The following is a 184,544-nucleotide window of genomic DNA, read 5'->3' as shown; positions in this document are numbered from 1 at the left end:
GGTGGTGGAGGTCAACCATCCGGCGGGTCCGGGGAAGCCGAGTTTCTCGCGGCTCACGCGGGTGTCGATGTCGGCGACGAGGGCGATACGACGGGCTTCCAACAACTGGATCTGATGGGAGACCGCGGTGGCGTCGGCGAGGAGTTCGCTGTCGCTCAGTTGCCAGATAGCGGTGGTCATGGCAGCAAGTGTATCGAACGTGCATTCGATACACAAAGATAGTCGAATCGAAAACTATTGCCCTGCTTAATGATTCGGTTTCAAGAAGCTGTCGGCACCCCGTGGTATGCGCGCGATCAACCCGGATGTGCCGATTCTCTGTGGTCGAGCAGTCCGTGTGGTTGCTGCTCGAAGAGGACGATCAATCAGCCTCTCGCGCAACAGTTTCCAGTTCATCTCGGTAGGCGGCCCACCATGCTGCGTCGCCCTCGGTCATGTTTTCGTTCCCCAGCCGCAGTCCAACGGAGTCGTCGATCAACTCGCGCAGTATGTCTGCGTGTCCGGCATGTCGATTCGTCTCGATGCACACGTGCACCAGCACGCGATGCAACGTGACTTCTTGCTTCTCGACGGGCCAATGCAGGACGCGTCCGGCTGCGTCGAGATCGTTCGATTCGATGGTCTTGTCGGAGTGCAACCAGGCTTCGCGGTACAGATCGACGATGAACTCCGACGATTCGTCGGCGGTGGCCCACATGTCCGCATTCTCTCGGGCCAGGGCTGCAGCCTCCAGCTCCCCGAACTTGGCCGGAAACTCGCGGCCGAAGGTGAGGCCGAAATAGCCGTATTCGACGAGCGCCAGGTGCTTGACGAGACCCAGCAGATTCGTTCCGGTCGGCGTCATCGGCCGTCGTTTCTGATACTCGGTGAGGCCGTCGAGCTTCCACAGCATGTTCTCGCGTGCGATGCGCAGGTACTGGTGCAGATCGTCTTTCATGCCGTTCAGCTCATCGACGCGTGCCACACGAGGGCGGCTGCCAGTGCGCCGAGTCCGTTGAGGGACCAGTGCAGGGCGATGGGAGCGATCAAACTTCCGCTACGGCTGCGCAGCCACGTGAACACCACACCCGCCGCCGCAGTCGCCACGACGGCCAGCCCGATACCGACGATCTGCCCGAACAGTCCGCCGCCGAGAAAACCGCTGAGTCCCACGTTGCCGGCCGTCAGTCCGAGCGAGGACGCGATGTGCCACAGACCGAACAGCAGAGACCCCGCAGCGAAAACTCCCCGCGCACCGTAGATGCGACCCAGCGTGCCGTGCAGCACCCCGCGGAACGCGAGTTCCTCCGGAATGACGGTCTGCAGTGGAATGACGATCATCGATGCGACGATGGCGGCGGAGACGGTTGCGTATCGGTCGGCCATGAAGAACGGGCGAGTCATGGGCAGCAATGCGCCGATCGCGACGACAGTGAGGACGAGCCCGACGGCTCCGAGCGCGTACAGCGAACCTGTCTTCCATTGTTTGGGAGACAGTCCCAGCTCGGCCCACCCCAAACCGCGACGGTTCGCCAGGACGACCAGTAGAACAGCGGCGACCGGAACCGTCGCGATACTCGCCCACACCGTGGTGAAGTGCGCGATGAGGTTGGTGCCCACGAGTACGAGGACGACGACAGTCACATCGAGGTAAGCGTGGAAGGCGCGTCGGGGTGCCACGCTCCCGGCCTGATTCACAGCAAGCATTGGATCGAGTGTACTGGCGTCAGCTGAGAGCGCCCGGTGAATCGAGGCTTCGGTCGAGGCCCTTGCGGTCGTACAGGAGCGTGAACGTCAGGCCGAATACGAGCCCGATGAGAAGTCCGAGCGCGGTCATGCCCACCGAATGCAGGAGACCGGCGTCGGGTGAGGCGTTGAAGTACAGGATCGAGCGGGTGCCGAGGAAGATCTGGTGCATCGGCTCGAACTGCGCCAGCCAGGTGAAGATCGGTGGGCTCGCTTCGAGGGGGATCGTGCCGCCCGAGGACGGCAACGCCAGAATGATGAAAACGATCAGGTTGATCAGCAATCCTGCTGTGCCGAAGGCGGACATCACCGCCACCGCCGTGACGCCGACTGCCGCGATCGCGAAGGCGCCGTACATCCACAGCGTCCAGGCGTGGGTGATCGGCATACCGAGCAGATGGCTGATCAGCAGATACAGGGCCGATACCAGCATGGCGAGAACAACCATGACGAGCCACTTCACGAGCAGCGTCTGGAAGCGGTTGATCAGGGTCGGCCCGCGATGGATGTACTTGGGGCCGATCTCTGTCGGCGTGAATCCGAGTAGGCCGTCGACGAGCGTGCTGACGATGGTCGCCCCGGTGAAGCCGGCCAGGACGAGAAGCAGCGCGTAGTAGAACGCCGACAAACCACCGCCGGTACCGTCGGGCAGTGGATCGTGTTGGGCAACGATCACATTGATCGGCTGCGCCAACGTCAGTGCGCTCGCGCCCGCCAGCGGAGTGTCGCCGAGTTGCTGGCGAACCTGATCGGAGATCTGTTGGCCCACGGTCTGATTGACCGATTCGAACGCCGGTGTGGCCACTCCGGTCACGAGCGACATTCCGAAACTGCCCGCACGTGGATTGGTGTAGACCGTGATGATCGGTCTCTCGACGTCCCCGGGAATCACGCTCGCCTGCGCCAGGATTCCCATTCTCTTCGTGAAATCGCTGGGGATGACGATGGAGCCGTAGACCTCGGCCGTCGACAACAGCGATTCGGCCTGAGCCGGCCCGACTTCCTGGAAATCGACCTTCTCCGAATCGACGTTCTGGAGAAGCCCGGCGACGATGTCGTTGCCGATGTTGCGTTGCTCGCCTGCGAGGGTGTCACCCTCGTCTTGGTTGACGATCGCGATGGGGAGGTCGTGCAGATTGCCCCGCGGATCGAGAACACCGCCCAGATACAGGGCCGCGAGGAACGACATCAGTGCCGAGACAACGAGGATCGGAGCGAGCCAGAAACGCGGTGAACGAAGGACGCCGGCCATCGACCGAGGGGTTCTGTCGGAGGTCACCGGATCAGTGTCGCAAGTTCCGCTCCCATGTGCGCGGTAGTTCAACCCCTGCTTCCCTCACCGAAGATCGACAGAACGTCCGCCGGACGGTGGTGGCGAGCGCTGCCGTCGTCCACCAGCAGTCCGGCTCGTTGGGCGTCGGCGATCATGACGAACGACGTTCGGTGCAGCTCCGTACTGGATATGTCGGATCTACTCGGCTAACCCACGTGAACGGAACTTCGACCTCTGCTACGAAGTTCCGTTCACGTGCGGCGCAGCCGCTCAGGCGTTTGCTCGACGCGGCAGCTTCCACTCAGGACGGACCCAGTGGCAGGTGTATCCCTCGGGGTACTTCTGCAGGTAGTCCTGGTGCTCGGGCTCGGCTTCCCAGAAATCTCCGGCCGCGGTGACCTCGGTGACGACCTTGCCCGGCCACAACCCGGAGGCGTCGACGTCGGCGATCGTGTCCTCGGCGACGCGCTTCTGCTCATCGCTGAGGTAGAAGATTGCCGAGCGGTAACTGGCACCGATGTCGTTGCCCTGACGGTTCTTGGTGGTGGGGTCGTGGATCTGGAAGAAGAATTCGAGCAGATCCCGGTACGTCGTCTGGCTGGGGTCGTAGACGACCTCGAGGCCCTCGGCGTGGTTGCCGTGGTTGCGGTACGTCGCGTTGGGAACCTCGCCGCCGGTGTATCCGACGCGGGTGGAGATCACTCCCGGGAGCTTGCGGACGAGCTCTTCGGCTCCCCAGAAGCACCCTCCGGCGAGGATGGCGGTTTCGGTGGCTGCAGACATCGTTACTCCTTGTGCTCTATCGATCGATACATGGTGTCCAACGAACGAGCGGCCGTCATAATTCCGAGTCGTGGGGGCGTTCGCCGACCTCGAGAACCAGTTTGCCGGTGTTGGCACCGTCGAACAACAGGTTCAGTGTCGATCCGAAGGCGGCGACGCCGCCGATCTCGATCTGCTCCCGTGCGGTCATCTTGCCGCTGGTGAGCAGCTCGGACAGTGCGTCGATGCCCTCCTGGTAGCGGTCGAGGTAGTCGAAGATGATGAAGCCCGTCATCGACGCACGATTGATGAGCAGAGACAGGTAATGCGCAGGCCCGGGCTGGGGATCGGTGGCGTTGTAACCGGAGATGGCTCCGCACAACACCACCCGCGCGCCCTTGCGTAGACGTGAGAGGGCCGCGTCCAGGATCTCGCCGCCGACGTTGTCGAAGTACACGTCGATGCCCTTCGGTGCGGCGGCCTTCAGGCCCTGGTACACCGACTCGTTCTTGTAATCGATCGCCGCGTCGAAGCCGAGTTCCTCGGTGAGCCACGCGCACTTCTCGGGACCGCCGGCGATACCGATCACGGTGGCCCCCTTGGCTTTCGCGATCTGACCCGCGATGCTGCCGACGGCTCCCGCGGCCCCCGAGATGACGACGGTATCGCCCTCGGTCAGCTTGCCGACGTCCATCAGGCCGAAGTACGCCGTCAGTCCGGGGAAGCCGAGCGCTCCGAGCCACGTGGGTGCCGGTGCGATGGATTCGTCGACCTTCTGCACTCCCGTGCCGTCCGACAGTGCATGCTCGGTGACGCCGAACGAGCCCGAAACAATCTCTCCCACAGCAAAATCGGGGTGATGCGATTCCAACACCCGTCCCACGGCATGCGCCCGCATCACCTCGCCGATACCGACGGGCGGCACGTACGAGCGTGCATCGTTGAGCCAGCCGCGCATGGCTGGGTCGAGAGAGACGTAGTCGACGGTGACGACGAACTCGCCGTCGCCCGGGGTGGGAATCGGCTCCTCGGTGAGATCCCACGTCGACTCGTCGGGACGCCCCACCGGGCGCTGAGCCAATCGGATCTGACGGTTCACAGATGTCATCTACCGTTCCTTCCACATCGAAGACGTGCATGTCGAAAACAGGGTGCTTCGACACTAGGGCAGAATGACGTCACGATGACCAACGCGCCGAACACCACCCGCCTCGCCCCCCGACTCGTTGCCAGCGATGTCGACGGCACCCTGCTCGACCAGCACGAACGCGTCACCGAACGTACCAAGCGTGCCGTCTCGGCCGTGGTGGCCGACGGAGTCCCGTTCGTGCTGTCCACCGGCAGGCCGCCGCGATGGATTCACCCCGTCGTCGATCAGTTGGGATATGCGCCGATGTCGGTGTGCGCCAACGGCGCGGTGATCTACGACGCCGCCAACGATCGCGTGCTCAGCGCCGAGACGTTGTCGGTCGAGACGCTGCAGTGGTTGGCCGAGGTCGCGTACCGCGCACTGCCCGGCTGCGGTCTGGCCGCCGAGCGAGTGGGGCAGACCGCACACGACTCGGCCACACCGCAGTTCGTCAGCTCCCCGGGCTACGAGCACGCCTGGCTGAACCCCGACAACGTCGAGATGACCGAGGACGACGTCGTCGACGTCCCGGCCGTCAAGCTGCTGATTCGGTTGTCCGGCTCCACCAGCGGCCACATGGCCGACATCCTGTCCCCGCTGATCTCCGGCCGCGCCGACCTGACGTTCTCCACCGACAACGGACTCATCGAGCTGTCGGCACCGGGCATCACCAAGGCGTCGGGCCTGGCCAAGGTGGCCGAGACGCTGTCGATCGACGTATCGGACATCGTTGCCTTCGGTGACATGCCGAACGACGTTCCGATGCTGTCGATGGTGGGACTGGGCGTTGCGATGGGCAACGCGCATCCCGCTGCCGTCGCGGCGGCGAACGAACAGACCGTCACCAACGCAGAAGACGGAGTGGCGCAGGTTCTCGAACGCTGGTGGTGACGCATCGCCGCCGGATCAGGGGCGGATGACGCGTCGACCCGGCCACATCCGGCCGCGGACGTCGTCGAACACGATGCGCACCGCCTGTCCGTCCCGTTGGGCGTGAATGTGCAGGTGTGGCTCGGTCGAGTTGCCCGAATTTCCGACGACTCCCAGCAGTTGGCCGGCCTGCACGCGCTGCCCCGTGGTGACAGCCACGCTGCCCTTCTTCAGGTGCGCGATCAGAATCTCCTCCGACCCGGCTCCCAGCACCACATGATTTCCCGCCGGTTTCGCCGGATCGAGTTCGCCGTCGTTCAGGCCGTCCCCGCATCGGACCACCTCGGCGTCGACGGGGGAGTGCACGGGTGAACCGAAGGCGTAGTAGTCCTCGTCGCATCCGGCGAGAACCCCGCGATGCGAGCAACCACGAACATCGACCGCGACGAGATCCAGTGCCGCGCGCTGCAGTGGTGCCTCCCAGTGATGATTGAACAGTCTGCCCTCGCCTGCGGCCACCTCCCACCGCCCGCCGGCGATCGGAAAGTTCAACCGGAGTGCCGTCGAATCACGCACGGCGAGAATGCGACTCGCAATGGTAGCCGCGACGGCACAGACGGTGAGCACCGCTCCGAACGAGAAGGCGTCGGTGTCGAGACCGGCGGTCCAGTCGTCGATTTGCACGGCCGATACCGCGCACACCACCAGCAGCATCGCGCTGATCGGAACGTACGGAACACCGAACGTCGTCGACGACGGTACCGAGAAGAAGTACGCGAACAGGAACGTCGCGACTATCAGCAGTAACGATCCGGCCCACTGGCCGCCGTTCTCGGCCGTCCAGCACCCGACGACGGCTACGGTGACGACCACGAGCCACACCAGCTGGGGGATCGAGGACAACAACACGAAGCGCGTCCGCGTAGACATCACTTCACGCTACCCACCCCAACGCGAAAGGGCCGAGTCACCACAGTGACTCGGCCCTTTCGCTGGAATGTCAGCCTGCGGGTGCAGGCTCCGGCGCGGGTGCCGGTTCCACCGGTGCCGCAGCGGGGTTCTGCATTTCCGCGTTGTAGGTGTCGTTGTACGTCTTGATCACCGTGGTGACGATTCCGGTGAGCTCGTTGAAGATGAGCGAACCGTTCTCGAAGTCCGTCCGGAAGCCTTCCGGCACCTTGAACTCGTCGGTGATCGGCAGACCGAGGACGCCGTCGACGCCACCCTGCTGCAGGTACTGCTGGAAGATCTTGCCGATCACGGCCACAGCCTGACCGGCCATGTTGGTGATGATCTCGCCGTTCTGGAACTGCGCCTTCTCACGGCCGCCGCTCACCTGTACCAGGCCGCTCACCGGCACACCGAGTGAGCCCGTCTCGCCGCCCGAGGCCAACCACTTCTGCGCGACGGGGCTCGTCGCAGCCAGACGCTGTAGCTCGGCGACCAGCGCCGGGATGTTCTCGCCCAGAGTAGAACTGACGTCGGTGCCCGGGCGTGACGGAGCCGGATCGGTCACCGCGGTGTCTGGAGCGGTGTCGTTCGTATCGGGTGCTGCCGGTGTGGCATCTCCGCCGCCGAGGTTGGCTGCCGCGATGTCGCGGATCTCGCCGAGCCGGGCGTATCCGGCGTTACCGGGGCATTCGGTGTTCCCGACGTCACGGTGCCCGAAGATCACCGGCAGGTCGACGGTCTTGCCCTTGCCGATGAACGTGAAATCCGTTCCCTCGGAGGTCATCGTCGTGGTTCCCTTCGGATCCAGACCGGCCTTGCCGAGCCGCCAGCCGAGGAACTTGCCGACCGAGTCGACGGTCTCCTGCGAGGGATCCTCGGTGGAGTAGTCGCCCATCATCGCGACACCGACGGTGTTCTCGTTGAACCCGCCCGCATGGGCACCCTGAACCGGCTTGTCCAGGCCACCGGCGCGGCCCTCGAAGATCTGACCGTACTTGTCGACGAGGGCGTTGTAGCCGATGTCGCACCAGCCGAGCGTCTGCGCGTGGTACGCGTAGATGGCGCGGACGATTTCGGCCGATTCGGACTTGGAGTAGTCGTTGCTGCCCGCGGTGTGGTGCACGGTGGCACCGCCGATGAAGTCGTCGATCGTCGGTGTGGCGCAACGGATCGACTCATCGGCACCCCACTGAGCGCGGGTGATCACCTTGGGACCCGCGTCGCCTGCCACGGGAGTGGCGATGTCACTGAGCGCCGAATCGACCGGGGATGTGCCGGGGGTGATGAGTACGGCACTGATGTCGTTCACGGCTGCAGCCAACTGCTCCGCCGAGCTGTCCGTTGTCGCTTCGGGCTGAGCAGGCTCGATCGGGGCCGCGGGGTCCACGGGAGCCGGATCCTGCTGGCGCAGAGGCTTGCTCGACGACGCGGGCGTGTAGCCCAGTGGCTGTTCGGTAGCAGCGGGAGCGGGCGAATCTGCAGCAGGAGCATCGGCCGGAGCGCCGGCAGCGGGCAGTTCGACGACCGGAACCTCGGGAACCGGTGCAGCCGCGAAGCTTTCGGGAGCTGCGCTGCTCGTCATCGGCGTCAGCAGCACCTGCACGGCCTTGGTCAGTCCGACGAAGATCGGTTCGGTACCTTGCTTTCCTGCAGCGGGAACGGAGTCGTCGGCCGTGCTGTCCACTGGTGCGGTCGCCAGCCACGGGCCCCAGGATCCGTCCTCGAGCTGCCGGCGAACCTGTGCAGACGCACCGTTCAGCTGCTCGGAGGTCAACGCCACCATGCTGAACGGGGTGTCCTGCGAGATTTCCTTGACGGCTGCTCCGAGCGGCGGGCCGGTGGGGTCGGCAGCTTCCGGATTGACCGGTGCCGATGCGTCGACCCTGGGTATGGGGGCCTGCGCGGTTGCGCCGCCGGGCGCGGGCGTGGTGAGGCCCGGGATGTCGGGAATCTGGATCGGCGGGATCACGATGGAATCCGGCAGCGGAAGGTACTTCAGATCGGAGAGCCGTAAATCGGGCAGCGGCAAGCCGGTGAGCTCCTGCAGCGGAATCACGATGTCCGGCGCGGCGTTCAGCGCGGTCTCGACGATCTTGGTCGGCACGGTGACCGGGGTTGTCTCGTTGGCCGGTCGAACTCCGGTTGTCGTGCTGTCAATGAGGCCCGCGACCGCGAAGGGGGTCGCGACGGCCAGTAGTGCGACAGCACCGAGAACGATCGACGGCTTCGTTCGACGGTTCGGCAAGGCGGTACTCCCTGGTTGTTGGTAGGTACGCGTCGTAGGATCCGGATTGCTGAAACAACATCGGTCACATCAGCAACATGAGTCCCATAAGACACAAGGCTAAACCTTAGCTTGACAGTTAGCCATCGTCGGGAAGTTCCGGTGGCGCGGCGCGTCGCACATGTCCTTTACGCTTTCGAGCTGTGACTGTGCACTTCATCGGAGCCGGACCAGGTGCAGCAGACCTGCTCACGCTGCGAGCCGTCGAGTTCCTGCGCTCGAGCCCGGTGTGCGTGTACGCAGGCACCTACATCGACGACGCGATCCTCGAACACTGCCCGGCCGGTACCCGCCTGGTCGACACCGCGAAGCTCGACCTCGACGCCATCACCGCCGAACTCGTCGCCGCCCACGAGCGCGGGGAGGACGTCGCCCGCCTGTGTTCTGGCGATCCGTCCCTCTACTCCGCGCTGGCGGAACAGTCCGCCCGACTCGACTCCGCAGGCGTGCCCTGGGATGTCACCCCCGGAGTGCCGGCCTACGCGGCCGCTGCCGCCTCGCTGGGCGTGGAGCTGACGGTCCCCGAGGTGACGCAGTCGGTGGTGCTCACCCGCGCGCAGGCCCGCTCGACGGCGATGCCCGACACCGAGGAGCTGAAGAACTTCGCCGCCACCCGCTCGACGCTGGCGCTGCACCTGGCGATCACCCGCACCCGCATCATCGCCGACGAACTCGCCGAGTTCTACGGTCCGGAGTGCCCTGCCACCGTCGTTTTTCACGCCAGCAAGCCGGACGAGCTGATCCTGCGTGGCACGTTGGCAGACATCGCAGATCAGGTGGAGGCCGCGGGTCTGCGTCAGGCCGCGGTGATTCTGGTGGGACCCGCCCTGGCTCGACGCGTCGTCGCCGAATCGCATCTGTACGACGCGTGCCGGGACCGCTCGTGAAGATCCATCTGATCGGCATCGGCGGCGGACATCCGGACCAGGTGACCGTGCAGGCCATCGAGAAGCTCCGGGCCGTGGACGTGTTCGTCGTGGCCGACAAGGGTGCGTCGGTGGGCGATCTGGGGGCTGCCAGGCAGGAGATCCTCGAGAGTCACCACGGCGGCAGTTACCGGGTGATCGAGGTACCCGACCCCCCGCGTGATCGTGCACCCCGGCAGTACGAGACCGCCGTCCTCGACTGGCACGACGCCCGCGCCCGCGCGTACGCCGACGTGCTCGACGGTCTCGCCGAGGGCACCGTCGTCGGATTCCTGGTCTGGGGAGACCCCGCGCTCTACGACAGCACGATCCGCGTCGTCGAGCGGTTGGCAGCGATACGCGGCGACATCGAGTTCGATGTCACACCCGGCATCTCGAGCGTGTCGATGCTGGCCGCGAGTCACCGGCTCGTTCTCAACCGCATCGGCGGACCGATCGTCATCACCACCGGCAGGAACTTGGCGGGCGACGTCGCGGCCGGGCTGGACAACCTCGTGGTGATGCTCGACGGCAACCTGTCGTGCAGCGCGCTGACCGGCGCGGGGTGGGGCATCCACTGGGGTGCCAACCTCGGCACGGCGGACGAGAAGCTGGTGGCGGGGCCGCTCGACGAGGTGCTCGCCGACATCCGCCGCGCCCGTGAGGAGGTCAAAGCGGCCCATGGCTGGGTGATGGACACCTACCTGCTCCGACGTCCGACCGAATGACACCGGGCCCGCTGACGGACGCCTGGTGGGGTAGAGCGGTCACGATCGTCGGATACCCTGGTTGCCCGTGACTGCTGTGAGCTCCGAGACCACCTCTTCCGACGCCTCCGCGACCGGCCGATACGACTTGATCGTCGTCGGATCCGGGTTCTTCGGACTGACCGTGGCCGAACGGGCGGCGTCCCAGCTGGGCAAGCGTGTTCTCGTGCTCGATCGTCGGCATCACCTGGGTGGCAACGCGTACTCCGAGGCCGAGCCCGAGACGGGTATCGAGATCCACAAGTACGGCGCGCATCTGTTCCACACCTCGAACAAGCGGGTCTGGGATTACGTCAACCAGTTCACCGACTTCACGAGCTACCAGCACCGTGTCTTCGCTCTGCACAAGGGCCAGTCGTATCAGTTCCCGATGGGCCTCGGCCTCATCTCGCAGTTCTTCGGCAAGTACTTCTCGCCGGCCGAGGCGCGGGCTCTCATCGAAGAGCAGTCCAACGAGTTCGACTCCAAGGACGCGCAGAACTTCGAGGAGAAGGCGATCTCTCTGATCGGGCGTCCGCTGTACGAGGCGTTCATCAAGGACTACACCGCCAAGCAGTGGCAGACCGATCCGAAGAATCTGCCCGCGGGCAACATCACCCGATTGCCGGTGCGGTACACGTTCGACAACCGCTACTTCAACGACACCTACGAGGGACTGCCGGTCGACGGCTACACCGCGTGGCTGGAGAAGATGGCCGCCGACGAGAAGATCGAGGTCCGGCTGAACACGGACTGGTTCGACGTGCGGGAGCAGATCGTGGCCGAGAGCCCGAACGCCCCGATCGTGTACACCGGCCCGCTGGATCGCTACTTCGACTACTCTGAGGGCGAATTGGGTTGGCGCACAATCGACTTCGAGACCGAGGTGCTGCCGACCGGCGACTTCCAGGGCACACCGGTGATGAACTACAACGACGGCGACGTGCCGTTCATTCGTATCCACGAGTTCCGGCACTTCCACCCCGAGCGCGAGTACCCGACCGACAAGACGGTCATCATGCGCGAGTTCTCCCGCTTCGCGAAGAGCGGCGACGAGCCGTACTACCCGATCAACACTCCCGACGACCGGAGCAAGCTCGAGTCCTACCGGGCCCGCGCCAAGGCCGAAGCTGCTTCCAGCGGAGTGCTTTTCGGTGGACGCCTCGGGACGTACCAGTACCTGGACATGCACATGGCCATCGCCAGCGCACTGAACATGTACGACAACACGCTGGCCCCGCACTTCGAGACCGGCGCACCCCTGGCGGGCGACAAGTGAGCGCCAAGCACCTCCTTGCCGACGGTGTGGCCGACGTGGCCCCGGTGCTCGGCAGATCACTGCTGCAACGAGTACTGCTGCCCCGCTCGGGCGAGCCGCTCGACGTGCGCACGCTGTACCTCGAAGAAGCGCTCACCAATGCCAAACGCGCGCACTCGCTCTCGCGGACCTCGGTCACGATCGGCTCCGAGTCCGAGGTGTCGTTCTGTACCTACTTCAATGCGTTCCCGGCCAGCTACTGGCGGCGCTACAGCATCCTGAAGTCCGTGGTGCTGCGCGTCGAGGTCTCCGGCCACTGCCGAATCGACGTCTACCGGTCCAAGGCCGACGCGTCGCGCATCCACGTCGAGGGCCGCGAAGCCGTCGACGGCGATGCGGCGCAGGAGTTTCTGATCGACCTCGGTCCGTTCGAGGACGGCGGCTGGATCTGGTTCGACATCACCTCCGATTCCGAGGTGGTTCTCGAGAGCGCGGGCTGGTACGCGCCGATCGAGGCTCCCGGTGAGGCGACCGTCGCCGTCGGCATCCCCACATTCAACCGTCCGACCGACGCCGTCAAAGCCCTTGTCGCCCTTGGCTCGGACCCGCTCGTGCTCGACGTGATCCAGGCCGTCATCATGCCGGACCAGGGCACCCGCAAGGCCAAGGACGAGCCCGGATTCGACGAGGCCGCAGCGGCTCTCGGTGGCCGCCTCGCCATCCACGACCAAGCCAACCTCGGTGGGTCCGGCGGATACAGCCGCATCATGTACGAGGCGCTGAACAACACTGCCTGCCAGCACATCCTGTTCATGGACGACGACATCGAGATCGAGCCCGACTCGATCCTGCGCGCGCTGGCCATGTCGCGATTCGCCAAGGTCCCCACGCTCGTCGGTGGCCAGATGCTCAACCTGCAGGCGCGCAGCCACCTGCACGTCATGGGTGAAGTGATCGATCGCAGCAACTTCATGTGGACCGGCGCGCAGAACGTGGAATACGACCACGACTTCTCCGAGGATCCGCTGCGCACCAGCAAGCTGCTGCACCGGCGAATCGACGTCGACTACAACGGCTGGTGGATGTGCATGATTCCGCGCGTCGTCGCCGAGGAACTCGGGCAACCGCTGCCCCTTTTCATCAAGTGGGACGATGCCGAATACGGCCTGCGTGCACGCGATGCCGGCTACCCGACGGTCACACTGCCGGGTGCGGCCATCTGGCACATGGCGTGGAGCGACAAGGACGACGCCATCGACTGGCAGGCGTACTTCCATCTGCGCAACCGCCTCGTGGTCGCATCGCTGCACATGCCGGGCGACGGCAAGGGCCTGGTGCTCGACACGATCAAGGCCACGGTCAAGCATCTGCTGTGCCTCGAATACTCGACCGTTGCGATCCAGAACCTCGCCATCCGCGATTTCCTCGCCGGTCCCGAGCACATCCTCGAGATCCTGCCCACCGCACTGCCGACCGTGCACGCGCTACGCAAGGAATTTCCCGACGCCGTCGTGGTCGGCAGTTCGACCGAGCTACCGCTCGCATCCGGCGAGGAAGTGGGAGCTGTCGGCAACCCGACCAACCCGATCTCCAAGGTCCGTCGACTGGCAAAGGGTTTGTTGCACAACGTCAAGCCCGCGCACGAGCAGCACCACGAGCGTCCACAGCTCAACGTGCCGACCCTCGATGCGCGCTGGTTCCTGCTCTCCCAGGTGGACGGCGTCACCGTCACCACCGCGGACGGCCGAGGCGTCGTCTACCGCAAGCGCGACCGCGCGCAGGCCGCGGCGTTGCTCAAGGAAGCACTGTCGTTGCGCAAGCAGCTGGCAGCCGAATTCCCCGCACTCAAAGCTCGGTACCGCGATGCCGTGCCGCACCTGACCAGTAAGGAAACGTGGGAACGTGTCTTTCGTTACCAGGCGTAAAGGCCAGTCCGAGGCGCCGACCGAGGTTCGGATCCTCGAGAAGGTGCAGAGCACCGTGGGCAGTGCCCCCGGAGCCATCGCCGTCGCGCGTGGCATGTCGCACTTCGGCGAACACGCGCTCGGCTGGGTGGCGATCGCGGGCATCGGTGCGGCACTGGACGCGCCGCGTCGACGTCAGTGGGCGTCGGTGGGCGTCGGAGCCGTCGGCTCACATGCCGCGTCGATCGTCATCAAGCGCATCGTGCGGAGGCCGCGTCCACACGACCCGGCCGTGCGCATCAACGTTTCGACGCCCAGCAAACTGAGCTTCCCGTCCTCGCATGCGACATCCACCACAGCCGCCGCGGTTCTCCTCGGCCGGGTGACCGGGCTACCGTTACCGGCGGTCCTCGTCCCACCCATGCTGCTCTCGCGTTTGGTGCTCGGAGTCCACTACCCCACCGACGTGCTGGCCGGATCGGCACTCGGCGCGTTGACGGCTGCAGCCGTCGTGAAGTTCGAAGGAGACAAATGAGCGAGGATGCCGCACCCGTAGGCGCACCGCCGAAGAACCTGGCGGACGGCATCGTCAAGGCGCTTCGTCCGCGTCAGTGGGTCAAGAACGTTCTGGTGCTTGCCGCGCCGTTGGCCGCGGGCTCGGTCACCGATCCCGACGTGCTCCTGTCCGTCGGGCTCGCGTTCGTCGTGTTCTGCTTCGCCGCGTCCGGTGTCTACCTCGTCAACGACGCGATGGATGTAGAAGCCGACCGCGCACACCCCACCAAGCGGTTCCGCCCCATCGCCGCCGGAGTCCTGCCCGTCAAGATCGCCTACGCGATGGCGGTGGTGTCCCTCGGGCTCGCCATCGGCCTGTCGTTCCTGGCGAACTGGAAGCTGGCGCTGGTCATCGGCGTCTACATCGCGATTCAGCTCGCGTACTGCTTCGGCCTCAAGCATCAGGCCGTGCTGGACATCTGCATCGTGTCGTCGGGTTTCCTGCTGCGTGCCATCGCCGGTGGGGTGGCCGCATCGATTCCGCTCTCGCAATGGTTCCTACTCATCATGGCGTTCGGATCGCTGTTCATGGCGGCCGGTAAGCGCTACGCGGAACTGCAGCTCGCCGAACGCACCGGTGCCAAGATCCGCAAGTCCCTCGAGAACTACACCACCACCTACCTCCGTTTCGTCTGGACGCTGTCGGCGACGGCCGTCGTCATCTGTTACGGCCTCTGGGCGTTCCAACAGGACGCCGAAACGGACTCCAACTGGTTCGCGATCTCGATGATTCCGTTTACCATCGCAATCCTGCGATACGCAGTGGATGTCGATGGCGGCGAGGCAGGCGAACCCGAAGAGATCGCGTTGGGAGACAGGGTTCTGCAGCTACTCGCCATAGCGTGGATCGGAGTGGTTGGTGTCGCTGTCTACCTCGCCTGACCAGCGAGACACGGAGGAAGAGAACTCCGCCCGCATATCGATCACCAGGCCCGTCTTCTGGGTCGGGGCCGTGGTCACCGGAGCTCTGTTCCTCTGGGGTGCGTGGGAGCGTCGCTGGATCGCCGACGACGGTTTGATCGTGCTGCGTACCGTTCGCAACCTGTTGGCCGGCAACGGCCCGGTGTTCAATGCAGGCGAGCGAGTCGAGACCAACACCAGCACCATCTGGACCTACCTCGTGTACGCGGGCAGTTGGTTGAGCGAGGGACGGTTGGAGTACGTCGTCCTGACGATCGCGCTCGTACTGTCCACCGCTGCCGTCGTCATCGCGATGATCGGTACGTTCTCCCTGCGCGGTCGCACTGCATCGCGGACCCTGTTCCTCCCCGCCGGCGTTCTGGTCTACATCGCCGTTCCCCCTGCCCGCGACTTCGCGACGTCCGGGCTCGAGACCTGCCTGGTCATCTTCTGGTTGGCGACGCTGTGGTTGCTGATGGTGCGCTGGGGCCAACGCCGTAGTGGTGGCGTCGAACTGCTCTTGCTGGCTTTCTTCGCCGGTCTCGGCCCGCTGGTACGCCCGGAACTGTCCATCGTGGCCGTCTTTGCGCTGGCGATGATCTTCCTGGCTCCGCAGAGCTGGCTGTCCAGGGTGCGCGTGTTCGCTGTCGCCGGCGCAGTTCCGGTCCTCTATCAGGTCTGGCGTATGGGGTACTACGGGCTGCCGTACCCCAACACCGCGGTATCGAAGGATGCAGGCGGAGCCAAGTGGTCCCAGGGGTTCGCGTACCTGTCCAACCTGGTGGGGCCCTACCTGCTGTGGTTGCCGCTGGTGCTTCTCGTCGTCGGAGCAGTTCTGTCCATGTCGCGGATCCGGGCGTCCGTGCCACGGTCGCTCGGCGGCTGGCTCGCAGCACTGCGGACGCCCACTGCCGTCGTCGCGTTCGCATTGGTCAGTGGATTCGTGCTGGCCGTCTACGCCATTCGCGTCGGCGGCGATTTCATGCACGGAAGAACGTTGTTGCCCGCGTTGTTCACGCTGTTGTTGCCGATTTCGGTGCTGCCTGTCGCCCTACCGAAACGCTGGTCTGCAGACCGGGCGACCGCGATATTCGTCACCGATGTTCTCGTCTGGGGTGGCATCGTGGTGTGGGCCGTCGTGGCTGCGAATACGACGGGGATGCCGCAGGGCACCATCGTCGGCCGGAACGGCATCGTCGACGAGCGAGCCTTCTATTCACTCAACACCGGGCACGCCCATCCGATTCTGGCGTCGGACTATCTCGACTATCCGCGGATGCGCGCGATGGTCGAGGCGATCGAGGACACCCCCGACGGCGGCCTGCTGCTGCCGTCGGCGCAGTTCACCTACTGGGACGTCGTTCCACCACCGCTACCCATCCCCGAGGGTGGGTTCGGTCACACCGTGTACTTCCTCAACCTCGGAATGACCAGCATGAACGTCGGCCTCGACGTGCGGGTCATCGACCAAATGGGACTGGCGTACCCGTTGGCGTCGCACACCGAGCGGCTCGAGAACGGCCGGATCGGGCACGACAAGAACCTGTATCCGGATTGGGTGGTGGCCGACCTCGGACTCGTCGCGATCCACCCGTACCTCCCCTGGTACATGGACGAGGACTGGGTCACCGAAGCTCAGGTGGCGCTGACCTGCCCCGATACCGAGGAATTGCTGGCGTCGTATCGAGCACCGTTGACGAAACAATTGTTCGTCCGGAATCTCAAACGCTCGTTCTTCTACGCCGGATATCGATTCGACCGAGTGCCGACGTACGAAATACAGCGATGTGATCTTCCGGCTCCGATATTGAAAGCCCATAATTAGACGTCGGAACACGAAAGAGTCACCGGGTTGCGCCGAAATGGTCTCGACGCCAAGATGAGCTATCTCGATCATGTAACGGGGGTCGTACTTCGCGCGATATGTGCGGAGGATGTGTATGCGCCCGGCCTGTGCGGTCGGGCGACAGACATGATGAACTTGCGAGATCGATCGTCGATTGCGTAACCGATGTGATGACGAAGCAGCTGAGAGGTCGAGTGCATGCTGGGTAGATGGAAGAGCCGGTCAGAGGACAAGCGAGCGGGGTCATGGGGACGCCGCGCCGCAACGTCCATGCTGATGGCGGTGGTCCTGCCACTGGGATTGGCTGTAGCGGGCGGTGGCGCAACTGCCAACGCGGCCTTCGACGGCAACGCCATCGACGTCTGGACCGACTCGAGCATGGGCCCGATCAAGAGCCGTGTCTGGCGCGCTGCGGACGGTAACACCAACCGCGTCGTCTACCTCCTCGACGGGTTGCGGGCCACCACCGACATTTCCGGCTGGGAGCACGAGACCGACGCCGGTGCCGTGTTGGCCTCCTGGAACATCAACGTCGTCGAGCCGGTCGGCGGACAGTCGAGCTTCTACTCCGACTGGTACGCACCCTCGAACTTCAACGGGCAGAAGACCACCTACAAGTGGGAAACCTTCCTGACGCAGAACCTGCGCGAGAACCTGCGCGCCAACTGGGGCTTCAACCCCAACCGCAACGGTGTCATCGGTATCTCGATGGGTGGCTCGGCCGCTCTGACGCTCGCTGCCTACCACCCGGACCAGTTCAGCTACGCGGGCTCGCTGTCCGGGTACCTGAACATCTCGGCTCCCGGTATGCGCGAGGCGATGCGTCTGGCGCTGCTCGACTCCGGTCGCTACAACATCGACGCCATGTGGGGACCCCCATGGGATCCGGCATGGCTGCGCAACGATCCGTTCGTCTTCGCGCCTCGACTGCGCGACAACGGAACGCGAGTGTGGGTCTTCGCAGGTAGTGGTCTGCCCGGCGGACTCGATCGCCCGCAGAGCTTCATCGACTACTACAACACCGCCAACGGCATGGGCCTCGAAGCGATCGCGTTGGCGAACAGTCGTGCCTTCCAGATCCGCATGGCGAGTATCGGTGCCAACAACGTCACCTACGCGTTCCCCGCCGTCGGTACCCACCAGTGGGGCTACTGGGGCGAGCAGATTCGCGTCATGGCTCCGGACCTCAGCGCCAACATCGGCAACTGACCCGGTCACAGCACATTTCGGTCGTTTCGCCCGTTTTTCGGCCCATAGTGACAACTCACGACTTTTTGGGACTGTTCAGCGGGGACGGGGCAGGATAGTCTCCTGTTTCGGGGAAACGGCTAGATGAAACTGCGACGCTGATCACAGTTTTGCCTTGGAACCGCTCGATGGAATAACCTCCATCGAGCGGTTCTCCTGTTCTCAGCAGAACCACAGCCTTTCCAGGATTTCCAGCTTGACCCGGCCTCACGGGGCCACCAGGAAAGCCCTGTTCGATTGCCGGGGGCCGCTACGAAGGCGGAGACCGCGTAGATGAGAGAGAGCACGATTCATGCGATTTGCCGGCCTCAGCAGCACACCGAGGGCCTCGTCACGCTGGCGTCAGCGCCTGCTCGGCGTCGGCGCTGCAGCACTCGTACTACCCATCGCGGCCGGTGTCATCGGTGGGGCCACCGCCGTCGCGGCACCGGTGCCCGTCGTGCACCAGACGCCGGCCGGAGGCCGTGAAGACCTGATCGTCCCGTCCGAGATGGGTCCCATCAAGGTTCAGGTCCAGTGGGCGGCCCGCGGCGGAAATGCCGCTCTCTACTTGCTCGACGGTCTGCGTGCCCGTGACGATCGCAACGCGTGGACGTTCGAGACCAACGCGCAGGATCAGTTCGCCAACGACGACGTGACTCTGGTCATGCCCGTCGGCGGTCAGTCCAGCTTCTACAGCGACTGGTACACCTCGTCGAACTTCAACGGCCAGGAAGTCACCTACAAGTGGGAGACGTTCCTGACGCAGGAGCTGCCGGCGTTCCTCGAGAACTACGGTGTCTCGCGCAGCAACAACGGTGTCCTCGGACTGTCCATGGGTGGTTCCGCGGCCCTGACGCTCGCGGCGTACCACCGCGATCAGTTCAAGTTCGCCGGCTCGCTCTCGGGCTACCTCAACATCTCCGCGCCCGGTATGCGCGAGGCGATCCGCGTTGCGATGCTCGACGCCGGACGCTTCAACGTCGACTCCATGTGGGGACCGCCGTGGAACCCGGCGTGGTTGCGCAACGACCCGTTCGTCTTCGCACCGAGGCTGAAGGGCTTGTCCCTGTACATCTCGGCAGCCAGCGGTCTGCCCGGCGAGTTCGACCATCCCGCCGCGCCGATCGATTTCTACAACACGGCCAACGGCATGGCTCTAGAAGCCCTGTCGCTCGCCAACACCCGTGCATTCCAGATCCGGATGAACACTCTCGGCATTCCGGCCACGTACAGCTTCCCGTCGAACGGCATCCATGCCTGGCCGTACTGGGGAGCCGAGCTGTGGAAGGCTCGCACCCAGATCCTGGATGCTCTCAACGCCTGATCTCGACCGGTAGTCGATGCTCGGAGAATGCCGCCCTGCGCACACACGCAGGGCGGCATTTTTCGGTTTCGGCGGGATCGAACCCACACCTCTGTTCACAATCGCACCATCAGTCACAGCGCGTCTGCTGTTCGTCGCCACCCGGCACGTGTAGAAAGACATACGAAGCATGTCTCCTCACGAGACCTTCGAGAGTTCACGTCGAAAGAGAGTCATCATCATGCGTACTGGGCTTGTTCGGTTCGGTCGGACTACATCGGCCGGCACACGGGCCGGGCGAGCGGCAGCAGCATTGGCCGTCGCATCCGCGCTGATGATTCCCTTCGCGACGACAACGGTGGCCGCCGCCGCTCCGAGTGCTCGGACGGCTCCGATTGCCCAGACCGGGCCCGCCTACACCCAGACCTCCGGTGCCACGGTGACCTCGGTGGACTGGCTCTCCGATCGCCGCGTCGCACTGTGGATCCAGTCTCCGTCGATGGGCACGCCCATCCAGGTTCAGCTGCTGCTCGCACGTGACTGGAACATCAACCCGCAGGCGACGTTCCCGCAGGTGTACATGCTCGACGGACTACGTGCGACCGACCAGGAGAACGGCTGGACGGCCGAGACCGATGCCGAGTCGTACTTCGCCGACAAGAACGTCAACGTGGTCCTCCCCGTCGGCGGCCAGTCCAGCTTCTACTCCGACTGGGTCGATCAGGACAACGGAAAGAACTACCAGTGGGAGACGTTCCTGACCAAGGAACTCCCGCCAATTCTGCAGAAGGACTGGCGCAGCACCGACACCCGCGGAGTCGTCGGACTGTCGATGGGCGGCACGTCCGCGATGTTCCTGGCCGCTCGCAATCCCGGCTTCTTCAAGTTCGCCGGCTCGCTCTCGGGCATCCTGAGCACCACCTCGCTCGGCATGCCGCAGGCCATCCAGTACGCGATGACCGACGCCGGCGGGTTCAACTCCAGCGCCATGTGGGGACCACCGTCGAATTCGCTGTGGGCCCAGCACGATCCGTACATGCTGGCCGACAAGCTCGAGGGCGTCAGCCTCTACGTCTCCAGCGGCAACGGCTCGACCGGTCCGTACGATCAGCCGTCCGGCATCCCGGGCGTGAGCACCAACTATGCAGGCATGGGTCTGGAGATCCTGTCGCGATTGACCTCGCAGACGTTCGCCACCAAGCTCAATCAGCTCGGCATTCCCGCTCAGGTCAACTACCGGCCGTCGGGTACGCACTCGTGGCCGTACTGGCAGTTCGAGTTGCATCAGCTGTGGCCGCAGCTGGCCACCGCCCTCGGCGTCGAGGTGGACAAGCCCGCCTGCAGTGTCGCCGGACTGATCGGTAATGCGAGCGGTGCCAACTCGTGGCTCGGCCCGTGCCTGACCGCGGAATACAACGTTGCCGGTGGGCGTGCTCAGGACTTCACCTTCGGTCGCGTCTTCTTCACCCCCGATACCGGCGCGCAGGTGGTCGCCGGTGCCATCGGCGGCATCTATCAGGGCAACAAGGGCCCCGAGGGTGCGCTCGGCTTCCCGAAGACCGGCGAGATCGGTACCCCCGACGGTCGCGGACGGTTCAATGCCTTCCAGAACGGCATGATCTACTTCACGCCGCAGACCGGTGCGCACGTGGTCAAGGGAGCCGTGCTCGACGAATGGGCCGCTCAGGGTTACGAGGGCGGGCCCCTGGGTTACCCGGTGCTCGACGAGGTCGTGACACCGAACAAGCCCGGTTCGGTACAGGGCTTCGAGATCGGTGCCATCTACACCTCGCCCGATGCCGGAGTGCACTCGGTGCAAGGCATGATTCTCGGCAAGTACGGTGAATTGGGTTGGGAGAGTGGCGCTCTCGGGTTCCCGAAGTCCAACGAACTCGGCCCGATCCGGGACGGCGGACGCTTCAACCAGTTCGAGACGGGCAACATCTACTGGAGCCCGCTCAGCGGTGCCTGGTCCACCCCGTACGGTCCGATCTTCGACGCATGGGGATCGGTCGGCTACGAGGGCGGTCGACTGGGCTACCCCACCAGCGATCAGTTCGACATCGACGGTGGCGGTAAGCAACAGAACTTCCAGTTCGGCATCATCACCGTCAAGGACGGCGTGGCTACGATCGCGCCGTGACCTCGAGGGGCTTCGGCAGCCGATCACGGCTTTCAGAGTTCTCTCAGAGCGTGGCTGTACTGTCGCCTCGAACCCCACGACCGAAGGATTTCGATCGATGACGCGTAACTCTCTGGCCAGAACTCTGTCTCTCGGTGTGTTGGCCGTGGCGACGAGCTCGATGCTGGTGGCCTGCGGAAGTGACGACTCGACAGCCACTGGTGCTCCGACGAGCACGACCTCGGCCGCCGAGACGACAACCGAGGCGAGTTCGACGACGTCGGCGGCCGAGAGCACCACCGCTGCACCGACCACGAGCCCGGGTGAGGCGGCCACTGCGCCGCCGGAGCAGCCGCAGCCGGTCCCGGACGACTTTCCCGGTCCGACGGAGAGCCAGATCGACGACCGCGGGCAGAGCTTCCTCGACGAGTTGAAGAAGCAGGGCGTCACCCCGGCGGGCAACGGCGACATCGCGGTGTCGACGGCCAATTACATCTGTGCCGCACAGGCGCAGGGTGTTGCTGCCGACGAGATCTCGACCTACGTCACCGCCAATGTCGGCGTCGAGGCGAGCGCGTCCGGAACGCAGATCAACGAAACGCAGGCCCAGCAAACGGCCCAGACGTACATCACCGCCGCTCAGGCGACGTACTGCAGGCCGTAGATCCAGGTTGATGGAGACCCACGCCGATGGCCAAGCGTAAGCGCAGAATCCTCCCGGTGATCGCCGTTGCGGTGATCGTCGGTCTGATCATCGTCGCTCTCTGGTACCTGCTCGCCGGACGGCTACCCACGGGTCCGGGCACGCCCGTGCCCCCGCCCGGACCGGAGGAGCCGACGGCCCAGCCGGCCGACTGCCCCGACGTTCAGGTCATCGCCATTCCCGGCACCTGGGAGTCCTCGGCCACCGACGATCCGTACAACCCGACGGCCAACCCGCTGTCGCTGATGCTCAACGTCACGCGTCCGCTGCAGGAGCAGTTCCCCGGATCGCGCGCAGACGTATTCACCGTGCCGTACGTCGCCCAGTTCTCGAATCCGATTGCTCTGCCGCCGGACGGTCAGCAGTCCTACAACAACAGCCGCACCGAGGGTAAAGCTGTTGCTGTTCAGAAGATGATCGATGTGAGCGCACGGTGCCCGCTCACCAACTTCGTCCTCACCGGCTTCTCTCAGGGCGCTGTGATCTCCGGCGACATCGCGTCCGACATCGGCGCGGGCAACGGGCCCATCTCCGCCGATCGCGTTCTCGGGGTCACTCTCATCGCCGACGGTCGCCGCGACGGGGTGTCCGGTACCGACATTCCGGCTCCGCTCGACGGCGTCGGTGCAGAGGTAGCGCTCGGCGGACTCGACCTGCCCGGAATTACCATGACGGGGCGTCGGGACGGCGGGTTCGGTGCGCTCGACGACCGGACCAATCAGATCTGCGCACCCGGGGACTTGATCTGTTCCTCTCCGTCGGATGGATTGTCGCTGCGCAACATTCCGCAGAGCATCCAAATTCTGATCGGTGCTGCGGGCAATCCCGTGCACGCGTCGTACAACAGTTTCGTCGTCGACGGCTCCGGCACGACGGCCACGCAGTGGACGGCGGCGTGGGCTGCCGGGCTGATCGAGAATGCCCCGACACCCGCTCATTCGTGAGTACCTGTCGGTTTATAACGGACACATCACAACGCGGCGTGTCGCGAGCTATTGCCGCGCACAAACCTGAGCCCGGCAACCCCCAGCCGGTGTGATCCGTTCCGGTGAGCGGCTAGAGTGACGCCTTGGACCTGCGCAGATCTGCTTCGGCCGCCTGCGTCCAGCGCCCTACCGACCAGCTGCTTTCAGACCGCCGCACGTTCGAAGACCCCCGAGGAGAGCATTAGATGAGTTCCGCCGAGGCCGCGACCGCCGGGCCGCGCAAATTCCGATTCGCTGCGGGCGGAGAGGGAAACGCCGAGGAGGGCGGGGCTCGGAAATTCATCAAGCTGGCGCAACAGGCCGAGGAACTGGGTTACGACAGCTTCATGATTCCCGATCACCTGGGTAATCAGGTCGGTCCTATTGCAGCGCTCGGCGCACTTGCCGTCGCCACCGACAAGATCCGGCTCGGCACCGCAGTGCTGGCGAACGGCTTCCGCCACCCTGCGGTGCTGGCCAAGGACGCGGCGACGATCGACGTGCTCTCGGGTGGACGGCTCGAGCTCGGTCTCGGTGCAGGGTGGATGCGCGAGGAGTACGACAAGGCAGGCATCACGTACGACCGTCCGGGCGTGCGGATCGAGAAGCTGGAGGAGACCCTCGAGATTCTCGACGTGCTGTTGCGCGGTCAGGAGTGCAACTTCGAGGGCAAGCACTACACGATCACCGGGCTCAAGGGCAGTCCTCGGCCGCGGCAGGGACCGCGTCCGCCGATCTGCATCGGTGGCGGCGGACCGAGGATGCTCGCGTTGGCGGCCAAGCACGCGGACATCATCTCCGTGGTGCCGAGCACCTCGAAGGAAGGCAAGTTGCTGCTGTCGGGCATGACCATCGAGAAGACCCTCGAGCGCGTCGAGCTGATTCGTGCGGCCGCAGGCGACCGGTTCGACGACATCGAACTGAACTGGGCGATCACCACCATCGTCGTGACCGACGATCGGGAACAGATGGCGGAGATGGCGCTTGCGGCTCTGGACAACGGCTACCCGCCGAACGTGGACGTCGACGTAAAGCTGACCGTCGAGGACATTCTGTCGTCCCCGTACCTCGCATTCGGGACGTACGACGAGATCGCCGATCAGATCCGTAACGTTCGCGCGCGGACCACGATGTCCTATGTCGGGGTTTTCCCTACTCAAATGGAAGCATTCGCACCGGTCGTCGACTTGCTGAAAGGCGAGTGACACAGGTGTGTGTCGGTACCATGTAGCTGGCCACGAGGCCAGGTGCCAAACCGACACCGCTAGAGCTACTAATCAGTAACATCAAACGCTGTTCGGTGTCTGCACTCGTGCAGTCAGGGCGTGCGGGCCAAGTTCACGCAGGCTGGACGGCAGCGGATTCGTGTCGGAGGAGATTGAAGTAATGAGCCACAATTTCGATGATTTCATCGATGAGAACGGCCACATCACCATCGGCGAAGGGCAAACGCTCGTCCGCCATGTCGAGGTGAACGTAGAGGAGAACGCCGACACGCTCGCGTACCGGTTCGTCGACTACTCGCGGGAGCGCGACGGCGAAGCCCACGAGTTGACCTGGGCCGAGTTCGGTACTCGCCTCAAGGCCGTCGCGGCTCGCCTGCAGCAGGTCACCCAGCCCGGTGACCGTGTCGCGATCCTGGCCCCGCAGGGGCTCGAGTACGTCGTCGCTTTTTTCGGCGCGATCTATGCGGGCACCATCGCAGTACCGCTGTTCGATCCCGACGAGCCGGGCCACACCGACCGCCTGCATGCCGTCCTCGGCGACTGCAAGCCCAGCGCGATCCTCACCGCAGGTAACTCGGCCGCGGGCGTGCGCGCGTTCTTCCGAGCGCTGCCCGCCGCGGAGCGCCCCCGGATCATCGCCGTCGACGCCGTTCCGGACAGCGTCGGCGAAACCTGGGTCGAGCCGACGGCAACGCTGGACGACATCGCATACCTGCAGTACACGTCGGGCTCGACGCGAACTCCGGCAGGCGTCGAGATCACCCACCGCGCAGTCGGCGTCAACGCACTGCAGATGGTCGACAGCATGGAGATCAACCACGACTCCCGCGGCGTCACCTGGCTGCCGATGTTCCACGACATGGGCCTGCTCACCGTCATCCTCCCGGCGCTCGGTGGCAAATACATCACCATCATGAGCCCGCGCGCATTCGTGCAGCGGCCGTGGCGCTGGATCAAGGAGCTCGCTGCGGTCTCCGACGGCGCAGGCACGTTCGCGGCGGCACCGAACTTCGCGTTCGAGCACGCCGCCCAGCGTGGACTGCCGAAGAACGGCGAGAGCCTGGATCTGTCGAACGTCATCGGCCTGATCAACGGCAGCGAGCCCGTCACGACGTCGTCGATGAAGAAGTTCAACGAGGCGTTCGGCCCCTACGGTCTGCCGAAGTCCGCCATCAAGCCGTCCTACGGCATGGCCGAGGCCACGTTGTTCGTCTCGACGAGCAAGCACGCCGACGAGGCCAAGGTGGTCTACGTCGACCGCGTCGAGCTCAACGCGGGCAACTTCGTCGTGGTCGCCCCCGATGCGCCCGGTGCCATCCCGCAGGTGTCCACCGGAACGGTCGCCCGCAGCCAGTGGGCAGCCATCGTCGATTCCGAGACCGCCACCGAGGTTCCCGACGAGCACGTCGGAGAGATCTGGTTGCACGGCGAGAACATCGGTCAGGGCTACTGGGGTCGCGAGACCGAGACCACCGAAACCTTCCACAACAAGCTCGTTCACCGGGTTCCCGAGGGCTCGCACGCAGACGGTGCTCCCGAGGGTGGCAACTGGATGCGCACCGGCGACTTCGGTGTCTATCACGACGGCGAGCTCTACATCACCGGTCGCGTCAAGGACCTCGTGATCGTCGACGGCCGCAATCACTACCCGCAGGACCTCGAGTTCTCGGCACAGGAAGCCAGCAAGGCGCTGCGGCCGGGCTTCGTCGCGGCGTTCGCCGTGCCGCTCAACCAGCTCCCCGACATCGTGTTCGAGTTCAGTGGTGCGGCTCTGACGAAGGACTCGGACGACAGCTCCGAGCAGCTCGTCATCGTCGCCGAGCGCGCTCCGGGCTCCGGCAAAGCGGACCCGCAGCCGATCGCCGACGAGGTACGTGCCGCGGTGTCCGCGCGACACGGCGTCACGGTCCGCGACGTTCTCCTCGTGCCTGCCGGTTCCATCCCGCGTACCTCCAGCGGCAAGATCGCCCGGCGCGCCTGCAAGGCCGCCTACATCGAGGGCACGCTCCGTGGCGGCTACCAGCAGACGGCCTTCCCCGACGCCGAACTGCCCGACTGACGAACGCGCACCCTCCGTTTTCCTCCGACACAACTTGGTGAGTAATGGCTGAACTAGAGACAGACAAAATCGAGCAGGTCGGAGGCGGCGACCTCACCGTTGCGCAGCTTCGTGATTGGCTGCGCAACTGGGTTGCCGACGCGACCGGTCAACCGGCGTCGGCCATCTCCGACGACCGGCCGATGGAGGAGTTCGGTCTGTCCTCTCGCGATGCCGTCGCGCTCAGCGGCGAGATCGAGGAGCTGGTGGGGGTCACGTTGACCGCCACCGTCGTCTATCAGCACCCCACCATCGCCTCGCTCGCCAAGATCATCATCGAGGGTGAACCCGAGGAGCCGGTCGGCACCGTCGACGACGCGTTCTACACCAGCGGCGGGCAGTCGGGCGACGCCCACGACGTCGCGATCGTCGGCCTCTCGTCTCGCTTCCCCGGCACCGGACACACTCCGGAACAGATGTGGTCGCTGCTCATCGAGGGCCGCGACGGCATCACCGATCTGCCCGACGGCCGCTGGCAGGAATTCACCTCCGACCCCGTCATCGCGGCCGCGGTGGCCGCGACGGTCACCAAGGGCGGTTACCTCGACGACGTGAAGACCTTCGATGCCGAGTTCTTCGCGATGTCGCCCAACGAGGTCGTCAACGTCGATCCGCAGCAGCGGCTCGCACTGGAACTGACGTGGGAAGCGCTCGAGCACGCCCACATTCCGGCCAGCTCGGTCAAGGGCAGCCAGGTGGGCGTCTTCATCGGTAGCTCGTCCAACGACTACCAGCTCATCGCCGTCAGTGATCCGGCCGTGCACCCGTACGCGCTCACCGGCACTTCGACGGCCATCGTCGCCAACCGGGTGTCGTACTTCTACGACTTCCGCGGACCGTCGATCGCCGTCGACACCGCCTGCTCGTCCTCGCTCGTCGCCGTGCACCAGGCGGTGCGCAGCCTGCGTACCGGCGAATCCGATCTGGCCGTGGCGGGCGGCGTCAACATGCTGCTCGCGCCGCCGATCACCGTCGGATTCGGCCAGACCGGTGTGCTTGCGCCCGACGGCAAGATCAAGGCGTTCTCCTCCGACGCCAACGGCATGATCCGCTCCGAGGGTGGCGGACTCGTCGTCCTCAAGCGACTCGAAGATGCAGAGCGTGACGGCGATCAGGTGCTTGCCGTCATCGCCGGATCTGCGATCAATCAGGACGGCCGCTCGAACGGTCTGCTGGCACCGAACCCGGACGCGCAGGCCGACGCCCTGCGCTTCGCCTATCGCGACGCCGGCATCAACCCGTCGGGCGTGGACTACATCGAAGCCCACGGCACCGGAACCATCCTGGGCGATCCCATCGAGGCCGATGCACTCGGTCGCGTGGTGGGTCGAGGCCGCGACGCCGACAAGCCGGCATTGCTGGGATCGGCGAAGACCAACTTCGGGCACCTCGAATCTGCCGCAGGCGCAGCAGGATTGATCAAAGTCGTGCTCGCGATGCAGGCGAACAAGCTGCCCGCCTCGCTGAACTACGTGGGCCCCAACCCGTACATCGACTTCGACAAGGCGCACCTGAAGGTCATCCCGGAGGCCACCGACTGGCCGCGCTACACCGGCAAGGCCGTCGCGGGCGTCTCCGGCTTCGGCTTCGGCGGCACCAACGCACACGTCGTCGTGCGCGAGTACGTCCCGGGTGAGACCGACGGCGCGTTCGACGCTACGGCCGTGGATCCCGAGGCCGCTCTCGTCGAGGGTGTCACCGATGTGGCCGGTGAGGAACTGCCGATCGTGGCCGAGCCCGAACCCGAGCCTGTCGTGTCGGAGGTCGAGACCACGGATCCGGTTGCCGAGGCCGAGTCCATTCTCTCCGATGCCGAAACTGCTTCGGAGACAGTCATTCTCGCAGTGTCCGCAGCTCTGCCGTCGCGCCGCAAGCGAGCTGCAGCAGAGTTGGCCGATTGGCTCGAGACCGAAAAAGGCAGCACGACGCCTCTCGTCGACGTCGGCCGCACGTTGGCTCGCCGCAACCACGGCCGTTCGCGCGCAGTGGTTCTCGCGTCCACCACCGCAGAGGCCATCGCCGGATTGCGCGCCATCGCCGCAGGCAAGCCGGGTCCAGGGGTGTTCTCCGCGGACTCGCCCGCGTCCAACGGTGCAGTGTGGGTGTTCTCCGGATTCGGTTCGCAGCACCGCAAGATGGCATCGCGGCTCTACCGAACCAACCCGGTGTTCGCCGCCGAGGTCGACAAGGTCGACGAGCTGCTGGTCGACGAGGCCGGCTACTCCATCCGAGAGATCATCCTCGACGACTCGCAGACCTACGAGTTCGAGAACTCCCAGGTCGCGATCTTCGTCATCCAGATCGCCTTGGCCGCAACACTTCGCGCGCACGGCGCCGAGCCTGCGGCCGTCATCGGACACTCGATGGGTGAGGTTGCGGCCGCTTACGTCGCCGGTGGCCTGAACCTCGAAGATGCGGTGCGCATCATCTACGCCCGCTCGCGGCTGCTGGCCGAGGGCCAGGACGGCCTCGGAGCAGCGTCGCAGGGTGCCATGGCGCTCGTCGAGTACACCCCGGACGAGGTCAAGACCCTCACCGACCAGTTCCCGCACGTCGAGCCGTGCGTCTACGCCGCGCCGACGCACACCACCGTCGGCGGACCGCGCGCCGAGGTCGAGGCACTCGTCGAGATGGCCGAGGCCGCAGGCAAGATGGCCCGCCTGCTCGACGTCAAGGGAGCCGGCCACACCGCGGCAGTCGACGTACTGCTCGGTGAGCTGGCCGCCGAACTCGCCGGAATCGAACCGGGCAAGCTCACCGCCGGGGTCTACTCGTCGGTCGATCGTGAGGCGCACTATCGCGTCGGACATGCGGCGATCCATGGCGTCGACTACTGGACCAAGGGAATGCGTCATCCGGTCTGGTTCACGCAGGCCGTCAATGTCGCTGTGGGAGATGGGCATACGACGTTCATCGAGCTCGCGCCGAACCCCGTTGCACTGATGTCGGTGGCAGCGACCGCATGGGCTGCAGGTGTCGCCGACTCGACTCTGATCCCGACACTCAAGCGCAAGGAAGACGAGTCCGAGACCTTCCTGGCCGCGCTGGCGCAGTTGTACGTCCACGGACACGCGCTCGAGTTGGCAACGCTGTTCGAGTCCGGCTCGTACGCCGACATCCCGCGAACTGCGTATCTGCGCAAGGAGTTCTGGCTCAACTCGCAGGTCAGCTCCAGCGGCAACACCCGGGTGCCCGGCGCACGCGTCGCGCTGCCCGACGGCCGTCACGTCTGGGAAGTGCAGGCCTCTGCCGTCACCGGGTTCGATGCACTCGTCACGGCCGCGGCGTCGCAGGTGTTCTCCGATGTGGCACTGGGTGTTTCGGTCTCCCACGCTGCAGTGCCGAAGGTGGGCACGGTCGTGACCACACTGACCTCGCACCTCGGTGGGGCCTCGGTGCAGGTGCACGCGCACGAGGGCTCGGCATTCACCCTGCTGCACGAGGCAGTGGTCACCTCCGGTGACGCACGGCCGGAACCTGTTGTGGCCGTCGAGCAGCGCTCGTCGTCGCCGATGGAAGAGCTGCCGGAGGTCGTCGAGACGTTCGGTGATCGCTGGGATCCCAACGGCAATCAGAAGCTCGAAGACCGATTGGCGATCATCGTCGCGGAGTCCATGGGCTACGCGCCCGAGGACCTCCCGCCCGAGGTTCCGCTGATCGAGCTCGGTCTGGATTCGCTCAGCGCCGTCCGCATCAAGAACCGCGTGGAATACGAATTCGACATTCCCACAGTGCAATTGCAGGCCGTGCGCGACGCGAACCTGCGTGAGGTGGAGAAGTACCTGCGCTACGCGATCGAGAATCGCGACGAGGTGCAGGCTCTGGCCGACCAGCAGGCAGCGGAGAAGGCGGCGGAGCAGGCTGCTGTTGCACCGGCTTCGGTCGAGCCTGCTCCCGTTGCCGAGGACGGTGCTCCTGCCGAGGCTGCACCGGTCGAGAAGGCTGCTCCCGACGAGAAGGCTGCCCCGGCTGTTGCAGCCACGGCGCAGACCGACCTCGGTGGCAAGGAAGCGTTCGCCGAAGCCGCCGGTTCGGACGTCCCGCCGCGCGACAACGCCGAGCGGATGACGTTCGCAACGTGGGCAGTGGTGACGAAGGAATCGGCCAAGGGCATCTTCAACACCCTGCCGATCCTCGACGACGAGACGGCCGAGAAGTTGGCTGCCCGCTTGACCGAGCGGGCAGGCGGCGAGATCACCTTCGACGACGTTCTCGACTCGGAAACCATCGAGCAGCTCGCAGACAAGGTTCGCCCGCATCTCGAAGACGGTGAGATCGACGGTGTCGTGCGCAATCTCCGCGCCCGCCCCGAAGGTTCCAGCGCCACACCGGTGTTCGCATTCCACTCGGCCGGTAGCTCCACCGTCGCCTACGAGCCGTTGCTGCGGAAGCTGCCTGCAGGCACGCCGATGTACGGCCTCGAGCGTGTCGAAGGCCCGATCGCCGTGCGAGCCGCGGAGTACGTGCCGTTGATCAAGGCAATTCAGCCCGAAGGACCGTACGTGTTCGTCGGTTGGTCACTCGGCGGCATCCTCGCCTACGAGGTGGCGCGTCAGATGGAGGAAGAGGGTATCGAGGTCGCCTACGTGGGGCTGCTCGACACCGTCATGCCCGGCACCAAGATTCCCGATACCAAGGACGAAGTCCGCAAGCGTTGGGAGCGGTACGCGGAGTTCGCGAAGAAGACGTACAACGTCGACTACCCGATTCCCTACGACAAGTTGGTCGATGCCGACGACGAGGGCCAGATCCGCATCATCACCGATCTGGTCAAGCTCAGCGGCGCGAAGATTCCCGGCGGCATCATCGAGCATCAGCGCACGTCGTGGCTCGACAATCGTGCGATCCAAACTGCCGAACTCAAGGAGTACGGCGGGCACGTGACGCTGTATCTGGCCGACAAGTACCACGACGACGCGATCGCTCTCGAGCCTGCGTACGCCACCCGCGAAGAGCACGGTGGATGGGGGCCGGTGGTGAAGGACCTCGAGATCGTCTACGTCGGAGGCGATCACCTCGCGGTCGTCGACGAGCCGTACATTGGAAAAATTGCGGCCCATTTGTCGAAGACGCTCGAGAACATCGAGTCTGCAAGAACCGGAGCGTAGATCTTGAGTGGCACCACTGCGGAGAAGCTGGCCGAACTACGGGCGAGGCTCGAACTGGCCAAGGAACCGGCCGGCGAGATCGGGATAGCGAAACGTGCGAAGAAGGGCATCCCCAGTGCCCGAGATCGCGTCAACTCGTTGCTCGATCCCGGTAGCTTCGTCGAGATCGGCGCACTGGTGAAGGCCCCCAACGATCCCGGTGCTCTCTACAGCGACGGCGTCGTCACCGGCCACGGAACCGTCGACGGCCGTCCGATCGCGGTGTTCTCGCACGATCAGACGGTGTTCGGCGGAACCGTCGGCGAGATGTTCGGCCGCAAGGTCGCAGGCATCATGGACTTCGCGATCAAGATGGGCTGCCCGGTCGTCGGCATCAACGACTCCGGTGGAGCTCGCGTGCAGGACGCCGTCACCTCTCTCGCGTGGTACGCCGAACTGGGTAGACGCCACGAGGCGCTGTCCGGCCTGTGCCCACAGATCTCGTTGATCCTCGGCAAGTGCGCCGGTGGTGCGGTGTACGCGCCCATCAACACCGACATCGTCGTCGCCACCGAAGAGGCGTACATGTTCGTCACCGGTCCGGACATCATCAAGTCCGTGACCGGCGAGGATGTCAGCCTCGACGACCTCGGTAGTGCGAGGGTGCAGGCGATCAACGGCAACGTGCACCACGTGGCTGCGGACGAGAAGGCCGCGTTCGACTGGATCCGAAACTATCTGAGCTACATGCCGTCGAGCTGCCAGGAAGAGTCGCCGGTGATCAATCCGGGACTCGAGCCCGAGATCACCGACTCCGATCGCAAGCTCGACTCGTTCATGCCAGACGCCGACAATGCCGGCTACGACATGCGCGACATCATCATGCGGATCTTCGACGACGGTGAATTCCACGAACTCTCGGGGCAGACGGCACCGAACGTGATCACCGGCTTCGCTCGCGTCGACGGTCGGCCGGTGGGAATCGTCGGCAATCAGCCGATGCACCTGTCCGGAGCACTCGACGCCAAAGCAGCCGACAAGGCTGCCCGATTCATTCGTCTCAGCGATGCCTACAACATTCCGATCATCTTCCTCGTCGACACACCCGGATTCCTGCCCGGCGTGGACCAGGAAACCCTCGGCGTCATCCATCGCGGTGGCCGTTTCATCTTCTCGTTCGTCGAAGCGACGGTGCCGAAACTGACTGTGGTGATCCGTAAGTCGTACGGCGGCGGATACGCGGTGATGGGCTCGAAGCAGCTCGGATCCGACATCAACCTCGCCTGGCCGACCGCCCGCATCGCCGTCATGGGTGCCGAGGGTGCCATCAACATCATGAGTCGCAAGCAACTTGCCGAAGCAGGCGAAAATGCACCGGCCCTGCGCAAGCAGCTGATCAACTTCTACAACGAGCATGTCGCAACCCCGTGGATCGCGGCCGAGCGCGGGTACATCGACGCCGTCATCGAGCCGTCGAGCACGCGTCTCGAAATCCGCAAGGCCCTGCACATACTCAGGGACAAAGAAGTGATCAAGAGTCCGCGTAAGCACTCGTTGCTCCCGATCTAGTTCTCGGTCTCGGTCCGGTCCGGTCGCTTCGCTCCCGTTCGCGTCAATGGACCACTGCACCGGTCAGACGTATGCAATGGTCCATTCACGCATCAGCCGCGGCTGTGTCAATGGACCACTGCACCGGTCAGACGTGTTCGATGGTCCATTCACGCGGTCGACTCGCGCGGAACCATCACCACATCCGGTCGAGGTCTGGCTAGAGCGTGCTGATAGTTCATCCGTAATTCTTCGAGCACCTGGTTCGGCCGATCGCGGATGTCTTGCGGTGAATGGGATACGACGATCAGTCCGTGGGCCTGCATTCGGTTGCGTCGGGCCTGTGTCCGCTGGTAGTCGGCTGGTGACAAGTGATGGGCTACGGAATCGATTTCTCGTGCCAGTGCCACGGCGTCGATCCACCCGTCGGTGTTGGCGATGAACTCGCCGCTCCGGGCGTAAATGTCGCAGTTGTGTGTCATCGCAGGCAGCCCGCTGGTTCGGTAGAGTCGCTGGTCCTCGAGTTCCGCCACCGAGTGCGCGTTGTCCCGCAACTCGCGGAGCACTCGGCGGGTGAGGGCGCTGTAGCGACGCGGCCCTTCGGCCAATTCGACGGCTATCTCGTTGATGGATGCGCCGCCTCTTTGGAGCACCTCGGTCAGCAGGGCGACGCATCGCGCCTCGGATTTCGCGGCCCGTGTGGCGTCGACCAATGAACGCACCAGAGGAGCAACTCGGATGCTGCCCTTGGTGATCGGCTCGGGAAGCCGCCACGTCCGCTCTGCTCGGACGAAAGACACCGATGCCCGACGCATCTCCGCGGGTAGCAGTAGATGAGTCTCCCCGGCGGATCCGTTGGCGCCGTATCCGAACGAATCGAGTCCGACGCAGCCGGTGATCATGCTCTTCGGTCCGCCGTATGCGAGCGCCGCGGCTGACCGCTCGAGCGTCGACGGATGGCCGTTGCGCAGCAGTACGACTCCCGGTAGCAACCGCTGCCACGGACCGCCGGCCGCGCACCTGCCGTCGATCGCTGCGTCACTCACGCCCGCCTCGCGAAGCTGCCTGCGCGTCACGACGCCAGTCGAGCTCAGGTCGAACAATGAACCCGCATTCCACAGTCGTCTTTTCATGCCCGAAGAGTGAAATTCGGCACCGACACGTTTGTCGCGTTCAGGCGCTGTCGCGGGTTGTCTGTGGATAGCCGACCAGGCTGTGAATGGATTGGTTGAGGCCGGTCGTGAGCCGGACGACGCTGTCGGAGTCGGATGATAGGGCCGGCCGATGGAGTCGGATGGCGCGATGGCGTCCGCGGTCCCTGCCCCACCGGAAGGTGAATGGACCATTGTCGCGCTCAGACGTATGCCAAGGTCCATTGACCCACAACAGGCCGAAACGTGAATGGACCCTTGCACGGTCGAGACGTGTGCAAGGGTCCATTGACGCAAAGCGGGCGGGCGGTCAGTCCTCGAATACGCGCAACTGTCCGTCCTTGTAGAAACCGGATCGGGTGACGTCGGCGGTCTCGAGTTCTGCGGGCACGGCGCTGGGGTAGTACTGCTCGTAGCGTTCGAGTGAACCCCAGTCCCTGGCCCAGTCGTTTTTCAGGTACGTGGGCACGGTGACGGGCTTGGCGAGCAGTTCGGACCAGCCGAGTGGGCCGCCGTTCTCGCCGGATTGCCAGGTGTCGGTGGAGCTGACGGCCAGTGGGCGGTCGGGGAGGATGCGGTATCCGGGCACCTCGGCGACGCCGTACTGGTGGTCGAAGGGGCGCTGGCACGGGAATTGCAGTCCGACGGCCCAGTCGAGCAGAACGGGCTGCTCACTGCCGATCATGGTGTTCAGGTTTTCCATCACCGGAACTCGCGGCGGGGTGAATGCGAGCCATTGGTCGCCGGTGAGGTTGGGGTCGTTGGCGACGATGCGGACGGCGTCGGCGTCGGGTGCGATGTCTGCCAACGGGATTCGGAGGTTGCGCCACGAGGGTGCAGGTCCGATGTCGCGGGGCAGGTAGGTGCCCTGGGCCTGGACGGTTCCGTCGGGCTGACGTTTGCCGTATTCGAGCAGCAGTGACTGTCCGTAGGTGAGGGCTCCGGTGTCGTCGTAGGACCAGATGCGTCCGGCTGCAGAGAAGACGACCAGGGGTGCGTCGTCGCTACGAGCGGGCAGTTGGTACCAGCTCGAGGTGGCCGACGCGGGTTCCTGGATGCCTTCCTGGTACGAGCCGAGTACCGGGGTGGTGGCGGGGTCGAGACCGAAGGGGAGAGCTGCGTTCGAGCCGTTGACGCCCACCGCGCCGGTGCCGCCTGCGGTACCCGAGCTCTGGCCCTCCTCGAAGGCGGGCCCGACGGCCTGTTGGTCGGTGTTGCCTTGTCCTGGTTTGACTTCCACGGCATCGGCGCTCAGGTCGCTGGGGATGCCGTTGGCGGTGAAGTTGCGCAGGGTCGAACTTGCGCCGCCGAGGGGTCCTGCGACGGGGTCGAACTCCTCGGCCAGTGGGCTCAGGATGCCTGCGTTGGGATTCGACTCGACGAGCACGTCGTTGGCGAGTCCGCACGAATTGCCCAGCACCGATTGCACATTCGAGCGTGCGAGCGAGTATGCGGGATACTGCGAGACGGCGCCCTTGACGAGCGAGAGCACCTCGAACAGCACCATGATTCCGGCGATGACGGTCAGTGGCGCGGCGGCGAACTTTCGGATGCGTTTACCGCGCGGAGACGCCGGCTTCGGTTGTGGCGGAGCGTATCCCTCGCGCAGGTATTGGAATGCGGCGACGGCGAGGACCAGTCCGAAGAGGATGAGGAACAGGGTGCCTGATTCGTTGCCACCCAGCGACACCGTCTTGTCGAACCACGGCACGCCGTAGCTCGAGACGTACCAGTAGCCGTTGATGCCCGAGAACGACAGTGCGAGAACGAACATCAGCCCGGCCGCGAACAACGATCGGTTGCGCCGCGAGCGCAGGGCGCTGGCGGACACGGCGACGGCGGTCAGTGCGGCGAGTCCACCGGCGATTCCGGCGTAGGAACCGAAGTGGTGGGTCCACTTGGTGGGGTTGAACATCATGAAGAAGATGGTGCCGAGCACGACGCCGAGCAGACGCCAGGCCGGTCCGTTCGAGATGCCGGGGATGCGGCGACGACGCAGCAGCACGAACAGCGTCGTGAACAGGCACAGGATCATCGTCAGGAACGCGAAGCGGCGTGCCACGGAGCCGTCCACGGTCTGCACGAACAGGTAGTAGTAGCGCAGGAAGTCCTGGTACCAGGCCTCGTTGGGGCCGATGATGGTGCGCACGCGGGTGGATTCGATGACCGTTGCGTACGTCTGGTCGGCGAAGACCACGACGAGCACGAGCACGCCGGCTGCGGCCAACGGTGCCAGCAGGGCGAGGGTGCCGACCTGACGGTGGCGTCGGACGACGATCCGCGCGATGGGCCGTGCGCCGGCGAGAAGTGCTGCCACACACATCAATCCGGTGGGAGCAGCCGCGAGGGTGAAGGCGCCGATCAGACACGCCGCGGCGGCGGGGAGCAGTCTGCCGGTGGCGATGGAGCGTTCCACCGAGCACCAGGTGAGCAGTGCGCCGAGGGCGACGATGGGCTCGGGCCGCAGACCGTTGTTGTACGGCAGCCAGAACGCGAGGAACACCAGTCCACCGGTCCACAGGGCGACGTTGGATTTGCGGACAGCGCGGCCGAGGCGCGGCACCACCTCACGACTGATGACCATCCAGCACAGGACTCCGGCGATAAGGGCGGGCAGTCTCATCCACGGACTGGCGGTCGAGATCTTGGCGAAGACGGCGAGCACGTCGTAGTACCAGCCGAACGGTGCCTCGGGGACGCCGAACCAGCGGAAGTAGTTGGCCATGTAGCCGGAGTGATCGGCGGCGCGGGCCATCGTGAGCAGGTAGCCGTCGTCGGAGGTGTTCGCGCCGACGAAGTGCCAACCGACCAGAACACCGAGAACGGTGACGTCGACGCCGGTGAACTTCCACCAGTGGGACGGGAAGAAGCGACGGTGCGCGCGGCCGTCGGTGCCGTCGAGCCGGCCCAGCGCGCCGATGGCCAGCGCTGTGCAGGCAATCGCGAGAATCATGATCAGAGACTTGAGCAACGTCGGCGACGACGAGAAGCGGGAGTCGACGTCGACGGTGACGGACATGTCGGCCGGGGCCGCGCCGCTCAGATCGCTGAAGATGCCGACCACCTGGGGGCGCAGATCGCCGTCGAGCCTGCCCTCGATCGCTTGGCCGTCGTCGTTCGTCAGTCCGGTGAAGGCCGCGGAGGTGTACTGGTCGTTCGAGGTGATCTCGATGGCCGCGCACCGGGTGCTCTGGACATCGGCGCGAGGTGCCGTCGCGACGACGACGTTGCGGTCCAGGACGTCGACGTTCGATTCGCCGACGCGCACGAACAGACTGTTGAGCGCGGCGCCCTCACCCTGCGGGGGCGCAGTCGCCAGCAGCAGCCCGCCCGACGCGGGGAGTGCGGCGACCGCAGAGCACGGCAGGGTGGCGGTGAGGCTCACCGGTGCCTGGGACACCAGTGGGGCATCCACGTCCTGCAGGAGCCCGTTCTGCGGCCACGAAATGGTGGCGGTGGTCTGTGTGACGGGCGCGAACGGGGTGATCAGTGCGAACAGCACACCGAGCACGCCGGTCACCATGGCGATCAGCCGTGGAATTCGTACCTGAGCACGAAGTTCGTCCGAGGCTCGCAGAGGAGCGGGGACAGGGGGACCAGCTGATGAATCTGTCACGACGTCGGGCACGAGAGTCGATGTTATGCGAGCGTGACGAAGAGGTCACACAGGCACCGTCCCCGTAACCTGCCAGAAAACGGGGCCTCAGTCGGTTTTCATCGGTCCGTCGCTGGACAGTCCCGACCGAGACTGCTGCTCGACGGCGATCTCGGCCGTCGCCGCGTCGGGATCGAGTGGCATGTATCTCTCGATCGATCCCCAGTCTCGGGAGTAGTCGTCGGCGAGGTACGACGGCAGTGTCTGCGCACCGAGAAGCAGTTCGGTCCAGCCGAGCGGGCCGCCGCCGATCGAGTCCTGCCAGGCATTGGTCGATTCGGCACCGGTACGGTCGGGCAGGATGCGGTACTTCGGTACCTCGGCGACGCCGTCACGGTGATCGAACGGGCGCTGGCAGGGAAACGCGAGTCCGACGGCCCAGTCCAGCAACACCGGATCGGTCGATCCGACCAGCGAGTTCAACGTCTGGGTCTTCGGTACGCGCGGCGGGGTGACGGCGAGCCACTGATCTCCGGCCAGGTCGTTGTCCTCGGCGACGATGCGCACGACGTCCGCGTCGTCGGGCAGGTCGTTCATCGGGACCCGCAGGTTGCGCCACGAGGGCGACGGGCCGATGTCGAGAGGCGTGACCCGTCCGAGCGCGATCACATCACTTCCGTCGCGGCGTCCGTATTCCAGTTCGACGCGTTGGCCCGGGGTGACGACGCCGTCCTTGTCCACCGAGCGGATGCGGCCTGCGGCGGCGATGGCGATCAGGTCGCCGCGGTCGGTGTCGGAGAGCTGGTACCAACCCGAGGTCAGCGATGCAGGCTCGGTAGCACCGAAGCTACCCAGCACCGGAGTGGATGCAGGGTTCAGGCCGAACGGCAGAGCGACTGTGCTGCCGTTGATTCCGACGTTCTCGTTGGTGCCGCCCGACGTGCCCGCCGAGTTCGACGACGTTGCCGCTGCGCTCTGTTCCGAGTCCTCGGGCCGGATGGAGTTGGCGCTGCCCTGCGCGGTGTCCTCGGAGTCTGCGGTCAGATCCTGGGCGACGCCGTCGGGTGTGAATCCGGTACCACCGCCCGCTCCCAGTGCGTCCGCAGCTGGGTCGAGCGGTTGTAGGACAGAGCCGTTGACGTCGGTTTCCACCTGTACGTCACCGGCGAGTCCGCACGAGTTCCCGGCCAATGCGGAGAAGTTCGAGCGGGCGATGGAGTAGGCCGGGTACTGCACCACAGCGCCTTTGGCGAAGGAGAGCACCTCGAAGGCGACGACGCCGCCGGCGACGATGGTCAGCGCGGACGGCGCGAAGCGTCGACGCGTGGTGGGTTCTTTTCTGCGATACGGCAATCGGACGTGCTGGTAGGCGGCATAGAGCAGCGTCAGAACCGTCAGGCCGAGCAGGATCGTCGAAAAGCCTTTGCCGGCGATGGACGGCGGCTTGTCGAACCACGGAATTCCGTAGCTCGAGACGTACCACCAACCGTTGGAGCTGGTGAACGCCACCGCCGTCAGGAACAGAACAGCGGCAGTGAACAGGGTTCTGTTGCGCGGAGATCGGACGGTCGCAGCGGTGACGGCAACGGCAGCAAGTGCGGCCAACGATGCCGCGAGACCGGCGTACACACCGAAGTGGTGGGTCCACTTGGTGGGAGTGAACATCATCAAAGCCAGTGCGCCCAGGATGATTCCGAGGATTCGACGCGACGGCCCGGTGGCCGTGCCGGGGATGCGTCCGTTCTTGCGGAGCATCACCGCGATACAGACGACGATGCACAGCAGCATCGCAAACATGCCGAAGCGGCGGGCGAGCGAGCCGTCGGGCGAGATGGTCATCAACGCGTCCCAGCGCACACGTTCTTCGAACCACGGCACGTTCGGTCCGATGGCCGAGCGCACCCTGGTCGCCTCGAGCACGGTGCTCAGAGTCTGGTCGGCGAAGATAGCGATCAACACCGCCAGTCCCGACGCGATCAGCGGCGCGAGAACGGCGAGCAGCCCCACCTGGCGAGCCCGCTTGACGACGATCATCACGATCGGCCGTAGTCCGGCGAGCAGCGCGGCGACGGCGATCAGCCCGGTGGGTCCGGCGGCGAGGGAGAACGCGGCGATCAGGGTGCCGATGGCGGCGGGCAGCAGTCGTCCGGTGGCGATGGCCCGTTCTATCGAGCACCACGTGAGCAGTGCGCCGAGGGCGATGATCGGCTCGGGGCGAAGCCCGTTGTCGTACGGTAGCCAAAAGGCGAGGAACACCAGGCCTGCGGTCCACAGCGCCACGCGGTTGGTCAGCACCGCGCGCCCGAGGCGGGGGATGACCTCGCGGCTGATCACCAGCCAGCACAGCAGTGCGGCGATGGTGGCGGGCAGGCGCATCCAGATGCTGGCGGTGCTGACTTTGGCGAGGGCGGCGAGCATGTCGTAGTAGGGCATGCCGAACGGTGCTTCCGGAACGCCGAACCAGCGGAAGTAGTTGGCCATGTAGCCGGCGTTCTCGGAGACGCGAGCCATGTTGAGCAGGTAGCCGTCGTCCGAGGTGTTCGCACCGATGAAGTGCCACAGCACCAGCACACCCACCACGACGGCGTCGACACCGGTGATCGACTTCCAGCGCGAGGGTAGGAATCGTCGGTGGCGTCGTCCGTCCAGGCTGTCGAGCCGATGCAGGGCGAACAGGGAGGCGATGACGGCGAGTGCGCCCACGATCATCGCCAGCAATTTGAACGTCGTCGGAGCGGAGGAATAGCGCGAGTCGATGTCCACGCGCACGTTCAATCCGTCGACCGGTGCAGCGAGATCGGTGAACACGCCCACGACCTGGGGTCGAATGTCGCCGTCCACGGTGTTCGCGTTGCCGTCGAGGTCGACGGTCGTGCGGGTGGCGTTCGACGACACGGTCAGGGCGCAATTACCGCTCAGCTCGTCGACGGGTGCCTCGGCGAGAACGCGATCACGCAGCAGCACCTGCAGTCGGCCGTCGTCGACCCGCACGATCAGTGCCTTCTGCTCGGTCTTCGCAGCGGCGATCGGTGCGGTGGAGACCAGCGTGCCGCCGTCGGTGAGAGCAGTGGCCGCACTGCACGGAACGGTTGCCTCGAGGTCGACGGGCGAGTAGCTCACCAACGGGGCGTTCACGCTGCCGAACGAGCTCTGCGGCCACGAGAGCGTGGCGACGTCCTGCTGCACGGGCAGCAGGGGCGTCGCGATGGCCAGGACTGCACCGACGATTCCGGTGATGATCGCTATCAGTCGGGCGGTCTTGACGTTCGGAGCGGTCTCGGGCACGCCGACGATGCTATGGGACGAGCGTCCGCACATCCCACACCCACACGCCACCGGTGTAGCTCGGCTGCACGCCGAGGAGATCGGTGACGGTGGTGCGCAGGGCGACGGTGTTCTTGCTCGGCGGCAGGACGACGACGTCGGCTTCCCAGAAAGCCATGTCCTCGGCAGCCTGATTGCGCTGATCGTCGGTGATCTCGGGGACGGTGCCCGAGTCGTAGACCGAGCCGAGCAGAAGTGCCGTCGGTCGGTCGACGGCACCGTACTTGGCGACCTTCTCTTCTTGGTCGCTCGGTCCGACGAAGTATCCGGCGGCCAGCTTGAAGCCCATGTCGGCGTCCATCTGCCAGCGCAGCGGGCGGGCGTCCTCTGGCCGTGGGAGGGGAACGGTGACGACGGAACCGTCGTCGACGTAGTTCTCCCACTCGCCGTCGGCGAAGAACTCCGGGGTCGGAGACTTGTCGACGGCAACCAGCGGCGTCGGGATCAAGGGAACGAGCGCGAGGGCGAGTCCGGCTATCCAGAACGCTGGCAGCGGACGCAGCCCGTTCCGGAACGTCCGATCGGTGGCCAGCACGAGCAGCAATGCCATCGCAGGTACCGCGCCCAACGCGAAGCGGGTTTCGAGGACGGACTCGACGAGGGGATACTCGGCGAGCTTCGTCCACGGCAGCGTGATTCCGGTGTCGTTCTTGCCGATCATCAGGGTCGCACCGAGCGAGAGCACGCTCATGACGATGGCGGTCGCCGCGGCTGCACGAGCGCATGCGACGCGCCACATCCACACCGCAGCCACCAGGCACAGCACCAGCAATGGCCAACCGAAGTACGCGTTCTCCTCGGTGGCGTTGATGCGGACGTTCTGGCCCGGCGTTGCTTCGCCACCGATGGACTGCGTCGGGAACTGGAACAGGGCTTTGGCGTCGTTGCCCATCGCACCGTGTTCGAGGAACGAGTACGACTGCGGGCCGAAGAACTGCCACCACAGCGGAAGCGCGACGAGCGTCAGTGCGATGGCTGCCGATACCGACAATCGAGGAACGGCGTTACGGACGGCAGGCCACAGCGAACGTGGCCTGGACACGTAGTAGACGACGGCGAAGATGGCGAACGACATCGCGAAGATCAGCAGTGGCTCTTCGCCGAGCAGGATCTGCAGCGCGACGATCAAGCCGAGTCCGACGGTGTTCTTGGTGGTTCCGCCGCCGTGGGCGATGCGGGTGACCAGCATGGCGATGACCGGAAGCAGGAACAGCACCACGAAGTTGGGGTGGCCGTTGGCGTGAGAAATTGCGCCGGGGGCGAATCCGCACAGCGCACCGCCCAGTGCAGCGGCACCCTTGGACGCGTTGAGCTGGCGGGAGAACAGCCAGAACCACGCAAACGACGTTCCCGCCAGTCCAACGGTGAGCGCAATTGCCCAGGTCACCGTCGGTCCGAAGAGCAACGTGATCGGGGCCAGCGGGATCGAGATGCCGAACATCGCCGTGTTCGCCATCAGATTGACCCCGAGCGGGTAATTCTGCAGGTCACTCGACAGTGGGTTGTCCAGATGCGCGACGGCATGGGCGGCGACGGAGAAGAACCACTCCCACATCGTCTGATCCTGGCCGCTGTTGTAGAGGTAGCCGCCACCCAGATTGCGCCATTGACCCTGCAGGACGTAGACCGCAGCGACGAGGAACCCGACCGCCGCAACGACGTCGCCACGTCCGACGCCGGAGTGTCGAGCCGGTGCCGTTGTCGGCTTCCGCTCGAGAACTCTCTGGTCGTGGGTGGTCATCGCGTCGAGGTTACAGAAAGATCACGGTAGGCGACAATGCGAACGACCTGGGTCACACCGGGAGGTGCCGCCGAGGCTCCCCGTCGGTGACAGTGTCGAGCGAGACGCATTCCAACAAGGGCGCAACCATTGATGCGGTCATCGGCCGCAGCCCCACTCGATCAGCCGAACTCCGGTGTTCCGCCGAATGTAGGACTCCAGGTTCGTAGGGGTGGGTGAGACGGTGCCGGTGCGGGGTGGCCGTTGGCGATGACACCGAGTTCGGCGATGTGGGAATCGAACGCTTCACGGCCGGCACGCGTGAGCTTCACCCACGTCACTCTCCTTGCGTCCGAACGTGACAGCGACGCAGTCTTGTTCGTCGAGACGTAGCCGGCGTCGGAGAGCGCTTTGAGATGTTTCGACAGCGACGCGTCGCTGATCCGAAGGGTGTCGCGAATGATCGCGAAGTCGATCTCGTCGATTCGGCGTAGAAGCCCGCACACGCGCAGACGGACGGGTGCGTGTATGACGGCGTCGAATCTTGGTCCAGCACTAGGAGTTTCGGTCACGACCAAGTGCTCCGGCTTAGCCGACCGGTCAGTTGCCGGATGCCTCTGGCGTGTAGATGGCGTCGGTACTCGCCGTCGAACAGACGGCCCCCGAACAGCACGATCACGAAGCACATGGCCTGCGGCAGGAGAACCCACCACGCGGACAGCGACGCAACCACGCCGTAGGACACGCTCAACAGGCCGAGCACGCTGACCAGAAGCCCGACCAGAACGCCCCAGCCGGTCGAACCCACTGCCGCCGGCCGTACGCCGGATATCCGGGGATAGAGCAGAGTCAAAGTTATTGCTACGACGACGGGAAGGGCTGCGAGCGCCGCACTGACCTTTCCGTCCGGCAACGCCGGTGTGCCCACGTACAGGGCGGTGGATGCCGCGAAGGCCGGGTAGAGCCAGGACGGCGCAACGAGACGGTCGGCGAGGGCGACGCGATCGGCGTGGAGTGCGCCCAGGAGCTCGTGGGCATCGGCCGGTGACTGATGACTTTCCATGACGGCAACACTAACACTTTCTCCAAAGGCAAGTGTTATGTTCGGTTCTCCCGTCGCACGACACACGCACGGAGGGTCATGAAAAAGCATCCGGCCATCACCCGTTCACTCGTCCTCTCCAGCGCGCTCGCGGCAGCGATCGGCGCAGGCTCCGCGCACGCGGGTGCCCAGGAGATGTTCTTCTCACCGCAGCAACGAATCTTCACGCTCGCCGAGGTCCCTGAATGTCTCGGCGGTACCGTCGACGTGAATGTCGCGAGCGGATACGCCCCCAATGAGATTCGTGCGAATTTCATCACCCACATGTACAGCCCTGCGTGGGCTGGATCAGCCGAGTACGAGTGCTATCTGACCATCTATTCGGACTGGCTCAACCATGCCACCGGCCTCCGCGGAACCGCCGAACATCGGGTGGCGAGCTGGCGGTTCCAGGGGCCCAACGTGGCAAATCCCTACCTGGACATCGATACCGGCGCGGGCCCGGTCACGGTCACCTTCCGAACGAGCGCCGCGCACACGCCGAGCCCCACCTTCGACGTGCCGGCCCGCTGAACGAGCGATGAGACAAACCGAACCTGCCAGTCCATACGACGAAAGACGATGCCCTCGCAAACTCCGGAGCGTCCTCGTTCCGAATCGGAAGAGAAGAGAAGACGTGAAAACTGCTGTGAAGAATTTCGTTCCTGTCGCGACGTTGTGCGTATTGGCTCTGAGTGGTTGTGCCAGTACCGATTCGGATACCAGTTCAGCGTCGGAGTCGAGGCCGGTGCCCGCAGAGACCACAGCCGGTTCGGCTACGGCTGAGCCGTCGACTTCGCTCGAGGTCGAATCCCAACAGGAATCGATTGTCGCTCCGCCGACGCGCACGCCGGAGGAGGCAGCCGACCTGGTGCCGGGTGGTGGCGCGATCTTGCAGCCGTCAGGAGACGAACCAGGCAACGTTGATCCCGCGACATTCCGGACGGAGAGTGGTCAGTACAACTTCGTTTCGCCGACGGGCAACATTCACTGCGGCATCTGGGACGCCGATGGGCCCGAGGGCCGAGTGGGATGTCAGGCCGTCGACGGCAGGAACCCCTTCGAAGGACCTCAGTGCTCGAACGCCGAGAACGACAAGGTCGCTGTTCGCGTTACCGCCGCGGGTCCGGAAAACCTGTGTACGACGCAGGGCATCTACGTGAACGCGAACGCTCCGGTGCTCGAATTCGGCCAAGTCCTATCGAGCGGGGGAGTGGTGTGTGAGTCCGGTCCCGACGACATAGTCGCGTGCACCGCACCGACGGGTGGGTTCACCTTCTCCCGAGATATCAACTACACGTACTGATTTCGATGATCCACCGAATCCGGTCCATTCGAAGCCCAACGCATTCCCATCGGTGACAGGCGCGTCCGGTCGGTCAAGCAGTGCGGACCACCAGCGCGAACGGCCCGATGTCGGTCACGGTGAATCGCGGATCCTCGAACAGTGATTCGGGGAAGGTGACGGTGTAGCGACGCACGTTGGGGTCGTTCGGGTAGACGTCCTCGGCCAAGCGCAGGGTGTAGCCGTCGGCACCGCGTCGGAACAGGAAGGCGTCCGGCGCGCGCCACTGGCTGGTGTTCAACGCGTCGACCAACTGATCGGGTGTCTCGAGTTCGGTCCACTGCTCGATGGCAGCGGCTCGCTGATCGAACTGTGCCAGCGGATTGGCGTAGTGCGAGGTCAGTCCCTGGAATCCGAAGTACGGGTAGTAGCTGAGGAACGAGGTGTCCGCGGTCAGCACGACGGTTTCGTCGCGCGGACGCTGGGTCTGCTCGGTCAAGGCCTCGTCGACCTCGCGGTAGTACGAGACCGCGCTCGGGGGTCGCATGTCGGCGCGGGTGCCGTCACCGTCGGTGTCGGAATACGCGACGGTGATCTCGGTCTGCAGCACCTGGGGGATGTTCTGCGCGTAGGTCATGGCACCGATGGCCGCCACGACGACGGCGGCGATGCGGAACTTCGGTGGCTCGTTGATGGCCTGGTAGATCGCGTGACTGCCTTCGAGGAAACCGAAAACACCTGCGCTGCCGAGCAATACGATCAGCACCGCTTCGAGACGGAACGAGAGCAACGTAGTGCCCGCAGCCGTGGCGGCCATGGACAGCAGCGTCCACAGGTAGATCGAGACGACGCCGACGCCGAGTGCCTGCGCTCGGCGTGAGGACGAGAACCGCACCGCGACCCACACCGTGCCGATGAGGCACAGCGCGCCCATCAGAGAGAACTCGAACATCGGGAAGGGAAGTGTTGCACCGGCTTCGGGCAGGTAGTGCAACGCCGTGCCCGAGGTGGACGGCGCTCCGCGCAAGAAGTCGATCAGGTACGGCAGCCACACGGTTGCGGCGATGAGGCCCGAAATCGCGGCGATCGCCGCGACCTTGATCGCGATGGGAACCAGTACGTTCCAGGACTTCCGCTCGCGATACGCGAGGACCGCGGCGAACAGTGCCATGAGTACGACGGTGAACGCCGCCAAACCGAGGTACAGCGTGTAGAACGTCGCGGCCAGACCGAGGAAGAGTCCGGTGCCGACCACAGCGCCCCACCCGCCCGATGCGCTTCGGTGCAGCGCTCCCCACGCGAGAACCAGTGCCGGAGCGAACAGCATCACGATCACGGCGCTGTACGCCTCGGGGGAGGCGTGTGCGACGACGAGTGCGGTGGTGACGGCGCTGACGGCGACGGCCCAGTCGGCTCGGATCAGTGCCTTCCACAGCACGAACGACACGACGGCGGTGACGGCGAGCAGCCCGATTGCGTAGGGCTTGAATACTTCCCACCCGTCCATGCCCAACACGTTGCCGACGCGTCCACCGAGCCAGAACCAGCCTGCGGGGTAGAACGGGGGGATGTCGGTGTACGTCATGTCGCGCAACGACGCCGAATCGGTCAGGCGCGTCAGGTACTCGGTACGAAACTCCTGGTCGACGGAGATACCGAACAGGTAGAGCTTGGTTGCCGCCAGGGGCATGCCGAGGGTGACGGTGACGAAGCCGGACAGGCCGATCCATGCTGCAAGGCGAGCGATCCACGGCCACTTGTGGATTCGGTACAGGTAGATCGACGTGGCGAACAGTGCCGCAGCTACTACCTGGCCCAGGGTCGTCAGAGAGCGAGTGACGTTGGACGAGTTGAACGCCGGCCACTGAACCAGTGAGAAGGCGTACAACCCGACCGAAGCCACAACGACTGCGACGAGGATCCCGGCAACTATTTCTCCGACGACAGCAGCAGTTCTGCGCGCCGGCGCAACCCCGACAGTCATGCAGTTAGATGGGCAGCTTGCGGAAGATCGGCCGCGGTACGTGCCGCAGCACCATCATCACCAGGCGCCAGGGCGCGGGAGTCCAGATCAGGGGAGTGCCCTTGCGTGATGCGTTCACCGCGAGCTTCGCGATGACCTCCTTGTCGACGGTCATCGGGGCTTCCTTGACGTGCGCGCTGAACTTGGTGCGCACCATGCCCGGGCGAACGACGGTGACCCGAGGTCCGAACTCGCGCAACGCTTCTCCGAGTCCGAGGTAGAACCCGTCGAGGCCGGCCTTGGTGGAGCCGTAGACGAAGTTGGAGCGGCGAACCCGCTCGCCTGCCACCGAGGACATGACGATGATGCGGCCGTACGCCTGCGCCTTCATCTTCTCGCCCAGCAATACACCGACCGACACCGAAGCGGTGTAGTTGATGTTCGCGGCGAGGACGGCCTTGCGCTGGTCCTGCCAGAGTTGCTCGGCGTCGAAGTCGACGGCGAAGGCGACGATGGCGACGTCGACGTCACCCTTGGCCCAGGCTGCGTCGATGACCTTCGGGTGCGACGCGGTGTCGAGTGCATCGAAGTCGATGACGTCGACGGACTTCGCGCCCTTGGCGGTCAGTTGGGCGACGGCGCTCTCGCGCAGCGGGTCGTTCGGCAGCGCGGCAAGGACAACACGTGCCGGGGACTTCGACAGGTACTCCTCGGTGATCGCGAGACCGATCTCGCTGGTGCCACCCAGAACGAGAATCGTCTGGGGGTTACCTACGGCGTCTATCGTCACAGCAGTTCCAGCCTTCTAGCCATATCGGAGGCGAAAACGCCTGTGGGGTCTACAGATCGACGGACCTTGATCCATTCGTCGATCCGCGGGTACATCGAGTGGAACGTTTCGGCGTCGGTGCGCGAGTCCTTCGCGGTGTACAGACGGCCGCCGAATTCGAGCACGCGCTTGTCGAGCTCGCGCACCATCTCGTTCAGGCCCGCCTTGATCGGGAAGTCCATCGCCACGTTCCAGCCGGCCATCGGAAAGCTCAGCGGCGCTTTGTTTCCCGGGCCGAACAGCTTGAAGACGTTGAGTGCCGAGTACTGGCCGGAGCGCTGAATAAACCGAATGATGTCCTTGAATTCTTCGAGTGCCTCGGTGGGAACGAGGAACTGGTACTGCAGGAATCCCTTGGGGCCGTAGCCTCGGTTCCACTCACCGACCAGGTCGAGTGGGTGGTAGAACTGCGTCAGGTTCTGCACCTTGCCGGTGTAGTTCCCGCCCATGCGGTAGTAGGCCTCGCCGATCATGCTCATCGACAGCTTGTTCAAACCGCTGATCGGGAAGATATCCGGCACCGTCAACAGCTGGGGTGCGTCGAACTTCAGTGGATCCTTCTGCAGTTTCGCGGGAAGCTCGTCGAACTTCGCCAGCGAACCACGAGTGATCGTCGCGCGGCCGAGCTTGGGCGGCGCGCTCATCACGTCGAACCAGGCGCTCGAGTACGTGTAGTTGTCCTCGGTGCCGTCCTGGTGCGCAGCAACGGTCTCGTCGAGGCTCTGCGTACGAATGCCGTCGTTGATGAAGTACGCCGTTTCCGTCGGCGTCATCTCGATGGTCGCGCGCAGGATGATGCCGGTGAGGCCGTTGCCGCCGACCGTCGCCCAGAAGAGTTTGGCGTTCTTGCCCGACGGCGTCAGGTGGCGAATCTGACCGTCCGCGGTGAGCAGCTCCATCGAGCGAACGTGGTTGCCGAAGCTTCCCGCGCTGTGATGGTTCTTGCCGTGGATGTCGCAGCCGATGGCCCCGCCGATGGTCACCTGACGTGTACCAGGCAGCACCGGCACCCACAGACCGAACGGCAGCGCGGCCCGCATCAGCTGATCGAGGCTCACGCCACCGTCGAGATCGACGATGCGCGTCGACGTGTCGATGCTGTAGATCCGGTTGAGTGCCGTCATGTCGATGACGAGCCCGCCGGAGTTCTGCGCGTTGTCACCGTAGGAGCGGCCGAGGCCACGCGGAATGACGCCTCGTCGCAGGTAGGACGGCTTGGAGTCGTTCTGCTCGGCGACCTGCTTGACCGCGTTCGCGATGAGCTCGGGGTCGGAGGTGGCGAGCACCTCTCCGGTCGAGCGCGCGGTGCGGCCGAATCCGGAGATCGTGCGGGTCTGCGTGGGTAGCGGCGCAGTGTTCCCGGCCTGTGGTTCCAGGGGGAAGAGTGCGTCGTCGGCTGTCGTGGACATCGCTCAAGAGGGTACCCGCACCGCGGCAGCGGCTAGTGTCAGTCCTCGTGTCCACCCCTGATCGCTCCATCGAAGACGGCTCCGGGAACGACGACTGGTCGCCCGAGGACGAAGAGCTGCAGCATCACGTCCCGCTGCCCGTCGAGCTGCCGCTGACCGAGAACATCGCCGACGCGGCCCTCGACCTCAAGACGCAGGTGTTCCGGTTTCTGGCGACGGGTGTGCTGTCGGCCATCGTCGACCAGGGCGTCAACCTGCTCCTGCATTTCGTGTTCGGCGTCGGGGTCACCCTGGCCAAGGCGATCGGGTTCGTGCTCGGCACCACCACGGCGTACCTGATCAACCGCCGATGGACGTTCAACGCGGCGCCGTCGCGGGCGCGGTTCTTCGCTGTCGTTGCGCTGTACGGAGTCACCTTCGCCGTCCAGGTGGGCATCTATACCTGGCTCTACCAGGCTCTTCCCGACGGCTTCTGGTACGCCAACGTGGCCTTCGTCGTCGCGCAGGGCACGGCGACGGTCATCAACTTCCTCGTTCAGCGGTTCGTGATCTTCAAGATTCGCTAGCTCACCCTCGTGCGCGTTTTGCGTAGCCAGACCTACGCAAAACGCTCACGACAAGTTCGGCAGGTCTCCGCGTTCGAGGGCTTCGGCGAGGGTGGGGGCGGCTTTGTCTTTGTCGGAGAGCTCGTAGGTCAGGGGTGTGCCGTCGCGTCCGGTGGTGGGCCAGTCGATGCCCAGGGCGGGGTCGAGCGGGTTAATGTCGCGGTCCAGGGCCGGGGTGTACTCGAGTGAGCACAGGTACATGACGGTGGAATTGTCTTCCAGCGACAAGATGGCGTGGCCGAGTCCTTCGGAGAGGAAGACTGCTTTGCGGTCGACGTCGTCGATCAGCACGCTGTCCCATTGCCCGAACGTCGGTGATCCGACGCGGAGGTCGACGATGACGTCGAGGAACGCCCCGCGGGCGCAGGTGACGTATTTCGCTTGCCCGGGTGGGTTGGTGGTGAAGTGGATCCCGCGGAGCACTCCGGCGGCGGAGACCGAGCAGTTCGCCTGCAGCAGGTCCAGTGACCGCCCGGTGGTCTCCTCGAACGCCGACGCTTTGAACCATTCGAAGAACACGCCGCGGTCGTCGCCGAACTGGCGTGGGGTGTATTCGTAGGCACCGGCAATGCTCAACTCACGAAAGGTCATCGGTTCCCTCGGTCGATCAGATCCAACAGGTAGCGGCCGTAGCCGGATTTGACGAGCTTGTCGGCGCGGACGCGCAGTTCGTCGTCGGTGATGAATCCTCGTCGCCAGGCCACTTCTTCGGGGGATCCGATTTTCAGGCCTTGGCGTTGTTCGATGGTGCGCACGTAGTTGGAGGCGTCGAGGAGGGAGTCGAAGGTGCCGGTGTCGAGCCAGGCGGTGCCGCGTGGGAGGACTTCGACCTGCAGGCGGCCGGCCTCCAGATAGTGACGGTTGACGTCGGTGATCTCGTATTCGCCGCGGGCGGACGGTTTGAGGTCGCGGGCGATGGCGATGACGTCGTTGTCGTAGAAGTACAGGCCGGGGACGGCGTAGTTCGATTTCGGGGCGGCGGGCTTCTCCTCGAGGGAGATCGCTTTTCGGTTGTCGTCGAATTCGATGACGCCGTAGGCGGTGGGGTCGGAGACTTCGTAGGCGAAGACGGCTCCGCCGTCGATGGTCTCGAAACGGGACAGTTGGGTGCCCAGGCCGGGGCCGTAGAAGATGTTGTCGCCCAACACCAATGCTGCACTGTCGGTGCCGATGTGGTCGGCTCCGAGGACGAAGGCCTGGGCGAGGCCGTTCGGTTCGTGTTGGACTTTGTAGGTCAAGTCGATGCCGAACTGGGAGCCGTCACCGAGGAGGCGGGTGAACTGGTCGGCGTCCTGGGGGGTGGTGATGATGAGGATCTCGCGGATCCCGGCGAGGATCAGGGTCGAGAGCGGGTAGTAGATCATCGGTTTGTCGTAGACCGGGACCAGCTGCTTGCTGACACCCATCGTGATCGGATGAAGACGCGAGCCCGTGCCGCCCGCCAGAATGATTCCCCGCATGACCGCGAAGTCTTCCAGACCCTCCGATTACCCGCTCGGTTGTGCCGCTCCGTTTCGACGCGCGACGTGGAATCCGGCCTACACTTCGTTCTGCCCCGCAGCTGCGACGACGGGACCATCTGACGACCGAGAACCGAGGACGAGCCACGTGACGACAACGAACCAGATCGCCACCGGTATCGATCAGGTCACCGCTCTGCTTTCCGCAGTGACCGACGCCGAACGCGCATCGGCCACGCCCTGCACCGACTGGACCGTCGCCGAGCTGTCGGACCACCTCGTGAACACCGCGGCCAATTTGGTCACGATGGCTCGGGGCGGCGACATCGATTGGTCGACGTCGCCCGAGCCGTCGTCCGACCCGATTCCGCTGTGGACCGAGCGGACCCGCGAACTACTGGCCGAGATCGACGCAGGATCTCCGCTGCCACTCGGCATGGTCGCTGCGGAATTCTCGGTGCACGCGTGGGACCTCGCGACCGCACTCGGTCGCGGCACCGACGAGTTCGACCCGACCGTCGCGGAAGACGGGCTGGAGTTCATGTCCGAGAATTTGACCGACGAACGCCGCGCCGGTGCCTTCGAACCGGAGCAGCCCGCACCGGACGGGGCGAATGCCTACGAGCGCCTCGCGGCATTTGCCGGACGTACTGTCGCGCGTTCCTGAGACTTCGCTGGCGACGGCTCATTCCCACGGGATTCGATACGGCTGAGACGGGACCTCCGTCGTCGAAGTCGGCCATTCGTTCGGCCACATGATCTGCGAATCGGCTTTGAGCTCGTCGACTTCCGGTGGAACCGGATCTGCGTCCACCTCGATTCGTTCCCAACTGCATTCACCCGACGCGACGCGGCGTGCGTAGTGGGTCAGGTCGGCCGACGCTCGCGGTGAGGACGCCAGTCGGTCCAGCAGTTCCGCCGTGACGATACGAGTTTCGACTCGAGCCTTCAGGTCGGTGTCGAGTGCTCGTGTGCGTGCGGCCTCGAGCTCACCGCAGGATGTCATCAGACGGTCGTAGGCGGAGCGGGCGTGCGGAGGCACGTGCTCGATCATGCATCCCGCCATGGTTCATCGCCGGTGCCGACGGAAAAGTCGTCGTCGGGAGTACCGAGTACCGGTCGGATATCCGCGGTCTTCACCGCTTCGACGGCCTGCTTGCCGTCGTCGAGGAAGTCGTTCAGCGGGCGCAACGTGTCGTCGATCTTCTTGCCCACTTGGCCTTCGGGATCGCCGAGCGCATCGAGGAACGCGCCGAAGTCATCGACCACCTTTTCGATCTTCAGGATGAGTTCTTTGGTCAGATCCATTGCTTTCCAGCATATTTCGATGATGCTCTCGACCTGCCATGCTGTGCCGACCACCGGAACCTTCTTGATCACTACCTTCAATGCACCGCGGGCATTGTCGACGGCCACTTCCGACTCCAATAACTCGACGATTTTGCGCACCACTGCCAAGGCGGCCTCGCGAAGCTGGTCGGAGATCGCCGCACAGATCGCAGAGATCGTTCGTCCGGCGGGCCCTTCCCATCGCATTGCGGCCAGTTGGCGGTCGGCATAGTCGGTAAACGCCTGTGCGGCAGCGCCGTTCCAGTAGCCGTCCACGCGGCGCACCCCTGCCGCGAACGACTCCGCGGCAGCTTCCATAGCGTCACCCGCGATCTGGTAAGCCTGGCCGATTCGGCGAATTTCGTTCCAGTTTCCGGTCACGGGGATGGCCGCTTCGCGTAGCGGACTCCACCCGGAGAGTTCGAAGATCGTGCGGTCGATCTCGCCGAGCCACTCGGAGGCATCGGCGAGTACGTCCCGGAGGTCGTCGAGCACGGGATTCGGTGAATGGTAGTCGATCCCGTGGGGCCGGCCGTAGTCGGCGGGTCCTTCGAATTCGTCCACGTGCCCGACGGCGGCACGATCCGAACTGCCGCGGTCGATGCCGGACAGTGGCGGAAGTGTCGTGTGAGCGTTCAGCAGGTCGTAGTTCTTTTGATCTTGATCGGCATACAACCAGGCAGCTTTGTTGAGTTCGGCACCCATCTCCATGCAGTTGTCGGAAAGGTGGACCTGCCGAGTGCGCGTCATCTCCTGGAAGCCTGCGAGATACGGCTGGAGTCGCTGCAGAATTTGCCCGACCACGTTCTCGCCCAGACCCGCATGATCGAGTAGATACCGATGACTTGCCAGAGTATCGACGCCGATGCGATCGAGGAGATTTCCGAGGCCTGCGATTTCGGATGATCGTGCAGTGAGCCGTTCGGTCATTGCGTCGAGCTCTTCCGTAGTGAGGAGATGAGGCCTTCGACGTCCTCGTCGGTGAGTGCGTTCTCGACGTCACGGTCGGCAAGCACGACGAATACCGCGACCTCTGCGGTGGCGAAACCAGTAGTGGTGACGACGTCGAACGTCGCGCGGGGAGGAGGGCAGTACGGCGAGTCCGGTATGTCTTCCACCAGGGCTGTGTAGCGGACAGCCGGGACTGCGTCGATCTGCAGATACTCGGGGTCTCCGATCCGAACGTTGGGTTTCAGAGACCCGTCTTCGTTGGAGAAGATCATCGACGCTTTCTGCGCCTCTTGATAGGCGAGAACCGTCAAGTCACCCGCACGGCGACCGGTCATTCCGCTGATCGCCGAGGACTCGAACTCACCGCCTTCGCAATCGAATCGACCATGAAGACCCATTGCGCCGTACGTTGCGGTCGACCCGTCCTCGCCGACCCACTCCGAGAATCCGTCATTCCAATTCTCCCAGTCCGCAGGAATGTCGTAGGTCCAGCCGAATTTTGTGGCGATGGGCTGCGGCTGCCCGTCGGGCACGTCGATTTTCGGTGGCGGCCGGTTCATCGACGGGAACCCCGGTGGCAGGGGTGGTGGGGGCGTCGTTGAGCCCACGGGTGTCGGTGACACCGGCGGCAGAACCTGCACACCCTCGTACGGTTCAGGCACCGGAGGTGCCAGCTGCGGAATTGCCCACATGATCCCGAACAGCAGCGCTACCGACGCCGCGAGACGAATCAGAATTTTGCCGAGACCCATTGACGTACTCCCCCCGAAGTCGAACAGAAGCTAGCACGCGCGCCCGACACGAACGGCCCGCACGAGCCTCCACCGGTAAAGTGCCTGTTCATGAGAATTCTCGTCACGGGTGGGGCCGGGTTCATCGGCGCGAACTTCGTACATCAGACCCTCGCGCAGCGCCCCGACTCGCAGGTCACCGTGCTCGACAAGCTCACCTACGCGGGCAACAAGGCGTCCCTCGACCCGGTGGCCGATCGTATCGACTTCGTGCACGGCGACATCGCCGACGCCGACCTCGTCGATCGCCTCGTCCGCGAGACGGATCTGGTCGTCCACTTCGCCGCCGAATCCCACAACGACAACTCGTTGACCGACCCGTGGCCGTTCGTGCACACCAACGTCATCGGCACCACCACCTTGCTCAACGCGGTCCGCGAACACGACGTCCGCTACCACCACATCTCCACCGACGAGGTCTACGGCGACCTCGAACTCGACGATCCGGCACGCTTCACCGAATCGACCTCGTACAACCCGTCGAGCCCGTACTCCTCGACCAAGGCCTCGAGCGACCTACTGGTGCGCGCCTGGACCCGATCGTTCGGCGTCCGCTCCACCATCTCCAACTGCTCCAACAACTACGGCCCGTACCAGCACGTGGAGAAGTTCATCCCGCGTCAGATCACCAACATTCTCAGCGGCTCACGGCCCAAGCTCTACGGCGCAGGACAGAACGTGCGCGACTGGATCCACGTCGACGATCACAACAGCGCAGTCTGGGCCATCATCGACGGCGGGCGCATCGGCGAGACCTACCTCATCGGAGCTGACGGCGAAGCGAACAACCGGACCGTCCTCGAAGCGATCCTCGAAGAAACCGGCAACGCATCCGACGCGTTCGACTTCGTCACCGACCGCCCCGGTCACGACCTGCGTTATGCCATCGACTCGACCAAGTTGCGTACCGAATTGGGTTGGACACCAACGTATGTCGACTTCCGCGCCGGCCTCAAAGCGACCGTCGACTGGTACCGCGACAACGAGCAGTGGTGGCGACCGCAGAAGGACGCCACCGAAGCCGTCTATGCGGCAAAAGAGTCCGTACTGCCCTAGCTGCTGCGCGACATCCGGTGGCGCAGCAGCAAATACACCGCACGACGCATGAACGACGTCATCAGAGCCTTGGCGTTGCCGATGCGAACGTCGTTGTTGGACAGCAGGTTCGGGTCACTGGCCTGAAGCGAGCGATGGAAGTCCGCGGCTTGGCGTGCCTGTTGCGTCGCCAGCTCCACGCTCCACTGTCCCGAATTGATGCGGAACGACGCCAGTGGCCGGGGAATTGCCACGATGTCACCGCGTAGGGCGACCGCGATGAAGGTGGCCTGATCGATCAGGTAGGGATGGCTGTTGTCCCACAGGCCGACCTCGCGGAGCTCCGCGAGCTTCATCATGACGCCGCCCGGTTCACCGAAGATGTTGGCACCGGCCCGAACTGCAGTTCGGGCGGCCACTCGACCCGAGACCGTCCCGTGCAGGCCGCCGAGCCCGCGGGCGGCGATGACGGTCTTCCCGTAGGCGTCGATCAGCGTGCGTTGGGCGGCGACCAGAACGGCGGAGGGGTTGTCGTCGAACGCCTGCACCTGGGTGGCCAACGCGGTGGGCGCGATGGTGTCGTCGCCGCAGACGAGTTTGATCAACTCACCCGTGGCCTCTTCGGTGACGCGATTCCAGTTGGCTTGCGCGCCGCCACCGGCAGGGGTCGTCAGAACACGAATGCGGGGGTCGTCGAACTTCTGCGCGACGGCGAGGGTGTCGTCGGTCGACGAGTGGTCGGCGATGACGAGTTCGAAGTCCGTGAAGGTCTGCGCGAGAATCGAATCGATGGTCTCGGCCAGGTATTCGGCGTTGTTGTAGGCCGGGACGACGACGGATACACGGGGTGTCATGGTGTGGGGTCCTGGCTCTTTCTGCGGAACGAGAAGTCGCGGTAGCCGAAGAAGCTGACGACTGCCATCACTGCTGTGACGACCAATTGTGAAGGGATGGGCGGGAAGTGAAACACGGATACGGCGACCGTCATCAGCGAGATGTTGGCGAGGAACGCGCCGAAGTTCACGACGAAGAACCTCAGCAGATCGCGCAGGAAGTGCCCACGCACGCGGAACACCAGGTAGCGGTACATCGCGAACGCGCACAGTACGTTGCACAGATAGCCCAGCACGATGGCGGCGTGGTAGCCGTACCGCTCACCGATGAGCAACTGCCACACGATGAACCAGGCGGTACCCAGTGCAGTGTTGACGCCGCCGGCGAGCAGGAAGGCGATCTTTTGATTCTTGACGATGCGCATCAGCGGCCCGGCCGCACCGCTCATTCCGGCCGGGGGAGCGGGCGTCTGTGGTTCGGTCATCGGCCCACCCCCAAAGCTTGGCGCGTCGCGAACAGGGTCGAGGCGATGCCCGCGGGCAACGTTCGGTGCGTTCGACGGTCGATCTGTGGCCAGACCGTGGAGCGCAGACGTAGGTCGCGACCTTGGAACGCGGCGAGGGGAGATGCCGCGAGCACCACGTTCGGCCGACGGCGGAACACCGTCCGGCATGCTCCGAGGATCGAGCCGATGGTGACGGCTTCACCGGAGGCGAAGATCTTGATCGTGGGTGGCAGTTGTTGCGTGGCAGACATGGTGAGGGTGTCGGCGACCATCTCGGCCGCGTCGGACACGTAGAGGTAGTCGCGCAACGTGTCCATCGGCACGTAGATGGATACGGGTGAGGCCATGAGGTATCCGCGGCACAGGTGCGAGATGAGGCCCTGTGGTTTCGCGAGGTTCTGACCGGGCCCGTAGAGGTTGGCGAAGCGGCCGATGGTCACATTGATCCCCGTACGTTCACCGAACTCGGTCGCGATGGCCTCGGACTGCAGCTTCGCGAAGCCGTAGTCGCCCAACGGAACCGGCAGTGTTCTTTCGTGATGCGGGGCTCCGGCAGAGCCGGCGTACACACCTCCGGCGGACGAGGCGAGGAAGACCGTCCCGTCCTCGGCACGTTCGGCAGCGATGGCCTCGATGCGCGCCAGGACGGCACGGATCAGATCGTTCTCCTCGGCGAATTGCGCTGCGCTGGTGCCGTTCACACCCGCACCCGCGGCCCACACGACGTTCCACGCACCGTCGGCAAAAGAGTCGAAGAACTCCGAACAACGCTGCAGCAGTGCCTGTTCGGCGGACGTCCTGTCCGACCACGGGATGGTGCTGGTGTGCACCCTGTGCCCGCGACGACCGGCCTCCCGGGTCACCGCAGCGCCGAGCAGTCCGCCGCTGCCGACGATCCACGTGTGCGTTGCGGTCACGCCGACGGTGTGTTGCTCGGCTGGGAATCTTCGGCTGATTCTGCAGGCGCGGTACGTCCGAGCGGCCCGTTTCCCGGGTCGGTGACGATCAGATACGGCGGTTTACCCATGGCCGTCTTGACGTTCACGCCCACGTACTCGGCCACCACGCCGAGGGAGAACAGCGTGGCTCCGAAACCGAACAGCAGAATCACCATCGTCGATGCCCAGCCCCGCACTTCGGCACCGGAATCGAAGACGAAGTACGACACCAGCACGTAGGCCACGAGAATCAGACCAAGCAGCGCGAAGGCGATGCCGATGAAGCTGACCATCCGAAGCCCTTTGGTGCCGCTCGAGAGCACCATCCGCCAGAAATGCGAGAGCAGCGTCCGCAGGCGGTAACCGGATCGACGGTCCACCTCCTCCCGCAGTGCCACCGGACTCGTCGTGACGTCTCCCGCGATCCACCCGAGCGCGATGTCCAGGTACGCCTCCGAACCGGCATACGCGGCAACGGAGCGACCGACTTCACCGAGCACCAAGCGGTAGCTCTGGTAATCGACGGTGTTGTCCCCGGCCAGAGCTTTGGCGATCAGCCACTTCGCGCCGCGGGAGGCAGCGTTGCGCCACAGTCCGTGCGGTGCGACGTTGGTGGGCTTGGCGTAGACGACGGTGGATTGCCGGTCGAGGGCGGTATCGAGCATTCCGCCGATGGCTGCCGGGTCGTGCTGCCCGTCCTCGTCCATCGTGACGATCCATTCGCCGCCGCTCGACGCCATTCCGGCGAGGGTGGCGGGATGCTGACCGAAATTGCGGCTGAGCCAGACACCGCGCACGAACGTATGCGCGGCGGTGAGCTGTCTAATGACCGCAGCGGAGTCGTCGGGCCCGTGGTCGAAGACGAGAAGAACTTCTTCGACGACCATCGGACGCCCGACGGGAGTGTGTGTCACCTGCGTCAACGGAAGGATCTCGTCCATCAACGCACTGAGCGTCCGTTCGCCCTGGTAGACCGGAACCACGATGGAGATGCGGTGCGGAGCAGCAGCGTCGGACGTCACGAGGTCTGACCCTATCTGCTGGACGTCGTACTGCCGAACTCCGGCGCGGAGGGGCGTCGACGCCGTCGAACATCGAGCACCACCAGGCCGATCAGCACCATCACCCCACCGGCCATTGCAGCGAGTCCGAGTCGTTCACCGGGTGGCCGGAAGGTGAGCTCCAGGTCCGCTGCATCGGTTCCGGGCGGCAGATCGACGTACAGGAAGATATCGGCCAGGCCCTTCGTCTGCAGTGGCTCACCGTTCAGCGTCGCGGTGTAGCCGGGCCAGGCCAGACGCGAGAAGACGACGCTGCCACCAGCGGGTGCGGTGACGGTGACGTGCTCGGAGTCCGCGTCGGACGAGATCGGGTCGGCGGAGGCGTTCACCGTCGCTACGACGCGCCCGGACGCGGCGGGAATCAATCCATCGATTCGTTCGAGGACGTAGACCTGCCGAGCGGAGTCAGGGGTAGGCGCGGTCACCCAACGCCAACCTGTGGGCGCGGCCTCCCTCTCGGCCAGCGGATACTGCAGTTTCTGCAGCACGACGCGGTCGAGTTGCATCAGATCGGCGTAGGTCTTGCCGGTGTACGGCTCGATCTCGAAGAGCCGGTCGAAGGCGTCGGTGCAGGTCGACCCTTCGTGCTCGAAGCACAGCAGGTTTGCGAAATCGAGATAGCCGACGGGGGTGTAGGCGTTGACGTAGTCGAGGCCCATGACCTTGGCGGAGTTGCCGTACACCTGGGAGTGCCACGGCAGCTGTGGGTCGTCGGGGCCGTCGGCCTGCGTCTCGGTGAGCGCGCGGCTGCCGAGTTGCAACGTCGAGCCCTGCCATTGCGGGAACTGCGCCTTGGCTTCGGACTGAGATGCGGGCAGCCACCACTTGTCGAACGGCGGCTCGTAGGTGGCCACCTGGTACATCGCGACAGGTGCGATGGTCACGAGTAACAGCGCCGCCGTCGCTCGGGTGGAGAAGCGGTGGGCGAGCAGCAGAGCAAGTGCGCCGACCAGCAGGATTGCGAGCGCCGCAACGACGTGGCGACCGAAGAACTCCGGACCCGAGGAGCCGGCGCGCAGCAGCAACACCAGTGTCAACAGGCCGGCGGCGAGCAGCCGGGGCCGCAGCTTGTCCAGAGTCCCGTATCGACTGATCAGGGTGACCACGAGAATCAGCGCGACGATGGCGACGAAGGGAAGGATGCGAGCCGGCCAGCGGATGGGGCCGATGTCGCTCGGCCCGGCTGTGAAGACCAGGGCGAACGCCAACAGGATCAGCGGTGCGGCCAGTTCACGCAGAGCCCCGGGCACGCGACGCCACGCGATGAACGCGAGCGCAGGAACGACGAACCAGCCGATGTAGGTGACCGGCGATTCGGTGGTCTCGCCTGCCCACGACTCGATGCTGGTCACGGCCGTGGGGATGCTGGCGGTCAGCGATTCCGACCACGGTGCCGTCAGGAAGTTGTCGTTGAACGTTCCCTCGTCACCGCTGCGCCAGGTGACCGCGGAGGTCAGTACGCCCGGCAGGAAGGTGACGGCCCCGCAGGCGGCCGCGGCGATACCGACACTGCACACCTTCAGAGCCGGACGCCACAGGCGTTGGAACAACCGTTCGCCGATCGCGACCGAGCCGATCATGACGCCGGCCATCACCGCAGCGTGGACGTAACCAACGCTGATGGCCAGGTAGAGAAATGCGAACGGTACGACGGGGCCGCTGAGGCCGCGGGCGTACTTCACCGAGCTCGCCCATGCGTTGGTGATGTATGCGGTGCCGATGAGGGCAGTCACCCACGAGGTGTTCTCGAAGAACAGGGTGAAGCCGACGAACGGTGCACTCGCGCCTGCGACCGCGGCCCAGTTGGCGCGCGCCCCGTAGACGAGAGCAACGCGGTACACACCCCAGGCCAGCAGGATCGAGAAGCCGAGTTTGACGACCGTTGCGAGCAGTACAAGATTGTCGACGGACGGCGAGATGTAGTTGATCGCCATCTGCACCGGGTTCCACAGCCCGCCCTGGCCTTCGACGGGATAGTTGCCTGCCATCCACTGATCGAGCACGAGGGACGGAAAGTGTCCGTCGCGCATGATGCGCCCGAGTTGCAGCCAGTTGGGGATGGCGCCGGATTCGGTGTCGTCGATGTAGAAGAAGCGCGGGTCGACACTGAGCACCAACAGATAGCCGAGGACGACCACTGCGGCCACCCCAGCTCCCCACGCGAGGCGCTCTCGTCTGCTGTCGGGCAGAGAGCTGCTCTCGATCTGCGTATCCGTGGGGGGCAAGGTCAACTCCGTGAGTTCGGGCAAAGACACCCGACTCTAGCTCTCGAGGTGCCCGGGGACCGAAACGTCGGGTCGTGCACGACGCCGATGTCTGGAGCGACGCGACTATTGCGAGTGATCACTCTCTAAGTTAGAGTTCCGTCATCCTATGACGGAGGTCACATGAACCCGAACATTCCTTTCGACGTCGTCATCACCGGCGGCACCGTCTACGACGGATCCGGCGGCCCGGGCGTGCGAGCAGATGTGGGCATCGTCGACGGCGTCGTGCGGGCCGTGTCGTCCACACCGCTCGAGGTGGGCGCGACGACCGAGGTGGTCGACGCCACCGGCAAGTGGGTCACCCCGGGCTTCGTGGACGTGCACACCCATTACGACGCCGAGGTGCTCGTCGGCCCGGGCCTCGAAGAGTCCGTCCGGCACGGAGTCACGACGGTTCTGCTGGGGAATTGTTCGTTGTCGACGCTCTATTCCACTCCGGTCGACATCGCGGACCTGTTCAGTAGGGTCGAGGCGCTGCCGCGCGATCATGTGCTCAAAGCCGTCGATACCCACAAGGCGTGGAACAGCCCCGACGGGTACATCGCAGCGCTCGAGCGTCTGCCTCTCGGTCCCAATATCGCAGCGATGGTCGGTCATTCGGATCTGCGCGCGCACGTCATGGGCCTGGACCGCTCGACCGATCGCAGTCAGAAGCCCACCCGCGAGGAATGGCGCGCCATGTCCGACGCGCTCGAGAAAGCGCTCGATGCCGGGCTGCTCGGAATGTCGACCATGACGAACCCGTGGGACAAGTTGGACGGCGATCGGTACCGCTCTCGTTCGTTGCCGTCCTCGTACGCGCGGTGGAGCGAGTTCCGTGCGCTGCACAAGATTCTGCGTCGACGCGGTCGGCTGTTGCAGAGCATTCCGAACCTGAACACCAAGTACGACATGCTGTTCTTCCTCGCCTCGGCCACCGGAATCGGCCGCACTCCGCTCAAGATCTCGCTGCTGGCGGCGGCGGACGCGAAGGCGTCACCCTGGATTCATCGGGTCTTCGGTCCACTCGCTCGGATGGTCAACGGGCCGGGCAAGGGGCAGTTCCGCTGGCAGCACCTGCCCACCACGTTCGACGTCTACTCCGACGGCATCGACCTCGTGGTGTTCGAGGAGTTCGGCTCCGGCCGTGCAGCTCTTCATCTGCGAGAAGAGTTGGACCGCAACGAGTTGCTGTCGGACGAGGCCTACCGCCGCTGGTTCCGTGCCGATTTCGAGAAGAAGTTCAGCTCGCGCGTCTGGCATCGAGACTTCGCCGACGCCGAGATCACCGAGTGCCCCGACGCGTCGGTCGTCGGCAAGAACATCGCGGAGGTCGCGGCCGAGCGTGGTGTGCACGTGGTGGACGCGTTTCTCGATCTGGTGGTCGAACACGGTCGAAAGCTGCGCTGGCACACAACCGTTGCCAATCACCGCAAGCGGCAGATGGACAAGCTGATCAACCAGCCCGGGGTGACCGTAGGCTTCTCCGATGCCGGTGCTCATCTGCGCAACATGGCGTTCTACAACTTCGGGATCCGGTTGCTGCACCGCGTACACGATGCGCAGCGCGATCGTAGGCCGTTCATGACCGTCGAGAAGGCCGTGCACAAGCTCAGCGGCGAGTTGGCCGATTTCTACGGTGTCGACGCCGGACACCTTCGGGTGGGCGATCGTGCCGATATCGTCGTGATCGACCCGGAGGGTCTGGACGAGGATGTCCTCGCCTACCGCGAGGAGATCATGCCGGAGTTCGGTGGCCTGAGTCGAATGGTCAATCGCAACGACCGCGCTGTCACCGCCACACTGGTCGCGGGCCGAGTGGTGTTCTCCAGCGGCACCTTTGCCCCCTGGTTCGGCGTGTCGGAGCGGGCCGGGAGCTTCCTGCGCGCGGGCACTCCAACGGCTCCTCGTCGCCGGGAGCGTGTGTGAGCCCCAGTCAGCAGCAGCGCCGGACCGAGACCATCGGAAAACTGCTCGACGCGACCATTGCATCGTTGTGCGAGAAGGGCTACGCCGCAACCAGTGTCAGCGAGATCGTCAGCCGCGCGGGGGTGTCGTCCGGTGCCATGTTTCGGCACTTCGACACCAGGCTCGATCTGATCGTCGCCGCAGCCGACGAGGTTCGTCGACGTCAATTCGTCGAGTTTCGCCGTGGCCTGTCCGGTTTCGGGAGCGCATCGATCGAGCACTGCCTCGAACTGCTCAGGGCTGCGTGCCGCGCCCCGATCAACGGGGCCTGGTACGAGCTGCTGACCGCCGCCCGCAGTGACGAGGAGCTACGAGAGAGGCTGCAGCCGTTCACTGTTCGATATCACGAGCAGATCGGCGAACTCGCCCGCGCGCTACCCGTCGCCGGCGTGATCGATCCACGACATCTGGAAACGGTGATCTTCACCGTGGTTCACCTCCTCGACGGTGAGGCGTTGGCGGCCGTCGTGCATCCGCAGCCCGAGCAGGAGGCCATGCGGCTGAGAATGATTGCTCACCTGTTGCGCGGCGGCACCCTGCACGCCCTGATGGACGCAGGATGACCGGCTGGACGGTACGCACGCCCGGTGCCGAGCTTCCCGTCTTCGAGTACGGGAACCGGTCTGCGCGCTCGACGGTGCTGCTGGTGCACGGCTATCCCGACAATCATCACGTGTTCGATCCGCTGATCGCCGAGCTCGGCGACACGGTTCGCGTGATCGCCTACGACACGCGAGGCAGCGGAGCGGCCATGCTCGAGCCTGCGGCGGACGTTGCCATCGAGCAGCTGGCGCGAGACGCCTTCGCGGTGGTCGAGTCGATTCCGGGGCTCACCGGCAAAGTGCACGTCTTTGCCCACGACTGGGGGTCGGTCCAGATGTGGGAGGCGATGGCCGCTCCTCGGGCTGCCACCGCCTTCGCGTCGTACACGTCGGTGTCGGGGCCCAGTCTGGATCATTTGCGGCAGGTGGCACGGGCGCGGCTGGTGCGCCCGCATCGGTGGCCGTCGCTGGTGGGGCAGTTGGCCCGGTCCTGGTACGTCTTCGGGTTTCACGTGCCCGTCCTGCGTACCCGGGTACCGGGATTGGTGGCGCGACTGGGTGCCGAGGGCGAGCCGACCCCGATCGCAGCCGACCAGAAGCGCGGCATCGCCCTGTACCGGGCGAACGTGCTGCGGCGTGTGCTCCGCGGGCCTGATCCGCGGTGCGCCGTCCCGACCACCGTGGTGGCTCCGACACGCGACCGGATGCTGTCGCCGAACCTCACCGACGGTCTGGATCGATGGATCCCCGACCTGCGCGTCGTTCGGGTCGATGCGGGCCACTGGTGGCCGTACACGCACCCTGCCGACGCCGCCCGCGTGTTGATGGCGAGGGTGCAGGAAGCGGAGTAGACGGCGAGCGTCGGACGGATCGGTCGGGGGCTGTGCAACCATGGTCAGTGGTCTTCTTATCGATACGGCCGCACATGTGCTCGCTGGAACTGTCACTACTCGAACTGGATGGGGTACTTCTCGGTATGGACGGCACTGCTCTCGATCGTCTCGGCTCCGCATCGGATGTGTCGGCGGTTGCCGGCGGTGACGGTGAGCCCGAACTGACAGTTCAGAGACTGCTGTTCGACGGTCCGTCGCCCCTGGTCAGTGCCGATATGTACAGCTCTGTCGGCAAGGGCAACGCCGAGCGCACCCGCACGGGCGTCCGGATCGCCAAGCGCAGCGTGCTGCACACCAACAGCTACTTCGGACGGTTCCCGGCCAGCTACTGGCAGCGGTGGACCACCGTCACCGAGGTGGTGTTTCGAGCGACCGTCGCCGGTGCCGGTCGGATCGATCTGGTGGCCACGGATTACAAGGGCCACGAGCGCACGATGGCCAGCAGGACGGTCGATTCCCACAACGCCTCCACTCAGGTGGCCGTCCCCGTTGCCACCACACAGTTCCTCGACGGCGGTGCGCTGTACGTCCGCTTCACCACGACGTCGAGCGAGTTGTCGGTGCAGGACGCGGAGTGGACCGTTGCTGCTCCCGAGAAGCTGCGTCCCACCTCGGTGGTGATCTGCACGTTCAACCGCGCCGACGACTGCGCCAACACCGTCGCCGCGATGGCCGACGACCCGATTGCGCTGCTCGGCGTCGACAACGTCTACGTGGTCGATCAAGGCACCGATCAGGTGCAGACGCGGGAGAAGTTCCAGCGCGTGGCCGCCGAACTCGGTGACAAGCTCGTCTACATCACGCAGCCCAACCTCGGCGGCGCAGGCGGGTTCACCCGTGGCCTGTACGAGGTGCAGGGTAAGGGCGGCGATCCGGCCAACGTGATCTTCATGGACGACGACGTGCTGTGCGAGCCCGAGGCGATCGTGCGCATGAACTCGTTCGCCAACATGACCGTCGAGCCGGCGATCATCGGTGCCCAGATGCTCTACCTGTTGCATCCCGACCGCGTGCACGTCGGTGCCGAGGTGGCGAACCTGCAGAAGCTCGAGGCCGGAGTTCACGTCAAGAACGCGATCTCGGACAAGAGTGCGTTCAAGCGCAAGCGCCAGCAGGACGTCCGCGTCGATGCCGGCTACAACGGGTGGTGGTCGTGCCTCATCCCGTCCGAGATCGTCGGACAGGTGGGTTACCCGCTGCCGCTGTTCTTCCAGTGGGACGACATCGAGTACGGATACCGTTCTCGCGCAAATGGATTCGCAACCGTGACGCTCCCGGGCGCGGCTGTCTGGCACGCCGACTTCGCGTGGAAGGACTGGGACGAGTGGCATCGCTACTTCAACCTGCGCAACGGCATGATCACCGCAGCTCTGCACATCGAACTCGACGGTAAGACCCTCGCCAAGCAGCTGTTCACCGATCTGCTGCGCTACCTGGTATCGATGCAGTACGGCATGGCGCACACGCTGATCAAGGCTGTCGAGGACTTCCTGGCCGGTCCGGACTATCTACTCGACGGCGGAATGGACGCCGCCGGCTCCATCCGACGCGAGCGTGCTGCGTACGGAGAAACCAAGCGGCACAACGCGAACGACGTTCCCGGGGTGCGTCCGGCCGATATGTTCATCACCCCCGCGGGACCGCACCCGAAGAAGAGTATGGAATTCGCGGTCCTGGCCAAGCGAGTGCTCAATCAGTGGCGCGGCACCGTGAACCCCGGCCCCGTCGCCATCTCGGCCGACGACGCGCACTGGTGGCACGTCTCGCTGTTCTCGCACGCGATCGTCACCGACCGCTCGCAGGAGGGCGTCCGAGTTCGCAAGCGCAACAAGGCACATGCGTCCGAGCTGCTCAAGCGCGGAGTGACCGCACTCAAGCGTCTGCGCACCGAGACTCCGACGGTTGCTGCGTCGTACCGAGCCGCCGTGCCGAAGTTGACGAGCCGAGAGAACTGGGCTCGCCTCTACGGGCAGTAGCTATTTCGCGCGGACTTTCGGTGCCGTGCGAATCCGCACGACGACCTGTTCGTTGTCGGCGGTGTAGCCGAGGTAGTCGAACTCGGTGCCGGTGCGTGCGACGAATTCCGTCCACGCCCGGTACTCGTGGTTGCGCCAGCCGGGGAAGTTGAAGTACTCGTCGAACACGATGACGGTGCCCACAGCGAGTCGATCGGCCACCAGATCCAGCACGGTGACCGTCGAGGAGTACAGGTCGGCGTCGAGGTGCAGGAACGCCAGCTTCTCGTGGTGGCCCTTCAGGAAACCCGGCAGCGAATCCTCGAACAGTCCGGGGACGATCTGTGCGCCCGGCACTTCGGGAATGCTCTCCTGCTCGAACAGTCCTTTCGGGAAGCCCGTACGCCAGGTCTCGGGTAGGCCCGAGAACACATCGAAGCCGGCGACGACGGTGATGTCCTCGCGCGACGCCAGTTCCTCGGCGATGATCTCGAGCGTCGTCCCGCTGGCGACTCCGAACTCGAGGGCCATGCCTCGAATGGAGACCTCACCGAGGGCGAATCGCAGCGTCGCGTGCGGCCGCAGGAACGTCGGAGCCTGCGGCATCATTTCTTCGGCGAACTCCGCGCTCTGGGCGGCCGCTTCGACGTCGGACGCGTACGGGATGTCACGACGCATCCGCATCTCGAGACCGCGGATGAATGCGTGCAGGTCGTCGATCTCACGGCGTTGACGTTCGAGAACGTCGAGCAATTTCGCCTGTTGATCGTTGGTCTGCTCGGCCAATTGGGCGGTCTGCTGTGCCAAAACCTCACCGATCGCTCGTTGAAGCTTCTCCCGTGCCGACGACTTGATGCGATCCGCGAGCTTCCGAGGTTCTGTCATGGGCACACGGTAGCGGTAGCGCGTGGGTGCGCGCACCCCTTGGAGGCCCCGTCAGGGTCGGCGGAAGTGTTCCCGACGCCCCAGCCCGCGCAACCGGAACCATTCGGCCAGACCCTTCGGGTTGCGAGTGGTGACAAGGAAGAACCAGGTGAAGCGAATCCACTCCTGCGGCAACAGCTTTCGCATGCCTGGCTGCGACATCAGATACCCACGGTTGCGGTACGTGAAGTAGCGCTTGGTCGCGTCCTCGGGGTACTGCGTGTGCATCCGGCCGCCCAGGATCGGCTTGAACTCCTCGGCTCCGTTGGGGTGAACGTAGGCGGTGGTGAGGCACGTACCGAATTTCAGACCGGAGCGCTGCAGTCGACGATGCACTTCCACCTCGTCGCCGCGGACGAACAGGCGTAGATCCGGCACGCCGACGGCGTCGATCGTCGACGCCTTGAACAGTGCGCCGTTGAACAGCGACGCGATACCTTCCAGGAGATCGTCGTCCGGGTTCTCCGGGTCGATCAATTCCGATCGCAGGCGACGCCATTCGACACCGCGGCGCAGGGGGAACGCGAGCCGGTCCGGGTCGTCGATGTCGCAGACGACGGGGGAGACCTCGTCGAGGCCGTGAGTGAGGGCGCAGTCGTACAGAGTCTCGAGCACCTTCGGGCCCTCGGGGCGGCCGTCGTCGTCGGCGAGAAACACCCAATCCGCACCGAGCGAGAGGGCGTACAGAATTCCGAGGGCAAATCCGCCTGCGCCGCCGAGATTGTGCCGGGAGCCGAGGTACGTCGTCGGCAGGGCCGTCGACTCCACCAACTCACGGACAGCGGGCTCGTCGGCGTTGTCGACGACGACCAGATGATCGAGCGGACGCGTCTGGGCACCGATCACGTCCAGCGACAGAGTCAACAACTCACGCCGCTTGTGCGTGACGATGACCCCGACAATCTTGTCAGCCACCGGCTGCATCTTCCCGCTCGATCTCCTTCAATATCTGCGCGACGTGGTCTCCCGCGTCATCACCGTCGTACGCCCGCACCACTTCTTCGATGCCGCCCTGCTGCCGCACCTGGCCGTGATCGATCCACATCGCGGTGTCGCACAATTGAGCCAGGAATTCGTTGGAGTGACTGGCGAACACCAGGATTCCCGAGCGCTTCACCAACTCCTGAAGCCGATGACGTGCCTTCTTCATGAACTCCGCGTCGACGGCCCCGATGCCCTCGTCGAGCAACAGGATCTCCGGGTCGATGCTGGTGACCACGCCCATCGCGACGCGTACGCGCATACCCGTCGAGTAGGTACGCAGCGGCATGTCCAGATAGTCACCGAGTTCGGTGAAGTCGGCGATCTCGTCCATCTTCGCGAGCATCTGCTTGCGGGTCTGCCCCAGGAACAGGCCGCGGATGATGATGTTCTCGTAGCCGGAGATCTCCGGGTCCATTCCGACGCCCAGATCGAACACCGGCGCGACGCGGCCGCGAATGGTGGCACTGCCCCGCGTCGGCTCGTAGATGCCAGAGAGCAGACGCAGCAGCGTCGACTTGCCCGCGCCGTTGTGTCCCACCAGTCCGACGCGATCGCCGTCCTTCAGGTTCATCGTGATGTTCTTGAGTGCTTCCACGACGACGACGTCGGACGAGTTGCGATCGATGGCACCGCCGGCTTTGCCGAGGAACGCCTTCTTCAGAGAGCGCGTCTTGGCGTCGAAGATCGGGAAATCGACGCACGCGTCATGGGTGCTGATGCTGATGGACAACTCGAGACCCCTAAACCCAGTAGGGCACGCGGGCCCGGTACTTCTTGAGAGCGAGAATGGCCAGCGCCCAGCCGACGACGGTGAAGCCGAGCACGATGTACCAGTGGTACGCCTGCTGATCCTCGCCGATCAGGGGGGCCCGGATGATGTCGAGGTAGTGGAACAGCGGATTGATTTCGACGAGCTTGGCGCGGTTCGCGGCCTCGCCGCCCATTTGCTGCAGGCCCGAGGTGGTCCACACGATCGGTGTCATGAAGAACATCAGCGTGACGAAGCTGTTCAGGATCGGGGCGATGTCGCGGTAGCGGGTGGCGATGATGCCGAACAGGATCGATACCCATACTGCGTTCAGCAGGATCAGAACCAGCGCCGGGATCGCGAAGATCACGGTCCAGTGCAGACCGCCGGGCGGCCAGAAGATCGCGATGATGATGATGTAGATCAGCATGTTGTGGCCGAGCAGCAGCAGCTGACGCCACACCAGCCGATAGACGTGCACGCTCAGCGCGCTGGGCAGCTGCTTGATCAGACCTTCGTTGGCGACGAAGACGTCTCCGCCTTCGAGAATCGCAGCGCTGATCAACCCCCAGACGATCAGGCCGACGGTCACGTGGGGCAGGAAGGTCCGCAGATCGATGTTCAGCAGCACCGAATACAGCAGACCCATGGCGATCGCCTGCACGCCGGTGGCGATGGTGATCCAGAACGGACCGATCACCGACCGTCGATAACGCTGCTTGATGTCCTGCCACCCGAGATGAAGCCACAGTTCGCGCTGATTGAAACCGGTTCGCAGATCGCCGAACGCGCGCCGATAAGTCTGTGAGTCCGAAACCGGAGCAGGCATCTGTTCTCCTGCCTCGCTCTCGGGATCCTTCGCTGGTGCCGACACGACGGTCGACACTACCCGTCGAAACGCCCTAGCTCATTCCGCAGGCTCCACTCGCGCCTTCCTTCGGCTCGTGGGCTCGTTCCGAGCTTGTCACAGGTACTGGCCGGTACCGCTGCCACCGTGGCCGCCACCCGGTGCGGGCATCACGCCGGGAGGCAACGCGCCCTGACGCATCTGTTCGAGTTGGGCGCGGGCGGCCATCTGCTGAGCGAACAGAGCCGTCTGGATGCCGTGGAACAGGCCTTCGAGCCAACCGACGAGCTGCGCCTGCGCAATCCGCAGTTCCGCGTCGGTGGGGACGACGTCGTCGCCGAAGGGCAGCACCAGACGCTCGAGCTCGTCACGCAGTTCCGGCGCGAGTCCCTGCTCGAGCTCGTGAATCGACGACTTGTGGATTTCCTTCAGACGCGTCCGGCTGGCGTCGTCGAGCGGTGCAGCGCGCACTTCCTCGAGGAGTTGCTTGATCATCGTGCCGATGCGCATCACCTTCGCGGGCTGCTCGACCATCTCCGACAGGCCCGACCCGTCGTCCGAATTCTCGTTCGCGGACGATCCGGCGGCGCGGGCGGCGGCTGCGGTGGCTTCCTCGCGGCTCAGGGCGAGAGGTTCTCCGTTGGGACCGATCACAACGACGTGGTCCTCGGGGGCACTGTTCGGCTCGGATTGGGTCATTTGTCCATCATTACGCCTCGCTCGTCGTTGCGCGATCGTCGGGGGCGATTATCCTGGTCCGGTCGTCGGGAACAGCAGCTCGTCGAAAAATTGTGGAAGCAGGGAGGGAACGAAGCGTGCGAGGTGGGCAACCGTTCCCTGGCGAAACAGGACGTGAAACACAAGCTTTACCGGTCGGCGCTTAGAGTGTCCGGCATGGGTTACGACGTCGCGCGAGTGAGAGGTTCCATCCCCTCGCTCGGTGACGGGTGGATTCATCTCGACCCTCAGCTGGGGATGCTGATTCCCGATCGTGTGTCGACCGCTGTGTCCACGGCGTTCCGGCACAGTGCGTCCAACCATTCGGCCGGCAACACCTCGGCCAAGCGCAGTGCGGCTCTGCTCGAATCCGCTCGTGTCGCCATCGCCGATCTGGTGGGTGCGTACCCGTCCGGAGTCGTCATCGGACCGGACCGCGCGACGCTGCTGTCCTGGCTCGCGGATTCACTGAGTTCGCGCCTCGGTCTGGGAACCGGTTTGGTGCTCTCGCGTCTGGACGAGGAAGCGAATGTCGCGCCGTGGCTCCGGATCGCGAGCAGAACCGGTGCGCACGTGCGCTGGGCCGAAGTCGAAATCGATACCTGCGAGCTGCCCACGTGGCAGTTCGACGAACTCATCACCTCCACCACCAGGCTCGTCGCGGTCACTGCGGCGTCGCCGATCGTGGGGAGCGCGCCGGACGTCCGGGTCGCTGCCGATCTGGTGCACGAGGTCGGGGGACTGATCGTCGTCGATGCGGCCGGAGCAGCTCCGTACGCGCACGTCGACATCAAGGAGCTCGGTGCCGACGTCGTGGCGATCGACGCTGCGGCGTGGGGCGGGCCGTCGGTGGGCGCACTCATCTTCCGCGATCCGACGCTGCTGGAACAACTGCCGTCCATGTCGCTCAATCCGTCGGCCAAGGGGCCCGCGCGGCTCGAGGTCAGCAGTCACCAATACGCGTTGTTGGCCGGTGTGGTGGCGTCCATCGACTACCTGGCCAATCTCGACGACGCCGCGACGGGCACTCGCCGTGAGCGGCTCGAACTGTCGATCGGATCTTTGCAGCACTACCACGACGGGCTCTTCGACTACCTGATGAAGGCGCTTGATTCGCTCGATCACGTCATGGTGTTGGGCAATGCACCCACGCGTGTGCCCACCGTGAGTTTCACGGTCGAGGGCATGCCTGCAGTGAAGGTGTCCGAGCAACTGGCGCAGGCCCGAATCGGCAGCGTCAGTGGAGTCCATGGCGGCAGCCGTCTGCTGGACGCACTCGGCGTCAACGACGAGGGCGGTGCCGTCTCCATCGGTCTTGCTCCCTACACCACCCGCTACGAAATCGATCAGCTCGTCAAAGCGCTCACTGCACTCGCTCTCTAGCGGAGCGGCTCCGCCGCACGTGCACGAGGTGCCTCCGGGTCGTTCCGCAGGCTCCACTCCGGCCTCGTAGTGGGCGACGAGGTTTCGTGCACGACCGCTCATCTGCGTTACTGGACTCGCAGAATCACTTTCCCGATGGTCTCGGCCTCGTCGAGCATTCGATGTCCCTGTGCCGCTTCGGTTATCGGGATCTCGGCGTGTACCACCGCGGTGACGCGTCCCTCGGAGATCATCGGCCACAGGTGCGCCGTCATGTCCGCGACGATGTTCGCCTTGCTCGACGGCCCGGTTTCGGGCCGTCCGCGCAAACCGGCGGCGTGCACGGATCCACGCTTGGCGAGAAGCTTGCCGAAGTTCAGCTCACCCTTCACGCCGCCCTGCATGCCGATGGTGACAACGGTGCCGTCCATGGCCAGGGCGTCGATGTTGCGGTCGAGGTACTTCGCGCCCATGTTGTCGAGAATCAGGTCGGCACCGTGATCCTCGGTCTGTGAACGGACCTCGGTGACGAAGTCTTGATTCTTGTAGTCGATGAGAATGTCGGCACCGAGGTCTGCACACATGTCGAGCTTGTACTTCGAACCGGCGGTGACGGCGACGGTGACGCCCATCTGCTTGGCCAGTTGGATTGCGTGCGTGCCGATTCCGCTGCCGCCGCCATGGATGAGCAGCACCTGCCCCGAACGCATGTGTGCGTCCATCACCAGGTTGGACCACACAGTGGACGCCACCTCCGGAAGTGATGCTGCCACATGGAGATCGAGGCCCAGAGGGATGGGAAACAGCTGGGTGGCGGGCACGGCGACCTGCTCTGCGTAGCCGCCGCCGGCCAGCAGTGCGCAGACTCTGTCGCCGACGTTCCACCCACTGACACCGTCGCCGAGTTCGGAAATGATGCCCGAGCATTCGAGCCCGAGAATCTCGCTGGCACCCGGGGGCGGTGGGTAGTTGCCTTGACGCTGCATCAGATCTGCCCGATTGACGGCGGTGGCCGACACATCCACGATCACCTGACCGCGGCCGGGACGGAGGTCGGGAACTTCGGTCCATTCCATGACGTCGGGATCGCCGAATTCTTTGAGGGTGATGGCACGCATGTCTTCATACTGCGCCACCACTGCCGCAGGGACTCCTACAGGTCCCAGAGATTGATTCCGAAGTCCTCGGCGTGCTGGTCGATCTGCGTCAGTTCGTCGTCCGTGAACTCGAGGTTGTTCAGTGCCGCGACGTTGTTCTCCAGCTGTTCGACGCTCGATGCGCCGATCAGTACCGACGTCACCCGAGAGTCGCGCAGGGCCCAACTCAGCGCGAGCTGCGCAAGGGATTGGCCGCGGGCGGCGGCGATGTCGTTCAATGCCCGAAGGTGTCCGATGTGGTCGTCGGTGAGCCAGTCGGGGTTCAGCGACTTGCCTTGTGCTGCTCGCGAATCCGCAGGAATACCGTCGAGATACTTGTCGGTGAGCATGCCTTGGGCCAAGGGCGAGAATGCGATGACGCCCGCGCCCACCGCGTCGAGTGTGCCGAGCAGTTCGGGCTCGATCCAGCGATTGACCATCGAATAGCTGGGCTGGTGGATCAACAGGGGAACACCCGCATCGGCGAGCAGGTCCGCCATCTTCTGCGTCCCCTCGGGCTTGTAGGAACTGATGCCCGCGTACAGCGCTTTGCCCTGCTGGACCGCGCTGATCAGCGCGCCTGCGGTTTCCTCGATCGGGGTGTCGTGGTCGGGTCGGTGGCTGTAGAAGATGTCGACGTGGTCGAGACGCATGCGTGTCAACGACTGGTCCAACGAGGACAGCAGATACTTGCGCGAGCCGCCGAAGCCGTACGGGCCGGGCCACATGTCCCAGCCGGCCTTGCTCGAAATGATCAATTCGTCGCGGTAGCCGGCGAAGTCTTCCGAGAAGATGCGGCCGAAATTCTTCTCTGCACTGCCGTAGGGCGGGCCGTAGTTGTTGGCCAGATCGAAATGCGTGATGCCCAGATCGAAGGCGCGACGCAGGATCGAGCGCTGATTCATCAGCGGTACGTCGTCGCCGAAGTTGTGCCACAGTCCCAACGAGATCGCCGGCAGCTTCGGCCCGCGGGTCCCCACTTGCCGGAAGACCATGGACTCGTATCTGTCGGCTGCGGCAACGTACGGCGGGTCGATGTTGGGATCTGTCATAACTCGACCATATGTCGCGGACTCGAATCGAACATTCAACCAGCGCAAGCTACTCGTCGGTAGATTTCTTGCCTAAGATGTCACGGGTGACGGCCGAACTAGCCATTGGTTCCGGGGGGGACCCGCAGTGGCTCGACACTGCGGAAATGAAAGCATGGCGCGCCTACATGGACGGCGGGCAACGATTGATGGGGGTGCTGAACAAGGATCTGCAGGACGGCCACGATCTGTCGATGGCGGAGTACCGGATTCTGGTGATGTTGTCGGAATCGATCGACGGCTCCCTCAGAATGAGCGAGCTGGCCGACGGTGTTCTGTCCTCGAGAAGTCGCCTGACGCATCAGATCAGGCGGATGGAAATTCAGGACATGGTCTCTCGCAGCACCTGCGTCGACGACGGTAGGGGCGTGCTCGCGGTGATCACCGAGGAAGGCCGTCGACGATTGGCGGAGGCGGCACCCACTCACGTCCGCAGTGTTCGACGGCACCTCATCGACATCCTTTCGCCTCACGAACTCGAGGTGTTGGGCGACATCTTCGAGAAGGTCGACGCAGCGATGGACACATCCGGCTCGACACCGCGTCGATGAGGGGCGATTGGGCCCCGGGCTGCCCGGCCGTTTAAGATCGCACACGGAAGCGTGGCAGAGCGGCCCAATGCACTCGCCTTGAAAGCGAGAGACGTGTAAAAGCGTCCGGGGGTTCAAATCCCTCCGCTTCCGCCACATGTTCGTTGTTCGAACCCGGTCCACCCGCAAGGGTGGGCCGGTTCTGTTTGCCCCGGTCGAAGCTCAGTAGCGTCGCAAGTTCGCTTGCTTCAGCCTCTTTCACCAGTGCCAGCGCTGCTCGGTTCGACAGTCCGTTTGCTCCCGTCCGTTCGAGCTCGATTCCCGCTCTCGATAGATCGTTCGATACCGCCTTGCCGCGTATGCCAGGCAGTGAATGACGCTGAGTGCGCGGACGGTGCGGGGTTGTCTGGCCAGTTGTTTCTGTCTGCGAGTCGTCGTGGCAGTCCGGCTTTGAGGAGGGCCCCAGTGCATCGGTGCTGCTCCAGATGTAGTGCGTAAGAATGCGGGTGACGAGTGGGGTATCGACTCTCGGACCAGAGAGCTGCCGGTTTCAGCCCGGTCACTCGAGGGCCTACAGCGCATCCGCCCAGAAGGTGTTTCGCAGAAGTAACATATCCCAGTCGACGGCGCGGATGTGAACTGGTCAAAACAACGCGCTGACCAGCGAAGAACGCGCGAATTGGCGATAGTGAGCAAGCTTTAGTTGATGAACTGCAAGTAAATTGGGTGCTCTACAGGTTGCCCATTCTGTCGAAAGTTGGTTATCTCGTTTGCAGACCTAACCGGCACAAAGTTCCACCGACAATTCGTTTGATTCGACGAAGGGGGCAAAATGGCCGACTTTGAAAGCATCGGCGGTATTGAAGGACTGGGTTTCTTCGATAACTATTTCCACGAGAGCGCCGATGGGACGCTCACGACTACCATCGCAAGCGAAGGCCCCGGAATATCGGACGTCGTAACGCATAGCCCGGATTTTTCGTACAACCACTACGGTATACATGTCGCTCAATCCGACAGGCTCACGTTTTTCGGACCGCTGGACCAGAAAATCACCGGCTATTTTGTCGATTGCCGCCTCGGCTCTCCCACGCTGCACAAATTCGTTAAAATTGTATACTCGCCCGACCCGAGGAGACGACTGCATATCGACCGTGGCATCGCTCATACCTTCGACGGTCTCGAGAACGTCGTGACGCGTGACGAACCTCTGTGGTTTTTGAGCAGAAACAATCCTGACTACAACATCGCCAATGATGTGGTCAACGTGGGTCGGGATGTGAGTCCGGAGGACTTTCCCTCAATTCAACCGAATCAGTACCCAATTCCCCGTGCAGCGTACGAGTTCATGCTGATGTTGCAGCATCACTCCATGAAGTCGATGCAACGCTATCCGACGCGATTCCCCGTGACGTTGAACGGCGAGCGTCGATACGTCAACCTCCGCCCCAAGGAAGGTGCTGTCGCTTGAAGACGACCGAGATCGACGGGCTCGTGTGGAACGACAATTTTTGCGCGGAGACCGGTAGCGCCAGTTACACATTGGTTGCCAATCCAGGTCCGCTCGTAACCGACTTCCAGTACTGGAACCGAGATTCGTATGAGGCCTACATCGCGCACATCGGGCAGGACAACCGCTTCACTTTCCTCGGAGACCCCTCAGCGGTCATCAAGGGTCATTTCGTTGACTGCCGAGCGAAGTCACACGCGACCACTACGAACTTGACGTTTTCGCCGAACGCAGAGTCGTATCTTACAATTCCGCGAGGTGTAGCTTCATTTTTCGCAGGAATGCAGGGTGTAACCGTCCGCAGCGAGCCAATACTCTTCGCACCATCACGACCGGACTCGGACTATTCGGTCGGCAATGATCAGATTCGGATGTCGACTGCCACCAAGCCTGCAGACTTCCCTCGCCTGATTGTGAACGAACTGCCACTGCCCAAAGGGGTGCTCAACCTCATCAACGCGCGGCAGCAAGAAATTCTTCGTACGAAACAGTCGTACGAGTCAAGCTTCGGCGTTCCAGTGGGCGACACCATCGTCCGCATCAATGGTTCCCGGGGATGAAAATCAACCATCGACGTCTCGAAAGGGCTTTCTGATGACCGATACCATGACAGAAGCACACGCCACGCTCGACGGTCTGCGTGCACTCGCGACCACCACCACTGACGCAGACGAGCGCCAGGGGCTGGAAGCCTTCATCGAGTGCGTTTCACCCCATCTCATGGGCGAAGCGACGGCAACTTTCCTCGGCAAGATCACGGCCAGCATCGTTGCCAGCGCCCCTGAAGGAGCGTCAGCCGACGAGACCCTCGCCATCCTCTCGGAGCACTTCGACGTCACCGTCGAGTGATTGCTTCAACCCTTGGCTGCCACCGCCGTGCGACGCAAATCGCACGGCGGTGGCACAGGTCGTGAAAGGAATTCGCACGTGATCGGTTCGGCTGGACGTTGGTTGATCGGTGGCGCGACCATCCAGAGCTTGGGAGAAGCTCTCTATGACCTGCTTATCCCGCTGCTCGTTCTTCAGATCACTGGCTCACCGGTGATCATGGCTGCGGTATTCGTTGTCGGCTACTGCATGGAGATCATTGTCGGAATCGTTGGCGGCGTCATCGTAGACAGAATCAACCGCCGCACCCTACTCATCTGTATAGCCGCGCTTCAGGCGGCTGTAATGCTGGGCTGCGCGCTTCTTGACATCGCCACCGGTGCGCTTCCACTCTGGGCGTTGTTCGTCACCGCAGCCGCAATCGACTTCCTCGTGCGCTTATATCTTGTCGCCGATGCCGCGGCACTACCCCAAGTTGTTGGCAGCGCAGCGCTTCCCCGCGCCAACGGACTCATGCAGTCGATGCTGTCGACGACTCAGGTCGCAGGTCCGCTGATCGGCGGGCTGGCGTTGGAGTGGATAGATCTCCGGGGAGCGCTACTTCTCACCACAGTCGTATACGTCGCGCTCGCGATCTTCGTCGGCCGCATTCCGCTCGATACGACGAAGGTTGCCACGAATCCCACAACGATTATCGAGTCCTACAAGCAGGCTTGGCGTGTCGTGCTCGATAATTCGTTGTTGAGGCGCATCGTGATCTGGCGAGGGGCCTTCGATTTCGTGATCGCCGGCGCATTCCTGATGCTTCTGTTTCTCCTTCAAGGCCCCGCTGAACAAAGCTCCTCCAGCGTGGGAGTTATAGTCGCAATCGGTGCCGTGGGCGGCATCGTCGGCGGACTTGGGTTCGCGCAGGTGCAGGCGGCCGTACCGTCATGGCTAGTCCTCGCATCAGGAGCTGCTTTGATGTGCGGCGCGTTGGCAAGCCTTGCGTTTGCGAGGAGCAGTTATATCCTCGCTGCAGCAACCTTCGTACTCTTCGGCGCACTCTCGGTAGTTCGTCGTCTATTGGCACAGCTCTTCCAGAGTGCCGTGCCCAATGAGATGCTCGGCCGAGTTACAGCTGTGTCTCAGTTGATAGCCTCCGTCGTCGGCCCAATCAGCGTTGCCATCGCGGCGGCGCTATCGGATTCCGGCCGAATATCTATTCTCTACATTGGCAGCGCAATCGGCGTTGCAGCCCTCGTTGCAGCGCTTGCGTTCGGACCATTACGCGGTAGCGATTGGGGCATCAGGAACCAAAGCGTCACGCAACCAAATGCCGCCTGAATTGGGAGGGACCGCGATATGTCGCCTGCTCTTGACTTTCCCGTACACAATCCCCGGCTATACCAGCAGTCTCCGGTTCGGAGCAACCACAACTGGACACTCCCTGTTGTGTCAACGGAGTTGCCCAGCACCCTGCGCACGTTTGAAAGCATTGGCTACGGACCGGAACTGCAACAACGGGTCGGTAGCAATCTCGCGATAAGTGAGCCATTCCGGCTTCTGAATCGCGCGGATGCTGAATACCTGGACTCGTGCATTGTCGACCTCGAGAAGTTCGCCATACGCAATGACAGCAATCCCCGGCGCGCCGTCGTTCGAGGCGCGGCTTACCGTTCAACCGACATCAGACGTCTCTTCTCTGACGAGCGTCTTACGCAGCTGTTGTCGAGAACCGTCGGGTATGAGGTCGTGCCCAGTACGTTGCCTCATCAAATGGCGCACATCAACATCATGGACGCAGACAAGCCGGGTTCGGAAGACGTCGACACCGGAAATTGGCACATTGATCAGAACCCTGTCGTTCTTGTACTGAACATTGCTGGCATGGATGGCGGTACCGGCGGAGCGTTCCAGTTCTTCGACGGGACCCGAGACGAGAGCATGGAGCTCCTGAGCCGACACGGCAAACTTCCTGACAGCAGATGTGTGGACATACCCCTACCGGAACCTGGATACGGAGTAGTGATCCACGGTGCCTTCGTAATGCATCGAGCGTCTCCGATGGCTCCCGGTCCGCGTCGTGTCAGCCTTGTGTCAGCGTTCGAGCCTTCGGACCCAAGCCGGCCAGACATGAACCCCAACAGGTTCGTAGCGGACGGCTACGGCGATGACCAAAATGGAGTCGCGGAACGGCAGACCCGCGCATTCGAATACGCCCGACACAAGGCGTGGCGCATGATGGGTATGCTCGACAAGTTTGTGTCGGCGGACCTGTGGGAGGCTTCGCCAGACGAATTGGTCGCTCACCTAGCACGGTGCATGCAAGACGGACTTCAGTGCGCCTCTGCCTTGCAAATGGGTGAAGTCGAACCACGGGCGGCGCTTGTCCAGTACCTGAATGACACCTCCGTCGGAAGCGAACCCAAGTCGTAGTTACGGCGGGTCTCGACTGGCGAACTTCAATCAGGACGGCAATTGAACGTGTCGGGTCCCCGTGAGTCTCCTACCTGAATGAGAGCAGGTTGGCGTGAATGCGGATCGTAGCCACTCGCTCCGAACGAAGCTGAATCCGGGCTGCCATGCCCCAGATTGGCCAGGAGATGCCCCAAGATCGGGGGACGCCCGAGAAGTGGTCCATACTAGGCTCGAGCGATTTTGTACAGGTCAGACCACCTGCATAGCATCCGACGTGTTTTCGTCGACAGGTTTGATGCTATGCACTTACATTTGCCACAAATCGATTGTTCTGAACCCGCTCCTCCCGCAAGGGTGGGCCGGTTTGGTGTCTGTGGACGAATCGGCGCTGACACAGACTGTGCCGGCTGGTATCGATACCGGCTCAGTGGGTACTACCTGCGAATGAGCGAAGAAGCGCGGCGCAACGACGGCGACAACGAGGGACCTCTGGAGGAGGAACTCGAGGAGAGTTTCGACGCTGTCGTCTCCGAAGGTGCCGAGCGATTGCACCGCACAGTGCGCACGGTTCTGATCACAGGATTCTTCGGCGGGCTCGAAGTTGCTCTGGGTGTGATGGCGTATCTCGCGGTGCTGGACGAGACCGACAGTCATCTGCTGGCGGGCCTGGCGTTCGGCATCGGCCTGGTGGCTATTTATCTCGCCCATGGTGAGCTGTTCACCGAGGACTTCCTGATGCCGATCGCGGCAGTGGTGGCCCGTAACGGAACACCGTTGCAGCTGGTGAGGCTGTGGGTCGGGACTCTGCTGGCGAACTTGTTGGGCGGTTGGTTCGTGATGTGGTTGATCGCGCACGCGTTTCCGCAGTGGCTCGAGGTGTTGTCCGAGTCGGCACATCATTTTGTCGACGCACCGCTGAATCTCCAGTCGATCTGCCTGGCTGTTCTCGGTGGCAGCACGATGACGCTGCTGACTCGCATGCAGCAGGGAACAACCTCCGACGTCGCACGGATCATCGCCGCCATGGCGGCTGGTTTCCTTCTGGCCGGACTGCAGTTGTTCCACTCGATTCTCGATTCCCTGCTGATCTTCGGGGCCATCCACGCCGGTGCGGCCGTGAGCTACGTCGCCTGGATCGAATGGTTCGGCTATACGGTGCTGTTCAACATCATCGGGGGCGTCGTCTTGGTCACCGCGTTGCGCTTGGTGCGCACGAAAGAATTGGTGAAGTCCGAACGACACCGGAATCCCGAGTAGCGGAGCGAGAAGTCGCCACGACACGGGAAAGCCGGACAAGCGACGTCCTACTGATGTGCACACCTCGTCCACCGGCGATGTGGTCCCCGACCGCTCAGTGCGGCGGTTCGCTCCAATTCCGCGGAGGCAGACTCGCCAGGCGCATCAAGTGCGCGAGCTTCGGTTTGCTGACGATCGTGGGGAGCACCAACTCCCACATCTGCCGTAGCCGAACGTAGAGATCGGCTCGGCCGGTGAGCATCTCGGACAAGATCTGCACACCGGTGAACGACCCCACGACGAACGTCGCCAGCGCATCGATATCGGTGCCCTTGACCAGGTCACCGTCTGCTGCAGCGTGGGTCGCAACCTGTCGGATCGCCTCGATCCAATCGCGGTACGGCTGCTCGATCGGTCCCTGAATGCTGCCGATCTCCATCGTGAGCCGCATTCCACCACGGGCAATCGGCTCCGTCACGAGCTGCCGTGCCATCTCCTGACTCAACAGCACCAACGACTCGATCGCAGAATCACTATGGGCGGCAACAACCTTCGTGCCCTCCATTGCCATGTCGTGCTGCGCCGCGATCACCGCATGGGCGAGGTCTTCCTTCGACTTGAAGTGGAAGTACATCGCCCCCTTGGTGACGCTGCAGTACTGCAGGATCGTGGTCAAACTCGCTGCGTAACCGAACTTCTCGAAGCTCTTCGCTGCCCCGAGAATCACGGCGTGGCGAGTGAGTTCAGCGCGCTCCTGCATCGACAACCCGGCTTCCCACTCGTGTTTCTGCTGACGGAAACGGTTCTATCCTCACGAAGCTACCGAACAGTTCGCGGCAGCGGGAACTCGTACGATCGGTCACGGCCGGGCTTCGGCTCGGCGTACCGGAACGACTGCACGTCCGATCAGGAAGACAGCCGCGAGAATCTCGAGCAGTGCACAGGCAGCAAGAACCGGCGGCGTTCCGACCCTGGATGCGATGAATGCAGCGAGAATTCCCACGGTTGCACCTCCCGCCCCGGCCGAGAACTGCATCAACGAAAATACGAAAGGCCGGTCTTTGCTGTCCACTTCCCGTTGTACTGCGGATTCGACGATGACCAGCGTGATCGCTCCCATCGCACCCAGGGCAGCGAACAGCGAAATGGAGACAATCACGTTGCTGGTCAGCGTGAAGAGCAGGAAGACGATGCCGTCGGCCAGAATCAGCCACTTGATGGTGGACGGCACCAACATCCTTGGGAAAATCCTGGTAGCAGCGGCACCGGCGACGCCTCCGAGACCGCTCACGCCGAGCAGGATTCCTGCCAGCATCGGCCCTTGGGCCAGCTTCTCGTCGACGAACGGAAAGATAAGTGGGGCTTCCGTTTCCAGAATTACAGCGACGAGACAGTACAGCATGAGCGCGGCGTGCAGCGCGGGAACAGCACGTACTGCGGCCCAGCTGGACCGTGCGGATGGACGGTCAGCAACGTTACCCACACCGCCGGGCTGTCTCGTCGATGCGGGAATCTCGAGGAGATTCACTGCAACCAGTGCAAGTCCGATGACGCACGCCATCACACTCAGCGCGCCTGCGAATCCCCCCAGCCCGAACAGGAAACCCCCAGCGGCCGGGGCGACAGTGAGTACGACGCTCGATTGCATGCCTTTCGTACTCAAGTACTCGACCCGTGAGTCGTCTGTCATGAGTGACGCATCGAGAGACATTTTGACGACGAGGGATGTCTGATGGAGCGAGCTGTTCACCGCAGCGGATACGAGAAGTGATGCGAGCGACGGTGGGGTCACGACCACGATCAAGAACAGTAGGAGCCGTGATACCAGCAATACGTTCAGAGTGTGCCGTGCAGAGAATCGGCCCACTACCTTGCCGATTCCCGTCGACACCACCAGCGCGGGAATCACGATCATCGCACCCAGCAGGCCGACGTGGAACGCATTGCCGGACAGGCTGTAGACACCTGCAATGAAGACGGTGTAGCACGCAGTGCCGACGAAGCGGACGCCGAAATCTATGGTGAGGAGAAGACGGCGTGGGAAGTGTTGCGCGGGCATCAGGAGCACCGCCCCACTGAGGTATCTCGCGCAGCATCGACTGAGCAGTGTGGGTTGGTTCCGGCTGCGCTCAGCGAAGCGTGAAGCCGAGACATCCAACATCCCCCCGCGAGTTATTTGCGACACCTGACGAACCTTGCTAAACAAGCCGGATGTCCCGTTTTCAGGGACGGCGGCAATCGTTGCCCACGCCGACGGGTTCGTCAACCCGAGGTCTTCGCGGGCCAGCTGACTCGCTGGCGGTATCGGTGGTCCAGTCCCGACGCACGCACGTCGACTGTGCCGCTTTGCGGAAGGCAAAACATTTCGCGCGGTATTTTCGTACAGTCTCGCTGTTGGAGGGCGCGCTGTTACCTTCGGCGGTATGAACGCTGCCAAGCAGACCTATGTCGGAATCGTGGTATTCGAGCTCGGTAAGACCGCCGGGGACGGCAAGTACTATCGGGAAGACTTCTATGTGGTTCATGCGGAAAGTGTTGCCGCGGCCAGAAAAACGGTCGAAAAGCGTGTGCACGAACTGGAATACGCCGCAGGCACGGGTGACGATCGGTCGTATGTGCGATTGGCGCACCTGGTCGATGTAGCTCCGACGCTTCAGGACCCGACTGAAGACGTCGTGGATCTCTATTCGCGTCACTTCGCTTCTCTGGAGACCTACTCCGAGTTCGAGATGATGCTCGGGGGACGCGATCCCTTGACGACCTGATCGCGGGACGTCATCCTTCTCTGCTCTCCCAACGCTCGAGTCTCGACTCCGTCTCGAAGCGTCGTACTGCTTTCGAGATCGGATCGACGAATTCGATTGCACTGGCGAGTAATTGGAGTGGTTCGGTGAAATCGTCGACGGCCCGGTCGGTAGCCGTCGGGTACAGATCGTCACCGAGGATGGGCACGCCGAGTGAATTCATGTGCAGACGTAGCTGATGGGTGCGTCCGGTCAACGGTGTCAGTCGATACCGGCCGAGTCCGTCTCGATGGTCCACGAGTTCGACGGTGGTGTGCGCGTTGGGTTCTGCGTCGACCTCGCGGGCGGTGAAGTGGCCATTGTCCGAGACGATTCGACTGTGGACGACGGCGGGCAGCGCCAGCGACTGGTCGTAGGGCGCAATCGCCTCGTACTCCTTGCGGACCTTCCGATCCTGGAACAGTGTCTGATACGCGCCGCGAAGTGCCGGGTCTACGACGAACAGAACCAGGCCCGCGGTGACGCGGTCGAGTCGGTGCGCGGGCACCAGCTGCGGGAGGTCGAGTTCGAGACGCAGTCGCACGAGTGCGGTCTGTAGAATGTGTCCGCCTCGGGGGATGGTCGGCAGAAAATGGGGCTTGTCGATCACCAGTAGCGCGTCGTCGCGGTGCACGATCGAGATATCGAACGGCACAACGGTTTCCGATGGCAGATCGCGGTGGAACCAGACTGCCTCGCCGGGAACGTACGGTGCGTCGGGTGAGATGGGCCCTGCCATATCGACGACCTCGCCGGCGTCGAGCATCGCGTCGATCCGGTGTCGAGGAATCCTCGGCTCGGTCGCTGTCAGGAAGTCGCGGACGGTGCGCCAGGTTCCGTCTTCGGGCATACGGATGCGCGCGGGGTCCAGACCGTGCCGCTTCGCCAGGGGCGGTTGCTGGCGTCGTCTCACTGGGTGAGCGTATCCGCCTGCCGAGGTCGCACTCGAGCAGACGATTCGGTGGACTTCCTGCCTGCACAAGTGCGAATTCGCTACTCGCAGCCGACGCCGTCGTCGTCGCGGTCTAGGTGAGGCCCGTAGCCGTACTCGTCCCGATAGACCGGAGCGGCACCGGCGTCGCGGGCCGCATCGCAGTTCTTGTATTGGAATGCCCCGCCCTGATGGGGTGCGGGTGCCGGAGCGCCCTGAGGCTGTGGCGCAGGAGCAGGTGCCGCCAGCGGGGCCGGAGGTGGTGGCAGAAGCGCCGGGCAGAACTGCGCCGAACCGCTGCTGCAGAGGAAATCGGTGATCGGATCGGCCGAGGCGACCGCAGGCGTCGTGACCAAGGCGGCTGCTGCGATCGCGCCGGCAATTCCGATCTTGACCAGCAGTTTGTTCGTCTTCATGGAACTCCAATCGAGGGGGTGTGATCTGGAGCATTCTCGGGCGCTCATTGAACTGTCAATCAAGTCATTCGCACGACCTACGCCCGCGACTCCTGGAACACGGACGTGTTTGGAACCCGTCGATTCGGCGTATCTACGAACGTATGAGCGAAAACGAGCAGGTCAACCAGAACCCCGAGAAGGATCCCGACGACTGGGTCACCGGCGACGAGCCGATGACCGGACCGCAGAAGAGCTATCTGGGCACCCTCGCGCAGGAAGCCGGCGAGGAAGTTCCCGAGGGTCTCAACAAGGCGCAGGCGTCCGAAATGATCGACAAGTTGCAGGGCGAAACCGGCCGCGGCTGAGAGGCGACCGGGAAGTCCACTCGATGTGACATCGACCCCCGAAAAGGCCACCGAATGTCACATCGAGTGCCCTCTCGGCTTCTGTGTCAGCGACTGCATCCGACCAGGTAGACCGTTATTTCATGGGTACATGTAACAAAGGATCTCGCAGACTTTTGTACCCGCTTCCCCGCGGCTATTGTGAGCGGACCCACAGCTTCGGCGTACGCGCGTGTCGGTGGGTACGTTGAGTAACGGAAGTTGTTTGTGTTGCGCCCCGTATGGGTGCGCAGGGGGAGGATGGGCAATCAGATGCACCGTCGTGTGTTGGCAGTAGCGGGAACTGCTCTGGCAGTTTCTCTGCTGGGGTCGGGTCTCGCCGGGGCGCAGCCGCTTCCCGGTACCGGCAGTGCCGATGGTGGCGGTGTGGTGGTGCCCGGCATGGAAGCTCAGTCCTTGCCGTTGGCGTCGGCGCGCATCGATCGTGTCGACATGCTGACCGACCGCCGTGCTGCGGTGTGGGTCGAGTCGCCCGCCATGGGCCGCGCCATCCAGGTCCAGGTTCTTCTTCCGGCCGCGCAGGCCGTGTCCCGCCCCACGCTGTACATGCTCGACGGCGTCAGCGCAGGTAAGGAATCCGATTACAAGGAAAGCACCTGGACGCAGAAGACCGACATCGTCGATTTCTTCGCGGACAAGCAGGTCAACGTAGTGCTCCCGGTCGGTGGATCGAGCAGTTACTACACCGACTGGAATGTTCCGGATCCGGTGCTCGGTGTGAACAAGTGGGAGACGTTCCTGACGTCGGAGTTGCCGCCGCTGATCGATGCGCGATTCTCAGGTAACGGCACCAACGCGATCGCGGGTGTCTCGATGGGCGCGCAGGCCGCGATGGATCTGATCACGCGTCACCCCAAGCTCTACACCGGCGTCGCCGGTTTGAGCGGTTGCTACGACAATTCGCAGACCAACTTCAAGGACGCGGTGCGCGCTACCGTCGCGACCAACGGCGGAAACGCGTCCAACATGTGGGGCGAGAACACCGATCCTCTGTGGGTGCAGCACGACCCATCCGCCAACGCCGAAGCCCTCCGCGGCAAGGACGTCTACATCTCCGTCGGTACCGGGTTGCCCGGCCCCTACGAACTCGGTCCCGGCGGTAGCGGACCGGAGAGTGCGCTCATGGGCGGGCCCCTCGAGGCCGCCGCGCTGTACTGCACGACAGTGTTCGACACGAGACTGCGCGCGTTGGATATCCCTGCGACAACCGTCTATCGCCCCTACGGCATTCACGGCTGGCCGTACTGGCAGGACGACCTGCGTGAATCCTGGCCGACGCTCGAAAGCGCGCTAGGCCTGTAGGGCGAACTTCAGAAACGCGTCGTTCTCGTGCGGGTCGCCGATGGTGACCCGCACGCCGTCGTTTCCGTAGGCGCGCAGCAGTAGGCCCTGTTCGGCCGCAGCTGACGCGAATTTGCCTGATTTCTCGGCCAACGGCAGCCACACGAAGTTGGACTGCGATGCGTTGACGTCGAAGCCTCCTGCGACCAGAGCGTCGCGTACGCGGTCGCGTTCGACGATGAGGGCGTCGGTGCGGGCGAGTAGTTCCGCCGAGGCCTCCAGAGACGACAGCGCCGCCTGCTGCGCAATCGTGCTGACGGCGAACGCAATCCGCACCTTGGACAGAGCCGTGATCACCTCGGGATCGGCAACTGCGTAGCCCACGCGCAGGCCCGCGAGTCCGTAGGCCTTCGAGAACGTGCGCAACACGATCACGTTGCGTCGTCCACGCGCGAGTTCGACGCCGTCGACGTGATCGCCGTCAGCGGCGGGACGGGTGTACTCGAAGTAGGCCTCGTCGAGCACGACGAGAATGTTCGACGGCACCGCGTCCAGGAAGGCCTCGAGCTCGGCGCGCCGGACGACGGTTCCGGTCGGATTGTTGGGGTTGCACACGAAGATCAGGCGGGTGCGGTCGGTGATGGCCGCGAGCATCGCGTCGAGATCGTGCACGTGGTCTGCGGTCAGCGGAACCTGCACGGGCGTCGCACCGGCAACGCGCGTGATGATCGGGTACGCCTCGAACGAACGCCATGCGAACAGCACCTCGTCGCCGGGGCCACACGTGATCTGAACGACCTCTTGGCACAGTGCAACCGAACCGTTACCTGCGGCCACATTTTCGGTCGCTACACCGAGCTTCTTCGCCAAGGATTCGACGAGTGCTGTCGCCCGGATGTCGGGGTAGCGGTTGACGCCACCGACGGCCTCGGCAATCGCGGCATGCACGCTGGGCAGCGGGCCCTGCGTTGTTTCGTTGCTCGCCAGCTTGATTGCTCCCGGAAAGCTACGGCCGGGAATGTAAGCGGGGATTGCGTCGAGGTCGGGGCGGATGTGCGCGGTCACGGCTGCCATTATGCGCTCAGGTTCGGGGTTGACTTCTACGCGTCCGTGTTATTGCTGTGCACGACCGGACCGATCGTCCTATCTTCGATAAGTATGTCGGGAATCTTCAGCGACGTCGCAGTCCTTCGGTCCGCCACCGCGCCCACAGTCGGCGCGGACGACGAGGTGGATACGTCCGCGCACGAATCTCCCCCACGAGAGAAGGTGCCTCTGACGGCCATCGAACCGGAGGGCAGACCGCGCGGCGGAATCGTCGTGCTGCACGAGGCGCGTGAAATTCCACAGTCTCTGCTCGACCTGCTGCGCGCACTGGCGATGGAGGGCTGGCTCGCCGTCGCCCCGAACCTCTTTCACCGGGGCCACGGCGACGACAAGGAAGTCTTCGGCGACGACCTCTTCGCAGACTTCGACGCCACCTCCGACTGGCTGGTTCAGCGCGGGGTCTATCCCGATTGTGTTGGGGTCATCGGATTCGACGACGCAGGCACTGCAGCTCTGATCGTGGCCACCAGTCGTCCGGTCGGAGCAGCGGTCAGCGTTGCCGCGGCGGGCATCATCGAGCCGCTCAACTCCGACGCGGTCGCGTTGGTCGAGGCTGCACCCAAGCTGCAGGCACCCTGGCTCGGTCTCTACGGCGAGGACGACCCGCACACCCCACCCGAACACATCGAAGCCCTCCGCGACGCTGCCACGCGTGCCTCAGTGGCCACGAACATCGTCAGCTACTCGGGTGTGCAGCATCGGGCCGACCATCCCAGGGAGCAACCGGGCAGCAGCGATCACACCGACCCGGCCGAGGCCGCGCTCGTCGATGCGCAGACCCGAATCTTCGATTGGTTCGACAGCTTCATGCGCTGACGAGCAACAAGCATCTTTTACGCGAACGCCGTGCGAACCTGAGGCGTCGACCAGCCGTTTTGCCTTCTGGCCTTTGCCGTGTGTAATCTCTTTCCTCGGCGGTCCGAGAGGGCCGGCAGCCTAGGAGGCGTGCCAGAGCGGCCGAATGGGAGTCACTGCTAATGACTTGTCCTTTCACCGGGACCGGAGGTTCAAATCCTCTCGCCTCCGCCACGAACGGTAGATTTTTATCGTTCAGCTAGACCAGTTGGATAACTGAACATGCGCCCGTAGCTCAACGGATAGAGCACTTGACTACGGATCAAGAGGTTAGGGGTTCGAATCCCTTCGGGCGCACAGAAGAAATGCCCCGGAGCTGCAGCGATGCGGTTCGGGGCATTTTCGATGACCATCCGAGTTGCGCCCGGCTCAACACTTACTCAACACATTGGTCGGAATTCGGCACGAAAGTGTTGAGTTCACGGTGTCGGGGCCGGACAGCCTCAGTCCCAACATTGGAACGGCTCGACCATGACACAGTGGCGTCGTGACGATCAACGAGTGGTGGCTGACGGACCCTGCCGAGCGGTATTGGATGGAGACGATCAGGCGCGACGATTTCGGCGATGGAAATCAGAGTCCCGTTCGCGAAGCGAAACGGAGTCTCGACTCCGTACTGGGAGCTCGTCAACCACGTTCGGGACGGCGACGTCGTACTCCACTGGACGACAGCCCGGGATGGGAAGCCATCCAGGTTCGTCGGTTGGTCGATCGTCGACGGTGAGCCGTACGAGGTCGACAACCTCGTGTACAACGACAACAGCCCCGCGAGCGGCCGAGAAGCTCTGTTGCGCGACTACACGGAGTTCTCGACGTCGGTTACCTTCCAGGATTTGAACGAACGCCTACCCGCCATCCGCTCGGTGCAGGATGTCCTCGAGATCGGCCGTGACGGAAGCGTCTACTTTCCGTTCGCATTTCTCTCGAATGGAACCCTCCGCCCCAAACAAGGTGGGTACCTCAGCAAATTCCCCTCCGCGCTATTCGGTGTGCTGCCAGAACTTGCTGTCGCGCAGATCCACTCTTCAGCCGACCGAGGCGTGGATGGCAAGGGATCGGAGACGTCGTCGACGGCGCGTTCGGATCGCCGGCAAGCCCTCGAGGCAGGTCACGTGTCGGACCCCAAGGTCCGGCGAGCGATCGAGATGCAGGCTGTGCGGCAGGCGATTCAGCACTACGAGTCGCTCGGGTACGAGTGCAAGGATGTCGGCGCATCCCGGCCTTTCGACCTCCTGCTTTTCGGTTCTGGGGACCTAGCCAGCGAGCGGCATGTCGAAGTGAAGGGCTCGACGGGGAACCCAATGCCGTCGAACTCACCCACGGCGAGGTCAATCACGCACGGGAATTTCAACCAACCGACCTATTCGTTGTCAGTGGTATCACTTGGCTTCGCCACGGGAGTGATGTCGTGACCAGCCCAGGTCATGGGCGAGTATTCAGTGAGTGGGCTCCGAGAGACGAGGATCTTCTACCGATCCGATTCAGACACGCCGTCCCTGACCAGCATGACCTGACGCCACCCGAGTTACAGATTTGATGACTCGTCGGAGTAGTTCGAGGGTCCGTACAGATCTAGAGTTGCGGTCAGATCTGGCGCAGAATTGATCCGTTGGATGTAATGAGCTTCGGTGACACGCGTCGATGAATGCCCCAGCTGGGTTTGCGCGGTCTCGATGCCATAGGTTTCCTTGATCAATGTGGCAACCGTCTTGCGGAAAGAATGCGGTCTCACCCAGGAGAAATCCGCGCCGAGCGCAGCCCTCCACGATCGTCTGACGTTGGATGGCGAAAGCCAGTTTCCGGTGCTGGTCACGAATACTGCCTCGTGAGGGTTGATGAATATCGGCGATTCTGCCCGGCGCCTCAGTATCGTCGCTGCGAACTCGGGCAGAACCAATGTCAACGGCGGGGAATCGCCTTTCCTGTGTTCCTGACGCCATAGGCGCTCGCCCGCAACCCGAGGAACTATCAAAGTCGCCTGAATCGTCGCGGTCGCAGGGCTGACGTCGAGACGGAGATCCGGATAGCGAAGAGCTAGCACCTCTCCGATCCGAGCCCCAGTCGCAATCAGGAGGTCCATGATGTCTTGTAGGTCTTGGCCAGGCTTGGGGCCAGGCTTCCGTTTCACCGTCCCGTCCGCGAGAACCTCTTCGTGAGCGCAATAAGCTGCGACTCGGCTTCGGATCTCGTTCAGCTCGTCAAGAGTGACGGACCTGACCGGCTGCCTGGCCTTCTTCGGCAGCGCCACTTCTCGGACCGGGTTCTGTGGCATGAGGTCCAATCGGACGGCTTTGGAGAAGACTCCTGTGCACACCACACGTGCAATGCGGGCGCTACTGGGAGCTCGCGCGGCCAGTTCTCGGAGGAACGAATCTACGGTGCCTGTGCGGACTTCCCTGACAAGTAGTTCACCGATGGCCGGTGCACACAGCTTGTTCCAAACATCGAGATAGCGGCTGTAGGACTGCGCTGCCAGTGATGGTTCCTGCTCGGCAAACCAACTCGAGGCCAGGGCTGAGACGGTCGAACTACTCGTCAGGCCGCTTGCGCGGGTTGGTGCCAGCCTGTTCTGTAACTTCGCGTTCAAGTTCCGCCGAGCGGCCTCTGGGGACCGGCCGCTTGCCTCGACCAAGCGGCGCACGCCGTCGGAATCTCGGATACGAACCTTTGCGACGAAAGCCGACCCGCGCTTTGTGTTCGTGATCTTTCCCCACTCTCCAGGGGCAGTGCGCTGCCTAGCCATCCTCTTCGTCCTGTGTGTTCATGCCCAGTTCTGTCATCCGTCGAAAGAGCTCCTCCGAGCGTCGTCGTGCATCCTCGTACAGATACTGCATCGACTCGATATGTTCGGCGGATTCGTTCTTGGACAATCCGTTTCGTAGTTGTACCCGGGCGCGACGCATGGCCTTGAGTGCATCGAGCCATTCGCGAGTGATTCCGACACGATCGTTTCTCGGGTCGAAGGTGTCTCGGACCCACATGTCGAGAGGAGTTTCTGATTGCTCTTCGGTCCATTCCGAGCTCGGTCGCATGAGTCCGGCCTCGCCGCTAAACCAGCGGAGGGCATCGTGAGATTCTTGCGGCAGCCCAGGGAGTACTTCGACCTTCCCTTTGGGAAGGTCGGGGAAGACCAACTGTGCAGGTGAGACTCCCAGTGCCGCAGCCAATACGAGCAGTTCCGAGATGTCAAGGCTCTTCTTTCGACCTGTCTCCAAGTCTGCAACCACCGACCGGGAGATTCCCCACCCGAAGTCGACGGTTCTGTCGGCGAGCTTTGCCGCGGACAGTGCGGAGTGGTCTTTACCCCGGAGTCGGCGAACTTCCGAGGCGACCCGGGCAACGATTGATTCCGCCCAAGACTGCGTCATGGATACGCAGTCTAGCTGAAAATACGTCGGTCTTGTGGGTGGGGTACGTAGTTGCTACTCTGTGGTGGAACCACATGGACTGATCCGATAAGTCCCCCAAAATGTGGCTCTACCACACAATCAGTGGAGGTGCTGAAGATGCCCAGACGGCTGCTGTCTGTCCCGGAGGCTATGGCTTGCACGGGACTTGGACGATCCAACTTCTTCAACAAGATCGCGTCCGGAGAAATCCGGAGCGTGAAGGTCGGCAAGCGTCGGCTCATCCCGGATACGGCCATCGATGAGTACATCGAAGGTCTCGAGGCGGAATCCGACGCCAGTTCAGGCGTCGCGTAAGGCCCGGGGCCAACTGCCCCTCAGGAAACTGAAACGCCCCCGGAGAATCTCGGTGTTACCAGCACCGAAGCCGAGGGCGTCGAAACCACAACCCGTGAGGAAGGAGTTTCGCCACCGATCATAAAGCGTCTTGACAAGTGATTCAAGACATTTCGCTGACGCACCGTTCTCCGCCCCTGATTTCGGTCAGGGGCCGAACGGGCGATGACGCACGCTTCGATTCGCGATCGCGCGGTCGAACCCCTCTGCTCGCACTCGAACAAGCCTTCGCTGTGAACCGTCTAGCAAAGGCCTGATGTGTCGCAGCAGCGTCGTTTTCTGGCAGAGCCCGACGTTACACCAGCCTGCCGCCGGCCTGTGCACCCTGTGTAAATCCTCTGAGACCGGCCTCGAGGCACCACACGCTCGACTGATCATCGAACGAGTGGCGATACCGAGCAGCCGCGCGTCCATCGTGACGCGGGGCTATCGGACGTGGAGCGGACAACGTGGGTGCGGAAATTGGCTCAGGGGCCATGGGGGGTCCGAGACAGACCGACGAAGTACCACGCCTTTGAACCCAGTCACTACTGAAGAGGACCCATGAGAACCCCTGACCATCATCGAATCGAGCCTCACTTGCTTTCGCTCGCACGTCGTTTTCACCCGTCACTGCCTGTGCGGATTGGCGATCGAGCCGGAATCCCCAAGCCTGCCTTGGCATCAGCGGCCAAGCGTGATGAATATCCAGGCTGTAGTCATAACGAATCCAATGACGCACTGCGCGAGCTGTATTCGGCCGTACATCGAATACCAGCAAGGCTTGAATCGCCCGTCTATCGGTCATCACCTGATTGGCCACCAGTGCCAGTGTCGCGTGCATCAGGTGCAATACACGCCACAGGCGTATCGGATCCGACAGAGCCCACTCGAACCACAGGTCCTTCACCGCTGATGCTTCCCTCTCATGTGTTGTCGGGCAATAGACCCCATTCGGGTGATGCCTCCGTCACCAGTAAGGCGACCTATTCACCCATTGCCCGCCGCGGCTCAGATACATCCCTCAGGAGACTGGGGTGCCATGCGTCCCTCGCAACCATTTCGCTTATCACCCGCAACTCCTGCAATGGAAGTGAGACCCGCCATGCCCGCTGACATCATCGCGTTCTGCAACCAGAAGGGTGGCGTGGGCAAAACCACCGAGACCTTCCACCTCACCGACGCCGCCGCGCGTGCGGGCAAACGAGTTCTCGTCATAGATATAGACCCGCAAGGCAACCTCAGTACGGTCCTCGCCGCACAGACTCTTGCTCTCGACGACCTTGGTGTCGCAGACGTGCTTTCGGACTCTTCGGGAGCAACGATCGGCGACACAGTCGTACCCTGCATCTGGCCAGGTGTCTTCCTGGTCCCGACAGTGCCCGGGAACGAATCACTCGCGTATGTGAGAGACCAGCTGGTGGTTGCGGGAGCGGGGCGCGAACGCCGACTTCGAGATGCACTCGAAACCGTTGCTGATCAGTACGACGTCATCCTGATCGACTGCCCGCCCAGCTTGGACCTGCTGACCATCAACGCACTCGTCGCGGCACGCAAAGTTGTTGTCGTCAGCCAATCTGCGCTGTTCTCGGCGAACGGCTTGGCGCGATTATGCCGGACAATTGACGCAGTCAGACGAAGCTACAACGCCGACCTCCGCCTTCTCGGTGCGGTGATCAACCTGCACGAGAACCAAACCATCGCCGGCCGAGAACAGCTCATCGAGATTGCAGCCAGCATTGACATTCTCGGTGATCCAGTGCCGAAACGAGTCGTCATCAAAGACTCGATGGAATCGCAGACCAGTCTGAAGGACTGGGGAACAACCCAAGCGCGGAGCCTGTGGACTATCTACCGCGACACAGTCGAGATCCTCATTGATGGAGAGCAGTGATGGCGCGGCCCGAGCGGATGAAGAGCGCACTGGCCGGACAAAGCCCCGTGAACCCACCTCACCCGGGCAACGACACGTCTCAGCCTGTCGCAGAAACCCTACTGGTACAGAAGAACTCGGAATCAACGGTGGATCACAGCAAGTGCAAACGCTCGTACTATCTCTACACGGCCACTGTCGACGATCTCCTCAACGCCGCGGAGGCACTATCCGCGACACCGGGAGCGCCGCGTGGCCCATCGGATCTGGTCAACGCAGCGGTGGAGGAGTACCTCGAGTCGCTGCGTCTCCGGTTCAACGACGGCAAACCGTTCCCCAAACGGACAGGTCCGCTCGCGCGTGGACCCAGGATTCGCTGACCGGTCTATTACCTAGCCACTGCACTTTTCACCCGCTATCGCGGGTACATCGCACACCAAGTCGGTCCGACGCAGCTGCCGACCGACACATTCCCGGAGATCAGGAGGCAACATAGGTGGATAGTTCCGTACTCGGTATCGAGAACCTGCCGTTGCTTACGTTGGACGAGGCGAAAGCTCGGGCGCTCGACATCGACTTCCGTCGCTGCGGTTCAGCGTGGATGCACGGCAAGATTGTTCCGCACTGGTTGCTGCAGGCCGCAATTCGGTCCGGTGCAGTTGTCTACGACCGTTCCGTTTGGGGTCAACTGGCTCTGTCTGCACACTTCACCGAAGCAAATCGACATGAAATCACCTTCGTTATCACCTACGGGTTGGACGGTGCACCGAACGTCGTTGACGGGAAGACAACCGACTACCCATCGAACATCAACCAACTCGATGATGCCGCTCAGAACGCCGTACCATCGACGCTCGTTCCTAGCCCTGAAAGTGCATTAACTTGGCTGGCGCTCCTGGTTGATTCAATCAACGAGCTGCATGACCGAGCTCGAGCGCTCGTGCGGTGGTGGCCGCGCTAGTCGGATCTTCCTGCCCCTGTCCACGAAGGCGTTTTACGACGGCAGAGTGCTCTCCATGGTGCGCCGTTCGGAAGCCACCGCTCAGGCCGAATCGCTAACGTTGGCCATAAAGCCGAGGCCGTAGAGGGTGGAGAAGCTAAGATCGGTTCGGGCGTTGCACAAAAGGTGGAGGCGTTGTAACAGGGGTTCGCGGCCACCATGCGACTCCACGATAACGTCCTCCTCGAATGATCCTGGAGGTGGATGTTGCCCCCGCAGGCAGGCATCTGTTCGACATTCCGTTGTCCGATACAGCCCCACCTGCCACCGTCCGGATCTCCTACTCAGGCCAGGACCGATGAGACTGACACCGTCGTTACGGCACGGGCTCCAGTCCGATGCGCCTGGACAGGCCAGGGGTCATATTGTGGAGGGGTGGACACCTTGTTATCGACCAGCGTTTTGGTACAACATAGCGACGTCGTCGCGGATGTGGCGAAAGGGAAGGGTACGCGGACTGTCGGGGTACCGATCCACGAGGCCCGCTTGACGGAAGCGTTCGCTCAAGACGCACACAACCTTATGCCTCCTGGAGCAGGTCGTAGCCTCCATCTGCTGTTGGAACCACGAATCGGTCGAGGTCGGCCGGATGTGCTCCTACTTGCAATCTCATCAAGTGGACTTATTTCGTACCTACGTAAGGCCAATCGACTCGCGACCTTCACCGAGGCGCAGGTTATTTCTGGCGATGTCGACGAACCTGTAGGGGTGTCGGCTACTTACGCCCGAGACCTGCGGTCGAAGATGCAGGCCGCAAACTGGAAAGATTCGCAGCTCGCGCATGCGAGGAACCTCGTCCACGACTCACTCGCAGTGGAGGCGAAGATGTCGGACTGGCGACGTGCGGTGAGACAGGTGGCGCGATTCGGGCCGATGGCCCACCGCACTGCAATTTTGATGCCAGAGAACGTTGCGGCTCGCGTCGACCTGCCCACGTTAGGTGTATACGAGAGCGGTCTGATTAAAATGTCGGGCGATCGGCTGTCGTGGCTACGTACCGCGCCTAAGCGTCCGCTTGGTGACGCGCAAAAACTCTGGCTTCTCGAGCTCCTGCATCGACAGCTACAGCGCGATCAGATTCCCTCTGCAACGCGCATTTCCTCAACCGCGTGAAGCAAGTTGGTGACGCGTCCAGCGTAAGCGGGCGGCAGCACTACCCGGTCTCGTGCAATACGGCTGTACAGGCTCGATGCCTCGTTGAGTGACTTTTCGACTGCGTCGAGTCGAGTCGGTACGTCCGCTGAGGTGGTGCCTGCCTCGGCCCTTCTGGACAGTTGCGCCATGAACTGCACTTGGGCCTCCGCCCGTGTCCAGGACGATAAGGCACGGGCGGCGAAGGTTGCGCTGATTTCTGGGAGCACGATGTCGTCGCTGTAGGGGAGGTTCATAACGTATGACAGTTCCTCTTGTGCCTTCAATGAGGCCCACAGAGCGGGTAGATACACCCTCGCAGTTGGGGGCTGACCACCGGCGGGAGACGGTTGCCATTTGGAGATGAAGAATTGTCTTAAGGTGTAAAACCAGCCAGAAGATATTGCGGTAGCGCCAGCGGCCAGACCTAGGAGTCCTTCGAGATCCGAATACCCCCAATGTACTTCATATTCGTTGACCTCTGACAGGGTGTAGATAAGCCGGAGCAAGTTGGACAAGCGGTTCGAGTCCCACGGTGCGGGCGGATAACCTTTAGTTGCCCGATTGACAACTATGTAGAAACCCTGAACATCTATGGTTGTGACAACGTCGAGCCAGTCGGCAATGTCTTTCCAGTTACTTAACGCGCCCTCATCGATGGCGACACTGGCAATGGTTCTATCTCCTCCCCATGCGTCGACGGCAGATCGGGCGTACTGGAGTGCTAGAGGTGTCCAGATATCTGTAAAAGTCGACTGGATGCACGTGGGTGCTATCAAACGGTTGTGAATTCCGACCGCAGTATTGGCGGCCTCGATTGACGCTATTTGGTTGGCGACATCGCCAGCGCTTTGTGACCACTTGATTCGGCGGAAGTTCAAAGCGTGAGATGAATGGCGTCGAGCCGAACCCGCTGGGGTTGAGGAGTAGATATAAGATTGAGGATCGAGGAGCGCATCGAGGCCCCTCGACCGAAGTCCCGTCACCGTTGTGGTGAGTGCGGCGACATCTTCGTCACCAGGGCTGAGCACGACTCCGGAGAGGGAGCCCTGATCGGAGACGTCGAAGATCTTGCTGCCCTTGCCGTATCCGTGCTGAACATAGAAGCTCATACCGTAACTCCAAGTCGGCGTAGCGGAATTGACACATTTCTATACCGCTGGCTGGGGCGCGGAGCCAGCAGACGCGTGATGACTACCTGCAGGTCCTCTTCGCACGACACGCCCTCAAAGGAGGAGGCGTCGAAGCTTTGTAGTCTCCGAAAGTACTCGCTACTGTCTATTTTTTCATACCAGAATGGATGGTGCCCGACAAGCGCTTCAAATGCGACAATCCCGATCTGAAAAAGATCTGTTCTGAAGTCGATTTCTGCGATCCGTCTCATCTCGAATTGCTCAGGTGCGGCGTATCTACCTGTGCGTGGCGATGCGCCGTACGCATCGGTGAGCGGCGAAAGATCATTGTGGTACGCAATTCCCAGATCAAGCAGAACCGGAGAACCTGCATCGTCGAAGACGATGTTGCCGGGTTTGATGTCGCGATGCACAATTCCTGCGTCCGACCACATTGCGTTGACTGCTCGAAGTAGCGCAATAACCAGACGTCGAGAAAGATCCTCGTTTCCACCGAAATTCTTAATAGCCTGATCGAGAGTCCCCCCTGGGTAGTAGGGCTCTGCATACCAAATGTAGTCTCGTCTTGAGAGCCTGCATTTTCTGGGCGGCTCGACGAGCTTTACCACGTGGGGCGAATCGACCTGGGACATACCCTCGATCTCGCGGCCGAAGCGGGTCGGAAACGGGATGGAGTCGTCGGAGTCAAAGTCGTCCTCCGGAAGTGGCTCCTTTACAATTTTGATGACAATGTCGTCTGATCCGCTACGGCCCCGGTAAGCAACCTTGTAAGAACCCTCACCTAGCTCAGGTAAGGCCAGTTGATAATCGGCAAATGCTTGCATCAACTCGTCATCGGAGAAGGGGACCGTCATGCGCTTTCGCTCTGGCTCACCCGACAATATTCGCATACTGGGAGTCGATCTGCACTCAGTAGCAGTGAACGGGAGTGTGGGGTAGCGGTCAACGGGCGTGTGGGCCAATTCGCAAGTATGTCTCGAATCGACCCTTGTGGTGCTTATTTCACAAACTTGATTTTGCAGCAGTGCCTCAGAAATGGTCGTTTCTGGGCCACCGATCTGTGAGACACGGGCGCGGCCAGAATCAACTGAGTCGGTTTGGTCTGAAGAGTGACCGCGATGGCGGGTTGGGTCCTCGATGACGTATGCCCCACAAACGAACGTTGCCGGGACACTCGCAGGTGAGACACCTAGTATTCGAAGCACGGCAGTTGTTCGCCGCGTTGCGACTCGGTTACGTCATGACCTATGAAGGAGACAGGGTTGGAAGCGGCCGGGCGAACCTCTGCACTCCGTATGGCTGTTGTCACTGCGCATTCAGGGGGCGGAGGAGCGTTCTCAATTGAGGATGACATCCGAATGGTCAAGTCCTCACTTCTCTACGCCGATTCAGTAACTCTCTTTTCGTACTCAGCGGCCATGCTCGAAGACTTCTGTGCCGCGGACCTCGCTGGCTACGAGCGACGAATGGAATACCTAGCTGCCCACACTGACGACGTACTCCGGGGGCTCGGACTCGACCCTTCGGTTCTACAAGACTCAACCCTGACAGGCAGGCAACGGAAAGAGATACGCCGGCGCGCTCGGAGAATCAATGCCAGCATGATGGAGGCCGTCGAACACCTGCTGTCCATCCAGGAGCTGACACCCGACCTTCACGACATCGGCTCAGTACTGGAATCAGGGCACATGAAAGACCTCCAGCAGGTCATGGATCTCGGACTATTGACGCTCGCTCCGGATGGTTTCGCACTCGACCCGACCCAAGACAAGGCTTCGGTATACACCGAAGCACTGGGCCGCCTGCTCAAAGATCGTCGCTTGCAACCGGTCCTGGACGAGAGGATGTCGCGGCGTGTCTTGGACGCGCAGTCGTCCGGCGAACCGCTAACGGATGACTACACCCAGGCGCGAGCTCGTAGAGCCGCCGTGGGTGCGGGGTTGATTGCGCAACTGCCCACGTTCCCCGAGGCGTCAATGAAAGACGTTATCGATGCGCGAGATCAGCTGCGCGAACCGTTGCTGTCCTACCGCGCCGAGATGAAAATCGCCGCGGAAACGATCAAGTCAGATGCGTTCGACTACTCCAATTTGGAAGCTGACATCCAAGATCTGTTCAGAGACCAAGTCGAGCCCAAGTTGCGTGACTTTCAACGCGAGCTGGCCAAGACAAAGGTCGTGCTAGATGCCGCTAATGCGATGAAGACCACGGTCGCCGCCGTTGTCTCCGGCGTAGGCGTAGAAGCATCTCTACTGCTGTCTGACGCGCAAATCACTCTGCCCGACCTCGCCACCATGGGCTTGGGTAGCGCTGCGGCGGGTGGCGTGATCACTAGTGGGTTGGGTATTGCGAAGGCCCGCTTCGACGAGATCACCAAACGCAATCAAGAGCCCTATTTCTATCTTTACAAACTCAGCAAACAGCTGTAGCTACCTAACGCTGCCCGATTCGAGAGGTTTGCCGCTGACACGCTTGACGCCAGCTCGATGCTGATTGTGCCGCCGGAAGCTAAACGACGAGTTGGGATCTGTGCATGGCTATGCATGATCATGCGTTGTCTTGCTAACGGTCGTTTCTGGGGCACCGATCCGTGAGACACGGGTGCGGCCCGAACGAAGGCGCGATCGCAGGCCGTCGGCGCGGTCCCGAACAGGGCCCGGAGCCGTTTAGGTCCCGCCGGATCATGTCAGTTTCAGACGACGGCTGCACTCTTTGCAGGCGTTTCGAGGGTGAGTGCACGTGTCTTCTGACATTCTGATGTCAGAAGTGCGGTGCACGGTCGCATGTTCGGCTCTCGGTGACAGGGAGGCTTGTGATGGACCCCGACAAGCTCGATGTCGTGGAGACCGGTGTGCTGACAGCGTCGGGGGAGCGGTGGTCCCAGGCCGAGGTCCGTTTCGCTGTCCTGGCTCCCTTGCTGGAGATGCATCCGGTGCGTTCGGAAGCGGTTGACGATGCAGCACAGCGGTTGGAATTGTCCAGGCGGCAGGTCTACACGTTACTCGGCAGGCTCAGGAACGGGACGGGGACAGTCACCGATCTTCTGACGAAGGTCTCGTCGGGAGGGCGTGGCCGCAGCCGAGTAGCGGCTGACGTCGAGGACGTGATCGGCGACCATCTCACTCGATATTTTCTTCACTGCCAGAAGCCGAGTGTCGCTGCGCTGCACCGACGTATCGCGCTGGCCTGTCACCGCGCGGGTCTGCCGGTGCCGGCCAGAAACACCGTCACTGCGCGTATCGCCGCCCTCCATCCGGCATCGGTCGCCAGGTCCCGCGGAGGACCCGATGCCGCCCGCCCGCGTCAGTCCGCCGGCGACAGTCCACCGACGGTTTCGGGGATTCTCGATCAGGTCCAGATCGACCACACCGTCGTCGATCTGATGGTCGTTGACGAGTACGAGCGGCAACCGATCGGTCGCCCTTACCTGACGATCGCCATCGATGTCTTCAGCCGTTCCGTACTCGGATTCGTCGTCACTCTGGAGCCGCCATCAGCGGTATCGGTCGGGTTGTGCCTGGGCCGGGTGTGCTGCGAGAAGCAGACATGGCTGGAGGCATGCGAGCTCGCGGAGCAGGTGCAGTGGCCGATGGCAGGGAAGCCAAAACAGTTGTATCTCGACAACGCCTCCGAGTTCAAAAGCGAAGCGCTGCGCCGCGGATGCGCCCAGCACGCCATCACACTCGAATACCGTCCTCCGGGCCGACCTCACTACGGCGGGATCGTCGAACGCATCATCGGAACGGCGATGACGGCGGTGCACGAGCTGCCTGGGACCACCTTCTCGAACCCAGCGGACCGAGGAAGTTACGACTCGGACAAGCACGCGGCGTTGACATTGCATGAGTTGGAGCGCTGGCTGGTCCTGGCCATAGCCTCGTATCACGCGAGCGTTCACACAGGGATCGGGAACACTCCGGCCGCCGTGTGGGCCGGCGGGGTCGCCGCAGCTGGTCATGCCCCTCGTGTGGTGCTCGGCGAAACCGCGTTCCTGGTGGACTTTCTTCCCGTCATCCGGCGACGTTTGACGCGCACGGGCTTCGTTCTGGATCACGTGCACTACTTCTCGAACGCGCTCAAACCGTGGGTTGCGCGGCGAGAGGATTTGGGGCGGTTCGTGATACGACGTGATCCACGCGATCTGAGCAGAATCTGGGTCCTCGAGCCAGACGGTGCCGGCTATGTCGAGGTGCCGTACCGGACGATGTCACATCCCGCGGTGACACTGTGGGAGCACAGAGCTGCTATCGCCCGTCTCCGCGAACAAGGTCGGTCGAACGTCGATGAGAGCGCACTGTTTTCGATGATCGAGCAGATGCGCGAGGTCACCGACCGCTCGCAGAAAGCCACCCGCAAAGCCCGGCGCAACCGTGCCCGCCGCATGCATCTCAACGGTGCCGCGTCTGCACCGATCTCGGCGATCCACCCGCCGGTGGAGCCTCGAGCGGGCGGCGGCACCGCAACGCCGGTCTTCAGAGACATCGAGGAATGGTGAGGCGATGACCGCATCGACAGGAAGCAGCGACGAACCCGCCGAGTCGTCCATCGAGGATTTGGGGCACCTGCGGGAGTCGGTTCGACCGCTCACCGCACTCGACGACGCGGAGCGGATCCGGTTGATCCGGTCGGAGAGGTGGATCGGGTATCCGCAGGCCCGTACGGTCGTCGACCATCTGGAGTCGTTGTTGTCGTGGCCAGACCGGCAGCGTATGCCGAACTTACTGTTGCTCGGTCCGACGAACAACGGCAAGTCGATGATCATCGAAAAGTTCCGGCGCACTCATCCGCCGATCAGCTTGTCCGACCGCGAGCAGATACCGGTGTTGTGTATGCAGATGCCCCCGGACCCGTCACCCGGCCGGTTCTACCTCGCACTGCTCATAGCGTTGGGAACACCGACCCGACCACGCAATCGGGTCCACGAACTCGAACAGCAAGCATTGATGCTGCTCCGCGCCACCGGCGTGAAGATGTTGATCATCGACGAGCTCCACAATGTTCTCGCCGGCCGCGACAACGTCCGCCGCGAATTCTTGAACGTGCTGCGGTTCCTGGGCAACGAACTACGCATTCCTCTTGTCGCTGTCGGCACCCGTGACGCCTACCTCGCCATCCGTACCGATCCCCAGCTGGAGAACCGATTCCACCCCATGACTTTGCCGGTCTGGACCAACACTGCCGACACCAGATCGCTGCTGGCCAGCTTCACCACGAGCTTCCCCCTCCGCAAACCCTCGCACCTGACATCACCGGAGATGACCGACTACCTCCTCACTCGCTCCGAGGGCACCATCGGTGAACTGGCAACGCTGCTCACTGCCGCAGCAGTGACCGCCGTCGACAGCGGAGAGGAAGCGATCACCTCCTCGGTGCTCACGCGCACTCCGTACCTCGGTCCCACCGAGCGACGTCGCCAGTTCGAACGCCACCTCGCGTGAACGCGCGGCTCGCGGCGATGCCCGATGATGCGTACGTTCGCCCGTGGCCGCTGCACCCGCCGCCACAGCCCGGCGAGGCCCTCTCGTCCTGGTTGGCCCGGATATGCGAGCTGTATCCGCACATCAAGTCTTCTGACCTGCTTGCAGACCTCGATATCGATTGTGCTGTCGAGGATCTCGACCGCTACACACCGGAGCCGATCCTCGCCGAGCTGGCCGGTCGCGGCGCAGTCCCGGTAGAGAGGGCGCGGATGATGACGTTGGCGGGGTGGACACCGTGGCTACTCGACAGCACCGACCCCGCCGACTGCGACTTCGACACCTACGTCCACCAATTCTCGATCCTGCTACCGGCCGACCTCGCGAGGGAGGATCGACGCCGCCGCACACCCACGCACGACGCATGGTTGCCGTGGGCCAGCACTCCGCGCAGTCGGGCATGCCCGGCGTGTATCGACAGCCTCGAATCCACTGCTGATATCAACATGACTCTGCTGCAGCAATATCCGGTGCTGAGCAGCTGCCTCGACCACCGTTGTCGACTCGAACCCTGCTCTGCTTTCCCTGGTCATGCAATCTTCTGGGACCAAGTCCGGTTCGGTTCGGACGAACGGGTCTCGCCCGTTCCGGTTCCCTCAGCGGTCACGGAACTCGATCGGCGCACCACCGAGGCTCTGACGACCGGATGGGTGGAACTCGGCCCAGGCCGAGTGCACGCCGCAGTCTGGTTCCGGCTGCTGCGCACCGTCGCCGACGAAGTGTCCACACCACTGGTTCGCACCGGACGGTGGGCGACAAGACTCGTTGCGATCTGGAAGGCCGCCGGTCGTTCTCGCCCGCTCCGGACCGCGTGGGTTCCGTTCGAGGACCTGCACTGGGACGAGCAGGCGAAAGTTCTGGAGGCCGCAGCGATCGGCATTGCGATGGTCGAAAGCGGTGAGGTCGACGCCGGCGGTGCGCACGCATCTCTGCTGAGCCCACGTCCCTATGAGCCGGTCGATCCCGGGACAGCTCCGACGCGCTCGTCTAATCCCGCACCCGAGCGCGATTTGTGGGCTGACGCGCACGCTGCGGCCGAGGCCGCCATCGCGGCAGCGCGCGTCGATCCCGCATCCGCCAGTTCGTTGTACAACTTCCTGCGCTGGGGGTGCCGCACCGCAGCGGCGCTGGATGAGACGGTGCAACTGTTCCTCGACCACGGGATCCCGCTGCAACATCCGCCGACGTAGCTATCACCCGATGGAGCGGGGTTGTCCGCGACGCACACGCTGCGACGGCCGAGAAGCCCGTTTTCGCGCCGGGGTCATAGTCACCAACGTTATGTGTGCGGTGACCGACGAGAATTTTCCTTCCCGCACCGTGTCCGCGGAAACGCCTGCTCAGCGTGCTTTCGGCCTGAGAAGTCTGTCGGGAGGGCCCGCTACAGTCCAGCCATGACAGATCGCCAGCTCGTAGACGGCCCGACCACGATCCCGGCTGTCGTGCCGGGTGCCGCGGCGGTGTTTCCAGACCTACCGCCCGAGGTTGCTGCTCGGATCGAGCGTTCCATGGCCGCGTCCCGCTCGACCGGTACCCGCCGGGCCTACACCTCGGCGTGGCGACGCTTCGAGACCTGGTGCACCGTCGCCGGGCACCACGCGTTGCCGGCGCATCCCGCGACAGTGGCGGCCTACCTCGTCGCCGCGGCCGACACGCTCACCGTCGACGGGACGCGGGCGTACGCGGCCGCGACGTTCGGCAAGTGGATTGCGGCGATCGCCGACCGCCACCGCGCTACCGGACACGACAACCCGTGCGGGCACGAGATGGTGCGCGCCACCCTCGCCGGTATCCGGCGGGACTACGCGTCGGCGGGGGAGCGGCCCCGCAACCCGCGCGCACCGCTGCTGACCTCCGACATCACCACGATCGTCGACCACGCCCGACGCACTACAGCGGGGTGGGCGTCGGAGGTGCTCGAACGCCGCGACACCGCGCTGCTGCTGATGGGATACACCGGCGCATTTCGACGCAGCGAACTCGTAGCGCTGGAATGCCGCGATGTGCGCCGCGACCGTCTCGACGGTGCGCACGTACGGATCCGAAGATCGAAGACCGACCAGGACGGAACCGGCATCGGAACGGTGAAAGCGCTTCCGTTCACCGACTGCCACGAATCCTGCCCGGTCTGCGCGTGGGTGCGATGGCTGCAGATCGTCGCCGCGTTCGACACCGGGGGCAGAGCCGCCGTCATTCGACTGCTTTCTCGCGCAGCACAATTCGACTCCCATCTCTGCCGCGGCACCCTGCCGACCGCCGAGAAACGGTCGCCGCTGTTCCGGTCTGTCCGCAAGAACGGCAACCTCTCCGACACTGTGTTGTCCGGGGCAGCGGTCCATGCGGCGATCCGCCGCCGCGCAGCTCACGCCGGGTACGACCCCGAGACTGTCATGCAGCTCGGCGGCCATTCCCTGCGGGCAGGATTCGTCACCCAAGCCTTCCGTAACGGTGCCGATGCACATGCGATCATGCGCCAGACCGGGCACACCACACCCGCAATGGTCGAGACATATGCCCGCGAGCACGCCCCTCTGGTCGGCAACGCGGTCACCGAACTCGGTCTATGACCGGGCGTGTGACTTCACCCGTGAACGCCGATAGGGCGACCGGGGTAGATGCTGACCACGACGACTGCACCGGTTCGATTCGACCAGCGGATATCACGAACGTGGCGGTGCCGAAGCGGGATCGGCACACGTGGTCACTGTTCGAGGACTGGTGCACCGCCCATGACGAAACACCACTGGCGGCCTCCCCGGATTCACTTGCTCGGTTCCTCTCGGCGCACCCCGCGGCGTCCACGACCCAGCGCCGCCGGATCGCGGTGATCGACGCCGCCCATTCCCGGCACCTGTTACCCCAGCCGGGCCGTGCGGAGGTCGTCCGGGCTGCGCTGGACGTGGCGCGTACGGCGCGCCTGCACGAGCTGGCAGCCGTGATCGGCGGCGTCATCGCGCGCCTCCCCGAATCCGGTTGGCCGTCCGAACTGTTCGCGCGGCGAGACGCCCTCGTCCTGGTCTTTGCCTCGACCGGTCTGCCGTACACCCAGATCGCGGCCCTGCGGCCCTGCGACGTCACCGCCGATCCGAGGATCGATGCCCTTCGTATCGACACAGGCCGCGGCGTTCGCACCGTCACTCCTCTCGCACTGATGGAGACGGGTATCTCGCCGCGGACGGTGTTCCAGCGCTGGTTGGAGGTGCTGGGCCATCACACGCGGTACCCGAACACTCGAATGCTCGCCGACGCTCTCGATGCCGTGGGCGGTACCGGGCTCAGCGGATTCGACCGGTACGTCGATCCGGCCGGTCGACAGCCGCTGTCGACCGCAATCGACCGGTGGGGTCACACCCCGCTGACTGCGACTGCACTTACCGCCCATGCGGTCGCCGACATCGTTCGAGCGCACCTGGACGGACGAGCACCTGTGCACCGACACCATTCGGTGCAGGCACGGCAGCCGAGCACAGATCTCGTACCCAAGCCCGCCTCGGCTTCGCTACTCGACCCCGGCTACTACGAACACGGGACTCGGGCACGCCGAGACGCACACCAGCTACTCGGTGGCGTCGATTCGACGCTCGACGACGTCGAAGAGCGTGCGGATTCACTGTTGAAGCGGCTTCTCGAATTCGTCGAGGCAGAAGTGCCGCCGTGAGGTCGGCCGTTCGTGCCGCGAAGATGGTCCCTGCACCCGTTCAGGCCGCTTCTGTGGCGTGGAGACGCTCGACGAGACCGGGGTGAACCGATCGATCAGATCTCCGCTTGCGTGAACTCGACTGTGTCGCCCTCCGGTGCACCGACATTCCGGGAGCAATCGCCGGAGGGAACTTCGGTTCGGGTGAACCCCTCAGGCTCGGTGTGCGTACACCACAGTGAAGCCCACCGCTGGCGTGGGCACGAGGACAGGACACGTGATGAGCACTTCAAGGTTCCGTATGGCAACGTCGCTGCTCGCGTCGGCGGCGGTGATCGCCCTCGCCGGGTGCGGTTCCACCGAACCCACCGGTTCGGTGGCGGTGTCGAGCACTCCGGTGTCCACGTCGGCGGACGCGAAGGCTGCGACACCCGATGTGGCACCGTCCGAACCCGGACTGGTGGTGTACGCCAGTAACTACTCTGTGAGTGACACGGTCTCTCGGGTACAGCGCGCGCTGGAGACGGCGGGAGCTGTGGCAGCCACTGTGGATTTCGAGAAGTTGGCACAGGGAGCAGGTGAGACGATCCGCCCGACCACCGTGGTGATCGGGGGGAATCCGAAAGCGGCGTCGCCGTTGATCGCCGCGGACCAACGGGCCGCGATCGACCTTCCACAGAAGTACCTGGTCTGGCAGGCCGCCAACGGAACGGTGTTTCTGGCATACAACTCCGCCGAGTACATCGCGACGCTCGCAGGCATCCCGGTCTCGTCCGACGCCCTCGACGGACTCCGGGCCGGCTCGGCATCGACCGCGTCCGATGCGACGGGATCCTCGGCGGCCGCCGCAGAGGGCACCGATGTGTCCGCAGCGCCGGGATACCTGGTCGAGAAGACCAGTGATGCATCGGTTGCAGCGTCCATTGCCCGATACGAGGCAGCGTTCGCGGCCAAGAATCAGCCCACAGTCGCAACCGTCGATCTCGCGTCCGCCGCTGCCGAGACACCTCTGAGGCCCACCATGGTCACCTACGTCGGTAATCCTGCGGTCTCGACTGCGCTGGTCGGAGCGCAGCAGACCATGGGGATCGACCTCCCCGCCCGATACGTGGCGTGGCAGGATGCCGAAGGGATCGTTCACGTGGCTCACCCCGATATCCGTGTACTCGCCGCTCGGCATTCGATCTCGCCGACCAATCCTGTTCTCGACATGGTCGCCGCCGCCACGACCGGTTTCACCGATGCCGCTTCCGGCTCGGGCAGTTAGGTGGACGGTGTCGAATCCGGCTCACAGCACAACCACCAGCTCGTCGATGCGTCCGAAGTCGCCATGTCGGCGCTCTTCCGCGAGCACCAGCACGCAGTGACTCGATTCGTCAGCCGCTACACCCAGACCCGCGAGCAGTGTGAGGACATCGTCCAGGAGACGATGTTGCGCGCGTGGCGCGGGATCGACCGCATCGATGTGACGGCAGCATCGACGCGGTCCTATCTCATGACCATCGCGCGAAACGTACTCACCGATCAGTGGCGGGCGAGCACGAGCAGGCCGACTCTCGTCCACGATCAGATCGCACTCGCCGCCGAGTGCATCGACGACGAATTGGGCGGGGTCCTCGACGGGTGGCTCATAGACGAGTCGCTGCGTCGGTTGTCCGAGGAGCATCGAGCAGTCATCGTGCTCATCTACTACGAGGGTCGAACCGTCTCCGAAGTGGCCGCGCACCTCGATATCGCGGTCGGCACGGTCAAGTCCCGCTCCTATTACGCTGTGCGTGCCCTACGCCGGATCTTCGACGAGTTGGGATTGATTCCATGAGCTCAGCGCACGACGAGATCCGACCACTGCTCGGGGCGTACGTACTCGACGGACTCGAGCGCGACGACCGAGCAGCGGTACGACGACACCTCGACGACTGCCTTGCCTGCCGAACCGAAATCGACGTCCTGGCACCCGTCGCAGGAGTGCTTCGACGTCGCAGGCAGCCAGCAGATCTCTCACCGGTGCACTCGACGGCCGGTGCAGACCAGCGACTCGACCACCTGCTGAGCGCGATGAGGCATCAACGGACCTCCGAGAAGAGGCGGCGGCGAGTGTGGACTGCGGTGTCGGCGACCCTCGTTCTGGGAGTCGCTGCGGCGATCGTCCCGCTCAGTACCCTCGCCCGCTCCGACGATTCGACAACGGTGAACGATGCGGGTGCCCGCCCGCTCGTTCTGTCGAGCACCGTCGGGGCCACAGGTGACCTCGAGCTCACCACGAAAGCCTGGGGCACATCGATCGACGTCGACGTTCAACAACTCCCCGGCGCAGGCATCCTCACTCTGCAAGTGGTCGGCAACGACGGGACTCGACAACAAGCAGCTCAATGGTCGGTCACCGCGAGCCGAGCAGCAGCGGTGACCGGCGCAACGTCCCTTTCTGTCGAGGACATCCACTCGATCGTGATCGACGATCCGGCGGGCAACACGATCGCGCGGGCCTCTCGCTGAGACCGAGTCGTCACGGACACGGGCAGGTTTCGATGCGGTGCCTCGGACAGCGTGTCGGTCGCGTGGCCGCCCGAACGGCTGGACCGCGGTCGAGTGAGATCGGGACGCTGACGACGTACCCCGGATCGACATCCGAGTCCGAACGCGCTGGCTCTGCGTTCGCCGCACCGCATCGGTCCGTCGCTCGTTTTCCGGACTCATTCCAGAAAAGTCGTGCATACTTTCGGTCGGTTCGGTACCCACTGTGGCATATACCAAGGGGGGTATGTAAGTACCCTAGGGGGTATCCGACCTGATCTGGAATCGAAGTCGATGAGAAGACGGGTGCAATAGGCACCACACGGCCTGTCGTGGTTATCTCATAGGTGTGTTCAGGCAGCGGAGTCGTCAAACGCTCAGCAGTGGTCGTCGAGGCGAGCCACCGAGAGCTGGCGTCTACGGCTCACGGTGCGTTTCCCCATGGCCAGCAGTACGTGTGGCGTGGGTCAGCAGTGAGTGCGGCGTATGACAGATGATGACGTGTGGTCCGGAAAGCACGCCCGAGCGCACGATGCCCCGGTCCGCTCACTCAATGCGTCGGTGTTGCGATGGAGGATCGACACTGCACGGTCCATTCCACTGTTCGATCCCGACGACGGCGGCGACGCGGCTCGCTGTCTGGTGCTGTTGGAGTCTCCGGGGCCGAAAACGATACGTCCGGGCGGGACCAACATGTGTTCGTTCGACAATCCAGATCGAACGAACCCCGTGCTGAAATCGGTGTTCGCCGACGCGGGTATCGACCGGGTGCAGTGCGTCAAGTGGAATATTGTGCCGTGGGCAGTGCTCGATGACGCCGGTCATCCGGTATCGCCGACGGCATCCGTTCTCGGTGAGGCGGGCCCATATGTCGGCGAGCTTATGGCCTTGCTGCCGAAACTGGAGGTGGTTTTCGTTCTTGGTGCGAAGGCTCTCGATGGCTACATGCGCGTCATCACTGCATCTGCTCCCACCCGCCTCCTCCCGGTGATAGCGGCACCGCACCCCTCGGCTCGCAACGCACACGCACCGGCGGCTGCTCGCCAGCGGTTGATCAACGCAGCACTGTCGGTCGCAACGCACCTGGAGAAGGCACCTGAACCCCGCACTGTGCTGAGGTAGGGCGGATCGTGCTGCTGCTGCCTCCGACCGGTCAGTCCTGGTGGGGCTGGCGTTCGCCGGTGTCGGTGTCGATGTCGATCACCTCGTCCGGGCTGTCGGGGTGGTACTGGATGATGTGTGGTTCGGCGGCACCCCGGCGTGCACCGTCTCGATATGAGAACCAACATCCCGCGAACAGCACCACTGTCACGATCGCTGCGACGACGGTCCAGCCCTCGAACCCGCCGGCGAGGGCCGTGAGAAAGGCCCCCGCAGCAGCTGTTCCCGCCATCAGCAACAGCCAGGTCAGATAATTTTCGGTGACTCGTGCCCAGACGCGTCCGCGGCTGCCCCGTCTCGGGGTATCGGAAGTCGGTGTGTCTGCATTCGGTGTGTTCATCGTGATCGTGAGTCCTTTCCGGGGTCAGTGGTCGATTGGATCAACGCTGTTCGTTCGGTATCAGCGTTCCGAGTGGGTACTACCCGGCGGTCGGTTCAGCTGGGTTGAAAAAGTTTTCCTTGCACGCTGCCGCGGAGAGTGTGGGCGGCGACTGTGCCCCAGGCTGCGAGCAAGGCCGCATACAGTCCGATTGCAAGGGCCTCGACCGCGGCCGACCCCAGAGCGCCGCCGAGGGCAGTGGCACCGGTGACGCAGGTGCCGATGGGGAAGGTGAACGACCACCAGGTCAGTGAGAATGTCAGTCCCTTCTGGGCGGCATGGATGGTGAGGGCGGTTGCGAGGGTGAACATCAAGACGCCGAAGCCGCCCATCGTCAGTCCGTACAGAATGCCGAACACGTGCAGGCCGGTTGCGACGGAGGCGGTCTCGCCGGTGAACACCAAGGGTGCATCGTTGCCGAGCAGGTTCGCGGCGGTGATCGATTGACCGATCATGCCGAGGGTGATCCACACCGTCGGTGCTGCCTGGACCGGCGGGATTCCGCCGTGGACGAGCCGTCCGTAGATGAGCGTCATGGTCAGCATTCCGATGATCAGTGACAGCCCGAACATCGCGTAGCAACCGGACAGCATGGCCAGGCGCCATTGCCCATCCGCGATATGAGGGAGCAGCAGCGCACCGGTGGAGGCGGACACCATCGGCGGTACGACGGGCATCAACCACGCCGGGAGTGCGACGGCGGTCTGGTGATCGTGGGCGGTGATCATCAGGTAGGGCACGAGAATGCTGGTGATCAGCCCGAGGGCTGTGCCAGCGGTCCACAGGACGGCAAAAATCACGGTTGCGGGCGCCGCTCCGATGACGTCTTTGCCCAGCAGCATCGTCCCGGCACCGACGGTCAGCAGCGCCATGGGGGGTGCGCCGTAGAACTGCACCATCACCGGATGCGCGGCGTGCTCACGCGCATACTGCCGGTGTCGGATCCAGTGCACTGCGAAGGCACCGGAGAGTGTGATCAAGGCGACCGACGCTGCGATCCACACGATCGTTGCGAACACGTGCAGTCCGGGGATGTGGGCGGGCAGGGTGGCGGCGGCGTTGGCGACGATACCGGTGCCCATGACCGAGGCGAACCAGTTGGGGGTGATGTGTTCGAAGATCTGGCTCGGGTGGTCGAGGTCGGAGAGCACCGGCCACTTGCGCGGCCGCTCGGTATCGTCGCCGCGCCGAGACGTGATGGAGGAGCGGTGCAGAGCTGTCGTGGTCATGACTTCCAGCGTCCTCGCACACAGTCGTCACCGGTAGACACCGATTACCTGGCCGGTCCCAACCTCAGGTTATGACTGCGGGGATTTGAGGGCGACGACGAGCAGGTCGCTCGACGGTCCTCGCAGTTCACGGCCCGCGGGCCACACGGCACGCAGGAACCGGCGCAGGTCGAGCCCCTCTGTGTGAACGCGGGCCAGCGTTCCGGCGGCGATCTCGGCGGATACCGCGAGGGAGCTGAGTACGGCCGGTGCGAGGCCGCCGATGACGGCAGCTTTGATGGCAGTGGTGGAGGACACCTCGAGCAGTGGCGCGGCGAGTGGGCCCGCAGTCCGGAGCGCACGTTCGAGCGCGAGACGTGTGCCGGACCCGGGTTCGCGGGTGACCAGCGGTGTCGCGGCCAGTTCGCTCGCCGTGATCGTTCGTCGAGCCCATTGATGATCGGGGGCGACGACGACGACGAGTTCGTCGCGGGCAACGTCCTTCGAGTGGAGTCCGCTGGGCAGATCGGGGCTTTCGACGAATCCGATGTCGGCGCGGCCGTCGAGCACCGATGCGGCTACGTCGACAGAGTTTCCGGAGGTGAGAGTCGGTGTGATGGAAGTGTCGTGGGAGCGCAGTGTGATGAGCCATCGCGGTATGAGGTATTCGGCGATGGTGAGGCTTGCGGCGATACGAATGTGGCTGTGGCGGTCGGTGCGCAGCATTGCGATGCTCGTGGCGAGCTCGGCGGCTTCGGCGATGACGCGCTCGGCCCAGCCGGCGACCAGTTCGCCGGTTGCGGTGAGGGTGGCACCTCGCTGCCCGCGATGCAGGAGTGCTACCCCGATGCGGCTTTCGAGTGCTTTCAGGCGTGCGCTCGCCGCTGGCTGCGACATGTCATGCGCCTCCCCTGCGCGTCCGATGCTTCCCAGCTCGGCGACGGACAGCAATAATTCGTAGCTGATCAGGTCGGTCACATGGGTCGGCAGGGGCACGGTGCCAGCGTAGAGACTGCAGTCGTAGCGGGCGCGGAGCCCACAGGCGCGTTTGCCGGAAAAGTCCCCATTCGATGCTCAATGCTCGCGGGAAGTGGAACGGGGTCGCGGCACTGGATCCCGTGGTTCGTTCACCCTCACTGACGCCACCTGCTTTTATCCAGTTCTCGTCACCCAGGATTGCCTTGGTTCGTGCGAGTTGTTTCGAACTTCACCGGTGCTCTCGCAGCGTGAGCTGGGACAAGGCAGGGGATGAGTCGGACGTAGGCGACCATTCCGATCAGCTCCACCAGTGTCTGCGTCACCACGACCACGGCAGCAAGAGACAGTGCTGGTGGCAGCGCGAGCGCCAGCGGCAGAACGACCAACGAATTTCGGGTGGCACCGGAGAAGATCAAGGCCCGAGCGTCCGGGACGTCCAGGCGGGTCACTCTGGCCGTCGCCCATCCGACAACCGCCATGATGACCAGGAACGCGACGAAGATCGGCACCGCGGCAAACAGCTGGGAGCCTTCGGAGCGGACTGCGTCGATCTGCGATGCCACGACGACGGCAAGAGTGGCCATCATGACCGGCACCATCGCCGCGGCCATCACATCCATGATCTGGGTGCCGATACGCCGACGACGCGCAAGTGCTTGCGTCAGGGCCGCCAACACCAGAGGAACAACGATCAACAGCACGAACGCTTCGACGAACGGTGCAATGTCGATGATCTCCACCAGCTCGGACCCGACGAACAACCACAGGTAGAGCGGCAGGAACGCGATCTGCAACAACATCAACAGCGGCGCGCTCGCGAGGAGCCGTTCCGACGCTGCACCGGCCAACCCACTGAAGACGATGACGTAGTCGATGCAGGGAGCCAACAACACCAACAGCACACCGACGAGTACCGCCTGATCAGCAGCAACGAACCGGGTCAGAGCGAATACGACGATTGGAACGAGCACGAAATTCAGTACTACGACGCTGAGCAAGAATGTGCCGTCGCGCAGCGATGCGCCGATGGCGGAGAACGGAACCGCGAGGAACGTAGCGTAGAGCAACACGATCAGTACCGGATTGATAGCAATCTCGAACGCATGCGCCGACGACGGCGCACCCAAACCGACACCGCCACCGATGAGCAGGGCCAGCAGGTAGAGCGGGATCTGGAACTTCTCCAGCCACGCCACCACCGAGGTGGTGCTCGATATGTTCATGCGGTGCCCACCGCGGTGTTCGCTGAGATCAGCCAGGTGCAGTCCGGATTGCATGGCGTCGGCGCGTCGGGTGTGTCCCCGAGCCGGGCCAGCGCGTCGGTCAAACTCTCACGCAGAGCGGTCAATTGAGCGATCGATTCGTTGGCGTGCGCGATGTGGGACTCGATGGCGGGGCCGAGTTCGGCTTTGACTGCTGCGCAGGAGTCTTTCTCCCAGACACGAAGGAGAAGTTTGATCTCCGGCAGCGACAGGTTCAGGCTCTTGGCGGCGGTGATGAACGCCAAGCGTTGCCGAGCGCGGTCGTCGTAAACGCGGTAACCGTTCGCCGAACGGTCCGCCGGGAGCAGGCCCTCGCTTTCGTAGAACCGTAGCGTGGTCGCCGGGACGCCGGTCGCCGATGACAGCTGTGAAATGCGCAGAGCGGACATGCGCACGAGGATAAACCTTCGAGTCGGGTGGAAGGTCAAATCCTTGACCTTCCACGCAGGTGCTGGGGCTAACGTCGGGCCATGTTCCCAGCGAGACCGCGCCCGGACGTCCGGGCGCTCATCCGTCTAGACCTGACGCCTCTCAGCGAGATGAAGGCCCCGTCGGCGTGCACGCTCTCAACGGCTGACCAACCTGAGGGTATCGAGTTGTGGGCAACGATCCTCACCTGCGCTACCAGCCGCGGACGGTCGACGGCGGACTTGTATTCACCTTCCCGTCACGTAGTGCTCGGAGTCGGAGTGGGTCCGCGATCAGTCGGGTGAGGCTGCCTGAGGGGTCGGTCCGAGCCGGACATTGACCCAGTGTCGGACCGGAGGGATCGACCACATGGTCCACAGTGCGAGGAGCGCAGTGCTGGCGGCAAGAATGCTCGCGGCGACGTCGAGCGGGAAATGTACGCCGAGGTACAGCCGGGAGGCAGCGACGGCGAGCGCGAACAGCACTGATGTCGTGCGGGCCAACCGCCGGACAATTACGTGCGCCCGAGCGGTGAGCAGGACCACAAGCCCGATCATGGCCGCAGCCACCGCTGTATGTCCAGACGGGAACGACCACACGGTGTCGGGAGGAATCAGCCAGAACCGTTGCGGGGGACGGGGTTCGCGGATGCTGTATTTCGCGATTGTCGACACGACGAGGGTAGATGCCATCACTGCCAGGGCCCATGCCGCGTCGACCCGTCGGCCTCTCCACGTGAGCCATGCGGCGATACCGATCGCCACCACGATTCCGACGACCGGTTGTGCGCAGTCCGTGACAAATTCGGCGAGGGCAGTGGCCCAGCCGGCGCGATGAAGGGCGATACGGTCGTGGAACCGCAGACCCGCCTCTGTCACAGCAGTGGTGGAGGCGAGAGTGCCGGCGGCGAGCAGTGCGGCAAATGCGAGCAGAGCGGCGGCAAACGGCCGAATCCACGGACGAGCAGGAAACATAGGTGACTTTCCTTGGTTGGGTTGCGTGGGATGGACGGTGGGGTGCCAGGTGCGGCGACGACCGGTGGCGAGTAGGGCGGCCACTGCGATGACCTGGATTGCGGGAACGACGGTGAGCGACGCGGGAATCGAATGTCGTAGAGCAGATCGGTTTTCGGCTGGGGAACGGATGGCTTTGCCGCTCCGTTCGTCGATCACGAGAACGCAGACGCGCCAGTGCGCCGGCGATCCAGAGGAAGTGCACGGCGATGACGGGGTGGGCGTAACCGGAAACGTCGACGCCCAGAAGCGGCGGCTTGGTGTATGCCACCGGGCCGGAGACCGAGCGCACCATCAGCGCTGCGACCTCGTCGGATGCGGTGACCACACCCCGACGACGAAGGCGGTAGCCCCCCGCGAGGCGAGGGGGCCGGTGATCGAGCGGGCACCTTCGTAGACGAAGTCCGCGAGCATGCTGACCGTCCCGAACGCGACAACGAACCGACACGCCCCCCATCGATGGTCGTGGCGGTTCGGTGGATTTCTTTCTGGAAGCGCGCGGCGGGAACCCGGTGCGGCGGATGGGTCACCGGCGTGTTTGGGCTGCGTCACTATGCTGCCTATCGGTAGCGGGGACGAGGAGGACCGGGCGGTGGGCGTGGCGGGCGAGTGTCGCGGACACCGATTCGCCGACGGCCCTCTCCACCAGTGACATCATCCCGCCGCGGGTGGTACCGATGATGATCATCAGGGCGTCGTTGGCGTCGGCGATCGTGGTCAACAGTCGAGCCGGGTTGCCCCGCCTCGAGTAGAACGCCCAGTTCCCGGGGATGGCGGCCAGCATCGCGCATGCCTCGCGGCGCTCTTGTTCGACAGCGTCGGCGATGCGTTGTTCCCAGTCGTCGCTGTCCGGGTCGATCGGCAGGTCATCGGTGTCGACGATGTGCGCTACATGCAGGAACGCGTTCAGTCGACCGGCAAGGTCCATCGCGTAGGTCAAGGCAGCGTGGCTTGCTGGGTGCCGGTCGAACCCCACGACCAGGTGGCACACCGGTTCTACCGAGGCGGCGGGGCCGTCCACCTGTAGCGGAGCGCGCCAGTCCCCTAGGTCGTCGCAGGAGGCGTGGCTGGGATCGTCCTCGGTCATTGTTTTCTCCTCATATTGTTTTCTCCTCATACGGAAGCCAGGACGAGACCGGCACCGCCGGCGACGACAGTCACCAGCAGGGTGCCGACCGCGTTCAACACGCCAGCGATGTACTTCTGACGTTGGATCAGCCGCACCGTCTCGAAACTGGCGGTGCTGAAGGTGGTGTACCCGCCGCAGAAACCGATGCCCACGATCAGCTGAAGTTCCTGGGGTAGTCCGTGGAAAAGGATCAGTCCGGTGACGAATCCGAGGAGCAGTGATCCGGTCACGTTGATGATCGCTGTCGCCCAGGGAAAATCCGACGCCCGGCGGTGCCTGATGGCCCCGTCGAGCACAAAACGGACGATCGCCCCTGCACTGCCCGCGCAGGCGATCCAGAGTGTCGTCATTGTGTTGCCTCCGCGGGCCGTGTCCGCAGTCGCGCGGCGATCGCGATTCCGGCGGTGGTGGCGACCAGACCCACCAGTACGGTGCCGGCCGCGTAGCTGCCGGCGGCCCACCACTGATGGCTGCGCAGAAACAGATCGGTATCGACGGCCAGTGTGCTGTAGGTAGTGAACGAACCGAGCATCCCGGTGCCCACCAACAGCCGGACCCGCTGCCGCCACCCTGTGTCCGGGCCCAGGCGAGCCAATCCCTCCAGCAGCATTCCGAGCAGGAACGCCCCGACGATGTTGATAGCGAAGGTCGTCACCGGCCAGCCACTCGCGGCAGAGGAACACCACAGTCCGAGTTGGTATCGGAGCGGGGCCCCGACCAATCCACCGACACCGACGGCGGCGATCGCGGACGCTCGCGCATGCAGCGGGCTTGGGGGCGCACTGTCGGGATCGACCGGTAGGGTCGGATTCGGGTCGTGATGGCCGTTCATGGACAGACTCCTTCCACTCAGGGAAAGGAGCCATCAGCCCCAGGGTTGGGGCGGTTCAGACAACCCCCTACGGGGCGGTCTCGGCGGAGATCCATCGCCGGACACCACTATAGCCTGACCAGGGATCGACCCAAGCAGATCCGATGTACGTTCGAGATTCTCGGTCAGCAGGCCGAGGTGTCTATGTGCCAGCGCTGCAGCTCAACAACCGAACCCGGTTGTTGAGCTCGACTAACGGCCACGACGGCACCGGCCACGACGGCACCGGCCGTGCAACGGGTCGGATTGGACACCTGTGTTCGCGTATCAAGCCCGGTATTCCCGATCCGCCGACCACCGCGATCTTCTCAACACGGGTACGTGGCACACGGCGTCACCAAGACGCTGAACATTTCGCCGAACACAGCATTGTCGTCGAACTCAGAGCGGGCACCAGGCTCGGAACCGAGGTTCATTGCCACGCCGCATCGACACGCAGTCGACTAGACCACACTCGAACATGAACTGCGCCACCCAATTTAACCCCACTGCAGTAGGTCGAGAGTGAATCGGGATACTTCGAATCGAACGCATAGAACGTCTGGCGCACAAGCGCACTCAACATACCGGTGACGAGCTACGTCAAAGTCAAAGACTCCAAGGGAACACACACGACGTGTCGAGGGCAATCATGTTCACTGGTAGATCGAGGACTTTTCGATCACAGAAGCTGTTCTATATGGTGGTTGTACGCGTAGCTCGGCGGGATGAATGCTACTGACCGGCGCTCCCGTGTGGTGGGTAAGTGCAGTCGTCTTCTGAACTAGTGCAGTCGTCTTCTGAAACTGACAATCAGCCGATCCGTCGACCAGCCGTTGAGTAGTGCCAAAAACGTACGCGAAACCCGCGCATGTCAAAACATTGAAACCGATGAGTTGTGGCACAGTGAACCATCGTGGGCCACAAATACGGATACGCCAGGGTCTCAACCGCCGAACAGAACCTCGACCTACAGAGCGACGCCCTGAGCGCCTTCGGCTGCGAACGCATCTTCACCGACACCGCGAGCGGATCCACCACCACCCGGCCGGCACTGACCGAACTCCTCGACGTCCTTCTGCCCGGCGACGTGCTCGCCGTCTGGCGACTCGACCGACTCGGCCGCAACCTCCCACATCTCATCGAACTCATCGCAGACCTGAAAACCAGGGGAGTGGCGTTCGCGTCGGTCACCGAACAGATCGACACCACCACCGCCGGCGGAGAACTCACCTTCCACATCTTCGGGGCCCTCGCCAGCTTCGAGCGCCAACTACTCCGCGAACGCACCCACGCCGGCCTCGCAGCAGCCCGCGAACGAGGAAAGGTCGGCGGCCGCCCACCTGCACTCACGGTTACGAAGAAGCGGGAGGCAACGCGAATGCGGAACCAAGGCAACACAATCGGTGACATCGCCGACGCACTCGGGGTCAGCAAACGCACCCTCTATCGCCACTTCGAGAAAGCCGCACACCAAAGCCGGACTGGAGTTTCCAATGACGCCCACTGAGATTGCAGTGTGTTCCCTGATAGTTGCTGTCATCTCACTGGTGGCAACAGTCAGCTTTCAAGTGCACAACGTCCGCAAATCGCGGAGAGAAGTACGCGAAAGAATGCAGCGACACGTCGAAGCTGTGACCGTCTCACCGACGCACATCCAGAGCGCGGGCGAAGGCGTCGTGCGAGCCCAGAGCAGCGTCACAAACCATGGGGACAGACCTATCACGGCCGTAACCTTGTGGGTCGATAGTCAGTACGTCAAGCCTGGTCAAACGCCTTTCACTGGCGCACACACCGTCGAACCCGGAGCGACTCTGAACTACGACGAACTCCTTCTCGCGGAGCCCGATCCCTACCCGGTCGACGGTAACGACAAACTCAGAGCGAACGTCGGCTTCACCGACTCGGAGGGCTACGCATGGCAGAAGTGGGCCGATGGGCACTTCCAAAGCCCACTCTGGGTTGGACCGTATCGAGGTCGACTACCCAAACGGCTTATGCGTGTTCCGCTCGTGGCGAAGGCCGAACTCAGGTGGCGGCGACGCCGGCACCGACCACCGACCCGGCAGCAGAGGCCTCCGCATCGGCCGACGGGAACGTGAGCGGTCGACGCTGACGTTACCGCCCACCAGAAAGAGGCTGCCCCTCCACTCGCTATCGAACGAATGCGCGAGAAGTGTTGTGTAGAGGCACATATGGAGTGCGTACTTGATGTGGGACGGTGCGTCTGAGAGGCGTTGCGTCCCCGGCATGCCGGGTACCCGTAGCGGTCAGTCCAGTCTTCCGAAATCCACCCCATTGTCGTCTTCCGACTTGGGCTTCTCGTCGAACGAGTACGCGGCTGGGCCGCGAGATCCCGAACGAAACGGCGAGATTTTGTGGGTATGAGACCCCGCTGTGACGATGATGGTCTTCGGGGTGCTCACCCATTCGATGACCGTCACCGGACCCATTCTCAGCACCGCGAGCTCCTCGCCGTCGACGGCATGCGCTTTCACCCCGACTGCGGGCGGCAAAGAAGTGATCAGAACCCACCAGGTAGGTCCAGGTGCGTCACCGGGCCACACCTGCTGTTTCAGCTCGAAGGGAAACGACTCCGGGTCGGTCGTCGAAAGGTCGGTCGTAGAGCCCCAATCCAGGTCACTGTCGACGGCAGCGGCCGGCACCACGCGCATCGTGTCGTCGTCACTGCGGTACTGCGCGACGAGTCCGGACGCAGGGAGGAGCAACGTGTAGTCGGCCATCTGAACCAGTTCTCCATCCGAAGGTCATGCACAGGTGTGGGATGCGACCACGATCTTGTCGCATCCCACACCTGATTGCTAGAACGAGTGGTCCCCACCGAGTGAGTCGCCGGACAAATGGTCCGCCGGCCGGAACCGGTAGATCGTCGCCTGGCCGGCGGGCGGGCCGTCCCGGTGCGCGACGGGGCTACGCACGTAGAAGTACCAGAAGCCCTGCTGGCCTTGGATGCTCACGCTGACTTCGGCGCGAGCATTGTGGTCGTAGTTGTCGTTGTCGCGCAGAACCGCGCGGCTGGCGCACGAGCAGGACCGCAATCCACCCGGGGCAACCGAACTCTGGTTGCTGTAGATCTTGAAGTCGAGCTCGCTGCCGGCGTCGACGACTCCCTCTGCGCCATTCCACAACGACACCAGGAAGAACGCCGACGTCGTCCTCACCGACGGCCTGATCTGGAACTTCGCCGACGCACACGCGATCATGCGTCAAACCGGACACGCCACCCCGGGCCTGGTCGAAATCTATGCCCGCGAGAACGCTCCGCTCGTCGGCAACGCCGTCACCGAACTCGGTCCGTGACGGCCGAGCGCAACTCCATCCGATGCAACTAACGGCATCGCTGACGCGTGGCATCGAGATCAGGACCAAGTGAGAAATGATGTGTATCGAGCCGAGCATCCTCTCCACACGTCCGAACCGATCGGTTCACGTTGCGCCAGTGTTACGTCGGTCGAGTCCGGGCGGGTTCAACCGGTTCGAGCAGAACAGTCTCGGGAGTGCGGACCCGTAGATTTTCGCCGGACGGGAAGAGGGCCTATCCCCACAGGGATCGTCGCTCGGTGTGGGTGAAGGTGAAGATGGTTGCCAGCAGGCTGATGGCTGCGGTAACCAGGAGTACTTGAGGTCCGGTGATCACGACACCGATCAGAGCCCCGGCTGCACCTCCGGCTGCGAAGGAGCCGAGAAGCATTGCGTAGCAAAGCCAGTCGAGGTAGGTACCGCCTCCCAGTAGGTGTCTCTCGATCCCTTGGCCCAGTTTGACGACGGTGCCGGTGACGTAGCTCAGGGGAATGTAGGTTTCTTCTCGTTTCGTGAATGCAGTGTTCAGCGCGCCGAGGGCGAACGCAACCAACAAAATGGGATAAAAATCTACGCCGTCGGACGACCAGCCGGAAACTCCGATGTCGATGAGTCCTGCCACGGCGAGCGCGATGGTCGTGACAACCGTTGCTCCGTGCGGGTGATTTGACCAGTATCGGCGGCGGCAGATCGACGCGATCACCACTCCCGCCAGAAAGGCACCCATCAACGCCAGTGCGGCCCACGGCGATGCGCCGGGTGCAACGGGCTTTCCTTCCGGACTGCCGAAATGGCCGATGACGGCGCGTTCGGTGTTGCCGGTCATGAACGTCACGAAATACCCCGCCGAATGCAGAAATGCGACAGCACCCACCATTCCGGCCAGCGCGGACAGTATCCACGACAGTCGAGCCTCCGCGCCGATGGCTGTTTCGCGGCTGAGCGCCACAAAAGATGTCATGTTTCGAGTCTCCGGGCTGTGGACGGTGCCGCAAGTCGATGAGGTGCAGCTCACTCGGTGGCTCTTCGGTCTTCGTATTCACTTCGGGAGCAATCGAACTGCCGCCTGGCCCTCGCCTGCCGACGACAGTGACAAGCCCACCCAGGGGTGTGATTTGCGTGCTCACGCAACACGAACTCGCCGCCCAACCGCGCGTGGTCAGTTCCATCCCTGGGCATGTTCGGCGGTTCAATATTGCGCCAGACCGGCGCAGCACCCCCGGGGATGGTCGGAATCTGCTCTGGCGGGAAACGAGTTTTGAGTGTTTCGACTCAGCGGTGTCGGTGCAGGTGGGTAGCGTCATTGACCGTGTCGCCCGAACGCAGCGCTACTCCGCCGAGCGGTTACCGCTACGAGTGGTCACTGTTTGCCGACTGGTGCGCCGCAACCGACGTCGAGCCACTCCCTGCCTCGGCTATGACGTTGGCGCAGTTCCTGACCGGTAATCCAGCCAGTGATCCTGTGCAGCTCCGCAGGGTCGCCGCGATCAACCGCCGACATCTCGATGCCGGTCACACCCCGCCCGGGCGTGCGGCAGCGCTGCGTATGGCGCTCGACTCCGGACGGACCGCACGCGTGGCACGTCGCGCCGAACACTACCGGGAACTGGCCACAGCGCTGCCCTTCCTGGGATCGACGCAGGCGCTGTTCGGCCGCAGGGACGCAGTTCTACTTCTGCTGTCCGGAGCTGGCCTGTCGCACAGAGCTATTGCGTCGCTCGATCGCTCGGACATCGCAGTCGACGGCGATGGTGTGTGGATCGATGGGCGGCACAGTATCTGGATCGCAGCCGATGAGTCGGAAGGCTTCAACCCCGCCGAGATCTGGGAACGCTGGCGTACTGTCCTGCGGTTCTCGGATCGCTACCCCTCGACGGCACTACTCACAGAGCACGTACAGGGGGACACTTTTCCCGATATGTCCAGGTGGCCGGTGCGTCCAGGCCCCGTCGCCGTTCCGATCGACCGGTGGGGTCACATGCCGTTCCCCGCCGACCCGATGACCCCGGCAGCGGTCGGGGCGGTCATCGCTGCTCACCGCTCCGGGCGACCGCCCCGGCACGACCCGCGCCCGCCCCTGTCGTGGCGACGCGGTCGTGGCGAGCGGGAAACGGACGTGACCGTCCCACCACCGCACCCGGTGTCAGCTGCACCAGGCTCGGACTACTACCGAATCGGTGTCGAAGCCCGCGGCCGTGCCCACGCCGCTCTGGCTGATGTGCCTGACCTCGTCGACGATCTCGAGTATCGAATCGAGGCTCTGATGCACCGCACCCTGGAACTACTAGACATCGAGCCGGACGCCGAAGCACCCATCGAGTGGGTTGGCGAACAGTGACCGACACGGACGATCCGCCAACGCCAACGCCAACGCCAACGCCGAAGTCCGTACGCCGACGTCACGGTTTGTCGGTGCCGGGTCGTCCCGCCGCGGGGCCTCGTTTCTTGATCGAGCGCGTGCGATCGACTGCTTCGATGTCCGCATTGATGGTTCGGCGAAGCTTCCTCAGGGTCAGTGCCGACAGCGGCAGGCTTGCTGCAAGTGCGCCAAGAAGAACCAACACGAAGGAAATGTCAAGGCTCGTCAGCGCGTCGACGGCCAAAAGTACTCCTGCGGCGACACACACGAAGAGCAGGCGTGCACCGTTGTACGCCAGTACATGAAGGGCAAGCTGCCCGCGAGCAGTTGAGGGTGCGCGGAACACCGGCATGGGCCGTCCTGTCGTGCGTAGGGACTTTCTTGGACCTTCCATCAAATACTATGGTGCATAGTATTTGACGGAGGAGCAATATGAACAGCAGCAGAAACCCCGCCCGAGGCCGACGGAGCTCGACTCGGCGATCACGCCCAGCCGGAGTGCCCGGGGGCGTACGCGCTCCCTGGACGGTGATCGGCGCGGGTGTCGTCATCGTCGTGCTCGTCGGTGCGATCGGATACAACCTGGCCCCCCGCGTCCTCGAACGCAATCAGGCCGAGCGGTTCGCGCCGACCGCCGACGACCCGGACCCCTCGCGCGGCATCGACGGCGTCGTCGAGGTCGAGTATCCGGCAGCGCGGCACGTCGAACCAGCTCAGAGAGTTGCCTACGATCGGAGTCCGCCGTTCGGCGGCCCTCACGACCAGACCTGGGCGACGTGTACCGGAGTGGTGTACCCCGTCCCGCTACGCAGCGAGAACGCGGTTCATTCGCTCGAACACGGGGCGGTGTGGGTGACGTACGACCCGAACCGGGTCTCCTCCGACGAGGTCGGTTCACTCGCCGGGCGGGTCGAGGGCGAGCCCTACACGATGATGTCGCCCTACCCGGGCCTGACGGCACCGATCACGCTGCAGTCGTGGGGTCATCGACTCGAGCTCGACAATGCCTCCGACCGGCGCATCACTCAGTTCGTCGCTGCTCTGCGACAGAACCCCTCGACCCACCCCGAGAGCGGAGCCAGTTGCTCGACCATTCCCGGCGCGTTCGATCCCGACAACCCGCCGCCGTTCGACGCCAGCGAGCCAGGACCGGACGCGGTGCCCCTCGAGGAAGACCCGGCCCTCGACAGTGCGCCAGCGCCGATGGGGGAGGGGAGTCGATGACCGTGCACGGCCGGACCGACGATGCCCAGATCGACGATGCACAGAATGACGCCGCGGAAACGGGACCCAGATCCAGGCCCAGGGCACTGCTCATCGGCTTGGCGGTGACAGCCCTCGTCCTGTCCGGCGTCCTCATCGGCGTACTGCTCACACCGGACGGCGCACGAGTGGCCGTACCCGCATCGGATTCGGTGGATGTGGGTTTCGCGCAGGACATGTCGCTCCATCACAACCAGGCGATCGAGATGTCGGCGATGGCGTTGGGACGCTCGACGGATCCGGTCATCCGGACCCTCGCCTTCGACGTGTTGACCTCGCAGCAGAGCCAAGTCGGCACTATGCAAGGCTGGTTGACACTGTGGGACAGGCCATATCTGCCAGACGGCCCGCCGATGACGTGGATGACCGAGGCCAGCTCGACAGAGGGTCACCCGATGGACATGAGCGCGTCCGCGAACGACAGCGGACAGGACGCGAGGTCGATGCCCGGCATGGCCAGTACCGCCGAGCTGACGGCACTTCGCCGGATGAACGCCGAAGAATTCGACGGCCGGTATCTGCAACTGCTCCGCCGCCACCATCGTGGGGGAATCCCGATGGCAGAGCTGGGAGCGGCGAACGCGACAGTTCCCGCTGTCGCCGCGCTCGCAGGCTCGATCGCCTCGACCCAAACCGCCGAGGTCGGTCAGATCGATGCCCTACTGAGCGCACACGGGGTCTCACCGTTGCCGGAGAGCTGACGCCCATATCGAAATACTATGTTGCATAGTAATAACGATTGGGATGACCCCCATGACCGGCACCGGCACGCATGGAACGGCGTCGAATCGTCGAGTTACTGTGCAATGCACTCACTTTCGACGCCGACGCGATAGGCGAAACAGCGATGAATTCAGTCGAGCGTGTGACAGAAGGGGCTTGTGGTGTCGATGGGACCACGCAACACTGACCCACGGCCGACACGGCATCCACTGCGGTCGCGACCGGCATTCAACGAGAAGGGTGACCACGTGAACAACGCGGGAAAGACGACGCCGAGCGGCGGTCGACGTCGCGCATGCCGAGGTGCGCGGACATACGTGATCGTCGGTGTCGCACTCGGTGCGGTGTTCCTGCACGCCCCGGTAGCCGGAGCGAATCCGGGTCAACCGGCCGCGAAGTCCGGGGACGAGGTCGAAGGTCAGCAGACCGCCGACGCCGTCAGCCGGTTGATCCGCCTGGCCGATCGGGCCGCGACAATCGGTACCGATCCGATCGCGGTGGCAGATCTCGCAGCTTTCGCATCCTCGTCGTGGGCCGCCGCCCAGGCCGGCGGTGTCATCGCGGACACCGCCGGCCCCGTGTCCGCGTCGGCAGGATGCATCGTCGACGCCATCGCCCGAGGAGTGTCGAATGCCCCGGCGCAGTCCCTGTCCTGCCTGGCCCCGTTGGCTACTCTCGACCCACTCCTGGCCCTTCGTATCGCCACATCGCTCCAGGTCGACGCCCTCGACCCCGCGGTCCCGCACGACGGCGACCGAGGGGGGGAACAGGATCCGGTGACGGGCAACACCGGCCGCGATTCGCCCGTGCCAGACACCACTGCGCCTGAGACGAGTGTGCCTGAGACGACTGCGCCCGAAGATTCTGTTCCTGATGCAGCACAGCAGCGAGGTTCCACGTCCGGTGGCTCGGCCACCTCCCGAGGTACTGCGTCTGCTGTCGCACCCAGCGGTGGACTGGTCACCTCGAACTTCGGCACCCGGAGCGGGACACAACACGGCGGTGTCGACATCGCCGACTCACTGGGCTCGCCGATCGTCGCCGCGGCCGACGGGACTGTCATCAGCGCCGGGCCCGCGCAGGGCTTCGGGCTGTGGGTTCGGATCAGACACGACGATGGATCGATCACCACCTACGGGCACAACAACGGAAATTCGGTCACGGTGGGTCAGCGCGTCCGTAAGGGCGATCGGATTGCAGAGGTCGGGAACCGCGGTAATTCGACGGGTCCGCACCTGCATTTCGAGACCACATCTCCCGCGGGGCAGAAGGTCGATCCGCAAGCCTGGCTCGGTGAGCGGGGAGCCAGAATCGGGGCGGGCACACGTGCGCGATGAATGCGCCCGATCGTGCCCTTGCCAGTAAGCGCGATCAGGCGATGAGGTCGCGGCAGTCCCCGAGCGCAGGACGGCCGCGACAGCTCAGGTGCGTTGACTGGTCTCGCTACCGATCTTTTTCAGGAAATCGTTGTAGGCGTTGAGTTCGCTGTACCCGTCCTCTTCGGCGTGCCGGTCCGCGGCAGCCGATTCCTCTTTTTCGTCCCGGTTCCACCGAATACAGAAGATGAGCACGACCAGCAATGCCACCGGCTCACCGTAGGACCACGCCAACGCTCCGGCGAGCTTCTGATCGGCTACCGGATCGACACCCCAGTCCGGGGGTGGGAAGGCGAATGTGGCCAGCATGGGGGTGCTCGACATCATCAAGATGACACCGAAGAACACATGCAGCGGCATCTCGACGAACAGGTCGAACAAACGGCCCAGATTGCTCTGCCGAACGGGGAGGGGGCCGACGGCGAGCACAGGGATGATGAACAGCAGCCCGCTGGCGAAGAAGAAGATCTCCATCGACACGTGGCCGATGACTGTGACCGCGAGAACATCGAAGATCGACGACAGATACAGGCCGTAGTAACTGAAGAGGAACAGCGGGATCGTCAGACCTGGATGTAGTGCGATGCGCCCGGCGCGGCTCCGCAAACCTGTCAAGGCGGCGATGAGTACCCATCGGCCGACGCCGTAGTGGGAGGTGGCCCGCAGCCGTAGCCGTCCAGGGGAGCCGACCACCAGCAAGGGTGGAACAAGCATCGACAACGTCAGATGCTGGAACATGAACACGCTGAACAGGCTGTAGCCGTAGCGTTCGATCTGCAGTCCGGTCACCAGGACCAGCGCCGCGCAGCCGATGAGGAAGCTGAAACTGCGCCCGCGCGACCATTCGATACCGCGGCGTTGGATCCGAATCAGTCCCCAGCAGTACAGCCCGGCCATCACGATGCCGGCGATCGGCAGGATCGGGAGCGGTGGAAGATCCCAGCTCAGTAGCGCTGCCAGCGTCGGGGGAGCCTGTGGGGGATCGACGGCAGCGATGTTCATCGGCACCCTGTCATTGTTTGTTCTTGCCTCGGATCACCAGGGTCAGGGCGATAGCGGCGAGCGCGATAACCGTGATGCCCACGATGGAGAGCAGCATCATGGTGTTCTGTTTCGGTGGCCGGTCTTCGCTGGCGGAGGGATTGTTGGGATCGTAGGGCTGCGTAGCCGTGGTAACAGGAGTCGGCGAGGTCGAGGTCGCACCGCTCTGCGACTGCTGTGCAGCGGCGTCCTGAGGGGTGGCGGTCGCCGCAACGTCGACGGAGAAACCGTACGACCCGGTGATCGGGTGCCCGTCCGCGGAGGTGACACGGTAGCCGACGGTGTACTCCCCGTTGGGGAGTCCGTCCTGGAGCAGGACCGATACGTCGGGGCCCTCGACCGTGGCCGTTCCCTGTGCCCACTGAGTGTCGCCAGGACCCACGACGCTGATGGTCGCGAACGATTCGTTGATGTCCTGGTTGAACACCAGACCGACACCGATCGGCGCGAACTCGAGTGTGGCATCGGCGGGCGGGTCGGAGCTGACCAGCTCACTGTGCGCCGACGCCGGCGCTGCAGCGAACAATGCTGTCCCGCAGATCATCACAGCGATCAGCATCAGACGTTTCACGTGGGGTACTCCTCTGTATCGAGCCCGACCCAACAACTACGGGACATAGTAGTAGGGAGGGCGGTTTAGCGGTGGGTCACTTCTGCGGCGATGGTTATTTCACCGGGTCCGGCGGATCGGATCGTTCACGGCCGGCGATGGCTTCGGTGATCACTTCCGAGGGCGCGATCGAATCCGAGTGCGGGCCACCGACGTGCTGCTCGGCGCGGATGCGTTCGACCATGTGCGGATAGTGAAGCTCGAACGCCGGCCGCTCGGAGCGGATTCGGGGCATCTCGGTGAAGTTGTGCCGCGGTGGTGGGCAACTGGTCGCCCACTCGAGGGAGTTACCGAATCCCCAGGGGTCGTCGACGGTGACCACTTCGCCGTAGCGGTAGCTCTTGAAGACGTTCCAGATGAACGGCAGCGTCGAGGCTCCGAGAACGAACGATCCCACGGTCGAGACCTGGTTGAGGGTGGTGAACCCGTCGGACGGGAGATAGTCGGCGTAGCGGCGCGGCATTCCTTGCGCTCCGAGCCAGTGCTGGACGAGGAAGGTGGCGTGGAATCCGAGGAACGTCATCCAGAAGTGCCACTTGCCCAGTCGTTCGTCGAGCATGCGGCCGGTCATCTTCGGGAACCAGAAGTAGATGCCCGCATAGGTCGCGAACACGACCGTTCCGAACACGACGTAGTGGAAGTGCGCGACGACGAAATAGGTGTCGGTGACGTTGAAATCGATGGGCGGGCTCGCCAGGAGCACTCCGGACAACCCGCCGAAGACGAACGTGATCAGGAATCCGATGGAGAAGAGCATGGGGGATTCGAGGGTGACCTGGCCGCGCCACATGGTGCCGATCCAGTTGAAGATCTTCACCCCGGTCGGCACGGCGATGAGGAAGGTCATGAACGAGAAGAACGGCAGCAGCACGGCGCCGGTGGCATACATGTGGTGCGCCCACACCGCGATGGACAGAGCTGCGATGCCGACGGTGGCGTAGATCAGACCCTTGTACCCGAAGATGGGTTTGCGGGAGAAGACCGGGAAGATCTCCGAGACGATTCCGAAGAACGGTAGCGCGATGATGTAGACCTCGGGGTGACCGAAGAACCAGAACAGGTGCTGCCAGAGCAACGCCCCGCCGTTGGCGGGATCGAAGATGTGGGTGCCGAGTTTCCGGTCGGCGAGCAGGCCCATCAGCGCCGCGGTCAGCAGTGGGAACGCCAGCAGGATCAGGATCGAGGTCACCAGGATGTTCCAGGTGAAGATCGGCATGCGGAACATCGTCATTCCCGGTGCGCGCAGGCACACCACGGTGGTGACCATGTTGACCCCGCCCAGGATGGTGCCCAGGCCTGCGACGAGCAAGCCCACGATCCACAGGTCGGATCCGATACCGGGGGAGTAGACGGCGCTGCTCAACGGGGTGTACGCGGTCCAGCCGAAGTCGGCGGCACCGCCGGGGCTGATGAACCCGGCGGTGGTGACCAGTGCGCCGAACAGATAGAGCCAGTAGGAGAAGGCATTGAGCCGGGGGAAGGCGACATCGGGTGCGCCGATCTGCAGCGGCAAGATGTAGTTGCCGAAGCCGAAGACGATCGGGGTGGCGTAGAGCAGCAGCATGATCGTGCCGTGCATGGTGAAGAGCTGGTTGTACTGCTCGTTGGAGAGGAACTGCATTCCCGGAACGGCGAGTTCGGAGCGCATGATCAAGGCCATGAGGCCGCCGACGAGGAAGAATCCGAACGAGGTCACCAGATACATCAATCCGATGACCTTCGGATCGGTGGTGGTGACCATCGTGTGCAGGAACGACCCCTTGCGGGCCCCGCGGGGTGGATAGGGGCGAACCGCCGGCGCAGCCGGAGGAGATGTCAGCGCCGTCATGGAACCACCTTCGAATCGCACGCGAATTACAGGACGCGTCCGACAGCCTAACTCAAATACTATGCACCATAGTATTTAGGGGTGGTTCAAGTCAGCAGGACCGCGCACGCTGCGGCGGAGACCGCACTGAGGGTGAGGATTGCCATGGCGGCCGGCACCACGAGCGGCAGCACGGCGGCGGCAGCGTAAGCGCCTGCTCCGGTTCGGCTCGGTGTTTGCGCGCTCGTATCGAGGTGATGCAACCGCGCGGCGGTCGAGTCCCCGATCAGGCCCAACGCCCACAGTGGCCGCGCTGAATGCGCCTGCGAGACCGTCGACAAGGCCGAACGCACAGTGTCGGCGCTGGTGACCGCGGCCGCGGACCGGTCCGCGGCGACCTCGACCAGAACCCGCACCGCTGCAGGTGCTGCGGCGAACAGGGGAACGCGAGGAAGTGCTTTGGCCAGGATCTCGCAGATGTTGACGATGCGGTGGTGGCGCCCGCGCAGGTGGGCACGTTCGTGTGCGATCACAGCTCGCTGCTGATCGGGATCGAGATGGGCGAGCAGGCCTTCGGTGGCCACGACGTAGCCCGGGCGACCGTCGATGCTGTAGGCCAGCGGGAGCGGGTGGTCGAGCCACATGATCGGTTCGGGTCCGGGGTCCGTGCGCGCGACGACGGCGATGACATCGCGGTGATAGTCGCGGACTTTGGACCGGGCTCGAAGCTGACGGCGAGTCGAGCGCAGGACGCGCGCCGACGCCGACGCCGCGAGGACGACCGATGCCCCGGCTACAGCTTCCCCGATCCACGGCTGGGCCGCGTGTTGCAGCGATCCCAGACAGCGGACGGCAAGTTCGACCATGCCCTCAGCGGGCGCATGGCCGGGCCAGAGCAACACGGCTACCGCGGATCCCACGAGAAACAGCACCCCGGCGATGCTGCCGATCCATGCGGTCAAGGCGAGAGTAGGGCTCACGGTGCGGGTGAGAGAGGTCAACGGCTGCGGCAGGGCGACGGCCGCGATGATCGCCGCGAGGAGCAACACCAGCGCGACGATCACCGGTTCACGTCCGGCAGGTTCCCCCGCAGAGCGTCGAGCTCGTCGTCGGTGACGGTTTTCGCGAAATGCATCAGCACCGCGGCCGAATCGGTACTGGTGTCGAGGATTTCGCGCAGCGCCTGCGAGGTGGCCTCCGCGCGCGACTGCACCGGGGAGTACAGGTACGCGCGTGACTGCTTGGTCCGCTCGACCCACCCCTTCTCGTGGAGATGGGTCACGACGGTCAGGATCGTGGTGTAGGCGGGGTTTCTGTCGGCCATGAGTTCACGCAGGTCGTGGACCGACTGTGGTCGGTCACATTCCCAGAGCACGTTCATCACCTCCGCTTCGAGATCACCGAGCCTTTTCATCGCCAGATCTTCTTTCCTTGTCGTGTCAGGTGATATCGACTCCGCGTGCCGACAGCCACGCCGTCGGGTCGGACTTGGCACCGTCGGGTTGCCACACTTCGTAATGCAGGTGGGGTCCGGTGGATTGGCCTCGGTTGCCTACCGTAGCAATGAGCTCGCCGGCTTTCACGCGTTGACCGGCGGTGACGAGCGCCTGGTCTATGTGCCCGTACACCCCGATCGTGCCGTCGTCCTGACGAATACGCACCCACAGGCCGAACCCTTGCGCCGGCCCTGATTCGATGACCTCACCGTCGGTCACCGATACGATCGGCGTCCCGATCGTATTGGCGATGTCGAGTCCGTAATGCGTTGTCCCCCAACGTGGCCCAGAACCGGAGGTCAATGTGCCCGACACCGGCACCACCGAGAGCGGGCGGCGCGCCTCGGCGTCGCGTGCTGCGCGCTCCGCCGCCCGAACTCCCCCCTCGGCGAGTTGCTCGGTCATGCGCTGCGCGAGTCGGCCGACGTCGAGATCGGGCAACTGCAACACCTGCGGGGGTGAGGCAACGACCGGGCTCGGCGGCAGGACGCCGGCGGGAGGTCGATCGATACTCGCAGCGCTCAGTGCCACACTGTCCTGCGACCCGGTGTTCGGAGACGTCGCTGCCGCGGAAAGGAAGGCACCGACCGCGACCGACGCAGCGATGGCGCGGCCACCCGGCTTCGGCACCCGGCGGCGATGAAGTCCGCGGCGAGCACTTCGCGACACGGGCTGGACTACATCGCGGTCACCCTCGTTGTGCGTCGTCTCGTCCGGACCGGCCACGTGCGCCGCCCACATCGACGCGGTAGCGCCCGCGCCCGCGGTGTCCCAGGCGTCGCTGACCGCGTGAGCGGTTCCATCCGGTGCGGGCGTCTGCGCCGCGGGCGTGTGCTCGTCCTCCGACAGAGTGTCGGAGTACCCGGCATCGGCGGGCGACTCGGTCACGAAACGTGAGGGTGCGAAGTCGGCCCGTCGATGACGGGGGCGATCGGTGAGCGCCGTCGGCCTGTGGCCGACGGGCATCGAGATCACGCCGGCGCGCGCCGGCGCTGCGCAGTCGTCGTCGATCGGATCGGGTGTGCGGTGTCGGGCCAAGATCACAATCCTTGGTGGCTACGAGGCCGAGGCCTCGCTCGAGATAACGAAATGGTGACGGTCAGGCCACAGGTTACTACTATCGACCATAGTTTTTCCATCCCACTCGACCCGGATTCGCCCATACCGCTGGTCACGGTCCTCGGAGGACATCCCCCGCACTGCGGCGACTCTGACCGTGAACGGATTCTGCGGGTATCAGGGGTGATCCCGCCGAGAGGACAGGCCACCGAGCATGGTGTTGTACGCCTCGAGTTCGGTATCACCTTGATCGTCGATTCGGCGATCTCGTTGCCGTGCAGCGCTCTCGTCGGCCGCCGACCACCGGACCGCGGCGAGAACCGCGGCAGCGAGCAACGGCAACTCGCCGATGCCCCACGCCAGAGTGCCGCCGCGCCGCTGGTCTGCCAGCAGGTCGGCGTTCCAATCCAGACGCAGTCCGCTGTAGAAGCTCGCTCCGAGCGCGGTCTCGAGATCGATCGTCACGACGAGGAAGAATGCGAACCCGGCCAACGCGGTGATACTCGCGAGCAACTTCGTCAGTCCCGCGATCGGTCTCGGTACCGGGTCTTCGCCGACCGTGCCCCAGAACATCACCATCCCGACGGTCAGGAACCAGCCCTTCATCACCATGTGTGCCACATGCGAGTCGGCGACGGTGTCGAACACTCCGCCGGGGTAGAGCAGGTAGAAGCTGCTCAGGAACACCGTGGTGCTGACCCACGGGTGGATCGCGATCCGGGCTGCTCGGCTGTGCCATGCAGCCCGGAGCCATTCGCGCGAGCCCGGTGCGTCGGCTGCCGGCGCGGTCGGCAGGACCGAGGCGAACAAGGTGGCCGGTCGGCCGAGGACCAACAGCAACGGCACGGCGATGGCGACCGCGGTCAGTCCCGCCATGTGCACGCTGAACATCGCCGGGCTGTAGAGCCCGACCCCGGACGAGGTCGCCACGAGCAGCACCGCAGTGCCCATCAACCAGCTCGCTGTCCACCGCCTCTGCCATGGCAGGCCTACCCGCCGGCGGCGCCGCACGGCCACCAGGTACAGGACGGCCGCGATCACCGCAGCGGAGCCGAACACCAGGTCGAAACGCCACTCGAACGCCAACCGCGCAGCGGTGGGCGGGCCGTCCAACACGTAGCCCAAGGCTTCTTCGTGCGCCTGAGGTAGCGAGGCGTCCTGCGGCGGGGGCGGGGGAGTGCGACCGAGTGCAACCGCCAGGCCCACTGTGGTGACGAGAACGAGGGTCTCGATCATCGACAACGTGATCAGGGATCTGCGGTTCTCGGGATCGTGGGCCAGAGCGCCGACCGTTCGTCGTCGCTGTATCCACCCGAGGGTCCCCACGATCGCCAGGGCTGCGATCTTCGCCAGTATCAGAGCGCCGTACGTCGAATCCCACAGCGACGTCACGGGTACTCGCACGGCAGCGTTGACCACTCCGGAGACCGCCATGATCACGAACGCAACCAGAGCGAGCGTCGAGTAGCGGCGGGTCGCGACGGCAAGGTGTCCACCCCCGCGCAGCGCATGAGCGAGAAGTGCGAGGAGTCCGCCAACCCACAGAGCGGCGGCGAGGATGTGCAGGATCAACGAGTTCGTCGCGATGTCGTGATTGCCGCCGGTCGAGGAGTGGCCGGTGACCGCGCGCGGGATCAACGCGAGCATCGACAGGGCGAACAAGGCGGGGGTCCACCGATGCCGCAACACTGCCGCGCATGCTGCGGCGGTGATCGCCGCGACCGCAGAGGTGATGGCCCATGCAGTGGAGGCCTCGACATCGCCGATCGCACCGAGGAACTGCACCGGTTGCGCCGCAACGGATCCGACAGGTTGACCCGACGCGTCCGAGAGTGTCAGCGGCACCAACGCCGCCGCGCACACCGCCCACACAGCGGAGGCCTTCGCCGCGGTGCGGACGGCGATGTACCCGTCGATGGCGAGCACACCCGACATTTGGGGAGGAACGAGGAACGCTGCGAGAAGCAACGACCCCACCGCCACGACCGCGGCTACCTCTCCGAGCGCGGTCAGCGCCGGAATACCGTAGGTCGTGATCGGTCCCGGATCGGGAAGCCCGAGCAGAATCAGCGCCTGCGACGTCGACAACGCCGCGAGCGCAGCGGCCACCACTGCCGCGATCGCGGCCCACAGCAGCATCACCTGCGAACCGGAGCGTCGATTCACCGGACCGCGGGTCGAGAGTGCGGCTTCGGTGGCCATGTCGTCGGTGGCCATGACGCGGCACCCCTTACGTGGATGATGTGTGGCGGGAAAACTGTCGGCCGGCAATATCGGCACGGCTGCGCGACCAAGTCGCGCAACCGAGATCGAACTACTACGAATCATAGTTCTGCGCCGACGCAGTGCGGCCGCGCGGGCAGCAGCTTCCAGCGAACACGACACTTGCATATATGCGCATATCGCAATATGTTGTGTTCCTGCTATCGAACCACGCCGAGAAGGGGTACCCACGATGGGACACGGACATGGCCACGGGATAGAGCCGGGATCGCCGGCGAGCGCATCCGGTAAGCACCTCGGGCGACTGTGGATCGCTGTCGGTCTCGGGGCGGTTACGTTGGTGACGCAGGTGGTAGTGGGTCTGTCCACCTCGTCGCTGGCGTTGTTGTCCGATTCCGCACACGTGTTCACCGACGTGTTCGGGGTCTTGATGGCGATCGTGGCGATCACACTCGCACAGCGGCAGTCTCGCAAGACCGGCCGCACGTTCGGACTGTATCGAGCCGAAGTGTTCGCGGCTCTGTTCAATGCAGTGCTGCTCTTCGGTGTCGCTGGGTGGATTCTCTACGAAGCCGCGCAACGCATCACGAACCCACCGGAGGTGCCCGGGATTCCGGTCATGTTGGTGGCACTGCTCGGTCTGGCCATGAACCTCATCGCGTTCCTCCTTCTGCGTAGTGGTGCGAAAGAGAGCCTCAATGTTCGGGGTGCGTATCTGGAGGTGATGGCGGACATGCTCGGCTCGATCGGAGTGCTCGTCAGCGGACTGGTCACCGTCGTGTTCGGGTGGCGGTACGCCGACCCGGTCATCGCGGTCGCCATCGGGTTGTTCGTTTTGCCGCGTGCATTCACTCTGGGGCGTCATGCCGTACGAATTCTGCTGCAACACGCTCCGTCGGGCATCGATGTCGCCGCCGTGGAAAAGGCCCTGACCGGTGTCGACGATGTCGAAGAGGTACACGATCTGCACATCTGGACACTGACGTCGGGGATGGAGGTCGCTTCGGCGCATCTGACGGTCGCCCCGGAGGCCGAGACACCCCGGGTGCTCGCTGCAGCGCAGCAGGTTCTCCGCGACGAGTTCGGTCTCGAACACGCCACTGTGCAGGTCGAACCCCAGGAAGGCGAAGGCCGTTGCCGAGAGGTCAATTGGTAGGCAGGTCTCGACCCGGTGCGAGATCGGCACGCCGTGCTGTCGTCGACACGGCAGCGATGTACCGGAACCGGCACCAGTCGGGTGGGGGCACAGAGTGGGTCCTCGATTGCCGCACATCGGCCCGGTCGACACCGTTCACCCCGAACCCGTCCACCTCGCATGTTCGGCCGCCCGGTGATGGATCAGTCGACTGTGAGGGTATCTACGGTTCTGGTCACGGCGCGGTTCGGCAGTGGCTCGGTAGCGGGGCTGCGCACGACCACCCCGTCGGTGATCGAGAAGGCACTGTTGTGGCAGGGGCACTCGATCGTGCCGTTGCGGACTCGGTTCACTGTGCACCCTTGGTGAGAACAGATAGCCGAGAAGGCCCGGAAGGTACCGGGTTCCGGTTGGGTGACGACGACCTGCCGGTCGGCGAGCACGATTCCACCGCCGACAGGAACATCGTTCACCGACAAGGTGATGGGACCGTCGGAAGCGGTGTCCTCACCGGACGGGGCTTCGCCGACGCTGCATCCGGCGGCAGCCAGGCACGCTGTAGCGCAGCTCGTAGCGAGAAAAATACGGCGCGGTAGCGCCGGGATGTTGTCGCTCATGCAGCAGGTTCCCCTCGGTGCGCCTCGGTGCGCCTCGGTGAGCGAGAGGCGACGATCGCTTGTCGGTGGTTGTGGTCGAATATGTTTCGAGCCGTTCCGGTGTCGATCACTCTCACTGTTCGAGCGAATCAGCAAGATTGTCCTGTCGCGAATGTGTCTGCACTGCAGGGCATTCGATTCGAGCACCGAGGTATCTCATGCAAGTTCACGATTCGGCGCTGTCGGGCACTGCGGGCCGAGGGGTAATCTTTGTGGCCTCTCGCGTGAACAGTGCCGCCCCGATCATCAGCACCACCCCGCAGGTGATGTAGATGTCGGCGAGGTTGAATGTCGGCCACCAACCGGTGTGAAAGTAATCGGTGACCGCGCCGTCGAGGAGCCGGTCGAGGACATTCGAGAGTGCACCGGCGAGGACCAACGACAGCGCTGCCGTGGTGACCGGACCCGCGTGAGGCGCGGTACGCCACCCGTAGATCGCCAACCCGGTGGTGATCGACGCCGTCACGGCGACGACGACCCACACGGGCAGAGAATCACCCAGGCTGAACGCCATTCCGCGATTGAAGGCCAGTCGCAGCTCGAGTATCCGCAGCGGAATCGTCGAGCCGGGCAACGCCGCCTGCGCCCAGTAGTCGACCAGTAGAGCGGCAGCGACCAGAGCCAGGACAAGGGCGGTTGCGGCGGCGCGGAGCCGAGCGGCTGCGATGGGGGAGCGGGTCACTGGTCCTCGTTCTCGGGTGTACACCGTGCGTACGTCCGGGTGCACCGCAGACGGTGCAGGTGACCCCGGATTTGCCAACACTTGAAATACTATGCACCATAGTAGTTGATGAATACCGTCGATTTCTCCGCCACCCGATGCGTCGTGTCGCCGTGAGGGCGGCGGCACCCTCGTCATGAGGGCGATGCCCGATGCCGAACCCGGGCCCGGACCGTCCTGCGTCGACCGAGGTCGAGTGTGGCGGCTGTATCGGACAAGTCGAGGTGAAGGGCCCCGAACCTGGGCACGTCTGACCGCAGCGGCAACTTCGGGGCTGGCGATGTACGCCACGTTCCCGCCCCTAGATCTGTGGTTTCTCGCTCCGGTAGCAATTGCAATGCTGCTGTTGGCTGTGCGCGGGCGAGGGGCGCGTGCGGGGGCCGGCTACGGCTTCGTTGCCGGCTCGGCGTTCTTCGTGCCTCTGCTGCCGTGGGTGGGGGAGTACGTCGGATCGGTGCCGTGGCTGGCGCTGGCCGTCGTTCAAGCCCTCTTCGTGGCGATGTTCGGCGCAGTAGCGGATCGGATGTCGCGACTGCCGTGGGGGCCGGTCTGGGTGGCGAGCGCCTGGGTGGCGATGGAAGCGGCACGATCTAGGATCCCGTTCGGCGGATTCCCCTGGGGCCGCATCGCATTCGGTCAATCCGACGGGCCGCTGCTGCCTCTGGCTGCGTTGATCGGCGCACCGGGGTTGTCGTTCGTCGTGGTGCTGATCGGGTCCGCTCTGGCCGGCGCTGTTGCCTCCGATCGCATCACCCGCAGAACTGCAGCAGCGTCGTGCATCGGTGCGGCCACTGCTGTAGGGGCGCTCACGATGGTGGCCCCACTGTTCGCTCCGCCGCAGCAGGACACGGTCACCGTCGCCTTGGTGCAAGGCAACGTCCCGCGGCTCGGTCTCGACTTCAACGCCCAACGACGAGCGGTGCTCGACAACCACGTTCAGCGCACCATCGAGCTCGCCGACGACATCGACTCCGGCCGCGTACGCGCACCCGATCTGGTCATCTGGCCGGAGAACTCCTCCGACATCGATCCCCTGCGCAACCCCGATGCCGCCGCACGTATCGCCGCCGCGGCCCGCGCCGTCGGTGTGCCCATTCTCGTCGGCACGGTTCTCCGCCGAGACGACGGCACCACGAGCAACACCTCGATCGTGTGGGATCCGGTCACCGGGCCCGGGCAGAGGCACGACAAGCGGCAACTGGTGCCGTTCGGGGAGTACCTGCCGATGCGCACGATCGTCACCGCACTCTCTCCCTATGCCGCCCAGGCAGGAAACTTCACCCCGGGCCAGGGCAACGGCGTCCTCGACCTCGCCGGAGTGCCCGTGGCGGTGGCCACCTGCTACGAGGTCGCCTTCGACTCGTTGCTCACCGACTCCGTGCGCGCCGGTGCCCAGCTGATCGCAGTGCCCACCAACAACGCCACTTTCGGTCGGACGAACATGACCTATCAACAACTCGCCATGTCGCGGGTACGAGCGGTCGAACACGGGCGCAGCGTCGTCGTGTCGGCCACCAGCGGCGTCAGCGCCGTCATCGATGCACGCGGGGAGGTCGTCGGGCGCACGGAGCTGTTCACCCCCGCAGCTGTCGTCACCGAGGTGTCACTGAGCACCACCCTCACCCCGGCGACGATCACCGGCAGCGTTCCGGAATGGATTGCCGCCACCGGCGCTGGTGCAGCACTGGCGTTCTCGCTGCTGCGCCGACCACGCTCCATCACACCGAACCCCGCAAACTACTATGTCGCGTAGTATTTAGATGGTGGTCGGTGAAGGGCGTGCGGAGATGACGATCGACGAACACCCCCGTGCGCACTCGCCGGGACTGGTGCGCAGAACAGTGGCGATGCTGCGCAACCGGTGGCGACAACTGACGTCGATGCGGACAGCGTTGGTGCTGCTGTTCCTCCTCGCCGCCGCAGCTGTCCCCGGCGCTTTGCTGCCGCAGCGCAATCTCAATACCCAGGCCGTCGATTCTTTCATTGCCGCGCGTCCGGTTCTCGGGCCGGTGATGGACACGCTGGAATTGTTCGACGTGTTCGCGAGTTCCTGGTTCACCGCGATCTACGTCCTGTTGTTCGTCTCGCTGATCGGCTGTCTGACTCCCCGGTTGATCGAGCACGGCAAAGCTCTTCGCGCACAACCTGTTCGAGTACCGCGAAACCTCACTCGACTACCGTTGCATCATTCGGGCACCCTCGCCGGTGACCCCGAGAAGGTGATCGCCGACATCGCGCGGCACTTGAAAGGGTGGCGTACCGCCGTTCGACCCGAGCCCGATGGGGCACTGACTCTCTCGGCGGAGAAGGGCTACACCCGCGAGGCCGGGAACCTGCTGTTTCACTTCTCGCTGATCGGTCTGCTCGCCGCTATCGCGATCGGCAAACTGTTCGGCTACGAAGGCTCGGTCATCGTCATCGCCGACAACGGGCCCGGTTTCTGCAACACCTCGCCCGCGATCTACGACTCCTTTCGCGCCGGTAACAGCACCGACGGCACCGGACTCGAGCCGTTCTGTATCCGGGTCAGAGATTTCACCGCCGACTACCTCGAGAACGGTCAGGCCGAGATGTTCACCTCGAACATCTCCTACCAGAGCGCCGACGACATCGCCGCCGACACCTGGCGCGAGTATCAACTCAAAGTCAACGAACCCCTCCGGCTCGGCGACGAACGCATCTACCTCACCGGACACGGCTACGCCCCCGAGTTCACCGTCACCTTCCCCGACGGCCAGACCCGCACCGAAGCCCTGCAGTTCCGCCCCGACGACGCCACCACGTTCCTCAGCAGCGGCGCGCTGCGATTCGACCCACCCGGGGGGACCTACGCCACCGCCGCCGAACGCCGCCGAGGGCAGATCGCCATCGAAGGACTCTTCGCGCCCACCGCGCAATTCAACGGAAATCTGCTCTCCTCCCGCTTCCCGGAATTGGTCGATCCCGCTGTGGCAGTGGACATCTACAAGGGCGACACCGGTCTCGACACCGGCATCCCGCAGTCGATCTTCTCCCTGGACCAGGAGATGATCAACCAGGGCCGGCTGGTGAAACAAGACCGGGTCAACCTGCGGCCCGGAGAATCGACAACCCTCTCCGACGGCACTCTCGTCCGGTTCGACGGTGCCAAGGAATTCGCGAATCTCCAGGTCGGATACGACCCCGCGCAGCGGTGGGTCCTCGTGTTCGCGGTCACGATGATGACCGGACTGCTGGTGTCCCTGGTCATCACACGCCGCCGCGTCTGGTTCCGGGCCCACCTTGGCGAACACGGTCTCTCGCGAGTGGACATGGGCGGCCTGGCTCGCACCGATCACGCCGGCTGGGGACCCGAATTCCAGACCCTCCGGTCACAGATCTGGCCGCAGGCAACTTCGAGCGACTCCGAGACCCACGACAGAGAAACGGTGTAACACCATGCCGATCGACGACACCCTCGCCCGTTGGAGCGACATCAGCTTCGAGACCGCCTTCGTGGTCTATCTCCTCGCAGCAATCGCATTCCTCGGTCAGCTCGCGACGACCCGTAGCGCGGAGCTGCACAATATGGAGCGACTGCGCACGCGGGTGATCGCAGCGACATCGTCGACGCCCGGTCGCATTCCCGACGCACCCCGGCGGGTTCCGTCCGAACGCATGGGCCGTACCGGACTCGGGCTGGTGATGGTGGCGCTGACGTTGCATGTCGGGTCGATCGTTCTTCGCGGGATCGCCGCCGGCCGCCCGCCGTGGGGCAACATGTACGAATTCGTCTCGGTCACCTGCGCGGCCGGTGTACTGGCTGCACTGGTGGTGCTGCGCTCCAAGCAACTGCGCACCCTGTGGTTGTTCGTCCTGGTGCCGACGTTGATTCTCCTGTTCGTCGCCGGCACCGTGCTGTACGCCAACGCAGCACCGGTGGTACCGGCACTGCAGTCGTACTGGCTGCCGGTGCACGTCTCGATCGTCTCGCTCGGCAGCGGGGTGTTCTTGATCTCCGGGGTTGCGAGCGCGCTGTTCCTGATCCGCATGAAGCATCCCGAGGCCTCGGGTAGTCGAGCCAGCCGGATCGTCGCCCGTCTGCCCTCCGCTCAGACTCTGGACATCGTGGCGTACAAGACCACGATCTTCGCATTTCCGCTCTTCGGCGTCGGCGTCATCCTCGGTGCCATTTGGGCCGAAGCCGCATGGGGCCGATTCTGGGGCTGGGACCCGAAAGAAACGGTCTCCTTCATCACCTGGATCGTGTACGCCTCCTACCTGCACGCCCGCGCCACCAGCGGATGGCGCAACACCCGCGCAGCATGGATCAACATCGCCGGATTCGTGGCGATGCTGTTCAACCTGTTCATCATCAACATGGTCGTCTCCGGGCTGCACTCCTACGCAGGCCTGAACTGATGACTCCCGCTACGTGCCCCCCAGCGCGTCCGCAAGGTCCTGCGGAATGGGCATCGGCGACATCAGTCCCGCCTCGACCCGGCCGGTGTTACCGGCCGGGTATCGCCCCGACCACGATCCTGGAGCAGCGACCACGATCCGAATCAACTGGCCCCAGGATTCGCGCCGATCGTGTTCTGTCACCGCAGCTTTCAACATCGCGGCGTGGTTGCGAGTATGCAACCACGGATAGGGCTGCGAGAGGATGTGTGCTCGTTCGAGGTGGTACCAGCGCACCTCTGTTGTCGATGCCCCTGCTGCTGCGGTCATTTCGATCTTGTAGAGCCTGCGTGCAGTTCGATCACCGCTCACAGGTCTTTACCTTTTTCCGCGGAAGAGTTCGCCGTACGCGGGGGTCGATGTGCAGCAGGTACATCCATCCGAGCACCCGGAGCTGCCATCGTCTGCTCCGATCGCCGATGGTGACGTTGCGGTGGTGGAGGCCAGTAGGTTCCCAGATGCAGGTGCGGTGTTCCTCGGCGTCGGAGCCGGAGCGCAGCAGGCATCCGCGAAGGCCGCTGCGGGTGCGATCGTGACGTTGAGGGCACCGGACGCCGCGGGCGGGGGCACGAAACCGTCCAAGGGCGTGGTGCGGGCGGCGCGAATCGCATTGGCAATGACCAGGACTTCGGCGAGTTCGTGGACGAGCACCACGGTGGCCAAGCCCAGGACACCGGTAGCAGCCAGTGGGACGAGCACGCCGATGATGGCAATCGACAAGGCGATGTTCTCGATCATGATGCGCCGGGCGCGTCGAGCGTGGGCCAGCACCTGCGGTAGATGCCGGAGGTCTTCCCCCATGAGGGCAACATCGGCGGTCTCGATGGCAACGTCGGTTCCCATCGCGCCCATGGCGATACCGACATCGGCGGTCGCCAAGGCGGGAGCGTCGTTGATGCCGTCGCCGACCATGGCAATCTTGCGTCCGGCCGCGATGTCGGTCAGCAGGGCCGCTTTGTCCTCGGGCAGTAGTTCGGCGTGGACGGCGGTGATGCCCGCCTGGGTCGCCAGAGCCTGCGCAGTGAGCGCGTTGTCGCCGGTGAGCATCGCAGTGTCGATACCGAGCGCGGTGAGTTGGCGGACAGCCTCGGCGGCCTCGGGCCGCAGTTCGTCGCGGACGGCGATCGCAGCGATCAGAACTCCGGCGCGTTCGACGAGAACGACTGTGGCACCGCTGCTCTGCAGACGAGCGACGTCGGCGCGGAACACCTCGGAGCTGGGGTGTGTGTCGAACCAGCTCGGTTTCCCGAGCCTGATCGCGGCACCGTCGAGGGTGCCGGTCAGGCCGTGCCCGGCGATGGCAGTGACATCATCAGCGGCCGCGACGGTCGACACGGAGGCCAGTACGGCGCGGGCGAGTGGATGCTCGCTGCGCGCTTCGAGCGCAGCAGCAACAGCCAGCGCGGCGTCGCGGCCGATTCCCGCAGCGGTGACGACGTCGACGACCTCCGGTCGTCCCGCAGTGAGGGTGCCGGTCTTGTCCAAGGCGACGACGCGAATGCGGCCCAGCTCTTCCACTGCTGCACCGCCTTTGATCAATGCCCCGTTGCGGCTCGCAGCCCCGATCGCCGCCACCACCGACAGCGGCACCGAGATGGCCAACGCGCACGGTGATGCCGCGACCAGGACCACCAGTGCGCGTTCGAGCCACAACATGGGGTCACCGAGCACCGCACCGACGCCGGCGACGAGTACGGCGAGAACCATGATCGAGGGCACGAGCGGACGTGCGATACGGTCCGCGAGCCGTTGGCCGGCCCCTTTTCGGTCCTGGGCCTGTTCGACGATGCGGACGATGCGAGCAAGCGAACTCTCCGATGCCGGCGCGGTGACGGTGACCTCGATGGCCCCGCCGCCGTTGATGGCACCGGCATGCACCTCGTCACCGACACCGGCTTCGATGGGCACGGACTCGCCGGTGATCGCAGACACGTCCAGATTCGTCGAACCGCGAGCGATGGTGCCGTCCGTGGCAGCTCGCTCACCCGGCCGCAGCACCATGATGTCCCCGATCACGACATCGTCGGGGGACAGGGCCTGCTCGGTTCCACCGCGCAGGACAGATACCGTCGGCGGCACCAACGACAGGAGTGCGCGCAGTCCGCGGCGGGTCTTGGTGACCGCGTATTCCTCGAGTCCCTCGGCGACGGAGAACAAGATACCGAGCATCGCGGCCTCGGGGATCTGGCCCAATGCGATGGCACCGAGGAGCGCGATCGTCATCAGCGTGCCGACACCGATGCGTCCGTGTCGCAGATTTCTCACCGTCGCGGGAACGAAGGTGACGGCGGCGATCGCGGCAGCGATCAGAGCGCCGACGGTCGCAACCGCATCGGCACCCGTTCGACCGAGCAACCACGATGCGACCAGGATGATCGTGGCGGCCGAGGCGAGTTGCAGCTCGCGGACCTGCCACAACCTCGGGAGTGCATCGGTTGGAGCTGGACCTCCCGTGTCCGCACCGTCAGCAGTGGATTCGGTGGTCGGCGCTGCCGGGGTAGGTCCGCAGCACGCGTCAGCCATGATCGACCCCGGTGAGATCAGCGGTGGCCGAGGCGGTGGGCAGTGCCTCGGTCAGTGTCGTGAGCAGTCGGGTGCCGCGGTCGGTGAGCGAATACATGACCAACTTTCCGTCTCTGTTCGATGTGACGGCGTCCGCGGCTTTGAGTTTGCGGAGATGGTGGGAGACCAGCTTCTGGCTCTGTCCCACGATCCACGCGATGTCGCAGCCACACATCTGCCCGCCGGCGTTCAACGCGAGCGCGATGGTCAGTCGGGTGGGGTCGCCGAATGCTCGGGCAGCGTCGGCTACCGGTTCGATATCGCCGACCGCGGGCAGAGTAGCGCGCACTCTCTCGGCGTAAGGGAGGTCCATACACAACAGATCGCACGAGTCCAGAGGTTCCAAGGCCATGGGCACAATCTAACAATCATGCGATCGTTAGGGAAGGACCATTAGTCAACGTTCGTACGATTGTTAGTGTCATAGCGGTCGAAACGCCCATATCGGGCCCATTGATCAATCCGAACGAATCGAGAAGGTGGTTGTATGAGCAGAGCGTTGAAGATTTCCTTGTCCCTGGTGATCGTGTTCGCCGCCGCGTTGGCTGTATTTCTGGTGGTGGATCGATCGGGGTCTCCGGATGCTGCCGCCGCCGAGCAGGCCGCGACCGACCCTGCCTCGATTGCGGTGCGCGAGAACAGTCATCGGTTGAACTCGGTGCCCGACGGCCGGGTCACGTTCGTGGAGTTCCTCGACTTCGAGTGCGAGGCCTGCCGATCGGCCTACCCGGCGATCGAGCAATTGCGTGAAGAGTACGGCGACCGGGTGAGCTTCGTGGCCCGCTACTTTCCGATCGCCTCGCACTTCAATGCCGAACGAGCCGCACGCGCAGTCGAGGCCGCGGCCCAGCAGGGCGGATTCGAGGCGATGTATCAGCGCATGTACGAAACGCAGGCGCAGTGGGGCGAACAGCAGGTTCCGCAGGACGAGTTGTTCCGCAGCTTCGCCGTCGAGCAAGGGCTCGACATGAGCGCCTTCGATGCCGCCTACACCGACCCTGCGACGCTCGCGCGCATCGAGGCCGACGTCGCGGACGGGATCGCGCTCGGCGTGCAGGGCACCCCGACGTTCTTCCTCAACGGCACCAAGATCGAACCCACCACCTACGGAGACCTCGCCGATGCCCTCGACGCTGCACTCGGCTGACCTCCCAGCGAACGAGACCCGACAAGGTGGATCGTTCGGCCGGAGCCTGCCCTGGCTGCTGTTGGTGGGCGGCCTGATCGGCCTGACTGCCGCGTTCGTGCTCACGGTAGAAAAGTTCGCTCTGGCGCTCGATCCCGCCTACGCCCCGACCTGCAGCATCAACCCGGTGCTCAACTGCGGATCGGTGATGGACACCCCGCAGGCGTCTGCGTTCGGATTTCCCAATTCCCTTCTCGGGATCGCAGGCTTCGCCGTCGTGGCGGCAGTGGGTGCCGCCCTTCTCGCCGGTGCGGTGTTCGCACAGTGGTTCTGGGGCGCAGTGCAGGTCGGTGTCACTGCTGCCGCAGTCTTCGTGCACTGGCTGATCGCGCAGAGCCTGTACGAGATCGGCGCCCTGTGCCCCTACTGCATGGCGGTGTGGGCGGTCACCGTACCGATCTTCTGGTACGTCACGCTGCGCAACCTCGACCGCGCCAGGTCGAAATCCGCTCTTGGGCAATGGTTTCGGCTATGGCTTGACTCGCTGATTCGCAATCACTCGATTCCGCTGACCGTGTGGTTTCTCGTCCTCATCGCCCTGATCGCGCAGCGTTTCTGGTCGTACTGGTCCACGCTCCTATGATCCGCGACGTACCGTTCGCCCCTCTGCCGCCCTCTCGAGAAAGAAGGTCACGGCGATGACGCGCGGCTGGTCGATCGTCATGCTCGTCGTTGTCGTTGCATCGATCGTCGCACTGTGGCCCCGCTCCGGTGGCGTCGAGGGCGGCCCGTCCGACGTCATCGCCAACAATGTCGCTCCGGTCGGACCCGAACCCACATTGTCCCGCCCGCCGGATGACGCGGCACGAGCAACAGCGCTACCGATGTGTCCGCCGCCGGTACCACGCGAAGGCGGTCCGCTGGCGGGAGTGATAGCGCGCTGCATCGGCAGCGACAGCTATGTCGATCTCGCCGACGTTCTCGGCAGCGAGGCGACGCTGATCAACCTGTGGGCATCCTGGTGCGGCCCGTGCCGCACCGAGATGCCCGTACTCGATGCCTACGCCGCAGAACCCGACGCGATCCCAGTCATCGGAATCGACGTCGAGGACCGACCCGAGGACGCGGCCGCGCTGCTCACGCAACTGGGCGTCCGCTATCCGAACTACATCGACGGCGGCAGCGTCCTGGACGCGCTCTCGGCACCGCCGGTCCTTCCCCTGAGCTTTCTCCTCCACCCGGACGGAACGATCGAGCGCATCACCGACCCGACAGTGTTCGAGACGACAGACCAGATCCGCACTGCAGTAAAGGATTTCACCTCATGACACGTTTTTTCCCTGCGCGGGTCGGTGCGCGCCGTCAAGGCTCCACGCCCACCGCGGCAATGGGATCGATTCTTGCCGTCGTACTACTGATCTCCGGATGCTCCGACGGCGCACAGGCTGCATCCACGGGAGGTAGCTTCGACTTCGTCGCCCCCGGCGGTCGAACCGACATCGTCTACGATCCCCCCGAAACACGCGGTACCATAGGCGAACTCGCCGGCCCCGATCTGATGGAGGAAGGCAAGACGACCGCTCTGTCGGACTACGACGGCAAGGTGGTGGTGATCAATCTCTGGGGTCAGTGGTGTGGCCCCTGCCGCGGCGAAGCCGACGACCTCGAAGAGGTCTACGAGACCACCCGCGAGCGCGGCGTGCAGTTCCTCGGCCTCAACGTCAGAGATCCACAGAAGGACAAAGCGCAGGACTTCGTGGTCGACAACGACGTCTCCTACCCCTCGATCTACGACCCTTCGATGCGGACCCTGATCGCTCTCGGCGGGAACTACCCGACCAGCGTGATCCCCTCGACGCTGGTACTCGACCGTCAGCACCGCGTGGCCGCGGTCTTCATGCGCGCCCTGCTCACCGACGACCTCCTTCCCGTCGTCGAACGGATAGCCGCGGAATGACGACTCTTCTCGCCCAGGACATCGGTTCGGCCTTCCAGAACGCGGCATCGAGCGGGCCACTGCTGCTCGCGATCGCGGCATGCATGCTCGCCGGGTTGGTCTCGTTCGCCTCACCGTGCGTGGTGCCGCTGGTGCCGGGATACCTGTCCTACCTGGCAGGAATCGCCGGTGCCGACGCCCAATCGGCCGATACCCGATCGCCCGGCACCTCGACCACCGGCACGTCGACCACCGGCACGTCGTCGACGGAGCTGGCGAATCGCTGGCGTGTGGCCGGCGCAGCGTCGTTGTTCGTCGCCGGATTCACGATCGTCTTCGTCCTCGCCACAGCCTCGATCTTCGGAGTCATCGGCACCTTGCGCATCAACGAGCAAGTACTTCAACGAGTCGGCGGCGTCATCACGATCATCATGGGTGCAGCGTTCATCGGATTGATACCCGCACTGCAACGCGACACCCGATTCGCACCTCAGCAGATCTCGTCCCTCGCCGGAGCGCCGCTGCTCGGCGGTGTGTTCGCGCTCGGCTGGACACCGTGTCTGGGCCCCACCCTCGCCGGCGTTCTGTCTGTCGCGGCAGGAACCGAAGGTGCAACCGCAGCCCGCGGGGTCACTCTCATCGTCGCGTACTGCATGGGACTCGGCCTACCGTTCGTCGTCCTCGCGTTCGGTTCGAGTTCGGCGATGCGCGGGGTGGGGTGGCTTCGAAGGAACTCACAGAAGATCAAGATCGCTGGCGGTGTCATCATGATCGCCGTCGGCGTGGCGCTGCTGACCGGAGTGTGGGGGTTGTTCATCGCCTGGATCCGCAACGAATTCGTCAGTGCAGTGATCCTGCCCATCTGATCGAGATGTCGCCGAACCACCACGCCGCATTGCATTGTTCGGGTAGCCGAACTATATTTTCAGGGTCCTGACATACTGTTGGTGCTGGAGGGTGTGGTCATGTCTGTGCTGCAGCGCCGATCGTCTCGGCCGCCCTCGAGGTTTCGGTCGGGCCTGGTTCTGCTCGGCCCGGCTTTCGTCGCAGCGATCGCCTACGTCGACCCCGGCAACGTCGCCTCCAACGTCAGTGCCGGTGCGCAGTTCGGATACCTGCTGGTCTGGGTGATCGTTGCCGCGAACGTGATGGCCGGTCTCGTCCAGTTCCTCTCCGCCAAACTCGGCATCGTCACCGGAATGACACTGCCCGAAGTAGTCCGCGAGAAGTCGAGCAGGACTGTGCGACTGGCATATTGGGGGCAAGCGGAGGTGGTCGCCATGGCGACCGACCTCGCCGAAATCGTCGGCGGTGCAATTGCCCTCTACCTGCTCTTCGACCTGCCGCTCCTGATCGGCGGCCTCATCACCGGGGCCGTATCGATGATCTTGCTGGTGGTCCAGGATCGGCGGGGCCAACGGCCCTTCGAGTTCGTGATTCTCGGGCTACTCGGTGTCATCGCCGTCGGATTTCTTGCCAGCGTCGTCGTGGAACCGCCATCGTTCACCGAGGCCGCGGCCGGTCTGATTCCGCGGTTCGACGGCGCGGAAAGCGTGTTGATCGCCGCCGCGATGCTCGGTGCGACAATCATGCCGCACGCGGTGTACCTGCACTCCGGCCTTGCACGTGACCGGCACGGACACCCCGAGGCAGGGCCTGTCCGTCAGCGGTTGTTGCGGATCACCCGGATCGATGTCGGGTTGGCGATGCTGCTGGCCGGGGCAGTGAACATGTCGATGCTGCTGTTGGCGGCATCGACGTTGGGGGGCCGCGAGGGCGTCGACTCCATCGAAGGAGCCCACGCAGCGGTAGGGGACACCCTGGGGCCGGTCGTAGCGCTGCTGTTCGCGGTGGGCCTGCTGGCCTCGGGCCTTGCATCGACATCGGTCGGGGCCTACGCCGGCGCGATGATCATGGACGGCCTACTACGTAAGCGCATTCCGATTCTGGTGCGACGACTGGTGACCCTTGTTCCCGCACTGGCAATTCTGGCAGCAGGAGTCGACCCCAGTCGGGCACTGGTCGTCTCGCAGGTCGTGCTGTCGTTCGGTATCCCGTTCGCGTTGATTCCCTTGGTGCGGTTCACATCGGACCGCATCCTGATGGGCAGCGATGTCAATCACCGGATCACCGCATACGCGGCATGGCTCATCGCGGGAATCGTCGTCGCACTCAACATTGCACTGATCTATCTGACCGTGGCCTGACTGCGCGCGGGTGAACGTGTCCTGCACGCCTGTATTTCAGGACGATCACCGCTCGTGTGGTGATGGTGTTGTGCACGGTGAATCAGCATGAGTGGGTTCTGCCGCCGAAGTCGGGGTCTAGCAGGACGAACCGCCGCACACCGATTGCCCCGCCGTAGAAGCAGTCGACCGGACGTTGCTCGACACACGCCTTGTCCATGACATCGATGCTCGCTCGGCGCGTGTGATGACGTCCCTCACTGCGTCGACTGTCCTGTCGCGGCGGTGGTCTCGCCCGGCACCAGACGCGGCACGTAGCGGACGTAGAGCACCATTCCGATCAACTCCACGAGGGTCTGCGTCACGACCACCACGGCGGCCAGGCTCAACGCCGGTGGTAGCGCCAGGGCGAGTGGCAACACGACCAGCGAGTTACGGGTGGCGCCGGAGAACACCAACGCCCGCGTCGCCGGCACGTCCTGACCGAACACCTTCCCGGCACCGACACCGACGAACGCCATCACGATCAGAAACACCACGAAGATGGCTGCAGCAGCGGCGAGTTGGTCGATACGGCTGCGGATCGAGTCGATCTGGGAGGCGACGACGACCGCGAGTGTCACCATCATCACCGGCACCATCGCCGCTGCCATCGCCTCGATGATTTGCTCGCCCAGACGTCGACGTCGCGCCCACCGCTGCGTCGCCGCAGCCAGCGCCAGCGGGATCACGATGAGTAGAACGAACGCCTCGGCAAAGGGGGCGATGTCGATGATCGAGACAGTCTCGGCCCCGACGAACAACCACAGCCACAACGGCAGCAGGGCGATCTGCAGCAACATCAGCAGCGGTGCCCCGGCGAGGAGGCGTTCCGATGCCGCGCCGGCCAGTCCGCTGAAGACGATGACGTAGTCGATGCAGGGGGCGAGCAGCACCAGTACCACACCGACGAGGACAGCTTCGTTCCCTGCGATGATGCGGGTCAGTGCGAACACCACGATGGGGACGGCTGCGAAGTTCAGAACGACCACCGCGGTGGTGAACCGGGCATCACGTAGGGACCGGCCGATCGCGGCGAACGGCACTGCGAGGAACGTCGCGTAGAGCAGAACGATCAGCACCGGATTGATGGCGTGCTCGAACGTCGGTGCTGCGGAGGGGAAGGACAACCCCACCCCTGCGCCGGCGACGAGTGCGAGTAGATACAGGCCGATCTGGTGGGTGTCCCACCATTGCACCGCCGACGTTCGCGCTGTTTCGGTCATGACGCGCTCACGGGTGCGGTCAAAGTCGACGCCAACCAGCTGCATTGCGGGTCGCACGGTGTCGACGCGTCGGGGGTCTCGTCGAGACGAACCAGCGCGGCGGTCAGCGCGTCCCGCAGCACGGTCAGCTGCGCGATCGACTCCTCTGCTCGGGCGATGTGTTCACGCAGTGCCGGTCGCAGCCCGGACTTCACCGCGGCGCACGAATCGTTCTCCCACACACGCAGCATCGACTTGATTTGCGGCAGAGCGAGATTCAGGCTCTTCGCGGCGGTGATGAACGCCAATCGCTGCTGTGCTCGTTCGTCGTAGACACGGTAGCCGTTCGGGGCTCGGTCCGCCGGAAGTAGGCCCTCGCTCTCGTAGAAGCGCAGCGTTGTCGCTGGCACCCCGGTTGCCGAGGACAGTTGCGAGATCAACAGAGCAGACATGACCGCAGACTAAAGGTTCGAGTCGGCTCGAAGGCAAACCGGCCGAGTCCGGCCCGCCATCGAGTCCGCGGCAGCACAAGGGACGTCGGGCTCGTTGCTGCCTCGAAGGGGGGTGGGGTCAGGGTGCGCCGTCGCCTGGAGTGTTGGGCTCGTGTTGCCTCTTCTCGGTATGGAACGTGATCAGATTGCCGTCGATGTCGACAGTTGCGAACTCCGTCGTTCCCCAGCCTGTCGAGACGGGACGGCCTACGTCTGCGGGGTGAAGCACCCCCGCGCGGGACATCTCGGCGTAAAGGTCGTTGATCTCGTCCACGGCGATGCGGCAGCTGGCGGTGCCGGCAAGGAACGTCTCGGCTCCGCTGCACACCGGCCATGCCGCGTGGTCTGAACGGGTATCCCAGCTGTCGTCGTCGGCGGCCCACAAGTGGATCTCGACGTCGTCGCGGGTGAGCCTCGCGAAAGTCGGGTCGGTGTACCGGGTCGTGAAGCCGAACGATCGGACGTATATCTCGGCAGCGGTGTCGATGTCTCGTACCGGCAGCGCAGGTACCACTTTCGACATGCCCATAGGCAACACTAACGCCGACGAGCCGGAGGGCGAGCCGACCCCGCCTCATATTGCTGGCGCTCAGTGCATTCGACTTCTGACACAGTGAACGCGACTTCTGAAACTGACATCCGGTGCGGAAGCGACCAGCCCGAATGTCGTGCCAAAAACGTGAGCTAAACCGATCGTGTCAGAACCTGCCGTGTCAGTGAGTTGTGGCAGTCTCTAGCCCTGTGGGGCACAAATACGGATACGCCAGGGTTTCGACCACTGATCAGACACCCGCGCTACAGAGCGACGCTCTGACTGCGTTCGGGTGTGAACGGCTCTTCGTCGACACTGCGAGTGGGTCCACGACCACGAGGCCCGCGCTCGACGAGCTCCTGGCCACCCTGTTGCCCGGAGACACCTTGTGCGTGTGGCGGCTCGACCGGCTCGGCCGTAACCTCCCGCACTTGATCGAACTCGTGACCGAGCTGAAATCCAGGGGAGTGGGGTTCGCATCGGTCACCGAACAGATCGACACTGCCACCGCCGGGGGTGAACTCATCTTTCACATTTTCGGTGCCCTCGCCTCGTTCGAGCGGCAGCTGCTCCGCGAACGCACGAACGCTGGCCTCGCCGCCGCGCGCGAACGCGGCAAGATCGGTGGCCGGCCACCCGCACTGTCGACCGCCAAGAAGCGTGAAGCCACCCGAATGCGTAACCAGGGCAGCACTATCGGCGACATAGCTGAAATCCTCGGAGTGAGTCGGCGAACCCTGTACCGCCATTTTGCGCAATCCTAGAGCTGAGGGGAGAACTACGCGGTTGGCACTCCCGCTCCGACCTCGACGGAATCACTCGCCGGTGACGCCTCACGCTGCGCCTGAGCGCTGGCCAGCTCACGGGCCTCTAACACGTTCAGATCTTCGCCGGCTTCGTTCTTCCAGCTGATGCGTCCATTGTTGCTTCCACCTACGAGCACTGCGCCGGCAGCGGATGGACTGTCGAAGAGCTCGTCGTCGCGAAAAATGAAAGCGTCATCTTCGATCGTCGCGCGGCCGCTGGCGATAAGAGACTCGCGGGTAGTCCTGACGCGCTCGGTAGCTGCGCCACGTAGATCCGGTCGGCCACGGGAACCTCGTTGCACAACAATGCCTTCGGAAGTCAAGTATCCCTGCGCGTCGCATCCGGACTCACGGAAGAACAGAGGCTGGTTTGGCGATTCTTCACCTGCTCTGGATTCACCCTTCGTTGGACGAATCGAATCGAGGATCGGTGCACCAAGGGTGGTCAGCAGGACGGAGATCGTGTCCAGAAACTCGTGGCAATCCGCCTCGAGCGGTGCTGGTGTGAACGGGTTGCTCGCATCGTTGCCATTGGTCAGCGTGTACCGGTCTGCGCGTTGGGCGGTTCGGATCGACAACCACTCCAGATAGGAGACGTGCGTGGACGTCCATTCATTGGTCAACGACACTGCAACCATCGCGCGGGTCCAGTTCTTCTCGCCATGCTCACCTAAGCGTTTACCGACGTTCCCGGTCTGGCCGATGTACGCGGTCCGCTCGTCATCGCTACCTCCGAACAGGTAGTACACCCCGACCTGCGTCGATGCCGGTAGCTTTGCAAATTCGCTCAGCAGCGATCGCGGGATGTCGAAGACCCGGACAGTCCTAGTGGTCAGGCTCGCGACCCGAATACCGGCGGGATCCCCACCGGGTAGATAGATCTGGATTGTCTGAGCCCGGACCATCAGGCAGCCTTCTCGATGTCGAGTTCGCGAACGATGCGCATGGTCTCGACGGCGACGGTGGTGACTTTCTTGATCAGTTCGACTATGTAGGTGGGGTTGTCGTGCTCGTCGCACCATAGGTTCGGATCGTTCACGATGCCCGATGGCTTGTCGGTCTTGACCTGGTAGCGGTCGATGATCCATGCCAGCGCTGACCGCGAACCGAGCATGTACTCCTCGGCTTCGGGTGGAATGCCGGTGAGGCTGACCTTCGAGTTGTAGACGATTGCGGTGTGGTCGGACTTGTTGCGCCACTTCAGTTTCTGTACTCGCCATGTCTCACGATCGTGTTCGTCGACACCGGCCTTTATCTCGACATCGAGTGGGTAGGGATCGACGTCCTCGTACTGCATATGAAGGGTGCCGAGCTGCTCGCCGGCGTTAGCGAGCTGGGTGAAGCGCTCCAAGCTTTCAGGGGTGGGGATGTGGGGGAGCATTTTCTTCAGATCCGCCGCGTACGTCTCCCGGTAGCCGGGGACATGCAGCTGCCCATACACCGACCAGAAAACCTGATCCTTGGTCACCGAAGCGTCAAGCGCGGTCCGGTAGACCTCGAGGATCTCATCGGTGATGTTGTCCACCCGCCGGTAACCCCACTCATCGACCCCAAAAGTATCGGCCGTCGATCCGAAGTCGAACCCGCCGCCCGCAGCACCGTCGATGCGTTCGTAGGTGTAGCGAGGGAAGAACTGACCAGTGTCCAGGAGGTGCAGGTTGGGAATCAGATTGGTCGCAAATGGAGTGAAGTCGAAGTGTGATGCCGGTCCAGTCAGAACGATGCCGTAGTTCCGGTGGTGGGGCGTTGGGAACATCGAAGGGAGCCTGCCAGGGCGGTCATTCAGGGACTTGTCGAAGTAGACATGGCTTCCTTGGAATGGCCGGTAGGCGCTTTCGCGGTATGCAGAAGTCTCTTCGCGAATGACCCTGCGCGCGTCGATAGATGACAACAGCGAGCTGCTCCACGAGATACTTTGGGGATCGCGGTTCACCACGTCCTGAAGGCGTTCGTTCCCCCGTTGAGCCTCTGCGCGATGAAGTTCCGCTTGATAGAAGGTGAGCGTCCTGCCGACCTGTTCGTGAAGCGAGTTCAAGGAGAAGCTGTAAACCCAGCTATCTCGGTTGGTCTTAAGTCCGCCCGAGAAAGTTCGGAAGACGACGGCTCCCGTAGCACCGCGGCTCGCGATCGCCGGCCATGAGCTGAAAGCACTGTCTCGCTGGCTGATCCAGTCGCCATGCGCGTTCGGCTGCACACTCTGCCATTCGAGGTTCTCGATAGTGCTCGTGTCAACGAGACGGAGTTTTTCGGCGCGGTCGAGATAGTCGCCGATATCTCGGTAGTGGATCTGTACGGGTCCTGTGTGCTTTTCGTTCTTAACACCGACGAAAATGACGATGGTGGAACGGCTTCCGGAGCCGAACACCTTGCCGCCTTCTCGTCGGGAAAGTTCGCCGGCTGTGCGTTGGTTACCGCGTAGATTGTAAATCCACAGGTGGGCGAACTCGTCGGCCATGCTCAGCCGCACTCCGTCGGCCGTGTTGCCGTCGATCCATCCTCCGTTGGAGACGAATGCGACTATTCCGTGGTCGCCGACGCGGTCGGTGGCCCATCGGTAGGCGCGGTAGTAGGAGTCGTAGAGGCTGTTCTTGAGCTGCGCCGTCGAGCGGCCGGCGTAGGTCGCGGCGATACGGGCGTCGAGAGTGGGGTAGCTGAGGTTGGCGTTGTTGTCGTTGGCGCTGTCCTGCCCGACCGAGTACGGCGGGTTACCTACGATGACATTGATCGGGGCTTCGACCTGTTTGACGATGCGGTCGTTGTTCTGCGGGAACATGATCGCGTCCATACTGTCGCCGTCTTCGGAGATCTGGAACGTGTCGGTGAGTACGATTCCCTCGAACGACTCGTACTGCCCGTCCTCGCCATTTGGGGTAGCCAGAGCGTGATAGGTGGTCTCGATGTTGACTGCCGCAATGTAGTACGCGAGAAGCATGATCTCGTTGGCGTGCAACTCTTCCCGGTACTTGCGTGCAAGGTCGTCGGGGAGAATGAGCCCGGATTGCAGGAGTCGGGTGAGGAAAGTGCCGGTCCCGGTGAACGGGTCGAGGACATGTACGCCGGTGTCGGTGAGGCCCTTCCCGAAATGCTCCTTCGAGACGTGGTCTGCGGCGCGGAGGATGAAGTCGACGATCTCGACGGGGGTGTAGACGATGCCGAGAGCGTCGGATTGCTTCTTGAACGCAACACGGAAGAATCGCTCGTACAACTCGGCGATGACCTGCTGTTTGCCTTCAGCGCTGGTCACTTCGGAGGCCCGGATGCGCACCGAGTCGTAGAACGAGTCGAGACCGTTGGTCTCCGATTCGAGGTTGGCGTCGCCGAGAGTGTCGAGCATCTGCTGCATGACGATCGAGACGGGGTTGTGCGCGGCGAAGTCGTGGCCGGCGAACAGGGCATCGAACACCGGCTTGGTGATCAGGTGTTGGCTGAGCATGCTGATTGCGTCGTCGCGGCTGATGGAGTCGTTGAGGTTGTCACGTAGTCCGGTGAGGAACCTCTCGAACTGCTCCGTCACTTGGGAGGATGCACCGCTGAGAAGCGCGTTTATGCGGGCGATCTGGGCGGCGGCGATGTCGGCGACGTCGGCGGCCCATTGTTCCCAGTAGACGCGTGTGCCGACCTTGTCGACGATGCGGGCATAGATAGCTTCCTGCCACTCCGAGAGTGCGAACAACGCCATCTGCGACGCCACCCCGCCACCGCCACCTTCGCCGTTGTCCTGCTTCGGATCCGTGTCCGGGGTGGGGTGTCCGTCGCCGATCGTTTCGTCGGAGTCGGTGGTCGGGCCGATGTGTCCGCCGAGGAGGCGATCGTTCCCCTGGCCGGCTTTTGCTTGTTTTGTGGTGGCGTTGAGGGCGATGGAGTTGACCATCGCGTTGAACCGATCATCATGCGCTCGAAGGGCGTTGAGGACCTGCCACACCACCTTGAAGCGGCGGTTGTCAGCGAGGGCCTGCGACGGTGACACTCCGGCGGGCACGGCGACGGGCAGGATGATGTACCCGTAGTCCTTTCCGGGGGAAAGGCGCATGACGCGGCCTACGGACTGGACGACGTCGACGACGGAGTTGCGGGGGTGCAGGAACAACACGGCGTCGAGGGCCGGGACGTCGACGCCCTCGGACAGGCAGCGTGCGTTGGACAGGATGCGGCATTCACCCTCGGGGACGGGTGCTTTGAGCCAGGACAGTTGCTCGTTGCGCTTGAGAGCGTTGAATGTGCCGTCGACGTGGCGGGCGGAGACGACGAGGTCTCGGTTGGTGGCGTCGACCTGTTCGCCGTCGTTCTCGTTTTCCTCGAGGAGGGCGCGGTAGGCGTCGACTACGTCGGGGAACACTTCGGCGACCTGCTTGGAGGCGGCGATGTCCTTGGCGAACGCCACGGCCCGTTTCATCGGGGGTGCGCCGATCGCGAACCCGTCGCCGTCAGGGGAGCGGCCGGCGCGCTTAGCGAGACCGTTCCAGCAGCCGACGATCTTGGAGGCATCGTCGAGTTGGAGTTCGGCGAAGTTGCCGGCGAGCTGTTTCTGCATAGGGGCTGCGACGAGGTCCTCGTCGACGGTGAGCACGATGACTTTATAGTCGGTGAGCAACCCGCGCTCGACGGCGTCACCGAAGGACAATCGGTGCATCTCGGGGCCGAAGATGTCGATGTCGTCCATCGACGACAACTCGGCGGAGTGGTCGGCGGCTTTTTCCTTGACGGCGTCGTCGAAGATCCGGGGCGTGGCCGTCATGTACAGCCGCCGTGATGCTTTGAGGAACTTGGCGTCGTGGACGCGGACGAAGTTCGATTCGTCCGCGCCGGCGACGGTGACACCGGTGGTGCGATGCGCTTCGTCGCAGATCACCAGATCGAACGCATCCACCCCCAGTCCTTGCGCCGCAGCGACCGTCGGCAGGGACTGGTAGGTGGTGAACACCACGGTCAGTCCTTTGGAGCGTTTGCGGTGCGCCATGTGCGATGCGAGGTTGTCGGGGTCGGTGGTCACCGGGATCGCGACGTCGACGGTGCTGTAGTCCTCGGCGGAGCGGGAGACTTTCGAGTCCGAGCACACGGCGAACGCGCGAATGTCGAGCTGGGTTTGTGCGGTCCACTCTCGGAGTGTCTGCGAGAGCAGGGAGATGGAGGGGACGGCGAACAGGATGCGTGCACTGCCGCCGGCTTCGGCTGCCGTGCGTTCGGCGATCTTGAGTGCGGTGAACGTCTTTCCGGTTCCGCAGGCCATGATCAGTTTCCCGCGGTCGTTGCCGGCGGAGAATCCGGCGAAGACAGCGTCGATCGCCTCGACCTGGTGTGGGCGGGGTTCGTTGCGGATCGCTTCACTCAACTCGACCGTCAGTTCGCCCTGCGGCCATGCGATGTCCCAGTCGATCGGGGCTTCGGCGATCTCGGCCAGACCGATCCGTTGGACGGGGATGGTCTGGTGGTTGATGGCGTCTTCGGCGTTCTTTCCCCACCGGTCGGTGGTGGAGATGATCACGCGGTTGGTGAACGACCGATCCCCATCGGCGGTGGGAAATGTTTGTCCGGAGGCGGTGAAGAACGAGTCGAGATCGCCTTTGCTCAACGTGGTGGTCGGTTCGTAGAACTTGCACTGGATCGCGGTGTAGTCGCCGGTGTCGCGTTCGCGGGCGACCAGGTCGATGCCGGTGTCGGCCTTACCTTGACGGTCGGGCCAGTCGATCCACCGCCACACCTGCTCGTACTGCTGCGCCAGCGTCGGATCGAGCTCGAAGTATCGAACCATCAGCTGCTCGAACTTGGTGCCCCGCTCCGAATTCGACGGCTCACCGCGGAACGCTTCGATAACCTCGTGCACACTCGCCATGACTACCGAAACCACCTCAACGTCGGGGACGATCAGACCGAGTATGCCGCTTACATCGACGACAACCGCCATCCACGGGGACTCTTCGGCGTTTCGGTCACTGAAGAGGTCGTGGCCCAGCGGAGTCTTCCTGGTCGAGCCGCAGACGCAGGACGCTCCGGTGTCGAATCCTCGAGTGCGAAGGGGCGTGCCGCCACGAAGCCTGCTCGGTCGGAGTCAGGATTGTTCGCGCGCGGCGGCCTGGACAGCACTGGCGAGTCCGGAGAACGAACATTCGACGGGATCGTGCGAGAGCAGACTGCTCAACACAATCGACTTCTGCTCCCCGAACGTGGAGTTGAGGCGCTGGGTGGACATCACGTAGAAGTCCCACTGGTCTAGGTCGAGCGGGTCAGCGGTGGACCGATCAGTCTGTTTGAAGACGCAAAAGACGTAGACGTCGGCCTGCCGCTTCCGTTGCGCGGCAATTGTGTTCGTCGTCGCGTCCCAGCCGTTCGTTGGCTGGATCCCGAAGCTGATCGTCGACAACCTCTCCTGCTTCCAACTTTGCAGGTACGCAGACGATTTCACCTCGACGCGAATTCCCCCTTCGGTCAGTAGATCAGAAGCATCCCACTCCACTCGGACTCCATCGGCTACGCATCCGAGTGCGAGTCCGACGATGTATTCGGCGAGAACACCGCGTTGGGCGTTCCCGATGAGATCCGAGCACGCCCAACGCCAGAACTGGTGAAGATCCGATCCGATCGACTGCCCCTGCTGCGTGAAGGGCTCGTCGCCACTCTTCGGTGCTGTCACGAGTGAGTCGAAGCGGTTCGTGAGCTCGATCGACGAGCATTCGGCCACGTCGGCCGCATACCGGGTCCCGTGGTGGTCGTGCAGCATCGCACTCGATGGGTCGACATGCCGATGAACTCGAAATCGATGGCCATGAAAATTCTCCCTCGATCGGACAGGTGAACGGAACTAGCTCTTCCGAGGTCTACTCATGTGCCGCCAGATCGAGTGGTCGAGTGCCGACACCGGCATGTCCATTCGCCTCGCAGCGTCGGTCACCAGCCGTGAGACTTCTTCGCTCCCGAGTCTGCGACCCAACGCCTCCACCACGAATCGAGTGACGAGAGTGTCGGCTTTGACGCCGTCGTGGCCGACCAGCATGAGGAAGTAGTCCCACGTCACCGGGCCCAAGCCGCGAGTTCCGCAGTACGCGGCTCGCTGCGCTGCCGAGTCCCGATCGATGTCGGATGCGTGGCGCGCGCCCGACGCTGCGAGCCGGCCGGCAGCAGAGACAATCGCCTCAGCCTTCGGCACACCCCCGGTCTTCTGCTTATTGCCGAGCACCGTCTGAAGCCACTGCGGGTCGGCCTCGCCCAGTACACCGAGGTCGTCCCAACTTTGCCTGCCGGACTCGGCCTTGTACCGCTTGATCGCGCCGCGTACGCCCGTGTCGGCAGAGACTCCGTAGACCGCTCTGATCGACAGGACCGCATCGATCAACGCCAATTCCACATGCCCCGGCCATCCGTCCGGGGCAGCGTGCATCTCAGTGATCTCAGCCGTGAGGTAACCGACGAGCACCTCGACATCGCCTGCGTCCGTCGTCGCCATTTACGGTGGATCCCTTCTGGGTCGATGAGAGCGGACGTTACCGGCCAGCGCCGACCTATTTACACAGATCTCGTCATCGACGCCCACAGTCCGTCGTACGGGCGAGGGTAAGGCAGTCGACACACGTTCCGGTGCCGCCTGCGACAGTCAGGCGGACGTTCGGCTATCCGCGGATGACGATCTCGATGGCGTCGACATCGACGTCGTACGTCTTCGCCAGACCGGCCTTCGCCTGCCGGATCGTCAACGCGGCGACCTCCGTCGTCGGTGCTTGCGTACTCGTGGACTGATCGTCGAATTTCTCGAAATTCGCATCCGCCAGGTCGATTCCCAGATCGTCCAACGTGGTGTACCGCACCGGATTTCGGTCACCCGTCCAGACATCAGGGACGCTGATGTGGGCGTACTCGCTGAACTGAATCTTCCACCGGTCGGGCCTATCGTCCGTCGCGGGAACCAGCCGAGAAATCCGCCCCACCAAAAAAGCGCTCCCATGATCCTCGGTGCCGTCCGCATACGCCTCGACGTTGTGTGCATTCTGCGTGCACACCACGTACTGGCACTTCCTGGCTCGCGCTGCATCCAGTTTCCACGACTGCGACCCACCCTCACCCAGAATCGAGTCGAGGCTCTTGCCGGTGAACACTGCCACTGTGTCTTCGTTGGTTGTCATGCTGAGAACGTAGCAAACTATCCAGCTTCGTGGCACGAACTATAGCTAGTTTTATTAATAGTCTGAAGCATCATGCCTGTTGGAGCACGCAGAAGTATGCCTCACCAGCGAGCCTCGCGGCGCTACCGCGACACCGAGCGTGGTCGGTCCCCGTCGCTCCCGCACAGTTACCCGAAGTGCTCCACAGGTGGAAGGTTGCCATCTGACGACATCGACGAGCGGTCGCGCATTCCGCCTGCCGGCGGTGCCGGCCACCTGCGGTGTCCCCTGAGTGGAGCTCCGCTGCGCTCCGCACCGTAGAAGAGCATCGTTCTTTCGGGCATCTGGCTGCCATCGAGTCTGCGTCACCCGTGCCCGCCTTACCCACCCCTGACTCCGCGATGCTCCGGCCCTGCGGGCGCGCCGAGAACTTTTCACGAACGCCTCCGGCTGAAAACTTCCCGGCCCAGGGGCAGGACGCCGTTCCCGTGCGCCGCCTACTCTCCCCACGCCAGATGACGGCGAAAGAACGCAGGGGAGGACGCAACACCGACCCGGCACGAGTTCCGAAGGGCAGCAACAGTTATGACCGAGACCACGAACACCGACGCCGTCACCTGCATCGCGGACGGCCCCGACTGCACCGGTGACGTCGAATACCGGGACGCACTGTCCGGGACCGGGGTATCGCATCCGAGGTGCGACAAGCACTGGCAAGGCCGTCTCGACCTCGAGGACGACCTCCGCCGCCGTTACCCGGCCCACGCACCCGCCGACTTCGACCCCACCTACGCAGGCGAGCACTGGGACGAGGACTACTGACCCTGCCCGCTCACCCATCCGAACCGCACCGACCGAGGAGCAGAAGCCATGACCGCCAACGACATCGACGACTACTGGACCACCTACGACAAGGCCCTCGACGCGGCCGCCGAATGTCGGAGCGTCGAATCGCTGATCGACACCCTCAACCGCTACTACCCGCCCTCGTCCGGAGTGGCGTTCTTCCCGAACGGGGCCGACCGAGACCTACTCGGCACACTCACCGACGCCGGACACTTCGCTACCGTCTGGATTCACGCGGACTACCACTTCGCGCTCCGTGACGGCCGCGGAGATGGATTCACCTACATCGAAGGCGACATCGTCCGCGGAACCTCACGCCGGTAGAACACCCGCCCCGGTGCCAGACGGCACCGGGGCACCACCTGGAAGGAACGCCCCTGATGCCCGCTCAAGCATGGGTCACCCTGATCGTCGGCGTCCTCGCCGTCGTCGGCGTCGCCCTGACCGTCCGCCAACGCACCGTGGCCGACAAACGCGCCCAAGCCTGGCAACGGATCACCTGGTGCCTCGAGCGCACCACCAGCGACAACGACACCGAAGCCGAACTCGGATGGGACATCTACGCCACCGTCACCGACTCCGCACTGATCACCCGAACCGAGCAGGACGTCCTGGTCGCGGTCTCCGATCGAGCTGCAGCCCGACGTGCACTGGCGGACCAGGACCAAACCGAGGACACTGACAACCAGAACGATCAGGAGGACCCATGATGACCACCACCGAAAAGCGCACCGACCGCCCCGCCGAGCGTCCCCGAGTCGCCGCCGCAGCAGCCCGCGCCTCGATCGCGCTCCGCGAACGCACCGGCCGAGAGGTGCCGCAGTGGCTCCGTGACACCGCCGAAGGGCGCCCGACCACCCCACCCGCCGAGCTGACCTGACACAGGCACCAGCCGCAGACCGATAAGGCCCGCACCCGACACAGGGTGCGGGCCTTATCCGTTGCGCAATAAGGGCTCAGCGGCTCGCGTGGGGCCGGGCCACCCTGCGGGCGTCCACCGCATCGAACTCCGCTGCGCTCCGTCCTGTGAAAAGAATTCTTGTTTTCCCTTCTGGCCTTCCGATTTTGACCGGCGGTGACCTCCGCGCAACCGCCGGCGTCCGCTGCGCTCCCGGCCCGAAGGGCTCCGGAAACTTTTCACAGACGCCTCCGGCTGAAAACTTTCCGGCCCGACCATTGCACTCCGGCCCCCTCATGCCGGTCCAACTCTCCTCTGCCAGAACGGCAAAAAAATTGGCGGGCCGCGAGGTCGCCACGTTGAGTAGGGGAGCGCGAGATGCCGAAGACTACCGCCCAGAAAGCCCACAGCAGCACCGACACCGACAACTACGGCGCAGTGGTCACCCACACGACCGCCACCATCGTCGGACGCCAGAACGCCGTGGTCAACGTCCACGCCGCCGCCACCGACGACGCCCAGATGATCGTCACCATGGGCCGCCTGATGATGACCTTCCGCTCCGCCGCCGCCGTCCACGCGTTCATCGCCGGACTGGCCGACGCCCGCACCCTCATCGGCCGCATCGACAACCAGGCACCCCAGCCCGGGGGACCGGGCGACGACTACGCCCGCGCCGCCATGTCCGTCGTCTGGATCGCGCCACCGGAAACCGCCGTCACCCCACGCGAGCAGTACGTACCCGCACGTCGACGCACCATGCACTGGGTCGAGGTCCACATGGGACCGGTCACCTGGCGCATCATCGACCGCCTCGGCTACGTCACCATGCTCGACGAGCTCCGAAACGTCCACCGCATGGCCGTCGCGATCTTCACCGACGGCGACCAGTACCTCAGCGACCCCACCACCCTCACCGACGCATTCGACGACGCCGAACGCGAACACCAGGAAGACATGGCCGCACCCTGGCGACGACGCCTCTGACCCCGGCGCACGGACGCGGCCCCGGACCCGACACGGGCTCCGGGGCCGAGTCGTATCCATCCACAGGGAAACTCTCTATCCCCAGATTCCGGAAAATGCCTGTGCATCGCGGACCTCGCTGGCGCTCGGTACGCGATGCTGGAAGAACCCCCGCACCCGCAGGTCGCCCGGCTCACCCACCGAAGGAACACGACACCGATGATCACCTGGACCGTCACCACCCGCCCCGACCGACGACCCGAAACCATCACCGCCGCAGGAGCAGAACCCAGCCTCGACGCGGCGAAACGAGCTGCCGCCGACGCCGTCCGCTACGCCCTCCTCGACGCCCAGGCCCACGCCGATGCCAGCCCCACCAACACCCCACCGACCTACCTCGTCACCATCGACGGAGCCTGCGCCCTCATCGTCAGCCTCGGAGCCTGCCGACCCGCCAACTACACCGGCGTCCTCGACAACCTCGAACACTTCGACGGCACCGCCACCCACCTGCTCTACCTCTAGAACCGTGCGGCCGCGGACCCCGCTAAAGTCGTTGCAAGAGAACCATTTCTGTCGGTACCCACTGCCACACTCGGCACCATGCGAATCAGAACCCTCGACGGACCACCACTACCCGGCGAAATAGCCGAACAGGCAGCCCGCGCAATTGCCCTCCGCCACGGCCTCGGTCAGCAGTACGCGACCGGCGTTGACTCCACCAGGAAAACTACGGTCAAGCCGCTACTGTCACCCCCGTGAGCTTCCACGCCCAGGCCCCTGCCCCGGCCACTCCAACCGTGCCGGTCGAAGCAGTTGACCCGCCAGGCATCGGCGTGTGGTTCCTCGACAACCTCACACAACCCGCCGCTACTGTTCTCGCCAGCGTCGGAATCATCGTCGCTGCAGTCATAACCTTCATCATCGGCTATCTCAGTCGCAGACAGCTAGATCGGCACCACAAAGCAACCCACACGCTCGCCGACATTCAAGAGCTACGCCGGCGATTCGTCACCACCTCAGCACAATTCGCCGACCCATCTCCCGAAGTCCGACTCGCCGGGGTCTATGCCCTCGAAGCACTCACCAACGACTGGATCGACCACAACAGAAACACCGACGCCCAAACCTGCATCAACTACCTCTGTGGCTACCTCACCCGCCCATACGCACCACCCACCCACGACCCCCACCTACGCCAAACCGTCGTCACGGTCGACGCAGCCACCACCGTCGAAAGCACCTACCAGCACCCCCATGACGACCTCACGGTCCGGCAAGCCATCACCCGCACCATCGCCACCCACCTGAAACCCGACCACCAACACAACTGGAGCAACTACAACTACGACTTCACCGGCGCGTACTTCCACAACGCCGACTTCAACGACGCCCGTTTCTACGGCACAACCACCCTCGACAAGGCGCAGTTTCACGGTGATTGGACGTCGTTCAGTGAGGCGCAGTTCCACGGTGAGACGACGTTCGACGAGGCGCAGTTTCACGGCATGTGGACGTCGTTCGGTGAGGTGCAGTTTCGCGGTGCGTTGACGTTCGGAAAGGCGCAGTTTCACGGTGAGACGACGTTCAGCGAGGCGCAGTTCCACGGTATGTGGACGTCGTTCGATGAGGCGCAGTTCCACGGTATGTGGACGTCGTTCGGAAAGGCGCAGTTCCACGGTGCGTTGACGTTGTTCAGTGAGGCGCAGTTCCACGGTGAGGCGTCGTTCGGTGAGGCGCAGTTCCACGGTGCGTTGACGTTCGAAAAGGCACAGTTCCACGGTGAGGCGTCGTTCGGTGAGGTGCAGTTCCACGGTGAGGCGTCGTTCGGAAAGGCGCAGTTCCACGGTGAGACGACGTTCGGAAAGGCGCAGTTCCACGGTGAGACGACGTTCAGCGAGGCGCAGTTCCACGGTGAGACGACGTTCAGCGAGGCGCAGTTCCACGGTGAGACGCTATTCAACTCGCCGGGAGCGTGGAATAACGTCTACTTCGACTGGGACACCGAAGTCCCCTACGCCGCCGAAGGATCCAAACCGGACAACGTCAAACCACACGACTGGCCACCTACCGTCGTGGAGCCGACGCCCTAGCGCTACCGCGACACCGAGCGTGGCGGTCTCCGTCGCTCCCGCACAATCGCCTCGCGAGCTCCGCGGCCGGGAGGTGGGCACTCCGCCGGCGTCGACGAGCTGGGTGCATTCCGCCTGACGGCGGTGCCGGCCACCCTGCGGGCGTCCCCTGGATGGAGCTCCGCTGCGCTCCGCACCGTGGAAGAGCAAAGACGTTTTTCACTGCGGTTCTGGCTACCGGCGAGCATCCATCACCCGTGACCGCCGCCTCAACCCCTCGCTCCGCTGCGCTACGACCGAAGGCTCCGAACACTTTTCGTAGAGCAGTCGCTGCGCTCCCACGAAAACTGTCCGGCCGAGGGGTTGCCCCGTCGTCCCCGTGCGCTGACTTCTCTCCTCACGCCAGAAACGGCGAAAAACGTGGCAGGGCAAAGGGCCAGGCCACCAGTTGAGAAGGGACGTCACGACATGCACGACACCATCACAGGACCGAGGACGGTGGGACTGCGCACCGCGATCATGACCGCGATCGCCGGAGTCCCGGTACAGGTCAAGACCCACGCACTCGCACAGGTCACCGCCTACACCGAGCAGGTCAACCGAGCCGCATCGGACGCGAACTCGACCACCGTCGACGCGCACCTCGAGCGGGCCGCGTTCTGGGCATGCACCGCCCGCGAACACGGAGCCAGTGAGGCCGAAATCCACGCCGCACGGCTCGCAGGCCACCACCACGTGGCCACCGCCCGGCAGTAACCCCCGAGGCCCACACCGCCCCGGAAAACAAGAAACACCGGACAGCTCCTAACTGCCCGGTGTCTCCAACCGAAGAATCTACCAGGGAGAGAGACACCACCATGACCGCAAGCATCGAAACCACCACCGCCGCAACCGAAGCCCCCACGACCGGCACCACGCCGGTCGTGGGGGCGGGCGAGGAGTACGCCCGCCTGCACCCCACCGCCCTCGAGGTCGGACCGAACGTCCGCGACGAGGTCGTCACCGACACAACGGCATTCCGAAACATGGTCGCCTCCATCATCGAACACGGAGTGCTGCTACCGATTCTCGCGCGCCGCGACGGCGACCTCATCGTGGTCATCGACGGCCAGGTTCGCACCCTCGCCGCAATCGAAGCCGGGGCCGAGAGCGTGCCGGTGCTGATCCGGCCCGACGCGAGCACAGCGAAGGACCGGGAAATCGAGCGTCTCACTCGGCAGGTCGTCGCCAACGACCGCCGTATCGACCTCACCGCAGGCCAGCGGGCGAAGGCCGTGACCGACATGCTCGAACTCGGTGTCTCGGTGCCCAAGATCGCCAAGGCCGTCCAGGTCAAGCGCGAGACCGTCAAAGCAGCAGGGGCAGCGGGCCGGTCGCAGGCTGCGATCGATGCCCTCGACGCGGGACAGCTCACCCTCGACCAGGCCGCGATCGTGGCCGTGTTCGACGCCGAGGGCGACACCGACGCCGTCGCACAACTGCTCAATGCCGGGTCGTGGTTCCGGTCCGAAGCGCAGCAGCTGCTCGCCGACCGCGCCGAGCGCAAGGCCCGCACCGCAGCAAGCGCACCATACGCCGAGAAGGGACTGACGGTCCTCGAGGAAGAGCCCTACTACGGCGACCCCTACACCGCCGCTGAGGACTTGGTGACTACAGATGGAGACCCGATCACCGAAGCGATCATCGAGGCCGCGGCCGAGCACTGGGCGGTGTGGCTGACGAAAGAGGAGAAGCTCACCCTCGTCGCGACGGGCGAGTTCATCGACAAGGACAGTATCGACTGGGACACCCAGGTCGATCTGTCAGGGGACGCGGAGGAGGGACTGCACCACTACAAGGACGTCGGGTCCGTCGAAGTGTGGGTGCCGGAGTACTTCACCGCCGACCCCGATGCCGCCGGTGTGAAACTGGGTCCGATCCTCGCCGCCGCATCGGCCGAACCCGCCGCCGACGAGTCCTCCGATGCAGCCGCAAAGAGAGTGCGCGAGCAGGAAGCAGCACAGAAAGTGCTCGCGGCGAAGGAGGCCGAGAAGCTCGCACGTCGGCGCACCATCGCACTCAACAAGGCCAGCGCCGCCGCCACGATCGTCCGCAAGGAATGGCTCGCGAAGTTCCTCACCCGCAAGACCCTGCCGAAGGGTGCCGCGAAGTGGATCACCGACACACTCGTCGACGAGCCTGGACTGCTCACCCAGAACAAAGCGTCCGAGCACCTCGCAGAGTTGCTCGGTATCACGATCGGCAAGCCCGAAGGCCACCTGTGGGGCGACTGGAAAGAACGCGCCGCCCGTACCGCTCTGGCTCCGGTGATCGACACGGCCAGCGACGCACGCGCACAGGTGATCGCGCTCGCGCAGATCCTCGCCGCCTACGAAGCGCGGATGAGCGGGACCGGTAAAGACTGGTGGAAGCGAGTCGGCGGCTCCAACCAGGACAACTACCTGGGCTTTCTCGACCAGCACGGCCACGTGCTGACCGTGGTCGAACAGGTCGGGGCCGGAACGCTCACCCCCGAGCAGGCATACGACGCACTCACCGCACCCAGCGAGGAGAGCATCACCGACTAGAACCGGCATCGGTGGCGGGTACCTCTCCGGGTGCCCGCCGCCGGTGGCCTCGTCCCCGGTCCGGGTCGAGGGGGCTGCCGCCGCCCTCGAGCTCCCCCGCTCGACGCCCCACCACCGCACTGCTCACGACGCGCAGGCGGCTCACCGCCCGTCAGTGTGCGGCGTTGTACGCCTCAACGATGTCGGCCGGAATTCGGCCACGTTCGCTGATCTCGTAGCCCTGGTCGAACGCCCACTGCCGGATCGCGCGTGTCTGCTCCGGATCGCGCTTGGCCGATCCGCCGGCCGCGGTCGACCCGGAACTCGGGGAGGGCTTACGCTTGCGGCCACCGACCCGCGTCGCGTGCTGGATGTAGTGGTCGAGCTTCTTGTGAAACTCGGTGGCGTTCTTCGCTTTCAAGTCGATCAAGTACTCGACACCGCCCACCGCGAATTCGATCGTTTCGCCGGATTCGTCGTCGATGACCGACCCGTCGATATCGTCCACCAATTGGGTTGTCACTCGTTTGGCCACAGCCGGAAAACCTTTCGATCACACACATTTGTCACGGACTCGGGTACCGGCCAGCGTAACCAAAGAATGCGACGACAAGCTGCACCCTTTCATGTCACGACATCGCGGGGAGTGATATCGGATCGGATTCCTTTGAATGCGGGATGCCGTAAACGCCCCGTTGCCGATTGTTCTCGGTATTCCACGGTCGCCACCAATTCCGGTGTCACCCAGGACACTCCGACTGCGTCGGTGCGTGGAACCGGACCGTGTAGCGCACTGTCCGGACGGGTGCGCTCGGTGAGTGTGCTTCGCAGCTCTCGGCGCATCCGATCGGTGAAACCCGTTCCCACACGGCCGATGTAGACCAACTCGCCCGCCTCGTCGTACGCTCCGAGTAGCAGCGCCGCCAGTGTCCCACCGGCGCGCCCGCCAGTGGGAACCCATCCGCAGATCACGCCTTCGCGTGTGTTCCGGATCGGAACCTTGACCCACGATGGCGACCGGATCCCCGATCGGTACACCGACTCCGCTTTCTTCGCCACGACCCCCTCGATGCCGTTGTCGGCGGCAATGCCCATCAACGTCTCCCCGTCGATTCCCGTCATATTCGGCGGCACCTGCACTCGCCGCCCGTCGGCCACGCCGAGGCCCTCTAGCAGCTCACGGCGCTGCGTGTAGGGGAGCGTCCGGACAGATTCGCCGTCGATGTCGAGGACGTCGAACACGAAATACGTCACCGGGGTCGACCGCAGCAACGCCGCCGACGGGCGCGCGACATGCATTCGGCGTTGCAGCAGCCCGAAATCGGGCCGACCGCCCGAATCCAGTGCCACCAACTCGCCGTCCAGGGTCACCGATCGACCCGCAGTCGTGTCCGACAACGCAGCCGCCACATCCGGGAACGAGGCGGAGATGTCGTTTCCGTTGCGCGAGAACAGCTTCACCCACGATGTGCCGCCGACAACGCAGACCCCGCGTTGGCCACTGGAGTCCGCGCGGGTTCGATCGGCTGCCAGGAACCGGTGTGAGCCCAGGGTTCCTGGTCAGAGCAACGATTCTTCTTCATTCCGTGGTCGCTCAAATTTCATCAGTTACTCGTGGATTCTGCGAGTTCCTCGCATAAGTTCACTGTTCGTGTCAGATTTCGCTACTCGTCGGCAGCAGCGCATCGCTGCCGACGGCGCATCGAGTGCCGCGGGGGTCGGCAGCGGGGAACTTGCGGACGTCGAATCGCTGCAGCGGCTGGCGTCGGCGTCGGGGGACGACGAACACGACTTCTTCCGTAACACGCTGGTCGAATACGGATGGGCCAGAGATGTGGCGGGTCTGAGCCCGCGACGCTGCAGAGAATCATGTATCCCGTGATCGAGATATGCGATTACTTCGATTGCGTGCCATGGCGATTGACCCAGCAGCAGTTCGATCAGTACTTCGCCGGTCCCGGCAAACGCAGTCACGCGACCATCCGGAAAAAGACAGTTCAGATCGACAACTACTACCGATTCCTCGAGCACCGCTACGCTGGCGAGCTGCTCCGAGCGTTCGGCGTCGGTGTCGAGTCACCGGTCGACCCGTTCAACCGGCCGAGGCACAGGGGTGATTTCGCGCTGCGGATTCCTCCCACTCGACGAGCGATGACAGCGTTCTTTGCCGACTGGAGAGACGCCCTGCCACGCTCTCGCAAGTACCACGTGAGCGCACGCGACTACACCATGGCGAAGATTGCGTACTTGTCCGGGGTGCGGGCGTCGGAGCTGTGTGCGGTGAAGATCGGCGACATCCATTGGGAAGCGGGACAGTGGGGCCGCTTCGTCGTCGTGGGTAAGGGTGCCCGCGGATCGGGTCCACGCGAACGGCAAGCTTTTCTCTTCGAAGAGGGGAGAGAGCTGCTGTGGTGGTATCTCGAGCAGGTCCGGGGCGAGTTCTGCGACGACCCGACCGACGCGGGCGCACCGTTGTGGCCATCGGAACGCTTGCCGACCGCCGTCGCGGCGCTCAACCTCGCCGTTGCACCCGCCATTCAACCCTCGACATTTCGCCGCAATCTCAAAGCTGCATCGCACCATCACCTCAACGGCCCGGTGCGCGAGCTCTACCCCCATCTGTTGCGTCATGCCTGCGCTACCCACAACTACCAACGAGGAATGCCCTTGTGGGATGTGCAGAAGATGCTCGGTCACGAATGGGCAAGCACCACTGTGGGCTATCTGGCGTCGGCAGGAGCCGACCCGGAACGGTCCGTCATCGAGTCGACACAACGCGCCGTGCGGCGCTTGAGTACGGAGAATTAGAAGATGAAATGGAATTTGCGCATGGTTGCGGCGCAACGCGACATCTGGCGTCCGACGCAGCTGCTCAAAGCATTCGAGCAGGTCGACTTCCATCCGTCATTGAGCAAGACTGCGGCCCTGTGGTCTTCGGCGCCGATCACGATCCGACTCGATGACCTGGACAAGATCTGTGCGGCGTTAAACTGCACTGTCGGTGATCTGATGCTGGCGGAAGCTGTTCACGACGCGGATCTCGACGCAGCTCCAGCACGCGCAATCGGCGATCGGTCGGGCCCTGCCGCACCCACTGCCGGGGCCCGGAAGCGCGGAGCCCGCCGCGTTCCACCTCCCAACTGATGTCGGGACGAAACCCTGCCGATGGGGTGGCGGCACGCAATGCCGCCCGGCACACCGAGCGCACGATACGGATGATCGAGCAGACACCCGCGCAGTTCCGTGACGACGTGCAGGCGTGTGTCACTGCGCTGGGCGGCCGCGGTCGACGTAAATCCAGACCGTTGACGGCAGTGACGATTGCCCTCTATCTCAATTTCGCGCTACCGGTCTTGCAGGAATGGGCTGAGACACACCAAAGTCTGCGATCTGTCGATACTGTCGACATCGAGCGCGCTCTCAGCCGTCACTCAGGGCAGTCGAGACATAACGTGCACACGGCCCTGAGGTCGCTCTTTCGCGGACTCAAACGCGAACGTCGCATCTTCGCCGACCCTGCCCGAGAGGTCGCTGGTCGGTACACCCGCAGGATCCTCAGACCGTTACGATCCGATCGCGTACATGGGCTGTTCGATCAGCTGACCAGGCCCGATGACCGGGTGATTCTGGCGCTCGTCGCGGTCCACGCGCTGACGATCGAAGAGGTCATCGGCTTCCGACTCGACCATCTCGACCGTTCGGCAGGACGAGCAACCGTCACCCGTCCACACACCCGCCACACGTTCTGGTTGGACGAGTTCACCGCCGAGGTGCTCCGCGACTGGCTGATCTACCGTCAGCTGCGGTGGCCGACCAGCACGAATCCGTACTTGCTGATCACCCGGATAACTGCGCCTACCGCACTGCCGGGCAGTCGCCACTACATCACCCGCCCATTCCGTGACCTCGGCATCACCGCCCGCGAACTGCGTGTCGATCGCATCCTCGACGAGGCCGCCCACAGCGGCGACCCAGTTGCCCTGATGACCGTGTTCGGTATCGGCACCACCACAGCGGTGCGCTATGTCAGGACCGCGCACCCTGGCCGATTCGACGTAGACCCCACTGCACCCTGACTCGATTCGAAGTTCAGCCAACGGACCGGTCGTCGCCGCAGGTTCGTAAACCGCTCGACGCAGCCAACGGCCTTCCGAAACATACGGGGAGGGGGTATGGTCGACACGTTAGCCAGATACCCCTAGGGGGTATGCAGACAGTCGGAGGAGCGCGACATGATCACCACGCACTACAAAGTCACGGGCATGACCTGCGGCCACTGCGAAGCGTCGGTCCGGGAAGAAGTCGGTGCTGTGGTCGGGGTCGACACGGTCGAAGCATCAGCGTCGGCAGGAACGCTGACGGTGACGAGCATCGGCGAGCCCGACCACGCCCGGGTCATTGCCGCCGTTCGCGATGCCGGATACGCAGCCGAACCGCAAACCGCAGATTCGCCTACCGCGTAACCGCTGAAGTCGTTGCAGGAAGAGGTATTTCGCGATGAACAACCACACGCATTCTGACGTCGGAACGGCTAAGAGAGCTGGCGCGCAGTCGGGGCACGACACGTCCGAACGCAGCGCAGGCCACACCGGACACGGCGAGCACTCCGAACACGGAGGACACACAGGGCATACCGGGCACGGTGGCCATGCCGGTCACGGCGATCACGTCGGCATGTTCCGTCGTCTGTTCTGGATCATGCTGGTCCTCGCCGTTCCGGTGATCGTGGCATCGAACATGTTCGCGATGCTTCTCGGATACTCACTGCCGGACGCGTCGTGGATCGCCTGGGTCTCGCCGACGCTCGGCACCGTGATGTACGCCTGGGGCGGATCTCCCTTCCTCACCGGAGCAGTTGGCGAAATCCGTTCACGTGCACCAGGAATGATGCTGCTCATCGCCCTCGCGATCACCGTCGCATTCATTGCGTCGATGGGCGCGAGCCTCGGCCTGCTCGATCATCAGCTCGACTTTTGGTGGGAACTGGCGCTGCTGATCGTGATCATGCTGCTCGGGCACTGGATCGAAATGCGATCCCTCGCGCAGACCACCTCCGCTCTGGACTCGTTGGCGGCGCTGCTTCCGGACACCGCCGAACGCGTCGACGGCGACGATGTGGTGCCGGTGTCCCCGGCCGAGCTGCAGCGCGGTGATGTCGTCGTCGTGCGCCCCGGCGGCCGAGTACCGGCGGACGGCACCATCGTCTCCGGATCGGCGAGCATGGACGAGTCCATGATCACCGGCGAATCACGCACCGTCCGCCGCAGCGACGGCGACCAAGTTGTCGCCGGCACGGTAGCCACCGACTCCGGTCTGCGCGTCCAGGTCACCGCAGTCGGGGAGGACACCGCCCTCGCAGGCATCGGCCGCTTGGTCGCCGACGCCCAGAACTCGACCTCGCGGGCCCAGCGCATCGCCGACACCGCCGCCGGCTGGCTGTTCTGGTTCGCTCTCGGATCTGCGATCATCACCGCGTTGGTGTGGACGCTATTCGGGATGCCCGACGACGCCGTCATCCGCACCATCACCGTGTTGGTCATCGCCTGCCCGCACGCACTCGGACTCGCGATCCCGCTGGTGGTCTCCATCGCCACCGAACGCGCAGCCCGCGGCGGTGTCCTGGTCAAGGACCGGCTCGCACTCGAAACAATGCGCACGGTGGACACCGTGCTCTTCGACAAGACCGGCACCCTCACCAAGGGTGAACCCACCGTCACCGCAATCGAGGTGACAGACGGGCGCACCGCCGACGAGGTCCTCGCTTTGGCCGCTGCCGCAGAAGCCGACTCTGAACATCCCCTCGCCCGTGCCATCGTCGGCGCCGCACGCGCGCGGAACCTGACCGTCCCGGCTGCAGCCGGTTTTCAGTCGTCTCCCGCTGTCGGGGTCGCTGCGGACGTCGACGGCACCCGCGTGCAGGTCGGCGGGCCCGCGCTGCTCGAGCAGGAGCGCGGATCCGAACTTGCTGTCGCCGACCGGTGGCGGGGCGACGGGGCGATCATCCTGCACGTCCTGGCCGACGGTGCTGTGATCGGTGCCCTTGCGCTCGCCGACGAGATCCGGCCCGAATCCCGCACGGCAGTCGATGCGCTCCACGCTCGGGGTATCGCGGTGGTGATGATCACCGGTGATGCCGAAGCCGTCGCGAAGTCCGTCGCCACCGAGCTCGGTGTGGACCGCTACTTCGCGGGGGTGAAACCGGAAGACAAGTCCCACAACGTTGCTGAACTTCAACAGGAAGGGCGCACCGTGGCGATGGTCGGTGACGGAGTCAACGACGCACCGGCTCTCGCGCAGGCCGATGTCGGTATCGCTATCGGCGCGGGTACCGACGTTGCTATCGCGTCGGCCGGAGTGATCCTCGCCAGCGACGACCCGAGGTCGGTGTTGTCGGTGATCGAACTCTCGCGCGCCTCGTACCGGAAGATGAAGCAAAACCTCTGGTGGGCAGCGGGATACAACCTCATCTCAGTTCCGCTCGCGGCAGGAGTGCTCGCGCCGGTCGGGTTCGTGCTGCCCATGTCGATCGGCGCGATCCTGATGTCGCTGTCGACGATCATCGTCGCCGCGAACGCGCAGCTGCTTCGGCGACTCGACCTCACACCCGACACCATCACCGGAGCGGTGAACGACGGGAGTTCCAATGCTCCGTCGCAGCGCACACCGTCACTGTGAGAGCTGATCTCGTACCGGGAACGCAGCCCTGACAATTGTGGAACGTTGATGGCCGCACCTTCTCCGCCGGAGAGGATGCGGCCATCGTTGTCTATAGCGGGCCGGGTCAGCCGAGCAGCCGCTGCATGGTGTCGATTTCCTGCTGCTGGGTGGCGACGATGGTGCGGGCCATCTCCAGGGCGTCAGGATTGGAACCGTCTGCGATTTCGGTGTTGGCCATCTCGATGGCGCCGGTGTGGTGGGCGATCATCATCGTCAACCACTGGCGGTCGAATTCCGGTCCCGACGCTGCCATCAACGCGTCCATGTCCTGAGCGGTCATCATGCCGCTGCCGGAGCTGTGGTCCATCCCGCCCATGTCACCCATGTCACCCATGTCACCCCTGTCCATGTCGGGCATGGGCTGGCCCCACTCGGTGAGCCAGGTGGTCATCTGGTCCATCTCGGGCTGTTGCGCGGCGGCGATCGCCGATGCCAGCGACAGCACCTCCGGGTTGTCGGTGCGGCCGTTCGCCATGTCGGCCATCTCGACTGCTTGGGCGTGATGCGGGTACATCATCTGCGCGAACATCACGTCGGCATCGTTGAACTCTGCGGACGCGCTTGCTTGGGCCGAGGACATCGGTGCCGAGGACATCGATCCCATCGCATGGCCGTCCATCGACGAATCGGCCGCGTTGTCGCTACAGCCGACGACGAGGAACGCGCTCGCGGCGGCAGCAGCGATCGAGGCAATGACTTTGGTACGCATGAGGAAACTCCTTGCAAGAGTGGGTAGTGCAGAGAATTGGATGTCGTTCGATCCGCCGACAGACACGCGTCTGCCGGGCTCCCTGTCACACTCGCAAGGTCACCGATCTGTCCAACTCCCATAACGTCCACGGCGGCGCACGCTCAAGCGTGGAGTCGGCCCGTCCAATGATCCGGTTCACCGATGTCGGCGCCAGGTCGAGGGCTGCGCTCATCGCCGGGACCGTCAGCGCGGGCCACGACACCGTCGTGCCGACGCAGGGATGCATCATCTGGTGCCCCGACGGGCAGTCATGTTCCCCGGTCATCACCGGAACCGTGGCGTCCGTGTGGGACGGTGCTGCGAACGAGGCATGGCCGCCGCTCATCGATGTGGACATCGAGCCGGTCACGGGCATCGACATCGGTGTCACCGAATGCATCAACAGGACACCGAACACCGTCAGTGCAATCAGTAAAGCTGCCGTCGGAGCTGTGCCCCGTCGACCGTGCCGATTCACTGAGTGCATGCGGCCGATGATACCAACATATACCCCCTGGGGGTACGCCTGTCTCGTCGCGTTCGGTCGTCGAAGCATTTCGTCATGTCTTCGAGGTGTCGAGTCCGAGATCTGTTGCGCGGTTGTAGTCGTCGTCGATGAGCACCACGCTGCGATGTTCCCGGTCGAGTAGTGAGGCCGCGATCGAGGCGCGATAGCCGGAGGCGCAGTGCACCCACACTTTGCCGTCGGGGACTTCTGCGAGTCGGTGCGGCAGTTCGTGAAGGGGGATATTCACCGCACCGGGGATGTGGCCGTCCGCGTACTCGGACTGTTGACGTGTGTCGAGCACAGTGATGTCGGAGTCGGTTGCGGCAAGTCCGGCGAAGTCGGACACCTCGTAGGACCGCACGTGGCCGTCGCCGGCGAGTGAGTGAATCTCACCGACAGCCGAACCGGAGGGGCGGTCGATGCCGATGCGCGCCAACTCTCGAGTGGCATCGTCGATTTGGTCGGAGGTGTCACCGATCAATGTCAGCGGCGCACCCCACTGGTAGAGCCATCCGAGATAGGTCACGAACGTCGTCGACAGCTCGAAACCGAGGGAGCCGTCGAGATGTCCAGCAGCGAAGGCGGTTCGTGCGCGGAGGTCGACGACCCACTGGCCATCGTCGATGCGCCTGCGTAGTTCGTCGGGATCGACAGGCTCCGGGGTGGACAGATCGATCGGGGCCGGACCTTCGGTGTTGATGACGCCCATGTGGGCGTAGTACGCGGGGTAGGCCGACAATCCTGCGATCAACTCGTCGACGTAGGTTTGTTCGTCCTGGGTCAGCGCGGGATTGGACTGTTGCTGTTCACCGATGGTCGACGAGTCGCCGCTGGTGGGGGTCGCGGAGCAGAAGCTACCGAATCCGTGGGTGGGGTAGACCTCGACGTCGGCGGGGAGTTCGGCGGCGATTCGACGGACCGAGTGGAACTGGGCATGGGTGAGCTCGTCGGTGTGTTCGGAGCCGAGTAGGTCGGTGCGGCCGGTGGATCCGTAGAGCATCGAGCCGCCGGTGAAGATCGCGATCGGTTCGTCTCCGAGTTGCAGTACGTAGCTGACGTGATGATGTGTATGGCCCGGGGTGTGCATGACCTGAAACGTCGCCGATCCCGCGTCGACGACATCGCCGTCCCCCACTGCCCGTCGCTCGAATTCGACCGGGTCACCCTCGGGCACAACGTATTCGGCTCCGGTAGCGCGTGCGAGTTCGAGGCCGCCGGTGACGTAGTCGTTGTGGATGTGGGTTTCGAGTACGTGGGTGATCGCGGCGTTCTTCTCCGCGGCCAGTGCCAGGACGCGGTCGATGTCACGTTGGGGATCGATCACGACGGCGATGCCGTCGTGGCTGATCAGGTAGCTGCGGTCGCCGAGGCTCGACGTTTCGATGATGGCGATGTCTGGATCGGTAGCGCTCACGGGGTACTCCTACGGTGTCGTCGGGTCGGCCTCGTTTCTGACGTGAAACGTCCTCGTTCAGGCCAGTGCGAGGAAGAGTTTTTCCAGTTCTGCTTCGGTCATGGGTTCTTTGTTGTCGGCGGTGTCGCCGGTCATGCATTCGCGGAGGCCGGTGGCGACGATCTTGAATCCGGCTTTGTCGAGGGCGCGGGAGACGGCGGCGAGTTGGGTGACGACGTCTTTGCAGTCACGTCCGTTCTCGATCATGCCGATCACTCCGGCGAGTTGGCCGTGTGCGCGGCGCAGCCGGTTGAGTACCAATGCGATGCTGTCTTCGTCGCCGACCATTGCGGTCTCCTGAGGGTGTGAGGGTGGTAGTGGTTTCAGATTACCCCTGGGGGCATCGGGTCGGTGTGTGCGTTCGGTCATGAAAGAACGAGGGTGTCGACAAGTACGTAGCCCGCGACGGCGAACACCAGGTAGGCGAACCACGTGCGCAGCTTGTCGGTATCAATGCGTGTGCTCAGTCGCCCGGCGACCAGCGAGCCTGCAATCGCAGCACCGGCGAACGCGGCTGTCAGTGCCCAGTTCCCGCCGAGCCCGTCGGCCTGAGCGATCAGTCCGGCGGCGGAGTTTGCGACGATGACCACCAGCGACGTTCCGACAGCGACACCCATCTCGATTCCCAGCAACAGCACCAGAGCGGGGATGATCAGAAATCCTCCGCCGACGCCGAACAGTCCGGTGAGGACACCGACCCCGAACCCTGTCGGTATGGACCGTGGTGCGCATCGCCGCCAGTCGATCCCGGAATCCCCTGTCTTGCATGCAGTTCCGACATCGTCGGCGCTGCGCAGCATCCGCGCCCCGGCAATGATCATGACGATTGCGAAGCCGATCATCACGGCCGCCTCGGGCAGATGTCTGCCCAGGGCGCTGCCGACCACGGTGCCGACAATGCCGGTGGCCGCGAAGATCGCCGCCAGCCGCCACTCGACGAGCCGCGCCCGCACCTTGGGGATGGCCCCGGTCGCAGAGGCGACACCGATCACCAGCAACGATGTCGGTATCGCCTCCGACAGGTCCATTCCGAGGGCGTAGACGAGAACCGGGACCGCGAGAATCGACCCGCCGCCTCCGAGGAGACCGAGCAGGATGCCGACGGCGACGCCGAGGACCAGTGCCAGTGCCAGGGTCATCAGCTGTGGGCTGTGTCCTGGCCACCGAGTGCGTCGATGGCGGCCTGGAGCTTGGTGGTGGCCTCGGCCGCGACATCGGAGAGGGCGGGTTCTCCGGTCGCTTGGACCATGATGTCGGGGTTCATCGCTTCGACGATCACCGATCCGGATGTGGCGGTGTCGGCGCGGACGACGACATTGCACGGCAGCAGCAAGCCGATCTGGCGCATGACTCCGACGGCGCGGTGCGCGAGGGTGGGATTGCAGGCACCGAGGATCAGATACTGCTCCATGTCTTCGCCGAGTTTGGCCTTCAACGTGGCCTGCATGTCGATTTCGGTGAGAACACCGAAGCCTTGGTCGGACAGGGCTGATTTGACGGAGTCGACTGCGGTGTCGAAGTCAGTGTCGGTCAGAGTGGTCGAGAGTGCGATGTTCATGAGGGAAATTCCTTTCGGTGGTCGAACTGTGGTGGTGTGGGCCTACCCGATTCGGGGCCGGCGAATACTCGGCACGCCCGCTTTGGTGAGCAGTGCGCTGGCCGGGCACCAGCCAACCGCTGCGTAGAGGGCGAGGTTGGCGGCAGCGAACGCGCTGAGTAGTCGCCATTGCGGTGCGTGTAATTCGCCGAGTGCCAGACCGGTGGCGGTGACACCGGCAGCAAGGGCGGGGACGATACGTTCGATCGGCCATCCTGTGAATGCCGCCGAGTGGGTTGTGTTCGGATCGGTCATGATTGCTCCGTTGGGTGTGGTGAGGGTGTCAGTGAGAGAAGCTGATCGAGGGCAGCACCTTGCGCAGCCAGGCTGGTGACCACCATGCGGCGTGACCGGTCAGACGCAGCAGGACCGGCAGCAGGATGAGCCGGATCAGGAAGGCGTCGAGCAGTACCGCGACACCGAGAATGATGCCCATTTCTTTCGGTGGGAGCGGATCGGAGAGTGCGAAGGTGAAGAACACGGCGACCATGACCGCGGCGGCGGCGAAGATGACGCGGCCGGAGTGGGCGAGGCCGTCGACCTGGGCGGCTTTCGGGTCGCCGGTCTTCTCGTAGTGCTCTTTGGCGGTGGCGAGCAGGAACACGGTGTAGTCCATGGCGATGGCGAAGATCATCGCGAAGAAGAACACCGGTCCCCAGCCGTCGAGGAACCCCTGTGGGGTGAAGCCGAGCAGTGATGCACCGTGTCCGTCTTGGAAGATCAGCTTCGCTACTCCGAATGCGGCTGCGGTCGAGAGCAGACTGACGGCGGTGCCGAGGATCGCGATCAGCGGTGCCTGCAGTGCAACGAGCAGCAGGATGAAACCGAGCGCGAGGATGATCCCGATCACCAGCGGCAGGTAGTCGTTGAGGGCTTGCTGCAGATCGAGGTTCTCCGCCGGTGCCCCGCCGACCAATGCCGACTCCGGGAGCTGCGCGCGCAGGTCACCGAGGATGGTGCCCATACTCTCGTCGGAGGGGTCCACGGCGGGAAGCGCTTGTAGCAGTGAGTAGTTCGAGCCGTCCGCGGCAGGCTGGGGCGGAGTCACCATCGAGATCCCGTCGACGCTGCTGGCTGCGGTGGCGGTCGCGGCGGCGTCGGAAGAGGGGACGACGATCTGCAGTGCGCCGGGTGCGCCGTCGCCGAACTGGGCTTGGACGAGCTCGTAGCCTTGGCGAACCGGTGCATCTTCTGGGACGACGGTGATCGAGGGCATTGCGACTTTCAGTCCGAGGACCGGCAGTGCCAGGACGATGAGGATGCCGACGGAGACCAGTGCGAACGGCCAGGGATGCTTGTGGAGTAGTTCGCCCCAGGCTGCGAATTTCGGGGAGCGGTGCTGCTGGCGTTTGGCGTAGGGCAGGGATGCGGCGTTGACCTTGGAGCCGAGTGCCCCCAGGGTTGCGGGGAGCAGGGTCATGGTGGCGATCAGCACGAACGTGACAGCGAGCATGATGCCGACGGCCATGGTCCGCACGGCCGGTGCGGGAACGAGAAGCACTGCCGAGAGGCTCACCAGGACTGTCAGACCGGACAGGACCACGGCTTTGCCTGCGGTGTCCATGGTTTCGGCGACGGCGGCACGGGGATCGGCGTTGCGTAGTGCGTCGCGGAACCTGGCGACGATGAAGAGGGCGTAGTCGATGCCGAGGGCGAGCGCGAACATCATCGCGAAGTTCATCGCCCACACCGAGATCGGGGTGACGCCGTTGAGCAGCACGAGACCACCGGCGGATGCGACGAGTCCGGCGACGGTGAGTAGCAGCGGCAGTCCTGCGGCGACGAGCGATCCGAACGCGAGCACCATGATCGCCAAGGTGACTGGCCACGAGAATAATTCGGCTTGGATCATGGCATCGTGGTTGGCTTTGTTGAAGTCCGACCACAGTGCGGAGGACCCGGTCGGGTAGACCTCGATGCCGTCGCCGGAGAGTTCGGTCAGTTCGCCTTTGACCTCGTCGACGGCTTTGACCATGTCATCTGTACTTGCGTTTGCGCCGGCGATGAGGATGCCGGTGCGGCCGTCGGGGCTGATGGTCATGCCTGGCTGGGGGGCGATGATCTCGCCGAAGCGAGTGTCACCGTCGAATACGGCCGCGACGTCGGTGAGTGTCTGCTGCACCGCTGCGTCTTCGATCGTGGCGGTGTCGGAGTGAACGACCACTTGCACTGCCGCAGAGGAGTTACCACCGAAATGCTGCTGGGCGAGCTCGCGGACCTGGACGGATTCGGAACCGTTGGCCTGCCAGCCGGCCCCGGCCAAGGATGAGAACACCGATGGCGCAGCCGATCCCAGGGCAACGAGGGCGATCAGCCAGATGCCGAACACCCACCTGCGGCGGGCGACCATCGTGCTTCCCAGGCGGCCTAGTGCGCCGGGTGCCGGTGGCCGATGGCGGTCGTGGCGGCCGGTGGCCGCCGCGGTAGCGGGCTTGGTCACAATTACTTCTCCTAATACGGGTGGGGGTATTCAGAAGCGTTGAAGACGCCCAGAGATTCCTGCGAAATGCAGTGGAGTGCTGTTGGGGTGGGGGTCAGCGACGAAACAGGGAACGAAAGAAGTTGTCGCGTGTAGCTGGGGCGGGTGTCTCCATGGAGCAGGAGCACTGCTGCGACCGCGGAACGTTCTTCATAACGCTGTCGACATGTCGACCGCAGCCAGCCCAGGTGGTCTTACCGCATGCCGGGCACGGGACGGGGTAGCACATGGCGGTCCTTTCTGGCGGGTACATCCCTACTGTGACACATACCTAGGGGGGTATGCAAGTACCCGTGGGGGTATGAGGGAAGGGGTGGGCCGGAGCCGATCGGTAGACGGCATTGGTCTTGCCGGATCAAACGCGAGGCTGTGCTGGCGGCCGCATAAGGCGTTTGATGGTCGCCAGTCTGCGAATGCGGTTGTCCCTCACGGGTTGATGCTCCACGTACGCGCGTGTTGCGACGCTATCGTTCGCGAGTTTCTGCGAACCCGCGCAGTTACATCCCACTTCCATTCCCACACCCAGGCCGGTCCGGACGGGAGCGGCCCAGGAGTGGCGAGCATCGGAGACAACGGATTCGGGGGCATCGACGACGGATGCCCGCGTAGGGGATCGGCGAACCATGAAAGCCGACCGCAAGCGGTCGCACGTCCCCTCCGGGGCCGCCCCATATGGGTCACCAATTTGGTCGTACGAGTCGCCCGAGTCTGACATGCCGGGGACCCCGACCAGTCAACCCACGGTCGCAAGCTCCCTCTTCGGGGTTGACAGGCCACCCTCGTCATGTCGATCGGGGACGTCTCGGCCGAGGGTGCGTTGGCAGCCTTCCATGAACAAGAACCTGCTCAACGATCACCAGATCATCACCGAGCTCATCGGCAATGCCGCTCAGCTCCCCGCCGAAGATCCGCGCGCGGCCCGGTGGGCCACCGAAGCGCTCGCGCTCGCCAGCGCAGCAGAGCTGCCCCTCCTCATCGAGGAGGCCGAAGGAGTGCTCGGACGGATCGAGCACGACACCACCTGCCGGTGGTGCGCCGGGCAGCCGGGAGCAGCCATCCCGGTCGGGTCCTTCTGGTGCATCCACTGAGCACAGGCCCTCCGGGGTCCCGGTCCCACCACGGGGCCGGGCCCCCCTTTTTTTGTCTCCCGCACAGGCTGGAATACCACCGACAGCACTGTCGTTGTAGGACTCGACGGCGTTCGATCCCAATGCCCCGGGTACCAACCATCAGCCGCTACGAGCGGCCACCTGCCGAGAGGCGCACTGGCGAACACCGTCACCCAACATCGAACAGGGCCACGCATCACAGATGCGTGGCCCTGGCTCGTTCGAAACGACCCGTCGACGCGGCCACCGCCGCGCCTCCGAACCTTCTCGTCCAGTCATTCGAGTAAATGACTGTTGCCGGAACCGCCGCGCCGCCCCGTGCGTCCAATAGGACATGGACGACGACGAGCGCGCAGCCATCCGATCGGAAGGCCACGACCCCGACCACCCGGCTGTGCCCCATGCCCTCGACCAGGTGAAACGCGACCTCCGGCTATATCGGCACCTCGCCTGGACCTTCACCGCGGCCGACCTCGACGGCAGCGTCGTTCCCCGCTGAACCTGCTCACCAGCACATTCGACAGTCGAACACGCGTTCGATAGTCTGACGGTAGTTCCCACCGGCACGGCGAAAGGTCGATCCCCATGGCCACCGTCGACGCCATCCCCGACCTGACCGGACTCGACAAGGCCACCCAACTCGATGTCCTGCGCCGCCGCATGGCCACCGTGCCCGGCGGCCGCCGCGACCACGCACCCACCGAACTCCCCACCATCACCGCACCCGAACCAGCGGCGCCCATCGCAGGCGATACGGACCTCACGGGCAAGGCCGACGATCCGGAACCACTCAGCGGCGCTGTACGCGGCAAAACCCTGCGGACCATGCCCGTACCCCCGCCGCTCGCCGCACTGCTCCCACGCCGAGCCCTGGCCCGTGGAACCGCCATCACCGTCACCGGCGCCGGGTCCATGCTCATCGCGCTCGTCGCCGAAGCATCCGCCGCCGGCCACCACGTCGCCCTCATCGGCCAACCACGCCTGAGCCTGCTCGCCGTCCACGAACACGGCGGCGATCTCGCGAAAGTCCACCTCGTCGATCCCGGGGCCGGGGATCCTCTCGACGCCGCCTCGATCTGTCTCGACGGGCTGGATTTGGTCGTCACCACCGTGCACGGACGAGACGTACCACCGACGCGCGCAAGAGCTTTGCTCGCACGCAACCGTCGTCACGCCAATGTGCTGCTGCTGACGGACGGGCACATGCCCGGTATCGATCTCACGATCGCCTCCACCGTCTGCGGCTACGGCGGAATCGAACAGGGCCGTGGGCGCATCAAGTCCATCACCCTCGAAACCGCCGTCCACGGCCGCGGAACACCACACCGCACCGGCCGCTACACCCTCACCGCCCCGAGCTTCGGCGAGCACGGTCTGCGCTGGACACCCGCACCCGCCGACCTCACCGTCCACCGGCCACTCGCGGCCGCGCAATGACCACCGACAACTCCGCCGGCATCTTCGACTCCTGGCCCACCACCTTCGAGCCACCCACCCGCCGCATCGTCGACCCACCGAGGTCAGTGAAAGTGAACGTCTTGTAGACGGGGTTTGCCTCTGACCACTGTGCATCCGATTAGTATCCCGCTGTTTCGGGCCATCACCAACGAGGGTTCGACACCTGCCCGAATCACGCT

The 184,544-nt window shown here is 64.0% G+C and carries 175 protein-coding genes, 3 tRNA genes and 1 pseudogene; 93 read left to right on the top strand and 86 right to left on the bottom strand.

What is annotated here, in order from left to right; all coding sequences use genetic code 11:
* From CH275_RS28830 to CH275_RS28805, 6 genes and pseudogenes are all read right to left on the bottom strand, one after another.
* A pseudogene (locus CH275_RS28830) lies at window positions 1-180 on the bottom strand (HNH endonuclease signature motif containing protein); the annotation flags it as partial.
* Window positions 181-361: 181 nt separating this feature from the next.
* Window positions 362-937 carry a DinB family protein gene (locus tag CH275_RS28825; RefSeq protein ID WP_094681498.1) on the bottom strand — a complete coding sequence of 192 codons (576 nt, stop codon included), beginning with the start codon at window positions 935-937 and terminating at the stop codon, window positions 362-364.
* Between the two features lie 5 nt (window positions 938-942).
* A complete protein-coding gene (locus CH275_RS28820) occupies window positions 943-1,686 on the bottom strand; it encodes a CPBP family intramembrane glutamic endopeptidase (protein WP_094681482.1) in 744 nt (247 codons plus the stop codon).
* A 19-nt stretch (window positions 1,687-1,705) separates the two neighbouring features.
* Complete coding sequence (locus CH275_RS28815; RefSeq protein ID WP_094681481.1) at window positions 1,706-2,977, bottom strand: YhgE/Pip domain-containing protein; 1,272 nt, start codon at window positions 2,975-2,977, stop codon at window positions 1,706-1,708.
* A 291-nt stretch (window positions 2,978-3,268) separates the two neighbouring features.
* Window positions 3,269-3,781 carry a peptide-methionine (S)-S-oxide reductase MsrA gene (gene msrA, locus CH275_RS28810; RefSeq protein WP_094681480.1) on the bottom strand — a complete coding sequence of 171 codons (513 nt, stop codon included), beginning with the start codon at window positions 3,779-3,781 and terminating at the stop codon, window positions 3,269-3,271.
* A 55-nt stretch (window positions 3,782-3,836) separates the two neighbouring features.
* Complete coding sequence (locus tag CH275_RS28805) at window positions 3,837-4,868, bottom strand: NADP-dependent oxidoreductase (RefSeq protein WP_094681479.1); 1,032 nt, start codon at window positions 4,866-4,868, stop codon at window positions 3,837-3,839.
* Window positions 4,869-4,943: 75 nt separating this feature from the next.
* On the opposite strand from CH275_RS28805, the gene CH275_RS28800 reads away from it, so the two are divergent.
* Window positions 4,944-5,780 carry an HAD family hydrolase gene (locus tag CH275_RS28800; protein WP_094681478.1) on the top strand — a complete coding sequence of 279 codons (837 nt, stop codon included), beginning with the start codon at window positions 4,944-4,946 and terminating at the stop codon, window positions 5,778-5,780.
* A 15-nt stretch (window positions 5,781-5,795) separates the two neighbouring features.
* Here CH275_RS28800 and CH275_RS28795 read toward each other — a convergent pair whose 3' ends face one another.
* Window positions 5,796-6,689: a M23 family metallopeptidase gene (locus CH275_RS28795; protein ID WP_094681477.1), complete on the bottom strand. Its 894-nt coding sequence runs from the start codon at window positions 6,687-6,689 to the stop codon at window positions 5,796-5,798.
* Window positions 6,690-6,759: 70 nt separating this feature from the next.
* Window positions 6,760-8,955, bottom strand: coding sequence for an N-acetylmuramoyl-L-alanine amidase (locus CH275_RS28790; protein WP_094681476.1), 2,196 nt, complete (start codon window positions 8,953-8,955; stop codon window positions 6,760-6,762).
* A gap of 182 nt (window positions 8,956-9,137) precedes the next feature.
* On the opposite strand from CH275_RS28790, the gene cobM reads away from it, so the two are divergent.
* The 16 genes from cobM to CH275_RS28710 all read left to right on the top strand — a co-directional run bounded on the left by cobM (window position 9,138) and on the right by CH275_RS28710 (window position 33,411).
* Complete coding sequence (gene cobM, locus CH275_RS28785; RefSeq protein WP_094681475.1) at window positions 9,138-9,881, top strand: precorrin-4 C(11)-methyltransferase; 744 nt, start codon at window positions 9,138-9,140, stop codon at window positions 9,879-9,881.
* Window positions 9,878-10,627: a precorrin-6A synthase (deacetylating) gene (gene cobF, locus CH275_RS28780; RefSeq protein ID WP_179276397.1), complete on the top strand. Its 750-nt coding sequence runs from the start codon at window positions 9,878-9,880 to the stop codon at window positions 10,625-10,627. The genes cobM and cobF overlap by 4 nt, the downstream gene beginning before the upstream one ends.
* 67 nt (window positions 10,628-10,694) lie before the next feature.
* Window positions 10,695-11,924, top strand: a complete 1,230-nt coding sequence (gene glf / locus CH275_RS28775) for a UDP-galactopyranose mutase (RefSeq protein WP_094681473.1) — start codon at window positions 10,695-10,697, stop codon at window positions 11,922-11,924.
* A complete protein-coding gene (locus CH275_RS28770; protein ID WP_094681472.1) occupies window positions 11,921-13,828 on the top strand; it encodes a glycosyltransferase in 1,908 nt (635 codons plus the stop codon). Before glf ends, CH275_RS28770 begins: the two co-directional genes overlap by 4 nt.
* Window positions 13,806-14,342, top strand: coding sequence for a phosphatase PAP2 family protein (locus CH275_RS28765; protein ID WP_094681471.1), 537 nt, complete (start codon window positions 13,806-13,808; stop codon window positions 14,340-14,342). Before CH275_RS28770 ends, CH275_RS28765 begins: the two co-directional genes overlap by 23 nt.
* On the top strand, window positions 14,339-15,244 hold the full coding sequence (locus CH275_RS28760) for a decaprenyl-phosphate phosphoribosyltransferase (protein ID WP_094681470.1): 906 nt from the start codon (window positions 14,339-14,341) through the stop codon (window positions 15,242-15,244). Before CH275_RS28765 ends, CH275_RS28760 begins: the two co-directional genes overlap by 4 nt.
* Window positions 15,222-17,087: a flagellar motor control protein ZomB gene (gene zomB / locus CH275_RS28755; RefSeq protein WP_373453756.1), complete on the top strand. Its 1,866-nt coding sequence runs from the start codon at window positions 15,222-15,224 to the stop codon at window positions 17,085-17,087. The genes CH275_RS28760 and zomB overlap by 23 nt, the downstream gene beginning before the upstream one ends.
* A 219-nt stretch (window positions 17,088-17,306) precedes the next feature.
* Window positions 17,307-18,317: an alpha/beta hydrolase gene (locus CH275_RS28750; RefSeq protein WP_179276396.1), complete on the top strand. Its 1,011-nt coding sequence runs from the start codon at window positions 17,307-17,309 to the stop codon at window positions 18,315-18,317.
* A 331-nt stretch (window positions 18,318-18,648) separates the two neighbouring features.
* Window positions 18,649-19,662, top strand: coding sequence for an alpha/beta hydrolase (locus CH275_RS28745; RefSeq protein ID WP_094681469.1), 1,014 nt, complete (start codon window positions 18,649-18,651; stop codon window positions 19,660-19,662).
* Window positions 19,663-19,882: 220 nt separating this feature from the next.
* Window positions 19,883-21,784 carry an alpha/beta hydrolase-fold protein gene (locus CH275_RS28740; protein ID WP_179276395.1) on the top strand — a complete coding sequence of 634 codons (1,902 nt, stop codon included), beginning with the start codon at window positions 19,883-19,885 and terminating at the stop codon, window positions 21,782-21,784.
* Between the two features lie 97 nt (window positions 21,785-21,881).
* Window positions 21,882-22,427 carry a DUF732 domain-containing protein gene (locus CH275_RS28735; protein WP_094681468.1) on the top strand — a complete coding sequence of 182 codons (546 nt, stop codon included), beginning with the start codon at window positions 21,882-21,884 and terminating at the stop codon, window positions 22,425-22,427.
* Between the two features lie 26 nt (window positions 22,428-22,453).
* Window positions 22,454-23,410 carry a cutinase family protein gene (locus CH275_RS28730; protein ID WP_094681467.1) on the top strand — a complete coding sequence of 319 codons (957 nt, stop codon included), beginning with the start codon at window positions 22,454-22,456 and terminating at the stop codon, window positions 23,408-23,410.
* A 227-nt stretch (window positions 23,411-23,637) separates the two neighbouring features.
* Window positions 23,638-24,636: an LLM class F420-dependent oxidoreductase gene (locus CH275_RS28725; protein ID WP_094681466.1), complete on the top strand. Its 999-nt coding sequence runs from the start codon at window positions 23,638-23,640 to the stop codon at window positions 24,634-24,636.
* Window positions 24,637-24,817: 181 nt separating this feature from the next.
* The gene (gene fadD32, locus CH275_RS28720; RefSeq protein WP_094681465.1) at window positions 24,818-26,716 is read left to right on the top strand and encodes a long-chain-fatty-acid--AMP ligase FadD32; all 1,899 of its coding nucleotides are present in this window, start codon (window positions 24,818-24,820) and stop codon (window positions 26,714-26,716) included.
* 44 nt (window positions 26,717-26,760) lie between these two features.
* Window positions 26,761-31,863 carry a polyketide synthase Pks13 gene (pks13, locus tag CH275_RS28715; protein WP_094681464.1) on the top strand — a complete coding sequence of 1,701 codons (5,103 nt, stop codon included), beginning with the start codon at window positions 26,761-26,763 and terminating at the stop codon, window positions 31,861-31,863.
* 3 nt (window positions 31,864-31,866) lie between these two features.
* Entirely contained in the window at window positions 31,867-33,411 is a 1,545-nt protein-coding gene (locus CH275_RS28710) for an acyl-CoA carboxylase subunit beta (RefSeq protein ID WP_094681463.1), read from the top strand.
* A 149-nt stretch (window positions 33,412-33,560) separates the two neighbouring features.
* On the opposite strand, the gene CH275_RS28705 is transcribed toward CH275_RS28710, so the two are convergent.
* The 6 genes from CH275_RS28705 to CH275_RS28680 all read right to left on the bottom strand — a co-directional run bounded on the left by CH275_RS28705 (window position 33,561) and on the right by CH275_RS28680 (window position 44,243).
* A complete protein-coding gene (locus tag CH275_RS28705; protein WP_094681462.1) occupies window positions 33,561-34,523 on the bottom strand; it encodes a hypothetical protein in 963 nt (320 codons plus the stop codon).
* Window positions 34,524-34,851: 328 nt separating this feature from the next.
* Entirely contained in the window at window positions 34,852-38,169 is a 3,318-nt protein-coding gene (locus tag CH275_RS28700) for an arabinosyltransferase domain-containing protein (RefSeq protein WP_094681461.1), read from the bottom strand.
* A gap of 75 nt (window positions 38,170-38,244) precedes the next feature.
* Complete coding sequence (locus CH275_RS28695) at window positions 38,245-41,454, bottom strand: arabinosyltransferase domain-containing protein (RefSeq protein ID WP_094681460.1); 3,210 nt, start codon at window positions 41,452-41,454, stop codon at window positions 38,245-38,247.
* Complete coding sequence (locus CH275_RS28690; protein WP_094681459.1) at window positions 41,432-43,201, bottom strand: glycosyl transferase; 1,770 nt, start codon at window positions 43,199-43,201, stop codon at window positions 41,432-41,434. The genes CH275_RS28695 and CH275_RS28690 overlap by 23 nt, the downstream gene beginning before the upstream one ends.
* A gap of 161 nt (window positions 43,202-43,362) precedes the next feature.
* Window positions 43,363-43,752 (bottom strand): transcriptional regulator, encoded by a 390-nt coding sequence (locus tag CH275_RS28685; RefSeq protein WP_094681458.1) that lies wholly within the window; start codon window positions 43,750-43,752, stop codon window positions 43,363-43,365.
* A complete protein-coding gene (locus tag CH275_RS28680) occupies window positions 43,749-44,243 on the bottom strand; it encodes a hypothetical protein (protein ID WP_094681457.1) in 495 nt (164 codons plus the stop codon). Before CH275_RS28680 ends, CH275_RS28685 begins: the two co-directional genes overlap by 4 nt.
* Before the next feature lie 78 nt (window positions 44,244-44,321).
* On the opposite strand from CH275_RS28680, the gene CH275_RS28675 reads away from it, so the two are divergent.
* Window positions 44,322-44,795, top strand: a complete 474-nt coding sequence (locus CH275_RS28675; protein WP_094681456.1) for a hypothetical protein — start codon at window positions 44,322-44,324, stop codon at window positions 44,793-44,795.
* 214 nt (window positions 44,796-45,009) lie between these two features.
* The gene (locus CH275_RS28670) at window positions 45,010-45,567 is read left to right on the top strand and encodes a hypothetical protein (RefSeq protein WP_094681455.1); all 558 of its coding nucleotides are present in this window, start codon (window positions 45,010-45,012) and stop codon (window positions 45,565-45,567) included.
* A 73-nt stretch (window positions 45,568-45,640) separates the two neighbouring features.
* Here CH275_RS28670 and CH275_RS28665 read toward each other — a convergent pair whose 3' ends face one another.
* From CH275_RS28665 to CH275_RS28655, 3 genes are read right to left on the bottom strand one after another with little or no spacing between them, the layout of a single operon-like run.
* Entirely contained in the window at window positions 45,641-47,530 is a 1,890-nt protein-coding gene (locus CH275_RS28665; protein ID WP_218828834.1) for a galactan 5-O-arabinofuranosyltransferase, read from the bottom strand.
* A gap of 4 nt (window positions 47,531-47,534) precedes the next feature.
* Window positions 47,535-48,299, bottom strand: coding sequence for a decaprenylphospho-beta-D-erythro-pentofuranosid-2-ulose 2-reductase (locus tag CH275_RS28660; RefSeq protein WP_027494796.1), 765 nt, complete (start codon window positions 48,297-48,299; stop codon window positions 47,535-47,537).
* Window positions 48,296-49,747, bottom strand: coding sequence for an FAD-binding oxidoreductase (locus CH275_RS28655; protein ID WP_094681454.1), 1,452 nt, complete (start codon window positions 49,745-49,747; stop codon window positions 48,296-48,298). Before CH275_RS28655 ends, CH275_RS28660 begins: the two co-directional genes overlap by 4 nt.
* A gap of 47 nt (window positions 49,748-49,794) precedes the next feature.
* On the opposite strand from CH275_RS28655, the gene CH275_RS28650 reads away from it, so the two are divergent.
* Complete coding sequence (locus tag CH275_RS28650) at window positions 49,795-50,313, top strand: GtrA family protein (RefSeq protein WP_373453755.1); 519 nt, start codon at window positions 49,795-49,797, stop codon at window positions 50,311-50,313.
* Between the two features lie 45 nt (window positions 50,314-50,358).
* On the opposite strand, the gene CH275_RS28645 is transcribed toward CH275_RS28650, so the two are convergent.
* Together CH275_RS28645 and rfbA are read right to left on the bottom strand one after the other, a co-directional pair.
* Window positions 50,359-50,943, bottom strand: coding sequence for a dTDP-4-dehydrorhamnose 3,5-epimerase family protein (locus CH275_RS28645; protein ID WP_094681453.1), 585 nt, complete (start codon window positions 50,941-50,943; stop codon window positions 50,359-50,361).
* On the bottom strand, window positions 50,940-51,812 hold the full coding sequence (rfbA, locus tag CH275_RS28640; protein ID WP_094681452.1) for a glucose-1-phosphate thymidylyltransferase RfbA: 873 nt from the start codon (window positions 51,810-51,812) through the stop codon (window positions 50,940-50,942). The genes CH275_RS28645 and rfbA overlap by 4 nt, the downstream gene beginning before the upstream one ends.
* 148 nt (window positions 51,813-51,960) lie before the next feature.
* Here rfbA and CH275_RS28635 point away from each other — a divergent pair, with 148 nt between their 5' ends.
* Window positions 51,961-52,479 carry a maleylpyruvate isomerase family mycothiol-dependent enzyme gene (locus CH275_RS28635; protein WP_179276394.1) on the top strand — a complete coding sequence of 173 codons (519 nt, stop codon included), beginning with the start codon at window positions 51,961-51,963 and terminating at the stop codon, window positions 52,477-52,479.
* Between the two features lie 18 nt (window positions 52,480-52,497).
* Here the strand turns inward: CH275_RS28635 and CH275_RS28630 are convergent, their stop codons facing one another.
* From CH275_RS28630 to CH275_RS28620, 3 genes are read right to left on the bottom strand one after another with little or no spacing between them, the layout of a single operon-like run.
* Window positions 52,498-52,866 (bottom strand): hypothetical protein, encoded by a 369-nt coding sequence (locus CH275_RS28630; protein ID WP_094681451.1) that lies wholly within the window; start codon window positions 52,864-52,866, stop codon window positions 52,498-52,500.
* The gene (locus CH275_RS28625) at window positions 52,863-54,071 is read right to left on the bottom strand and encodes a WXG100 family type VII secretion target (RefSeq protein WP_094681450.1); all 1,209 of its coding nucleotides are present in this window, start codon (window positions 54,069-54,071) and stop codon (window positions 52,863-52,865) included. The genes CH275_RS28630 and CH275_RS28625 overlap by 4 nt, the downstream gene beginning before the upstream one ends.
* The gene (locus CH275_RS28620) at window positions 54,068-54,844 is read right to left on the bottom strand and encodes a hypothetical protein (protein WP_094681449.1); all 777 of its coding nucleotides are present in this window, start codon (window positions 54,842-54,844) and stop codon (window positions 54,068-54,070) included. The genes CH275_RS28625 and CH275_RS28620 overlap by 4 nt, the downstream gene beginning before the upstream one ends.
* Window positions 54,845-54,934: 90 nt before the next feature.
* On the opposite strand from CH275_RS28620, the gene rfbB reads away from it, so the two are divergent.
* Complete coding sequence (gene rfbB, locus CH275_RS28615) at window positions 54,935-55,939, top strand: dTDP-glucose 4,6-dehydratase (RefSeq protein ID WP_094681448.1); 1,005 nt, start codon at window positions 54,935-54,937, stop codon at window positions 55,937-55,939.
* Here rfbB and CH275_RS28610 read toward each other — a convergent pair.
* The 5 genes from CH275_RS28610 to CH275_RS28590 are packed head-to-tail and all read right to left on the bottom strand — an operon-like array spanning window position 55,936 to window position 61,481.
* Entirely contained in the window at window positions 55,936-56,772 is an 837-nt protein-coding gene (locus CH275_RS28610; protein ID WP_094681447.1) for a glycosyltransferase family 2 protein, read from the bottom strand. The genes rfbB and CH275_RS28610 overlap by 4 nt on opposite strands.
* Window positions 56,769-57,236, bottom strand: a complete 468-nt coding sequence (locus CH275_RS28605) for a GtrA family protein (protein WP_094681446.1) — start codon at window positions 57,234-57,236, stop codon at window positions 56,769-56,771. Before CH275_RS28605 ends, CH275_RS28610 begins: the two co-directional genes overlap by 4 nt.
* Entirely contained in the window at window positions 57,233-58,174 is a 942-nt protein-coding gene (locus CH275_RS28600) for an NAD-dependent epimerase/dehydratase family protein (protein ID WP_094681445.1), read from the bottom strand. Before CH275_RS28600 ends, CH275_RS28605 begins: the two co-directional genes overlap by 4 nt.
* Window positions 58,171-59,187, bottom strand: a complete 1,017-nt coding sequence (locus CH275_RS28595; protein ID WP_094681492.1) for a glycosyltransferase — start codon at window positions 59,185-59,187, stop codon at window positions 58,171-58,173. The genes CH275_RS28600 and CH275_RS28595 overlap by 4 nt, the downstream gene beginning before the upstream one ends.
* Before the next feature lie 41 nt (window positions 59,188-59,228).
* Window positions 59,229-61,481 carry a YfhO family protein gene (locus CH275_RS28590; protein ID WP_143546903.1) on the bottom strand — a complete coding sequence of 751 codons (2,253 nt, stop codon included), beginning with the start codon at window positions 61,479-61,481 and terminating at the stop codon, window positions 59,229-59,231.
* Window positions 61,482-61,643: 162 nt separating this feature from the next.
* Between CH275_RS28590 and CH275_RS28585 the strand changes: the two genes are divergently transcribed.
* The 4 genes from CH275_RS28585 to CH275_RS28570 all read left to right on the top strand — a co-directional run bounded on the left by CH275_RS28585 (window position 61,644) and on the right by CH275_RS28570 (window position 66,881).
* Complete coding sequence (locus tag CH275_RS28585; protein ID WP_094681443.1) at window positions 61,644-63,431, top strand: N-acyl-D-amino-acid deacylase family protein; 1,788 nt, start codon at window positions 61,644-61,646, stop codon at window positions 63,429-63,431.
* Complete coding sequence (locus CH275_RS28580) at window positions 63,428-64,033, top strand: TetR/AcrR family transcriptional regulator (RefSeq protein WP_094681442.1); 606 nt, start codon at window positions 63,428-63,430, stop codon at window positions 64,031-64,033. Before CH275_RS28585 ends, CH275_RS28580 begins: the two co-directional genes overlap by 4 nt.
* Entirely contained in the window at window positions 64,030-64,863 is an 834-nt protein-coding gene (locus CH275_RS28575; RefSeq protein WP_094681441.1) for an alpha/beta fold hydrolase, read from the top strand. The genes CH275_RS28580 and CH275_RS28575 overlap by 4 nt, the downstream gene beginning before the upstream one ends.
* A gap of 125 nt (window positions 64,864-64,988) precedes the next feature.
* Window positions 64,989-66,881: a glycosyltransferase gene (locus tag CH275_RS28570; RefSeq protein ID WP_094681491.1), complete on the top strand. Its 1,893-nt coding sequence runs from the start codon at window positions 64,989-64,991 to the stop codon at window positions 66,879-66,881.
* On the opposite strand, the gene CH275_RS28565 is transcribed toward CH275_RS28570, so the two are convergent.
* From CH275_RS28565 to CH275_RS28545, 5 genes are all read right to left on the bottom strand, one after another.
* Window positions 66,882-67,745, bottom strand: coding sequence for a TylF/MycF/NovP-related O-methyltransferase (locus CH275_RS28565; protein WP_094681490.1), 864 nt, complete (start codon window positions 67,743-67,745; stop codon window positions 66,882-66,884).
* A 51-nt stretch (window positions 67,746-67,796) separates the two neighbouring features.
* The gene (glfT1, locus tag CH275_RS28560) at window positions 67,797-68,708 is read right to left on the bottom strand and encodes a galactofuranosyltransferase GlfT1 (RefSeq protein WP_094681440.1); all 912 of its coding nucleotides are present in this window, start codon (window positions 68,706-68,708) and stop codon (window positions 67,797-67,799) included.
* Window positions 68,692-69,492 carry a galactan export ABC transporter ATP-binding subunit Wzt/RfbE gene (wzt, locus tag CH275_RS28555; protein ID WP_179276399.1) on the bottom strand — a complete coding sequence of 267 codons (801 nt, stop codon included), beginning with the start codon at window positions 69,490-69,492 and terminating at the stop codon, window positions 68,692-68,694. The genes glfT1 and wzt overlap by 17 nt, the downstream gene beginning before the upstream one ends.
* A 16-nt stretch (window positions 69,493-69,508) precedes the next feature.
* Complete coding sequence (wzm, locus tag CH275_RS28550; RefSeq protein ID WP_094681489.1) at window positions 69,509-70,390, bottom strand: galactan export ABC transporter permease subunit Wzm/RfbD; 882 nt, start codon at window positions 70,388-70,390, stop codon at window positions 69,509-69,511.
* Window positions 70,391-70,480: 90 nt separating this feature from the next.
* Window positions 70,481-71,062, bottom strand: a complete 582-nt coding sequence (locus tag CH275_RS28545) for a bacterial proteasome activator family protein (protein ID WP_094681438.1) — start codon at window positions 71,060-71,062, stop codon at window positions 70,481-70,483.
* 195 nt (window positions 71,063-71,257) lie between these two features.
* Here CH275_RS28545 and CH275_RS28540 point away from each other — a divergent pair, with 195 nt between their 5' ends.
* Entirely contained in the window at window positions 71,258-72,463 is a 1,206-nt protein-coding gene (locus CH275_RS28540; RefSeq protein ID WP_094681437.1) for a cysteine desulfurase-like protein, read from the top strand.
* A 107-nt stretch (window positions 72,464-72,570) separates the two neighbouring features.
* On the opposite strand, the gene CH275_RS28535 is transcribed toward CH275_RS28540, so the two are convergent.
* Together CH275_RS28535 and mgrA are read right to left on the bottom strand one after the other, a co-directional pair.
* Window positions 72,571-73,560, bottom strand: coding sequence for an NAD(P)H-quinone oxidoreductase (locus tag CH275_RS28535; protein WP_094681436.1), 990 nt, complete (start codon window positions 73,558-73,560; stop codon window positions 72,571-72,573).
* Between the two features lie 35 nt (window positions 73,561-73,595).
* A complete protein-coding gene (gene mgrA, locus CH275_RS28530) occupies window positions 73,596-74,630 on the bottom strand; it encodes an L-glyceraldehyde 3-phosphate reductase (RefSeq protein WP_094681435.1) in 1,035 nt (344 codons plus the stop codon).
* 77 nt (window positions 74,631-74,707) lie between these two features.
* On the opposite strand from mgrA, the gene CH275_RS28525 reads away from it, so the two are divergent.
* The 8 genes from CH275_RS28525 (at window position 74,708) to CH275_RS28490 (ending at window position 81,194) form a co-directional block, all read left to right on the top strand.
* The gene (locus CH275_RS28525; RefSeq protein WP_373453754.1) at window positions 74,708-75,220 is read left to right on the top strand and encodes a MarR family winged helix-turn-helix transcriptional regulator; all 513 of its coding nucleotides are present in this window, start codon (window positions 74,708-74,710) and stop codon (window positions 75,218-75,220) included.
* Between the two features lie 45 nt (window positions 75,221-75,265).
* Window positions 75,266-75,355: transfer RNA gene (locus tag CH275_RS28520), tRNA-Ser, on the top strand.
* A 676-nt stretch (window positions 75,356-76,031) separates the two neighbouring features.
* A complete protein-coding gene (locus tag CH275_RS28515) occupies window positions 76,032-76,670 on the top strand; it encodes a dTDP-4-dehydrorhamnose 3,5-epimerase family protein (protein ID WP_094681434.1) in 639 nt (212 codons plus the stop codon).
* The gene (locus CH275_RS28510) at window positions 76,667-77,269 is read left to right on the top strand and encodes a hypothetical protein (RefSeq protein WP_094681433.1); all 603 of its coding nucleotides are present in this window, start codon (window positions 76,667-76,669) and stop codon (window positions 77,267-77,269) included. Before CH275_RS28515 ends, CH275_RS28510 begins: the two co-directional genes overlap by 4 nt.
* A gap of 34 nt (window positions 77,270-77,303) precedes the next feature.
* Window positions 77,304-77,558 carry a hypothetical protein gene (locus CH275_RS28505; RefSeq protein ID WP_094681432.1) on the top strand — a complete coding sequence of 85 codons (255 nt, stop codon included), beginning with the start codon at window positions 77,304-77,306 and terminating at the stop codon, window positions 77,556-77,558.
* Between the two features lie 78 nt (window positions 77,559-77,636).
* Complete coding sequence (locus CH275_RS28500) at window positions 77,637-78,863, top strand: MFS transporter (RefSeq protein ID WP_179276392.1); 1,227 nt, start codon at window positions 77,637-77,639, stop codon at window positions 78,861-78,863.
* A 108-nt stretch (window positions 78,864-78,971) separates the two neighbouring features.
* Window positions 78,972-79,955 carry a hypothetical protein gene (locus CH275_RS28495; protein WP_094681430.1) on the top strand — a complete coding sequence of 328 codons (984 nt, stop codon included), beginning with the start codon at window positions 78,972-78,974 and terminating at the stop codon, window positions 79,953-79,955.
* Between the two features lie 426 nt (window positions 79,956-80,381).
* Entirely contained in the window at window positions 80,382-81,194 is an 813-nt protein-coding gene (locus CH275_RS28490; RefSeq protein ID WP_094681429.1) for a formate/nitrite transporter family protein, read from the top strand.
* A gap of 94 nt (window positions 81,195-81,288) precedes the next feature.
* On the opposite strand, the gene CH275_RS28485 is transcribed toward CH275_RS28490, so the two are convergent.
* The gene (locus tag CH275_RS28485; protein WP_094681428.1) at window positions 81,289-81,933 is read right to left on the bottom strand and encodes a ScbR family autoregulator-binding transcription factor; all 645 of its coding nucleotides are present in this window, start codon (window positions 81,931-81,933) and stop codon (window positions 81,289-81,291) included.
* A gap of 99 nt (window positions 81,934-82,032) precedes the next feature.
* Window positions 82,033-83,232 carry an MFS transporter gene (locus tag CH275_RS28480; RefSeq protein ID WP_143546902.1) on the bottom strand — a complete coding sequence of 400 codons (1,200 nt, stop codon included), beginning with the start codon at window positions 83,230-83,232 and terminating at the stop codon, window positions 82,033-82,035.
* 364 nt (window positions 83,233-83,596) lie between these two features.
* On the opposite strand from CH275_RS28480, the gene CH275_RS28475 reads away from it, so the two are divergent.
* Window positions 83,597-83,938: a DUF4288 domain-containing protein gene (locus CH275_RS28475; protein ID WP_094681426.1), complete on the top strand. Its 342-nt coding sequence runs from the start codon at window positions 83,597-83,599 to the stop codon at window positions 83,936-83,938.
* Window positions 83,939-83,948: 10 nt separating this feature from the next.
* Here the strand turns inward: CH275_RS28475 and CH275_RS28470 are convergent, their stop codons facing one another.
* Window positions 83,949-84,869 (bottom strand): pseudouridine synthase, encoded by a 921-nt coding sequence (locus tag CH275_RS28470; RefSeq protein ID WP_179276391.1) that lies wholly within the window; start codon window positions 84,867-84,869, stop codon window positions 83,949-83,951.
* Between the two features lie 80 nt (window positions 84,870-84,949).
* On the bottom strand, window positions 84,950-85,303 hold the full coding sequence (locus CH275_RS28465) for an excalibur calcium-binding domain-containing protein (RefSeq protein ID WP_094681425.1): 354 nt from the start codon (window positions 85,301-85,303) through the stop codon (window positions 84,950-84,952).
* A gap of 143 nt (window positions 85,304-85,446) precedes the next feature.
* On the opposite strand from CH275_RS28465, the gene CH275_RS28460 reads away from it, so the two are divergent.
* Complete coding sequence (locus CH275_RS28460; protein ID WP_037187289.1) at window positions 85,447-85,650, top strand: DUF3072 domain-containing protein; 204 nt, start codon at window positions 85,447-85,449, stop codon at window positions 85,648-85,650.
* A 291-nt stretch (window positions 85,651-85,941) separates the two neighbouring features.
* Entirely contained in the window at window positions 85,942-86,991 is a 1,050-nt protein-coding gene (locus tag CH275_RS28455) for an alpha/beta hydrolase (RefSeq protein ID WP_094681486.1), read from the top strand.
* On the opposite strand, the gene hisC is transcribed toward CH275_RS28455, so the two are convergent.
* Window positions 86,980-88,035, bottom strand: a complete 1,056-nt coding sequence (gene hisC / locus CH275_RS28450; RefSeq protein WP_094681485.1) for a histidinol-phosphate transaminase — start codon at window positions 88,033-88,035, stop codon at window positions 86,980-86,982. The two genes, CH275_RS28455 and hisC, sit on opposite strands and share 12 nt — an antisense overlap.
* 93 nt (window positions 88,036-88,128) lie before the next feature.
* On the opposite strand from hisC, the gene CH275_RS28445 reads away from it, so the two are divergent.
* From CH275_RS28445 to CH275_RS28430, 5 genes are all read left to right on the top strand, one after another.
* On the top strand, window positions 88,129-88,893 hold the full coding sequence (locus CH275_RS28445; protein WP_094681424.1) for a dienelactone hydrolase family protein: 765 nt from the start codon (window positions 88,129-88,131) through the stop codon (window positions 88,891-88,893).
* A gap of 123 nt (window positions 88,894-89,016) precedes the next feature.
* Window positions 89,017-89,106, top strand: a tRNA-Ser gene (locus CH275_RS28440).
* A 50-nt stretch (window positions 89,107-89,156) separates the two neighbouring features.
* Window positions 89,157-89,229 (top strand) — tRNA-Arg (locus CH275_RS28435).
* Window positions 89,230-89,419: 190 nt separating this feature from the next.
* The gene (locus tag CH275_RS29315; protein ID WP_141216545.1) at window positions 89,420-89,656 is read left to right on the top strand and encodes a hypothetical protein; all 237 of its coding nucleotides are present in this window, start codon (window positions 89,420-89,422) and stop codon (window positions 89,654-89,656) included.
* A gap of 22 nt (window positions 89,657-89,678) precedes the next feature.
* Window positions 89,679-90,344: a hypothetical protein gene (locus tag CH275_RS28430; protein WP_141216546.1), complete on the top strand. Its 666-nt coding sequence runs from the start codon at window positions 89,679-89,681 to the stop codon at window positions 90,342-90,344.
* 113 nt (window positions 90,345-90,457) lie between these two features.
* Here CH275_RS28430 and CH275_RS30485 read toward each other — a convergent pair whose 3' ends face one another.
* Window positions 90,458-91,675: a tyrosine-type recombinase/integrase gene (locus CH275_RS30485; RefSeq protein ID WP_094634713.1), complete on the bottom strand. Its 1,218-nt coding sequence runs from the start codon at window positions 91,673-91,675 to the stop codon at window positions 90,458-90,460.
* A complete protein-coding gene (locus CH275_RS28420; protein ID WP_094634712.1) occupies window positions 91,668-92,300 on the bottom strand; it encodes a helix-turn-helix domain-containing protein in 633 nt (210 codons plus the stop codon). The genes CH275_RS30485 and CH275_RS28420 overlap by 8 nt, the downstream gene beginning before the upstream one ends.
* Window positions 92,301-92,423: 123 nt before the next feature.
* On the opposite strand from CH275_RS28420, the gene CH275_RS28415 reads away from it, so the two are divergent.
* From CH275_RS28415 to CH275_RS28400, 4 genes are all read left to right on the top strand, one after another.
* On the top strand, window positions 92,424-92,636 hold the full coding sequence (locus tag CH275_RS28415) for a helix-turn-helix transcriptional regulator (RefSeq protein WP_230595287.1): 213 nt from the start codon (window positions 92,424-92,426) through the stop codon (window positions 92,634-92,636).
* 1,123 nt (window positions 92,637-93,759) lie between these two features.
* A complete protein-coding gene (locus CH275_RS28410) occupies window positions 93,760-94,548 on the top strand; it encodes a ParA family protein (protein WP_094634734.1) in 789 nt (262 codons plus the stop codon).
* On the top strand, window positions 94,548-94,907 hold the full coding sequence (locus tag CH275_RS28405; protein ID WP_094634711.1) for a hypothetical protein: 360 nt from the start codon (window positions 94,548-94,550) through the stop codon (window positions 94,905-94,907). The genes CH275_RS28410 and CH275_RS28405 overlap by 1 nt, the downstream gene beginning before the upstream one ends.
* A 116-nt stretch (window positions 94,908-95,023) precedes the next feature.
* Window positions 95,024-95,488 carry a hypothetical protein gene (locus tag CH275_RS28400; RefSeq protein ID WP_094634710.1) on the top strand — a complete coding sequence of 155 codons (465 nt, stop codon included), beginning with the start codon at window positions 95,024-95,026 and terminating at the stop codon, window positions 95,486-95,488.
* Window positions 95,489-96,600: 1,112 nt separating this feature from the next.
* On the opposite strand, the gene CH275_RS28395 is transcribed toward CH275_RS28400, so the two are convergent.
* Together CH275_RS28395 and CH275_RS28390 are read right to left on the bottom strand one after the other, a co-directional pair.
* Window positions 96,601-97,770 (bottom strand): hypothetical protein, encoded by a 1,170-nt coding sequence (locus CH275_RS28395; protein WP_094681423.1) that lies wholly within the window; start codon window positions 97,768-97,770, stop codon window positions 96,601-96,603.
* Window positions 97,767-98,645, bottom strand: coding sequence for a serine/threonine-protein kinase (locus tag CH275_RS28390; protein WP_170944868.1), 879 nt, complete (start codon window positions 98,643-98,645; stop codon window positions 97,767-97,769). The genes CH275_RS28395 and CH275_RS28390 overlap by 4 nt, the downstream gene beginning before the upstream one ends.
* A gap of 747 nt (window positions 98,646-99,392) precedes the next feature.
* Here CH275_RS28390 and CH275_RS28385 point away from each other — a divergent pair.
* The 10 genes from CH275_RS28385 to CH275_RS28340 all read left to right on the top strand — a co-directional run bounded on the left by CH275_RS28385 (window position 99,393) and on the right by CH275_RS28340 (window position 110,538).
* Entirely contained in the window at window positions 99,393-100,220 is an 828-nt protein-coding gene (locus CH275_RS28385; protein WP_143546089.1) for a hypothetical protein, read from the top strand.
* 386 nt (window positions 100,221-100,606) lie between these two features.
* On the top strand, window positions 100,607-102,286 hold the full coding sequence (locus CH275_RS28380; protein ID WP_094681422.1) for a Mu transposase C-terminal domain-containing protein: 1,680 nt from the start codon (window positions 100,607-100,609) through the stop codon (window positions 102,284-102,286).
* Between the two features lie 4 nt (window positions 102,287-102,290).
* Window positions 102,291-103,229 carry a TniB family NTP-binding protein gene (locus CH275_RS28375; RefSeq protein WP_094681421.1) on the top strand — a complete coding sequence of 313 codons (939 nt, stop codon included), beginning with the start codon at window positions 102,291-102,293 and terminating at the stop codon, window positions 103,227-103,229.
* Window positions 103,226-104,458: a TniQ family protein gene (locus tag CH275_RS28370; RefSeq protein WP_170944869.1), complete on the top strand. Its 1,233-nt coding sequence runs from the start codon at window positions 103,226-103,228 to the stop codon at window positions 104,456-104,458. Before CH275_RS28375 ends, CH275_RS28370 begins: the two co-directional genes overlap by 4 nt.
* Before the next feature lie 204 nt (window positions 104,459-104,662).
* Window positions 104,663-105,835, top strand: coding sequence for a site-specific integrase (locus CH275_RS28365; protein ID WP_027494235.1), 1,173 nt, complete (start codon window positions 104,663-104,665; stop codon window positions 105,833-105,835).
* 101 nt (window positions 105,836-105,936) lie between these two features.
* Complete coding sequence (locus CH275_RS28360; protein ID WP_052059180.1) at window positions 105,937-106,926, top strand: hypothetical protein; 990 nt, start codon at window positions 105,937-105,939, stop codon at window positions 106,924-106,926.
* Between the two features lie 259 nt (window positions 106,927-107,185).
* Window positions 107,186-108,172: a DUF302 domain-containing protein gene (locus tag CH275_RS28355; protein ID WP_080729192.1), complete on the top strand. Its 987-nt coding sequence runs from the start codon at window positions 107,186-107,188 to the stop codon at window positions 108,170-108,172.
* The gene (locus tag CH275_RS28350; RefSeq protein ID WP_027494238.1) at window positions 108,173-108,724 is read left to right on the top strand and encodes a sigma-70 family RNA polymerase sigma factor; all 552 of its coding nucleotides are present in this window, start codon (window positions 108,173-108,175) and stop codon (window positions 108,722-108,724) included.
* Window positions 108,721-109,398 carry a zf-HC2 domain-containing protein gene (locus tag CH275_RS28345; RefSeq protein ID WP_027494239.1) on the top strand — a complete coding sequence of 226 codons (678 nt, stop codon included), beginning with the start codon at window positions 108,721-108,723 and terminating at the stop codon, window positions 109,396-109,398. The genes CH275_RS28350 and CH275_RS28345 overlap by 4 nt, the downstream gene beginning before the upstream one ends.
* A 504-nt stretch (window positions 109,399-109,902) precedes the next feature.
* Entirely contained in the window at window positions 109,903-110,538 is a 636-nt protein-coding gene (locus CH275_RS28340) for a uracil-DNA glycosylase (RefSeq protein WP_051364861.1), read from the top strand.
* Between the two features lie 31 nt (window positions 110,539-110,569).
* On the opposite strand, the gene CH275_RS28335 is transcribed toward CH275_RS28340, so the two are convergent.
* The 9 genes from CH275_RS28335 to CH275_RS28290 all read right to left on the bottom strand — a co-directional run bounded on the left by CH275_RS28335 (window position 110,570) and on the right by CH275_RS28290 (window position 117,786).
* Window positions 110,570-110,917, bottom strand: a complete 348-nt coding sequence (locus CH275_RS28335) for a hypothetical protein (RefSeq protein ID WP_051364864.1) — start codon at window positions 110,915-110,917, stop codon at window positions 110,570-110,572.
* A 95-nt stretch (window positions 110,918-111,012) separates the two neighbouring features.
* Window positions 111,013-112,185, bottom strand: coding sequence for a TDT family transporter (locus CH275_RS28330; RefSeq protein WP_080729195.1), 1,173 nt, complete (start codon window positions 112,183-112,185; stop codon window positions 111,013-111,015).
* Between the two features lie 69 nt (window positions 112,186-112,254).
* Window positions 112,255-113,160 carry a LysR family transcriptional regulator gene (locus tag CH275_RS28325; protein ID WP_230074817.1) on the bottom strand — a complete coding sequence of 302 codons (906 nt, stop codon included), beginning with the start codon at window positions 113,158-113,160 and terminating at the stop codon, window positions 112,255-112,257.
* 170 nt (window positions 113,161-113,330) lie between these two features.
* Window positions 113,331-114,365, bottom strand: a complete 1,035-nt coding sequence (locus CH275_RS28320; protein WP_051364866.1) for an arsenic resistance protein — start codon at window positions 114,363-114,365, stop codon at window positions 113,331-113,333.
* A complete protein-coding gene (locus tag CH275_RS28315) occupies window positions 114,362-114,793 on the bottom strand; it encodes a MerR family transcriptional regulator (RefSeq protein ID WP_027494242.1) in 432 nt (143 codons plus the stop codon). The genes CH275_RS28320 and CH275_RS28315 overlap by 4 nt, the downstream gene beginning before the upstream one ends.
* 312 nt (window positions 114,794-115,105) lie before the next feature.
* Complete coding sequence (locus CH275_RS28310; protein ID WP_051364869.1) at window positions 115,106-115,984, bottom strand: phosphatase PAP2 family protein; 879 nt, start codon at window positions 115,982-115,984, stop codon at window positions 115,106-115,108.
* A 367-nt stretch (window positions 115,985-116,351) separates the two neighbouring features.
* Window positions 116,352-116,912, bottom strand: coding sequence for a universal stress protein (locus CH275_RS28300; RefSeq protein ID WP_027494243.1), 561 nt, complete (start codon window positions 116,910-116,912; stop codon window positions 116,352-116,354).
* 26 nt (window positions 116,913-116,938) lie between these two features.
* On the bottom strand, window positions 116,939-117,304 hold the full coding sequence (gene crcB / locus CH275_RS28295; RefSeq protein WP_027494244.1) for a fluoride efflux transporter CrcB: 366 nt from the start codon (window positions 117,302-117,304) through the stop codon (window positions 116,939-116,941).
* Complete coding sequence (locus CH275_RS28290) at window positions 117,301-117,786, bottom strand: fluoride efflux transporter FluC (RefSeq protein WP_027494245.1); 486 nt, start codon at window positions 117,784-117,786, stop codon at window positions 117,301-117,303. Before CH275_RS28290 ends, crcB begins: the two co-directional genes overlap by 4 nt.
* 934 nt (window positions 117,787-118,720) lie before the next feature.
* Between CH275_RS28290 and CH275_RS28285 the strand changes: the two genes are divergently transcribed.
* Window positions 118,721-119,314 (top strand): recombinase family protein, encoded by a 594-nt coding sequence (locus CH275_RS28285; RefSeq protein ID WP_057479451.1) that lies wholly within the window; start codon window positions 118,721-118,723, stop codon window positions 119,312-119,314.
* 760 nt (window positions 119,315-120,074) lie between these two features.
* On the opposite strand, the gene CH275_RS28275 is transcribed toward CH275_RS28285, so the two are convergent.
* From CH275_RS28275 to CH275_RS28260, 3 genes are all read right to left on the bottom strand, one after another.
* Window positions 120,075-120,548, bottom strand: a complete 474-nt coding sequence (locus tag CH275_RS28275; RefSeq protein ID WP_032382580.1) for a hypothetical protein — start codon at window positions 120,546-120,548, stop codon at window positions 120,075-120,077.
* Window positions 120,549-120,626: 78 nt separating this feature from the next.
* Window positions 120,627-121,028 carry a hypothetical protein gene (locus CH275_RS29740; protein ID WP_057479449.1) on the bottom strand — a complete coding sequence of 134 codons (402 nt, stop codon included), beginning with the start codon at window positions 121,026-121,028 and terminating at the stop codon, window positions 120,627-120,629.
* 332 nt (window positions 121,029-121,360) lie between these two features.
* Window positions 121,361-122,086 (bottom strand): YoaK family protein, encoded by a 726-nt coding sequence (locus CH275_RS28260; RefSeq protein ID WP_048320416.1) that lies wholly within the window; start codon window positions 122,084-122,086, stop codon window positions 121,361-121,363.
* A 348-nt stretch (window positions 122,087-122,434) separates the two neighbouring features.
* Between CH275_RS28260 and CH275_RS28255 the strand changes: the two genes are divergently transcribed.
* Window positions 122,435-123,463, top strand: coding sequence for a hypothetical protein (locus CH275_RS28255; RefSeq protein WP_053068873.1), 1,029 nt, complete (start codon window positions 122,435-122,437; stop codon window positions 123,461-123,463).
* 61 nt (window positions 123,464-123,524) lie between these two features.
* Here the strand turns inward: CH275_RS28255 and CH275_RS28250 are convergent, their stop codons facing one another.
* Window positions 123,525-123,836 (bottom strand): DUF4229 domain-containing protein, encoded by a 312-nt coding sequence (locus CH275_RS28250; RefSeq protein WP_008720486.1) that lies wholly within the window; start codon window positions 123,834-123,836, stop codon window positions 123,525-123,527.
* Window positions 123,837-123,916: 80 nt separating this feature from the next.
* Between CH275_RS28250 and CH275_RS28245 the strand changes: the two genes are divergently transcribed.
* The 3 genes from CH275_RS28245 (at window position 123,917) to CH275_RS28235 (ending at window position 126,807) form a co-directional block, all read left to right on the top strand.
* Window positions 123,917-124,708 (top strand): DUF3105 domain-containing protein, encoded by a 792-nt coding sequence (locus CH275_RS28245; RefSeq protein ID WP_057479448.1) that lies wholly within the window; start codon window positions 123,917-123,919, stop codon window positions 124,706-124,708.
* Complete coding sequence (locus tag CH275_RS28240; protein ID WP_094634702.1) at window positions 124,705-125,448, top strand: DUF305 domain-containing protein; 744 nt, start codon at window positions 124,705-124,707, stop codon at window positions 125,446-125,448. The genes CH275_RS28245 and CH275_RS28240 overlap by 4 nt, the downstream gene beginning before the upstream one ends.
* Before the next feature lie 270 nt (window positions 125,449-125,718).
* A complete protein-coding gene (locus CH275_RS28235; protein WP_235581815.1) occupies window positions 125,719-126,807 on the top strand; it encodes a M23 family metallopeptidase in 1,089 nt (362 codons plus the stop codon).
* Window positions 126,808-126,891: 84 nt separating this feature from the next.
* On the opposite strand, the gene CH275_RS28230 is transcribed toward CH275_RS28235, so the two are convergent.
* From CH275_RS28230 to CH275_RS28205, 6 genes are all read right to left on the bottom strand, one after another.
* The gene (locus CH275_RS28230) at window positions 126,892-127,848 is read right to left on the bottom strand and encodes a cytochrome c oxidase assembly protein (RefSeq protein ID WP_094681419.1); all 957 of its coding nucleotides are present in this window, start codon (window positions 127,846-127,848) and stop codon (window positions 126,892-126,894) included.
* Between the two features lie 10 nt (window positions 127,849-127,858).
* Window positions 127,859-128,458 carry a copper resistance CopC family protein gene (locus CH275_RS28225; protein ID WP_052054830.1) on the bottom strand — a complete coding sequence of 200 codons (600 nt, stop codon included), beginning with the start codon at window positions 128,456-128,458 and terminating at the stop codon, window positions 127,859-127,861.
* A 94-nt stretch (window positions 128,459-128,552) separates the two neighbouring features.
* Window positions 128,553-130,325 (bottom strand): aa3-type cytochrome oxidase subunit I, encoded by a 1,773-nt coding sequence (gene ctaD, locus CH275_RS28220; RefSeq protein WP_052054829.1) that lies wholly within the window; start codon window positions 130,323-130,325, stop codon window positions 128,553-128,555.
* A gap of 86 nt (window positions 130,326-130,411) precedes the next feature.
* Window positions 130,412-131,368, bottom strand: coding sequence for a M56 family metallopeptidase (locus CH275_RS28215; RefSeq protein ID WP_094681418.1), 957 nt, complete (start codon window positions 131,366-131,368; stop codon window positions 130,412-130,414).
* The gene (locus CH275_RS28210; RefSeq protein WP_032382574.1) at window positions 131,365-131,718 is read right to left on the bottom strand and encodes a BlaI/MecI/CopY family transcriptional regulator; all 354 of its coding nucleotides are present in this window, start codon (window positions 131,716-131,718) and stop codon (window positions 131,365-131,367) included. The genes CH275_RS28215 and CH275_RS28210 overlap by 4 nt, the downstream gene beginning before the upstream one ends.
* A 25-nt stretch (window positions 131,719-131,743) precedes the next feature.
* Entirely contained in the window at window positions 131,744-132,541 is a 798-nt protein-coding gene (locus tag CH275_RS28205; RefSeq protein ID WP_094681483.1) for a M23 family metallopeptidase, read from the bottom strand.
* Window positions 132,542-132,734: 193 nt separating this feature from the next.
* On the opposite strand from CH275_RS28205, the gene CH275_RS29735 reads away from it, so the two are divergent.
* The gene (locus CH275_RS29735; RefSeq protein ID WP_179275013.1) at window positions 132,735-132,896 is read left to right on the top strand and encodes a hypothetical protein; all 162 of its coding nucleotides are present in this window, start codon (window positions 132,735-132,737) and stop codon (window positions 132,894-132,896) included.
* Window positions 132,897-133,036: 140 nt separating this feature from the next.
* Here the strand turns inward: CH275_RS29735 and CH275_RS28200 are convergent, their stop codons facing one another.
* Window positions 133,037-135,076 carry a cytochrome c oxidase assembly protein gene (locus CH275_RS28200; protein ID WP_094681417.1) on the bottom strand — a complete coding sequence of 680 codons (2,040 nt, stop codon included), beginning with the start codon at window positions 135,074-135,076 and terminating at the stop codon, window positions 133,037-133,039.
* A 238-nt stretch (window positions 135,077-135,314) separates the two neighbouring features.
* On the opposite strand from CH275_RS28200, the gene CH275_RS28195 reads away from it, so the two are divergent.
* Entirely contained in the window at window positions 135,315-136,238 is a 924-nt protein-coding gene (locus CH275_RS28195; RefSeq protein ID WP_032370892.1) for a cation diffusion facilitator family transporter, read from the top strand.
* A 182-nt stretch (window positions 136,239-136,420) separates the two neighbouring features.
* Here the strand turns inward: CH275_RS28195 and CH275_RS28190 are convergent, their stop codons facing one another.
* Window positions 136,421-136,834 carry a Rieske (2Fe-2S) protein gene (locus tag CH275_RS28190; RefSeq protein WP_057479439.1) on the bottom strand — a complete coding sequence of 138 codons (414 nt, stop codon included), beginning with the start codon at window positions 136,832-136,834 and terminating at the stop codon, window positions 136,421-136,423.
* A 205-nt stretch (window positions 136,835-137,039) separates the two neighbouring features.
* Entirely contained in the window at window positions 137,040-137,555 is a 516-nt protein-coding gene (gene lspA, locus CH275_RS28185; RefSeq protein ID WP_052054828.1) for a signal peptidase II, read from the bottom strand.
* Between the two features lie 319 nt (window positions 137,556-137,874).
* On the opposite strand from lspA, the gene lnt reads away from it, so the two are divergent.
* The 3 genes from lnt to ccsB are packed head-to-tail and all read left to right on the top strand — an operon-like array spanning window position 137,875 to window position 141,974.
* Window positions 137,875-139,347 (top strand): apolipoprotein N-acyltransferase, encoded by a 1,473-nt coding sequence (gene lnt, locus CH275_RS28180; protein WP_254924067.1) that lies wholly within the window; start codon window positions 137,875-137,877, stop codon window positions 139,345-139,347.
* Window positions 139,348-139,381: 34 nt separating this feature from the next.
* Window positions 139,382-141,007 (top strand): cytochrome c biogenesis protein ResB, encoded by a 1,626-nt coding sequence (resB, locus tag CH275_RS28175; protein ID WP_254924066.1) that lies wholly within the window; start codon window positions 139,382-139,384, stop codon window positions 141,005-141,007.
* Window positions 141,008-141,011: 4 nt separating this feature from the next.
* On the top strand, window positions 141,012-141,974 hold the full coding sequence (gene ccsB, locus CH275_RS28170; RefSeq protein ID WP_094629849.1) for a c-type cytochrome biogenesis protein CcsB: 963 nt from the start codon (window positions 141,012-141,014) through the stop codon (window positions 141,972-141,974).
* A gap of 9 nt (window positions 141,975-141,983) precedes the next feature.
* Here the strand turns inward: ccsB and CH275_RS28165 are convergent, their stop codons facing one another.
* Genes CH275_RS28165 through CH275_RS28155 form a run of 3 tightly spaced genes read right to left on the bottom strand, consistent with a single transcriptional unit; the run spans window position 141,984 to window position 144,927 of the window.
* Window positions 141,984-142,325 (bottom strand): DUF3703 domain-containing protein, encoded by a 342-nt coding sequence (locus tag CH275_RS28165; protein ID WP_254924065.1) that lies wholly within the window; start codon window positions 142,323-142,325, stop codon window positions 141,984-141,986.
* A 6-nt stretch (window positions 142,326-142,331) separates the two neighbouring features.
* Window positions 142,332-144,536 (bottom strand): heavy metal translocating P-type ATPase, encoded by a 2,205-nt coding sequence (locus tag CH275_RS28160; protein WP_094681416.1) that lies wholly within the window; start codon window positions 144,534-144,536, stop codon window positions 142,332-142,334.
* Window positions 144,529-144,927: an ArsR/SmtB family transcription factor gene (locus CH275_RS28155; protein ID WP_027494226.1), complete on the bottom strand. Its 399-nt coding sequence runs from the start codon at window positions 144,925-144,927 to the stop codon at window positions 144,529-144,531. The genes CH275_RS28160 and CH275_RS28155 overlap by 8 nt, the downstream gene beginning before the upstream one ends.
* A 135-nt stretch (window positions 144,928-145,062) precedes the next feature.
* Here CH275_RS28155 and CH275_RS28150 point away from each other — a divergent pair, with 135 nt between their 5' ends.
* The 6 genes from CH275_RS28150 to CH275_RS28125 all read left to right on the top strand — a co-directional run bounded on the left by CH275_RS28150 (window position 145,063) and on the right by CH275_RS28125 (window position 149,844).
* The gene (locus tag CH275_RS28150; protein WP_032370897.1) at window positions 145,063-145,722 is read left to right on the top strand and encodes a DsbA family protein; all 660 of its coding nucleotides are present in this window, start codon (window positions 145,063-145,065) and stop codon (window positions 145,720-145,722) included.
* Window positions 145,697-146,344, top strand: coding sequence for a vitamin K epoxide reductase family protein (locus tag CH275_RS28145; protein ID WP_094634693.1), 648 nt, complete (start codon window positions 145,697-145,699; stop codon window positions 146,342-146,344). Before CH275_RS28150 ends, CH275_RS28145 begins: the two co-directional genes overlap by 26 nt.
* A 55-nt stretch (window positions 146,345-146,399) precedes the next feature.
* Window positions 146,400-147,029, top strand: a complete 630-nt coding sequence (locus CH275_RS28140) for a TlpA family protein disulfide reductase (RefSeq protein ID WP_094634692.1) — start codon at window positions 146,400-146,402, stop codon at window positions 147,027-147,029.
* 59 nt (window positions 147,030-147,088) lie between these two features.
* Window positions 147,089-147,658 (top strand): TlpA disulfide reductase family protein, encoded by a 570-nt coding sequence (locus CH275_RS28135; RefSeq protein WP_094629843.1) that lies wholly within the window; start codon window positions 147,089-147,091, stop codon window positions 147,656-147,658.
* Window positions 147,655-148,503: a cytochrome c biogenesis CcdA family protein gene (locus CH275_RS28130; protein ID WP_094634691.1), complete on the top strand. Its 849-nt coding sequence runs from the start codon at window positions 147,655-147,657 to the stop codon at window positions 148,501-148,503. The genes CH275_RS28135 and CH275_RS28130 overlap by 4 nt, the downstream gene beginning before the upstream one ends.
* Before the next feature lie 99 nt (window positions 148,504-148,602).
* Window positions 148,603-149,844, top strand: a complete 1,242-nt coding sequence (locus CH275_RS28125; protein ID WP_094629855.1) for an Nramp family divalent metal transporter — start codon at window positions 148,603-148,605, stop codon at window positions 149,842-149,844.
* A gap of 236 nt (window positions 149,845-150,080) precedes the next feature.
* On the opposite strand, the gene CH275_RS28120 is transcribed toward CH275_RS28125, so the two are convergent.
* The 3 genes from CH275_RS28120 to CH275_RS28110 all read right to left on the bottom strand — a co-directional run bounded on the left by CH275_RS28120 (window position 150,081) and on the right by CH275_RS28110 (window position 152,081).
* Complete coding sequence (locus CH275_RS28120) at window positions 150,081-151,088, bottom strand: arsenic resistance protein (protein WP_094629841.1); 1,008 nt, start codon at window positions 151,086-151,088, stop codon at window positions 150,081-150,083.
* Window positions 151,085-151,519, bottom strand: a complete 435-nt coding sequence (locus CH275_RS28115; RefSeq protein WP_094629840.1) for a MerR family transcriptional regulator — start codon at window positions 151,517-151,519, stop codon at window positions 151,085-151,087. The genes CH275_RS28120 and CH275_RS28115 overlap by 4 nt, the downstream gene beginning before the upstream one ends.
* 118 nt (window positions 151,520-151,637) lie before the next feature.
* Complete coding sequence (locus tag CH275_RS28110) at window positions 151,638-152,081, bottom strand: bleomycin resistance protein (RefSeq protein ID WP_237606111.1); 444 nt, start codon at window positions 152,079-152,081, stop codon at window positions 151,638-151,640.
* Between the two features lie 218 nt (window positions 152,082-152,299).
* Here CH275_RS28110 and CH275_RS28105 point away from each other — a divergent pair, with 218 nt between their 5' ends.
* Window positions 152,300-152,854 (top strand): recombinase family protein, encoded by a 555-nt coding sequence (locus CH275_RS28105; RefSeq protein WP_037190569.1) that lies wholly within the window; start codon window positions 152,300-152,302, stop codon window positions 152,852-152,854.
* Between the two features lie 14 nt (window positions 152,855-152,868).
* Here CH275_RS28105 and CH275_RS28100 read toward each other — a convergent pair whose 3' ends face one another.
* The 5 genes from CH275_RS28100 to CH275_RS28080 all read right to left on the bottom strand — a co-directional run bounded on the left by CH275_RS28100 (window position 152,869) and on the right by CH275_RS28080 (window position 161,007).
* Complete coding sequence (locus CH275_RS28100) at window positions 152,869-153,645, bottom strand: GIY-YIG nuclease family protein (RefSeq protein WP_242640282.1); 777 nt, start codon at window positions 153,643-153,645, stop codon at window positions 152,869-152,871.
* 155 nt (window positions 153,646-153,800) lie between these two features.
* Window positions 153,801-158,726, bottom strand: a complete 4,926-nt coding sequence (locus CH275_RS28095; protein ID WP_094634730.1) for a DEAD/DEAH box helicase — start codon at window positions 158,724-158,726, stop codon at window positions 153,801-153,803.
* Window positions 158,727-158,942: 216 nt separating this feature from the next.
* Window positions 158,943-159,524: a hypothetical protein gene (locus CH275_RS28090; protein WP_256986477.1), complete on the bottom strand. Its 582-nt coding sequence runs from the start codon at window positions 159,522-159,524 to the stop codon at window positions 158,943-158,945.
* A 168-nt stretch (window positions 159,525-159,692) separates the two neighbouring features.
* Window positions 159,693-160,334 carry a hypothetical protein gene (locus CH275_RS28085; protein ID WP_052057730.1) on the bottom strand — a complete coding sequence of 214 codons (642 nt, stop codon included), beginning with the start codon at window positions 160,332-160,334 and terminating at the stop codon, window positions 159,693-159,695.
* Window positions 160,335-160,497: 163 nt separating this feature from the next.
* The gene (locus CH275_RS28080; protein WP_052057729.1) at window positions 160,498-161,007 is read right to left on the bottom strand and encodes a hypothetical protein; all 510 of its coding nucleotides are present in this window, start codon (window positions 161,005-161,007) and stop codon (window positions 160,498-160,500) included.
* Between the two features lie 564 nt (window positions 161,008-161,571).
* On the opposite strand from CH275_RS28080, the gene CH275_RS28075 reads away from it, so the two are divergent.
* The 10 genes from CH275_RS28075 to CH275_RS28040 all read left to right on the top strand — a co-directional run bounded on the left by CH275_RS28075 (window position 161,572) and on the right by CH275_RS28040 (window position 168,335).
* Entirely contained in the window at window positions 161,572-161,808 is a 237-nt protein-coding gene (locus tag CH275_RS28075; RefSeq protein WP_037146810.1) for a hypothetical protein, read from the top strand.
* Window positions 161,809-161,856: 48 nt separating this feature from the next.
* Window positions 161,857-162,156, top strand: coding sequence for a hypothetical protein (locus CH275_RS28070; protein ID WP_037146805.1), 300 nt, complete (start codon window positions 161,857-161,859; stop codon window positions 162,154-162,156).
* A 56-nt stretch (window positions 162,157-162,212) separates the two neighbouring features.
* Entirely contained in the window at window positions 162,213-162,542 is a 330-nt protein-coding gene (locus CH275_RS28065) for a hypothetical protein (protein ID WP_037146804.1), read from the top strand.
* Window positions 162,542-162,712, top strand: a complete 171-nt coding sequence (locus tag CH275_RS29730) for a hypothetical protein (RefSeq protein WP_165839653.1) — start codon at window positions 162,542-162,544, stop codon at window positions 162,710-162,712. Before CH275_RS28065 ends, CH275_RS29730 begins: the two co-directional genes overlap by 1 nt.
* 396 nt (window positions 162,713-163,108) lie before the next feature.
* Window positions 163,109-163,717 carry a hypothetical protein gene (locus CH275_RS28060; protein WP_052058739.1) on the top strand — a complete coding sequence of 203 codons (609 nt, stop codon included), beginning with the start codon at window positions 163,109-163,111 and terminating at the stop codon, window positions 163,715-163,717.
* 198 nt (window positions 163,718-163,915) lie between these two features.
* On the top strand, window positions 163,916-164,221 hold the full coding sequence (locus CH275_RS28055; protein WP_037154365.1) for a hypothetical protein: 306 nt from the start codon (window positions 163,916-163,918) through the stop codon (window positions 164,219-164,221).
* Window positions 164,222-164,299: 78 nt separating this feature from the next.
* Window positions 164,300-164,458 (top strand): hypothetical protein, encoded by a 159-nt coding sequence (locus CH275_RS29725; protein ID WP_176459082.1) that lies wholly within the window; start codon window positions 164,300-164,302, stop codon window positions 164,456-164,458.
* Window positions 164,455-165,789: a pentapeptide repeat-containing protein gene (locus tag CH275_RS28050; protein ID WP_141214654.1), complete on the top strand. Its 1,335-nt coding sequence runs from the start codon at window positions 164,455-164,457 to the stop codon at window positions 165,787-165,789. The genes CH275_RS29725 and CH275_RS28050 overlap by 4 nt, the downstream gene beginning before the upstream one ends.
* A 447-nt stretch (window positions 165,790-166,236) precedes the next feature.
* Complete coding sequence (locus CH275_RS28045) at window positions 166,237-166,524, top strand: hypothetical protein (RefSeq protein ID WP_094629923.1); 288 nt, start codon at window positions 166,237-166,239, stop codon at window positions 166,522-166,524.
* A 101-nt stretch (window positions 166,525-166,625) separates the two neighbouring features.
* Complete coding sequence (locus tag CH275_RS28040) at window positions 166,626-168,335, top strand: ParB/RepB/Spo0J family partition protein (RefSeq protein WP_094629922.1); 1,710 nt, start codon at window positions 166,626-166,628, stop codon at window positions 168,333-168,335.
* A gap of 151 nt (window positions 168,336-168,486) precedes the next feature.
* Here the strand turns inward: CH275_RS28040 and CH275_RS28035 are convergent, their stop codons facing one another.
* Entirely contained in the window at window positions 168,487-168,849 is a 363-nt protein-coding gene (locus tag CH275_RS28035) for a histone-like nucleoid-structuring protein Lsr2 (protein WP_094629921.1), read from the bottom strand.
* Window positions 168,850-168,938: 89 nt separating this feature from the next.
* Window positions 168,939-169,847, bottom strand: a complete 909-nt coding sequence (locus tag CH275_RS28030; protein ID WP_094629920.1) for an ATP-dependent DNA ligase — start codon at window positions 169,845-169,847, stop codon at window positions 168,939-168,941.
* Window positions 169,848-169,965: 118 nt separating this feature from the next.
* On the opposite strand from CH275_RS28030, the gene CH275_RS29825 reads away from it, so the two are divergent.
* The 6 genes from CH275_RS29825 to CH275_RS28005 all read left to right on the top strand — a co-directional run bounded on the left by CH275_RS29825 (window position 169,966) and on the right by CH275_RS28005 (window position 174,989).
* Window positions 169,966-170,196: a hypothetical protein gene (locus CH275_RS29825; protein ID WP_217901379.1), complete on the top strand. Its 231-nt coding sequence runs from the start codon at window positions 169,966-169,968 to the stop codon at window positions 170,194-170,196.
* 26 nt (window positions 170,197-170,222) lie between these two features.
* Window positions 170,223-171,122, top strand: a complete 900-nt coding sequence (locus tag CH275_RS28025; protein WP_217901378.1) for a tyrosine-type recombinase/integrase — start codon at window positions 170,223-170,225, stop codon at window positions 171,120-171,122.
* A 3-nt stretch (window positions 171,123-171,125) separates the two neighbouring features.
* Window positions 171,126-171,458, top strand: coding sequence for a helix-turn-helix domain-containing protein (locus tag CH275_RS28020; RefSeq protein WP_170945395.1), 333 nt, complete (start codon window positions 171,126-171,128; stop codon window positions 171,456-171,458).
* Window positions 171,458-172,390: an integrase gene (locus tag CH275_RS28015; protein WP_143546088.1), complete on the top strand. Its 933-nt coding sequence runs from the start codon at window positions 171,458-171,460 to the stop codon at window positions 172,388-172,390. Before CH275_RS28020 ends, CH275_RS28015 begins: the two co-directional genes overlap by 1 nt.
* Before the next feature lie 156 nt (window positions 172,391-172,546).
* Window positions 172,547-172,777 carry a heavy-metal-associated domain-containing protein gene (locus tag CH275_RS28010; RefSeq protein ID WP_063216977.1) on the top strand — a complete coding sequence of 77 codons (231 nt, stop codon included), beginning with the start codon at window positions 172,547-172,549 and terminating at the stop codon, window positions 172,775-172,777.
* A 34-nt stretch (window positions 172,778-172,811) separates the two neighbouring features.
* Entirely contained in the window at window positions 172,812-174,989 is a 2,178-nt protein-coding gene (locus CH275_RS28005; RefSeq protein WP_094681415.1) for a heavy metal translocating P-type ATPase, read from the top strand.
* Between the two features lie 106 nt (window positions 174,990-175,095).
* Here CH275_RS28005 and CH275_RS28000 read toward each other — a convergent pair whose 3' ends face one another.
* The 8 genes from CH275_RS28000 to CH275_RS27965 form a co-directional block, all read right to left on the bottom strand.
* Window positions 175,096-175,740, bottom strand: coding sequence for a DUF305 domain-containing protein (locus tag CH275_RS28000; RefSeq protein ID WP_008720034.1), 645 nt, complete (start codon window positions 175,738-175,740; stop codon window positions 175,096-175,098).
* Window positions 175,741-175,825: 85 nt separating this feature from the next.
* Complete coding sequence (locus CH275_RS27995; RefSeq protein ID WP_027494146.1) at window positions 175,826-176,248, bottom strand: DUF6153 family protein; 423 nt, start codon at window positions 176,246-176,248, stop codon at window positions 175,826-175,828.
* A gap of 73 nt (window positions 176,249-176,321) precedes the next feature.
* Window positions 176,322-177,683, bottom strand: a complete 1,362-nt coding sequence (locus tag CH275_RS27990) for an MBL fold metallo-hydrolase (RefSeq protein WP_063216981.1) — start codon at window positions 177,681-177,683, stop codon at window positions 176,322-176,324.
* A gap of 57 nt (window positions 177,684-177,740) precedes the next feature.
* Window positions 177,741-178,010 (bottom strand): metal-sensitive transcriptional regulator, encoded by a 270-nt coding sequence (locus tag CH275_RS27985; protein WP_032389200.1) that lies wholly within the window; start codon window positions 178,008-178,010, stop codon window positions 177,741-177,743.
* A gap of 77 nt (window positions 178,011-178,087) precedes the next feature.
* Complete coding sequence (locus tag CH275_RS27980) at window positions 178,088-178,861, bottom strand: sulfite exporter TauE/SafE family protein (protein WP_032401339.1); 774 nt, start codon at window positions 178,859-178,861, stop codon at window positions 178,088-178,090.
* Entirely contained in the window at window positions 178,861-179,280 is a 420-nt protein-coding gene (locus CH275_RS27975; RefSeq protein ID WP_008720026.1) for a DUF302 domain-containing protein, read from the bottom strand. Before CH275_RS27975 ends, CH275_RS27980 begins: the two co-directional genes overlap by 1 nt.
* Window positions 179,281-179,322: 42 nt before the next feature.
* The gene (locus tag CH275_RS27970; RefSeq protein ID WP_032401340.1) at window positions 179,323-179,574 is read right to left on the bottom strand and encodes a YgaP-like transmembrane domain; all 252 of its coding nucleotides are present in this window, start codon (window positions 179,572-179,574) and stop codon (window positions 179,323-179,325) included.
* A gap of 28 nt (window positions 179,575-179,602) precedes the next feature.
* On the bottom strand, window positions 179,603-181,669 hold the full coding sequence (locus CH275_RS27965; RefSeq protein WP_230074946.1) for an MMPL family transporter: 2,067 nt from the start codon (window positions 181,667-181,669) through the stop codon (window positions 179,603-179,605).
* A gap of 959 nt (window positions 181,670-182,628) precedes the next feature.
* Here CH275_RS27965 and CH275_RS27955 point away from each other — a divergent pair.
* The 3 genes from CH275_RS27955 (at window position 182,629) to CH275_RS27950 (ending at window position 184,344) form a co-directional block, all read left to right on the top strand.
* Entirely contained in the window at window positions 182,629-182,886 is a 258-nt protein-coding gene (locus CH275_RS27955) for a hypothetical protein (protein ID WP_042940230.1), read from the top strand.
* Between the two features lie 355 nt (window positions 182,887-183,241).
* Window positions 183,242-183,406 carry a hypothetical protein gene (locus tag CH275_RS29720; RefSeq protein ID WP_157226197.1) on the top strand — a complete coding sequence of 55 codons (165 nt, stop codon included), beginning with the start codon at window positions 183,242-183,244 and terminating at the stop codon, window positions 183,404-183,406.
* Between the two features lie 86 nt (window positions 183,407-183,492).
* On the top strand, window positions 183,493-184,344 hold the full coding sequence (locus CH275_RS27950) for a hypothetical protein (protein ID WP_094629915.1): 852 nt from the start codon (window positions 183,493-183,495) through the stop codon (window positions 184,342-184,344).
* Window positions 184,345-184,544: the final 200 nt, after the last annotated feature.

Origin of the sequence: Rhodococcus sp. 06-235-1A (genome assembly GCF_002258785.1) — a bacterium.
Taxonomy (GTDB): domain Bacteria; phylum Actinomycetota; class Actinomycetes; order Mycobacteriales; family Mycobacteriaceae; genus Rhodococcoides.
The sequence above is the reverse complement of the archived record's forward strand: the minus strand, read 5'-3'. Positions and strand labels throughout refer to the sequence as shown.

Excerpts from the sequence above, each read along its gene's own strand:
- CH275_RS28190 (WP_057479439.1), bottom strand. The coding sequence starts at position 136,834 with ATGAGCGACAACATCCCGGCGCTACCGCGCCGTATTTTTCTCGCTACG.
- CH275_RS28365 (WP_027494235.1), top strand. The coding sequence starts at position 104,663 with ATGACAGATCGCCAGCTCGTAGACGGCCCGACCACGATCCCGGCTGTC.
- CH275_RS29740 (WP_057479449.1), bottom strand. The coding sequence starts at position 121,028 with ATGATCGCGTGTGCGTCGGCGAAGTTCCAGATCAGGCCGTCGGTGAGG.
- CH275_RS27970 (WP_032401340.1), bottom strand. The coding sequence starts at position 179,574 with ATGACCGATCCGAACACAACCCACTCGGCGGCATTCACAGGATGGCCG.
- CH275_RS28070 (WP_037146805.1), top strand. The coding sequence starts at position 161,857 with ATGACCGCCAACGACATCGACGACTACTGGACCACCTACGACAAGGCC.
- CH275_RS28355 (WP_080729192.1), top strand. The coding sequence starts at position 107,186 with ATGAGCACTTCAAGGTTCCGTATGGCAACGTCGCTGCTCGCGTCGGCG.
- CH275_RS28110 (WP_237606111.1), bottom strand. The coding sequence starts at position 152,081 with ATGTCGAAAGTGGTACCTGCGCTGCCGGTACGAGACATCGACACCGCT.
- CH275_RS28080 (WP_052057729.1), bottom strand. The coding sequence starts at position 161,007 with ATGACAACCAACGAAGACACAGTGGCAGTGTTCACCGGCAAGAGCCTC.
- CH275_RS28745 (WP_094681469.1), top strand. The coding sequence starts at position 18,649 with ATGCGATTTGCCGGCCTCAGCAGCACACCGAGGGCCTCGTCACGCTGG.
- CH275_RS28565 (WP_094681490.1), bottom strand. The coding sequence starts at position 67,745 with ATGACAGAACCTCGGAAGCTCGCGGATCGCATCAAGTCGTCGGCACGG.
- CH275_RS28005 (WP_094681415.1), top strand. The coding sequence starts at position 172,812 with ATGAACAACCACACGCATTCTGACGTCGGAACGGCTAAGAGAGCTGGC.
- CH275_RS28320 (WP_051364866.1), bottom strand. The coding sequence starts at position 114,365 with ATGAACATATCGAGCACCACCTCGGTGGTGGCGTGGCTGGAGAAGTTC.
- CH275_RS28665 (WP_218828834.1), bottom strand. The coding sequence starts at position 47,530 with ATGACTGTCGGGGTTGCGCCGGCGCGCAGAACTGCTGCTGTCGTCGGA.
- CH275_RS28730 (WP_094681467.1), top strand. The coding sequence starts at position 22,454 with ATGGCCAAGCGTAAGCGCAGAATCCTCCCGGTGATCGCCGTTGCGGTG.
- CH275_RS28145 (WP_094634693.1), top strand. The coding sequence starts at position 145,697 with ATGCCCTCGACGCTGCACTCGGCTGACCTCCCAGCGAACGAGACCCGA.
- resB (WP_254924066.1), top strand. The coding sequence starts at position 139,382 with ATGACGATCGACGAACACCCCCGTGCGCACTCGCCGGGACTGGTGCGC.
- CH275_RS28605 (WP_094681446.1), bottom strand. The coding sequence starts at position 57,236 with ATGACCGAACCACAGACGCCCGCTCCCCCGGCCGGAATGAGCGGTGCG.
- CH275_RS29720 (WP_157226197.1), top strand. The coding sequence starts at position 183,242 with ATGGACGACGACGAGCGCGCAGCCATCCGATCGGAAGGCCACGACCCC.
- CH275_RS28645 (WP_094681453.1), bottom strand. The coding sequence starts at position 50,943 with ATGACCTTTCGTGAGTTGAGCATTGCCGGTGCCTACGAATACACCCCA.
- CH275_RS28825 (WP_094681498.1), bottom strand. The coding sequence starts at position 937 with ATGAAAGACGATCTGCACCAGTACCTGCGCATCGCACGCGAGAACATG.
- CH275_RS28345 (WP_027494239.1), top strand. The coding sequence starts at position 108,721 with ATGAGCTCAGCGCACGACGAGATCCGACCACTGCTCGGGGCGTACGTA.
- CH275_RS28675 (WP_094681456.1), top strand. The coding sequence starts at position 44,322 with ATGAAAAAGCATCCGGCCATCACCCGTTCACTCGTCCTCTCCAGCGCG.
- CH275_RS27965 (WP_230074946.1), bottom strand. The coding sequence starts at position 181,669 with ATGGTCGCCCGCCGCAGGTGGGTGTTCGGCATCTGGCTGATCGCCCTC.
- CH275_RS28570 (WP_094681491.1), top strand. The coding sequence starts at position 64,989 with ATGGACGGCACTGCTCTCGATCGTCTCGGCTCCGCATCGGATGTGTCG.
- CH275_RS28290 (WP_027494245.1), bottom strand. The coding sequence starts at position 117,786 with ATGAACGGCCATCACGACCCGAATCCGACCCTACCGGTCGATCCCGAC.
- CH275_RS28630 (WP_094681451.1), bottom strand. The coding sequence starts at position 52,866 with ATGATCGAGCACGTGCCTCCGCACGCCCGCTCCGCCTACGACCGTCTG.
- ctaD (WP_052054829.1), bottom strand. The coding sequence starts at position 130,325 with ATGACGGCGCTGACATCTCCTCCGGCTGCGCCGGCGGTTCGCCCCTAT.
- CH275_RS28705 (WP_094681462.1), bottom strand. The coding sequence starts at position 34,523 with ATGAAAAGACGACTGTGGAATGCGGGTTCATTGTTCGACCTGAGCTCG.
- CH275_RS28395 (WP_094681423.1), bottom strand. The coding sequence starts at position 97,770 with ATGAGCTTCTATGTTCAGCACGGATACGGCAAGGGCAGCAAGATCTTC.
- CH275_RS28750 (WP_179276396.1), top strand. The coding sequence starts at position 17,307 with ATGCTGGGTAGATGGAAGAGCCGGTCAGAGGACAAGCGAGCGGGGTCA.
- rfbA (WP_094681452.1), bottom strand. The coding sequence starts at position 51,812 with ATGCGGGGAATCATTCTGGCGGGCGGCACGGGCTCGCGTCTTCATCCG.
- CH275_RS28795 (WP_094681477.1), bottom strand. The coding sequence starts at position 6,689 with ATGTCTACGCGGACGCGCTTCGTGTTGTTGTCCTCGATCCCCCAGCTG.
- CH275_RS28545 (WP_094681438.1), bottom strand. The coding sequence starts at position 71,062 with ATGACCCAATCCGAGCCGAACAGTGCCCCCGAGGACCACGTCGTTGTG.
- CH275_RS28445 (WP_094681424.1), top strand. The coding sequence starts at position 88,129 with ATGTCGGGAATCTTCAGCGACGTCGCAGTCCTTCGGTCCGCCACCGCG.
- CH275_RS28385 (WP_143546089.1), top strand. The coding sequence starts at position 99,393 with ATGATGGAGGCCGTCGAACACCTGCTGTCCATCCAGGAGCTGACACCC.
- CH275_RS28575 (WP_094681441.1), top strand. The coding sequence starts at position 64,030 with ATGACCGGCTGGACGGTACGCACGCCCGGTGCCGAGCTTCCCGTCTTC.
- crcB (WP_027494244.1), bottom strand. The coding sequence starts at position 117,304 with ATGACGACACTCTGGATCGCCTGCGCGGGCAGTGCAGGGGCGATCGTC.
- CH275_RS28135 (WP_094629843.1), top strand. The coding sequence starts at position 147,089 with ATGGGATCGATTCTTGCCGTCGTACTACTGATCTCCGGATGCTCCGAC.
- CH275_RS28490 (WP_094681429.1), top strand. The coding sequence starts at position 80,382 with ATGAGCGAAGAAGCGCGGCGCAACGACGGCGACAACGAGGGACCTCTG.
- CH275_RS28725 (WP_094681466.1), top strand. The coding sequence starts at position 23,638 with ATGAGTTCCGCCGAGGCCGCGACCGCCGGGCCGCGCAAATTCCGATTC.
- CH275_RS28010 (WP_063216977.1), top strand. The coding sequence starts at position 172,547 with ATGATCACCACGCACTACAAAGTCACGGGCATGACCTGCGGCCACTGC.
- CH275_RS28505 (WP_094681432.1), top strand. The coding sequence starts at position 77,304 with ATGACCGATACCATGACAGAAGCACACGCCACGCTCGACGGTCTGCGT.
- CH275_RS28140 (WP_094634692.1), top strand. The coding sequence starts at position 146,400 with ATGACGCGCGGCTGGTCGATCGTCATGCTCGTCGTTGTCGTTGCATCG.
- CH275_RS28800 (WP_094681478.1), top strand. The coding sequence starts at position 4,944 with ATGACCAACGCGCCGAACACCACCCGCCTCGCCCCCCGACTCGTTGCC.
- CH275_RS28420 (WP_094634712.1), bottom strand. The coding sequence starts at position 92,300 with ATGACGCAGTCTTGGGCGGAATCAATCGTTGCCCGGGTCGCCTCGGAA.
- CH275_RS28460 (WP_037187289.1), top strand. The coding sequence starts at position 85,447 with ATGAGCGAAAACGAGCAGGTCAACCAGAACCCCGAGAAGGATCCCGAC.
- CH275_RS28150 (WP_032370897.1), top strand. The coding sequence starts at position 145,063 with ATGAGCAGAGCGTTGAAGATTTCCTTGTCCCTGGTGATCGTGTTCGCC.
- CH275_RS28815 (WP_094681481.1), bottom strand. The coding sequence starts at position 2,977 with ATGGCCGGCGTCCTTCGTTCACCGCGTTTCTGGCTCGCTCCGATCCTC.
- CH275_RS27950 (WP_094629915.1), top strand. The coding sequence starts at position 183,493 with ATGGCCACCGTCGACGCCATCCCCGACCTGACCGGACTCGACAAGGCC.
- CH275_RS28000 (WP_008720034.1), bottom strand. The coding sequence starts at position 175,740 with ATGCGTACCAAAGTCATTGCCTCGATCGCTGCTGCCGCCGCGAGCGCG.
- CH275_RS28315 (WP_027494242.1), bottom strand. The coding sequence starts at position 114,793 with ATGTCCGCTCTGCGCATTTCACAGCTGTCATCGGCGACCGGCGTCCCG.
- CH275_RS28335 (WP_051364864.1), bottom strand. The coding sequence starts at position 110,917 with ATGAACACACCGAATGCAGACACACCGACTTCCGATACCCCGAGACGG.
- CH275_RS28610 (WP_094681447.1), bottom strand. The coding sequence starts at position 56,772 with ATGACACCCCGTGTATCCGTCGTCGTCCCGGCCTACAACAACGCCGAA.
- CH275_RS28130 (WP_094634691.1), top strand. The coding sequence starts at position 147,655 with ATGACGACTCTTCTCGCCCAGGACATCGGTTCGGCCTTCCAGAACGCG.
- CH275_RS28390 (WP_170944868.1), bottom strand. The coding sequence starts at position 98,645 with ATGACGGTCCCCTTCTCCGATGACGAGTTGATGCAAGCATTTGCCGAT.
- CH275_RS28480 (WP_143546902.1), bottom strand. The coding sequence starts at position 83,232 with ATGCCCGCGCAACACTTCCCACGCCGTCTTCTCCTCACCATAGATTTC.
- msrA (WP_094681480.1), bottom strand. The coding sequence starts at position 3,781 with ATGTCTGCAGCCACCGAAACCGCCATCCTCGCCGGAGGGTGCTTCTGG.
- CH275_RS28015 (WP_143546088.1), top strand. The coding sequence starts at position 171,458 with ATGTCGGGACGAAACCCTGCCGATGGGGTGGCGGCACGCAATGCCGCC.
- CH275_RS28195 (WP_032370892.1), top strand. The coding sequence starts at position 135,315 with ATGGGACACGGACATGGCCACGGGATAGAGCCGGGATCGCCGGCGAGC.
- CH275_RS28200 (WP_094681417.1), bottom strand. The coding sequence starts at position 135,076 with ATGGCCACCGACGACATGGCCACCGAAGCCGCACTCTCGACCCGCGGT.
- CH275_RS28205 (WP_094681483.1), bottom strand. The coding sequence starts at position 132,541 with ATGTGGGCGGCGCACGTGGCCGGTCCGGACGAGACGACGCACAACGAG.
- CH275_RS28125 (WP_094629855.1), top strand. The coding sequence starts at position 148,603 with ATGTCTGTGCTGCAGCGCCGATCGTCTCGGCCGCCCTCGAGGTTTCGG.
- CH275_RS27975 (WP_008720026.1), bottom strand. The coding sequence starts at position 179,280 with ATGAACATCGCACTCTCGACCACTCTGACCGACACTGACTTCGACACC.
- CH275_RS28160 (WP_094681416.1), bottom strand. The coding sequence starts at position 144,536 with ATGGCTGACGCGTGCTGCGGACCTACCCCGGCAGCGCCGACCACCGAA.
- CH275_RS28805 (WP_094681479.1), bottom strand. The coding sequence starts at position 4,868 with ATGACATCTGTGAACCGTCAGATCCGATTGGCTCAGCGCCCGGTGGGG.
- CH275_RS28115 (WP_094629840.1), bottom strand. The coding sequence starts at position 151,519 with ATGTCTGCTCTGTTGATCTCGCAACTGTCCTCGGCAACCGGGGTGCCA.
- CH275_RS28330 (WP_080729195.1), bottom strand. The coding sequence starts at position 112,185 with ATGACCACGACAGCTCTGCACCGCTCCTCCATCACGTCTCGGCGCGGC.
- CH275_RS28275 (WP_032382580.1), bottom strand. The coding sequence starts at position 120,548 with ATGGCCGACTACACGTTGCTCCTCCCTGCGTCCGGACTCGTCGCGCAG.
- CH275_RS28065 (WP_037146804.1), top strand. The coding sequence starts at position 162,213 with ATGCCCGCTCAAGCATGGGTCACCCTGATCGTCGGCGTCCTCGCCGTC.
- CH275_RS27980 (WP_032401339.1), bottom strand. The coding sequence starts at position 178,861 with ATGACCCTGGCACTGGCACTGGTCCTCGGCGTCGCCGTCGGCATCCTG.
- CH275_RS28240 (WP_094634702.1), top strand. The coding sequence starts at position 124,705 with ATGACCGTGCACGGCCGGACCGACGATGCCCAGATCGACGATGCACAG.
- CH275_RS28095 (WP_094634730.1), bottom strand. The coding sequence starts at position 158,726 with ATGGCGAGTGTGCACGAGGTTATCGAAGCGTTCCGCGGTGAGCCGTCG.
- CH275_RS28375 (WP_094681421.1), top strand. The coding sequence starts at position 102,291 with ATGACCGCATCGACAGGAAGCAGCGACGAACCCGCCGAGTCGTCCATC.
- CH275_RS28820 (WP_094681482.1), bottom strand. The coding sequence starts at position 1,686 with ATGCTTGCTGTGAATCAGGCCGGGAGCGTGGCACCCCGACGCGCCTTC.
- CH275_RS28040 (WP_094629922.1), top strand. The coding sequence starts at position 166,626 with ATGACCGCAAGCATCGAAACCACCACCGCCGCAACCGAAGCCCCCACG.
- CH275_RS28020 (WP_170945395.1), top strand. The coding sequence starts at position 171,126 with ATGAAATGGAATTTGCGCATGGTTGCGGCGCAACGCGACATCTGGCGT.
- CH275_RS28625 (WP_094681450.1), bottom strand. The coding sequence starts at position 54,071 with ATGACCGAACGGCTCACTGCACGATCATCCGAAATCGCAGGCCTCGGA.
- CH275_RS27955 (WP_042940230.1), top strand. The coding sequence starts at position 182,629 with ATGAACAAGAACCTGCTCAACGATCACCAGATCATCACCGAGCTCATC.
- ccsB (WP_094629849.1), top strand. The coding sequence starts at position 141,012 with ATGCCGATCGACGACACCCTCGCCCGTTGGAGCGACATCAGCTTCGAG.
- pks13 (WP_094681464.1), top strand. The coding sequence starts at position 26,761 with ATGGCTGAACTAGAGACAGACAAAATCGAGCAGGTCGGAGGCGGCGAC.
- CH275_RS28210 (WP_032382574.1), bottom strand. The coding sequence starts at position 131,718 with ATGAAAAGGCTCGGTGATCTCGAAGCGGAGGTGATGAACGTGCTCTGG.
- CH275_RS28085 (WP_052057730.1), bottom strand. The coding sequence starts at position 160,334 with ATGGCGACGACGGACGCAGGCGATGTCGAGGTGCTCGTCGGTTACCTC.
- CH275_RS28120 (WP_094629841.1), bottom strand. The coding sequence starts at position 151,088 with ATGACCGAAACAGCGCGAACGTCGGCGGTGCAATGGTGGGACACCCAC.
- rfbB (WP_094681448.1), top strand. The coding sequence starts at position 54,935 with ATGAGAATTCTCGTCACGGGTGGGGCCGGGTTCATCGGCGCGAACTTC.
- CH275_RS29725 (WP_176459082.1), top strand. The coding sequence starts at position 164,300 with ATGCGAATCAGAACCCTCGACGGACCACCACTACCCGGCGAAATAGCC.
- CH275_RS28405 (WP_094634711.1), top strand. The coding sequence starts at position 94,548 with ATGGCGCGGCCCGAGCGGATGAAGAGCGCACTGGCCGGACAAAGCCCC.
- CH275_RS28475 (WP_094681426.1), top strand. The coding sequence starts at position 83,597 with ATGAACGCTGCCAAGCAGACCTATGTCGGAATCGTGGTATTCGAGCTC.
- glfT1 (WP_094681440.1), bottom strand. The coding sequence starts at position 68,708 with ATGCAGCCGGTGGCTGACAAGATTGTCGGGGTCATCGTCACGCACAAG.
- CH275_RS28620 (WP_094681449.1), bottom strand. The coding sequence starts at position 54,844 with ATGGGTCTCGGCAAAATTCTGATTCGTCTCGCGGCGTCGGTAGCGCTG.
- lnt (WP_254924067.1), top strand. The coding sequence starts at position 137,875 with ATGTACGCCACGTTCCCGCCCCTAGATCTGTGGTTTCTCGCTCCGGTA.
- CH275_RS28230 (WP_094681419.1), bottom strand. The coding sequence starts at position 127,848 with ATGAACATCGCTGCCGTCGATCCCCCACAGGCTCCCCCGACGCTGGCA.
- CH275_RS28075 (WP_037146810.1), top strand. The coding sequence starts at position 161,572 with ATGACCGAGACCACGAACACCGACGCCGTCACCTGCATCGCGGACGGC.
- CH275_RS28485 (WP_094681428.1), bottom strand. The coding sequence starts at position 81,933 with ATGCAGGAGCGCGCTGAACTCACTCGCCACGCCGTGATTCTCGGGGCA.
- CH275_RS28300 (WP_027494243.1), bottom strand. The coding sequence starts at position 116,912 with ATGACCGAGGACGATCCCAGCCACGCCTCCTGCGACGACCTAGGGGAC.
- CH275_RS28740 (WP_179276395.1), top strand. The coding sequence starts at position 19,883 with ATGCGTACTGGGCTTGTTCGGTTCGGTCGGACTACATCGGCCGGCACA.
- CH275_RS28340 (WP_051364861.1), top strand. The coding sequence starts at position 109,903 with ATGACAGATGATGACGTGTGGTCCGGAAAGCACGCCCGAGCGCACGAT.
- CH275_RS29730 (WP_165839653.1), top strand. The coding sequence starts at position 162,542 with ATGACCACCACCGAAAAGCGCACCGACCGCCCCGCCGAGCGTCCCCGA.
- fadD32 (WP_094681465.1), top strand. The coding sequence starts at position 24,818 with ATGAGCCACAATTTCGATGATTTCATCGATGAGAACGGCCACATCACC.
- CH275_RS28045 (WP_094629923.1), top strand. The coding sequence starts at position 166,237 with ATGCACGACACCATCACAGGACCGAGGACGGTGGGACTGCGCACCGCG.
- CH275_RS28525 (WP_373453754.1), top strand. The coding sequence starts at position 74,708 with ATGTCACGGGTGACGGCCGAACTAGCCATTGGTTCCGGGGGGGACCCG.
- CH275_RS28380 (WP_094681422.1), top strand. The coding sequence starts at position 100,607 with ATGGACCCCGACAAGCTCGATGTCGTGGAGACCGGTGTGCTGACAGCG.
- CH275_RS28760 (WP_094681470.1), top strand. The coding sequence starts at position 14,339 with ATGAGCGAGGATGCCGCACCCGTAGGCGCACCGCCGAAGAACCTGGCG.
- CH275_RS28465 (WP_094681425.1), bottom strand. The coding sequence starts at position 85,303 with ATGAAGACGAACAAACTGCTGGTCAAGATCGGAATTGCCGGCGCGATC.
- CH275_RS28695 (WP_094681460.1), bottom strand. The coding sequence starts at position 41,454 with ATGTGCGGACGCTCGTCCCATAGCATCGTCGGCGTGCCCGAGACCGCT.
- CH275_RS28585 (WP_094681443.1), top strand. The coding sequence starts at position 61,644 with ATGAACCCGAACATTCCTTTCGACGTCGTCATCACCGGCGGCACCGTC.
- CH275_RS28260 (WP_048320416.1), bottom strand. The coding sequence starts at position 122,086 with ATGACATCTTTTGTGGCGCTCAGCCGCGAAACAGCCATCGGCGCGGAG.
- CH275_RS28410 (WP_094634734.1), top strand. The coding sequence starts at position 93,760 with ATGCCCGCTGACATCATCGCGTTCTGCAACCAGAAGGGTGGCGTGGGC.
- CH275_RS30485 (WP_094634713.1), bottom strand. The coding sequence starts at position 91,675 with ATGGCTAGGCAGCGCACTGCCCCTGGAGAGTGGGGAAAGATCACGAAC.
- CH275_RS28735 (WP_094681468.1), top strand. The coding sequence starts at position 21,882 with ATGACGCGTAACTCTCTGGCCAGAACTCTGTCTCTCGGTGTGTTGGCC.
- mgrA (WP_094681435.1), bottom strand. The coding sequence starts at position 74,630 with ATGACAGATCCCAACATCGACCCGCCGTACGTTGCCGCAGCCGACAGA.
- CH275_RS28455 (WP_094681486.1), top strand. The coding sequence starts at position 85,942 with ATGCACCGTCGTGTGTTGGCAGTAGCGGGAACTGCTCTGGCAGTTTCT.
- CH275_RS28655 (WP_094681454.1), bottom strand. The coding sequence starts at position 49,747 with ATGTCCACGACAGCCGACGACGCACTCTTCCCCCTGGAACCACAGGCC.
- CH275_RS27995 (WP_027494146.1), bottom strand. The coding sequence starts at position 176,248 with ATGCACTCAGTGAATCGGCACGGTCGACGGGGCACAGCTCCGACGGCA.
- CH275_RS28060 (WP_052058739.1), top strand. The coding sequence starts at position 163,109 with ATGCCGAAGACTACCGCCCAGAAAGCCCACAGCAGCACCGACACCGAC.
- CH275_RS28690 (WP_094681459.1), bottom strand. The coding sequence starts at position 43,201 with ATGACCACCCACGACCAGAGAGTTCTCGAGCGGAAGCCGACAACGGCA.
- CH275_RS28155 (WP_027494226.1), bottom strand. The coding sequence starts at position 144,927 with ATGGCCTTGGAACCTCTGGACTCGTGCGATCTGTTGTGTATGGACCTC.
- CH275_RS28245 (WP_057479448.1), top strand. The coding sequence starts at position 123,917 with ATGAACAGCAGCAGAAACCCCGCCCGAGGCCGACGGAGCTCGACTCGG.
- CH275_RS28540 (WP_094681437.1), top strand. The coding sequence starts at position 71,258 with ATGGGTTACGACGTCGCGCGAGTGAGAGGTTCCATCCCCTCGCTCGGT.
- CH275_RS28250 (WP_008720486.1), bottom strand. The coding sequence starts at position 123,836 with ATGCCGGTGTTCCGCGCACCCTCAACTGCTCGCGGGCAGCTTGCCCTT.
- CH275_RS28535 (WP_094681436.1), bottom strand. The coding sequence starts at position 73,560 with ATGCGTGCCATCACCCTCAAAGAATTCGGCGATCCCGACGTCATGGAA.
- CH275_RS28055 (WP_037154365.1), top strand. The coding sequence starts at position 163,916 with ATGATCACCTGGACCGTCACCACCCGCCCCGACCGACGACCCGAAACC.
- CH275_RS28680 (WP_094681457.1), bottom strand. The coding sequence starts at position 44,243 with ATGGAAAGTCATCAGTCACCGGCCGATGCCCACGAGCTCCTGGGCGCA.
- CH275_RS28515 (WP_094681434.1), top strand. The coding sequence starts at position 76,032 with ATGGCCGACTTTGAAAGCATCGGCGGTATTGAAGGACTGGGTTTCTTC.
- CH275_RS27985 (WP_032389200.1), bottom strand. The coding sequence starts at position 178,010 with ATGGTCGGCGACGAAGACAGCATCGCATTGGTACTCAACCGGCTGCGC.